This window comes from Methylobacterium phyllosphaerae (assembly GCF_001936175.1).
GTDB classification, from domain to species: Bacteria; Pseudomonadota; Alphaproteobacteria; order Rhizobiales; family Beijerinckiaceae; genus Methylobacterium; species Methylobacterium fujisawaense.
On sequence record NZ_CP015367.1, the window covers coordinates 1,902,844 to 2,123,414 of the forward strand.

Consider the following 220,571-nt stretch of genomic DNA (forward strand, 5'->3'; position numbering starts at 1 on the left):
AGGATGGCGGCGCCCGTCGCGGCGAGGGCAGCGAGTTGGACCTGCATGATCGGCAGGAGCTGATCGGACCGCGCTCCGACCAGCGTGGTGCCGGCGATGGAGATGAAGTGCGTGCCGCAGACCGCGGACACGATGAGAAACAGGGTGACGAGCGGTGGACGGGCATGTCGCGCCACGGTCCGAGCCAACGCCATACAGATGCCGCCGATCAGGCTGGCCAGGATGTCGAGGTCGGGCGACTGCGTTTGGCTGCAGCCCCTCAACGCGGCCATGCCGATGAGGTGCATGCCGCCGATCCCCAAGCCCGCCGCCGCGCCGGTTGCTGCGCGCGTCCATGTCCGCGCACATTGCGTCGACAGGGCCAGCGGCCCGCCGACCGCGACAATGGCCACGGCCGCTGAGCCCAGGGTCGTCGCCGCCTCGTAATTCAGAAGGAGGTCGGTCCGGTACCCGAGCATCGCGACGAAGTGGGTGGTCCAAACGCCGGTCCCGGCAACCACGGCCGTTCCGAGTTGCCAGCGCCTCCTGACGCGCGCCGAAGCGCTCTCCGCTTGCCGGATGAAGTGGACGAGCAGCCACGCACTGAAAAAGCAGATGACCATCGCGGCCAGGGCGAAACCGGCCGCCTGACTGTCCAGAAGGGCTGCGACGAAGAGATCCATAGGATCATCATGCACCACAAAGATGTGCGCAAACTAAATCATCATCGTGAAGAATTCTCTGGGCGTGCCCCCATAGACGGCCGGGTGTAACAACCAAAAATTGAAGGTGTCGGGCAAGCTCGAATATCCTGCCGAACGGCGTCAAAATCTGCCGGTTTCGACCGCCGGAGCTCCGAGTCTCCACGACGTCGAAGCTCCGGGCGTGAACGCGGCCGATTCGCTGTTCCGGAATACTGAGGAATACAGCCAGTCGCCCGTACCGTCTGTACTAGGCCGGAAGAATGGTTTCGCGCTTCGCGAGGTCTCGAATTGTTCTCGAAGAAATGATCGGTCTCAATTTTCGAGAGAAGGCCAATCGCGCAGCCTGTGACATAGCGAATGCCGCGCCGGATCCGGCAGGTTTGGCCGGACCACGGAGTGTCGCGACGGCTTGGCTCTTTTGCCTGTCGCTATAAGGCATTTGTTGGCCGAACTTATAGTATTTATGCCTATTTATTGTATTGAATGTCGGGCATTTGTCGTATGGATGTGATCGCCGCGCGGGCGGCTGGAACGGCGACGTTGATGCGCGGGCCGGATCCTTGCCGGGACGCCAATCGCGCTGGTGCGCGATGGCGTGTGATTGGCCCGGATCTACAAAAGATCGCCGTCCCCACCGTGCTCCGGGCCTGACCGGCGCAGGCGTGATCCTGCTTCGGCCTGCGGGTCGTCCCGCACGGGCAGTGTCACGGCATCCCGGTCGATGCTGCCCGCGCCGTCCTCGCGCGCGGCCAAGCGAACCACGACCGAATGCGGCCTCCCGGTGTCGCGCAACCGGAGGGCTTCGCCGTGCCCGCGAGGGGGCGGCGGCGTCTCACACCTCGGCGCGGGCCTCCTCCAGCAACTGCGCCAGCCCGGCATCCACCTCCGCGGCCAGCATCCGGCGCTCGGCGTCGGTGAGATCCTTGGCCCAGGCCCCGCTGCCGAACCCCTCCGTGCAGCGCGCCCGCTCGGAGGCGAAATAGGCTTCGGTCTCGGCCGGCCGCGTCTTCATGGCGTGGACGAGGCCGAACCACGCCGCCCGCTCCACCACCGCCAGCCGTGCCCGCAGGCGGATGGCCACCGCCTTGTCCGCATCGATCCCGGAATCGCTCATGGTCTCTCTCCGCCCTCCTGCTCCGCGAGCTGCGCGAGCAGGCCCTGAAGCTGTCCCGGAACCGGCTCGTTCGCCGAACGCGCGTAGAGGACGCGCAGTTGCCGGCCGATCTCCGCGAGGCTCATGGAGCCCTTGGCGATCACCCGGTCGGCCTGCCGGTTCAGGCTCTCCTTCTCGGCGGTGGTGATCTCCTTGGCGGTCAGCACCACCACGGGCACGTCGCCATCGGGCCGCGAGCGGAGCGCCCGCAGGAAGCCGAACCCGTCCATCTCGGGCATCATCAGGTCGAGCAGGATCAGGCTCGGCCGGGCCTGGCTGAAGCGTTCCAGGGCGATCCGGCCGTTCTCCGCCTCGTCGACGGTCCAGCCCTCCCGGCCGAGGGAGCGGCGCAGGCGCTCCCGGGCATCCGCATCGTCATCCACCACGAGGACCCGTGCCTCGTTCGGCGCCTCGGGCCGGTAGCGCTCCATCAGGCCCTTGAGCCGGTCCCAGTCGATCGGCTTGACGAAATAGTCGGTGGCGCCGAGCGCCTGGCCGAGCCCCTGCTCGGCCACCACCGAGGTCATGATCACCGGGGTCCCGGCCAGTTCGGGATCGTTGCGCACGGCGTGAAGCACCGCCCAGCCGTCCATGCGGGGCATCTCGACGTCGAGCAGGATCGCCCGCGGCCGGAGCGCCCGGGCGAGCGTCAGGCCGGCGCGGCCGTCATTGGCGCTGCGGACGTGGAAGCCCTCGCGCTCCAGGAAGCGCTGGAGCAGCTCCCGGGCGGCCGGATCGTCGTCGACCAGCAGCACCGTCTCGTGCTCCTCGTGCGGCTCCACCGGCGTGAGAGCCTCGGCCTCGGCCGTCGGCGCATCTTCGGGGCTCAGGATCGCGGGCAGGCGGACCGTGAAGGTCGCCCCCGCCCCCGGAACGCTGGTGACGCCGATGTCGCCGCCCATCGCCTCGCAGAAGGCGCGGGTGATGGCGAGCCCGAGACCCGTGCCGCCGAACTGGCGGGTGGTCGAGTCGTCGGCCTGGACGAAGCGCTCGAACAGCCGCCCGATCTGGGTCTCGGTCATGCCGATCCCGGTATCGGCGACCGCGAAGGACAGCCAGTCCGCCCCCTCTTCCCGGTGCCGCCGCACCGTCAGGGTGATCGTCCCCTTCTCGGTGAACTTGGCGGCGTTGCCGAGCAGGTTCACGAGGCACTGGCGGATCTTGGTCTGATCCTGGTGCATGGACCCGAGATCGGCGCCCGCCCCTTCGCCGGCATCGAGGACGAAGCGGTTGCCCTTCTTCTCCATCAGCGAACCGGTGGAATCGCCGACATCGCGGAGCAGGTCCGCCACCGCGAAGGTCTCGGCCGAGGCGGTCATGCGGCCGGCCTCGATCTTCGAGATGTCGAGGACGTCGTTGATCAGCGACAGCAGGTGGCGCGCGGCCGCCTCGATCTTGCGCAGGTCGGGCAGGAGGGCGGCCTGGCCGATATCCTCCAGCTCCTCGCCGAGCATCTCGGAATAGCCGATCACCGCCGAGAGCGGCGTGCGCAGCTCGTGGCTCATGTTGGCGATGAACTGGCTTTTCGCCCGGTTGGCCGCCTCGGCGGCCTGGCGGGCGCGCTCCACCGCCTCCTCGGCCTCCTTCCGGTCGGTGACGTCGACGCAGGTGCCGACCCATTCCCGGAGGGAACCGTCCTCGGCGAGGACCGGCACGCCGCGCACCTCCATGGTGCGCCAGGCCCCGTCGTGGCGGCGCAGCCGGTACTCGACCTCGTAGAGCGCCCGCGCCTCCACGGAGGCGGCCCAGGCATCGGCCGCGTGACCCCGGTCCTCGGGATGGACGGCATCCAGCCAGCCCCAGCCCTGGTAGGCCTCCTCGGTCTGGCCGGTATAGATGCTCCATCGGACCTGCGGCGGCATCAGCTCGCCCGCCGCGTTGGTGTTCCAGATCACCGCCGCCGAGGCGTCGACCAGCGCCCGGAACCGCTGCTCGGAATGGCGCAGGCGCTCCTCGATGGCGCGGCGGCCGGTGATGTCGGTGTTGGTCCCGTACCAGCGCAGGATCCGCCCGGATTCGTCCCGGTGCGGCAGCGCCTTCGACAGGAACCAGCGATAGGTCCCGTCCCGCCCGCGCAGGGGGAACGTGTCCTCCCAGGACCGGCCCAGGGTGATCGCGGCCCGGTAGCGCTCGGTCACCGCCTCGACGTGATCCGGGTGATGGACCGTGCGCCAGCCCCATCCCCGCATGTCCTCGAGGGACGTGCCGGTGAAATCGTACCAGCGCTGGTTGTACCAGATGATCGTGCCGTCAGCCTCGGCGATCCAGGCGAGCTGCGGCAGCGTCTCGGCGAGGTTGCGGTAATCGGCATCCGTGACGGATCCTGGGCCGCTCTCAGTCTCGCTCATCGACCCGACGCTGTCCCGTCATCCGCCCCAGCGGCGGCCTATACCAGTATTCCTTATACACGCATCGCGTCCGGATCCGACCGCGGCGACGCCGCGGCCGGCAGGCGGCGAAACCGCAGGGCGTCCACCGTGTAGAGCGCGAGCGCCACCCAGATCAGCGCCAGCATGAGCGCCCGGTGCGGCTCGACGTGCTCGCCGTAGACGAGGACGCTGAGGAGAAGCAGGCAGGTGGGCGCCACGTATTGCAGCAGGCCGAGGGTGGTGAGCCGCAGGCGCACCGCCGCGGCGGCGAACCAGATCAGCGGCAGCGCGGTGGTCAGGCCCGTGAGCATCAGGAGCGCGCGGTCGCCCGGCGCGGACGGCAGGAACGGCTCGGGCGAGAGGACGAGCCAGACGATGGCGGCCGGCAGGAGCAGGAGGGTCTCGGCCAGGAATCCGACCAGCGCGTCGACGGCGACGATCTTCCGGGCGAGCCCGTAGAGCGCGAAGCTCACCGCCAGCGACAGCGACATGAGGGGCAGCTCACCGGCCCAGACCACCGCGACGGCGACGCCCGTCGCGGCGATGCCGATGGCCAGCGCCTGCGCCGGCCGCAGCCGCTCGCCCAGCACCACCCGCCCGAACGCCACGCTGACCAGGGGATTGATGTAGTAGCCGAGGCTCGCGTCGAGCAGGTGCCCGCTGCTGACCGCGTAGAGGTAGAGCAGCCAGTTCACGCCGATCATGGCCGCCGAGAGCAGCAGGAGCGCGTGCCGCTTGCGCAGCGGGAACGGCAGGTTCAGGCGGTGGCGCGCCGCGAGGACCAGCGCCAACGCGCCGGCGAACAGGCTCGACCAGACGATGCGCTCCGCCAGGATATGATACGGGGTGTAGGCCCCGAGCATCCGGAAATGCACCGGAACCAGGAGGCCCCAGCTCAGATAGGCGGCGAGCGCGTAGACGAGGCCCACGGCGTCCTCCCGGTCGACCCGGATGGGCGGCCGGGTCGGCGGGCTTTAGCGTGCCGGGCCAGTCCCTGTCAGGGGGTGCCGCGCAGGGCAGCCATCCGGCGGTCGCGGTCGGGTCTTCACGCCGCGCGGATCGTGGCGAGGAAGCGCCGAACCTCACCGCCGAGGTCCGCGGATTGGCGGGCCAGCGCGGCGGCGCAGGCCTGCACCCGATCGGCGGCCGTCCCGGTCTCTCCGGCAGCCGCGGCAACGGCCGCCATGGTGGTGGTCACCGCGCGGGTGCCGGTGGAGGCCTGCACGACGTTGCGGGCGATGGCCCGGGTGGCCGCCTCCTGCTGCGTCACCGAGGCCGCGACGCTGGCGGCGACCCCGTCGATCTCGCGGATCCGTGCGGTGATCGCGGCGATCACCGCGACCGCCTGATCGGTCACGCCCTGGATGCGGCCGATCTGTCCCGAGACGTCGCCCGTCGCCTGGGCCGCCTGCGCGGCGAGGTCCTTCACCTCGCTCGCCACGATCGCGAAGCCCCGTCCCGCCGCTCCGGCGCGGGCCGCCTCGATGGTGGCGTTGAGCGCCAGCAGGTTGGTCTGACGCGCGATGGCCCCGATCAGCTCCACCACCGCGCCGACCTTGGCGGCGGCGGCGCTGAGATCCTGCACGAGGGTCGCGGTCCGATCCGCTTCGACGACGGCGCTCTGAGCGAGGATGGCCGAGCCGCCGATCTGCCGGCCGATCTCCGCCACGGTGGTTTCGAGTTCCTCGGCGGCGGCCGCCACCGTGCCGACGTCGCGCGCGGCCGTCTCGGCGGCACCCGCGACCGCCGTGGATTCGCCGACGGTCCGCGTCGCCGTGACGGTCATGGTCCGGGCGGTGGTCTGGAGGGCGGCGATCGACTCCGACACCAAGCCGATGATGCGTCCCACCGTCAGCTCGAAGCCCTCGGCGAGCCGCAGGAGGGTCCGGCTGCGGTCGGCGGCGGCGTCCTCGGCCTGCCGCCGCGCGGTCTCTGCCTGCGCGACGGCCTTCCGCGCGACGAGGGCCTTGATGCCCGCGACGGCGCTGCCGATGGCACCGATCTCGTCGCCGCGCCGCGCTTCCGGGACCTCCGCGTCGAGCCGCCCGGCCGACATGGCTTTCAGAGCGGCCGTCAACCGGCCGAGGGGGCGGGCGACGCCGACATGCACCACCAGAACACCGATCAGGATGCTGGCGGCGATGCCGCCCGCCGACAGGCTGATCGCCCAGGACAAGGTCGTGCGGGTGTCCGCGCTGAGGGCCGCGGAACCCGTGCGGATCGACGTGCTCAGATCGTCCACGAAGGCGTCGAGGGCGGCAAACAGCGTCTTCTGGAGCGGATCCACCTGCGTGTGCGCCAGCGTCAGGGCCTGGGCGCTCATGCCCTTCTTGGCCATGGCGCACATCTCGCCGGTGAGTGCGATGTAGGTGCCCAGGAGCGTCGCGATCCGGTCGGTCCGATCGTCGAATGTCGGGGCGTTCCGGCGCACGCCGTCGAGGAGGCGTGCGGCTTCGGCCGGAAGGGGCTCGAACGCGGCGCCGATGCGGTCCGACGCGTCCGGATCGGCCTCGCCGAGGGTGCGGAAGGCCACGTAGCTCATCTGATAGACCACGCGTCCGAGGCGTGCCGCCATCGTGGCCGCCGTGGCGTCGTTGCCGAGATAGGCGCTGTAGGCCGCATCGGCCGCGGTCATCCGTTTGGAGATGTACCATAGAAAGCCGACCGCATTCACCGCGATGAAGGCGAACGCGAAGGCGATCTTGACGGCAATGGGGAACTTGAAGTGGCGACGCACTGGGAAAAACTCCGCGCTGCCGCTGCTTATGTGTTAGCGGATGGCGAAGTCGATTGCGAACGCGGGGCTTGGGACGGATCGGACATCGAATGGGATTGTCGCGCAATCTTTCATCCGGGACGTGTGGATTGATTTCGCGTTCAACCGTCGGCGCGTCGAATCGCGGCACGTTCCGCGTGTTCGGACGAGTGCGCCCCGGCGGGCCGTCGCGCGCGCGACATCTTCCCCGCGCGGCGGCACTCTTTCAGGGGGCCAGCCAGCCGCCCTGCCATGCCGACCCGCACCGGTGCCAGGCGGCCCGCCGGTGACCGCGGCGGTCGAGGTAGAGGAAATCCAGGCGCTCCACCCGGACCAGCACGGCGGCGAAATGCGGCCGTCCCAGCGCCCCGGCCGCGGCCTCGTCCGGCAGGGCGTAGGCGTCCCCCGCCGGCAGGGCCGTGCCCGGGCCGGGTTCGCTCCCGTAACAGACCCGGCTCATCGCCCGGGACCCGGCCCAGGCCGCCTCGGCCACCGCGTCGTCGACGTGCAGCGCGGCGCGCCCCTCGATGCGGATCTGGATCTTCGTCGCCTCGTCGTAGGCCGTGAGCGCGCAGGCCGGGTTCGCCAGGATCTCGGCGGCCTTGTCGGAGCGGCGGTCGCAGTGGAACCGGAGGGTTCCGGCATCCCGGTCGGCGGCGCGCAGCACCACCGTGCGCAGCCGCGGGCCGCCCGCCGCGCCGAGCGTCGCCACCACCGGCAGGTGGAACCCGCTGCGGCCGTGCGCGGCGCCGTCCGCCAGATGGCCCCAAAGCGCCGCGAACGTCGCGTCCAGGTCGTCGTAATAGGCGGGCAGCGGCGCGCGGCTCATGGGCTGCCGCGCCTCCGCCGCCGCTCGCGGAAGATCAGCGCGAGGTTGCGCAGGTAGATCCCGGTGGAGAGCCCCTGGCCGATGATGATCACCGGCTCGCGGCGCACGAACCCGTAGACCAGGGTCATCAGCCCGCCGAGGATCGACAGGAACCAGAACGACAGCGGCATCACGCTCCGCCCGGCCCGCTCGCTGGCGATCCATTGCAGGATGAAGCGCGAGCCGAACACCACCTGTGCGACGATGCCGAAGACCAGCCAGAAGTCGAGCCGGGTGACGAACACGTCGTAGAAATAGGCCGGCAGATCGTGGGCGAGCTGGATCAGCATCCGACGTCCTGGTCTGCGGGTTGGCCGGCCGGGTCGACGATCTCCTCGGGCCGCGGATCGGCGCGCTTGCGCCGGATCAGCCACCAGACCCCGGCGAGATCGAGGAGCCCGACCCAGAGGCGGTCGAACAGGCCGTAATTGGACACCCCCGTCAGCCGCGGCCGGTCGACCACGTCGCGGTGGACCACCGAAAAGCCCTCCCGGGCCACCAGGGCCGGCATGAACCGGTGGAGGGCGTCGAAATACGGCAGCCTGAGATACACGGCGCGCCGGAACACCTTCAGGCCGCAGCCGGTATCGCGGGTGGCGTCGTTGAGGATCCGCCCGCGGACGCCGTTGGCGATCCGGGACTGGAGCATCTTGAACGGGCCGTCCTTGCGGCCGCGCCGCTGACCCTGGGCGAGGCCGGTGTCGGGCCCCGCCGCCTCCAGGGCTTCCAGCAGGGCGGGGATGAAGGCCGGATCGTTCTGGCCGTCGCCATCGAGGGTCGCGACGATCGCGCCGCGGGCCGCGAGGACGCCGCTGCGCACCGCCGCCGACTGGCCGCCGCTCCGGGCGTGGCGCAGCGCCCGCAGCCAGGGGCGCCCGGCCCGGGCCGCCGCGAGGGCCGCCGGGGTGCCGTCGGTGGAGCCGTCATCCACGTAGATCAGCTCGAAGGCCAGCCCCGCGCAGGCGGCCTCGATCTCGGCCACCAGGGGCGCGATGTTGCCGGCCTCGTTCTTGACCGGCACGACGACGCTGAGATGGGGATTCGCGTTCACGGGGCCACCGCGTAGGCCGTCACGAAGACCCGGCGGCCGGTATTGAGGTTGAAACCCTCGACCTCCGCCAGGGGGGCGGGTGCGCCGCGCCCCACCGGCCAGGCCGCGTTGAAATCGTCGCGGTCCCGGGATTCCACGAAGAGCAGGCGGCAGCCGCCGCCTTCCAGGAAGGATCGCGCCGCGGCGCCGTCGGGCGGCAGGGCGAGGCCGGTGCCGATCAGGAACACGAGGCTCGGCTCGCGGTAGCCCAGGCTCGCCACCTGTGGGTTCGGGCAAGGCACCCGGTCGCGCAGGGCCGCGAGCCGGGGCGAGACCTTCAAAGCCGGCAGCGAACGCTGCGCCACGCCGAGCACCGCCGGACCGAGCAGGGCCGAGGCCAGGACCCCGAGCGCGAGGGCGCGCTCGGCGGATCCCTGCGCGAAGGCGAGCCAGGCCAGGATCGCGACCGCGCAGGCGGCGGCGAGCAGGGGCAGAGCCGGCCACGGGATGGTGTGGGCGTCGAGGCGCCAGCCCGCGAGGCAGAGGCCGAGGCTGAGCGCGACCGGGATCGCCGGCACCAGCAGGGCCGTCAGGCGCGCGCCCCGCAGGCGCGGATCCAGCGCTCCGCGGGACAACGCCAGCACGGTGAGGATCGCGAGCCAGGGCATCAGCGGCAGCACGTAGTGGGGCAGCTTGGTGGGCACCGCCTCGAAGATCAGCCATGCCGGCAGCACCGCGGCGATGAGGAAGGCCACGGCGGGCTCCCGCCGCGCCCGCCACGCGAAGGGCAGGCTCATGGCCGCGAAGGCCGCCCCGGGCCAGAAGGTGGCGAAGAACACGAGCGCGTAGGCTCCGGGTGGCCCCCAGTGCCGCTCCGCCGCCCCGCCGACCTTGCCGAGCATGTCGTGCCCGACGGCCTCGGCGTAGAAGGCGCCGCCGCTCTTCCAGGTGATCGCCGCGAACCAGGGCGCCACCAGCAGGAGCGTGAGGGCGAGGCCCGGCCAGGGCCGGAGGGGCAGCAGCCAGCGGGCGGATCGCGCCCGGAGCGACAGGCCGAGCGCCGGCAGCGCGACGAAGAGCGGCACCATCGGCCCCTTCACCAGGATCCCGACCGCCATCCCGAGCCAGAATGCCGCAAAGGTTGGTCCGGAGGTCGGCCCTGAGGTCGGTGTGCCGTCCCGCGGCGCCAGCCACGCGCGGGCGAGTGCGGCAAGGCTCGCGGTGGCGCAGGCGGCGAGCAGGGCGTCAGTCTTGGCGAGGTGCGCTTCGGCAGAGAGCATCAGGCAGGCGCCGTAGAGGGCGGCCGCCAGCAGTGCGGGCCGGCGGGGCAGGAAGGCCAGCGCCGCCCAGTAGGCGAGCAGCACCGAGGCGACGGCGCCGATCAGCGAGGGGATGCGGTAGAGGGCGATCTGGGTGCGGGCCCCGGGCACCCCCAGCGCCTCGCCGGCCGCCACGGCGGCGGCCTGGGCCCAGTAGATCCCCACCGGCTTCTTGTGCCGCGCTTCGCCCTGGAAGCGGATATCCACGAGGTCGCCGCTCTCCAGCATCTGCTTCGAGGCCTGGGCGAAGCGCGGCTCGTCCCGATCCATCGGCTGCAGGGAGATCTGGCCCGGCAGAAACAGGATCAGGCACAGCGCCAGCAGGGCGGCGACGGCCCGGCCATGGGTGAGGCTCAGCGCGTCGAGTCCGCGGCCGATCCGGTCGACTGGGGCGAGGCGCGGAGCGCCGTCGGCGGAGAGGCTCGTGGTCATGCCGGGCCGGTCAATCAGGATCGGGCGGGAAGGTCAAATGCAGCCGCGTCGTCGCCGGTCGCCCCCCGCCGTCGGCGCCCCGATCCGCCTACGTGGCGGCCCGCAGGCGCGCGAAGCCTGCATCGAGGTCGGCCTTGAGGTCGGCGGTGTCCTCGAGGCCGATATGGAAGCGCAGGGCCGGTCCACCGGGCGCCCACTTCGTGGCGGTCCTGTAGCCGGCACAGTCGAACGGGATCACGAGGCTCTCGAAGCCGCCCCAGGAGAAGCCCATCCCGAACAGCTGCAGCCCGTCCAGCATGGCGGCCAAAGCCATCTCGGGCACCGGCTTGAGGATCACGCCGAACAGGCCCGAGGCGCCCGCGAAGTCGCGCGTCCAGATCGCGTGGCCGGGATCCTCGGGCAGGCCGGGATGGAGCACGCGCAGCACCTCGGGCCGCGCCTGGAACCATCGGGCCATCTCCAGCCCGGCGCGGCCGTGCTCGCGCAGGCGCAGGTTCATGGTGCGCAGTCCGCGCAGCGCCAGGAAGATGTCCTCGGCGCCGGCGCACATGGCGAAATGGTCGAAGGTGCGGCGCACGGCCGGGTAGTAGCGCGCGTTGGCGGAGGTCAGGCCGATCAGCAGGTCCGAGCCGCCGCTCAGGTACTTGGTTCCGGCCTCCACGGCGATGTCGACCCCGCGCTCATGCGGCGGGAACAGCAGCGGCGTCGCCCAGGTGTTGTCCATGATCACGCAGGCGTCGCGGGCGTGCGCGACCTCGGCGATCGCGGGCACGTCCTGCATCTCGAAGCTCTGCGAGCCGGGGGCCTCGACCAGCACGGCCCGGGTGTTCGGGCGCATCAGGTCCGCGATGCCGGCCCCGATGATCGGGTCGTAATAGGTGACCTCGACGCCGTAGCGCGCCAGCACGCCGTCGCAGAACTGGCGGGTCGGCCGGTAGGCGGAATCGGTGACGAGGAGATGGTCGCCCGCCGAGACCGCGGCCATCAGCGCGACGGTGAGCGCCGCGAGGCCCGAGGGCGTCACGACGGTGCCGGCGGCGCCGGCGAGCTCCGTCCAGGCGGTCGTCAGCGCATCCATGGTGGGCGTCGCCGAGGTGCCGTAATTGTAGCGCCCGCGCCGGTTCTTGATCGCGTCGTAGGTCGGATAGAGGACCGTGGAGCCCCGATAGATCGGCGTGTTCACGAAGCCGTGCTGCTCGCCCGGATCGCGGCCCGCATGCACGAGGCGCGTCGCGGGCGCGAAGGTCTGCTGGGCGTCGGGCGAAGGCTTCAGGGACATCGAGGCTCGGTGATCGCGTTGCGGTGCACCGCACGAAGCGCGTCGCATCCGGCGAGGTCAAGCCGGACGCGGCGTTCCGCAGCCCTGAGACGCCGTGTTTGCCGCGCTCACGGGGTCTCGGGCGAATCGGACACGGCGGCCTCCTCGTAGGCCTCCATCCAGGCGGCGCGCTCCTGGGAGCCTTCCGGATAGGGGCATTCGCTCACGGGTTTTCCGTAGAGGCGCGCGTTGCGGCCCTGGATGAACGGGCTGTCGCTCGCGGTGGCCTGGACGTTGGTCAATATCGCCTCCCGAAGACTTGAGGGTGGGGCTTCGTTAACGGCCGCGCCGTAAATCTGTTGCCGTCTCAAGTCGCGTCCCGGGTCGTTGCGTGCGTATCCTGCGTTCCCTCCTCGGCGCCGTCCTCGTCCTCGTCTCGACGGCGACCGTCGCCCTCGTCAGCGCCGATCGGCTCGCCCATCTGGCGCCGGCGCCCGTGGTCCGCGCCGCCCAGGCCGAGCCGTCGGCGACGGGGTCGATCCCGGCTCCGGTCAAGGCCGCGCCCGCGCCGAAGCCGGCCGTGCCCAGCATCCCGAACGGGTTCGACACCGAGCGGCTCCACGCGCTGATGCGCGGCGACCCGATCCTGCCGGGCCGCTGAGCACCGTCACGCCTGTCCCGCCCCGGATCGCATCCCGAGGCGCCGGAGCGCGGCGGCGGCCGCGAAGCAGCCGTCCGGCCGGCCGCCGCTAACGCGCCGTGCGGAACACCTGCAGGTCGAGGTCGCGGACCTTCTTGCGCAGGGTGTTGCGGTTGACGCCGAGCAGTTCCGCCGCGCGGATCTGGTTGCCGCGGGTGGCGGCGAGCGCCGCGCCGATCAGCGGGCCTTCGATCTCCCGCAGGATCCGGTGATACAGCCCGGGGGGTGGCAGGGTGTCCCGATAGCCGGAGAAATAATCCGAGAGGTGGCGCTCCACCGCGCTGGACAGGCTCTCGGATTCCCCGTTGGCCTTGCGGGCTGCGCCGTTGGCGGCCGGGGCCGCGGGCGTCGCCAGCGGAAGGGTGTCGAGCTCGGCCTCGATCACCGGGCCGGTGATCGTCTCCTGCGGGTAGAGGGCGGCGAGCCGGCGGACGAGGTTCTCCAACTCGCGGACGTTGCCCGGCCAGCGGTAGCGCTTGAGACGCTCCATGGCGTCCCCGTCGAGGGTCTTCCGGGTCAGGCCCTCGCGCTCGACCAGCACGAAGAAGTGGCGGACGAGGTCCGGCACGTCCTCGGAGCGCTCGCGCAGGGCCGGCAGCCGCAGGGGCACGACGTTGAGCCGGAAGAACAGGTCCTCGCGGAAGATGCCCTGCTGGATCGAGACCCGCAGGTCCTTGTTGGTGGCCGCGATGATCCGGACATTGGTGCGGATCGGGACGCGCCCGCCCACGGTCGTGTATTCGCCCTGCTGGAGGACGCGCAGCAGCCGGGTCTGCGCCTCCATGGGCATGTCGCCGATCTCGTCGAGGAACAGCGTCCCGCCCTCGGCCTGCTCGAACCGGCCGGCGGAGCGCTGCAGGGCCCCCGTGAAGGCGCCCTTCTCGTGGCCGAACAGCTCGGATTCGATCAGGTCGCGCGGGATCGCCGCCATGTTGACCGGCACGAACGGGCCGGTGCGGCGGCGGCCGTAATCGTGGAGCGCCCGGGCGACCAGCTCCTTGCCGGTGCCGGACTCGCCGGTGATCATCACGGTGAGGTCGGTCGGCATCAGCCGGGCCAGCGCCCGGTAGATCTCCTGCATGGCGGGCGAGCGCCCGACCAGCGGGATGTCCTCGTTCTCGGGGGGCGCCCCGGCCGGCGCCGCGCCGCGGGGACGCGAGAGCGCTCGGCCCACGATGGCGATCAGCTCCTTCAGGTCGAAGGGCTTGGGCAGGTACTCGTAGGCACCCCGCTCCGAGGCGCGGATCGCCGTCATGAAGGTGTTCTGCGCGCTCATGACGATGATCGGCAGTTCCGGCCGCACGCGCTTGATGCGCGGCAGCAGGTCGAACACGTTCTCGTCGGGCATCACCACGTCGGTGATGACGAGGTCGCCCTCCCCCTGCGCGACCCAGCGCCAGAGGGTGGCGCAATTGCCCGTCGAGCGAACCTCGTAGCCCGCCCGTGACAGCGCTTGGTTGAGCACGGTGCGGATTGCGGCGTCGTCGTCGGCGACGATGATGTGGCCGTTCGGCATGACTCTCTACTCAGACCTCCGACGGGGGGCCGGATTCGGGGATCGACATCACGGATCGACCGCCGATTCGCGCCCGTCCCGGGCACTCGACATCGGCAGAAGGATGCGGAACGCCGTGCGGCGCGGGGCAGGATCGCATTCGACGATCCCACCGTGATCGCCGACGATCTTGGCCACCAATGCAAGACCGAGGCCGGATCCTTGTGCCTTGGTGGTGACGAACGGATCGAACAGGTCCGGCAGCAGGTCGGCCGAGATGCCCGGGCCGTTGTCGCGCACGGCCACCTCGATCGGCAGGCTGACCCGCTCGCGGGAGCCCGGCACCTGCAGGCGCAGGCCGGTGCGGAAGGCGGTCGACAGGGTGATCTCGCCCTCGACCGCGTCCGGGCCGATCGCCTCCGCGGCGTTCTTCACGAGGTTCAGGATCACCTGGATCAGCTGGTCGCGGTTGCCGAGAACCGGCGGCAGCGACGGGTCGTAGGTCTCGATGAAGCGGATATGCCGCGCGAAGCCCGACTGCGCCGAGCGCTTCACCTGATCGAGCACCCCGTGAACGTTGACGGCACCGCGATCCGAGGGGCGCTCGTCGCCGAACAGCTCCATGCGCTCGACGATGCGGACGATCCGGTCGGATTCGTCGCAGATCAGGCGGGTGAGCAGCCGGTCCTCCTCGGCGCCGGTGCTCTCCAGGAGCTGCGCCGCGCCGCGGATGCCGGCGAGCGGGTTCTTGATCTCGTGGGCCAGCATCGCGCCCAGCGCCACCATCGAGCGCGCCGCCCCGCGATGGGTGAGCTGGCGGTTCATCTTGTCGGCGATGGTCCGCTCCTGGAGCATCATCACCACGGCGTCGCCATCGTCGCCGAGCGGCGTCGCGAACACGTCGACGCTGCGCTCCAGGCCGAGGCGGGGCTGGGTCAGCTCGACCCGGTACTCGCTGACGCTGGCGCGCCGCCGCCGGACCTCGGCCACCAGGGCGATGATCGGCGAGGCGAAGGGGATGATGTCGCGCAGCCGCCGGCGCTGCATCAGCCGCGCCGAATAGTCGAAGAAGGCCTCCGCGGCGTGGTTGCAGTGGAGGATCTGCTCGTCGCCGCCGATGGTCAGGACCGGCAGCGGCAGGGCGTTGAGCACGGCCTCGGCGGCGGTGTCGCGCCGGCTGCCGGTCGCCTGCGGGAGGGAATCGTCGCTCACGCGGCCTCCTGGACAGGATCCGCCGAGCCCGCAAAGGCCCGGGCCAGCAGGGCCTGGGCCGTCGCCGGATCGGTGGTGGTGAGCAGCGCCGCGCGCTCGGCCGGGTCCAGCGCCCCTCCGGTCTCGGCATAGGCGGCGAGGTGCTTGCGCGCGTGCCGCACGCCCATGTCCCGGCCGTAGAGCGACAGGAGCCCCGCATAGTGCTCGGCGGCCAGGGAGGCCTGATCGGCCCGCGCCGGTTCCGGCATCGGCCGCCCGGCCAGGGCCGACGCGATGTGCCCGACCAGCCAGGGCCGGCCGGTCGCCGCCCGGCCGATCATCACCCCCGCCGCCCCGGACGCCGCGAGGCAGGCCCGGGCGCTGGCGAGGTCGGTCACGTCGCCGTTGGCGATCACCGGGATCGAAACCGCCGCGACAACCGAGCGGATCGCCGCCCAGTCGGCGCGGCCCTTGTAGAATTGCTGCCGGGTCCGCCCGTGGACGGTCACGGCGTTGAGGCCCAGCCGCTCGGCGCGGGCGGCGAGATCGGCGGCGTTGCGGTTCGCGTCGTCCCAGCCGAGGCGCATCTTCACGGTCACCGGGACCGACACCGCGCCCCGCACGGCCGCGAGCAGGCGCTCGGCGTGGTCGAGGTCGCGCATCAGCGCCGAGCCTGACGCGATCCCCGTGACGATCTTGGCCGGGCAGCCCATGTTCACGTCGATCACGTGGGCGCCCCCGGCCTCCGCCAGACGGGCCGCCTCCGCCATCGGGGCGGCCTCGCAGCCCGCGAGCTGGACCACGTGCAGGTCGACGCCGGAGCCTTCCGCGCGCAGGGTGGCCTCGCCGGAGCCGCGGGTGAATTCCCGCGCCGCCACCATCTCGGAGATGACCGCGTCGGCGCCGCAGCGGCGGGCGATGCGGCGCATGTGCAGGTCGGTGACGCCCGAAAGCGGGGCAAGCAGGCAGAGCGGGGCGGCGTCTGCCGCTCCGGCCTTCGCACCTTCGCGGCGCAGCGCGCTCAAATAATGGTCAGTCGTCATTCTGCACAACAATGAGGCAAGCCCGGCCCGCTGGCAAGCGGGACCGCGCGTTGATTTCGGGCCCTCCCCCGCTTAAACGACGGGCACCCTCTGCGGCAGGCTTCCGGCGGCAGCGCTGGCCCGCGCGCCGGCCGCCCCTCCGCTCCTCAGGCCCTCACGAGTTCGTCGCCCATGTCCGCCACCGGCACGCCAGCCATCGGACCCGCCAGCGCGGGAGCCGGCGTCGCCGCGGTGGTGGTGGCCGCGGGCCGCGGTATCCGCATCGGCGGCGGCACGCCCAAGCAGTACCGCCGGGTCGGTGGACAGGCGGTCCTCACCCGCACCCTGGCGGCCCTCGCCGCGGATGACGGGATCGCGCGCATCCAGCCGGTGATCGCCGCCGATGCGGCGGACTTCTTCCGGAACTGCCTGGACGAACTTCCACCCGCAATCCGCGCGAAGATCACGGCGCCGGTGGCGGGCGGGGCGACCCGCCAGCTCTCCGTGCGCGCCGGGCTCGAAGCCCTGGCGGTCGGGTCGGCGCCCGAGATCGTTCTGGTCCACGACGCGGCGCGCCCCTATGTGGACGCCGCGCTCATCGCCCGGGCGATCGCGGCGGGGCGGGATCACGGCGCGGCCGTACCCGGCGTCCCGGTGACCGACACGGTCAAGCGCGTCGTCGATATCGCGCCCGGCATCGGCCGGGTGCACGAGACGCCGCCCCGGGAGCACCTCCGCGCGGTGCAGACGCCCCAGGCCTTCTCCTTCGGTCCGCTGCTCGCCGCCCACAGGGACGCCGCCGCGCAGGGCCTCGACGGCTTCACCGACGACGGCGCGCTCGCCGAATGGGCCGGCCTGCCGGTGGTGGTCTTTGCGGGCGACGTCGCCAACCGCAAGATCACCCAGCCCGCCGACCTGATCGAGGCGGACCGCGCCTTCGCGACCGAGACCACCGAATTGCCAGCGCCGGGAGCCCGCGCCATGACCACCTACGTGACCCGCCTCGGCACCGGCTTCGACGTGCACGCCTTCACCACCGGCGACCATGTCTGGCTGGGCGGCGTGAAGATCCCCGCGGATCGGGGCGTCCTCGCCCATTCCGACGGCGACGTGGCGCTGCACGCCCTGACCGATGCGCTGCTCGGCGCTATCGCGGACGGCGACATCGGCACCCATTTCCCGCCCTCCGACGAGCGCTGGCGCGGGGCGTCCTCGGACCAGTTCCTGGCCCATGCCTGCGGGCTGGTCCGTGCCCGCGGCGGCCGAATCGACCACCTCGACATCACCGTGCTGGCCGAGGCGCCGCGCATCGGGAAGCACCGCGAGGAGATCCGCGCGCGCATCGCCGCCATCGCGGGCGTGCCGCTCTCGGCGGTCTCCATCAAGGCGACGACCACCGAGAAGCTCGGCTTCGTCGGCCGGGCCGAAGGCCTCGCCGCCCAGGCCGCCGCGACCGTGCGGCTGCCCGAGGAGGACGGTCCCGCCCTCGATGCGCAGGCCGAGACCGCGATGCGGCAGGGCTGACGTCGTCGGCGCGCCGGCGGCCCATCGAGCCCGAAGCCTCGGGTGTGGATCGGCGGCGCGACCCTCGGAGGCGCTGCCCTGGGTGGCGTTGCGACGGTCTGCCGTCGGCGGCCGAACGTCAAAGGCTGACTTCGCATCACGGGCTCAGGGACCGTCGTACGCCCCGTCCGTGACCTGTTCCATCCACGTCACCGCCTCGCCGTCCAGGCGTTCCTGGATGGCGATATGTGTCATCGCCGTGGACGCGGTCGCTCCGTGCCAGTGTCGCTCGTTCGGCTCGAACCAGACGACGTCGCCCGGTGCGATCTCCTCGATGGGGCCGCCTTCACGTTGGACCCACCCGCGCCCGAACGTGACGATCAACGTCTGGCCGAGCGGGTGTGTGTGCCACGCCGTGCGCGCACCCGGCTCGAAGGTCACGCTCGCCATGGCGACCCGGGCCGGATCGGGGGCGCTGTGAAGTGGGTCGATCCGGACCGTGCCGGTGAACCACGCGGACGGTCCCTGGCTCGACGGCTGGCTTCCGCTGCGCTTGATGTCCATCGGATCGATTCTCCTGCGTTCCGGACGTCGCCTAGAGCGACCAGCCTCCATCGACCGAGATCGACGCGCCGGTCACGAACGAACCGAGGTCCGAACACATCCATAGGACGGCGTCCGCGATCTCCTCGGGCTTGCCCAGTCGCCCGACCGGCTCAAGAGCGATGGCTTTCTGGATATCGCCGCCGGTGAAGCGGTCCATCATCGGCGTCTCGATGTTCCCCGGCAGGACGGCGTTCACCCGGATGTTCGACTTCGCATAGTCGAGGGCGGCGGACTTGGTGAGGCCGATGAGCGCGTGCTTGGAGGCGGCATAGCTCGCCCCTCCCGCCACGCCCCTGATGGCCGCACCGGACGCGGTGTTCACCACCACGCCGCTGCCCTGGCGCAGCATCTGAGCGATCTCCTGCTTCATGCACAGGAATGTGCCGCGCAGGTTGACGTCGAGGATCCGGTCCCACTCATCCAGAGCGATCTCGTGGACCGGAGCGGCCTTGTTCTCGATGCCTGCATTGTTGAAGGCGCAGTCGAGGCGGCCGAACTGCGCGACGGTGCTGGCCACCGCTGCTTCCACGTCCGCCGGGACCGACACGTCGCAGCGGATCGCCAGCACCGCGCCGCCGTCCGCTTCGATCTCGGCCCGGAGTTCCTCCAGCGGCGCCTCGGTGCGGTCCGTGATCGCGACCTGAGCCCCCTCCCTCGCGAAGGCGATGGCGGTAGCCCGGCCGATGCCGCTGGCGGCGCCCGTGACGAAAGCGACCTTTCCTGGGAAACGGCGCATGTCCTGATGTCCTCGCTGACCTCGATGAGGGGCCTGACGTAGACATCGCGCAGCGTTCGGGTCAGCCGTGTCCCCTTCAATGAGGCGATGAGCGGAGTTCACCGCCGAATGGCATTGGCCTTACAGGCCAAGCGGTCTCACCTCGCGGATCAGGTCGACGAGGAGCCGCAATCCGGTCGGCAACTGGCGACGTCCGGGATAGTAGAGGTGGAAGCCGGCCCCCGCGACGACCCAGTCTGCCAGCACGATGCGTAGCTCGCCGCGGGCGACTGACGGTCCGACGCAGGGTTCCGGAAGATAGGCAAGCCCGCCGCCCGCCGCCGCCAGGGTCAGGGCGAATTGCGTGTTGTCGAGCGTGACCGCCCCTGGAACGTCGAGCGCGATCGTCTCGCCCTCCCTCTCGAACTCCCATCGGTAGAGGCTGTCGTCGCCGAGGCGGATGCGCAGGCATCGGTGAGCCGCGAGGTCGCGGGGATGATCGGGCGTCCCGTGGCGCTCAAGGTAGGACGGCCGACCGACCACGACCCAGCGCAGATCGGCCGACAGGCGCTGTGCCACCATGTCCTGGGGAACCGTTCCGCCATACCGAATGCCCGCATCAGCTCCGGCGTCCACCACGTCGAGCAGGTCGTTGGACACCCGGACGTCGATCTCGACCCGCGGATGGCGTTCGTGGAAGAGGGGCAGCACAGGGGCGAGCAGCAGCGTGCTCGCATGTTCGAGCACATTGAGGCGGATCCGGCCTGTGGCTTTGGCCGGCTCGCGGTGCTGATTGAGCAGGTCGAGTGCGCAGCCGATCGCTGCGAAAGGCGCATCCAGGGACGCGAGCAGATCTTCTCCTGCCGCGGTAAGGGTGACGCTGCGGCTGGTGCGGTTGACCAGCCGCACCCCGAGGCGCGCCTCCATCGATTTGAGCGCGTGACTCAACGCGGAGGCGCTGACGCCAAGCTCCAGGCCCGCACGCCGAAAGTTGCGATGGCGCGCGATGGCGAGGAAGGTTCCGAGATCGGCGAGCTCGGTCCGGTTGATGCGCATCGAGGCAGTGGAAGGCCGGCGCGCGGGAAAGCAAGTCGTGCCGCATCCCGACTGCGCCGTGTCGAAAGCAGCCCCCGAGGCTGCCGAGCCGCGCGACCGCCGGCCCTAGGCCACCCGCAGCAGCAGCGCGATCGCCGCGATGGCCAAAGCCGCCATCGTCAACAGGATGCCGCCGCCCCGGCAGGCGAACTGGCGCGGGGAGTTCGGGGGCGCGAACATCCCGATCGGGTGCAGGATCCGGCCGACCAGCAGGGCGATCAGCAGGGCCTGGACCAGAGTGTGGCCGCCGCCGCTCGCCTCGAGAAGGCCGATGACGATGAGTGCCAGGGGCACGTATTCCGCGAAATTGGCGTGCGAGCGGACGCGCTTGAGCATCGTCTCGTCGCCCCCGTCCCCGAACAGCACGTTGCCGGAGACGCGGCTCGCCATCACCCAGCCCGAGAGGCCGAGGTACACGAGGGCGAGCAGCCCGGCAAAGACGGCCGTGGTCGCGGGGAAGATCATGGATGGGTGTCTCCGATGGCGGCCGCCGGTCCTTGAGCCGGGCTCGGCCTTGGGTCACAACACGAGATAGGGCGCGGCCGCCCGACGGGAGCCCGTTCGCGATGATCGAAGACGCAGAGCTTCTCGCGCGGGCCGCGGCGCTGGTGGCGGCCTTCACGGCGGCCCGGCGCACCATCGCCACGGCCGAATCCTGCACGGGCGGGCTCGTGGCGGGCCTGCTGACCGCGGTACCGGGTTCCTCGGCCGTCGTGGAGCGCGGGTTCGTCACCTACTCGAACGAGGCCAAGGCCGAATCCATCGGCGTGCCGATGGATCTCATCCGCCAGCACGGTGCCGTGAGCGCGCCGGTGGCGGGAGCGATGGCCGCGGGCGCGCTCGCCGCATCGCGGGCCTCCGTCGCGGTGGCGATCACCGGCATTGCCGGACCCGGCGGCGGCAGCGCCGAGAAACCGGTCGGACTCGTGCATTTCGGCCTCGCCCAGCGGGAGGGCGGCATCCGCCTTCTGGAGCGTCGCTACGGCGATCTCGGACGCGCGGGCATCCGCTGCGCCGCGGTCGCCGACGCCCTCGGCCTTCTGGAGGAGGCCATTCGCGGCTGACCGCAACCCGGGAGGGACGTCCATGGACAGGGTGACGACGCGCCTCTGCATCGTCGGCGGCGGCCCGGCCGGGATGATGGCCGGACTGCTCTTCGCCCGCGCCGGGATCGACGTGACCGTCCTGGAGAAGCACGCGGATTTCCTGCGCGACTTCCGCGGCGACACGATCCACCCCTCGACCCTCGACCTGATGGACGAGCTGGGCTTCACGGAGCGCTTCCGCGCCCTCCCCCAGCGGCGCGTCGAGACCTTTTCGGGCGTCGTCGACGGACGCAGCTACCGGGTCGCCGATTTCAGCCGGCTGCCGACCCGGAACCGCTTCCTGTCCTTCATGCCGCAATGGGACTTTTTGGATTTTCTGGCCGGCGCGGCGGCCCAGTATTCGGGGTTCCGGCTGCTCCGCCGGACCGAGGCCCGCGATCTCATCGAGGCGGATGGTCGGATCGCGGGCGTGCGGGCCGATGGGCCGGATAGGCCGGTGGAGATCCGGTCCGATCTCGTGCTCTGTGCGGATGGCCGTCACTCGCGGATGCGCGCGCGCGCGGGCTTTACGCCCCGGGCCTTCGGGGCGCCGATCGACGTGCTGTGGTTCCGCCTGCCGCGCCGGGATGGCGACCCGGAGGCGGCGGCCGGACGGTTCGGTCCGGGGCGGATCCTGATCACCCTCGACCGGGGCGACCTATGGCAATGCGCCTACGTGGTGCCGAAGGGCGGCGACGCGGAGCTCCGCGCGAAGGGCCTGCCGGCCTTCCGGGCGGCGGTGGCGGCGATCGCGCCGTTCCTGGCCGACCGCACCGCGGCCATCGCCGATTGGGACGACGTCAAGCTCCTGACCGTCACCGTCGACCGGCTCGACCGCTGGTACCGACCCGGGCTGCTCTGTATCGGCGATGCCGCGCACGCGATGTCGCCCGTGGGCGGCGTCGGGATCAACCTGGCGATCCAGGATGCGGTGGCGGCGGCCAACCTCCTGGTCGAACCCCTGCGGGCCGGCCGGCTCTCGGAGGCCGATCTCGCCCGGGTCCAGGCCCGGCGGATGTTCCCGGTCCGGGCGACCCAGGCGCTCCAGCGGATGATCCAGTCCCGGGTGATCGCCGCGTCCCTCGCGGCCGATGCGCCGTTCCGGGCGCCCCTGGCGCTGCGCCTCCTCGATGCCGTGCCGCGACTGCAGGTCCTGCCGGCGCGGATGATCGGCATGGGCGTGCGGCCCGAGCACGTGCGTGCGCCGCTGCGCGCCTGACGCCCCTTCCCCGAACGCGGCGGAGCCATCCAGGGCCGGCCCTGCGGGCTTCGCGGCGCGCGGTGACGGTGCGGCCTATGCTCCGGCGCCGTACATCCGGTTGGCGCGCCCCTCGAAGGCGTCGGTGAACTTGCGGAAGGCCCGGTCGAACATCGTGCCCATGAGGAGCCCCAGGGTGCGGCTCTTGAACTCGTAGGTGATGAAGAAGTCGACGTTGCAGCCCCCGTTCGGCGCATCCTTGAAGAGCCAGCGGTTTTCCAGATGCCGGAACGGACCGTCGATATACTCGGCCACGATCTTGAGGTTCGCGGGATCGAGGGTGACCCGGGTGGTGAAGCGCTCGCGGATCGCCTTGTAGCCCACGCCCATCTCGGCGATCAGCACTTGGCCGCCGTCGGGCATGTCCTGGCGGCGGATGATCCGCAGCGATTCGCAGAGCGGCAGGAACTCGGGATAGCGCTCCACGTCGGCGACGAGGTCGTACATCTGCTGCGGCGTGTGCTTCACCGCGCGGGTGACCCGGAAGGACGGCATGGTGTTGGGATTTCCTCAAGCCGAGAGCGCGGGCGACAGTTTCGCGAGGCGGGCCGCCTGAAGGCGCGAAAAGTCCTCGCCGGCGTGGTGCGACGAGCGGGTGAGCGGTGTGGCCGAGACCAGCAGGAAGCCCTTGGCGTAAGCGGTGGTCTCGTAGGCCTTGAATTCGTCGGGCGGCACGAAGCGCACGACCTCGTGGTGCTTCTTCGACGGCTGCAGATACTGGCCGATGGTCAGGAAGTCGACGTCGGCCGAGCGCAGGTCGTCCATCAGCTGGAGCACCTCGTTCCGCTCCTCGCCGAGCCCGACCATGATGCCGGACTTGGTGAAGATCGTCGGGTCGAGCTCCTTCACCCGCTGGAGCAGGCGCACCGAGTGGAAGTAGCGGGCGCCGGGCCGCACCGTCAGATACTTGGCCGGGACCGTCTCGAGGTTGTGGTTGAACACGTCGGGCTTGGCGGCGACGACGACCTCCAGAGCCCCGTCCTTGCGCAGGAAGTCGGGGGTCAGGATCTCGACGGTCGTGCCAGGGCTCGCCCGGCGGATCGCCGCGATGGTGCGGGCGAAGTGCTCGGCGCCGCCGTCCTTCAGGTCGTCCCGGTCCACCGAGGTGATCACCACGTGGTGCAGGCCGAGCTTGGCCACCGAATCGGCGATCTTCTCGGGCTCCCCGGCGTCGAGGGCGTCGGGCAGGCCGGTGCGGACGTTGCAGAAGGCGCAGGCCCGCGTGCAGGTGTCGCCCATGATCATGAAGGTGGCGTGCCGCTTCTCCCAGCACTCGCCGATATTGGGGCAGCCGGCCTCCTCGCAGACCGTGACGAGGCCGTGCTCGCGCACGATCTTCTGGGTCTCGGTCCAGGCCTTGGAGCCGGGCGCCTTCACGCGGATCCAGTCCGGCTTCTTGGCCTGGACGGGCTGGTCGGGCCGGTGCGCCTTCTCGGGATGGCGCAGGCGCGCGGTGCGCGGATCGTTCTTCAGGATGTCGAGGACGACGGCCATGGGTCGGGGGCTGCCACACCGCGGGGAGGCGCCCGTGGGCGCGGTCGGGATCGCCCTGACTTAAGGCCCACGGCGTCGCGCCGCAAACCGCCGCGACGCCGGGCCGCCCCGCGGCGGTTGAGGGTGCGGGATTTCCGTCAGATCCCGAGCAGGCGTACGAACAGCCCGGCCAGCACGGCCCCGACCACGGGGCCGGCCACGGGAATCAGCGCGTAGCCCCAGTCGGAGGAGCCCTTGCCGGCGATGGGCAGGACCGCGTGGGCGATGCGCGGCCCGAGGTCGCGGGCCGGGTTGATGGCGTAGCCGGTGGTGCCGCCGAGCGACAGGCCGATGCCCCAGACCAGCATGCCGACCATGTAGGGTGCGACGCCCCGCGGGATCGCCCCCGCGGAACCCAGCGTGGTGGTCACGAGGGCGGAGATCGTCAGGATCAGGAAGAAGGTCGCGATGATCTCGGAGAGCCAGTTGGCCTTGGCGTCGCGGATCGCCGGACCGGTGCAGAAGCAGGCGAGCTTGAGGCCGGTATCCTGGGTCGCGCCCCAATGCGGCAGATAGTGGAGCCAGACGATCACGGCGCCCACGAAGGCGCCGAGCATCTGGGCGGGAATGTAGGTGGCAAGCTTGCTGAAATCGCCGGAACTGACGGCGCCCGCCACCGTGACCGCGGGGTTGATGTGGGCGTCGGCGCTGCCGGTGGCGTTGGCCACGAACACCCCGGCGAGGACCGCGAAGGCCCAGCCCGCCGTGATGGCGATCCAGCCGGCATTCTCGCCCTTGGAGTGCTTGAGTAGGGCGCCCGCGACCACGCCGTCGCCGAGCACGATCAAGGTCATCGTACCCAGGAATTCGCCCAGGAATGGTGATGTCATAGTCTTGTCTCCCCCGTTCGCTGCTTTTTTGTAAGAGTTAAAAGCTTGTGCGAGCGTGTGGCCGCCGAAGGCGGTCACCGAATGTCCGACCGTTTCCGGTCTTCACCCGCATCCTGAGATGCGGGCGCGGAGCGGCCGCCTGGAAAGAGCCTCCAGCCGGCCGCGCGATCTGTGGAGGCCTCCTTCGAGGCGGCTGCGCCCCACCTCAGGATGAGGTCGCGGCGGGCGGGATCGGATCACGACGGACCCCGAGCCCGCGCACGGGCCCGAGAGCCGTTCGTCAATCCTCGTCGGTCTTCCAGTCGAAGGAGCGCTGCACCGCCCGGCCCCAGGCCGCGGCGATCTTCTCGCGCTGGCCGGCATCCATCTTCGGCGTCCAGCGCTTGTCGACGCCCCAGTTGCGCTTGAGATCGTCGAGCCCCTTCCAGTAGCCGACCGCGAGGCCCGCCGCGTAGGCGGCGCCGAGCGCGGTGGTCTCGGCCACCTTCGGGCGCACCACCGGCACGTCGAGCAGGTCGGACTGGAACTGCATGAGCGTGTTGTTGGCGACCATGCCGCCATCGGCCCGCAGCTCCTTCACCGGGATGCCGGAATCCTTGGCCATGGCCTGCAGCACCTCGCGGGTCTGGAAGGCGGTCGCCTCCAGCACCGAGCGGGCGATGTGGCCCCGGTTGACGTAGCGGGTGAGCCCGATGATCAGGCCGCGGGCGCCCTCGTTCCAGTGCGGGGCGTAGAGCCCCGAGAAGGCCGGCACGAAGTAGACGCCGCCATTGTCCTCGACCGTCGTGGCGAGCGTCTCGACCTCGGCGGAATCCTTGATCATGTGCAGGTTGTCGCGCAGCCACTGCACCAGGGCACCCGTGATGGCGATCGAGCCTTCGAGGGCGTAGGCCGGCTTCTGCCCGTCGAGGCGGTAGGCCAGCGTGGTGACGAGGCCGGCCTTCGACGGGACCGGCTCGGTGCCGGTGTTCATCAGCGCGAAGCAGCCGGTGCCGTAGGTGTTCTTGGCCTCGCCCGGCGCGAAGCAGGTCTGGCCGAACAGCGCCGCCTGCTGGTCGCCCAGGATGCCGGCGATCGGCACGCCGGCGAAGGGCGCCTTGGTCTCCCCGTAGACCTCGCTCGACGAGACGATCTTTGGCAGCATCGCCCGCGGGATGCCGAAGGTCTCAAGCATGCCGTCGTCCCATTCGAGGGTCTTGAGCGACATGAGCTGCGTGCGGCTGGCATTGGTCACGTCGGTGACGTGAAGGCCGCCCGCCGTCCCGCCGGTCAGGTTCCAGACGAGCCAGGTGTCGATGTTGCCGAACAGCACGTCGCCGGCTTCGGCCTTCTCCCGGGCCCCCGCGACGTGGTCGAGGAGCCAGCGGAGTTTGAGTCCGGAGAAATAGCTCGCCAGCGGCAGGCCGGTGAGATCCCGGAACCGGTCGCGGCCGCCGTCGCGGGCAAACTCGCCCACCAGCCGGTCGTTGCGGGTGTCCTGCCAGACCAGGGCATTGTGTAGGGGCTTGCCGGTCGTCCGGTCCCAGATCAGCGTGGTCTCGCGCTGGTTGGTGATGCCCACGGCCGCCAGATCGGAGGGCTGGAGCCCGCCTTTCTCAAGCGCCTCGCGCATCACCGCCTGCGTCTTGGTCCAGATCTCGCCGGCGTCATGCTCGACATGGCCCGGCGCCGGGTAGATCTGCGCATGCTCGGCCTGGGCCAGCGCGATCACGCTGCCCTCGCGGTCGAACACGATGAAGCGGCTGCTCGTGGTGCCCTGGTCGATGGCCCCGACGTAACGGCTCATCGTTCCCTCCCCTGTGATGCCCGACCGGTCTGGCGCCGGATCGGGGCCGAAAAGATCAGGCTGCCTCGGCCTTGCGGTCGAGGTAGGCGGTCAGGCGCGCCGCGCTGTCCGCGCTGGTGCGCAGGCCGAGCTTGGAGCGCCGCCAGAGGATGTCCTCGGCGGTCACGGCCCATTCCTCGGTGCGCAGGTAATCGACCTCGGCCGCCGTGAGCCCGCCGTCGAAGACCTCGCCGAGATCGGCCATGGATTGCGCGGTCCCGACGATGTCCCGGGCCCGGGTGCCGTAGGCGCGGGCGAGGCGCCGGGCGGTCTCGTCGGGCAGGAACGGCTTCTCGGCCCTCAGCTTGGCGAGGAACTGGTCGAAATCGGCATCCTTCATGGCGCCCCCGGGCAGGACCGCGTCGCCGGTCCAGGCCTTCTTGAGCGCCGGGAAGTACGGCTTCAGCTTCTCCAGCGCGTGCTCGGCGAGCCGCCGGTAGGTGGTGATCTTGCCGCCGAAGACCGAGAGTACCGCCGCCCGTCCGCCCTGGTCCTCGACGTCGAGGACGTAGTCGCGGGTCACCGCCGAGGCGTTCTCGGCCGCGTCGTCGTAGAGCGGGCGCACGCCCGAATAGCTCCAGACCACATCGGCCGGGGTGATCTTGGTGTCGAAGGAGCGGTTGATGCAGCCGCACAGGTAGTCGGTCTCTTCCGGCGAGATCGAGACCGGGCCGGGCTCGCCCTCGTAGGGGACGTCGGTGGTGCCGATCAGCGTGAAGTCCCGTTCGTAGGGAATCGCGAAGATGATGCGCTTGTCGGGCTGCTGCAGGATGTAGGCCTGATCGCCCGCGAACAGGCGCTTGACCACGATGTGGCTGCCCTTGATCAGGCGGACCGCCGCGCGGCTGTTGATGCCCAGCGTGCCGCCGAGCGTCTCGCTGACCCAGGGGCCGGCGGCATTCACCACCGCCCTGGCCCGGACGGTGCGCTCGGTCCCGCCGCGCTCGTCGCGCAGCGTCGCGACCCAGCCGTCGCCCTCGCGCCGGGCTGAGACGACGCCGGTGCGGGTCAGCACCGTGGCGCCGCGCTCGCGGGCATCCATGGCGTTGAGCACGACCAGGCGGCTGTCCTCGACCCAGCAGTCGGAATAGACGAAGCCGCGCTTGAGGCGCTTCTGCAGCGGCGCGCCGTAATCGGAGCTGTGCAGGTCGACGCCGTGGGAGCCCGGCAGCGTCCGCAGCCGCGCCAGATGATCGTAGAGGAACAGGCCGAGCCGCAGCATCCAGGCCGGGCGCAGGCCCTCGTCGTGGGGCAGCACGAAGCGCAGCGGCCAGATCACGTGCGGCGCGAGCCGCAGCAGCCGTTCGCGCTCCGCCAGCGCCTCTCGGACGAGGCGGAACTCGTAATATTCGAGGTAGCGCAGGCCGCCATGGATCAGCTTCGTCGAGGAGGACGACGTGAATCCCGCGAGATCCCCGCGCTCGGCCAGCAGGACCGACAGGCCCCGGCCGGCTGCGTCCCGGGCGATGCCGGTGCCGTTGATGCCGCCGCCGACGATCAGGAGATCGTAGGCGTCGGACGGCTCGCGCTGGCGCGTTGCTGCCGCCATGGTTCCTCCAAGGCCGCCCTGATGGCGGGTTGGCATAATATTGACACGGCCGCGTGTTTTCGCAAGCGAAAAAATGAATGTTCGTTACGGTTCGTCCGCGCTGTCGGCCACCGCGAGGGTGACACCCTGGCGCTCCATGAGCGCGACCACCTCGGCCGGCGGCATCCGGTCCGTGAAGAAGGTGTCCACCTGCTCCAGACGCCCGACCTGGACCATCGGCCGACGACCGAACTTGGTGTGGTCGGCGACCAGGAAGGTCTTGCGGGCATGGGCCAGGATGGTCTGCGTCGCCCGGACTTCCTCGTAATCGTAGTCGAGGAGCGCCCCGTCGGCGTCGATGCCGCTGATGCCGATCACCGCCACGTCGACGCGGAACTGGCTGAGCGTGTCGCAGGTGAGCTGGCCCAGCACGGCGCCGTCGCGGTTGCGCACGGTCCCGCCGGCCACGACGATGCGGAACTCGGTGGCCTCGGCCAAGGAGATCGCGACGTTGAGGTTGTTGGTGATGATGCTGAGATCGTCGTGCCGGGTCAGCTCCCGGGCGACGGCCTCCGGGGTCGTGCCGATGTTGATGAAGACCGAGCAATGCGACGGGATGCGGCTCGCCGCGAGGCGGCCGATCCGGCTCTTCTCCGGCAGCAGGGTGACGCGGCGGTCGGCGTAGTCGATGTTCTCGACGCTCGACGGCAGGCCGCCGCCGCCGCGGTAGCGCTCCAGGCGGCCCTCGGCGCTCAATTCGTTGAGGTCGCGGCGGATCGTCTGGACGGTGACGCCGAACTGCGTCGCCAGGGCCTCGATGGTGACGAAGCCGCGCTGCCGCACCGCCGTGACGATGGCGCTGCGTCGCCCCTCGACGCCGGTCGCCTCGACCCTGTCGTCGGATCTCCGGTCGAGCGGTCGTGACATCGATACTCCCTCGCGTTGCCTCCGGCCGCCGCACCGCTGTATCGGTGTTCGGCCGATGTTCGTTTGCGAACATTTTTCGTTGTCGAAGGCCGCCGCGCAAGCTTGGACCGCCTCCGGCCGGCCCGCAACCGCCGGCGGTCCGAACTATGATTCAAGGGGGCGCGGATGCCCGGCCCGCCGGCGAGCGGGCACAAAAAAGGCCTGCCGCGCATGCGACAGGCCAAGCCACCCGGGCGGTGCCGTCTCCGGCACGCCCTGGGGCCCTTCGATCACATGTTGTGGCGCATCCGGCGGTGATGCTTCATCATCTTCTTGTGCTTCATGCGCTTGCGCATCATCGGACGCTGGGCCGGAGCGGCGCCCTGCTCCATCGCGGCGGCCTCGCCGGCGCGCTCCATGCCGCCGCGCGGGCCACCGGCCTGCGCGCCAGAGGCGTTGTAGGGCGAGTTACCCTGGGCGTAGGCGGAGCCCGCGAGGAGCGTCAGCGACGCGGCGGCCAACAGAAGTTTCCTCATCATCAATCCCTGGCGTAGACCGGCGCAGGCAAAGCGTCGCACCTCGTCAGGCGCGTTGCCGCTGCGTCGGAAAATAAGCGGCCCAGACGAGACTTGGTTCCGCAGTCCCCGCCCTTGCAGCGCACAATTGCCGGGAGCGTTAACTCGGCCTATGTCGCGTCCCGTCCCGGCCCGGCCGCGACCGAGCACGAGGGGAGCGGGTGGCGGTGGCCAGCAGCGGTTCGGCCTATCTCCTGCTGGATGTCGCCGGCACGGCCTGCGCCCTGCCCCGCAGCGCGGTCGCCGAGATCCTGCCGCTCCCGGATCTCCACACGCCCCCCGCGGCCGGAGGCTGGCTCCTCGGCTTCCTCAATCTCGGCGGCGCGCCGATTCCGGTGATCGATCTGGCGACCCTGCTGGGCCTGCGCCCGGCGGTCGCGGCGCCCGGCCTCTACGCCCACCTCGCGCTGATGCAGGGCGAGGCCGTCGCCTATCTCGTCGATCGCGTGGCGGATCTCATGACCGTCCCGGACTCCGCGGTCCGGCAGGCCGAGGAGGCCGATACCCTCAACGGCTGCGTCGCCGCCGAGCTGGTCCTCGGCGAGCGCCTCGTCCACGCGCTGGCGCCGGAGCGTCTCCTGACCGCGCAGGAACGCATCCGCGTCGACGCCCTGACGCGGGCCGCCGCCGAACGTCTCGCCGCGCTGCCGCACTCCGTCTGACCGCGCGATGGCCCGTCCGGGTAGTCCCCGTCCCGATCTGGGTGCCGATCCCGCCTACGCGCCCCTCAAGGCGCGGATCATCGCGCGCACCGGCCATCATTACTACATCGACAAGGACGAGTTGCTGATCGAGCGGCTGCACCGCCGCTTCCGCGCCGCGGCCGTGGCCGACTGCGCCGCTTACGCGGGTCTCCTGTCTGACGGCGCGTCGGGAGAGGCGGAATGGGCCCGGCTCGAGGCCGAGATCACCGTCGGCGAGACGTTCTTCTTCCGCTACGCCGAGCAGTTCCAGGCGCTGCGCGAGACGATCCTGCCGGCGCTGATCGCCGCCCGGGCCTCCGAACGCGTCCTGCGCATCTGGAGTGCGGGCTGCTCCACGGGGGCCGAGCCCTATTCCCTGGCGATCCTGGTGCACGAACTGCTCGGCGATGCCCTGCCCGACTGGCGGGTCTCGATCCTCGGAACCGACATCAGCACCGAGGCGCTGGCCACCGCCCGCGCCGCCGAGTACGGCCGATGGGCCCTGCGGACGATGCCGCCGGAGGACCGGCTGCGCTACTTCACCCGTCTGCCGGCCGCTCCGGGCATCCGGCGCGAGGGCGGCTACGCCCTGCGGCCGGAATTCCGCGGACCGGTCCGGTTCGAGCGGGGCAACCTGCTCACCCTTGCCGCCCCCGTCCCGTCGCAGGGCGAGCCGTTCGACCTGATCCTCTGCCGGAACGTGCTGATCTACTTCGAGGCCCGGACGGTGGCCGCCGTGGTGCGCGGTCTGGGCCGCAGGCTGCGGCCGGACGGGTGGCTGCTGCTCGGCCACGCCGAGCCGAGTCCCGCCTTCGCGAGCTTCCTCGACGCCGTCAGCCTGCCCGGCACCGTGGCCTACCGCCCTCGCCCCGAGGCGCCGCCGCTCGCCCTGGCCGCCGTGCCGGCGGCGGATCCGCCCCGTCCGGCGCCACAGGGGGCGGAGCCGTGCGGCCAGAAGCCCAGCCGGATTCCGACCCCGTCCGCCGCGGCCGTCGACGCGGCCGTCGACGCTGCTGCCGATCCCGCCCCGAACCCGGCTGCCGATGCCGCAGCCGGGACGATCTCCGCCGAGACGATCTCCGCCGAGACGGGGCCCCCGGACGCTTGGTCGGCCGAGGAGGAGGCGGGAGGGCTCGACCGCATCCGCACGCTCGCCGATGCCGGGGAGACCGGCGCGGCCTGGCGGGCCCTGCGGACCGCGCTGGATCGAGATCCGACCGACACGGCCCTGCGCTTCTACGAGGGGCTGCTGGCCCATACCCTCGGGCGCGACGCCGAGGCCGAGCGGGCGCTTCGGGCCGCGCTCTACCTCGACCGGGGCTTCGTGATGGCGCACTATCACCTCGGCCTGCTGCTGATCGCGCTGCAGCGCCCGCACGAGGCCGTTCGCGCCCTCGACAATGCCGTCGCCTTGAGTCAAGCCCTCGGGCCGGACACGGCGCTGCCCGAGGGCGACGGCGCCTCCGCCGGCGAGATCGCGGCCAGTGCGGCCGCGGCCCGCGCCGCGCTCGGCGTCACCGACAGCAGGAGGTCCTGATGGGGGCACGCCCGAGTGCGCAGGAGGCCCGGCCGCGGACGCGGCCGGAGCGGGATCTGCGCGCCGAGCGCGCGGTCGCCCTCGCCCGCCGCGGTGCGGTCGCGGCGGCCGCCGGCCTGGACATCGACCAGCTCGTCTGCGCCTGCGGCAGCGAGCGTTATGGCCTGCCCCTGGCAGCCGTCGCGCAGGTCCTCCCGTCACGCCCCTGCACGCCGATGCCCGGCGCGGTGCCGGCGCTGGACGGCCTCATCGCCCTGTCCGGGCGGATCGTCGGGGTCCTCAGCCTCGCCCGGGCTCTCGGCCGGCCCGACGCGGCATCGGATGCGGGGTCGGAGGGTCATCTGATCGTGCTGCGCGGGCCCCATCCGCAGCCCCTCGCCCTCGCGGTGGACCGCGTGCTCGGCATCGCCCGGGTCGCCGCCTCCGGCGAGGCCGCCGTCGATCCCGACGGCTTGGGCAACGAGGCCGCTTCGGTCTATGCGCCGGGCTCCGCCTCCGGAGCGGTCGGCGACGGCCGCCCCGACTTCGTCGTCATCGACCTCCCCCGTCTCCTGCGCCGCGCCCTGCCCTGAAACGGGCCGCCTGCCCCAACCGGAGCCCTCCCCGCCCGTGTCGCTCTCGATCGGAAAACGCATCCTTCTCGGCTTCTTCGCCATCACCGCCGTGGTGGTGGCGCTCGGGCTCTACGCCCTTGAGCAGATCGGAGCGGTGCGCGACACGACCGACGCGATCGTCCGGCGGGACATGACGGTCCTGCGCCAGCTCGACGATCTCGGGAACGAGGCGCGCGATCTCGGTCTCCTGCGCCGCACCGCCGTGATCGGGATGCTGATGCAGGCTCAGGGCCGCCCGGCCCAGACCGGCGAGACCCTCACGGCCTGGCGCCAGACCGCGGCCCAGGTGGAGAACCGGCTCGCCACGACGATCCAGCTCGCCGGCGAGTACCGGGCGCAGGGCATTTCCGCCGAGCGCATCGCGGCCTGGGACCGCATCGCCGCCGCGGCGAACACGGTCCAGGGCTTCTTCCGCGAGGTCAAGGCCCAGGGCGAAGCGCAGTTCGCCGCCATCGCCCAGCAGGATGTCGCGGCGGTCGAGGCCCGCAACGCGGAGATCAGCCGCCTGCAGGCGCCCTTCCTCGACGGGATCAAGAACCTCCGGTCGCAACTCGACGGCAGCATGGCCCTGGGCCAGCGCGCCGCGCAGGCGGTCTACGAGCGCTCGCGCCTCTCGATCTACCTGACCCTGGCCGCCTCGGTGCTGCTGGCGCTCCTGATCACGTGGCTGATCAGCCGCGCGGTGGTGCGCCCCCTCGAATCGGTCATGGCCTTCGTCGCCCGCGTCGGCGAGGGCGACCTGTCCGGCCAGCTGACGGCGGGCGGCCGCGACGAGATCGGTCAGCTCTCCGCGCGTCTCAACACGATGGTTGCGGGTCTGTCGGATCTGGCGCGGACCAACCGGGCGGCGACGGCGGACCTGAACGCGGCGGCGGCGGAGATCCGCGCCTCGGCGCAGGAGCAGGCGGCCTCGGTGGAGCAGCAATTCGCGGCGGTGCAGGAGACGGCGGCGACGGTCGACGAGATCACCCATTCGGGCGCGCAGATCAGCAAGCGGGCCACCGAGGTGATCGCCACCGCCCAGGCGACCGCGCAGACCTCCCGCCAGGGCCTGCGCGCCGTGTCCGACACCGCCAAGGCCATGGAGGCGATCCGCGAGCAGGCGGAGGCGGTGGCCGGCAACATCGTCAGCCTGTCGGAGAAGACCCAGACGATCGGCGACATCATCGAGACGGTCAACGACATCTCGGAGCGCACGCACCTGCTGGCGCTCAACGCCGCCATCGAGGCGGCGGCGGCCGGCGAGAGCGGGCGCAGCTTCGCGGTGGTCGCTTCCGAGATGAAGCTCCTGGCCGATCAGGCCAAGGCGGCCACCGGCCAGGTGCGGGGGATCCTGGGCGAGATCCAGCGGGGCATCAACACCTCGGTGATGCTCACCGAGGAGGCGGTCAAGCGCGCCGCCGCCGGCAAGACGCGCTCGGACACGACGCAGCGGACCATCGAGGAGATCACCGCCCGGGTGGAGGAGAACGTCCAGACCTTCCAGCAGATCGTCGCCTCGACCAACCAGCAGCAGCTCGGCATCGAGCAGGTGATGGGCGCGCTCCAGAACATCCGCCAGGCCAGCCAGCAGACCGCGGCCGGCACCCGGCAGGTCGAGGCCGCCTCCGCCAACCTCACCGAACTCGCCCAGGCCCTCATGGCCCTCGCCGAACGCTACCGGAACTGAGGCGGCGCGCCCCTTGGCCGAGGACATCCGCAAGCTCCTGCTCGCCGCCTTCGATGTGGAGCATCGGGAGCACGTCACGGCGATCCGCGGGGCGCTCGGCAGCGCCACGCCGGATTGGAACGACGTCTTCCGCCGGGCCCACAGCCTGAAGGGGGCGGCGCGCGCCGTCGACCTCCCCGCGGTCGAGGCGGTCGCCCACCGCCTCGAGACCCTGTTCGAGGGCGTGCGCACCGGCGCCACCGCCCTCGACCGCGAGGCGGCCAACGCCGTCCACCTCGTCCTCGACCGGATCGAGTCCTACGTCGCCGGCCTCACGGACGGGGCCGGCCCGGAGATGCCGCCCGACGCCCTGGCGGCGCTCGGGCGCCTCCTCGATCTGCCCGGGGAAACGCCGCCGCCCGGCCCGGCCTCGGCTCCGGCCCCGAGCCCGCCCGACATGCCGGCGGCCCCGTCACCGACCCCGTCACCGGCCGCGCCTGCGCCGAAGCCGGCCCCCGAGCCGGCCGAAGCCTCCGCCGCCATCCTGCGGGTGCCGGCGGACGCCGTCGAGGCGCTGGCCCGGGCGAGCCACGATCTGGCCAGCACCCTGGCGGGCCAAGCGCCCGCAGCCGACGGCCTCGCCCGCCTCGCCCGCCTCGCCCGCGACCTGCGCCTCGGCGCGGAGACCCTCGCCGCCGGGGCCGGCGCGGAGCGGCCCGAATGGCGCGCCTTCGCGGCCCGCGCCGACGCCTTCGCCCGGGAGGCCGCGGATCTGTCGCGGCGCCAAGCTTCCGCGACCAGCGCGGTCGAGGGGGCGGCGACCCGCGTCCGGGCCGCCGCCGAGCGCCTCGCCCTGGTGCCGGCCGAGACCGTGCTGGCGCCGCTGGCCCGGTCGCTGCGCGAGACGGCCCGGGAGCAGGGCCGCGAGGTCGATATCGACCTGCGGGGCCTCGACCTGCCGGTGGAGCGCGGCACGCTGCAGGCCCTGAAGGATCCGCTGCTCCACGCCCTCCGCAACGCCCTCAGCCACGGCTGGGAGGCGCCGGAGGTGCGGCGCGCGGCCGGCAAGCCGGAAGCCCTGGGCCTCGGGCTCGCGGTCGCAGTGCAGGGCTCCCGCCTTCAGGTCACCGTCTTCGACGATGGGCCCGGGCCGGACCTCGCCCGGATCGAGGCGGCGGCCCGGGCCCGCGGCCTCCTCGGCCCCGCGGCCGCCGCCGACCCGGAGACCCTGCTGCGCCTCGTCTTCGAGCCCGGCTTCTCCACCGCCGAGGCGGTCGATACCCTGTCGGGGCGCGGCTACGGCCTCTCGGTCGCCGCGGACGCCGCCCGCCAGCTCATGGGCAGCGTCCGCCTGGAGCCGCGCGATCCGGCCGGCACCGCCCTGATCTTCAGCCTGCCGCTCTCGGCGGCCCGGCGCAGCCTGCTGCTGGTCGAGGCGGCCGGGCGCAGCTACGCGCTGCCGGGGGGCGCCGTGGAGCGCCTCCTGCGCCTCAAGCGCGGCGAACTCCCGGTCGCGATGGGGCGGACGATCCTGCGGCTCGGTGAGGGGGATGCGGCGACGAGCCACCCGGTCACGGACCTCGCCGCGATCCTCGGACAGTCGGCCGATCCCGCCGATCCCGGCATGCTGACCGCCGTGGTGCTGCGGACCCGCGGCGGCCGTCTGGCCCTTTCGGTCGATCGTCTGCACGACGTCCGTCCGTTCCTGGTCCTGCCCGCGCCCGCCTTCGGGGCCGATCCGGGCCTGATCGCCGGCACGGCGGTCCTGCACGGGGACGTGCCGGTCCTGGTCCTCGATCCCGAGGGGATCGCGGTGCGCGCCCTGGCCGGGGCGTCGGGCGGGTCGCTCGGAACGATGGGGCCGGCTCAACGTTCGACGACTCCCGTGTCGCCGCGCGCATCCGCCCGCGCGACGATTCTGGTCGTCGACGATTCGATCACCACCCGGACCTTGGAGAAGGGCATCTTGGAAGCCGCCGGCTACCGTGTGGTCGTTTGCGTCGACGGGCAGGATGCCCTCGAACGGCTGCGCGCCGAGATCGAGCCCGTGGACCTGGTTCTCGCCGACGTGGAGATGCCACGGCTCGACGGGTTCGGCCTGCTCAAGGCCCTCCGGGCCGACGAGCGCTTCGCCCGGCTTCCGACGATCCTGATGACCTCCCGCGGGGATGCCGCCGACGTCGCCCGGGGCCTGGATCTCGGCGCCGACGCCTACCTCACCAAGCAGAAGTTCGACCAGCGCCAGTTGCTGGATACGATCGGGCAGCTCCTATGACCCCCGTCCGTGTGATGCTCGTGGAGGACAGCCTCGTGGTGCGCGAGCTGCTGCGCCACATCGTCTCCCGCGATCCCCGCCTCGAACTCGTGGCCGCGGTCGCCTCCGGCGAGGAGGCCCTCGACAAGCTCCGGACCGTGCGGCCGGACGTGATCTCGATGGATATCCGCCTTCCGGGCATCGACGGGCTCGAGACGACCCGCCGGATCATGGCCGAGCACCCGACACCGATCGTCGTCGTGGCGGATTCGGTCGAGGATTCCTCGCTGCGCATCTCCATGAACGCGCTGCGGGCCGGGGCCCTGTCGGTGGTCGAGAAGCCGGTGGCCACGACCCATGCCGGCTATGAGGGCGTGGCCGGCGAGATCTGCACGCAGCTGCGGATCATGGCCCAGGTTCCGGTCATCCGCCGCCGCCCGATCGGCACCGAATGGGCGGGCCGTGCCGTCGCCGCGCCCCACGCGCCGCCGGCCGAGCTGACCGGGCAGGCCCCGAGCCTCCTGGGCATCGCCGCCTCGACGGGCGGCCCCCCGGCGCTGGCGCGGGTGATCGGCGCCCTGCCCCAGGATTTCCCGCTGCCGGTGCTGGTGGTCCAGCACATGGGGGCGGCCTTCATGGACGGGTTCGCCAGCTGGCTCGACAGCGTCGTGACCCTGCCGGTGGCGCTGGCCCGGGACGGGGAGCGGGCCGAAGCCGGCCGCGTCTACGTGGCCCCGGGCGACCGCCACCTAGAGATCGGCTCCGGCCGGATCCTGCGGGTGATCGATTCCGCGCCGGTCTCGGGCCAGCGCCCCGCCGCCACCGTGCTGTTCCGGTCCATGGCCCGGCAATCCGGAGCCTCCGGCATCGGCGTGCTGCTCACCGGCATGGGCGAGGACGGAGCCATCGGTCTCGCCGACATGCAGAAGGCCGGCGCCCAGACCGTCGCCGAGCATGAGAGCACCGCGGTCGTCTACGGCATGCCGGCGGCGGCCGTACGGCTCGGGGCCGCCCGGGCCGTTCTCCCCCTCGACCGAATCGCCGACCACGTCCTGCGCCTCGTGGACGGGGGGGCTCGGCCGTGATCGAGGCCGGCACGGTTGAGGTGCCGGCCCGGATCCTGCTCGTCGAGGATTCGGAGACGCAGGCCCTGGAGCTGCGTCTGCTCCTGGAGGCGCACGGATTCGCCGTGGAGCGCTGCGCCTCCGCCGAGACCGCCCTCGACCACCTCAACCGCAGCCAGCCCGATCTCGTGGTGGCCGACTATCACCTGCCGGGCATGAACGGCGACGAGCTGATCCGGCAGATGCGCCTGTCCCTGCGCACCCGGGCCCTCCCCGTCCTGATGCTGACCGGCGGCAGCGGGGGCGAGCGTCAGGGCCTCGAGAGCGGCGCCGACGCCTACCTGCCGAAATCCGCCGATCGCGACCTGATGATCCTGCGGATCCGCGCCCTGCTGCGCGAGCGTCGCCCCGCAAGCGAGGGCGAGGGCCCGGGTGCGGCCGCGTTCCGGCGCGGGCGGATCCTGGTGATCGACGGGAGCGCGACGTACCGGACCTTCCTCGCCGGCCTGATGGGCCAGGACGGCCACCACGTGGTCAGCGCCGACGGGCCGGACGCGGCGCTGGCCGCCCTGGACGCGGCGGCCGGCGCCGAGGCCTTCGACTGCGTGACGGTCGATCTCCTGGGCCACGCCTATGACGGCCTCGCCCTGTGCCAGGTGATCAGCGAGCGGCGCTCCGGCCAGGCGGCGGGTGCGGGCTTCCACCTCGTCGGGATCGCCGGCAGCGATCCGGCCAAGACTTTCCTCGTCGAAGCCTACGCGGCCGGGGCCGACGACGTGGTCTCGAAGACCGATGCCGAGGTCCTGGCGCTGCGGGTGCGCGGCTTCGTGCGGCGGCGCCTGCTGGAGGAGGATGACCGGCGCATCGCCGGCCAGTTCGGCGAGCGCGAGCGGGCGGTGGAGCGCGCCCGCGCCGAGGCCGAGGCGGCCGAGGCGCGGGCCGGGCTCGCCGACGCCCTGGAGCGCGCCAACCGCGACCTCGCCGACGCCAATCGCCAACTCACCGAGGCGCAGTCCAAGCTCGTCCAGGCCGCCAAGATGGCTTCGCTGGGCGAACTGGTGGCCGGCATCGCCCACGAGATCAACAACCCGCTGGCCTTCATCCTGGCCCATCAGGGCACGGTCGAACGCCTGCTCGGCGAATTGCCGGATGCCGCGCCGGACGCGGCCGCCCGCGCCGTCGACAAGGCCCGGCAACGGGTCGGCTCGATGCGGATGGGGCTGACCCGGATCCAGGATCTCGTGCTGAACCTGCGGAAGTTCTCGCGCCTCGACGAGGGCGAACGTGCCCTGGTCAACGTCCCGGAGGCGATCGAGACGGTGCTGGCCCTGATCCAGCACAAGCTCGGCGACCGGATCGCCGTGGAGCGCAGCTTCGCGGGGCGCGCCGAGATCCACTGCACCCCGGCGCTGCTCAATCAGGTGGTGATGAACATCCTGGGCAACGCCGCCGACGCGATGCCGGAGGGCGGCACGATCCGGATCACGACCCAGTCGAGCCCAGAGTTCGACGAGATCCGTATCAGCGATACCGGTCCCGGAATCCCGGATACGTTGCGGGAGAAGATCTTCGAGCCGTTCTTCACGACGAAACCGGTGGGCTCCGGTACCGGTCTGGGTCTTGCGATTGCATACAGCGTCGTTCAAGCGCATAGCGGCTCGCTCACCGTGGAGACGGCCCCGGGTGGGGGAGCCTGCTTCGTGATCGGGATCCCGCGGCAGGCGCCAGTGCATGAGTGACGGTACGGCAGGTGTAGGGACGATCCTGGCCGTCGACGACGAGCCGGATATCCTGATCGCCCTGGAGGACCTGTTCGAGGAGTCCTACCGGGTGCTGACGACCTCGCGCCCAGCGGAGGCGCTGGAGATCCTGCGCGCCGAGCCCGACATCGCCGTCGTGCTCTCCGACCAGCGCATGCCCGGCCTGACCGGCGACGCGCTCCTCGCCGAGGCCCGCACCTTTCACGACGCGCAGGCGATCTTGCTGACCGGCTACGCCGACATCACCGCGGTGATCGCCGCCCTCAACCGCGGCGGCATCGTCGGTTACGTCACCAAGCCCTGGGATGCCGGCCTGCTGCGCTCCACCGTCCGGCAGGCCTTCGAGCGCCATAGCCTCGGCCGGGACCTCGCCACCGAGCGGGCGCTCCTGCGCGGCCTCCTCGACCACGCCCAGGACGCGATCAGCTTCAAGGACGCCCAGGGCCGGTTCGTGCGGCTGAACGCCCGCAAGGCCGCCCTCCTCGGCCACGACATCGCCGCCTGCCTCGGGCGGCGCGAGGGCGAGCTCCTCGGCCCGAAGGCGGCCCCGGTGACGGCGGCGGACGAGGCGGCGATCCGCTCCGGGGCGGTGGCCGAGAGCCTCATCAGCGATGGCCCGACGGGGGCCGAGCAGTGGAGCCACGTGACGCGCGTGCCGATCCGCGACGCCGGCGGCTCGATCAGCCACCTCGCGATGATCGAGCGCGACGTGACCGAGCAGCGGACCCTGGAGGCCCGGCTGCGGCAATCGGACAAGATGCAGGCGCTGGGCACCCTCGCGGGGGGCATCGCGCACGATTTCAACAATCTCCTGACCGCGATCCTCGGCAGCCTCGAACTCGCCGCCCCGAAGGTTGCCGACCAACCGCGGGTCCAGCGGCTGATCGAGAACGCCCGCGGAGCCGCCGAACGCGGCGCGTCCCTGACGAAGCGCCTCCTCAGCTTCAGCCGTGCCCACGACCTCCAGGCACGGGCCGTCGACGTGAACACCCTGATCACCGGGATGAGCGACCTGTTCGGGCGCAGCCTCGGCGGCCTCGTCACGGTCCAGACCGACCTCGAGGAGGGTCTTGCGGCGGTCCAGGTCGATCCGGACCAGCTCGAACTCGCCGTGCTCAACCTCTGCATCAACGCCCGGGACGCCATGCCGGACGGGGGCGCCATCACGGTGGCGACCCGGCAACTCAGCATCGACGGCGATCCCGAGATCGCCGACGGCACCTATCTGGGCATCAGCGTCACCGACGAGGGCACCGGCATACCGGAGGAGATCCTGCGCCGGGTCTGCGAGCCGTTCTTCACAACCAAGGCGGTCGGCCAGGGGACGGGGCTCGGGCTCGCCATGGTGTTCGGCCTCGCACAGCAATCTAAGGGCCGGCTGGTGATCGACAGCGTGGTCGGGCGCGGTACCCGTGTCGAGCTGGCTCTGCCCTTCGCCGACCAGGCCCCCGAGCAGGCCGCCGAGGCGTCCGGTGCCGCCCCGGTCGCCGGCCGGCGCGCCCGCGTCCTCATCGTCGACGACGACCCGCAGGTGCGGCACGTGACGGCCTCCTTCCTGACCGGATTCGGCCACAGCACTACGGAGGCCGGCGATGGCGAGGCTGCGCTCCGGCTTCTCCAGGGGGACCGCTACGACATCGTCGTGGCCGATCTGGCCATGCCCGGCATGAGCGGCATCGAGCTGGCCGCCGAGATCCGCGACCGGGATCCGCACATGCCGGTCCTGATCCTCACGGGCCACGCCGATGCGATGCAGATCCCCGAGGACCTGCCGGTGCTCGCCAAGCCGTTCCGCTCGGCCGATCTCGCGGCCCGGGTCGCCACGCTGCTGGAGGGTGCGGTCGGGACCTCCGTCTGAGGGGGGGCTTGCAACCAACCGGTTGCCGGCTCATTCTCTCTCCGTGGAGCCCGATGGCTCCGGGTTACGAAGAGGAGGTGGACCATGAGCAATCACGGCATCTTCCCGCGCCGCAGGCGTGACAACGATCTGGACCAGGACGGTCCACCGGACGAGTTCCGGCAGGGATAGGGGTTTTCGGAACGCGGCGCGGTCGAGTTCCCGGCCCGTACGATACGGGCCGCCAGGGCGAGCTCCCGCGACCATCCGAGACGTGGACCCTGCTACAGACCCGTCGGCGCGAGCCGGCGGGTTTTTTATGACCTGCGCATCGTCATCGCGAGCGGAGCGAAGCGACCCAGGGACACGCGACAGCCTGAGACCGCGCGCTGCCTTGGATTGCTTCGCTCCGCTCGCAAGGACGCGAAACGCAAGAAGCCGCCCCGGATGAGCCGGGACGGCTTCTCAGACATCGGGAGCGTCGGAACGCCCTTCGATGGATCAGGCGGCCTCGGCGACCTGGCTCGGACCGGAATCCTTGCCGCGGGCCTCGACGTCGCGATCGACGAACTCGATCACGGCCATCGGGGCGTTGTCACCCTGGCGGAAGCCGGCCTTCATGATGCGGCAATAGCCGCCCGGACGGCCCTTGTAGCGCGGGCCGAGCACGGTGAAGAGCTTCTTGACCATGTCGGCATCGCGCAGCTGCGCCATGGCGAGACGCCGGGTGTGAACGCTGTCGATGCGGCCGAGCGTGATCAGCTTCTCCACCACCGGGCGCAGATCCTTGGCCTTCGGCAGGGTGGTGATGATCTGCTCGTGCTTGAGCAGAGCGACCGACATGTTGGCGAACATCGCCTTGCGATGCTCGGCGGTGCGGTTGAAACGGCGGCCGCGATAACCGTGACGCATGGTGCTGGCTTCCTTTTCGTCTCGGCCGCCGTGCCACGGTACGGCCGGGTGCCCCGAAATCGGGGCGGTTGATTCCGCATGACCCTGCGGCGGGATTCTTTCGGGACCTCGCGTCGGCTCGGCGAAGTCCCGGGTCTGGACCGGCCAAACCGACGGCGCCGTACAGCGCCGCCCCGTTCAGCCCGAGGCGGCTTCGCCTCTCAGTAGTGCTCCTCGAAGCGCTTGGCGAGGTCCTCGATGTTCTCCGGCGGCCAGCCGGGGATGTCCATGCCGAGGTGCAGGCCCATGCCGGCGAGCACTTCCTTAATCTCGTTGAGCGACTTGCGGCCGAAGTTCGGGGTCCGCAGCATCTCGCCCTCGGACTTCTGGATGAGGTCGCCGATATAGACGATGTTGTCGTTCTTCAGGCAGTTCGCCGAACGGACCGACAGCTCGAGCTCGTCCACCTTCTTGAGCAGCGCCGGGTTGAAGGGCAGCTGCGGCGCGAGCGGCGCGGCCTCTTCCTTGCGCGGATCCTCGAAGTTCACGAAGACCTGCAGCTGGTCCTGGATGATGCGGGCGGCATAGGCCAGCGCATCCTCCGGCGAGACCGCGCCGTTGGTCTCCACCGTCATGGTGAGCTTGTCCTTGTCGAGATCCTGGCCCTCGCGGGTCGTCTCGACGCGGTAGCTGACCTTGGTGACCGGCGAGAACAGCGAGTCGACCGGGATCAGGCCGATCGGGGCGTCCTCGGGGCGGTTGCGCTCGGCCGGGACGTAGCCCTTGCCGGTGGCGACCGTGAACTCCATCCGGATCTCGGCGCCGTCGTCCAGCGTGCAGATCACGAGGTCGGGGTTCAGGATCTGGATGTCGCCGACCGTGCCGATGTCGCCGGCCGTGACGAGGCCCGGGCCGGTCTTGCGCAGGGTCATGCGCTTGGGCGCGTCCGTCTGCGAGCGGATGGCGATGGTCTTGATGTTGAGGACGATGTCGGTCACGTCCTCGCGCACGCCGGGGATCGACGAGAACTCGTGCAGCACGCCGTCGATCTGCACCGAGGTCACGGCCGCGCCCTGGAGCGACGACAGGAGCACCCGGCGCAGGGCGTTGCCCAGCGTCGTGCCGAAGCCGCGCTCGAGCGGCTCGGCGACGACGGTCGCGACCCGCTTGGGGTCGTCGCCGGTCGTGACCTGCAGCTTGTTCGGCTTGATCAGTTCCTGCCAATTCTTCTGAATGACCACGATCCTACCTCTCGTCCATGCCCGGGATCCGCGACGCCCGTTCCCGCGCTTCGGCCGTTCGGCGCCGCCCCTTGGCGCCCCGAACGGTCCCTGAATCCGTGTTTGCCGTTACTCGCCGCCGACCCAGAGTGCCGGAACGAAGCTGTATCCCGCCCCGTCCCGATCCACGTAGCCGAGCGCCGGGAATTCGAGATGCGAGCCGGCGATGAAGGTCCGCTCGCTCGCCACCGCGTCCATGATCTTCTTGCGCGTCTCCCGCGCCTGATCTCCGTCGACGTCGAAGCCCACACCCGCCTGCGGGTTCTTGAACTGGATCGCCGGCAGGTGCACCACATCCGTCCACATCAGCAGCGACTGTCCACCGGAGACGATGCGGAAACCGCAATGGCCCGGCGTATGGCCGGGCAGATGGAGTGCGGTGATGCCGGGCAGAACCTCGCCACCCCGATGCTCCCGCATCCGCTTGGCATAGGGCGCCACGGCCTTCCGGGCGCCCTCGAAATACGGCTTGGCCGCATCCGGCGCCCGCGACAGGGCCTCGTCCGGCAGCCAGTGGGCCGCCTCGTCGGCGTGAACCACGATCTCGGCGTTCGGGTATCGGGCCGCACCGTCCTTCACGAGCCCGCCCACATGGTCGGGATGCAGGTGGGTGACGAGAACGGTTTCGATCTCCTCCGGCTTGACGCCCGTGAGCGCCAGCGCCGCGCCGGCCCGGCCGAGGGTCTCGGCCGGAGCCAGATCGCCATAGCCCGTATCGATCAGCACCGGCTTGCGGCCGGCGCCGGTGATCAGGAAGGCGTTCAGCGTGATCTTGGGCTGCTCGGTGCGGAAGCCCGCCACCTGTAGCCGCCCGGCCTCCTCCTGGGAGATCCCCGTGACGAGATCGAGGCTGGCCTGAAACCAGCCGTCGTTGAGCGCGGTGACCGTAAGGTCGCCGAGGTTCCAACGCAGCACGCCCGGAAGCGGCTTCGATCCCGTCATGAGCTTCTCCGTCAAAAGGCTTCTCCGGCGCGGATCAGACGCGGCGACGCTTGCGCGGCCGGCAGCCGTTGTGCGGGATCGAGGTGACGTCGCGGATCGACGTCACCGTGAAGCCCGCGGCCTGGAGGGCGCGCAGCGCCGACTCGCGGCCCGAACCGGGACCCGACACCTCGACCTCGAGGGTGCGCATGCCGTGCTCGGCGGCCTTGCGGCCGGCATCCTCGGCGGCAACCTGAGCGGCGTACGGGGTCGACTTCCGCGAGCCCTTGAAGCCCATGGCGCCGGCGGACGACCACGAGATCGTGTTGCCCTGCGCGTCCGTGATGGTGATCATCGTGTTGTTGAACGAGGCGTTCACGTGGGCGACGCCCGACACGATGTTCTTGCGCTCGCGGCGGCGGACGCGTTGCGGTTCCTTAGCCATCTGTTCTCACTCTTCCTTCAGGCACGCCCGTAACACCAGGCGCTCGGGATTCTTCTTGGGACTTGGCCGCTTGGCCCGTGCAGGGCTGGCGAGCCAGGGCCGGGCGCCTCATGGGACGCCCAGCGGGACGGAATGGAGGCCGCGCGAAGCCCGGCCTCCCGATCCCAAAAGATTACTTCTTCTTGCCGGCGATCGGCTTCGCCTTGCCCTTGCGGGTGCGGGCGTTGGTGTGGGTGCGCTGGCCGCGGACCGGCAGCTGCTTGCGGTGACGCAGGCCGCGATAGGCGCCGAGATCCATCAGGCGCTTGATGTTCATCGACACTTCGCGGCGCAGATCGCCTTCGACCAGGTAGTCGCGGTCGATCGTCTCGCGGATCGAGAGAACCTCGGCGTCAGTCAGCTGGTTGACCCGACGTTCGGCGGGGATGTTCACCTTCTGGGTGATCTCCTCGGCCTTCTTGGCGCCGATGCCGTGGATGTACTGAAGCGCGATGACGACGCGCTTGTTGGTCGGGATGTTGACGCCTGCGATACGGGCCACGATCACTCTCCATGTCAGGCCCGGGGATCCGGGCAGGTGTCGCGCGCGTCCGGTGGAGGCCGGCCCCTGCGCACGTGAAACGACGACGCGGCCCGCGGGCGGCCCTGGAAAGGGCACCTCGGACCATCGTTCGGTTGGACGAAGGAGGGCCTGCTAGCGCGCGGGCGGCCCGATGTCAACGACCGTCAGGCATGGCCGCGTCCCGTCATGCGCCGCGTGCGGGACCCGGGCCGAGAAGATCGAGGAGCCAAGATGGCGGTTCTGACCAGCGACGGCGCAACGCTCCGGGCCTTCGCCGATTCGGTGTTGCGGGCCGCCGAGGAAACCCTGGACGAGGTCCTGCCGGTGACGCTCGCGGTGATCGGCGGCATCCTCGCCGAAGCGGAGCCCGGCTCCGTGGCACTCCAGAGCGCGGATGACGGGCCGCCCCTGCTCTGGGCGACCTTCGCGGGGCGCCGTATGGTCTTCCGCTACAACCCGATGACGGCGATGATCGAGCTGCGCATCGGCACCGACGAGGGCTACCCGTTCCGCCTGTTCGGCCACCGCTCGCTTCAGATGGACATCGCCAACTTCTTCGGGAGCCTGCGTCGCGAAGGGCGGATCTGATGCATCGTCCAGGGCGCTGCGAGTCGGCAGCCGCGTCTCAGCGGAAGCCCTGGTTCCGCAGCCGGCAATAGCCGCCCATGTCCTGATAGCCCGCGGGGCAGCGGCGGGCGCAGGTCCCCGCCACATACTTGAGCGGCGGCCGGCAGGCATGGCGGAAGCGCTTCTGCCCGTACACGAAGGACTGGGCGGGGCTCTGCGCGAAGGCCGGCAGAGGGGGGAGTGCGACCGCGAGGAGGAGCGTCGCGGTGGCGAAGAGGCGGAGGGTCATGGCGATTCCGATCCGGGATGCGCCTCTCAACCCACTGACCGCGCCTCGGGTTCACGTCCGCGCGCCACCGAGCGGTCGGCGCGCGGCGATCGACTCAGGAGGCGACACGCTCCTCGTGCGGCTCCAGCACCGCCATCAGGTCGGCCGTGACCTTGTCGATCGGCTGCATGCCGTCGATGGTCTCCAGCATGCCCTGCTTGGCGTAATAGGCCGACAGCGGGGCCGTCTGGGCGCGATAGGCCTCGAGACGCTGCTTGAACACCTCCGGGGTGTCGTCCTTCCGCACCGCCTGGCCGCGGGCCAAGGTCTCGGCGGCCCGCTTCTCGATGCGGCCGACCAGGGCGTTCTCGTCGACCTTCAGCTCGACCACCGCGGAGAGGCCCATCCCCTTACCGGCCAGCATCGTGCCGAGGGCCTCCGCCTGCGCCACCGTGCGCGGGAAGCCGTCCAGGATGAAGCCGCGGCGGGCATCCGCCTCCTCGATCCGCTCGGCGACGATGCCGACCACGATCCGATCCGAGACGAGACCGCCGGATTCCATCACGGCCTTGGCCTCGAGGCCGATCGGCGTCCCGGCGGCTACAGCCGCCCGAAGCATGTCGCCGGTGGAAAGCTGCGGGATGCCGAAGCGCTGTACGATCCGCTCGGATTGCGTCCCCTTCCCCGCACCGGGCGGCCCGAGCAGAATGATACGCATGGCGTTGTCCTCGTTCGGCCCACTCTCTCTGTGGGCACAAGCCGTGGTGGCGAAGCCTCCCTGGCATCGCCGGGTTCGGGGTCTTCTAGCCGGTCAGGGCCCGACAGGCATCCAGACCTTTGGGCCAGAGGCGGGCGTGTCCTTGGTGACGGCCCGCCTCTGTAGCAGGCTCAGCGCCGGCGTTGCGTGGTCGAGGCGCCACGCAGCTTGGCCTTCTTCACGAGGCCCTCGTATTGATGGGCCATCAGGTGCCCGTGGATCTGCGCCACGGTGTCCATCGTGACCGAGACCACGATCAGCAGCGACGTGCCGCCGAAACCGAGGCTCGCCGCCGCGTAGGACGACAGGATCTCCGGGCACAGGCACACCAGGGTCAGGTACAGCGCGCCGATCACCGTGATGCGGGTCAGCACCTTGTCGATGAACGCCGCGGTGCGCTCGCCCGGCCGGATGCCCGGGATGAAGCCGCCATGCTTCTTCAGATTGTCGGCCGTCTCCTGCGGGTTGAAGACCACCGCGGTGTAGAAGAACGTGAAGAAGATGATCAGCGCCGCGTAGAGCACCATGAACAGCGGGGTGCCGTGGCCGAGATAGGCCGTCACCGTGCCGAGCCAGCCGGTGGCGCCGCCATTGGCCGAGAAGCTCGCGGCGGTCGCCGGCAGCAGCAGAAGCGACGAGGCGAAGATCGGCGGGATCACGCCCGAGGTGTTGAGCTTGAGCGGCAGGAACGAGGTCTGGCCCTCGTACATGCGGTTGCCGACCTGGCGCTTCGGGTAGTTGATCAGGAGGCGGCGCTGGGCGCGCTCCATGAACACGATGAAGTAGACGAGCGCCACGGCGGCGACGCCGACGCCCAGGATGATCGCCGGGGACAGGGCACCGGTGCGTCCGAGTTCCAGCGCGCCCGCGATCGCCACCGGCAGGTGGGCGACGATGCCCGCGAAGATGATCAGCGACGAGCCGTTGCCGATGCCGCGCGAGGTGATCTGCTCGCCGAGCCACATCAGGAACAGGGTGCCGCCGGTGAGCGTGATCACCGTCGAGGCCAGGAAGAACGGTCCCGGATCGATCGCGGCCGAGGAGCCCTGCAGGCCGATGGCGATGCCCCAGGATTGCACCAAAGCCAGCACCACCGTCAGGTAGCGGGTGTACTGGTTGATGACCTTGCGGCCGGACTCACCCTCCTTCTTCAGCGCCTCCAGGCTCGGGATCACCGAGGTCAGGAGCTGCACGATGATCGAGGCCGAGATGTAGGGCATGATGTTCAGGGCGAAGATCGCCATGCGCTCGACCGCGCCGCCCGAGAACATGTTGAACAGGCCCAGCACGCCGCCCGATTGCTGCTGGAAGTTCCGGGCGAACTGCTCCGGGTCGATGCCGGGGATCGGGATGTACGTACCCAGCCGGAACACCACGAGGGCGCCGAGCGTGAACCAGATGCGCTTCTTCAGCTCATCGGCCTTGGCGATCGCACCGAAATTGAGGTTGGCGGCAAGCTGCTCGGCGGCTGAGGCCATAAGCGTCGCGTCCTGGACATGTCGCCGGGCGGTGGAGCCCGGATGAAACGAAAAACGGCGGCCCGCGTGGTCGCAGGGCCGCCGCTCGAAGGTTCGGCTTAAAGGGTGCGCGGAAACCGTGCAACGGGTCCCGGCGTCGCTCCCGTCAGGCCGTCGCCGCCTCGCTGCCGCCGCGGGTGGAAGCACCCTGGGCGTAGACGACGGTGACCGAGCCGCCGGCCTTCTCGACCGCCTCGACGGCGGACTTGGAGGCGCGGGTGACCTCGAAGCTGAGCTTCGCGGTGAGCTCGCCGACGCCGAGCAGCTTCACGCCGTCGCGGGGACGGGCGATGAGGCCGGCGGCGACCAGGCTCTCCACCGTCACGGTGGCGGCCTTGTCGAGCTTGCCCGCGTCGACAGCCTCCTGGATCCGGCCGAGGTTCACCTCGTTCAGGTCCTGGGCGTAGAGGTTGTTGAAGCCGCGCTTCGGTAGGCGCCGATGCAGCGGCATCTGACCGCCCTCGAAGCCCTTGATGGACACGCCGGTCCGGGCCTTCTGACCCTTCACGCCGCGGCCCGCGGTCTTGCCCTTGCCGGAGCCGATGCCCCGGCCGACGCGCATCCGGTCCTTGGTGGCGCCGGGATTGTCGCTGATCTGGTTGAGCTTCATCGGGACCTCCTCACGCCACGTCGCCGTGGACGCGCACGAGGTGCGCAACCTTGCGGATCATGCCGCGCACGGAGGGGGTATCCTCCAGCTCGGACACGCGGTGGAGCTTGTTGAGCTTCAGGCCGATCAGCGTCGCGCGCTGGCTGGCCTCGCGGCGGATCGGCGAGCCGATCTGCTCGATGCGGAGAGTCTTCTGTGCCATCGGACCCTCCCCTTACGCGACCGCGGCTTCGGACTGGTCGGCCGGGTCGGCATCGCGGCGGCGCGACTGGAGGGTCGACACCTTGATGCCGCGGCGGGCCGCCACGGAGCGCGGGCTGTCCTCGTTCTTGAGCGCCTCGAAGGTGGCGCGCACGAGGTTGTAGGGGTTCGAGGACCCCAGCGACTTGGCGACGACGTCCTGCATGCCGAGGGTCTCGAACACGGCGCGCATCGGGCCGCCGGCGATGATGCCGGTACCCTGCGGAGCCGCGCGGAGGATCACCTTGCCGGCGCCGTGGCGGCCGTTGACGTCGTGGTGCAGAGTCCGTCCCTCGCGGAGCGAGACGCGGATCAGGCCGCGCTTGGCGGCCTCGGTCGCCTTGCGGATGGCCTCCGGCACCTCACGGGCCTTGCCGTGGCCGAAGCCGACGCGGCCCTTCTGGTCGCCGACGACGACGAGGGCCGCGAAGCCGAAGCGACGGCCGCCCTTCACCACCTTGGCGACGCGGTTGATGTGGACGAGCTTGTCCACGAACTCGCTGTCGCGCTCCTCGCGATCATCGCGGCGGCCGCGGCCCCCGCCTTCCCGTTCACGTGCCATTGCTTTACCCGTTCATCTCACTGGCGCAGGCGGCGGGCCTGCTCGCTCGATTGCTTCGAATGCCGGACATGCACCGCACGTCCGGCCCGCCGTCGTTCAAAGATCCCGATCGGGGCCGCCGGCGGCGGATGCGCCGCCGGCGAGGTCCCTAAGATCAGAACTCCAGGCCACCCTCGCGGGCGGCCTCGGCCACGGCCGCGACACGGCCATGGTAGATGTAGCCGGAGCGGTCGAAGATCACCTTCGTGACGCCCGCGGCCTTGGCGCGCTCGGCGACCAGCTTGCCAACCGCCTTGGCGGCGGCGACGTCGGCGCCGGTCTTGAGTTCGCCCTTGAGGGCCTTGTCGATCGACGAGGCCGCGGCCAGCGTCTTGCCGGCGACGTCGTCGATGACCTGCACGTAGATCTGCTTCGACGAGCGGAACACCGAGAGCCGCGGGCGGCCGTTGGCGGCGGCCCGCAGCGCGCGGCGGACGCGCGCCTTGCGGCGATCGAGGGCTTCGAGCTTGCGAGACATGATGCCCTCCTTACTTCTTCTTGCCTTCCTTGCGGAAGATGAACTCGCCCGCGTACTTCACGCCCTTGCCCTTGTAGGGCTCGGGTCCGCGGTAATCGCGGATCTCGGCGGCGACCTGACCGACCTGCTGGCGGTTGATCCCGGAGATCGTGATCTCGGTGGGCTTCGGGGTAGCGATCGTGATCCCCGTGGGGATCGCGTATTCGATGTCGTGGCTGTAGCCGAGCGACAGCTTGAGGGCCTTGCCGGCCATCGCGGCGCGATAGCCGACGCCGGTGATCTCGAGCTTCTTCTCGAAGCCCTTCGACACGCCCTCGGCGATGTTGGCGATCTGCGCCCGCGACGTGCCCCACAGGGAGCGCGCCGGCTTGGACTGGTTGACGGGCTGCACCTCGATGGCGCCGTCCTTCATCGCCACGGCGACGAGCGACGGGACGTCGTAGGACAGTTCGCCCTTCGAACCCTTCATCTTCACCGTCTGACCGGTGACCGTGGCGGTAACGCCCGCCGGCACGGGGACCGGCTTCTTGCCTACGCGAGACATGGGATAACCTCCTTATGTCCCGATCAGAACACGGTGCAGAGCACTTCACCGCCGACGTTGCGCTCGCGCGCCTCGTGATCGGCCATGACGCCCTGCGGGGTGGAGACGATGGTGACGCCGAGGCCGTCGGCCACGTGCGGCAGCTCGCCGACGGACGAGTAGACCCGGCGGCCGGGCTTCGAGACGCGCTTGATCTCGCGGATCACCGGGCGCCCGTCGTAGTACTTGAGCTCGATGGCGAACTCGGTGCGGCCGTTGCCGAGGTCCGTCGCCGCGTAATCGCGGATGTAGCCCTCGGCCTTCAGGACGTCGAGAACGCTGGCACGCAGGCGCGAGCCGGGCGTCTGGACGACGTTGCGACGGCGCAGCTGGCCGTTGCGGATGCGGGTGAGCATGTCGCCCACGGGATCGTTGACCATGGGGACCTCCTTACCAGCTCGACTTGACCAGGCCGGGGATCAGGCCCCGGTTGCCAAGCTCGCGCAGCGCCACGCGGGAGATGCCCATCTTGCGGTAATAGGCGCGCGGGCGGCCGGTCATGCCGCAGCGATTGCGGATGCGGGTGGCCGACGAGTTGCGCGGCAGTTCCGCGAGCTTGAGGCGCGCCTCGAAGCGCTCCTCCATCTCGAGGGCTTCGTTGTTGGCGATCTCGAGGAGCGCCTTCCGCTTGGCCGCGAAGCGCTTCACCAGCGCCTTGCGAGCCTCATTCTTCTCGACTGAGCTTTTCTTCGACATGTGGTCTATCTCCGGTGTCCGCGTCTGAAGCCCGAGAGCTTCACTGCCGGAACGGGAACTTGAAGGCGGCGAGCAGGGCCTTGGCCTCGGCATCGGTCTTGGCGGTGGTCGCCACGACGATGTCCATGCCCCAGGTCTGCTCGGCCTTGTCGTAGGAGATCTCCGGGAACACGAGGTGCTCCTTGAGACCGAGGGCGTAGTTGCCGCGGCCGTCGAACGAGCGCGGGTTCAGGCCGCGGAAGTCACGCACGCGCGGCAGCGCGATGGTGATCAGCCGGTCCATGAACTCGTACATGCGCTGCTTGCGCAGGGTCACCTTGCAGCCGATCGGCATGCCCTCGCGGACCTTGAAGGTCGCGATGGCCTTGCGGGCCCGGGTGATGACCGGCTTCTGGCCGGCGATCAGGGCGAGGTCGCCCGCCGCCACCGAGGCCTTCTTCGAGTCCGCGGTGGACTCGCCGACGCCCATGTTGATCACGATCTTGGTGATCTGCGGCACTTCCATCGGGTTCTTGTAGCCGAACTCTTCGATCAGCTTCTGGCGAACCACCTCGTCGTAGTGCTTGCGCAGGCGCGGGGTGTAGGCGTTCTTGTCGGCCTCAGCCATCGATCTGATCCCCCGTGGTCTTGGCGAACCGGACCTTGCGCCCGTCTTCGAGGATGCGGAAACCCACGCGGGTCGGCTTGCCGTTGGCATCCGCGACCGCGATGTTCGAGAGCTGGATGGCGGCCTCCTTGGAGATGATGCCGCCTTCCTGGTTCTGGGTCTGCTTCTGGTGCTTCTTGACCAGGTTGATGCCGCGCACGAAGGCCCGGCCTTCCTTCGGCAGAACCTGGATCACCTCGCCCGACCGGCCCGAATCGCGGCCGGTGAGCACGACGACCTTGTCGCCCTTCTTGATCTTGGCAGCCATTACAGCACCTCCGGAGCCAGGGAGATGATCTTCATGTGGTTGCGGGCGCGGAGCTCGCGCGGAACCGGTCCGAAGATACGGGTGCCGATCGGCTCCTTCTGATTGTTGATCAGGACCGCGGCGTTCTTGTCGAAGCGGATGACCGAACCGTCGGCACGCTTCACGTCCTTGGCGGTGCGGACGACGACCGCCTTCATGACGTCGCCCTTCTTGACGCGACCGCGCGGGATCGCCTCCTTGACGGAGACGACGATCACGTCGCCCACGCCGGCATACTTGCGCTTCGACCCGCCGAGAACCTTGATGCACATCACACGGCGTGCACCCGAGTTGTCGGCGACGTCCAGATTCGTCTGCATCTGGATCACGTGCGTGACTCCTTGTTTCAGGCGGGTTTCCGCACACGGACGGTATTGCCCGGCGGACGACGCCTGATGGGGACCTGATGTCCCCGGCTCATGTGTTCGACCGCGCTGGCGGTGTCGCAAGGACACCGGCGCGGTCACCGCGTTCACAGGGTGCGAGCACCCATCGGAATGTCGCGAAGGCCGGGCGGATACTACGGGCCGCCCCGGATGGCAAGCGGAGCGGCGCGAAATCGTCGGCGGCGCATGGCTGGATTGACCCGATGCACGGCCTGGTTCCAGTCGGCGCCCGGCAAGAGGGCGCGTCGCATGGGGATCGTCGGCGCGCCCCGATTCGGCCTCGCGCGCACGACTCGCTGCGGATGCGTCGTGCGGGCCGGCGTGCCTCTCAAAACGCGACGACCGGCGCGCCTCTCGGCGCACCGGTCGCTGAGCGCTCGGGCGAGACTCAGGCGGGCTGGCCGCCTGATTCGAACAGGAAGCCGTCGAGGCTCGGGATCGTCACCGACGCGCCGCTCGCGGGCTTCGACAGGCGCCAGGGCCGCTCCGAGCGGGCGCGGATCGCTTCGGAGGGGCGGAGCCGCCGCATGAGACCGTCCTCGCCGACCTCCTCGATCGCCAGGAATCCGTAGACCTGAAGCCGGGAGGCCGTCAGTTTCGTCCCGCGATCCTCGGCGGCGACGACCATGCTGCCGGTGGCGTAGACGGCATCGAGCAGGGACCGCTGCTCGCTGCGCCGGCGGCTGCGTGCCTCCCACTCGCCCGGTGCCTGGGCGGGAATGGCCCGCCGGAACGGAACGACGTTGCTGACCGCGACGCAACCCATACGCAAAACCCTTGACGCAGACCCGCGGCGGCACACGGGCCGCCCGTTGATCGCGACAATTCGACGGATCGCTTTAATTCTCCGTAGACCCTGCCGGCGCCCCCCTGCCCCGATCCGGTACGTCCCCTCCGGCAACCCGGCAGGATTTGCCGGCTTGCCCGCGTCCGGGGCGGGGTCCTCACGGCGGCCGCACCGGCCGTCAACGGGCCTCCTCTCATCTCCGCCGGATTGCTTCGGCCCCTCTGGGCTGCCTCCTCCCCCCGACAGCGGAGTGGGACGCATCGCGTGACGGTTTCGGCGGGAGACCGTTTCATCGCCGGCCGAATCCGAGGTCGCGGCCATCGTTCGATCCGGCACGACGGGCGACCCAGGGGCCTGCTCCGGTCAGGATGGCCTCAGCCGAGATGCGCCTTCGGTCGCGAGCGGCGCCGCACGAGCCGCGCGGCGAGCCTGTCGAGGGCGACGCACAGGCCCGCGTAGAGGGCGCCGACGAACAGGAAGATCTCGGCCGGGTAGACCATGGTGCGGTTGTTCACCTGGGTGCTCACGAAGGACAGCTCGGGCACGCCGATCACGTAGGCGAGCGAGGTGTCCTTGATGAGCGTGGTCCATTGATTGACGAAGGACGGCACCATGGCCCTGAGCGCCTGTGGCAGGACGATGAAGCGCAGCACCGGCCAGCGGCCGAAGCCGAGGGCGAGGCCGGCCTCCCACTGACCGTGGCCGATGCTCTCGATCCCGGCCGCCACCCCGTACGAAAGATAGGCCCCGCCGACGAGCGCCAGGGTCGCCGCCACGGTGCCGATCTCCGGAACCGACACGCCGAACAGGATCGGCAGCAGGAAGTAGCTCCAGAAGATCAGCATCACGATCGGCACGGCGCGGAAGATGCCGAGCCCGATGGTCAGAGCGACGCGGGACGGCCCCGCGCTCATCGCCAGGGCGATGCCCAGGACGAGACCCAGCAGAGCCGAGGCGAGGCCGGACAGGCCGGAGAGGATCAGCGTCAGCGCCAGCCCGCCGACCGGGCCCCTGGGCCAGGCGCCGAGCAGCAGGTAGCCGAGATTGTCGGTGATGATCGCAGGGTTCATCGGCGCGGTCCCGGAGCCGCGGCGCGGCGGGCCACCGCCTGCCCCGCCGCCTCGACCAGGGCGACCGCGCCCACATAGAGCAGCGTCGCGATGCCGAAGGCCTGGAAGGTCTTGAACGTCTCGGTCTCCACCTGCCGGGACGCATAGGACAGCTCCGCGAGGCCGATCGTCATGGTGAGGGCGGTGTTCTTGATCGTGTTGAGGTACTGGCCGACGATCGGCAGCCAGGCGACGCGGAGGGCCTGTGGCAGGACGATGTGGCGGAAGGCCTGGACCGGCGTCAGGCCAAGGGCGATGGCCGCCTCCCGCTGGCCGGGGCGGACACCGTTGACGCCTGCCCTGCCCTCCTCGGCGATGTAGGCGCCCGCATAGACGGTGAGGCCGAAGAACCCGGCCAGGGTCTCGTAGGCCGGCCAATGCACGGCGCCGAATCCCAGATCGAGGGCGTGCGGCGTGTTCAGCCAGGTTGTCGCGCCGCTCGGCAACAGGGCTGCGCCCACGAAGTACCAGACGAAGAGCTGCACCAGCAGCGGCGTGTTCCGGACGATCCCGACGAAGCCGGCGACTGCCCGCCCGGCCGCGGCGCCGCCCGCTTCCCGCAGGCAGCACGCCGCGAGACCCACCCCGGTGCCGGCGAGGCACACGGCCGCCGAGAGGGCCAGGGTGAGTTCGAAGCCTCGGATCAGCCAGACGAGGTAGCGAGGCGCCAACAGGTCGCCGAAGAGCTGGCCCATCGCCGTCGCCCGGCCTCGGCTAGTTGCGGTCGCCGATTCGGAACAGGCGCGGCAGCGGCTGCTCGGTATTCGGGCCGAACCAGCGATCGTAGATCTGTGCCGCCTTGCCGCGCGCCTCCAACTCGCGCAGCGCCTCGTTCACGAGATCCCGAAGCCGGCCCTCCCCCTTCGGGATGCCGACGCCGATATAGTCGTTGGAGATGCTGAAGGGCGGGATCTCGTAATTCTGGCGGTCCGGCACCTTCGCCAGCAGCCCGACGAGCTTCGGCCCGTCCTGCGTGATCGCCTGGACGTTGCCGTTGCGCAGGGCCGTGAAGGCGAAGGGCGTGTCATCGAAGGCGACCACCGTCGCCTTCGGGAAGTCCCGGCGCAGCACGATCTCGTTGGTGGTGCCCCTGTCGACGCCGATGCGCAGGCCGTTGAGCTGATCGGGGGACGACAGGGTGCCCTTCTTGGTCAGGAACTGCTGGCCGGACGCGAAGTAGGGGATGCTGAAGTCGAGTTGCTTGCCCCGCTCCTCCGTGATCGTGAAGTTCGCCAGGACCAGATCGACTTTGCCGGAGATCAGCAGCGGGATCCGATTCGCCGGGTTGGTGGGACGCAGTTCGACCTTTACGCCGAGCTTGTCGGCGATGGCCTGGGCGTAATCGACATCGAGTCCGGCAATCTGCAGGGTCACGCGATCAACGAAGCCGAAGGGCGGATTGCTGTCGAAGACGGCCACCCGGAGAACGCCTGCCTTCCGGATGTCGTCGAGCCTGTCGGCCTGAGCTGCACCCACCGAACAAAGGATTGCCAGGGCCAGAGCGAAGAGGCGGCGCACGCGAATCTCCATTGGACGGAGCGGTGACAAAAACTCGGGCCGTTCACGGACGACGAAAGATCTTTGGTGCCGGACGCAAGACGATCTCCGGTCCGGAGAAGACGATCGGAGCGGTCTGTCCCGAGCCTCCGCATCATTCTCTGAAAGCCGCAATCCGATCAACGGACCGGATTTCCGTTTTTCACCGGAACATCAGCACAGCGTGCTGGGGAAGCGTGGAGAAAGGCGGTGGATGTTCTTCTTGCACCGGCAGGAAGAGTCGCGTGATCTTGCCCGGGTTCTGCCGCGGGTTGATGCCATCCCGGATCGAACGCGGGGGCGGCCGTGGTTGACGGTCCGGTGATGCGGTGAGGGTCATGTACGCGCGGACGGGGATTCCGCGCCTTGACCGATCCTTAACCTCCGGCGCGGTGCAGTTTTCTGCCGCCACCGCATTGACCTGCGGGACAACCGCGGCTAGAAGCGCGCCACTTCGGACGGCCATCGGCTGCCGACGGCCCTTGGGCATACCCCCTTGACGCCGCCGCCATCGCCCCGCGCGCTCCGAGGGTTCAAATCGCCTGACGCTTAAGTCAGATCCGTAGGTATGAGCGCGTTCGTTTCGGGCGTGCTCCTCTGCCCACACCGCGCCGAGGGTCCGTGACAGGCCCTCCGGCGCATATTCGTTTTGCGGACTGCCCTGTGCAGTCCGGCCTAGGTGACCGAGGAAGAGGGCACAGGATGCCGACGATCAACCAGCTGATCGCCCAGCCGCGGAAGATCCAGCGGAGCCGCAACAAGGTTCCGGCGCTCGACGCTTGCCCGCAGAAGCGCGGCGTCTGCACCCGCGTCTACACGACGACCCCGAAGAAGCCGAACTCGGCGCTCCGTAAGGTCGCCAAGGTGCGCCTCACCAACGGCTTCGAGGTGATCGGCTACATCCCGGGTGAGGGTCACAACCTTCAGGAGCACTCCGTGGTGATGATCCGCGGCGGCCGCGTGAAGGATCTTCCGGGCGTGCGCTACCACATCCTGCGCGGCGTGCTCGACACGCAGGGCGTGAAGAACCGCAAGCAGCGCCGGTCGAAGTACGGCGCCAAGCGTCCGAAGTAAGTCGGACGCCCGGATTTTTCCCGGGCGCCGGTCTGCGTTTCCACGGCCTCGCAAGGATGTCGCCGGCCTTACGGCTCAGGCGGCCTGCGCGGGGTGCTTAAGATCTTTTCGTTCGAGAGTTCCAGAAGATGTCCCGTCGTCACTCTGCCGAGAAGCGTGAGATCATCCCGGATCCGAAGTACGGGGACGTGGTGCTGACGAAGTTCATGAACTCCATCATGTACGAGGGCAAGAAGTCGACCGCCGAGCGGATCGTCTACGGTGCCTTCGACATCGTCGAGAACCGCGCCCGCGCCAACCCGATCGAGGTGTTCCGCGCCGCCCTCGACAACGTCGCCCCGATGATCGAGGTCCGCTCCCGCCGCGTCGGCGGCGCGACCTACCAGGTCCCCGTCGAGGTGCGCACCGAGCGTCGCCAGGCCCTCGCCATCCGTTGGCTGATCCAGGCGGCCCGTTCGCGCAACGACCGGACCATGATCGAGCGGCTCTCCGCCGAGCTGCTCGACGCCGCCAACAACCGCGGCAACGCCGTCAAGAAGCGGGAAGACACGCACCGGATGGCGGAAGCCAACCGCGCCTTCTCGCACTACCGCTGGTAAGCGGTTCCGCCGTCTCTCAGGAGCAATTCGATGCCCCGCACGCACGCGATCGAGGACTACCGCAACTTCGGCATCATGGCCCACATTGATGCCGGCAAGACCACGACGACCGAGCGGATCCTCTACTACACCGGAAAGTCCCATAAGATCGGCGAGGTCCATGAGGGCGCCGCCACCATGGACTGGATGGCGCAGGAGCAGGAGCGTGGCATCACGATCACCTCGGCTGCGACGACCTGCTTCTGGCGCGACAAGCGCCTGAACATCATCGACACCCCCGGCCACGTCGACTTTACCATCGAGGTCGAGCGCTCCCTGCGCGTGCTCGACGGCGCCGTGTGCGTGCTCGACGGCAACCAGGGCGTCGAGCCGCAGACCGAGACCGTGTGGCGCCAAGCCGACAAGTACGACGTGCCGCGCGTCGTGTTCGTCAACAAGATGGACAAGATCGGCGCCGACTTCTTCAAGTGCGTCGCCGACATCATCGACCGCGTCGCCGGCAAGCCCGTCTGCCTGCAGCTGCCGATCGGTGCCGAGTCCAGCTTCCAGGGCGTGATCGACCTCATCAAGATGAAGGCGATCGTCTGGACGGGTGAGGCGCTCGGCGCCAACTTCGACGAGACCGAGATCCCGGCCGACCTGAAGGATCAGGCTGTCGAGTACCGCACCAAGCTGGTCGAGGCCTGCGTCGAGCTCGACGACGAGGCGATGTCCGCCTACCTCGACGGCAGCGAGCCCGACGAGGCGACCATGCGCCGCCTGGTGCGCAAGGCCGTGCAGCTGCGCGCCTTCCACCCGGTGCTGTGCGGCTCGGCCTTCAAGAACAAGGGCGTGCAGCCGCTCCTCGACGCCGTCGTGGACTACCTGCCCTCCCCGGCCGATCGCGGCGAGATCAAGGGCATCGACTTCAAGACCGAGGAAGAGACCGTCCGTCACCCGACGGATTCGGATCCCTTCTCCATGCTCGCCTTCAAGATCATGGACGATCCCCACGTCGGCACGATCACCTTCTGCCGCGTGTACTCGGGCAAGGTCGAGACCAGCGCCAACGTGCTGAACTCGTCGCGCGACAAGAAGGAGCGCGTCGGCCGCATGCTCCTGATGCACGCCAACAACCGTGAGGACATCAAGGAGGCCTTCGCGGGCGACATCGTCGCCCTGGCCGGCCTCAAGGATACCCGCACGGGCGACACCCTCTGCGATCCGCAGAAGGCCGTGATCCTCGAGAAGATGGAGTTCCCCGAGCCCGTCATCGAGATCGCCGTCGAGCCGAAGTCGAAGGCCGATCAGGAGAAGCTCGGCATCGCGCTCTCGAAGCTCGCCGCCGAGGATCCGTCCTTCCGCGTGTCCACGGACCAGGAATCCGGCCAGACCATCCTCCGGGGGATGGGCGAGCTCCACCTGGACATCAAGGTCGACATCCTGCGCCGCACCTACAAGGTCGACGCGAATATCGGCCAGCCGCAGGTGGCCTACCGCGAGAAGCTGACCCGCCGCCAGGAGATCGACTACACGCACAAGAAGCAGACCGGCGGTACCGGCCAGTTTGCCCGCGTGAAGTTCGTGGTCGAGCCGAACGAGCCGGGCGCCGGCTTCCAGTTCGAGTCGAAGATCGTCGGGGGCGCGGTGCCGAAGGAGTACATCCCGGGCGTCGAGAAAGGCCTCAACTCGGTCCTGGGCGCGGGCGTCCTCGCCGGCTTCCCGGTGGTCGACGTGAAGGTCGAGCTGATCGACGGCGCCTACCACGACGTCGACTCCTCGGCGCTGGCCTTCGAGATCGCGTCCCGTGCAGCCCTCCGTGAGGCCTTGCAGAAGGGCGGCTCGGTCCTGCTCGAGCCGGTGATGAAGGTCGAGGTCGTCTCGCCGGAAGAGTACACCGGCTCGGTCATCGGCGACCTGAACTCCCGCCGCGGCCAGATCCAGGGTCAGGACATGCGCGGCAACGCCAACGTCATCAACGCGATGGTGCCGCTGGCCAACATGTTCGGCTACGTGAACAACCTGCGCTCCATGTCGCAGGGCCGGGCGAACTTCACCATGCAGTTCGACCACTACGAAGAGGTGCCGCGCGGCGAGGCCGACAAGGTCATCGCCAAGTACGCCTAAGGCTTCGGCCTGAGGCATCTCTTCTTCCGCAACGCTAATTCGAATCTAGGAGGCTCTGATGGGCAAGGAAAAGTTCTCCCGCACCAAGCCGCACTGCAACATTGGCACGATTGGTCACGTTGACCACGGCAAGACGTCGTTGACGGCGGCGATCACGAAGGTTCTGGCGGAGACGGGCGGGGCGACGTTCACGGCCTACGACCAGATCGACAAGGCTCCGGAGGAGAAGGCGCGCGGGATCACGATTTCGACGGCGCACGTGGAGTACGAGACGCAGAACCGTCACTACGCGCACGTGGATTGCCCCGGGCACGCCGACTACGTGAAGAACATGATCACGGGCGCGGCGCAGATGGACGGCGCGATCCTGGTGGTTTCGGCGGCCGACGGCCCGATGCCGCAGACCCGCGAGCACATCCTTCTGGCGCGCCAGGTCGGCGTTCCGGCGCTGGTGGTGTTCCTCAACAAGGTCGACATGGTCGACGACGAGGAGCTCCTGGAGCTGGTCGAGCTGGAGGTGCGCGAGCTCCTGTCGAAGTACGACTTCCCCGGCGACGACATCCCGATCACCAAGGGCTCGGCGCTGATGGCGCTTGAGGACAAGGAGCCGAAGATCGGCAAGGAGGCGGTGCTGGCGCTGATGGCGACGGTGGATGCCTACATCCCGCAGCCGGAGCGTCCGATCGACCTGCCGTTCCTGATGCCGATCGAGGACGTGTTCTCGATCTCGGGCCGCGGCACGGTGGTGACGGGTCGCGTCGAGCGCGGCATCGTCAAGGTCGGCGAGACGGTGGAGATCGTCGGCATCCGCGACACGCAGACCACGACGGTCACGGGCGTGGAGATGTTCCGCAAGCTGCTCGACCAGGGCCAGGCGGGCGACAACGTCGGCGTGCTGCTGCGCGGCACGAAGCGCGAGGACGTGGAGCGCGGCCAGGTCGTGTGCAAGCCAGGTTCGGTGAAGCCGCACGCCAAGTTCAAGGCCGAGGCCTACATCCTGACCAAGGAAGAGGGCGGCCGCCACACGCCGTTCTTCACCAACTACCGGCCGCAGTTCTACTTCCGGACCACCGACGTGACCGGGATCGTGACGCTGCCCGAGGGCACCGAGATGGTGATGCCGGGCGACAACGTGACCATGGACGTGGCGCTGATCGTGCCGGTGGCCATGGAGGAGAAGCTGCGCTTCGCCATCCGCGAGGGCGGCCGCACCGTCGGTGCCGGCGTCGTCGCCGCCATCAACGATTGAGCTCGAGCAAGCATCCTTAGCAGGGCGCGGCGGGGTCAAGGCCCCGCACACCCCGCCGTCCCTCTCAAGGTTCCAGGATCATGAACGGTCAGAACATCCGTATTCGCCTGAAGGCGTTCGATCACCGCATCCTCGATGCGTCGACCAAGGAGATCGTCTCCACGGCCCGGCGCACCGGCGCGACCATCCGGGGTCCGATCCCGCTCCCGACGCATATCGAGAAGTTCACCGTGAACCGCTCGCCGCACATCGACAAGAAGTCGCGCGAGCAGTTCGAGATGCGCACGCACAAGCGTGTGCTCGATATCGTCGATCCGACGCCGCAGACCGTGGACGCGCTGATGAAGCTCGACCTCGCCGCTGGCGTGGACGTGGAGATCAAGCTCTGAGTCCGCTGAGGACTTAGAGCTTACCGTTTCATCGCGCGAGGGAGAGAACCTATGCGCTCAGGCGTCATCGCACAGAAGGTCGGCATGACCCGCGTCTTTACGGACGCGGGGGAGCATGTCCCCGTCACGGTGCTCAAGATCGACCAGTGCCAGGTGGTTGCCCACCGCACCGTCGAGAAGAACGGCTACGTTGCGCTGCAGGTCGGCGTCGGCAAGGCCAAGGTCAAGAACGTCTCGGCCGCCGAGCGGGGCCGCTTCGCGGTCGCGAAGGTCGAGCCGAAGAAGAAGCTCGCCGAGTTCCGCGTGTCCGAGGACGCGCTGATCCCGGTCGGCGCCGAGATCACCGCGGACCACTTCATCCCCGGCCAGTTCGTGGATGTCACCGGCACGACGACCGGTAAGGGCTTCGCCGGCGGTATCAAGCGCTGGAACTTCGGCGGTCTGCGCGCCACCCACGGCGTGTCGATCTCGCACCGCTCGATCGGTTCGACCGGTGGTCGTCAGGATCCCGGCAAGACCTTCAAGAACAAGAAGATGCCGGGTCACCTCGGCGTCGAGCGGGTCACGACCCAGAACCTGCGCGTCGTGCGCACCGATCCCGAGCGTGGCCTCATCCTCGTCGAGGGCGCGGTTCCGGGCGTGGCCGGCGGCTGGATCCAAATCCGCGACGCGGTGAAGCGCAAGCTCCCCGCCGACGTTCCGCTGCCGGGCAAGTTCCGTGAGAACGGCGCGTCCGCCCCGGCTCCCGAGGCCGCTGCGGCTGAGGAGACCGCGTGATGAAGCTCGATATCAAAACCCTCGACGGTGCCGGTGCCGGCTCGGTCGAGCTCAACGAAGAGATCTTCGGGCTCGAGCCGCGCGCCGACCTGCTGCAGCGCATGGTCCGCTGGCAGCTCGCCAAGCGGCGCGCCGGCACCCATGCCGTGCAGAACCGCTCGGACGTGAACCGGACCCGCAAGAAGCTGTACAAGCAGAAGGGCACCGGCAACGCCCGTCACGGCGCGGCCTCGGCGCCGCAGTTCCGCGGCGGCGGCCGGGCCTTCGGCCCGGTGCCGCGTGACCACAGCCACGACCTGCCCAAGAAGGTCCGTGCGCTGGCTCTGCGTCATGCCCTGTCGGCCAAGGCCAAGGCCTCGACCCTGATCGTCGTCGACGACATCAAGATCGAGGATCACAAGACCAAGGGTCTCGTCGAGCGCTTCGGCAAGATGGGCCTCTCGAACGCGCTGATCATCGGCGGGGCCGAGGTCGACGTGAATTTCGGCCGGGCCGCCCGCGCCATCCCGCAGATCGACGTGCTGCCCGTGCAGGGCATCAACGTCTACGACATCCTGCGCCGCGACACGCTCGTCCTGACGAAGGCCGCCGTCGACGCGCTGGAGGAGCGTTTCAAATGAGTGCCGATCCGCGCCACTACGACATCGTCGTCTCCCCGGTCATCACCGAGAAGGCGACGAACCTGACCGAGCAGAACAAGGTCGTGTTCCGGGTCGCCCCCAAGGCGACCAAGCCTCAGATCAAGGAGGCCGTGGAGAAGCTGTTCGACGTCAAGGTCACGGCCGTGAACACCCTTGTCACCAAGGGAAAGAAGAAGATTTTCCGCGGCCTCCGCGGACAGCGCTCCGACGTGAAGAAGGCGATCGTGACCCTGGCCGAGGGCCACACGATCGACGTCACGACCGGGCTCTGAGGACGGGTTTTAGGGATCCAAGCCGATGGCCTTGAAGACATTCAAACCGGTCACGCCGAGCCTGCGCCAGCTCGTGCTCGTCGACCGCCGTGAGCTCTACAAGGGCAAGCCGGTGAAGGCGCTGACGGAGGGCAAGTCGTCCTCCGGCGGCCGGAACAACCTCGGCCGCATCACCGTCCGCTTCCGCGGCGGCGGCCACAAGCGCGTGCTGCGCAACGTCGACTTCAAGCGGCGCGAGCAGCTCGGCGTCGCCGCAACCGTGGAGCGGATCGAGTACGATCCGAACCGCACGGCGTTCATCGCGCTGATCAACTTCCCCGACGGGAAGCAGAGCTATATCCTGGCCCCGCAGCGTCTGCAGCCGGGCGACAAGGTGGTGGCCGGCGAGAGCGTCGACATCAAGCCGGGCAACGCTGCTCCGGTCGGCTCGATGCCGGTGGGCACGATCGTCCACAATGTCGAGCTGAAGATCGGCAAGGGCGGCGCGATCGCCCGCTCGGCCGGCAACTACGCGCAGATCGTGGGCCGCGACCAGGGCTACGTGACCCTGCGCCTGAACTCCGGCGAGCAGCGCCTGGTCCATGGCCAGTGCTTCGCCAGCGTCGGCGCGGTCTCGAACCCGGACCACATGAACATCTCGCTCGGCAAGGCCGGGCGCAACCGTTGGCTCGGCAAGCGCCCGCACAACCGCGGTGTGGCGATGAACCCGGTCGACCATCCGCACGGCGGCGGCGAGGGTCGCACCTCGGGCGGCCGCAACCCGGTCACGCCCTGGGGCGTGCCCACCAAGGGGAAGAAGACCCGGTCCAACAAGCGGACCGACGTGTTCATCCTGTCCAGCCGCCACAACCGCAAGAAGTAATCGCTATGGCACGCTCTCTCTGGAAGGGGCCGTTCGTCGACGGCTACCTCTTCAAGAAGGCCGAGGCGGCGCGGGGCTCCTCGCGTTCCGAGGTCATCAAGATCTGGAGCCGCCGCTCCACGATCCTTCCGCAGTTCGTCGGGCTCACCTTCGGTGTGCACAACGGGCAGAAGCACATCCCGGTCTACGTCACCGAGGAGATGGTCGGTCACAAGTTCGGCGAGTTCTCGCCGACCCGCACCTTCCCGGGCCACGCGGCCGACAAGAAGGCGAAGAGGCGCTGAGATGGGCAAGCAAGCCACCCCCCGCGCGCTCCCCGAGAACGAGGCGAAGGCCGTCGCGCGCATGCTGCGCGTCAGCCCGCAGAAGCTCAACCTCGTGGCGCAGATGATCCGCGGCAAGAAGGTCGACACGGCGCTCGCCGAGCTGCAGTTCTCGCGCAAGCGGATCTCCACCGAGGTCAAGAAGTGCCTCGAGAGCGCCATCGCCAACGCCGAGAACAACCACGACCTGGACGTGGACGATCTCGTCGTCTCCCAGGCCTTCGTGGGCAAGGCGCTGGTTCTCAAGCGTTTCCACGCCCGCGCCCGCGGCCGCGGTGCGCGCATCCTGAAGCCCTTCTCGAACCTCACCATCGTGGTTCGCGAAGTCCGCCAGGCCGAAGCGGCCTGAGGAGGATCTGATGGGCCAGAAAGTCAATCCGATCGGTCTCCGGCTCGGCATCAACCGGACCTGGGACTCCCGCTGGTTCGCCAACAAGGGCGACTATGCGAAGCTCATGCACGAGGACGTCGCGATCCGCGCCGCCCTCATGAAGCAGCTCAAGCAGGCGGCGGTCTCCAAGATCGTCATCGAGCGTCCGCACCGGAAGTGCCGCGTCACCATCCACTCGGGCCGTCCGGGCGTGGTGATCGGCAAGAAGGGCGCGGATATCGAGAAGCTGCGCAAGCTCGTCGGCACGATGACCAAGGCCGACGTGACCATCAACATCGTCGAGGTGCGCAAGCCCGAGATCGACGCCACCCTGGTGGCCGACTCGATCGCCCAGCAGCTCGAGCGCCGCGTCGCCTTCCGGCGCGCCATGAAGCGGGCCGTCCAGTCGGCCATGCGTCTGGGCGCCGAGGGCATCCGGATCAACTGCTCGGGTCGTCTCGGCGGCGCCGAGATCGCCCGCCAGGAATGGTACCGCGAGGGCCGGGTCCCGCTGCACACGCTGCGTGCGGACGTGGATTACGGCACGGCCACGGCGTTCACGACCTACGGCACCTGCGGCATCAAGGTGTGGGTGTTCAAGGGCGAGATCCTTGAGCACGATCCGATGGCTCAGGATAAGAAGGCCCAGGAAGAGGGCGGCCGCTCCGGCGGACGCCGTGAGCGCGATGGCGAGGGCGGCCGCGAGCGCGGACGCCGCGAGCGCGAGCACGCGTAAGGTAGGAAGCCATGCTGCAACCGAAAAAGACCCGCTTCCGCAAGCAGTTCAAGGGCCGCATCCACGGTGCGGCCAAGGGCGGCTTCGAGCTGAACTTCGGCCAGTTCGGCCTGAAGGCGGTGGAGCCTGAGCGCATCACCGCCCGCCAGATCGAGGCGGCCCGCCGCGCGATCACCCGCGAGATGAAGCGCCAGGGCCGCGTCTGGATCCGGGTGTTCCCGGATGTGCCGGTCTCGTCGAAGCCGACCGAGGTCCGCATGGGCTCCGGTAAGGGCGCCCCGGACTATTGGGCGGCCCGGGTCCATCCCGGCCGGATCATGTTCGAGGTCGACGGCGTTGCCGAGAACATCGCCAAGGAGGCGCTCCGCCTCGGCGCCGCGAAGCTTCCGATCCGCACGCGGGTCGTCCAGCGCATCGCCGACTGAACGGAGGATATCGTGAAGTCGACCCAGAGAGTGTCTGATCTCAAGGCCCTGTCGCCGGATCAGCTGAATGACGAGTTGATCAACCTCAAGAAGGAGCAGTTCAACCTGCGCTTCCAGGGGGCCACCGGCCAGCTCGAGAACGTCGCCCGCGTCCGTGAGGTCCGTCGCGACATCGCCCGTGTCCGGACGCTGCAGCGCGCGAAGACGCTGCAGGCGGCCAAGAGCTGATACGGGCCGCTAGGAGAACACCATGCCGAAGCGCATCCTGCAGGGCACCGTCGTTAGCGACAAGGGTGAGAAGACCATCGTGGTCAAGGTGGAGCGCCGCTTCACCCACCCGGTGATGAAGAAGACCGTCCGTCGCTCGAAGAACTACCACGCGCACGACGAGGCGAATGTCGCCAAGGTCGGGCAGACGGTGTTCATCGAGGAGTGCCGTCCCTTCTCGAAGACCAAGACCTGGAAGCTGGTCGAGGGCGATGCCGCCCAGGCCGAGGCCGGCGAGGCCGCCTGATCCTGGGATCCCGGCGGCTGCGGTCTCCGCATCCGCCTGATCCCGGTCCGCGACGCTGTGGGATGGCCCCCGAGACGGGTCCATTCCTGGGTCGCGGCATGACCGGTTCGACGAACGCCCGGACGCAATTCGACTCGCAAGAGCCGGATTCGTGCCGGGCTTCGTCGTTTCGGCATCCTGCGATCTGAATGCGTGTGCAGGCGCCGACGTGAAGCGCGGAGGTCTCTGTCGGGACCGCCGCTCGCCGCGGTGGCGTCGCATACGGGTTGGGGGCGTGCCTGTTTGGTGGTGCCCCAACTCTGCGTCGAGGATCTCTGAGGCCGCGGCCGAGTCTGGACGTCCGCTTCTTTCGTATTCCGCTATCGATCGGTGCCTTGGGCCCAAAACAATACCCCATGGCGATCCTGCGATCGCCATGGGGCTCGGTCTCAAGGGATCGGGCGCCGGACTTGGTCCACCGCCCGGTCTTCGGATCAGGCTTCGCCCTCGTCGAGATCGTCGGCGGTCGGGGTCGCGTTTTCCAGGATCTTCTCGGCGACCAAGCCGGAATTCTGCCGGATGGAGCCCTCGATTTCGGCGGCGATCTTCGGGTTGTCGCGCAGGAAGCCCTTCGCGTTCTCGCGGCCCTGGCCGAGGCGCTGGCTGTTATACGAGAACCAGGCGCCTGACTTCTCGACGATGCCAGCCTTCACGCCGAGGTCGATCAGCTCACCGACCTTCGACACGCCCTCGCCGAACATGATGTCGAACTCGACCTGCTTGAACGGCGGCGCGACCTTGTTCTTCACCACCTTGACGCGGACCTGGTTGCCGATCGCCTCGTCGCGATCCTTCAGGGTCGAGATGCGGCGGATGTCGAGGCGCACCGAGGCGTAGAACTTCAGGGCGTTGCCGCCCGTGGTGGTCTCGGGGCTGCCGTACATCACGCCGATCTTCATCCGGATCTGGTTGATGAAGATGACCATGCAGTTCGAGCGTGAGATCGAGCCGGTCAACTTGCGCAGGGCCTGGCTCATCAAACGGGCCTGAAGGCCCGGCTGGCTCTCGCCCATCTCGCCCTCGATCTCGGCGCGCGGGGTCAGCGCGGCCACCGAGTCGACCACCAGCACGTCGATGGCGCCGGAGCGCACCAGCGTGTCGGTGATCTCCAGGGCCTGCTCGCCCGTATCGGGCTGCGAGATCAGCAGGTCGTCGAGGTTGACGCCGAGCTTGCGGGCATAGACCGGATCGAGGGCGTGCTCGGCATCCACGAAGGCGCAGACGCCGCCCTTCTTCTGGGCCTCCGCGATGGTGTGGAGCGCCAGCGTCGTCTTGCCGGACGATTCGGGGCCGTAGATCTCGATCACCCGGCCGCGCGGGAGGCCGCCGACGCCGAGGGCGATGTCGAGGCCCAGCGATCCGGTCGAGACGGTCTCGACCTCCTGAACCTTGTCGTTCTTGCCGAGCCGCATGATCGAGCCCTTGCCGAAGGCGCGCTCGATCTGAGCCAGGGCGGCGTCAATGGCCTTGGACTTGTCCTTGTCCACGGGGGGCATGTCGACCACTTTCAATGCGGGCTGGGCCATCTGGCGGGCTCCTTATGAAGGGGTTGGACGCAGTTCACAACGCGCGTCCCCACCGCCTTCATGTACCTGTTTTGTTCTATTTCGACAAGGGCGGTACCGTGGGTTGTGCATAGCCTGCCGGCGCCACCGATGCGGTTCAGGGCGAACCGCGGCCTCCGGCGCACCGATCCGTCGGGGGCATGCCCGGGATCCGGTGCCGCACTCCGTTCAGGGTCTGAACACGGTGGGCGGCATCGGATGCCGGATTTCGCAGGGAAGGGCCGGGACGCTGCCATCGACAACGCCATCGACGCCGTTCAATCGGCCATCGTCTTCTTCACGGTCTCGACGAGCTGCTTCAGACTGAAGGGCTTCGGCAGGAAGTTGAAGGTCTCCCCCTCCGGCAGGTTCTTGCGGAAGGCGTCCTCGGCGTAGCCGGAGACGAAGATCACCTTTAGGTCGGGCTGATGCTTGCGCACCTCCCGCAGCAGGGTCGGGCCGTCCATCTCGGGCATGACGACGTCGGAGACGACGAGGTCGATCGGCTGGGTGCCCTCGCGGACGATCGCCAGGGCCTCGAGGCCGGAGGCCGCCTCCAGGACCGTGTAGCCGCGGGCCGAGAGGGCGCGGCTGTTGACCGCCCGGACGGGATCCTCGTCCTCCACGAGCAGGATGGTGCCCTGCCCCGTATGATCCGCGGCGGGCTTGCGCGGCGCCGGCTTGTCGGCCGTGGCCGGAGCCGGTGCACTCCGCGGTGCGCCGGCATCGCCCGGCTCGGCAGCCGGCCGCGGCGACCCGGAGACCGGCGCGAGCGGCTCCGCGCGCGGGAGCGCCGGCACCGCAGCCGGGGTCGGAACCTCCTCCGGTTCGGCCACGGGCACATGCCGCGGCAGGTAGATGCGGAAGGCGGTCCCCTCCCCGATCGTCGACTGCACGTCGATGGTGCCGCCCGATTGCTTGACGATGCCGAACACCGTCGACAGGCCGAGTCCGGTGCCCTTGCCGATCTCCTTGGTGGTGAAGAACGGCTCGAAGATCTTCTCCATCAGCTCGGGGGGGATGCCCTGGCCGGTGTCGCGCACCTCGATCAGCACGTGGTCGCCGGCCGGTGCCCCGCCGCGTCCCTCCGCATCGGAGGCCGCCCCCGGATCCAAGACGTTCTCCGTCCGGATCATCAGCTTGCCGCCCTCCGGCATGGCGTCGCGGGCGTTGACCGCGAGATTGACGATCACCTGCTCGAACTGGTTGACGTCGGCCTTCACGGGCCAGACCTCGCGGCCGTGCTTCAGCTCCAGGGCGACCCGCTCGCCGAGCAGGCGCTTGAGCAGGAGAGTGAGTTCGGAGAGCGCCTCTCCGACATTCATCACCTCCGGACGCAGGGTCTGCCTCCGGGAGAACGCCAGGAGCTGGCGGACGAGGCCCGCCGCCCGGTTGGCGTTCTGCTTGATCTGCATGATGTCCTGGAAGGCCGGGTCGGTCGGCCGATGACTCGCCAGAAGCAGGTCCGAGTACCCGATGATCGCCTGCAGCACGTTGTTGAAGTCGTGCGCGATGCCGCCCGCGAGCTGGCCGACCGCGTTCATCTTCTGGGCCTGGGCGACCTGCTGCTCCAGTTGCCGCTGCGCCGTCGTGTCGAGGGCGTACAGGATCACCCGCTCGGCCTCGTCGGTCTGCTGCCCCGGATCGCCGCCGTCGGCGGGGCTGAGCCAGACCCGGGCCGAGCGGCCGCCGGGCCCGGTCAGCTGGACCTCGATGGGTTCCGGATCGGTCCGACCGCTCGCCGCCCGGGCGAGCCCGGCCTCCAGGGCGGTCCGGTCGGCCACGGAATCGGCGACGTTCGGCTCGACCCGGGTCGCGCCGTCACCGTCGAAGGCGCCGTCATCGGCCTGGCGCGGCACCGTGCCGAACAGCCGGGTGAACGAGGCGTTGGCCCGGGCGATGCAGCCGGTCCGGTCGAGGGTCGCGATCGCGATCGGCGAGTTGTTGAGGAAGCGGGCGAGGCGCACCTCGGCGGCGCGCTGCGGCTCGTCGGTCTCGGCCCCGGCCGAGCGGTTGATCACGAAGGTCCGCGACGAGCCGGGCTTGCCGTCCTTGCCGAAGGCGACCCGGTGGTAGAGCCGCACCGGCAGGGTGTGGCCGTTGCGGCGGCGCAGGTCGAGGTCGAAGCGGTCGGTGCGGACCTCGCCGGGCAGGCCGGCGGTGCGCACGAGAACATCCGCCTCCGGGGCGATCTCGGTGAGATGCGGCCCGCCGGGGCCGACGCTGGCGAGATCGTAACCCAGCCAGGCGGCGAGCGTCGCGTTCATGTAGACGATGGCGCCGGCCGGATCGATCGACAGGAAGCCCGCCGGGGCGTGGTCGAGGTAGTCGATGGCGTGCTGGAGTTCCTGGAAGACGTTCTCCTGCCGCTCGCGCTCGGCGGTGATGTCGGCCACCGTCCAGAGCGAGGCCGCCCGGCGCGGACGCGCAAGGGGCCGCACCGAGACGCGGTACCACCCGAAGCCGCGCTCGCCGACCGTCGGCCCGAGGGGCGGCGACATCCGGACTTCCTCGGTATGGGCTCTGGCATCGCGCGAGGCCTGCGACAGGCGGTAGACCGCCTCGGAGACCTCCGGAGAGCCGACGAGGATGCGCTCCACCGGCACGAGGTTCGAGAACGTGTCGCCGCTGGCGATCCGCAGATAGGCCTCGTTGGCGTAGATCAGCCGGCCCCCCTCCTCGACGACCAGCTTGCCGTCCGGCGAGGCGTCGACGATCCCCTTGGTGATGTCGTCCCGGGCCGCGCTGCCGCTGAGCTGGAGCGCCCCGATGGCGAGGGCGAACAGGAAGAACACGCCCGCCATGGCCAGCAGGGCCAGCAGCCAGACGATCAGCGACTGGGCCTGCTCGTTGGCCACGAAGGACAGGCCGATGGCGGCGCCGACCAGCAGCCCGGCGAGCACGAGGAGCAGGCCGACCCGGCCCGGCTGCTCCGACCGGTCGATCGAGCCGGTGCCCAGCAGGGCGGACGCCTGCGAGACCGGAGGCCCCGAATTCTGCGGGCCCGCGGCAGGCGCCGGAGGTCCAGTGACGTCGGCCATCGGCTTCATTCCAGAACAGTCACCCGGTTGGTCAGCCGGCCATATCAGGACATGCGGGGCGCGGCACCACTCTCGTCGCGACAAGCCTTGATACAGCCTCGCGAAAAAAGGTGGAGGAAGCGTGGCTTTCCGTCGGCTCCGGCCCGCGGCATCGCGCGGTTGCTAGGCCGCCCGCCTCCGCAGGCGCAGCACGAACCCGATGACCTCCGCCACCGCGCGGTAGTGCTCGGCCGGGATCTCCCCGTCGATCTCTACAGTGGCGTGGAGCGCCCGGGCGAGGGGCGGATTCTCGATCACCGCGACGCCGTGCTCGGCCGCCACCGCGCGGATGCGCAGGGCCAGGGCGTCGACGCCCTTGGCGACGCAGATCGGCGCCGCCATGCCGGTCTCGTAGCGCAGCGCCACCGCGTAGTGGGTCGGGTTCGTCACCACCACGGTGGCGGTCGGCACCGCGGCCATCATGCGCTTCTTCACGCGGGCCATCCGCAACTGCCTCAGGCGGCCCTTGACCTCCGGGTTGCCCTCGGACTCCTTCATCTCCTGCTTGAGCTCTTCCTTCGACATCCGGTGACGCTTGCGCCAGCGGAACCGCGCGTAGAGGGCATCACCCAGGGTGATCGCGAGATGCATGCACAGCATGCCGGCGAGCAGCTTCAGGCTGAGGGTCAGGATCGCCGGCAGGGAGGCGGCCGGGTCCAGGCGGGCGAACACCTCCAGCCGGTCGCGGTCGTTCCACAGCAGCACCGCGCCGACGACGCCCACGGCGCCGATCTTGGCCAAGCCCTTGCCGAACTGGAACAGGGCCTCGACGCCGAGGAGGCGCTTCACGCCCGCCATCGGCGACAGGCGCGAGAATTTCGGCATCAGCGTCTCGGTGGAGAAGACCAGCGGGTGCTGCAGGAGTCCCGCGGCCAGTCCGGCCACGACGGCCAGACCCACCGGCACGGCCACCGCCTGGAGCCACAGCCACAGGCCGCGCGTCATGGCCGCCTTCATCGCCGTGGCGTCGTCCGGCAGGGCATGGGCGTTGGCGAGGTAGGCCTTGAGGCCGTGCAGGAGGTTCGTGGCGATGCTCGGGGCCGCGACCAGCAGGGTCAGGGTGAACGCCCCCAGCATCGCGAAGGTGTTGATCTCGGTGCTGGTCGCGACGTCGCCGCGCTCGATGGCCTGATCGAGCCGCCGTTGGGACGGCTCCTCGGTCTTGTCCTCGTCGTCGGTATCGTCGGCCATCTCGCTTCGCTCTCAGCGCGGACGGGTGATCGGGGCGCGGGCGGTCCGGCCGCTCAGCGGCCGACGTAATCCCCGAGATACCGGCCCAGATCGTCCAGGAAGACGCCCATCATGACGCCGAGGCAGCCCATCAGCAGCAGCATGCCGATCAGCACCGAGGCCGGGACCGCCAGGAAGAACACCTGCAATTGCGGCATCAGCCGCGACAGCACCCCGAGACCCAGATTGAACAGGATCCCGAAGGCGATGAACGGGCCGGAGATCTGGACCGCCAGGGTGAAGCCCCGGGCCAGCGCCTTCGTGGCCAGCATCAGCGCGTCCGAGAAGGACGGCACGCCGTCGGGGGGCAGAACCTCGTAGCTGCGGGCCACGCCCTCGATGGCGAGATGATGCAGATCCGCGGCGAAGATCAGCGTGATCCCGAGCAGCGACAGGAAGTTGCCGATCGCCACCTGCTGGCCGCCCTGGTTCGGATCCACCGTCATGGCGTAGGACAGGCCGACCTGTGCCGCGATGATCACACCGGCGGTCTGAAGGGCCGCAAGGATCATGCGCACCGTCAGGCCGAGCACCAGCCCGATGATCGTCTCCCCGAACAGGAGCCCGATCAGCCGCGGGCCGGCCACGCCCTCGGTCCCGCCCAGCAGCGGACGCACGGTCGGGAACAGCACCAGGGCGGTGAGCAGCGCGAAGGCGAGGCGCAGGCGCGGCGGCACCGTCTGCTCGCCGATCCCCGGCATCAGCATGATCAGCGTGCCGATGCGCGCGAAGGTGATCAGGTAGGCCGAGGCGATGCCGGGCAGGAGCAGGTTCATCGCGGCCTCTATGGCACGCGTGGGCCGCGCCTGTCCCGGCCGGGGCGGGCATCAGCCGCCGGCCGCGATGCGGGCGGCGATGCGGGTCATGTAGCCGGCCATGGCGTCGCCGATGAAGGGCAGCATCAGCAGGAGCGCGGCGAACACCGCCACGATCTTGGGCACGTAGATCAGCGTCTGTTCCTGGATCTGGGTCAGGGCCTGGACCAGGGAGACCGCGAGCCCGACCGCCAGGGCGACCAGCATCAGGGGCCCGGCCACCTTGAGGAACACGAAGATGCCGTCGCGGGCGACGTCGAGGATGGCGAGGCCGGTCATGGGGATGCGATCTGTACGGAGGGCGCGGGCGGCGGAATCGGCGAGGGACCGGGCCGCCGTTCAGATCTGCATGCGCATGATCTCCTCGTAGGCGGAGATCATGCGGTCGCGCACCGCCACCATGGTCTGCAGGGCGGTCTCGCTCTCGGCCACCGCGGTGACCACGTCCACGACATTGGCCTTGCCGGCGGCGGCCGAGACGGCCTGCGTGTCGGCCCGCCGGCCGGCATCGCCGACGCTGTCCAGGGTCTGCCCGAGGAGCTGCATGAAGTCGCTGCCGGTCCCGGTCGTCGGCTGGACCCGGGGCGCGGGCCGGCCGCCGGCGAGGCCCTGAACGGCCGCGTAGGCACCCGCCGCGAAGTTGCTCGAAGCCATCGCCATGCGTCCTTGCTATGCGTCCTGCAGGCTCACTTCAGGATGCCGAGGGTCTGTGCCAGCATCTTGCGGGTGGCGCTGATCATGTTGAGGTTCGCCTCGTAGGAGCGCTGGGCCTCGCGCAGGTCCATGTTCTCGATCTGCGCATTGACGTTGGGCATCTGCACCACGCCCTGGGCGTCGGCCGCGGGATTGCCCGGCTCGTACTTCGTCCGGAAGGCCGACGGGTCGCGCCTGACGCGCCCGGCCTCGACGAGCCTTGCGCCGGTCTCGTCGTCGAGATGGCTGGTGAAGGTCGGGATCTTGCGCCGGTAGGGCTGCGCCCCGGCGGAGGCCGGCGCGGAATCGGCGTTGGCGATGTTCTCGGCGATGATGCGCATCCGGCCGGACTGGGCCTTGAGGCCCGCCGCCGCCACCGCCAGTGACTTGGTGAATTCCATGGCTCAGGCCCCTCCTGCTGCCGTGACCGTGCGGCCGTCGGCGCTCCCCCCTCGGTCGTCGCGCATCAGCTCTTGCCGATCGCGATCTTCAGGGTGGTCAGGCTGTGCTGATAGAGCGAGGCGGCGAGTTGGTAGTCCGACTGGTTCTCGCCGGCCTTCATCATCTCGTCCTCGAGGTTGACGCCGTTGCCGCTCGGGCGGACCTCGAAGCCCTTGGCGCGCTTTGAATCGGCCCCGACCGTCTGACCGGCGGGCGCCATGTGGCCCGGGCTCGTCAGCGTCAGGCCGGTCGCGGTGGCGGCCAGCGTACCGGTCGCCCGGTCGAAGCGCGGCTCCACGAGGTCGCGGGGCTTGAACCCCGGCATGTCGGCATTGGCCACGTTCTCGGCGATCACGCCCTGGCGCGCCTGCGCCCATTGCATCCGCGTGCGCAGCATGCTCAGCACGGGCAGATCGGTGAGAGCCAAGGTCGCCTCCGGGATGGCGTGGCCGCGCCGGAACGAGCGGGCTCGGCAAAATCTGCCGTGCGCATGGTTAACGGTGCGTTAAGCCCGCGATCAGGGACGACCGGTCTGCGGATCGGCCGCGGGATCGCGGCTGTCGCGCCGGCGCGGGCCGCCGGGCCCGAAGCGGCGGCAGCCTTTACCGCGGACGAAGGACCGTCCGGCCTCGGATCCGCTGACCCGGCGGCTTATCCCCGCCCTACTGTCTTGATCGCGTTCAATTAAAAGGTCTGTTAACGAACTCTTAACGTCGTTTGCCTTGCCGCCCCCCCGGCGTGGTATGGACAAGTCCGTGCCGGCGCGCACCCGCGGCGGTCGGAACCTGCGAGTGCGTAACCTTGCGATGGCTACAATCCGTGTTCGGCTCTGACGGCTCCCCTATCATCCAGTACATCGTGATCTTCGCCGTCATCTTCACGGCGCTCGCGGCCATCGTGTTCACGGTGCGTCGGCTCACCGGCCGGAGCCTGGCGCTGCCGGGGCGTTCCGGAGGCCGTGGGCGCCAGCCGCGGCTGGGGATCGTCGACGTGTACGAACTCGACCGCGCCCGGCAGCTGATCCTGCTGCGCCGGGACAATGTCGAGCACCTGCTGCTCGTGGGCGGCCCCAACGACGTCGTGGTCGAGCGCAACATCCAGCGCGGCCAGCGGCCGTTGCCCGAAGCGTCCATCCGGCCGGAGTCGGCCTCCGAGCCGCTGGACGAGCCGCTCCCGGATCCCCTCGTCCAGGGCGGTCGCCTGCCCGAACCGCCCCGGGTCCTGCCCGAATCCGGCGGGCGCCGCGCGGAACCGCTGTTCGATCCGGGCTTCGAGATGCCGGTGGTCGTGCCGCCGCCGGTCCCGCGCTCCGCCGCCGCCCCGCCCATCACGCTGCCCCTCGATGCGGCGTTGCTCGGCGGCGACGAGCCCGGTCAGGATGTTTCCGCCCCGCTGACGGCCGCCCCGCCCCCGCCCTCACCCGACATGCTGGTGCCGCCGCCGGTGGAACTGCCCGCGCCGCCGGCGCGCGAGCCGACGACGCCGCGGCGGATCCTCAGCCGGACCGCGCCGCCGCTGGTCGAGCCGCGGCCCGGTCCAGCCTCCGAGCGCAAACCCGACGGGTCCGCGGTCGAGGCGGAGCCCGCCCGTCCGGCGCCGAGCCTCGCGGTCCCGTCCGAGCGCAAGTCCGTCGATCCGGGGGTACTGTCCGACATGGCGCGGCAGCTCCAGGCCGCCCTGTCTCGGTCGTCTTCGGCCGTGACGCCGCCGCCGCCCGTGCCATCGCCCGCCGTGCCGGAGGGCGTCGATCCGCTCGCCGCCGCGATGGCGAGCGCGCCGCTCGATCCGGTGTCGCCGCCGGTGCCGCCGCCGGTTGTTCCGCAGGAGGCCCCGCCGCCCCCGGCGCCGGTCCCGCCCAAACCCGTGCTGCCGCCGGCGATGCCCAAGGCCGCCCCCGTCCCGCCGCCGCCTTCTTCCGCGCCGCCCGAAGCGAAGTCTGCCGGCAATCCGTTCTCCGTGGAGGAGATCGAGGCCGAGTTCGCGCGCCTCCTGGGTCGTCCCCTCGACAAGCGGAGCTGAACGCACCCGTTTCGGCCGAGCCGTCGCGCGGCCGGGGTCGCAGGTCGCAGGCCGACGTAACGATCCGTCGGTCTCGGCGCCGCCCGGCACGGTTCCGACCGAACTTTCCCAGCCGGTTTTCGAGGGCGGCAGACGCGGCGATTGACGTTTGGTTAACCGTCTTCCCGGACGCTCGACCTCCGAGGAGATCGCAATGCTCGCGCTGGATGCTGAAACGGCTCACCGGAGCCGCGCGTACCGGACATTCAGGCTCGACCGGGCCGGGCGCGTCCGCGCGGCCGAGATCCTGTCCGCCGAGGACGACACGCAGGCGCGCCGCCGCGCCCGGGCGATGGTTCAGCGCGACCCGATCGAGCTGTGGGAGCGGACCCGGTTTCTCGGGCGCTTCGAGCCGGTCGTGCAGGGGGGCGCCGATCGTCCGGCGCCCTGAGGCCGGCCTCGGCCGGACCGCGCGGCGGAGTCTCCGCGGCGGCGTGACCGGTCAGCGATCGGCGGTTTCCGGCATCGCGAGGACGGCCAGGAAGCTGAGGATCGCGGCGCCCGACAGATAGAACCCGACGAATCCGATCCCGCCATAGGCCGCGAGTTCCTGCGCGATGTAGGGCGCGCCCGAGGCGCCCAGGATCCCCGCGAGATTGTAGGTGACCGAGGCGCCGGTGTAGCGCACCCGCGTCGGGAACAGTTCGGGCAGCACGGCGCCCATCGGCCCGAACACCCAGCCCATCGTCAGAAGGCTGAGGCAGAGGAAGCCCAGGACGGGCGGCCACGTGCCGCTGCCGGCGGCGTGGCCCAGCATCGGCCCCATGAGGAAGCCCAGCAGGAACGTCACGGCCATGCCGGAGAGCAGCACCGGCCTGCGTCCGAAGCGGTCGGCCCCGGCACCCGACACCACGGTGCCGAGCGCCATGAAGCAGACCGCGATGCACTCGAACAGCAGGAAGGTCGGCCGGCTGTACCCGAGCGTGCCGGTGCCGAAGCCGAGGGCGAATACGGTGGAGAGGTAGAACACCGCGTAGACCGCCACCATCGCGAAGGTGCCGACCAGGACGGCGCGCCCATGCTGGGTCAGCATGGTGGCGAAGGGTACGCGCTCCGGCCGCGCCTCGCTGAGCGCCGCCTTGAAGGCCGGCGTCTCGGTCAGCTTCAGACGGACGTAGAGCCCCACTCCGACCAGGACGGCCGAGGCCAGGAACGGCAGACGCCAGCCCCAGGCCTGGAAGCTTTCGGGGGACAGGCCGAAGCTGAGGGCGAGGAAGCCGAGATTGGCCAGGATGAAGCCGACCGGCGCGCCGAGCTGCGGAAAGATGCCGTACCACGCGCGCCGGCCCGGCGGCGCGTTCTCGACCGCCAGCAGGGCGGCGCCGCCCCATTCGCCGCCGAACCCGATGCCCTGGCCGCAGCGCAGGATGCAGAGCGCCGCCGGCGCCCACCAGCCCGCGACCGCATAGGTCGGCAGGCAGCCGATCAGGACCGTGGAGAGGCCCATGATCAACAGGGAGGCCACCAGGGTCGCCTTGCGGCCGACGCGGTCGCCGAAATGCCCGAACAGGGCCGCGCCCACCGGCCGCGCGAGGAACGCGATCGCGAAGGTCGCGAAGGCGCTGAGCTGCTGCACGCCCGGGGCGCCGGCGGGGAAGAAGACCGGCCCGATCACGAGGGCGGTGGCGGTGGCGTAGATGTAGAAGTCGAAGAACTCGATGGCGGTGCCGACGAAACTCGCGGCGAGAATCCGGCCGGCGCTCGGCGTGGCGTGCGTCGAGCCCGCGGTGTCGATGGTCTGCAACATGATCGGGATGGGAGAGGAGGAATCCGGGTCGGTTGCGGCGCTTTCGCACGAGGCGGCGCGAGCGGATACCCCGGTTTCGGCATGGGCACCCGACATGGGCGCGGAGGTCGCTGTGCGGCGCACCAGCGGCGGCCTTGCGTTCCCCGGTCCCGTTCGCCAAGCTGAACGGCCATATTCCGCGACGGCTGCCGGCCGCGGCGCCGTCCACATCACTTGAGTATTGCGATGAGAGTCACTGTCGAGCGCGCGGCCCTACTCAGGTCGCTCGGCCACGTGCACCGGGTCGTCGAGCGCCGCAACACGATCCCGATCCTGTCGAACGTGCTCCTGCGGGCGGAAGGCTCGGGGCTCCAGCTGCGGGCGACGGATCTCGACATCGAGGTGACCGAGAGCGTGCCGGCCGACGTGGCGGATGCCGGCGCCACCACGGTGCCGGCGCACGTAATCTACGACATCGTGCGCAAGCTCCCCGACGGCGCGCAGGTCTCCCTGGAGACCGGCGGCGAGTCCGGCCAGATGACGATCCGGTCCGGACGCTCGCGCTTCGCCCTCGGCGCCCTGCCGGAGGGCGACTTCCCGGATCTTGCCGCCGGCGAGATGCCGCACGGCTTCGAGATCGCCGCCGCCGACCTGAAGCGGCTGATCGAGAAGACCCAGTTCGCGATCTCCACCGAGGAGACCCGCTACTACCTCAACGGCATCTACCTGCACACGCTGGAGACCGAGGGCGGACCCGTGATGCGGGCCGTGGCCACCGACGGCCACCGGCTCGCCCGCGTCGAGATCCCGGCCCCGCAGGGCAGTGTCGGCATGCCGGGGGTGATCGTGCCCCGCAAGGCGGTCGCCGAGATCCAGAAGCTCCTTGACGACGGCGGCGAGACCGTCGCGGTCGACCTGTCGCCCGCCAAGATCCGCCTGCGCTTCGCGGGTGGCCTGACCCTCATCTCCAAGCTGATCGACGGCACCTTCCCGGATTACCAGCGGGTGATCCCGGCCAACAACGACAAGCGGCTGACCGTGGAGCGCGACGCCTTCGCCAAGGCGGTGGACCGGGTCTCGACGATCTCGTCGGAGCGCGGGCGCGCGGTGAAGCTCGGGCTCGCCGAGGGGCGCCTCGCGCTCTCGGTGAACAACCCGGATTCGGGCAGCGCCACCGAGGAGCTCGATGTCGACTACGAGGCCGCCAACCTCGATATCGGCTTCAACGCCCGCTACCTGCTCGACATCACCGCGCAGCTCGAGGGCGACACCGCCTTGTTCAAGCTCGCCGACCCGGGCTCCCCGACCCTGATCCAGGATCGCGAGGGCGCGCCGGCGCTGTACGTGCTGATGCCGATGCGGGTGTGAGTCTGCCGCGGCACGTCCTGGTCCTGCCCTCGCCCTGAGGTGCCGGAGCGTAGCGGAGGCCTCGCAGGAGGTCTCCAGATGGCGACACGGGTTCTGGAGCACTCCTTCGAGGGCCGCCGACGCGGGCACCTCGGGATGCGGTAGTTGGATGGGATGTCAGACAAGAAGGGACGGTTGAGCGCGGTGCGGCTCGACCTCCGGGTTCCCCGATGAGCGATGTCCTCGATCCGCGGGTCGAGCCCAACGGGTCGGATCTGCGCGTCACACGCCTGATCGCCCGTGATTTCCGCAACCACGCCGATCTCGAGCTCACCCCCGGGGCGCGGTTCGTGGCGCTGGTCGGGGAGAACGGCGCGGGCAAGACCAACCTGCTCGAGGCGATCTCGCTGTTCGTGCCGGGAAGGGGCCTGCGCCGGGCGGAATTCGCCGCGATGGCGCGCAACGGCGGTCCGGGGGGCTTCGCCGTGTCCCTCACCCTCGATCGAGAGGGCTCCGAGCACCGACTCGGCACGGGGCTGGAGCCGCCGGGCCCCGACGGGCGGACGAGCCGGCTCTGCCGGATCGACGGCGCCACCGCCGCCTCGCCGGTGGCGTTCAGCGAGTTCCTGCGGGTGGTCTGGCTGACCCCCGACCTCGACGGGCTGTTCCGCGGCGCGGCCGGGGACCGGCGGCGGTTCCTCGACCGTCTCGTGCTGGCCGTCGATGCCGCGCACGGCGCCCGGGTCTCCGCGATGGAGCGGGCCCTGCGCTCGCGCAACCGCCTGCTGGACGAGCGCCCCGACGACGACCGCTGGCTCGACGCGGTGGAGCGGGAGGTCGCCGAGCTGGGCGTCGCCGTGGCCCTCGCCCGGCGCGAGACCGCCGAGCGCCTCGACCGGCTGATCGCCGAGACCCGGGACGACGCGCAGCCCTTCCCCTGGGCCTCCATCCGGCTCGAAGGCGATCTCGACGATCTCGTCGCGGTCTGGCCGGCCATCGAGGCGGAGGACCGCTACCGCCTCGCCCTGCGCAACGGTCGCCACCGGGACCGGGCCGCCGGGCGCACCCTGATCGGGCCGCAGAGCAGCGACCTCGTGGTCCGCCACGGTCCCAAGGACGTGCCCGCGGGCACGGCGTCCACGGGGGAGCAGAAGGCGCTCTTGATCGGGCTCGTGCTCGCCCATGCGCGGCTCGTGCGCGCCATGAGCGGCATCGCCCCGCTGATCCTCCTCGACGAGGTGGCGGCCCATCTCGACCCCCGCCGCCGGGCCGGCCTGTTCGAGGCCCTGGAGGCACTCCCGGGGCAGGTCTGGATGACCGGTGCCGACCCGGACGCCTTCGCCCAGGCCGGCGCACGGACCGAGGTGTTGCGGATCGGGGCCTGAGGCGGCCTCAGGCCGCCCGCACCGTGCTCAGGAAGCGGGCGACCTCCGCCCCGAGATGCTCGGACTGGCGCGACAGCTCGCCCGCCGCGCCCAGCACCTGGGCGGCGGCCGCGCCGGTTTCCTCGGAGGCTCTGGCGACGCCGGTGATGTTGCTGGTCACCTCGTCGGTTCCGGCCGCGGCCTGGGAGACGTTGCGGACGATCTCCTGCGTCGCCGCACCCTGCTCCTCGACGGCCGCCGCGATGGTGGTGGCCACCCCGTCGATCTCGCGGATGCGGCTGGCGATCGTCTCGATGGCCGTGACCGCCTGGCCGGTGACGCCCTGGATCTGTCCGATCTGCTGGCTGATCTCCTCGGTGGCCCGTGCGGTCTGGGCGGCGAGTTCCTTGACCTCGGCGGCGACCACCGCAAAGCCGCGGCCGGCATCCCCCGCGCGGGCCGCCTCGATCGTCGCGTTGAGCGCGAGCAGGTTGGTCTGCCCGGCGATGGTCGAGATCAGCCCGACCATGTCGCCGATGCGGGCCGAGGCTTGGCTCAGCGCCTGGACGAGATGCTGCGTCTGATCGGCCTCGCCCACCGCCGACTGGGCGAGCTGGGCCGAGCCGGAAACCTGCCGGCCGATCTCCTGCACCGACGAGCCCAGTTCCTCCGCGGCGGCCGCCACGGTCTGGACATTGGCGGAAGCTTCCTCGGCGGCGGCGGCCACGGTGGTGGACTGGCTGGCCGTCTCGGTGGCGCTCGCCGTCATGGTCTGGGCGGTGGCCTGGAGTTCGGTGGCCGAGGACGAGACCATCCCGACGATGCTGCCGACCGCCCGCTCGAACCCGTCCGCCAGCTCCAGCATGGTGCGCCTGCGCTCGGCGGCCGCGGCCTCGTCGGCAAGCCGCTTGACCTCGGCCTCCTCGGCGGCCTTGCGGGCGACCATGGCCTTGATGCCCTCCACCGCCTTGCCGACGGCGCCGACCTCGTCCTTGCGCGCCGCCTCCTTGATCTCGGCGTCGATCTCGCCCTGCGCCATCCGCTGCAGGACCATGACCAAACGATCGAGCGGGCGAGTGATGCCGACCGTCGCGACGAACACGGCCGCGATCAGTCCGGCGAGCAGCCCGAGGGCGCTGACGGTCATCAGGGCGCGGCGGGTGTCGTTGGTCTGGTCGGTCAGGTCGTCCGAGCCCTTCGCCATGTAAGCGCTGATGTCTTCGGCGAGCCTGTTGCCGTCCGCGAGCATGCCGGAAAAGACCGGGTCGATCGCCGAGTGGACCAGCGCGATGGCTTGGTCGTTCTGGTTGGAAGTGCCGAGCCGGCGAACCTCGCTGACGTCCCGGATGTAGCGCTCCATGCGTGCCGCCTGCTCGTCGATGCGCGCCGCGAAGCTCGGTGCGTGCGACCGGAAGACCGGCAGCAGTGCCTTCACCTCAGGCAGGACGGCCTCGAAGCCCTTGTTGGCATTCTGCATCTGGGACGGCTCGGTCTCCGCTATGACCCGGTACACGTAGTAATTGAGCTCGATCATCAGGCGGTTGAGCCGGCGCGCCTCGGCGACGGCGGCCGCCTCGTTGACGATGAAGTGGCTGTACCCGTCGTCGATCTTGGTCATCTGTGCCTGTGCATACCAGATGCATCCGCCGACGATCGTGATGATCAGGGTAATCACGGCCACCAGTTTCGGCAGAACCTTAATGTTGGACAAGCGTAACATGGCGGTCGTGCACCCGATCGGACTGGTTGGTCTGTGAAATAATCGATCCCGAAGCATTTGTAAGCATCATACGTAAAAAATCTATTAATACGATGGTGTTATCAAGATACAAACATCGGCAGATTTGAGATTGAAACTTTATAGATGGCGATGTTGTCGAATATCACTAATCTTTTCTCGAATAGGACATCGAGAAAGACAAATCCAAAGCGAATTGGCTGGCCAAACGCGCGAATTGGCGGTTGAAAAGCCCGGATGATGTCCTGCCGGTTTCCCCGCGTCCGGTGACGCCGACCCTCCGAGGGTGCGGCGCCGGACACCATCGGGGCCGCGGATCTGCAGTCGGGGCCGGCCCTTTTCGGCACGTGGGTCGGGCGCCACATAGGAGGCCCGGCGCGCCGCCCGCCCGCTCACGGAACCCACAGCATATGTCCAAGCCCGTCCACGCCATGATCCGCGTCCTCGAGGAGGAGCGCGCGCGCGACTACTATGCCCGCGCCTTCGGCCTGGAGGTCTCCGACCGGTTCGACTTCCCGGACTTCACCCTCGTCTACATGCGGGATCCGGCCTCGCCGTTCGAACTGGAGCTCACGGTGAACAAGGGCCGCGACAAGCCCTACGATCTCGGCGACGGCTACGGGCACATCGCCTTCGTGGTCGACGACGTGGAGGCCGAGCACGCCCGGCACCGGCGCGAAGGCTTCACGGCCACCGACGTCAAGACGCTCAAACACGGGGATGACGTGCTGGCGCGGTTCTTCTTCGCCACCGATCCGGACGGCTACAAAATCGAGGTCATCCAGCGCGGCGGCCGCTTCCTCTGACCGGTCCCGTGCACCCCGCCCTCCCCGACACGCATCCGAGATCCATGCAGGACAAGACCCGCATCGTCTGCATCCGCCACGGGCAATCCACGTTCAACGCCGCGCACAGGCATGGGGGCGGCGATCCCGGCCTCCTCGACGCGCGCCTGACCGAGCTGGGCCACGCCCAGGCCCGGGCCGCGCGGGACCGGCTCCGGTCGGTCCCCTTCGATCTGGTGGTGGTCTCGCCCCTGACCCGGGCGATCGAGACCGCCGCGATCCTGTTCGGCGACCATCCGCGCCGGCCGCGCGTCCTCGTCGAGGTGCTGCACCGGGAATGCCAGGAGAGCAGCTGCGACGTCGGCCGGGCGGCCTCGGAGATCGCCGCGGAGTTCCCGCACCTCGATGTCGGGCACCTGCCCGAGGTCTGGTGGCATGCGGAGCCGGGCTGCGAGGTCGGCGGCTACCCGGTGGAGCCGCGCCCCCTGTTCGACGCCCGGGTCGCGGCGTTCCGCGACTGGCTGCGGGCCCGGCCGGAAGCCACCATCGCGGTGGTCGGGCACGGCACGTTCTTCTACCACCTCACCGGCACGTTCCTGGAGAATTGCGGCTCCATCGAGCTGGATCTCGAGGCGGCGCCCGCGGCGGCCTGATCAGGCCAGCGCCCCGGTCCGCGCGGCGTCCATGCGCTGACGGGCGCCGACGAGCGCGATCTCCGGAGCCTGTCGGCCGATGGCGAGCGCCTCGTCGAGGATCGCGCAGGCCTGGCTCCAGGTCCCGGCCACGAAGGGCGCGGCGCCTTCGGCCACCTCCGCGGCGCAGCGTGCATCCGTGCCCGCGCGTTGTGCCGCCGTCGCGGTGCGGGACACCGCCGCGGTGAGCGCGCCCTCGCGCCAGCGCCGCGCCTCGGCCGCCGCCTGCGAACGCGCCCCGCCCCGCCACGCGGCCGCGTTCGCCGCCGCCAGGGCCGCGGGCCAGTCCGGCGCGCCGATGCAGGCCTTCGCGTCCTCGACCATGCCGGCGACGGCGCAGAGCGGCGCCAGGATGCGGCGGACACTCTCCAGCGCCAGCGTCCGGGTGCGGGCGGCCTCGATCTCCGGAGCGTCGGCGCTGCCCGACAGCCGCAGCACGAAGGCCATCAGCTGGGGGCGCGCCTCGTCCGGCATGGTGTCGTTGAGCCCGAGGGCGTAGGCGGCGACCGGCCTGGAGAAGCAGGGCGGGCAATCGGCGCTGGAGCGGATCGCCCGGTAGGGCAGGCCCGCGGCCACGATCGCGGCCTCGTTGATGCAGGTCCCGCCGTCCGGGCCGGGGAAGGGATGCGATCCGGCGAGCAGACGCCAGTTCAGGATCGTCTCGAAATCGGGATGCATCAGCGCGCGCTCCGTCTCGGGTGCGCAGCGTGGCACGCCGCGCCCCGGATGGCGAGGCCCTTCAGCCGCCGAGCCCGGGCGCGAGGCCGGAGAGCATGGCGGCTCCCAGAACCAGCACGAAGGCGGCGGCGACGAGTTCGAGGCCGCCGAGCGCCAGGAGGCCCGCCTGTCCCCGGCCGCCGGCGAGGCGCAGGGCCGCGCGCTTGGCGAAGACCGCGAGGCAGGCCAGCGCCGTCGTGGTCAGGGCGGTGCCGAGGGCCATCGCCAGAACCGCCAGCACGCCCGCCCCGGGCACGCCCTGCGACACCGCGAAGACCAGGACCAGAACCGCGCCGGCGCAGGGGCGCGTGCCCGCCGCCAGCACCACCCCGGCCCGCTCGCGCCACGTGTCGAGGGTGTCGAGGGCCTGCGGCCCGGGCAGGTGGTTGCAGCCCGGGCCGCAGCCCGCACCGAGGGTCGCGAGGCGTCCGGCCTTGCGCCACGTCAGCACCAGCCCGATCAGGGCGACGAGGGCGAAGCTCACGGTCTCGATCAGGGTGCCGGCCCGGGTGATGCTCGCCGCCGTGGCGTTGAGGACCAGGGTGCCGAGGCCGACGATCGCCCCGGCCATGCAGGCCTGGAGCAGCGCGGCGCAGAGGCTCAGCGCGGCGCCGCGCCGGAGCGCCCGCTCCCCCGCCAGGATGTAGCCGGCGATCACCGCCTTGCCGTGGCCGGGACCGGCGGCATGGAACACGCCGTACGCGAAGGCGAGGCCGACCAGCGGGCCCCAGCTGCCGCCGCCCCGCAGCGCGCCGACCGCCGCGTTCAGGCTGCGGGAAAAGCTCGCCTGCAGCGCCAGGATCACCCCGCCGATCCCCGTGGCGGACGGGGCAGCCTCCCGGAAGCCGATCCCGAAGGGCGAGCGCGGCGGCGGCGCGGAGAGGCCGGGCGCGACGAGCCACGCGATCCCGGCCGCCAGGAGCGCGGCCAGCCCGATGGCCAGCGCCATGAGGCCGAGCCTCAGCCCCAGCCGTCCCGCCCCGGCGGGGGCGACGATCCCGATCCCTACGGACATGCCACGAGAACCCGGCTGGCGAACTGCACCCCGTAGGTCGAGGCGGCGGTGAGCGCCTCGAAGAAGGCCTCGGTCATCCCCGGGGATCCGGCATCGGCCGTCTTCGGCTGCTCGGTCTTCGGGCGGGTCACCGTGGCGGCGCAGCCCTGCGGCGCTCCCGCGAGGGTCGCGGCGTCGGTCCCCTCGGCGAACGAGAAGGCGACGAAATAGGTCGGGTCGTAGACCTCCAGCGCAGCCACGCCCCGCCCCTGCTGGACCGGCGTCTTCAGGGGCAGCAGGAAGGTCATGACCAGCGCCTTGTCCTCCATATGGGCTGCCGGCTCCTTCGGATCGCTGAAGGCCTGCTCCTTGCCGCCGACCTTCAGCTTCGTGAAGTAGCCGAACTCGGCGAGGTTGGCGGTGTTCTCGGCCGCGAGCCCGGCAAGCTCCTCCGGGCTGAGCTTGCCGTCCTTGTTGGTGTCGAGGCCCTGGGTCACGAAGGCCGTGTATTCGGGGTCGAAGCTCCACGTGTCGCGGACGCCCACGAGCTTTCCGCCCTCGTAGACGAGCTGCGCCTTGGCGGTGACCCAGACGTGGGGGTGCGCGGAAGCGCCCGAGGCGGCGCAGGCGAGGGCGGCGGCCAGCACCAGGGCGAGCGGTTTCGGGCAGTGCGCGGCGATCAGCATGGAAGGAGGCACGCTCGCGGCGGGAGGAACACGGTCAGGCCGGATCTTCCTCGCGTGCCGGTTGGGCGAAAGCGAGGCGCCGCCCCGTCGCGTGCGACGCTCACTCGCCCCCGTCGAGCCCCATCAATTGGAAGCTCACCCGCAGGTCGTTCGACATCGGGATGTCGAGGCGCTCGCCGTTGGGCAGGCGCTTGAGGAACCAGCGCTCGTAGGTCCAGCGCAGCGCCCGGCTTTCGGCGAGGCGCGTGAAGGTCTGCTGCACGATGCCGGCGAACTCCGGGTCGTCCTTGCGGAACATGATGCCGTAGGGCTCGTAGGAGAGCTTGTCGGGGAGCACCGTGTAGTTCGCCCCGTCCCGCGCGTCCGTGGCGATCAGCCCGTAGAGCAGCACGTCGTCGGTGGCGAAGGCGTCGGCCTTTCCGGCCTTCACCATGGCGTAGGACGCGGCATGGTCGGGCGCCGTGACCACCTGCGCGTCGATCTTCAGCCGGGCGAGGAGGTCGCGCACGGCCTTCTCGTTGGTTGTGCCGGCTGTCACCACCACGGTCTTGCCGCCGAGATCCCGGTAGGAGGCGACGCCCGAGCCCCGCTTCACCAGCAGCTGCGTCGCGCTGATGTAATCCACCGGCGAGAAGGCGACCTGCCTGCGGCGCTCGGCATTGGCGGTGGTCGAGCCGCATTCGAGGTCGATCTTGCCGGAGGTGAGCGCCGGGATGCGCGTCTCGGCGGTGACGGGCTCGTAGCGGATCCTCACCGGCCGGCCGATCGCCGCCTGGACGTCGTCGGCGATCTCGCCGCAGAGGTCGATGGCGTAGCCGATCGCCCGGGGGCTGCCGTCCGGCCGCTTGCCTTCCACGAAGGAGAACGGCACCGAACTCTCCCGGTAGCCGAGCACGATCTCCCCGCGCTCGGCGACGCTCCTGAGCGTGCCGGTGAGCGCCTCGACGGCGGCTGCGGGCGACACGCCCGCCAGCGCCAGCGCCAGAACCGCGATGAGCCGCATCGTCATCACAGAGCCTCCCAGGCGCACCGCACAAGCCACACCGCACGGGAGAGTGCCAGCGCCCGGCCCCTCCCATCCATCCCCCATCCAGAGGTGCCGAAGCGCAGCGGAAGCCTCGAAGCAGCCTTCCGGTCAGCGCCGCGATCCCTGGCGTCCTCCTCCGAGGCCCGCAGACGCGGTCACCTCAGGATGAGGAGGATGGGTTCGACAGCCGCCCTGCACCCGACATCCCGGCGGGTGCAGATCCCGTAAAACCGGCCCCTACTCCGCCGGCGAGGCCACGGTGCCGACATGGTCGAGGCGCTGGTCGGTGGTGGTGAGCTGCCCCTCCCACTTGGCGACCGCCACGGTGGCGACGCTGTTGCCCAGCACGTTGGTGGCCGAGCGCCCCATGTCCAGGAACTGGTCGATGCCGATGATCAGCAGCAGCCCGGCCTCCGGGATGTTGAAGTGCGCCAGCGTCGCCGAGATGACCACCAGCGAGGCGCGCGGCACGCCGGCCATGCCCTTCGACGTCACCATCAGCAGCAGCAGCATCGTGAGCTGCTGACCCCAGCTCAACGGGATGTTGTAGGCCTGCGCGATGAACATCACCGCGAAGGTACAGTACATCATCGAGCCGTCGAGGTTGAACGAGTAGCCCATGGGCAGCACGAACGACGTGATGCGGTTCGGCACCCCGAACTTCTCGAGGTTCGTCAGCATCTTCGGGTAGGCCGCCTCGCTCGACGCGGTCGAGAAGGCGAGCACGAAGGGCTCCTTGATCAGGTTGAACAGCCGCATGATGCCGCCGCCCCCGAGCATCAGGAAGCCGACGCCCATGAGCAGCGCCCAGAGCACGGCGAGCCCGATGTAGAACTCCACGAGGAACTTGCCGTAGGTCACGAGCACGCCGATGCCCTGCGTGGTGATCGTCGCCGCGATGGCGGCGAACACCGCCACGGGGGCGAACATCATCACGTAGCCCGTGACCTTGAGCATCACGTCGGCCAGGCCCTCGATGCCCTGCGCGAGGAGGCGCCCCTTCTCGCCGAGGGATGCCAGGCCGACGCCGAAGAAGATCGAGAAGACCACGATCTGCAGGATCTCGTTGTTGGCCATCGCCTCGACGGCGCTCTTCGGCACGAGGTGCGTCACGAATTCCTTGAGCGACAGCGAGGCCGCCTTGAGCCCCGTCCCGGCGCCGGCATCGGGCAGCGGCAGGTTCAGGTTCTGGCCGGGCTGCATCAGGTTGACCATGATCAGGCCGAGCATCAGCGAGCAGAACGAGGCGCCCACGAACCAGAGCAGCGCCTTGCCGCCGACCCGGCCGACCGCAGCGGTGTCCCCGAGATGCGCGATGCCGACCACGAGCGTGGAGAAGACCAGCGGCGCGATGATCATCTTGATCAGCCGCAGGAACACGTCGGAGACCAGCGCGATGTAGCCGGCGATCTCCTTGGCGGTCTGCGGATCGGGCCAAGTGATGCTGCAGGCGTAGCCAACGGCGATTCCGAGGAGCATGCCGACGAAGATCATCGTCGTGAGTCTCGACCCTGCCATCGGTACTGCTCCTCGCCTGAGCCCGGGATGATCGAGCATTTCAATTCGTTAACGTGTCGCAGGAACTGCGCCGCACGCAAGCCCGGCCGGGGCGCGTTACTGGCGTGGTCGACTGTTTTCGCGCGACGCTCGGGCGGCGATGAAACCTGTGGCCGGTGTGCTACGGCTGCGGTACGAGACTTGCCCCGCCGCGCCACCTGCGGTTCCCGTAGGCGGCACGAGAAACCTGCGCGCGCGAGAGTTCATGGACGTCTTCGTACAGCAGTTGATCAACGGGCTGACGCTCGGCTCGATCTATGGCCTGATCGCCATCGGCTACACGATGGTGTTCGGCATCATCGGCATGGTGAACTTCGCTCACGGCGACGTCTTCATGGTCTCCTGCTTCATCGCGCTGATCACCTTCCTGCTGTTGACCGTGTGGCTCGGGGTCAGCTCCATCGCCCTGGCCTTCCTGGTGGTGCTGGTGGTCGCCATGGTGCTCACCGCCCTGTGGGGCTGGGCGATCGAGCGCGTCGCCTACCGGCCGTTGCGCGGCTCGTTCCGGCTGGCGCCGCTGATCTCGGCGATCGGCGTCTCGATCTTCCTGTCGAACTTCGTCCAGGTGGTGCAGGGCGCGCGCAACAAGCCGACGCCGCCGATGCTGTCGGGGGGCATCACCCTGTTCGAGCGGGACGGCTACGCGGTGTTCCTGGCCTGGAAGCAGGTTCTGATCATGGCGGTCACCGCCGTGCTGCTCACGGGCTTCTGGTATCTCGTCCAGCGCACCCCCTTCGGCCGGGCGCAGCGCGCCTGTGAGCAGGACCGCAAGATGGCGGCGTTGCTGGGCATCGACGTCGACCGCACGATCTCCCTGACCTTCGTGCTCGGCGCCGCGCTGGCGGCCGTCGCCGGCGTCCTCTACCTCATGTATTACGGCGTCGTGTCGTTCTCGGACGGGTTCGTGCCCGGCGTGAAAGCCTTCACGGCGGCGGTGCTCGGCGGCATCGGCTCCCTGCCCGGCGCGGTTCTCGGCGGCCTGATCATCGGCCTGATCGAGACCTTCTGGTCCGCCTACTTCTCCATCGAGTACAAGGACGTCGCCGCCTTCTCGATCCTGGCGATCGTCCTGATCTTCATGCCCTCGGGCATCCTGGGCCGGCCCGAGGTCGAGAAAGTCTGATGGCCCGTTCTCAGGCTGCGCTTCCCGACTCCGCGATGGCCGGCATCCTGCGCGACGCCGCCCTGTACGCCCTCGTCACCTTCGGCCTCTGCGTGCCGATCATCGCCTACCGCACCGATCCCGGGCCCGGGACCGAGCTGGTGCTCGTCCCGCGCTGGGGACTGGTGGCGGCGCTCTGCGCGGCGATCTTCGTGGCGCGGCTCGTCCAGCGCCTCGTGCTGCTGCGCCGTGACGCCCGGCGGGCGCTGACCCCCTCCCCGTCCCAGGCCACCGAGGCGGTCCACGGCGAGCCGGATGCGGGCCAGAAGACCTCGAAGGTCGGGCTCTATCTGTTCATCGGCATCGCCCTGACGCTGCCGATGATCGCGGCGGCGGCCACCGGCGGCCTGTCCTCTGCGCGCTACTGGATCGACCTCGGCATCCTGATCCTCACCTACGTGATGCTCGGCTGGGGCCTGAACATCGTGGTCGGCCTCGCCGGTCTCCTCGATCTCGGCTACGTCGCCTTCTACGCGGTCGGCGCCTATTCCTACGCCCTGCTCTCGACCACCTTCGGCCTGTCGTTCTGGGTCTGCCTGCCGCTGGCGGGCCTGTTCGCCGGCCTGTGGGGGATGATCCTGGGCTTTCCCGTGCTGCGCCTGCGCGGCGACTATCTGGCCATCGTCACCCTGGCCTTCGGCGAGATCATCCGCCTCGTCCTGATCAACTGGACCGACGTGACCGGCGGCGGGGCGGGCATCTCGTCGATCCCGCGGGCGACCTTCTTCGGGATCCCGTTCACGGCGGGCGACGACGGGTTCGCGGCGACCTTCGGCATCCCGTACGATTCGATGCACCGGCTGGTCTTCCTGTACTACCTGATCCTCGGCCTCGCCCTGATCACGAACTTCGTCACCCTGCGCCTGCGCCGCCTGCCGATCGGGAGGGCCTGGGAGGCGCTGCGCGAGGACGAGATCGCCTGCCGCTCCCTCGGCATCGACACCACCGCCACGAAGCTCACGGCCTTCGCGCTGGGGGCGGCCTTCGGGGGCGTCGCCGGCTCGTTCTTCGCCGTGCGCCAGGGCTTCATCAGCCCGGAGAGCTTCAACTTCCTCGAGAGCGCCATCATCCTGGCGATCGTGGTGCTGGGCGGCATGGGCAGTCAGGTCGGCGTCGCGATCGCCGCGGTGGCGATGGTCGGCGGGCCGGAGATGCTGCGCAACCTCGGCTTCCTGAAGGCCGTGTTCGGCGAGGGGTTCGATCCCAGCGAGTACCGCCTGCTCCTGTTCGGGCTGGCCATGGTGGCCATGATGGTCTGGCGCCCGCGCGGCCTGATCTCGGAGCGCATGCCGTCGGTGTCGCTCGGCGAGCGCCGCGCGGTCTCGGGCGCCCATGTGAGCGAGGGGCACGGCTGATGGCGGCCTCACCCCTCGCCCCCCCGGTGCTCACGGTCGAGCACCTGACCATGCGGTTCGGCGGGCTGACCGCCGTCTCCGACCTGTCCTTCGCGGCGCGGCGCGGCGACATCACCGCCTTGATCGGCCCGAACGGGGCTGGCAAGACCACGGTGTTCAACTGCATCACCGGCTTCTACAAGCCCACCGAGGGCATGCTGACGCTGGCGCATGCCGACGGCACCGCGCACCTGCTAGAGCGGCTGCCCAACCACAAGGTCAACCGCACCGCCCGGGTGGCCCGCACCTTTCAGAACATCCGCCTGTTCCAGGGCATGACGGTGTTGGAAAACCTTCTGGTCGCCCAGCACGCCCCCCTGATGCGCGCCTCGGGCTACACGATCCTGGGCTTGCTCGGCCTCAAGACCTACCGGGACGCGCAGGAGGCCGCGATCGAGCGCGCCAAGGCGTGGCTGACGCGCATCGACCTGATGGCGCGGGCCGACGATCCGGCGGGCGCCCTGCCTTATGGCGCGCAGCGGCGCCTGGAGATCGCCCGGGCGATGTGTACGGACCCGGTCCTGCTCTGCCTCGACGAGCCGGCCGCCGGCCTCAACCCCCGGGAATCGGCCGAGCTGAATGGCCTCCTGCGCCACATCCGGGACGAGCACGACACCTCGGTGCTGCTGATCGAGCACGACATGTCGGTGGTGATGGAGATCTCCGACCACGTGGTCGTGCTGGATTACGGCGTGAAGATCGCCGACGGCTCTCCCGCCGAGGTGCGGGCCGACCCGAAGGTGATCGCCGCCTATCTGGGTGTGGAGGACGAAGAGGTGGAGGCCGTGGAGGCCGAGGTCGGGATCACCGTGCCGCACGCGGACGAGACCCATACGGGAGCCTCGGCATGAGCGTCGCCGGCATCAACGTCCTGGTCGAGGAGACGCGGGCGATCCAGGCGGGCCGCAAGCCGCCGCTCCTCGCGGTGCGCGACGTCTCGACCTATTACGGCAGCGTCGCCGCCCTGCGCGGCGTCGATCTCGACGTCGCCGAGGGCGAGATCGTCACGCTGATCGGCGCCAACGGCGCCGGCAAGTCGACCCTGATGATGACGATCTTCGGCAGCCCCCAGGCGCGCTCGGGGACGATCACCTATGACGGGCGCGACATCACCCGGATGCCGACGCACGCCATCGCCCGGCTCGGCATCGCCCAGTCGCCGGAGGGCCGCCGGGTCTTCCCGCGCATGACGGTCTACGAGAATCTCCAGATGGGCGCCGCCCTCCATGACGGGCGCTTCTTCGCCGAGGATCTGGAGAAGGTCTGCACCCTGTTCCCGCGGGTCAAGGAGCGCCTGAACCAGCGTGCCGGCACCATGTCGGGCGGCGAGCAGCAGATGCTGGCCATCGCCCGGGCGCTGATGAGCCGCCCGCGCCTGCTGCTCCTCGACGAGCCGTCGCTGGGCCTCGCGCCGCTGGTGGTGAAGGGCATCTTCGACGCGATCCGGGAACTCAACCGGACCGAGGGCATGACGATCTTCCTCGTCGAGCAGAATGCCTACCACGCCCTCAAGCTCGCCCATCGCGGCTACGTGCTGGTCAACGGTCGGGTCACCATGAGCGGCACCGGCCGCGCGCTGCTCGACGACCCGAACGTCAAGGCCGCCTATCTGGAAGGGGGCCATGCCGGCCCGGTCGGGGCATGAGCGCGCTGCAGGGAATCCTCTACGAGGAGCCGTCGGCCTGGCTGTTCCTGCTCGTCACCGTGGTGATGGGCGGCTGGGCCGGCTGGATGGCGGCCCGCGGCATCGCCCGGGGTTGGCGGCCGTTCTGGCACTGCGCACTGGCGCTGCTTCTGGTGGCGGCTGCCGTGCGCTTCATCCACTACGCCCTGTTTTCGGGCACGCTGCTCTCGCTGCACTACTATGCGGTCGACGCGGTCGTCGTCATGATCATCGGCGCGGCGGGCTTCCGCTACACGCGGACGCGCCAGATGACGAGCCAGTACCGCTGGCTCTACGAGAAGACCTCACCGCTGACATGGCGCGCACGGGCGCCCGAAGCGGACGAGGTCCGATGAGTGCGGCCGGATCCGCACGTGCGGTCCTGACACTTAGGGGTAGTACGCGATGAGATCGATTCTGCTGGCCGGGCTCGCCCTCGGCGCGATGGTGGCGGCCGCCCAGGCCGCCGAGGTCAAGCTCGGCGTCGCCGCGCCGATCACCGGCAACAGCGCCGCCATCGGCGCGCAGCTCAAGAACGGCGCGAGCCAGGCGGTCGAGGACCTGAACAAGGCCGGTACCCTCAAGGGCACGACGCTCACCGTCACGGTGGGCGACGACGCCTCCGACCCGAAGCAGGGCGTCTCGGTGGCCAACAAGTTCGCCAGTGAAGGCGTGAAGATGGTCGTCGGCGACTACAATTCCGGCGTGTCGATCCCGGCCTCCGACGTCTACCTCGACGCCGGCATCATCCAGGTCACGCCGGCCTCCACGAACGTGAAGTTCACCGAGCGCGGCATGTGGAACACGTTCCGCACCTGCGGCCGCGACGACCAGCAGGGCGCAGTGGCGGGCAATTACCTGGCCGAGAAGTTCAAGGGCAAGAAGATCGCCTTCGTCCACGACAAGACGCCCTACGGGAAGGGGCTGGCCGACGAGACCCTGAAGGCGCTCAAGGCCAAGGGCGGCAAGGAGGTCATGTACGAGGGCATCAACCCGGGCGAGAAGGACTACTCTGCGCTCGTCTCCAAGCTGAAGTCGGCCAATGTCGATGTGGTCTATTTCGGCGGCTACTACACCGAGGCCGGCCTGATCCTGCGCCAGATGCGCGATCAGGGGCTGAAGGCGCCGATGATGGGCGGCGACGGCATGGTCGACCGCGAACTCGTGGCGATCGCCGGTCCCGCCGCCGAGGGCACGCTGACCACCTTCCCGCCGGACGCCCGCAAGAACCCGAACGCCAAGGCGGCGCTGGCCGCGTTCAAGGCCAAGAACATCGATCCGGAGGGCTACACGCTCTACTCGTACGCGGCCGTGCAGGTCCTGGCCAAGGCGATGGCCGAGACCGGCTCCAGCGACGGCAAGAAGCTGGCCGACTGGCTGCACCAGGGCAAGCCGGTGGACACGGTGGTCGGGCCGATCGCCTACGACAAGAAGGGCGACATCACCCGGCCCGACTACGTCATGTACGAATGGAAGAAGGGGCCGGACGGCAAGATCGACTACAGCGGCAATGAGCTGACGAAGTAAGCCGCGGCCACGAACCGGGTTTCCAGTCCGACGCCGTCTCCCGATACCGCGGGGGGCGGCGTCGTCGTTTTCTATACCGTGGATTCGTCAGCTTTCCGGGCGGATCCGTCCTCCGCACCGCGTGCGTACGCCTAAGAAGTGTGCATGATGCCGCCGGCGCGAGCGTGAGGCCGGCTCAGCGCTTGGGAGGAGGCCATGGGGACGGCAGGGACCGCGTCTGCAGACGTGCGCAGCAGCTTGGCCGCGACGTGTCCGTACTCAGCCGCAGGCCTGCGCGGCACGACAACCCTTCTCCCGGCACCATCATTGCAAAGGCGTCGCCCGAGCGGGCGGGCCCGCGTACCCCGCCGCCGGCCGACACGATTCGGCCCGATCCAGGAGTTCCGTACCGATGCAGTCTGATATCGCTCGCCGCGGCCTTGCCGCGGCGCTGGGCCTGACCCTCGCCCTTGCTCCGATGAGCCTGCGGGCGGAGGAGCTGACCGGCACCCTCAAGAAGGTGAAGGACGCCAACGCCATCGTCATCGGCTATCGCGATGCCTCCGTCCCGTTTTCCTATCTCGGCGGCGACCAGAAGCCGGTCGGCTACGCGATGGACATCTGCTACAAGATCGCCGACGCCGTGAAGGCCAAGCTCAACCTCCCGAACCTCGAGGTGAAGCTCAACCCGGTGACCTCCGCCACCCGCATCCCGCTGATGGCGAACGGCACGATCGATCTCGAGTGCGGCTCGACGACCAACAACGCCGAGCGCGAGAAGCAGGTGTGGTTCACCAACTCGCACTTCCTGACCGCGACCCGCTACGTCTCGAAGAAGTCGGCCAACCTGCACACGATCGAGGACCTGAAGGGCAAGACAGTCGTGTCGACCTCGGGCACCACGAACATCAAGCAGATCAACGAGGCCAACACGGAGCGCAAGCTCGGCCTGACGATCCTGCCGGCCAAGGACCACGCCGAGGCGTTCCTGATGGTCGAGACCGGCCGCGCCGCCGCCTTCGTGATGGACGACGTGCTGCTCGCCTCGCTCGCCGCCTCCTCGAAGGACCCGTCCGCCTACGAGATCTCCACCGAGGCCCTGTCGAAGCCTGAGCCCTACGGCATCATGCTCCGCAAGGACGACACGGAGTTCAAGAAGGTCGCGGACGACGCCACCGCCAAGCTCTACACGAGCCCCGAGGGCAAGGCGCTCTACGACAAGTGGTTCACGAAGCCGATCCCGCCGCGCAACATCAACCTCAACCTGCCGATGAGCGCGGAGATGAAGAAGCAGTTCACGACCCCGATCTCGAGCCCCGACCCGGCGGCCTACTGAGATCCGTTCGGTTCGCTTTCATGCCATGATGCGCACCGCGGGCTCCCGCCCGCGGTGCGTCTCTGTAAGTTCACAGTAGAAGCGGCGCGATGAACTACAACTGGAACTGGCGGATCTTCTTCGACGCCTCGCCGGAGGGCACCGGCACGTATCTCGACATGCTGCTCTCGGGGCTCATGTGGACGATCACGACCGCGCTCTGCTCCTGGGTGATCGCCTTCTTCCTGGGCTCCCTGATCGGCGTGCTGCGGACCCTGCCGTCGAAGACCGCGAACACCGTCGGTACCGCCTACGTGGAATTGTTCCGCAACGTGCCGCTGCTGGTGCAGATGTTCCTCTGGTACTTCGTGCTGCCCGAAGTGGTCCCGACCCGGATCGGCGACGCGATCAAGCAATTGCCCGACGCGCCGTTCTACACGGCGGTGGTGTGCCTCGGCTTCTTCACCGCTTCGCGCGTCGCCGAGCAGGTCCGCGCCGGCATCCAGGCGCTGCCGCGGGGCCAGCGCATGGCCGGCACCGCCATGGGCTTCACGACCTATCAGACCTACCGCTACGTGCTGCTGCCCAACGCCTACCGGATCATCCTGCCGCCGATGACCTCGGAATTCCTCAACAATCTCAAGAACACGTCGGTGGCGCTGACCATCGGCCTGCTGGAACTGACCGCCCGGGCCCGCTCGATGCAGGAATTCTCGTTCCAGGTGTTCGAGGCGTTCACGGCGGCGACGATCCTCTACGTGATCATCAACCTCGTGGTGGTCACGGCGGCGACCTTCCTGGAGAAGGCGGTCGCCATCCCCGGCCAGCGCTGAGGGCCGCTCGCTTCCGTTCCGCCACCCCGCCCGACGGCCACCGGTAACAGGCCCCGATGCTCTCGAATTTCGACTTCTCCGTCATCGTCTCGTCCCTGCCCTACCTGTTCGGGCAGGGCATGGTCTTCACCGTGACGCTCACCGCCATGGCCGCCGTTGGCGGGGTGATCATCGGCACGCTGCTGGCGATGGCGCGCCTGTCGGGCATTCCCGGCCTGTGGCACCTCGCCAAGGGTTATGTCGAGCTGTGCCGCTCGCTCCCGCTGGTGCTGGTGATCTTCTGGTTCTACTTCCTGGTGCCGTATATCGGCGCCTACGTGACGGGGGCCTCGACGCCGATCCAGGTCGGCGCCTTCCCGTCCGCCCTGATCACCTTCATGGCCTTCGAGGCGGCCTACTTCTCGGAGATCATGCGGGCCGGCATCCAGTCGATCCCGAAGGGCCAGACGGCGGCCGCCCAGGCGCTCGGGATGAACTACTGGCAGACCATGGGCAACGTGATCCTGCCCCAGGCCTTCCGCAACATGCTGCCGCTGCTGCTGACCCAGACCATCATCCTCTTCCAGGACACGTCGCTGGTCTACGTGCTGTCGCTCACCGACTTCATGGGCGCCGCCTCGAAGGTCGCCCAGCGCGACGGACGCCTCGTCGAGATGTATATCTTCGCAGCGGTGGTTTATTTCGTGATCTGCTTCTCGGCCTCGTTCCTGGTGCGCCGCCTGCAGCGCCGCGTGGCCATCATCCGCTGACCGACACTGGAGACCGTGCCATGACCTCGTCCCCGATGCCGGCTCCCACCGCCGCCGAACCCGTCGCCGATGCCAGCCACGCGCCCAAGGATGCCGGCCTGCAGTCGGGCGGCCTGATCGCCGGCGCGCCCCTCGTCGCGCCCGGCGAGACGATGATCGCCATCGACAACATCAGCAAATGGTACGGCGACTTCCAGGTGCTGACGAACTGCACCACCAAAGTCGCCAAGGGCGAGGTGGTGGTCGTCTGCGGTCCTTCGGGCTCGGGCAAGTCGACCCTGATCAAGTGCGTGAATGCCCTGGAGCCCTTCCAGAAGGGCCAGATCACGGTGGCCGGCACCAAGGTCGCCGACAAGGCGACCAATCTGCCCAAGCTCCGCTCGCGGGTCGGCATGGTGTTCCAGCATTTCGAGCTGTTCCCGCACCTGTCGATTACCGACAACCTCACCATCGCCCAGCGCAAGGTGCTCGGCCGCAGCGCCGAGGATGCCAAGAAGCGCGGGCTCGACCTTCTCGCCCGGGTCGGCCTCGGCGCCCACGCGAACAAGTTCCCCGGCCAGCTCTCCGGCGGCCAGCAGCAGCGCGTGGCCATCGCGCGGGCGCTCGCCATGAACCCGGTGGTGATGCTGTTCGACGAGCCGACCTCGGCGCTCGACCCCGAGATGGTCGGCGAGGTGCTCGACGTGATGGTCGAACTCGCCAAGGAAGGCATGACCATGATGGTCGTGACCCACGAGATGGGCTTCGCCCGCAAGGTCGCCGACCGGGTGATCTTCATGGATCGCGGCGAGATCGTCGAGGACGCCAAGAAGGAGGAGTTCTTCGGCAGCCCCCGCTCCGAGCGGGCCCAGACCTTCCTGTCGAAGATCCTGCAACACTGAGTTGGAGCGCTCTACTCCGACGCCTCCTGCGCGGCCCGATATTCCCGCCCGTGCTGGCAATAGCCCTCGACGATGCGGATCATCATGGCGCGTTTCTCGGCGTCGAGGGGGCCCAGGATCCTGGCCGGGCGGCCGCCCCACAGATAACCGGCCTCCAGGATCTGGCCGGAATCCGTGGTGGCGCCCGCCGCCAGCATGACGTCGTCGGCGATCAGGGTTCCTGATGCAATCGTCGCGCCGATGCCGATCAACGAACGTGCCCCGATCCGGCAATCCGAGATCCGGACGTTGTGGGCGATGGTGGTGTCCCGCCCGATCACCACGCCGTCCGCCCGGGTGCGGATGACCGTGTTGTCCTGAATATTGGTATCGGCGCCGACGACGATCGGGCCGACCTCGGCGTTGAGGTCGCAGCAGAACAGCACGCTCGCCCCGGCTCCGAGGCTCACCCGCCCGCGCAGACGGGCGTTGCGCGCCACGAACACGCTGTCGTCGACCTCCGATACTTCCCCGGGCGGGAGAGCGGATCCGTCGCCCATGCGCTCACGCAGCCGCTCGGCGCGCTCGGCGATCTCATCGGCTCCGATCGCACGGCTCGGACGGGCGGGACTGCCGGCATAGGCGTAGCCGCCGGGCAGCGTCGCCCGAGGGAATACGGTCGAGCCCGCCTCGATCACCGCACCGTCGCCGACCTCGGCGCCGTCGAGGATCACCACGTCGTCCTCGACGACCACGTCGGAGCCGAGCGTGCAGGCGTGCACGACGCTGTTGCGCCCGACCGTGACGCGGTCGCCGACCCGGGTGCCGTGCGTCCGGGTGGCGATGTGCACCGTCGAGCGGTGGCCGAGCCAGAAGCGGTCGCCGAGGATGACGGTCTGGCCGTCGGCGCGAATCACCGCCTCGTCGCCGATCCAGGCCTGCGCGCCGATCCGCGCGGCGCCGATCACCGTGCTGCCGCGACCGCACCAGACCGGGCGGCTGACGAAATCCGGCTGCACGCCGTCGTAGGGCAGGATCAGGTCGGGGGTCACGCGGGTATCCTTCTCCAGCGCCGTCCGGAGCACGCGGGCTCATCCGAGGACCGCGCGCCGGGCCGGCAGGGCGCGACGGACCGTCTCATATAGAGGCGGAGCCGGGTGTGACAGGGACGGGACTGGCCCGCAAAGCCGCGGACTCCTATGGATCGGGCCATGAGCGCCCCCGTTCCGAGCATCGCCATCCAGGCCGAGCCCTTCGACACCGCGGCCGAGATCGCCAGCGTGAGCGCGGCGCTGGGCGGCCGGGCGGGCGCCGTCGTCACCTTCACCGGCCTGTGCCGCGACGAGGGCGGGCGGCTGACCGCCCTGGAGCTGGAGCACTACCCCGGCATGGCCGAGGCCGAGATCCGGCGGGTCGCCGACGAGGCGATGGCCCGCTGGCCGCTCCAGGCCCTGCGGGTGATCCACCGCCATGGGCTGGTGCGCCCGGGCGACGGCATCGTGCTGGTGGTGACCGCCGCGAGCCACCGGGTCGCGGCCTTCGCGGCCGCGGATTTCCTGATGGATTACCTCAAGACCCGCGCCCCGTTCTGGAAGCGCGAGCACCTCGCCGACGGCACCACCGGCGGTTGGGTCGAGGCGACGGCTCAGGATGACGCCGCGGCCGGGCGCTGGCGCTGAGGGTCGAGTCCCGCGCCGCGCGACACGATCCGCGTCCCGAAGAGGACGAGGCGGCTGGGTTGATCGCCGGTATCGATGTCCGGCCCGGGCCGAGGGCGCGGATCCGGCTGGCGCCGCCGGTGCTCCTGCGGGGGCGCCCGATGGGCCGAAGCCTGCGGTCCGGCGGCGCGCGCGGACAACCGGCGGACGGGCATCCCCGCCCCGCAGCCGCCCGCGAAGGCCGGAGAGAGCCGGCGGTTCAGGACATCGCCGTCCCGAACGCCCGCCGCCATCGGGCGGACGCCTGCGTGTCCCCCCTGTCATCCCGGTCCCGCCTTCGGTGCCCGGACTGACGGGAAGGCCGATCGGGGCATCCGTCGCAGTCGGAGAGTCGAACAAGCCGGGGACGTCGCCGGCGAACCCGGACCATCGGTTCGGGGTCGCTTCACCCTGAGAACCCGCGGTCTCGCCCTTGACCCCTGAGGGCCCAGGGCGTTCGTGAACCCGCGGTGCAGGAGTGATGATGTCGGACAGCAAGCTACAGGACTTGGACGGCCCGGTCGGGCCCTGGCGCGGAACGGCGCCGCTCGCAGCCTCCGGGATCGCCGTGGTGTGCTTCGTGGCGGCACTGGCGCTGGCCTGGATGTCCGCTGGCACGCTCCTGCTGATCTTCGCCGGCGTGCTCCTCGGCGTGTTCCTCGACGGCCTGACCCGCGGGCTCGGCCGCATCCTGCCCCTGCCGCGGGCCCTGCGATTGTCCGTCGTCAGCCTCGTGGTGGCGATCGCGGTGGTCGGCTTCGCGAGCTACGGCGGCGCCACCATCGTCCAGCAGGGCCGCGAACTCGGCACCACGATCAAGGATCAGGCGGCCACGGTGTCGGGCTGGCTCTCGGAGCGCGGCATCGACGTGCCGAGCCTCGCCCCGCAGGGCAGCGGCAAGGACGGCTCGACGGATTCGGGCCAGAAGGAGGGCGGCCTCGCCGGCCTCGCCTCCGGCCTGATGAAGGGCAGCGGCTCCTTCGTGTCGGATGCCGGCAGCGTCCTCGGACCGGCCGCGGCGGTGGTCCTGGGCCTGTTCGATGCCCTCGGCAACGTCCTGGTGATCGCCTTTCTGGGCCTCGCCTTCGCGGCCGACCCGAAGGCCTACCGGGACGGGGTCGTCCGGTTCGTGCCTCCGGCGAAGCGCTGGCGCGCCAGCCAGGTCCTCGACGGGGCCGGCGAGACCCTGCGCCACTGGCTGTTCGGCCAGCTGATCATCATGGCGGTGATCTTCCTGTGCACCTGGGCCGGCCTCGCCTTCCTGGGGATCGGCGGTGCGCTGATCCTGGGGCTCCAGGCGGGCGTGCTCGCCTTCGTGCCGACGGTCGGGCCGCTGGTCGCGGGCCTCGTCATCATCCTCGCCGCGCTCGCCTCGGGCACGAAGGCGGTGATCGGCGCGATCGGCGTGTATCTGGCGGTCCAGTGCCTGGAGAGCTACGGCCTGACGCCGTTCATCCAGAAGCGGGCGCTGGACATCCCCCCGGCCACGATCTTCGCCGGCCAGCTGATCCTCGGCGTGATCTTCGGGCTGTGGGGCATCGCCCTCGCCCTGCCCTTGATGGCGGTCATCAAGGTCCTACTGGAGCAGCTCTACGTGGAGGATACGCTCCACGAGCAGCCGAGCAATTGAGCGGAGGGACTTGCTCCAGGGCGGCCGGTGATCGGATCGCCGCCGCAGAGGGCCTGCCGGCCGAGCTTCCGCGTCGGGGAGCCGGCCCGATCCTCCAGCCTTCCCCGGGAGGGGCCGCCGCACCGCGCATGCCGGGCCTGACCGAAGGACGGCGCGGTTCGAGGGCTTGCCGCCCGCGCGAGGCCGTGCGCGACGGCGCGCCGCTCTCCAGGGGCGGCATCGACGGCCTGCCCGGCGTCCCGAAGGAAAGCGCCGATCAGGCTCCGGCCGCCGCGGTGTCCTCCGGCGATGTCCGACTGTCGGCGGCGCGAAGGCCGAAACCGCGGGTGATCCGAGGGCCGCGACGATGCCGGCCGACACATGCGTCGAGCCGAAACCCGCCAAGACGAAACCCGCCAAGACGAAACCCGCCAAGACGAAACCCGCCAAGACGAAACCCGTCAGGTGCGGCGCCGATAAGCGCGCCCCGAGGAAGAGCGTCGCCGGTTCATCGACGCCGCGCGCGGCAGGAGCACGTGAGGACGAAGCCGGGTCCGCTTCCGTGCCGAAGCGGAGCGCGACCTCCGGGTCCTTGAGGGAGCTGGCCTATTGGTCCGTGATGGAGAAGCTGGCCCGCGCGACCATGACCAGTCTGCCCGCCTCGTCATAGGCGTGAGCGGAATATTCATTGACCCCGGTCAGGTCGCCTTCGTCGCGCAGGAGTTCCGTCAGGACTCTGCGCAAGAGCTCGCGGAGCGCGCCGTGGCTCGGGAGCTCGACGCCCTCCTCGTCCATGACCGTGACGTGGTTGGTCGTGCTGATGAAGTAGCGTGCCAAAAGACGCTCCACCATTTGGGCGGGAGCGCGCGTCTTCCGGCCGCTAGCGCCCGGAGAACGTTGCCAGCGATGAGCCGTGTCTAGTGTCGCGTCGGTGAGCTCACAATCACAAATGTACGCTAGGAAACACAACGCGACATTTTGCGCGGCCGTCATCATGGCGGCCAGTGAAGGGCCTCCCTCCCGAGCGGCCGCCCGCGCTGCTTGTCCTGCGCGCCGCCGGCGAACCCGCACGCCCTGAACGCCGCTGGCGCCGGGATCGGGCGAGTCGGCGGCTCTGGATCCCGGGCGCTGCGCGGCCCCGGAACGGCGGACGGGATGGGCACCCGGCGGCGTCGCCCGAGAGCGTGCCGGTGCGGGTCGCCCGACGGCCGGTCAGCCGCGCAGCGCGGTCTCGATCATCCGGGCCACCGCCAGGGTCCGGCCGTCGTCGCCGAAGCGGCCGATCACCTGGACGCCCACCGGCAGGCTCTGGCCGGGCACCGGCACGTTCACGCAGGGCACGCCCATCAGCGTCCACAGCTGGTTGAAGCGCGGGTCGCCCGTCGAATCCAGGGTCGCGGGTGCGGATCCCGGCGCCGAGAAGGTCAGGATCGCGTCGTAATCGGCGAAGAGGCCCTTCAGCACCCGCCGGGCGTGATGGCCGTGGCGGCGGGCATCGTCGTACTGGGCCGGCTCGATCGCCGCGCCAGCGTCGAGATGCTCGCGGACGCGGGGCGGGAGCGCGTCGGCGTGCGTGTCGTACTCCCAGGCGAGCGCCAGCCGCCCCTCGTAGTTCTGGATGATGCGGTGGCGCTCCCAGGCCTGCGCCAGCTCCGGCGGCAGGGCGAGGTCGCTCACCCGCGCCCCGGCCCGCTCGGCCGCCTGCCGGGCGCGCATCAATGCGGCTTCGGCCTCCGGTTCTGGGGCCTCGGCGAAGTCCTGCCGCACCACGGCGATGCGGGGGGCCGAGCCCGAATCCGCGCCGTCGATCTCCGGGCGTCCGGTGACCAGGGCGAGGGCATGGGCGACGTCCGCGACCCCGGCGGCGAACAGCCCGACCGTGTCGAGGGCCCAGGAATAGGTCTTCACGCCGACCGTGGGGATCAGCCGGAACGACGGCTTCACCGCCGCGCAGCCGCAATAGCTCGCGGGCCGGATCACCGACCCCGCCGTCTGCGTGCCGAGGGCCAGGGGCAGCATCCCGGCGCCCACGGCGGCGGCCGAGCCCGCCGATGAGCCGCCCGGCGTGTGGCCGGGATCGTGCGGGTTGACCGTCTCGGTCGGGTCGCTGCTGGCGAAGGCCGTGGTGGTGGTCTTGGCGAGGGCGACGGCGCCGAGCTGCTTCAGCCGGCTCACCACGGCGGCGTCACCCCGGGGCGTCCAGCCCGCGTAGATCGACGAGCCCATCTGGCTCGGCAGGCCGGCGCTGTCGATGATGTCCTTCACGCCCACCGCGATGCCGGCGAGCGGCCCGGTCTCCGGGATCGCCGGCGCCGGGTCGAGGGTGACCAGCGCGTGCAGGTCCGGCTCCCGCGCGGCGATCGCGGCGCGGCACAGATCGATCGCCCCCGCGGGGGTCAGGGTGCCGGCGGCGATGCGGGCGCGGAGGTCGAGAAGTGAAAGCATAATGCATTCAGTCTGCGGTCCGCGGCGCTGTCAACCGAGACGCCACAGGTCGCGTCATTCCCGAAACGCCGTTGACGAACGCTTTACGCGACCGTGCGCATCGTCCGGGTCATGTGGCGTGGCGTATCCCTGTTCTCGGCTCTGGCGCTGTTCGGCGCGGGCCTCACCGCGTGCTCGATCAATCATTTCGAGCGGCGCGAACCGTGGCGCGATCAGGCGGAGCAGGTCTGCCTGGCCAAGAAGCTCGTCGAGCCCTCGGAGTTCGTCACGCCGATCGCGGCCATGGACGGCCCCGGGCCGTGCGGCATGCAGCAGCCCTTCCGGGTGACGCGGCTCGGCGGCGGCTCCGTCCTGCTGAAGCAGCGGATGACCCTGGGCTGCCCGGCGCTGGCCGAGGCCGAGGCGTGGCTCGCCGACACGATCCAGCCGGCCGCCAACCTCTATTTCGGCGTGCCGGTGGCCGAGATCAACGCGGGTTCCTATTCCTGCCGCGGCCGCAACAACCAGCCCGGCGCCAAGCTCTCCGAGCACGGTTTCGGCAACGCCATCGACGTCATGTCGATCAAGCTCGCCGACGGCCACGTGATCACCGTGAAGGGCGGCTGGCGCGGCACGGAGGCCGAGCAGGGCTTCCTGCGCGAGATCTTCCTCGGCGCCTGCCAGCGCTTCACCACGGTGCTGGCCCCCGGCTCGAACGTGTTCCACTACGACCACATCCACGTCGATCTCGCCCGGCACGACCCGCGCGGTCTGAGGCGGATCTGCCAGCCGATGATCAAGTTCACGCCGCAGCTCGGCACCGGCGTCGAGCGGCCGCTGAGCCGTCCGGTCCCGCCGCAGCGCCAGCCTGCCGCCCCGCAGGCGCCGGTGGATGTGGAGCAGGACGATCCCTACGGCGTGTCGCCGATGTCGAAGGCCGGCGGCGCGACGCAGGTCGCCAGGGCGCCGGCCCGCCCGACCGCGGCATCGGCCTACACCGCCGCGCCGCCGGTGCGGCCGGCGCCACGGATCGCCGCGGCCGCCCCCGAGGAGCCCGCGCAGGACTACGACGAGCCGCTGCAGCTCGGCGCGCCACCGAGCACGGGGCCGATCTACTGACCGGGCGACGCCGGAACGCGGGTTGACGGGATCGGGCCGCGGGCCGGTCCCGCTCCGGGGGCATCGGCCGGCGAGTGTAGCGGCCGCGCCGCACAGGCCGCCAAAGCACCGGCGCGGGGCCGCCGGAGCTTGACTGGCGGCGCGGCCGGGCCATCGTTCGCGGATGCAGGATCGCACATCCGTCGAGGCACGCGCCATGCGCCCGCTCTTTCACGGCTTCGCCCTCGGGCTGGCCCTTCTCGCCCTGGCCCAGCCGGCGCTGGCCCGCTCGGCCCGGGAGGACATCGAGCCCGCCGAGGAGCGGATCTTCCCCTTCGACGCGCAGATCCCCGGCTGCCAGGACCCGTCGGTGCTGGAGCGGGTCTCGACCAACTTCGCCGAGAAGGAGGCGAAGTTCTGGAATTCGTCGATGACGATCCTGTCCTTCGACACGATCGAGCGCACCGCCTGGCGGCCCTGGGGCCTCGACACCTATCCCCGCCGCTTCTGCACCGCGACCATCACCACGTCGGACGGCGTCCGCCGCAAGGTCGACTACTCGGTGCGCGAGAGCCTCGGGATCATCGGGGCGACCTGGGGCGTCGAGTTCTGCGTCCACGGGCTCGACCGGGACCTCGCCTACGCCTACGCCACCGCCTGCCGGATGGCGCGTCCCTGACCATGCGCAGGCTCGCCGCCGGCCTCGCGGGCCTGCTCCTCGCCGGGCCGGCCGCCGCCCAGGATTACGGCGGCTTCGCCCGTGGCGGCACGCCGGGCGCGTTCGACTTCTACGTCCTCGCCCTGTCGTGGTCGCCGACCTACTGCGCGGGGCCGGGCGCACGCCGGGACGACGTCCAGTGCGCCCCCGGTCGCGGCCTCGGCTTCGTCGTCCACGGCCTGTGGCCGCAATATGCCCGCGGCTATCCGGAGAACTGCTCGGCGGTGAACCGTGCGCCCACCCGGCAGGCCATGGAGGTGGCCGGACAAGTCTATCCGAGCGAGGGGCTCGCCCGGTACGAGTGGCGCAAGCACGGCACCTGCTCGGGCCTCGATCCCGCCGCCTATTTCGCGGCCGCTCGCACGGCGCGGCAGGCGGTGACGATCCCTGACGGCCTGACGGGCGGCTCCCCGCCGCAATCCCTCGCCCCCATCGAGATCGCGCGGCAATTCGTGGCGGCCAATCGCGGCCTGCGCCCCGACATGATGGCGGTCACCTGCACCCGCGGGCAACTGCAGGAGGTCCGGATCTGCTTCGGCAAGGACCTGCGCGGCTTCGCCCCCTGCCCCGAGGTCGCCCGCGGCAATTGCCGGGCGCCCGAGGTGCGTCTCGACGCCGCCCGCTAGGTTTTTTCGGCGTTTTGCGCGCCGGGCGCTGGACCTGGGGTGCCGGATCGGCTTGAGCGCGCGGCCATGAACTATCGGCACGCCTTCCACGCCGGCAACCACGCCGACGTCCTCAAGCACCTCGTTCTGGCGCGGGTGCTCGACCACCTGCGCCTCAAGGACAAGCCGTTCCGGGCGCTGGACGCCTTCGCAGGGCTCGGCGTCTACGATCTCGAGGCCGACGAGGCGGCCCGCACCGGCGAGTGGCGGGAGGGGTGGGGCCGGATGGCCGCGCCCTTCGCGCCGGATGTCGAGGCGCTGCTTGCGCCCTACCGGGCCGCGGTGGCGGCGGTGCAGGCGCGCGACGGCGCCACCGCCTATCCCGGCTCGCCCGCCCTGATCCGCGAGGCGCTGCGCCCCGGCGACAAGGGCGTGTTCGTGGAACTCCATCCGGCGGATGCCGCCACGCTGCAGGACCGCTACGCCCGCGATCCCCGCACCAAGGTGATGAGCCTCGACGGCTGGACCGCGATCAACGCCCAGATCCCGCCGCCGGAGCGGCGCGGCCTCGTGCTGATCGATCCCCCCTACGAGGTGCCCGGCGAGATCGAGCGCCTCGGCGCCCACCTCGCCCGGGCGGTGGCGAAATGGCCCACCGGGGTGTTCCTGGCCTGGTATCCGATCAAGGACACCGAGGCCCTCGACCGGATGGTCCGCGACCTCGATGCCGCCCTGCCCCGCCCGGCCCTGCGGCTCGATCTCCTGATCGAGCGGCCGGGCGACCCGACGCGGCTCACCGGGAGCGGCCTGATCGTGGTCAACCCGCCGTGGCGCCTCGCCGAGGAGGCGATGCTGTTCCTGCCGGCCCTGGCCGAACGGCTGGCCCGGCATGAGTTCGGAGGATTTCGCTGCGATCCGATCGGTCCCGCGGCCTGACACGGTAGACTTGGGCCGTGCCGGGAAAGCTGTTCCGGACGCCCGCAAAGGAAAACGCCGGTCCGCCCGGACGATTGTGGCGGCAAAGTCACATTTCCGCGTCGAACGTGTTCAGCGATAGGGATCTGCCCAAAAAATATGCAACTGCTCTATGTTTGATTTTGTGTCATTCGCAGCGCGATGTCAGCTTGGCCGTAGACGAATCCGAACGAGCTCCGAACCATGCTGAAGCGATCCGCCCTGGCCGGCCTGGCCACCGTGCTGCTGTCCTCGACCAGCATCCTCGCGGCCGATCTGTCGGCCCCGGCGCCGGTTCCCGTCGCGCCCCCCGCCGAGCCGTGCAAGGCCACGCTGATCGGTCCGGCCTATAGCGGCGTGATCAAGGCCAACCCGAATCCGAGCTGCTTCTCCGCGGGTCCGCTCGGGGACCTCTACGTGGGCGGCGCCATCACCGGCTACGGCTACACGCAGTCGAACCCGTTCGCCTCGTTCTCGACCCCGGCGGCGCCCAACGACCGCGACCGGTCGGCCCGGTTCGACTTCTCGAACGTGCAGGGCATCATCCAGAAGCCCGAGGGCGCGTTCCAGTTCTACATCCAGGCCGGCGGCTACTCGATCCCGCAGCTCGGCTTCCCCACGCTCGGCACTTTCACCCAGACCGATCTCCTGTTCGGCCCGGTCCCGGTCGCCTTCGGCAAGATCCAGATCAACGATGAATGGTCGGTCCAGGGCGGCCGGATGTTCACCCTGATCGGCACCGAGCTGCTGTTCACCTACCAGAACCTGAACATCAACCGCGGCCTCCTGTTCGTGCAGGAGAACTTCATCAACCAGGGCGTGCAGGTCAATTACAGCAGCGGCCCGCTCTCGGTGTCCCTCGCGGGCACGGACGGCTTCTTCTCCAACGAGATCACGTGGTTCACCGGCAACGTCGCCTACAAGCTCGACGACTACAACACGATCGGCGTCAACGGCGGCCTGAACGTCGGCCGGACCAACGCCCTCGACCGCAGCCCGCGCTACCAGTTCGCGACGCCGAACCTCCAGCAGAACAGCGGCATCTTCAACATCAACTACACCTACGCGAACGGCCCGTGGATCATCTCGCCGTACTTCCAGTTCACCAATGTCGAGCGGGACCTGCGCGTCGGCATCGCCAACTCGGCGTCGACCTACGGCGGCGCGCTGCTGGCGGCCTACTCGTTCACCGATAATTTCTCCCTGGCCGGCCGCGTCGAGTACACCGAGCAGACCGGCGTCCGCGGATCCGGCGGGACCAACCTGCTGGGCTTCGGTGCGGGCAGCAACGCCTTCTCGGTCACCGTCACGCCGACCTTCACCTTCGACCGGTACTTCTTCCGGGTGGAATACGCCCACGTCGAACTCGGCGGGATCACCCGTGGCAACCTCGCGGAGGGGACGCTCGGCACCGGCTTCGGCCGCACCGGCAACAAAACCTCCCAGGACCGCTACATGGTCGAGACCGGCATCACCTTCTGATCGGATGACCCGGACCGGTTCACGGAACCGGTCGCCAGCAAGCCCCCGGCCTCAGGTCCGGGGGCTTTTTGTTGTCTGCTGAAATTGAAGGTGTTCTGGCAAATCGATTGCGACATTTGTAGTAATCGACTTCGTATATCGTCGTATTGTTGTGACGATATGTGCTCGATGAGCCGCCGATCTTGCGGTCGTCTGAACGAGACTTGCGTCGTTGCTGGGCCGATCCGTATAAAGACGATGGGACTCGACCGACGGGGGCGTTTCGGATGGCTTCGATCGAGGCGCTCGCGGCGACGCTCTGGAGCCTGGCCGCACTTGGCATGACGCCGAAGGCGCTGCGCGTCGCCGTCCGCGAGACGCATCCCGACGCGTCCAGGAAGGATGTGGTGCGGGCAGCCTTCTACGCCCTGGTCGCGGTGCAGCCCCGGGACGGGGGCGGGCTGAACGAACTGCACAGCTTCGCCCTGGCGGAGCGCTCGCCGGACGACGAGGCGTCCTTCGCGCTCGGCCCGCGGCGCACGAAGGTGCGGCGGCGTGGAGCCTGAGACCTGAGACCAGCGGTCGGGGTCCGCCCGCCGGCCATGGGGCTCAATCCCGTCTGAGCAGGCGGCGGCCCGGGCGGTGCCCCTCCTCGCCGGTGTCGCGAAAACCCAGCTTCTGCAGCAGGCCCCAGGACGCGACGTTGGCCGGGCGGCATTCCGCCACCACGAGGCGCGCCGGGAAGCGCGCGCCGAGAAGGCCGAGGATCGCCGATACGGCCTCGTAGGCGAAGCCGCGCCCGCGGGCGGCGCCCCCGATCCAGTATCCGATCTCGATCGTGCCGGTGCCGCGCAGATGCGTCCCGACCACCCCAACTAGGTCGCGTCCCGCCGGATCGGGGGCGACACCGGGATCGGCGCCGCCGCGGGTCCAGGCCCCGAGGAAGCAGTCCCGGCCACGCCGGCCGCTGCGAATCAGATCCTCGGCATCCTGGAGCGTGAACGGGGTCGGCAGGAAGTCCACCGCGGCGGTGATCGCCGGATCGTCGGTGAGCCGGCGCAGGGCCGCTGCGTCCGCGGGCTGAAGGGCAGCGACCGAGAGGCGCGCGGTCTCGATCGCCGGCAGATCGGCCAAGCTGTCGCGCGCGCCGCGGATGGTAAACATGTCCACGATGTGGGGAGCCGCCCAGGTAGGAAAAGGGACGGTCTCGCCCCTGGGTTTCATCCCCGGCACGGCGCGAAACCCTGCGCGCTCCTTCGCTTCTGGGTCGCAGGTATGCGGAACGGGAACGGTTGCTTAACCTGAATCCGTCTTCATTGGGGCATCAGGTTGCGTCAGGCAAACGGGTGTGTCGATGCGGGTGCGCGGTACGGGTCAGATGTTGCGGACGCTGTCGCGCGTCGCGCTCATCGGCATGATCGGCGGGGCGGCCGCCGCCTGTTCCTCGGACGCATCGCGGCTGGGCAACCCATTCTCGAATCCGTTCGACTCGGAGCCTTCCGCCACCGGCAGCCTGCCGGACGGATCCCTGAAGTCGGTGCCGCCGGTCCGGACCGGCCGCATCCAATCGGAGGCGCTGAGCGCGCCCGGCGCCGCGCGTCCGGCCGCCGCCGCGAGTCCGGCCCAGACCCCTGCTGCCGCCCCCGCGACCCGAGTCGCCTCCACCGGCGGCGTCGGCTGGAGCGCCGAGGGCGGCACGCAGATCACCGTCTCGCGCAACGACAGCCTGAACCAGATGTCCACCCGCTTCGGCGTGCCCGCTTCGGCGATCCTGGCCGCCAACGGCCTGAGCAACGCGAGCCAGATCACGCCCGGTCGTCAGATCGTGATCCCGGTCTACAACGCCTCCGGGCTGAACCCCGCCGCGGCCCCGATGTCCGCCCGGCCCGCCCGGGCTGCCGAGGAGAAGCGCGAGGACGCCAAGCAGGTCGAGAACAAGATCGCCGCGAAGCGCGAGGAGGCCAAGGAGGCCGCCCAGAAGCTCGCCGAGGCGAAGGCCGCCAAGGAGGCGGCGCAGAAGGCCGCCGCCGCCGAGGAGGCGGAGCGCAAGGAGGCGCTCGCCCGCGACGCCGCCGCCCGCAAGGTCGCCGACGCCAAGACCCGCAAGGACGCCACCGCGAAGGACGGCGAGAAGCCGAAGCACGTGCGTCCCGGACAGGTCGCCAAGGCCGAGGAGAAGAAGGCCGACGACAAGAAGGCGGATCCGAAGCTCGAGGCGAAGGCGAAGGCCGAAGCCAAGGCCCAGGAAGCCCGCGCCGAGGCGAAGGCCGCCGCGAAGGCGGAGGCCGCCCAGAAGCTCGCCGAGGCGAAGGCCGCCAAGGAAGCCTCCAAGGAGGCGGCCAAGCAGGCCACCAAGGAGGCCGCCAAGGAGGCGGCGCAGAAGCCCGCCGCCGCCGAGAAGGTCGCCGCCAAGGAGACGCCGAAGCCGGTGGCCGCCGCGGCTCCTGCCCAGGCCAAGTCCGAGCCCGCCGCCACCGGCTCCGTGGCCGAGGCGACGGAGAACTTCCGCTGGCCCGCCAAGGGCCGGGTGATCTCCGGCTATGGCAGCTCCGGCAACGAGGGCATCAACATCGCCGTCCCGGAGGGCACCCCCGTCAAGGCCGCCGAGGAGGGCACGGTGGCCTATGCCGGCTCCGACGTGAAGGGCTACGGCAAGCTGGTCCTCGTGCGTCACGCCAACGGCTACGTCTCGGCCTACGCCCACAACGGCGAGATCGACGTGAAGCCCGGCGAGAAGGTCAAGCGCGGTCAGACCATCGCGAAGTCCGGCGCGTCGGGCAACGTGACCTCGCCGCAGCTCCATTTCGAGATCCGCAAGGGCGGCGCGCCCGTGGATCCCATGTCCCAGCTCGCCAGCAACTGAGCCGACCGGCAAGACGGCGGCACGCGGCGGCGGTCCCGGACGGGGCCGCCGTTTCGCGTTGAGGACCGCCGGTCCGGCCGCGCCGCGCCGGCCTTCCCCGCGCCCGTGCCGTGGCTGCCTAGGCCTTAGGCACCTGCAGGGTCCCGTCGGGGCTGTGGTGGTCCACGGTCTCGGGAAGGGCCTGCGCGAGGGTCGGGAACAGCTGGTCCATCGGGATTCCGAGCTTCCCCGCCATCTGGCGCACCTGATCGTTGTCGAGGACCTTGCGCAGGTCGTCGGCGGTGATCGGCTCGTTGGGCCCGCGGCCGAGCCAGGAATTGACCTGGCTCTCGTAGCCGGATCGCCGGAGCTGATCGAGCAGGGCGTTGAGCCCGCCGGGCAGGACCTGCTGGATCACGCCCGGCAACGCCTTGAGGGCGATCTGCCCCAGCGAGCCGCCGAGGGAATTGAGCAGACTCATGTGGGCCTCGCGTCGAAGGATCGGTCAACGGGAGTTTAGGGCGTCGTCCGGAAAGCGGGAGAGGCCGGCGGCTGCCCCCGGCCCGCGTGAACCGCAATTTAGTCGACAGGACCCGGACTTTGGCCCGGTATGCCGGCCCGGACACGGTTCCACGGTCGACGCGAATGAGAGTCCTGGCACCGTCTTTCGTGCTCGTGGTCGCGGCCGGTGCGGCGGTGGCGCTGCCGGCCGCGGAGACGGCGCGGTCGTCGGAGGCGCGCCCCCTCGCCGATGCCATCTTCGTTCGGCCGCTCTACGGCACGTACCGGCATTGCGGCGGATCCTGCCTGAAGAGCGGCGCGCTCTCGTGGTTCTGCTTCGCGAAGCAGAGCTGCCATCTGAGCTGCGCGACCGCCCCGCCTCTGATGAAATGCGCGGCCCCATGAGGTCCCGATGATCAGCGGACCTGCGTGCTGAAATTCGGCTGGGGCTTCAGGCTCCCGTTCTCGCTCTGATCGGCGACGGCGGCGGGCAGGAACTCCGCGAGCACGGTGGGAACGCGCGCGTCCGGCACGCCGAGATCGTAGGCGAGCCGCTCGGTCACCGCCTCCGGCAGGCAGGCCGCCAGCGCGGAGGCCGGAACCGGCTGCCGCGTGCCCGGCGAGAGCCACGAATCGACGGCCGCGCCGTGTCCGGTCTCCCTCAGGCGGTCGAGGAAGGCCGCGAGGCCGCCGGGATAGAATTTCGCGAGCGCCAGGGCGAGCTTGCCGCTGCCGGTCTCCTCAAAGGCCCGGTCGGCCGCCGCGACCACGTCGCCGATCAGGTTCTTCGCACCGTCGAGCAGTCCCATCGTTCTCCACCGTCGCGCTTCTTCGTCGCAGGAGAAGTCGGGCGCGACGCGGCGGCGGCAAGCGCGTGCGGCAATTGCGCGGCGAACCCGCTAGGATCGCCCCGTGGCGAGGGGGAGTCGTTCATGGAACGCGTGCGGGCCGGCGTGCTGGACATCGCCTATCGGGAATTCGGTCCGCCGGACGGGCCGCCCGCCGTGCTGCTCCACGGCTTCCCCTACGATATCCAGGCCTGCGAGGCGGCGGCCCTGCGGCTCGCCGCCGACGGGGTGCGCTGCCTCGTCCCGTACCTGCGCGGCTACGGCCCGACCCGGTTCCTGGACCCCGCCACGCCGCGCTCGGGCGAGCAGGCGGCCCTCGGGGCCGACCTGCTCGCCTTCCTCGACGCCCTCGGCATCGGGCGCGCCGTGCTCGCCGGCTACGATTGGGGCGGCCGGGCCGCCTGCGTGGTGGCGGCGCTCTGGCCGGACCGGGCCCGGGGCCTCGTGAGCTGCGGCGTCGGCTACAACATCCAGAACATCCCGGCCGCCGGGCGGCCGGTCGCGCCGGAGACCGAGCACCGTCTCTGGTACCAGTACTACCTCCACGGCGAGCGCGGCCGCGCCGGCCTCGCCGAGAACCGGGATGCCTTCTGCCGCCTGCTCTGGCGGCTCTGGTCGCCGACCTGGGCGTTCGACGCGGAGACCTTCGCGCAGACCGCCCGCGCCTTCGACAATCCCGACTTCGTCGACGTGGTGGTGCATTCCTACCGCCACCGCTTCGGGCTCGTGCCGAGCGATCCGGCGCTGGTGGAGATCGAGGCGCGGCTCGCCGCCCAGCCGGCGATCGCCGTGCCGACGGTCGTGCTGCTCGGGGCCGATGACGGCGTCGGGCCGCCGCCCGCCACCGATACGGACGCCCGCCACTTCACGGGACCGTACCGGCGTGAGATCGTCGCGGGGGTCGGGCACAACTTTCCCCAGGAGGCGCCGGAGGCCTTCGCGGCGGCGATCCGCGCCCTGTTGTGAGCGCGCCGCATCGGCCTGTCGCTTCGACGTTGCTTTCGGGTAGCCCCTGGCTATAGTCCGCGCGCTTTTCGACAGGTCTGCGGGCGCCTCATCCGGCGGCAGACCTGCACGCCATTCGCAGGAGACGCTCGTTGATCACCCCCGCCTTCGCGCAAGGGGCCGGTGCGGCCGCTGGCGGAGCGGAGATCGCCTTTCAGGTGGTCCCGTTCGTTCTGATCTTCGTGATCATGTACTTCCTGATCCTGCGGCCGCAGCAGAAGCGGGTCAAGGACCACCAGGCGCTGCTGAAGTCCGTGCGCCGGGACGATACGGTCGTCACCAACGGCGGCCTCGTCGGACGCGTGACCAAGGCGTCGGACGACCAGCCCGAGATCGAGGTCGAGATCGCCCCGAACGTGCGCGTTCGGGTGGTCCGGTCGATGATCTCCGAGGTCCGCGCCAAGGGCACGGTGAAAGCCGCCTGAGTTCCCGGTTGAACCGGCCGGCGTCGTGCGCCGGCCCAAAAGAGAAAAAGACGGCCGATGCTGCGCTTCTCCCGTGCGAAGATCATCGCGACACTGGGCTTGATCCTGGTGGGGCTGATGCTCGCCGTGCCGAGCTTCTTCTCGCCCGAGCAGCGCAAGGGCTTCGTCGCCAGCCTGCCCACATGGTTCCCGAGCTGGATCGTGCCGACCCGCGCCATCGTGCTCGGCCTCGACCTGCAGGGCGGCTCGCAGCTCCTGCTTGAGGTCGACCAGAACGAGCTGGTCGCCTCCCAGGCCAAGGCCCTGCGCGACGACGTGCGCCGCGTGCTCCAGCAGGAGAATGTCCGCGCCGACGGCGGCATCGGCCTCCTGCCGCGCGGCGTCCAGGTGAAGATCGACGACGCCGCCGCCCGGGCCAAGGTCCTGCCGAAGCTTCAGGAACTGTCGCAGCCGATCACCACCTCGATAGGCCAGACGGCGGCCCGCACCCTCGACATCTCCGAGCAGCCGGGCGGCGTGATCCGCCTCATGCTGACCGATGCCGGCATCACCGACCGGACCCGCCGGGCCGTGAGCCAGGGCATCGAGGTCATCCGGCGCCGCCTCGACTCCACCGGCACCACCGAGCCGTCGATCCAGCAGCAGGGCGCCGACCGCATTCTGATCCAGGTGCCGGGCGAGCAGAATCCCGAGCGGCTGGAAAAGCTCCTCGGCTCGACCGCCAAGCTCGAGTTCCGCATGCTCGCCGACAGTCCCTCGGGCGACGTCGACATGCTGCCCTCCAAGGACGAGAAGGGCGCCAAGGTCCCGGTGGAGCGCCGGGTCATGGCCGACGGCGGCGAGCTGACCGACGCGCAGCCCGCCTTCGACCAGCAGTCCCACGAGCCGATGGTGAGCTTCAAGTTCAACCTGCGCGGCGCGCAGCGGTTCGGGCAGGCGACCTCGGAGAATATCGGCCGGCGCATGGCGATCGTGCTCGACAACGAGGTCGTCTCCGCACCCGTGATCCGCTCGGCGATCACCGGCGGTTCGGGCCAGATCACCGGCAACTTCACCGTCCAGCAGGCCAACGACCTGGCGGTCCTGCTCCGGGCCGGCGCGCTGCCGGCCAAGTTCACCGTGGTCGAGCGCCGCGTCGTCGGCCCGGGCCTCGGCCGCGACTCCATCGAGGCCGGCAAGCTCGCGACCCTGGTGGCGGCGGGCCTCGTGGTGGCCTTCATGTTCGCGACCTACGGGACGTTCGGCTTCATCGCCAACATCGCACTGATCGTCCACGTCGGGCTGATCCTGGGCCTGATGTCGGTGCTGGAGGCCACCATGACGCTGCCGGGCATCGCCGGCATCGTGCTCACCATCGGCACCGCGGTGGATTCGAACGTCCTGATCTACGAGCGCATGCGCGAGGAGAGCCATGCCGGCCGCTCGCTGATCTCGGCGCTGCAGGCGGGCTTCGACCGGGCCTTCGCCACCATCATCGACTCGAACTCGACCATGGCGATCGCCGCCCTGATCCTGTTCTTCCTCGGCTCGGGCCCGGTGAAGGGCTTCGCCGTGGTCTTCATCCTCGGCATCCTGACGACGGTCATCACCGCGGTGACGCTGACCCGGATGATGATCGCGGTGTGGTACAAGACCTTCCGGCCGAAGACCCTGCCGTTCTGAACGAGTTCACTTTCGGGAGACGCATCACCGGCGGAAGAAGGCCGCTCCAGACCATCACCTCATCCTGAGGTGCCCGCGTCAGCGGGCCTCGAAGGGGCCCTCCAGACGGCGCTGCGATCCCTGGAGCCCTCCTTCGAGGCCTCCGCTTCGCTCCGGCGCCTCAGGTCGAGGGTTAGGGTGGGACGAGCGGACCGGTGCTGAGATCTCCCAAACGTTAGGTCCGTTTCCATGCGCCTGCTCCGCCTCTGGCCCGATGAATCGCATTTCGACTTCATGCGATTCCGGCGCTTCACCTTCCCGCTCTCGGCGGTGCTGTCGCTCGTCACGGTGGCGCTGTTCCTGACGATCGGGCTGAACTTCGGCATCGACTTCAAGGGCGGGACCCTGGTCGAATTGCAGGCGAAATCCGGCACCGCGGATGTCGCGGCGATCCGCCATACGGCGGCGGGCTTCGGCTTCGGCGAGCCGGAGGTGCAGGAACTGGGCAACCAGGGTACCGTGCTGGTCCGCCTGCCGCTCCAGCCCGGCGAGCAGGGCCAGACCGCGGTGATGAACAAGGCGCACGCCGCCTTCGACAAGGATTACGAGTTCCGCCGCACCGAGACCGTCGGCCCGCGCGTCTCCGGCGAACTCGTGCAGTCCGGCACGCTGGGCGTCGTGCTCTCCGTCGTGGCGGTGCTGCTCTACCTCTGGTTCCGGTTCGAGCGGGAGCTGGCGCTCGGCGCCATCGTCGGCACGCTCCACGACATCGTGCTGACGGTGGGCGTGTTCATCATCACCCGGATCGAGTTCAACATGACCTCGATCGCGGCGATCCTGACCATCGTGGGCTACTCGCTCAACGAGACCGTGGTGGTGTTCGACCGGACCCGCGAGCTGATGCGGCGGTACAAGACCATCCCCACCGTCGACCTGCTGAACCTGTCGATCAACTCGACCATGTCGCGCACGGTGATGACGTCGATCTCGTCCTCCCTGTCGCTGCTGGCGCTGGTGCTGTTCGGCGGCGAGGCGATCAAGGGCTTCGCCGTGGTGATGCTCTGCGGCGTCCTGATCTGCACCTACTCGGCGATCTTCATCTCGACTCCGGTGTTGATCTATCTGGGCCTGATGCTCTCGGGCGCCCGCGCCGCGTCCGAGCGGTCCGGCGTCCCGCAACCGGCGGAGTAGTCCTTTTTCCGAGATGGCCGATCAGCCAAGTCCGAAGACCTTCGACTCCGGCTTCGTGCCGGGTCGCCACATCATCGACACCTACGGCAATGGCGGCTTCCGCTTCGCCGGGATGTCGCATCGCGGCTCGATCCTGCTGCTGCCCTCGGGGGTTCGGGCCTGGGAGGTGACGGAGCCGAGGGCGATCGACCGGACGGCCCTGCGGCCGGTCCAGGCTGAATCGGAGGGGATCGAGCTGCTGCTCGTCGGCACCGGCCTCGACATCGCCGCCATCGACCCCGCCTTGCGGGGCTGGCTCAAGGATTTCGGCGTCGGCCTCGACGTGATGCAGACCGGGGCCGCGGCCCGGACCTACAACATCCTGGTGGCCGAGAACCGCAAGGTCGCGGCCGCGCTGATCGCGGTGGCCTGATGCCGGAGGTCGAGGGCAGGACCACCGAGACCGGGCTCGCCTTCGCGCAATCCCATTGCGAGGATCTTGTGCGGACCGGCGATCCGGACCGCTACTACGCCACCCTGTTCGCCCCGGCCGCCGCCCGTCCGCATCTCTTCGCCCTCTACGCCTTCAGCCTGACCATCGCGCGGGTGCGCGAGGCGGCCTCGAACCCCCTGGCCGGCGAGATCCGCCTGCAATGGTGGCGCGACGCCCTCCAGGGGGAGGCCCGGGGCGACGTGCGCGCCAATCCGGTGGCGGCGGCGCTGGAGGAGGCGATCCGGGTCAACCGTCTCGGTCGCCAGCCCTTCGTCGACCTGATCGACGCACGGGTGTTCGATCTCTACGAGGACCCGATGCCCCGGGTGAACGACCTGGAGGGCTATTGCGGCGAGACCGCCTCGGCCCTGTTCCGGCTGGCGAGCCTCGTGATCGGCAACGGCACAGAGCCGGGCGGCGCGGGGGCGGCCGGCCATGCCGGGGTTGCCTACGGGATCACCGGACTCCTGCGTGCCCTGCCCTGGCACGCCCGCTCGGGGCAGGTCTATCTGCCGGCGGACATCCTCGGCCGCTACGGCGTCACCCGCGAGGACATCGTCACGGGCCGCGGCGGGCCGGGCCTGCGCCGGGCCTGTGCCGACCTGCGCGACCTCGCCCGGCAGCACCTCAAGGCCTTCGAGGCGGCGCGTCCGACCATTGCCCCCTCGGCGGGCGCCGCCTTCCTGCCCACGGCCCTGGTGGAGCCCTACCTCGCCGCCATGGAGCGGGCCTCCTACGACCCGCTCAACACGCCCGTCGAACTGCCGCGCTGGCGCCGGCTGTGGCGCCTGTGGCGGGCGGCGCGGCGGGTGGGCTGAGGGTCGCTCCACCGTCCTCGCGAGGGGGCAATCCAGCGGCGCCGCGCTCGCAAATGTCGCCCGGCCCTCGGTCGCTTCGCGGCGCGTGCCCCGTCGGCTCGGCGTCAGAGAACCCGCGCCAGTCCCGGCATCAGCGCCGTCAGCCGCACCGGCGCCCCCGGTTCCGGCTCGGCCTCCGGCGTCGGCAGCACCGCGACCCGGCAGCCGCCCTCGCCCCTGAGGCCCGTCACCAGCCGTCCGCCGGGTTCGAGGGCCGCGCGCCAGTGCTGCGGGATCGCCGCGACGCTGCCGTGGACCAGGATCCGGTCGAATCCCCCGTCCGGCAGGTCCGGGGCCAGCCCGTCCGCCCGGACGACATGCACCTCGGACAGGGCCGCGAGCCGCCGCGTCGCCGCCCCGGCCAGGGAGGTGTAGCGTTCCAGGCTGAGCACCGCCCCGGCCCCGAGCTGGGCGAGCAGGGCGGTCACGTAGCCCGAGCCTGTGCCGATCTCCAGGACGCGCTGGCCCGGCTCGAGCCGAAGCAGCGCCAGCATCACCGCCACGGTGGAGGGGGCCGTCATCGACGCGCCGCAGGACAGCGGCAGGGCGATGTCCCGCCGCGCATGCTCCCGATGCTGCGGCGGCGCGAAGGTGTCCCGGGGCACCTGTTCCATGGCCCGCAGCACCGCGGTGTCCCGCAGGCCCCGGCCCCGGAGCGCCATGACGAAGGCCGCGTTGCCGGCAGCCTCTTCCAGGCTGCCCAGATCGATCACTCGGCGAAGGCCTGCGCGAAGCGCGTCATCGTCGGCTCGTCCGTGAGATCGAGGCGCAGGGGCGTCACCGAGATCCGCTTCTCGGCGATGGCTTTCAGATCCGAACCGTGGCCCGGCTCGAACCGGGCCTTGGCGAAGGCCAGCCAGAAATACGGGTTGCCGCGCCCGTCGACCCGGGCGTCGATGGACAGCAGCGCCTGATTGCGGAAGCCCTGCGCGGCCACCGCGATGCCCTGCACGTCGGCCGGTTCGCAATCCGGAAAATTCACGTTGACCAGGATGCCGGGCTCGATCCCGGTCTCCAGGATCTTCCGGACGACCTTCGCCCCGTGCGTCCGGGCACAGTCCCACTTGAGGGCGCCGCGTCCGCCCACCCCGTAGGCTTGGCTCAGCGCGATCGAGCGGATGCCGAGGATCGTCCCCTCCATGGCGGCCGCGATCGTGCCCGAATAGGTCACGTCCTCGGCGACGTTCTGGCCGCGGTTGACCCCCGACAGGACGAGGTCCGGCCCGTGGTCGCCCAGGATGTGGCGCACGCCCAGGATCACGCAGTCCGACGGCGTCCCCTTCACGGCGAAACGCTGCTCCGAGACCTGCCGCAGGCGCAGCGGGTCGTTGAGCGACAGCGAGTGCGACACGCCGGACTGGTCGCTCTCCGGCGCCACCACCCAGACGTCGTCCGACAGCTCCCGGGCGATCTCCTCCAGGGTACTGAGCCCCGGCGCGTGGATGCCGTCGTCGTTGGTGACCAGGATGCGCATCAGCGGGTGCCCTCGATCCGGTTGAGCCCGCCCATGTAGGGGTGGAGCACCGACGGGATCGTGATGCTCCCGTCCGGGTTCTGGTAATTCTCCATCACGGCGATGAGCGCGCGGCCGACCGCCACGCCCGAGCCGTTGAGGGTGTGGACATAGGCCGGCTTGCCGTCCTTGCCCCGGTAGCGGGCGTTCATCCGCCGGGCCTGGAAGTCGCCGCAGACCGAGCACGACGAGATCTCGCGGTGGGTGCGCTGGCCCGGCACCCAGACCTCGATGTCGTAGGTTTTTTGCGACGCGAAGCCCATGTCGCCGGTGCAGAGGGTCATGACCCGGTAGGGCAGATCCAGCTTCTTCAGAACCGCCTCGGCGCAGGTGAGCATCCGCTCGTGCTCGGTGGCGGATTCCTCCGGTGTGGTGATCGAGACCAGCTCGACCTTGTTGAACTGGTGCTGGCGCAGCATGCCGCGGGTGTCGCGCCCCGCCGACCCGGCCTCGGCCCGGAAACAGGGCGTCAGCGCGGTGAAGCGCAGGGGCAGCTCCTCCTCGCGGAGGATCGACTCGCGGACGAGGTTCGTCAGCGGCACCTCGGCGGTGGGGACGAGCCAGAACTTCTCGGTGCTGCCGGAGGCCGGGTCCGCCGCGGAGTCCAGCGTCTTCACGGCGTCCAGACCCTTGAACACCGAGAACTGATCGTCCTCGAACTTCGGCAGCTGCGCGGTGCCGAACATGGCGGCGTCGCGCACCAGAACCGGCGGCGCCACCTCCAGGTAGCCGTGCTCCTGGGTGTGCAGGTCGAGCATGAACTGGCCGAGCGCCCGCTCCAGCCGGGCGAGCTGACCTTTCAGCACCACGAAGCGCGCGCCGGACAGCTTGGCCGCCGCCTCGAAATCCATCAGGCCGGCGGCCTCGCCGAGTTCGAAATGCTCGCGGCCCTCGGTAAGCCGCTCGCGGGTCGCGGCGTGGCTGCGGTAGAGGACGTTGCCGTGCTCGTCGGCACCCTCGGGCACGTCGGGTTTCGGCCGGTTCGGGATCGCGGCGAGCTTGTCCGCCAGCGCCTTGTCGGCCGCGTCCTGCGCGGCCTTCAGCTCCGGCTCGGCGCCCTTCAGGGCCGCGACCTCCGCCATCAGGGCGGCGGCGCGGTCCTCGTCCTTGGCCTTCTTGGCGCCGCCGATCTCCTTGGCCAGGGCGTTGCGCCGCTCCTGGTTGGCCTGCGCGGCCGAGACCGACGCCTTCCGCGCCTCGTCCAGCGCGATCAGCGCGGCCGAGAGCGGCGCGAGGCCCCGGCGGGCGAGGTCGCTGTCGAAGGCGTCCGGGTTCTCCCGGATGGCGCGGATGTCGTGCATCGAGTCGGCTCGGATCTTCTGCGCAGCGTCGAGCGCGCGGGCTCCGCTTTGCCGCATCGCGTCCGGTGGGACAAGCGCGGGGGCGCGTCCGGGCCGACGGTCAGCTCTTCGGCGGCGCGATCTTGAGCTGGTCGATCGCCCAGAGCCACGTCCCGTCCGCCTGCTCCCGGGCGGCCTCCACCGACAGGGCGCCGTTCGGCAGCCGCGCGAAGGTCATGGCGAGGGGGCCGTTGCGCAGGGGCGGCAGCGTCTCCGGGGCCGGGAAGTCGGATTTGCGCGCCAGCAGGTCGGCGTAGAAGCTCCGGATCTCGGCATGGCCCGTGGCGACGACCCGGCCGGCGGCCAGCACCGCGTCGGGCTCGTAGAGGGCGACGAGGCCCTCGACATCGCCGGCATTGGCGCGCTGGTTGAACAGGACGGCAAGGTCCTCGGGGGCGCGGGCGGGTTCTCGCGTCTGATCCGACATGGCGTCTCCTCGTCCGGCTCCGTCGGCCGGTTGGTGCTGCGGCAATGCGCCGGGCGGCCGATCTTTCCCCGGGGCGCCGGTCATTTCAGGCGCGTGCCGTCGCGATCGGCCACCGACACGGCGACCGGGATCCCGGCCTTCACGCTCTCCGAGACGGTGCAGAACCGCTCGAACTGCTCCAGCACCCGGTCGATCCGCGGCAGGTCGGCCGCCGCCGCGCCGAGGCGGATCCGCACGTCGATCGCGGTGACGCGGAGCCGCCCGGCAGGGTTGCGCTCCAGCCGGCAGGACGCCTCGGCGGCGACGCCCCGCGCCTCCTGGCGGAACTTCCCCAGGGCGAAGACCAGGCTGGCGCAGAGGCAGTTCGCGACGCCGGAGATCAGCAGCTGCTCGGGGAACGGCCCGGTCCCGCCGCCGATCGGGGGCGACTCGTCGGTGAGAAGCGCCGGCAGGGCCGCGCCGAAATCCACCGTGAAGACGTAATCGGCGACCTGGGTGATCCGGATCGTCGGTCCCGCGTCCATCATGCCCCCCGGCCGTTACGGCACCCGTGCTGCCGCGATGATCAACGCCCGATCCGGGTTCCCGTTCGGAAGGCCCGGGCCATGCATCCGGATACGGATGATTTCCCCGGATCTTCCCCGTAGAACCGGCCGCCTGACCGACCCGCACGCGAACCCCCCGATCCGATGACGAGCCCCGCGACCCTGGATACCCTGATGCCGCTCCTGGAGCGCATCGCCACCGCGCTGGAGCGGGCCGCGCCCGCCGCCCCGCCGGCCTTCGATCCCGACGCCGCCGACGCCTTCCTGTGGGGCCCCGAGCGCCGGCTGACCCCGGTGCCGCAGGTGGCGCGGGTGGAGATGGGCCTGCTCACCGGCATCGACCGGGCGCGCGACACCCTGGTGGAGAACACCGAACGCTTCGCCCGCGGCCTGCCGGCCAACAATGCCCTGCTGTGGGGGGCCCGCGGCATGGGCAAGTCGTCGCTGGTCAAGGCGGCCCATGCCGAGATCAACGCCCGCAGGCCCGCCGGCAGCCGGCCGATGAAGCTCGTGGAGATCCACCGCGAGGACATCGAGGCCCTGCCGGACCTGATGGCCCTGCTGCGGCCGGACCCGCACCGCTGGCTGGTCTATTGCGATGACCTCTCCTTCGACGCCGACGACACTTCGTACAAGTCGCTCAAGACCGCGCTCGATGGCGGCATCGAGGGGCGGCCGAACAACGTGCTGTTCTACGCCACCTCGAACCGCCGGCACCTGCTCGCCCGCGACATGTTGGAGAACGAGCGCTCCACGGCGATCAACCCCGGCGAGGCGGTCGAGGAGAAGGTCTCGCTCTCGGACCGGTTCGGCCTCTGGCTCGGCTTCCACAAGTGCAGCCAGGACGAGTACCTGGCGATGATCCGCGCCTATGCCGAGCGCTATGGCCTCGCCGTGCCGCCGGAGCAGCTGCGCGCCGAATGCCTTGAATGGGCCACCACCCGCGGCTCCCGCTCGGGCCGGACCGCCTTCCAGTTCATCCAGGATCTGGCGGGGCGACTCGGCAAGACGCTCGACTGAGGGCGCCTACCGCCCGCTCGACCCGAACCCGCCCGACCCCCGCTCGGAGCCGGGGCCGGGCTCGCCCTCCAGCACGGTCAGGACCGGCCGGGTGATCCGCGTGAAGACCAGCTGGGCGATCCGCTCGCCCGGCTCGATCCGGACCGGCTCGGATTCGTCGCGGTTCCAGGCGGAAACCATCAGCGGCCCCTCGTAATCCGCGTCGATGACGCCGGTGCCGTTGCCCAGCACCAGACCCTCGCGGTGCCCGCGCCCCGAGCGCGGGAAGATCAGGCCGCACCAATCGGGATCGCGGATCAGGACGCTGAACCCCGCCGGGATCAGCGCCGGCTTGCCCTGGGGCGGGAGCACCAGCGGCGCGTCGAGGCAGGCGTGCAGGTCGAGGCCGGCCGCAGCCGGCGAGCCCCAGCGCGGGAAGCCCCAGCCCGGCAGCCGCGGATCGAGCAGCCGCAGGCCGATCTCCGGCCGGTCGCTCACGCGCCGAGACGCGCGATCGCCTCGGCCATGGCGAGGGTCCGCCGGGCGGCCTCGACATGGAGGCGCTCGACCATCTTCCCATCCACCGCGATGACCCCGCGCGCCCGGTTCTCCGGCGCGTCGAAGACGTCCATCAACGACCGCGCCTGCGCGATCTCCGCGGCATCCGGGCCGAAGGCCGCGTTGGCCGGGCCGATCTGGCTCGGATGGATCAGCATCTTGCCGTCGAAGCCGAGGTCGCGCCCCTGGACGCACTCCGCCTCGAATCCGGCCGCGTCGGCGAGGTCGGTGAAGACGCCGTCGATCGCCTCGATCTCGTAGGCCCGGGCGGCGGCCAGCACGGTCATCAGCCAGGGCATCAGGGCGGCCCGCCCCGGGGGCCGGATCCGGGACGCTTTCAGCAGGTCGTTCGGGCCGATCACCAGGGCGGCGAGCCGCCCGTCCACGTCCCGGGCCGCGCCCGCGATCTCGGCGGCGTTCACCACCGCCATCGGCGTCTCGATCATCGCCCAGACCCGCGTCGCCAGGGGCGCGCCGAGCCGGCGAAGCCGGGATCCGACCGCGATCAGCGTGTCGGAGGTGCGCACCTTGGGCACCAGAATGGCATCCGGTGCGGCCGCAGCGAGCGCCACGAGATCGGCCTCGCCGTCCTCGGTCTCGGGCGCGTTGATGCGCACCACCACCTCGCGGGCGCCGAAGCCGCGCGCCGTGACCGCTGCGGCGACCTGGGCACGGGCGGCCGCCTTGACCTCCGGGGCCGTGCCGTCCTCAAGGTCGATCAGGATGACGTCGGCGGGGAGCGACCGCGCCTTTTCCAGCGCCCGGGCGTTGGAGCCCGGCATCGCCAGCACGCTGCGACGGGGACGGATCTCGCTCATCACGCTTCTCCCGGGCCGGCGGCGCCCTCGGCGACGCGGATAGCTTTCCCTGCGCATCCCGGCAAGAACGCCCGCCGCGCGTCGCGCGAGGAAGGAACGGCATGGCACGCTGGATCGCGGGTTTGGACGGCTGCCGCGGAGCCTGGGCGGGCGCGCTCCTCGACCTCGACGATCCCGACCGGCACCGCTCTGCCCTGTTCCCCGACGTCGCCGCGCTGCTCGACGCCCCGGAGCGGCCCTGCATCGTCGGGATCGACGTGCCGATCGGCCTGCCGGACCGGATCATTGGCGGCGGACGTGCCGCCGACCGGGCGGCCCGCGCCCGGCTCGGGCCGGCGCGGGCATCGGTGTTTCCGATGCCGCCGCGGAGCGCGGTCTACGCCCCCGACTATGAAGCCGCGAAGGCCGCCTCGCGCGAGGCGAGCGACCCGCCCTTCGCGCCCTCGATCCAGGGTTACAACATCTTCCGCGCCGTCCGCGCGGTCGACACGCTCCTGCGGGAGCGGCCGGAGGTGCGGGCGCGGGTCCACGAGGTCCATCCCGAGGTGGCCTTCCACACCCTCAACGGCGGCCGGCCGCTCGGCCTGCCCAAGAAGGGCCGGCGCGCCCGGGAGGGGCTCGACCTGCGCCGGGCGCTCCTCGCGGCGGCGGGCCTGCCGGGCGCGCTGATCGAGGCCCGGGCGAAGGGCGTTCCGGAGGACGACCATCTGGATGCGCTGGCCGCCCTGGTGGTCGCCCGCGACATCCGCCTCGGATGCGCCGTGCCGCTGCCGGATCCGCCGGAGCGGGACGCGTTCGGGCTTCCCGTGGTGATCTGGGCCCCGGCCTTGCGCGCGCCGTCCTGAGCGGCCGTCCGCCCAAGGATCGCAACCGGCGCCGTGCTCGACCCAACGTGCTGTTTTGCACGCAGCCTCGCGCACAGGCGGTGTCCGTTCACCGCGCCCGCTCTAGCTCTCGATGCATGAGCGCCGCGAACCCCCTGCCCGTCCGCCACATCGCCCGCGCGATCGTGCTCGATCCGCAGGATCGGATCCTGCTCATCGCCTACACGTCGGTCCATGCCAAAGGACCGGACGGCGCGCCGCTCCGGTTCTGGTTCATGCCGGGGGGCGGCCTGGAGCCCGGCGAGGACCACGTCACCGCCTGTCGCCGGGAGCTCGAGGAGGAGATCGGCCGCGGCGATGTCGCCATCGGCCCGCAGGTCGCCGCCTGCGACGGCCCATTCCACCTGTTCCGGCAGGCGCGGGACGCCCGCGAGCGCTACTTTCTCGTCCGCCTGCCCGACGACCGGGTCGATACGAGCCGCCTCGCCGAGACCGAGGACAACCCGCTGATCGGGACACGCTGGTGGCCGATCGACGAATTGCGCGCCAGCGGCGAGCACTTCGAGCCGGCCGGTCTCGCCGATCTCGCCGCGGACCTCGCGAACGGGACTATTCCGGCCCACCCACGCGTTCTTGCCTGGCGAGAACTTTGAGTTCACTTCCTGCCGTCGCGGGATTGTCTAACTGGAGACGCCTTTATGTTCCCCGTCTACCTGACCGAAGGCTACCGGTCCTTCCTCCTCGACCGCTTCCCGACCGAGCGCCGGCGCTTCGCGCAGCTCGCCTCCACGCAGAACCCGGAGATCCTGGTCATCAGCTGCTGTGACAGCCGGGTGTCGCCCAGCGCGATCTTCAATGCCGGGCCGGGCGAGCTGTTCACGATCCGCAACGTCGCCAACCTCGTGCCGGTCTACCAGCCGGACGGTCAGTACCACGGCACCTCGGCGGCGCTGGAATTCGCCGTCCAGGCTCTGGAGGTGAAGCACATCGTCATTCTCGGCCACGCCACCTGCGGCGGCATCAAGGCCTACGCCAACAAGGCCAAGCCGCTCTCTCCCGGCGACTTCATCGGCAAGTGGGTCTCGCTCGTGGGTCAGGCCGAAGACAAGGCCGGCGATCCCGGCGCGCCGGACTACCTGACCAAGCTGGAGCATGCGGTGGTCGTCCAGAGCATGGAGAACCTGCTGACCTTCCCGTTCGTGAAGGAGCGGGTCGACGACGGCCGTCTGGAGATCCACGGCGCGCATTTCGGCGTGGCGAGCGGCTCCCTGCTGGTGCGCGACCCGGAGACCGGCGTGTTCAAGCCGCCGATCGACACGACGGGCCAGACCGTTCGCTCGGTCGCCGCCATCGCGTGCGATTGAGCGCGACGCGCGCCGAAGAACGGGGTCGGCTGACCGGCTCCGATCGGTAACTTTGCGGCAACGGCCGGCTGCGCATCGCGCACCGGCCGTTTTCGTTTGGGGCTCCGGTCGGCGCGCGGATCTCGGCACTGCCTCTGCGCGGCCCGTCCGTGGCGGAGACGGCTGGCGCAACGTGCCGGCCCGTGAACGCGGCGCGCCCGCGGGTTCGCCGGTGGCCGGGGCGGAGGGGCCGGACATGAAAACGACGGCGGGCTCGCACCCGCCGCCGGAGGTCTGGCCCGGCGGAAGCCGGGCCGTCCCTGACGATGACCCTTACATCGCGCCGGGGAGGCGCTGAGCCTGGTTGTAGTGCATCTGCAGGGCCGGAAGGGCCTGCTGGGCGTAGTTGCGCAGCGCCGGGTTCGGGCCGCCCTGGGCGTAGGCCTGCGTCATCGCGATGGTCATCTGATGCGCCTGGAGCTGCTGGCTGGCGTAGAGGCGGTCGAAGCGCGGGCCGGCCGGGGTCGACGACAGCTCGGCCAGCATCGCCTGCTGCTCGGGGCTCGGCGCCACCATCGTCGAGGCGCCCGTGGCCATCATGTCGCCGCGCCCGATCTGACCGCCCGCGGCGGCGCCGCGCGCCGCACCGGCGCCGGCGCCCTCGAGGCCGCCGACCGGTCCGCCCGCGAGGGTGCCGCCGACCACGCCGGTCGCCGCGCCGACGCCGGCGCCCACGGCGCTGCCCGCCACCGCGATCGGCGCCGTGATCAGGCCGCCGACGCCCGGATCACCGGCCACGCCGTTCATCTGGCCGCCCGCCAGGGCGACGTTGGCGGCCCGGTGGTCGCGGAGGACCTCCTGGGCGTAGGAGCGGACCTTCGGGTTGCGCGACTTGGACAGGGCGATCTGCGAGGACTGGATTTCGAAGGCGTTCGCCTGCATCGACTGGAGGCGGAAGTCGTTGGCGCTCTGAGCCAGGGCCGGGGTCGACAGCGCCAGGACAAGCGCGGACGCGGCAGCATAGTTCTTCAGCATCGGGACCTCTGTTCGAAATGGATACGCGAACTCTGGCAGGTCGCATGCGCAGCACGAAGGATCGGGCGCAGGCGGGTTCGCGAATTGGTCGGTCAACGAGGTTATGGGCTTATGGTTCCTGCCGTTTTCGCCCCGGACGGGGCGGTGGCCGAAGGGCGGCGGTCCGCGGGGTGAGCCGCCGGTCCGCAGACTCGGCCGCCGGACCGGTCGCCGTCCGGCCCGCCTCCGACCCCGGCCGCAGCCGCGGCGGAACCGCATGCGCGCCCTGCTGGCGGGGTGCGGGGCGAGGCATGGTCGCCCGGTGATCTTCGTCCTGCTCCAGGTCCTGCGCGCCGCCGCTGCCCTGATGGTCGTCTGGCATCATGCGCGGCACGAGGCGGGGCTGCTGGCGGAGCGCGGCTTCGGCCAGGCGCCCGCCCCGGAAACGCTTGTGCCCTGGTGGGGCGGGGTCGATCTGTTCTTCGTGATCTCCGGATTCGTCATCGTCCATACCGGGGTCCGGCTGGCCGGCAGGCCGGGGGGGCGGGCCCGCTTTCTCGCCCATCGGATCGCCCGGGTGGTCCCGCTCTACTGGCTGGTGAGCCTCGTCTTCCTCGCCCTCGCGCTGGCCCGGCCGGATCTGCTCGGCGACGCGGCGGCCCTCCTCGGCGATCCCGCAGCCCTCGTGGCGAGCTTCCTGTTCTGGCCGGTGGCCCGGCCCGACGGCACCGTCCAACCGCTCTATGGCCTCGGCTGGACCCTGAACTACGAGGCCTTGTTCTACGCAGTCTTCGCGGCAGGGCTCGGCTTCGGCCGGCGCGGCGCCGTCGCCTGGCTGTGCGCGGCCCTTGTGCTCCTCGTGGCTGTCGGAGCCCTCGTGCCCGGTCTTCCGGTGCCGCTCCGCTTCTGGACGGATCCAATCGTGCTCGAATTCGTCGCCGGCGCCGGTCTCGCCCTCGCCTACCGCGAGGGTTTCCGGCCGGGCCTGCCCCTGCGGGTCGGTCTCACGGTTCTGGGCGGCGTCGGGCTCGTCCTGGCCGCGCGCGTGCTCGCCGGCCAAGGCGGGGCCGACGGATTTCTGCGGCCCCTCCTCGTCGGCGGCCCGGCCGCCCTGCTGGTGGCGGCCGCCCTCGGACCGACGCGCGATGCCGCCCAGGTCGCGCGCCTTCCCGTCCCGGTGCGCGGGCTCGTCGGGCTGGGCGACGCCTCCTACGCCCTTTATCTCGTGCATCCCTTCGCGCTGCGCCTCGTGCGCGAGGGGCTGCTCCGGCTCGGGCTGGCGCCGGCCGTGCAGCCTTGGGGCAGCATGGTCCTGATGCTCGCCGGCAGCGTGGCGGCCGCGCTCGTGGTCCACCGCCTCGTCGAGGCGCCGCTGACCCGGATCCTGCGGGCGCGCCTCGATCCGCGCGGGCCGCAAAACCGTGTGCGCGCCGCGCTGGCCCCGGTTCCACCGGGCGGCCGGGCGGATTAGCCTCTCGAGACCGGGGAGATTGCCACCATGAAGACCCTGCTCGTACCCGTCGCGATGCACGACGCCCTGCCCTCCGTCTTCGAGACCACCCGGCTGGCGGCGACGCGCTTCGGCAGCCTGATCGAGGGCGTGTCCCTGCGCCCGGCCCTGGCCGAGTACGTCCCCGTCGACATGGTCGGCGGCATGACGTGGCTGCGCGACGAGGAGGCCGACCGGGCCGAGGCCGAAGAGGCGGGCAGCCGTTTCATCGCCTTCATGGACGGTGCCGGCATCCCGCGGCATGCCCGCGACGGCCTGTGCATTCCGGATCGCGTGCCGGATGCCGGCCCGCGCTACCGCTGGCGGCAGGACGTCCCCACCGGCGACGCGTTCCTCGGCCAGTATGCACGGCTCTTCTCGGCCACCGTGGTCGGGCGTCCGGGCACGACCGACAATGCCCCGCGCATGACCACCTTCGAGACGGCCCTGTTCGAGAGCGGCCGGCCGATCCTTCTGGCCCCACCCAGCGCCCCGGCGAGCCTCGGCGACGCGGTGGTCATCGCCTGGAACGGCTCCACCGAGACCGCCCGGGCGGTGGCCTTCGCGATGCCGTTCCTGCGGCGGGCCGAGCGGGTGCTGGTGCTCAGCGTCGAGGGCGGCATGGTGCCGGGCCCGACCGCCCAGGATCTCGCCCAGGCACTGGCCTGCGAGGGCGTGGACGCGTCGCACCGGGCGCTGCCGGCCGGCCGGCGGGTGCCCGGCGAGACCTTCCTGGCGGAGTCCAAGGCCTTCGGTTGCGACCTGCTGATCAAGGGCGCCTACACCCAGAGCCGCCTGCGCCAGATGATCTTCGGCGGCGTCACCAGCCATGTCCTGGCCCATGCCGACATGCCGGTGCTGATGGCCCATTGACCGCTGCGCGGACCGGGACGGCGGCAACCGGGACCGCGCCGGGAACCGGCGCCGGCCCATGGCGTTCGGCTCCCGCGTCCGGATGGTGCGACGCCGCGAAAGGAGTCCCGTGACGAGCCCCGTGAGACGCCTCTTCCTCGCCGGCCTTCTGGCGATCTCAGCCGTCGGCGCCGCCCGGGCGGAGCCGACGACGGTCCGGTTCCGCGGCACGGTGGTCCGGGCCGACTCGGAGCGCCTGGAGATCCGCCGCGCCAGCGGCGGCACCCTCACCGTGCGGATGGTCCCGCGCACCCGTATCTACGCGGTCAATGCCGCGAGCCTCCGCAACATCAAACCCGAGAGCTACGTCAGCGTCATCGGCGAGGCCGGCCCCGAGCCGCGGCAGGCGACCGCGGTGACCCTGTACTCGCCCTCGGAGCGCGGCTTCGAGGCGGGCAGCCAGCCCTGGGACACGGCGCAGGGCGCGAGCCTGACGGCCGGCTGGGTCGCCGACCTACAGAGGGGGCCGCCGATGCGCGTGACGCTCGCCTACAAGGACGGGCAGGCGTCCTTCGCGATCCCGGACGGTGCGCCGGTGACGCAGTTCGCCCCGGGCGAGAAAGCCATGCTCCAGCCCGGCGCCGCCGTGACGATCTTCGCCCGCTCCCACCCGGAGGGCGGCCTCGTGGCCGGCACGATCGCGGTCGGCCGCCAGGGCGTCGTGCCGGGGCTCTGAGGCGGAGGAGACCCGCGCCGCATCATCGGCGGCGTACCAAACCCGCGCGCCGATGCGGAAGCTGCGCTACATCGTGTCCCGATGACCGAGTCCGCCTTCACCCTCGACCCGCGCCTCTCCGCCGACACGGCGGAGGTGGGCGAACTCGCCCTGTGCCGCGTGCTGCTGATGGACGATGCCCGGTTCCCCTGGCTGATCCTGGTGCCGCGCCGCCCGGACCTCTGCGAGATCACCGATCTCTCCGAGGCTGATGCCGCCGCGCTCTGGCAGGAGATCCGTCTCGCCACGGGGGTGATGCAGGCCCTGTCGAAGCCCGACAAGGTGAATGTCGGCGCCCTCGGCAACGTGGTGGCGCAGCTCCACGTCCACGTCATCGGCCGATTCCGGTCGGATCCGGCCTGGCCGGGTCCGGTCTGGGGGTTCGAGACCCGCAAGCCCTACCCGCCCCACGCCCGCGCCCAGCTCCTCGAGCGCGCCGGCGCCCTGTTCTCCGCGGCCTGACCCTGGCATGACCGATCCCCGCGACACCCTCGGATTCGTCCGCAACCGCCTCGACCGCCACTCGTCCGAGCAGCCCGAGGAAGCGGTGCCCGCCTTCGACGCGCCGGACGCGCGCCTCGTCCTGATCTGCGGCGACCGGATCGTGCTGCGCGGATCGACCGCGCTGATCGCCCCCGCCGAGGCCGCGGGCCTCGACGGCGGGACGCGCATCTTCCTCGGGCACCGGGACGGGCAGCCCGTCTTCGCCGCCGCAGCCCCCGCCGAGGCGGCCGAGCGGTTCGCCGAGGCGCCGGTCCGCACCCTCGACCTGCGGTCGATCGCCACCGAATCCGCCGTGGAGGCCGAGGAGCTCGGCCTGCTGGCCGTGGCCAAGTCGATGCTCGACTGGCACGCCCGCCACGGCTTCTGCGCCAAGTGCGGCACCGCCACCGTGGCGAAGGCCGGCGGCTTCCGCCGCGAATGCCCGGGTTGCGACGCCCACCACTTCCCCCGGGTCGATCCGGTGGTGATCATGCTCGTGCGCCGGGGCGACACCTGCCTGCTCGGCCGGGGACCGCATTTCAAGCCGGGCATGTTCTCGTGCCTCGCGGGCTTCCTGGAGCCCGGCGAGACGATCGAGGACGCGGTCCGCCGCGAGGTGTTCGAGGAGACGCGGATCCGCGTCGGCGCCGTCACCTACCGGACGTCGCAGCCCTGGCCGTTCCCGTCCTCGCTGATGCTCGGCTGCGCCGCCGAGGCCCTCGACGCGGCCATCGTGACCGATCCGAACGAGCTGGAGGATGCCCGCTGGTTCGACCGGGACGCGGTCGCGGCGATGCTCGACGGGACGCATCCCGAGGGGATCCAGGCCCCGCCGCCCATGGCGATCGCGCACTACCTGATGCGCGCGTTCGTGGCGGGCGAGACCTGAGCCCCCGCCCGTTTCTAGCCGGGCTTGCCGGCGTCCCGGCTCGGATCGTCGGCGGGGTTGATGTAGTTCAGCCCGAACGGCCCGGAGCCGTTGACCTGCAGTTCGACCGGCTCATCGGTGGTCCACAGCGAATGCGGCATGTCCTCCGGCAGGTAGACGAAGCCGCCGGCCTTCAGCACCGAACCCTTGGTCTTGTCCAGGGTCCGCCCGTGCGCGTGATGGATCGAACCCGAGAGGATCGTCAGCGTCTCGGGCTTGGAATGGGTGTGCGGCGCGATCACCGTATTGGCCGGTACCTTCACCCGCAGCACGAAGGCGCCGGGCTTCGACGGATCGCCCGCGATCCGGCTGATCTGGGTCCCTCTGGGCAGGTTGGGCGGGCCGGGCTCGTAGGTGGCGGAGGCGCCATCCGGAACCACCACCAGCCCGGCGTGGTCGGCCGCCGAAGCCGGCCCGAAACCGCCGAGCATCGCCAGCGCCGCCGCGGCGCTGATCCATGACCGTGTCATTCCACCCTCCGTTTCTGCCCAAGGCCTGGGCCCACGGGCAGTTCTGGGTCCGGGCGGGCCGTTTCCCAGGCAGGGCAACCGTTTCAGATCGTCGCAAGCCGCGCGGGGCACGCGGGATCCGTGCGGTCAGACGACCATCCGGCTCTGCGCCCCGTCTTCCGTCACGGCGCTCCGCATCTCCGAGAAGGCCGTACCGACCATCAGCAGCGCCGGCCCTTCGAGCCCCGCCGCCTCCACCCGGTCGGCGAGGTCGGCGGCCGTGCCCCGCAGGGCCTGCTGGTTGGGGCGCGTCGCGTTGAACACGAGCAGCGCCGGCGTCGACGGCGCCAGACCTTCCTCCACCGCGCGCGCCAGCAGCGCCCGCAGGGTCCGCTTGGGCATGTAGATCACCGTGGTGACGCTCGGATCGGCGAGCGCCCCCCAGTTCAGGTCGTCCGGCAGCGCCCCGCGGCGGTCGTGGCCGGTGACGAACTGGAGCCGGCGCGCGGCGTCCCGATGGGTCAGGGACACGCCGAGCGCCGCCGCTGCACCTTGCGCGGCCGAGACCCCGGGGACCACGGTGACCGGGATGCCGGCGGCCCGGCAGGCCTCGATCTCCTCGCCGGCCCGGCCGAAGACCAGCGGGTCGCCGGATTTCAGCCGCACCACCTGCTTGCCCGAGCGGGCGAGCTGGACCATCAGCGCGTTGATGTCGTCCTGGCGGCAGGACGGGCCGTGGCCGGTCTTGCCCACCAGCATGGTGCGCGCCTCGCGGCGGGCATAGTCGAGGATCTCCGGGGCGACGAGGTCGTCGTAGAGGATCACGTCGGCGTTGCGGAGCGCCCGCAGCGCCTTGAGGGTCAGAAGCTCCGCGTCGCCGGGGCCGGCCCCGACCAGGGTCACCGCCCCGCCCTTCGGGGCGGCTTCCGTCTCGCCGAGCAATTCCGCGAGATCCGTGTCGGAGGGGGCGCGGTCCGGCTCCGCGAAGGCCCGGTCGGTGAAGCGCTCCCAGAAGGCACGGCGCTCCGCGAAGCCGTGGAAGCGCGCCGTGACGCCGTCCCGCCAGTCGCGGGCGGCGCCGACCCAGCGGGCGAAGCCCCGGGGCAGCATCGCCTCGATCCGGGCGCGCACGGTCTGGCCGAAGACCGGGGCGGCGCCCTCCGTCGAGATGCCCACGACCAGCGGCGAGCGGTTGACGATGGCGCCGAACTTCACGTCGCAGAGATGCGGGCGGTCGACCGCGTTGACGATCGCCCCGGCTCCGCGGGCCGCCACCACGAAGGCGACACACTCGGCCTCGTCCTCCAGGGCGCCGATGCAGAAGGCCGCGCCCCAGAGGTCGTCCGGCGTCCAGGCGCGCTCGTGCAGCGTGACGCTCCCGTCGACGATCTCGCCCGGGACCGCGCGCAGCTCCTCGCCGGGATCGGGGGCGTAGACGTCCACATGGGCGCCGGCCGCGGCCAGGACCTTCACCTTCCACGGCGCCCCGCCGGAGGATCCGGCCAGAACCACCCGCTTGCCGCGCAGGGGCACGAAGACGGGCAGCACCGCCAGCGGCTCCAGGCCGGCGGCCTTGGTCTCGCGGGGGGCGCGGGCTGCGCGCAGGGGGGTCTCGGTCACGGGCCTGTCCTGAATCGTCTCGAACCGGCCTCTCCTGTCCACCCCCCCCAGGATGAGGGGGTCCGGTTGGACGGGTCGGTCTGTCCTCGCCGGCAAGTGTATCAGAAAATCACGCGGCGCATGCGGTCTGCCCGGCCAGCATCTTGCGGATCTCCGGTATGCACGAGCCGCAATTCGTGCCGGCCGTGCAGGCGGCGCCCACCGCCTCCACGGAGGCGGCGCCCCCGGCGATGGTGGTGGCGATGACGTCGGCGCCGACGCCGTGGCAGGCGCAGACCACGGGCCCCGCCGAGGCCGTGGCCGCGCGGCCCGAGAGCAGCGCCCGTCGCTCGGCGGCGTCGGGCACCCCGGTGGCGAACAGGGCCTTGGCGGCCTCCCAGTCCGGCCGCTCCCCCGCGGGGGCGTAGGCGAGGCAGGCGACGAGGCGGTCGCCGTCATAGACCGCGCAGCGGTAGCGGTTGCGGGTGTGATCGGCATATTCCGCCAGCTCGCAGCCCGACAGGGCCTCGCTCTGGATCAGGCCGCGCACCATCAGCGCCACCGCCTGGGAGCTGTCGGCGGTGGCGAACTGCGCGCCCCAGCCGCCGGTGATCGCGGCGCGCGCCCACCACCAGCCCTCGGGCATCGCCACCTGCCGGCGCGTCAGCAGGAAGCCGCGGGCGCGGTAGCCGACGGACGCGATGGCCGCCGGGGTCGCCTTGAGTTCGGGCTGGCCCGAGACCGGGTCGGTCATGCCGCGCACCAGCGCGCCGACCCGGGCCTGCGACGCGAAGGCGCCGCCCCAGTGCATCGGCATGAACAGATTGCCCGGCACCACCGTGTCGGTGACCGTCACCTCCAGCTCGGCCGCGCCGTGCTCGGTCGTGAGCCGGGCGATGTCGCCCTCCGCGAGGCCGTGGGCCGCCGCGTCGTCCGGGTGGATTTCGACGAACGGGACGGCCCGGTGCGCCGAGAGGCGCTGGCTCTTCCCGGTACGCGTCATCGTGTGCCAGTGGTCGCGGACCCGGCCGGTGTTGAGCATGAGCGGGAACGTCGGCGAGGCCGCGAGCGCGAGGGCCGGCGGCTGCACCGCGACGAAGCGGGCGCGCCGGTCGAAGGTGTAGAACCGGCCGTCGCCGAACAGCCTGGCCTTGCCCTGCGGGGCGCCCCGGAAGCCGGAGCGCTTCGGGATGGGCCACTGCACCGGCAGGGTCACGTCGTAGGCGGCGTCGCTGATGTCCGCGAGCGCGCCGAGGTCGAAGTCGCGGGTGCCGTTGTTCTCGTAGGTCGAGAGCCCGGCATGCTCGCGGAAGATCGCGGCGGCGGAGTCGAATGCGAAGGCCTTTCCGTGCCCGAGGCGGCGGCCGACATCGGCCAGCGCCGCCCAGTCCGGCCGCGCCTCGCCGGGGCTCGCGAGGAAGCGGCGCTGGCGGGAAATCCGCCGCTCGGAATTGGTGACCGTGCCGTCCTTCTCGCCCCAGGCCTGGGCGGGCAGCAGCACCGTGGTCCTGCCGCAGCCTCGGGCGGTGTCGGAATCGGCCACCGCCTCGGACACCACGTAGAGGTCGAGGCCGGCGAGCGCCTCGCGGATCGCGTCGGCCCGCGGCATCGAGACCAGCGGGTTGGTGCCCATCACCCACAGCGCCTTGATCTTGCCCCGGGCGATCGCCTCGAACAGCGCCACCGCCTTCATGCCCTCGCCGGTGATGATCCGCGGGGCGCCCCAGTAGCGGCGCACCCGGTCCACCTCCTCGGGGGTGAAGTGCATGTGGGCCGCCAGCATGTTGGCCAGCCCCCCGACCTCGCGCCCGCCCATGGCGTTGGGCTGGCCGGTCAGGGAGAACGGCCCCATCCCGGTCTCGCCGATGCGGCCGGTGACGAGGTGGCAGTTGATGATGCTGTTGCCCTTGTCGGTGCCCTGCGCCGACTGGTTCACCCCCTGCGAGAAGGCCGTGACCACCCGGCGGGTGCCGGCGAACAGGGCGTAGAAGGCCGCGATGTCGGCCTCCGGCGCGCCGGTGACGGCGGCGACCGCCGCGACGTCCGGCGCAATCTGGCGGGCGCGGTCGAGGGCGCCGTCGAGGCCGGCCGTATGGGAATCGATGAAAGCGCGATCGCGGAAGCCGTTGTCGGACAGGTAGACCAGCAGGCCCGAGAACAGCGCGGTGTCGGTGCCTGGCCGGATGCCGAGGAACAGGTCAGATTCCTCCGCGGTCTGGGTCCGGCGGGGGTCGATGACCACGAACTTGGTCCCGCGGCGCGCCTTGGCGTCGGCCATGCGGCGGAACAGGATCGGGTGGCACCACGCGGTGTTGGAGCCGACCAACACGATCAGGTCGGCCTCGTCGAGATCCTCGTAGCAGCCCGGCACCGTGTCGGAGCCGAAGGCCCGGCGATGGGCCGCCACCGCGCTCGACATGCACAGCCGGGAATTGGTGTCCACGTGCGGCGTGCCGATGAAGCCCTTCGCGAGCTTGTTGGCGACGTAATAATCTTCGGTGAGCAGCTGGCCCGACAGGTAGAAGGCGATCGCGTCCGGGCCGTGCTCCTCGGCCACCGCGCGGAGCTTGCCCGCCACGGTGTCGAGGGCCGCATCCCACGAGACCTGCGCGCCGTCGACCTGCGGGTGAAGCAGGCGGTTCTCCAGCGACAGGGTCTCGCCCAGCGCCGAGCCCTTCGAGCACAGGCGCCCGAAATTGGCCGGGTGGTCGGTGTCGCCCGCGATCGTGGCGCCGCCCTGCCCGTCCGGACTCGCGAGCACGCCGCACCCGACCCCGCAATAGGGGCAGGTGGTCCGCACCTTCGGCGCCGCCACTGGCTGGGTCATGGCTGAAGTCCTCGAAGGTTCGCGCCGCGTCTCCCTCCCCCCTCTGCGGGGGAGGGTGGCCCCCGAAGGGGGTCGGGAGAGGGGAGCGACGCGTCCGGAAGGGGTGCAGCCTTCATGAAGGCCACAGCCCTCTTCTGCACCGTCGCTCCCCTCTCCCGCCCCGCATCCGCGGGGCACCCTCCCCCGCAGAGGGGGGTGGAGGGTTGGGCTGCTCAGTACACGTCGGCCTGATACCGCCCGGCCTTCTTCAGCGCGGCGAGGTAGGCCACCGCATCCTCGGGGCTCTTGCCCCCGAACTGCGCGGCCACATCGATGATCGCCCGCTCGACGTCCTTGGCCATGCGCTTGGCGTCGCCGCAGACGTAGAAATGCGCGCCGCCCTCGAGCCACTTCCAGAGCTCGGCGCCGTTCTCCCGCATCCGGTCCTGGACGTAGGTCTTCTCCTTGCCGTCCCGGGACCAAGCCAGGGACAGGCGGGTGAGCACCTTGTCGTCCTTCAGCTGGGTCAGCTCGTCCTTGTAGAAGAAGTCGCTGGCTTGGCGCTGGTGACCGTAGAACAGCCAGTTGCGGCCGGGCGCCTGCGTGGCGGCGCGTTCCCGCAGGAACGCCCGGAACGGCGCGATGCCGGTGCCGGGGCCGCACATGATCACGTCCTTCGACAGATCGGCCGGCAGCCCGAAGCCGTGCGCCTTCTGAAGATAGACCTTCACCTTGGTCTGCTCGGGCAGGCGCTCGCCGAGATGGGTCGAGGCGACGCCGAGCCGCAGCCGCGAGCGGTGGTTGTAGCGCACCGCGTCCACCGTCAGGGACACGCGGCCGACATCCATCTTGGGCGAGGACGAGATCGAATAGAGCCGCGGCTGCAGCTCGTCCAAGGCCTCCAGGAAGACCTCGGCGTCGGGCCGCGCGCCCGGGAACTTGTGGAGCGCGCCGAGGACGTCGAGATAGGCGGCATCGCCGTCCGGATCCTCGCCGGAGGCGAGCGCCTGCGCCTTCTTGCGGGCTGGCCCCGAGGTGAGGAGCGACAGGAGCTGGTAGAGGTTGTCGGGCGCGGCACCCAGTGCGTAGTTGATCAGCAGGTGCTCACGCAGGGTTTTCTCGCCGATCACCCGCTCGGGCCGGGCGCCGAGCTCCGCGATCACCGCGTCGACCAGCGCCGGGGCGTTGGCGGGGAACAGGCCCAGCGAATCGCCGACCTCGTACTGGATCGGCGTACCGTCCAGCCCGATCTCGATGTGCCACGTCTCCTTCTCGCCGCCCGGATCGTTGAGGCGGCGGCGGGACAGAAACAGCGCCTCGACCGGGTTCTCGCGGCAGAAGCCGAGCGGCCCGAGGTCGGCGGCGGCCTTCGGGGCGTCATCGTCCGCCTTCGGCGCGGCCGGGGCGCCCCCGGCGGCGCCGAACTCCTCGTCCAGCTTCTTGAGCATGCGCAGGGTCTCTTTGCCGCCGGGCTGGCAAAGGTTCAGGCGCGCCTCGTTCTTCAGGAAGATCGCGTTGGCGTAGTCGGCGCAGTTGTAGCCGCACTGGCCGCAATCCTGCTGGGCCATGGCGGCCATCAGCTTCTGCGGCTCGGGCCGATCCTTGGCCATCTCCATCCGGTCGCCGAGCGGCATCGACGGGTCGTGCCAGGGGGCGTCGTCGTTGTCGGCCAGTTTCGGCCCGGTCGCGGGGCCTTCGCCGGGCGCGAGCGCCGTGGCGCCCGCGACGGCGGGGCCGAGCAGGGCCGCGAAGTAGCCCGAGAGCCAAGCGCGCTGGTCCTCGTTGAAGGGCGCGGTCTCGGGGATCAGGACGAGGGGGGGCGAGACGTGCTGGGTCATGCGGCGGCCTTCAGGGCGGGCTGGTCCTCGGCGGCGTCGCGGAGCGCCTCCGCGCCGGTGCGGCTGGTGAAGGCCTGGAAGCTCTCCTCAGGGCCCTGGCGGAGGGCGAGGTAGGCGCGCAGCAGCGCCTCGACGCGGGAGGGCGCATCCTCGGCCTTCACGGCCTGCCAGATCTCGGTGCCGATCTTCGGGTTCTCGGCGAAGCCGCCGCCGACCACGACGTCGTAACCTTCGACGGTGTCGCCCTCCTCCGAGACGACGACCTTGGCGCCGATCAGCCCGATATCGCCGATGTAGTGCTGGGCGCAGCTGTGGTGGCAGCCGGTGAGGTGGACGTTCACCGGCACGTCGAGGTTCGGCACGGCCTTCTCGACATGGTCGGCGATGATCAGCGCGTGGCCCTTGGTGTCGGAGGCCGCGAACTTGCAGCCTTTGGCGCCCGTGCAGGCCACGAGGCCGGAGCGGATGCCGGCGGCCTTGGTGGTGAGGCCGAGCGCGTCCACGCGGGCTTCCACCTCGGCGACCTTCGCGTCCGGAACACCGGAAAAAATGAAGTTCTGCCAGACGGTGAGGCGGATCTGGCCGTCCCCGCACTCCGCGGCGATCTTGGCGAGCGCCCGCACCTGATCGCTCGTCATCTTGCCGACCGGCAGGACCACGCCGACCCAGTTGAGGCCGGGCTGCTTCTGGGCGTGGACGCCCACATGGGCGTAGCGGTCGGTGGCTTTACGCGGCGCCACGTGCTCGGGCGCGACCCGGTCGAGCTTGCGGCCGAGCTTGTCCTCGACGGCGGCGAGGTACTTGTCGAAGCCCCAGGCGTCGAGGACGTACTTCATCCGGCTCTTGTTGCGGTTCGTCCGGTCGCCGTTCTCGATGAACACCCGGATGATCGCGTCGGCGACCGCGTTGCAGTCTTCCGGCTTCAGGACGATGCCGGTGTCGCGGGCGAGGTCGCGGTGGCCCGAGATGCCGCCGAGCACGAGGCGCATGTAGATCCCCGGAGGCACCGAAGCGCCGTCGAGAACCTCCACCGCCTGGAAGCCGATGTCGTTGGTCTCCTCCAGGGTCGGCATCACGCCGCTGCCGTCGAAGGCGACGTTGAACTTGCGCGGCAGGCCGTAGAGGGAGCGGTCGTTCAGGATCCAGTTGTGCCAGGACTTGGCGAGCGGGCGCGTGTCCAGCAGCTCCTGGGCGTCGATGCCGGCGGTCGACGAACCGGTGACGTTGCGGATGTTGTCGGCGCCCGCCCCCCGGGCCGTGAGGCCGATATCGGTGAGCCCGTCGAGGAAGGGCTGGGCGTGCTCGGGGCCGATCTCGCGCACCTGGAGGTTCGCCCGGGTGGTGACGTGGACGTAGCCGCCGCCATGCTCGTCGGCGAGGTCGGCGACGCCCGCGAACTGCCAATGGTGCAGGATCCCGTTGGGGATCCGCAGCCGGCACATGTACGAGACCTGGTTCGGCGCGACCCAGAACAGGCCGTGGTAGCGCCAGCGGAAATTGTCCTCGGGCTTCGGCTGCTTGCCGGCGGCGGCCTCCTGGATCAGGCGGTTGTGGCCGTCGAACGGGTTCTCGGCGCGCTTCCACTTCTCCTGGTCGCAGAGCTTGCCGCCCGCCTTGACGGTCTTGTCCTGCGCCTTGATGTGGATCGCGTCCGGGCCCGTGGGCTCGGCGGGCGGCGCGGCCGCCCCGGCCCCGCCCGCGGCGAGGCCGCCGGTCATGCGGACGGCGGCGATGCCGGAGGCGAAGCCCTCGAGGTAGCGCTTCTGCTCGGCCTCGAACGCGCCTGCGGCGCTCTGGGTGGTGGTCTCGGACATCCGCGCCTCCTCAAGCAGCCAGCGGCTCGGGCATGGGGCGCCCGAACATCAAGTCGTCCACGTTCTCGATCGGGTCGCCGGAGCGGATCAGCCCCTTGCAGGCGCCCTGCTCGGCGATGTCGCCGACGAACACCGCGCCGATCAGCTTCCCATCGCGCACCAGAAGCTTGCGGTAGAGGCCGGCGCCGGGGTCGGAGAGCACGATCGCCTCCGCATCGTCGGGCGTGTCCACGATCCCGGCCGAGAAGACCGGCAGGCCCGACACCTTCAGGCTCGTGGACAGGGCCGTGCCCCGGTACTCGGCCGGCTCGCCGGCGAGGTGGCGGGCGAGCGTCTCGGCGTGCTCGTAGGCGGGCTCGACCAGGCCGTAGATCTGGCCGCGGTGCTCGGCGCACTCACCGAGCGCGAAGATCCGTGGGTCCGAGGTGGTCATCCGGTCGTCGACCGTGATGCCCCGGCCGACCGCCAGTCCCGCGTCCTGCGCCAGCGCCACCGAGGGGCGCACGCCCACCGACATCACCACGAGGTCGGCCGGGAGCGCGGTGCCGTCCGCCAGGACGAGGCGCTCGACGCGGCCGTCTCCTTCGAGGCGGGCGGTATCCGCCTTGAGGATCACCCGAACCCCCCGCGCCTCCATGGCACGCTTTACGAGCGCGGCGGCATGGTGGTCGAGCTGGCGCTCCATCAGCCGGTCCATGACGTGGAGCAGCGTGGTCTCGACGCCGAGGCGCGCGAGCCCGACCGCCGCCTCCAGGCCGAGAAGGCCGCCGCCGATGACGATCGCCCGGGCGTGCTGCACGGCGGCCTTCCGGATCGCCGCCACGTCGGCGAGGTCGCGGAAGGTGATGACGCCGGGGAGATCCATGCCGGGCTTCGGCAGGCGGATCGGCAGGGAGCCGACCGCGAGGACCAGCCTGTCGAAGGGCAGGACGTGGGTCTCGCCCACGCGGACGTACCCGTTCTCCCGGTCGATCTGGGTCGCCGGCGCGCCGGTGATCAGGCGGATGCCGTGATCCGCGTACCAGTCGAGGCCGCGGAAGGCGCAGGCGGCCTCGTCGACCTCGCCGCCGAGCAGCGAGGAGAGCAGGACCCGGTTGTAGGCGACCGTCGGCTCGGCGCCGATGCAGGTGATGTCGTAACGGCCGGGTGCGATCTCCGTGAGCCGCTCCAGGAAGCGCAGGGAGGCCATGCCGTTGCCGACGACGACCAATCTATCGCGCGGCAGGCCGCTCTCGGCGCGCGCGTCATGTCCGCGTGTGTCCTTAGGGGATGTCGCCATCGCTCGATCGTGTCTGGAACCTCGATTGCAGGGTCGTTGGCGGACCGCCCACGAAAAAGCCGCTGCCGGTCGTCTCCCGGCAGGCTTCAGCCCCAGGAGAACCGGATCAGCGGCCTCGCTGACGGCGCTGTCCGTCGCCGTTGACGGACGCGGCTCGCCTCGCAGGTTCCGTGCCAATCGAAATGCGCCGCACGGCGCGCGTGGACGCTGACGTCGGGGCGAGGCCTGCAGATCGGAGGTACCCCAGGGGCCGCCCATCGGCGCTGCACAAAATCTGTGCGGCCCGTCGCAAAAGCGATCACGCGCCAGCGACGCGGTGGGGCGAGCTGCGGAGGGTTAAGGATGACTTCCGGACTGACGGAGGGTCGGCTCGGCGCTCACTGTCGCGAGATCACGACACGGGCAAACTGGAGAGCGAGCAAAAGTCGGTCGAGAAAACTTCGACGACGAGATATGAAAATTCTACGTGAACAACATTTGTTTTAGAACAACACTCTACATGTGTCGAATGTCGCTATCTGTTCTTTCGGGCAGCGCGGGCGCTCGGCCCACGCTCTCGCCAGCCGGTCACCAATCCAATCGATGTGGGGGCTACAGCAGCTGCGACAGCATCGCCAGGAGGCCCAGGGTCGGCATCGCGCCGGCCGCCAGCACCCAGTACCAAGCGTGGCGCGCACCGGCCCGCCGGTTGTCGTTGCAGGCGCGGGGGACACGCCCGCCCCGGCATACGTAGCGTCGAAGTTCGACCCGCCCGCGCGGATGCGACATCAACGATCCAGTTTCGAGTTTGCGACATCCAGGCATGGCGTAGGCACAACGGGCGAGCCCGCCCGACGTTCCGCGGCTGTTCGCGCCGGCGTTGCGGGTCGATGACGAATGGCTCGAAGTGTCGCGGGCCTCAGATGTCGGCGATCGCTTGCCGGTAAAGGTCGGGTCTGTAGACGGTGGTGATCGCCGCCGGGATGTCGAAAGGCCCGGGGATCTGCTGCGCGGCGCGCATCTGCTCCAGCACCCAGCGGGCCTGCGCCGCGCGCGGCTCCTCGATCGCCGCGCCGAAGCGGAGACGCGCACCCGTCTCGGCCATGACGTCCGGACCGTCGGAAAAGGTCCGCGCGACCAACGCCGGATCGAGATTCAGATAGGTCCGGCGTGCGAGGCGATGGATCAGCTCGGTCCGGTTCTCCGGATCCGCGCACCAGCGTCCCGCCCGGGCGACCGCCCGCACCAGCGGCAGGATCGCGCCGTCGAGCCGTGCGGAGACGGCCAGGACCTTCTCGGTCGCGTTCGGCGCGAGGGCGCTGCCGTGGACGGCGATGCGCCCATGCCCGGCCTCGGCCGCCACGTCGTTCCAGGGTGCGCCGGCGCAGAATCCGTCGACCAGGCCGCGGGCCAGGGCCTCCACGCAATGTTGCGGGGGGACCACGACCGTGCGGAACGCGGCAGGGTCGAGGCTCCCGGCTTCGGCGAACAGCCGTAGCTGGTAGCTGTGGCACGAGAAGGGATGCACGGTGCCGAGGGTGAGCGGGTCTCCGGCGCGGTGCCGCATCTCCGCGACGCCCGCGAAGGCGCGGGCGACATCCGGCAGGGCCTCGCTGTCGGGGGCCATCGCCGCCCAGAGGGTGCGGGACAGCGTGAGGGCATTGCCGTCGGTGCTGAGCTGGAGCGGCACGATCAGGTCGGAGGGCGGCCCGGACAAGGCGAGCCGGCTCGCCAACGCCAGCGGCGCCAGCATGTGCGCGCCGTCGAGGTGCCCCAGCGCCAGCCGGTCGCGCAGGGTCGCCCAGGAGGGCTCGGCGGTGAGGTCGAGGTCGAGCCCCTCGGCCCGGGCGAAGCCCAGTTCATGGGCCGCGATCAGGGGGGCCGCATCGCAGAGCGGGACGTAGCCGAGCTGGAGCCTCATCCGAGCAGGTCCGCGGTGGTGACGATCGCCCGGGCGATGTCGACGATCTTGCGCTTCTCGTTCATGGCCTTGCGGCGCAGCTGCTTGTACGCCTCGTCCTCGGACAGGCCCTTCATGGTCATCAGGATGCCCTTCGCCCGCTCGATCAGCTTGCGGTCGGCGAGTTCGCTGCGCGCCTCCGTCAGCTCGCGCTGGAGGCGCGCGAAGGCGTTGAAGCGCAGGATCGCGATGTCGAGGATCGACTTGATCCGTTCCGCCCGCAGCCCGTCCACCACGTAGGCGGAGATCCCGGCATCGACGGCGGCCTGCATCATGGTCGAATCCGAGCGGTCGACGAACATCGCCACCGGCCGCTCGACCTGCCGGGAAACGCCCGACATCTGCTCTAGGATGTCCCGGCTCGGGCTCTCCAGATGGATCACCACCACGTCGGGCTTCAGCGCGGCCACGCGTTCCATGAGGTCGGCGGTATCGGGAATCACCACCACACGCCCGATTCCGGCGGCGCGCAGGCCCTCCTCCAGAATGGCCGCGCGGGCGCGACTCGGATCGATCACGGCGACGGTGAGATTGGATTCGGTCATCTTGGCCCGGGACAGGGCGGGTCTTCTTCTGGAGGACGGCCCGGCTTGGGCCGCCGCGACCTAAGCAAGGCCCGTGCCCGCGTCGGGGCCCGCCGCGGACGCATCCGTGCAATCCCAATGTACGATGCCGGTAACCGCCGCGCAAAGAAACGGTCCAGCTTCCGCCGCAATGCTGGCCGCATTCTCTTCGCCTCACGGTGGTCAGGGAGATCGGTGATTCGGATGCGCAGGCCAGATCAGCCCGCCCTGACGGATGCCGCGAATGGCCGCGTGTCCATGCCCTTCCTGCCGACGCTGGCCGTCGTGGCGCTCCTGGGTGTGGCCTCGCTCTACTGCCCGTCGTCCAATCCGGTGCCCCCCGGTGTCCGGGCGGGCGGATCCCCCGCTCTCGGACCCACGGATTTCGCACCGGTCGCCGCGGTGGCGTCGCCGATCCGGCCGCCGGCCGCGATCGCGTTCGCCGAGCAGTACCCTCTGGACGCTGCGGTCTCGCGGACGGGGGCCCTGCCCGTCCGTCCGGCGACGACGGCGCGGGCGACGTCCCATGTGGCGGTGGCGGGTCGGCGTCCCTGCCCGGGACGGCGCTGCCCCGAGCCGCCCCGCAGCCCGATCGATCCCATGACGCCCGGACGCGCGGAAGCCGCCGAACCGGCCGAGGATGCGCTGCTCCCTGGGCGGGCCCTGCCGTTTGCCACCTCGGTGGTCGAGACGCTGGTCCCCGCGGCCCGGGCGGTCGGCGATGCCGCGGACTTCGTGCGCAAAGGTGCGGCGTCGGTTCAGGGCTCGGTGGCCCTGGCGGTGGCCGACTGCCTGCGCTGACCGCATCCGCGGGCCGGCCCCAAACCTCTGGATCTCGTGGACGGACGTCCTAGGTGCGTCGCAGCGGATGGACCGAGCTTCCGTCCGCGGACCGGAGCCGGGGCCGGATGGCTGCACGCATCGAGGATTACGCGCTCGTCGGGGATTGCCGCAGCGCCGCGCTGATCAGCCGGCAGGGCAGCGTCGATTGGTTGTGCTGGCCGCGCTTCGACGCGGCCGCCCTGTTCACCAGCCTGCTGGGCACCGAGGCGCATGGCTTCTGGAAGATCTTCCCCGAGGCGGAGCACGTCGAGACCCGGTGGTCCTACCGCCCGGGCAGCCTCGTCCTGGAGACGCGGCACACCACGCGGCTCGGCGAGGTCCTGGTCACGGATTTCATGCCCGTCGGCGACGGATCGCATCTCGTGCGCCTCGTCGAGGGCGTGCACGGGCGGGTCGCCATGCGGATGGAGATGGCGGTCCGGTTCGATTACGGCTCGGCCGTGCCCTGGGTGTCGCGCTCCGAGCTGGGCGACCTGCGCGCCGTCTCGGGACCGCACAAAGTCGTGCTGCGCTCCGACGTCCATCTCAAGGGATCGGAGGCGCAGACCACCGTGGCCGAGTTCACGGTCCATGCCGGCGACCAGCACCGGTTCGTCCTGAGCTACGGGGCCTCCCACGAGGACGATCCGCCCCCGATCGAGCCGCGCAAGGTTCTCGAAGCCACGGATCAGCACTGGCGGGATTGGGCGTGCCGCTGCGCGGGCGGCGCCCCCTGGGACCGGATGCTCCAGCGCTCCCTGCTGACCCTCAAGGCGCTGATCTACGAACCCACCGGCGGCATCGTGGCGGCGCCCACGGCGTCCCTACCGGAGGGGCTCGGCGGGATCCGCAACTGGGATTACCGGTTCTGCTGGCTGCGCGACTCGACCCTGACCCTGATCGCCCTGATGGATGCGGGCTATATCGACGAGGCCCGAGACTGGCTGGGCTGGCTGCTTCGGGCCGTGGCCGGCAATCCCGAGCAGGCGCACATCCTCTACGGGATCGGCGGCGAGCGGCTTTTGCCCGAGATCGAGCTCGACTGGCTGCCGGGCTACGAGAATTCGAGGCCCGTGCGAATCGGCAACGCCGCCGCCAGCCAGTTCCAGATCGACGTCTACGGCGAGCTGTTCGACGCGCTCTATCAGGCTCACGCCCGCGGATTGCCGGTGAGCCAGGACGGCCTGCGGGTCGGCCTCGCGATCCTCGGCCACCTGGAACAGGCATGGCGCGAGCCCGACGAGGGGATCTGGGAGGTGCGCGGCGGGCGGCGCCACTTCACCCATTCCAAGGTCATGGCCTGGGTGGCGTTCGACCGGGCCCTGCGCATGCACGAGATGCACGAATCGGGCGCCACCGAGGAACATGCCAAGCGCTGGCGCGCCATCAAGGACGAGATCCACGCCGAGGTCTGCGCCAAGGGCTTCGACCCCGCGCTCAACAGCTTCGTCCAGTCCTATGGCTCGAAGGCGCTGGATGCGAGCCTGCTGCTCATCGCCCATACCGGCTTCCTGCCGCAGGACGACCCCCGGGTGATCGGCACCGTCGACGCGATCGGCAAGGGGCTGATGCGGGACGGGTTCATCCTCCGCTACGAGACCGAGGGCCAGATGACCGACGGCCTGACGGGCAGCGAGGGGGCTTTCCTGCCCTGCACCTTCTGGTACGCCGACAACCTCATCGGCCTGGGGCGCCGCGACGAAGCGGGGGTGCTGATCGAGCGCCTGATCGGCATCTGCACCGATCTCGGCCTGGTCAGCGAGGAATACGACGTGCAAGCCAAGCGTCTTGTGGGTAACTTCCCTCAGGCGTTCACGCACGTCGCGCTCGTCAACACGCTGCTCAGCTATACGCGCGGCGAAGGGCCGGCGGATCGGCAGGGTGGTAAGGCCAACGGAGCCCCTCCCGCCGTCCTACGGCAGCGCGAAGCCGCGAAACGGACCGCGCGAGGCGAACTGGAAGACGCGACATCATGAGCGGTGCTGACACTCCCGCCAAGGCGGACCTCGCTGAGATCGATACGCTCAGCATCAACACGATCCGGACGCTCGCGATCGACGCGGTGCAGAAGGCCAATTCCGGCCATGCCGGTGCGCCCATGGCGCTGGCGCCGGTCGCCTACACCCTGTGGAACCGCTACCTGCGCTACGACCCGGCCCATCCGCACTGGCCGAACCGCGACCGCTTCGTGCTGTCCTGCGGCCACGCCTCGATGCTGCTCTACGGGCTGCTGCATCTCGCGGGCGTCGCGCAGAGCGACGGCGGCAACGCGCCGGCGGTGTCGCTGGACGACATCAAGAAGTTCCGCCAGCTGGACAGCCGGACCCCGGGCCATCCCGAGTACCACTTCACCGCTGGCGTCGAGACCACCACCGGCCCGCTCGGCCAGGGTGTGGCCAACTCGGTCGGCATGGCCATGGGCAGCCGCTTCCTCGGCCAGCACCTGAACAGGCCGAACCTGCCGCTCTTCGACTACAACGTCTACGCGATGTGCTCGGACGGCGACCTGATGGAGGGCGTGGCCTCGGAGGCTGCGTCCCTCGCCGGCCACCTCCGGCTCGCGAACCTCTGCTGGATCTACGACGACAACACCATCACCATCGAGGGCCACACCGAGCTGGCCTTCGGCGAGGAGGTGGCCACCCGGTTCCTCGCTTACGGCTGGCAGGTTCTGCGCGTTGCGGACGCCAACGACGTGCACGCGCTCGCCGGCTCGATCGAGACTTTCCTCGCCACCAACGACCGGCCGACCCTGATCATCGTCAAGTCGGTGATCGGCTACGGGGCGCCGAAGAAGCAGGGCACGTCCAAGGCCCACTCGGACGCGCTGGGCGAAGACGAGGTCAAGGGGGCCAAGCGCGCCTACGGCTGGCCGGAGGACGCGCAGTTCCTCGTCCCGGACGGCGTCCGCGAGAATTTCCGCGATGGGATCGGCAAGCGCGGCGCCGGCCTCTACGACGCGTGGCAGGGCCTGCTGAGCCAGGCCAAGGCGGCGGATGCCGCCCACGCCGAGGACCTGAACGCCTTCCTGGAAGGCCGGCTGCCGCACGGCTGGGACAAGGACATCCCGGTCTTCGAGGCCGACGCCAAGGGCCTCGCCACCCGGGAATCCTCCGGCAAGGTGCTGAACGCCATCGCCCAGCACGTGCCGTTCCTGCTCGGCGGCTCGGCGGATCTGGCGCCGTCCAACAAGTCGAACCTGACCTTCGAGGGCGCGGGCTCGTTCGGCCCGTTCTCGCCGGGCGGCCGCAACCTGCATTTCGGCGTCCGCGAACACGCCATGGGCTCGATCGTGAACGGCCTCGGCCTGTCGGGTCTGCGGGCCTACGGCGCGACCTTCCTGGTCTTCGCCGACTACATGCGCCCGCCGATCCGTCTCGCCGCCCTGATGGAGCTGCCGGTCTTCCACATCTTCACGCACGATTCGATCGGCGTGGGCGAGGACGGGCCGACCCACCAGCCCGTCGAGCAGCTGCTGTCGCTGCGCTGCATCCCGGGCCTCGTGACCCTGCGCCCGGCCGATGCCAACGAAGTGGCCGAGGCCTACCGGGTGATCTTCTCGCTGAGGAACCAGCCGGCCGTGCTCGCGCTCTCCCGCCAGCCGCTGCCGACCCTCGACCGGACCCGGTACGGCGCGGCCTCCGGCACCGCCAAGGGCGGCTACGTGCTCGCCGATTGCGACGGCACGCCCGACGTCATCCTGCTGGGCTCGGGTTCCGAGGTGCAGCTCTGCGTCGGCGCCTACGAGGCGCTGAAGGCCGAGGGCGTGAAGGCCCGGGTGGTGTCGATGCCGTCCTGGGACCTGTTCGAGCGGCAGGATCAGGCCTACCGCGACTCGGTGCTGCCGCCCGCCGTCAAGGCACGGGTGGCCGTCGAGCAGGGCAGCGTCATCGGCTGGGACCGCTACGCCGGCTCCGAGGGCGCGATCATCGGCATGCACACCTTCGGCGCCTCGGCGCCGATCAAGGATCTCCAGACCAAATTCGGCTTTACCCCCGACAAGGTCCTGGAGGCCGCGAAGGCGCAGATGGCCAAGCATAAGCGGTAACAGCTGATGCGCGACGCCTCCCTCCCCCCTCTGCGGGGGGAGGGAGGCCCCGAAGGGGGTCGGGAGAGGGGGGCGACGGTGCACAGGACGGTGCCGTCCTTATATGAAGGCCGCGTCCTTCCCTGTACCCGGGTCCCCCTCTCCCGACCCTCGCTGACGCGAGGGCCACCCTCCCCCGCAGAGGGGGGAGGGAGAGCGCCCGGCAAGTAGCGGCACGCGAGACGAGGAACCGACATGAACGCGCTCAAGGCCCTGCACGACGAACAGGATCAGGCGGTCTGGCTCGACTTCGTGGCCCGCGGCTTCATCCAGAAAGGCGAACTGAAGCAGCTCGTCGAGCGCGACGGCCTGCGCGGCGTCACCTCCAACCCGTCGATCTTCGAGAAGGCGATCGGGCACTCGGACGAGTACGACGACAGCCTGAAGGCCGTTCAGGTGACCGGGGACAGCCGCGTCATCGACCTCTACGAGGGTCTCGCCATCGCCGACATCCAGGCGGCCGCCGACGTGCTCCGCCCGGTCTACGAGGCGAGCGACGGGGCCGACGGCTATGTCAGCCTGGAGGTGTCGCCCTACCTCGCCCTCGACACCGAGGAGACGCTGGCCGAAGCCCGGCGCCTGCACAAGGCGGTCGCCCGCGACAACCTGATGGTGAAGGTGCCGGCCACACCGGAGGGTATCCCGGCGATCCGGCAGCTCACCAGCGAGGGCATCTCGATCAACGTCACCCTCCTGTTCTCGCAGGAGGCCTACGAGGCCGTGGCCCGCGCCTTCATCGACGGGCTGGACGCGCGCGCGAAGGCCGGCCACGACGTCTCGAAGGTCGCCAGCGTGGCGAGCTTCTTCATCAGCCGCATCGACGTCCTGGTCGACAAGCGCCTCGACGAGAAGATCGCCGAGGCCAACGATCCCGACGAGAAATTCGCCCTGGAGCAGCTGAAGGGGAAGGTGGCGATCGCCAACGCCAAGCTCGCCTACCAGCGCTACAAGCGGATCTTCGCGGAGTCCAAGTGGACGGCCCTGGCCGAGAAGGGCGCCAAGGCGCAGCGCCTGCTCTGGGCCTCCACCGGCACGAAGAACAAGGCCTATTCGGACGTCCTCTACGTCGAGGAGCTGATCGGGCCGAACACCGTCAACACCATGCCGCCCGCCACCATGGACGCGTTCCGCGACCACGGCGTGGTGCGGGCGACGATCGAGGAGGACGTGCCCGGCGCCGAGGCCGTGATGGCCAAGCTCGCGCGGTCCGGCATCGACATCGAGGCCGTCGCCGAGCAGCTGGTGAAGGAGGGCGTGCAGCTCTTCATCGACGCCGCCGACAACCTGCTCGGCGCCGTGGCGGGCAAGCGCACCGCGCTCCTGGGGCATCGGCTGGATGGCCAGAGCCTCGTTATGGACGACACCCTCGCGGCCGAGGCCAAGAAGACCGTCGAATCCTGGCGCGCGAGCGGCTCGATCCGTCGGCTCTGGGCGGGTGACGCCTCGGTCTGGTCCGGCCATGACGAGGCGAACTGGCTCGGCTGGCTGCACATCGTCGAGGAGGAACTGGAGAAGGCCGCCGACTACGCGGCTTTCTCGGACTGGGTGAAGGCGGAAGGCTTCACCGACGTCGTCGTGTTGGGCATGGGCGGATCGAGCCTCGGCCCGGAGGTTCTGAGCCTGACCTACGGCCAGCGCGAAGGCTTCCCGAAGCTTCAGATCCTCGACTCGACCCACCCGGATCAGGTGCGCGCCCTGGAAGCGAGCATCGATCTGGCGAAGACGCTGTTCATCGTCGCGTCGAAATCCGGCTCGACGCTGGAGCCCAACGTCTTCCGCGACTACTTCCTGGCGCGCGCCAAGGACGTGCTCGGCGACCGGGCCGGCGACCACTTCGTGGCCGTCACCGACCCCGGCTCCGACATGGAGCGGGCCGCGAAGGCGGACGGGTTCAAGCGCATCTTCTACGGCGTGAAGCAGATCGGCGGGCGCTACTCGGTGCTCTCGGCCTTTGGCCTCGTGCCGGCGGCCGCCATGGGCCTCGACGTCAAGGCGCTTCTGGAGACGGCCCGCATCATGGTCCGTTCCTGCGGCCCGGCGGTGCCTCCGGCCCAGAACCCGGGCGTGCTGCTCGGGACCGCCATGGGCGCGGCGGCGCTGGCCGGCCGCGACAAGGTGACGATCGTCGCCTCCCCGGCGATCGCGAGCTTCGGCGCCTGGGCCGAACAGCTGATCGCGGAATCGACCGGCAAGCGGGGCAAGGGCTTGGTTCCCGTGGACGGCGAGCCGGTGGGCGTTCCGGCGGTCTACGGGCACGATCGGTTCTTCATCTATCTCCGCCTCGACGGCAACGCCGAGGCCGCGCAGGACGAGGCCCTGCGGGCCCTGGAGCGGGACGGCCACCCGATCGCCCGCATCACCCTCGATTCGGTCGAGCAGCTGCCGCAGGAATTCTACCGGCTGGAGATGGCCACCGCCGTGGCCGGCGCGGTGATCGGCATCAACCCGTTCGACCAGCCCGACGTCGAGGCCAGCAAGGTCGAGACCAAGAAGCTGTTCGCCGAGGCCGAGGCGAGCGGCGCCCTCCCCGCGGAGACGCCGCTCTTCTCGGATGATGCGATCGCCCTCTACGCCGACCCGCAGAACGCGGACGGTTTGAAGCAGGCGACCGACGGCCTGGAGCCTGCGCTCAAGGCGCAGATCGCCCGGCTGAAGGACGGCGATTACCTCGGGTTGCTCGCCTACGTGCCACGCAACGCCGAGGCCGCCGGCATCCTCCAGGAGGCACGGATCGCCGTGCGCGACACCCGCAAGGTGGCGACCTGCCTGGAGTTCGGGCCCCGGTTCCTGCACTCCACCGGTCAGGCCTACAAGGGCGGCCCGGATACCGGCGTGTTCCTGCAGATCACCGCGGATCCGTCGCAGGACCTGCCGATCCCGGGCCGCTCCCTCGGCTTCGCCACCGTCGTGGCCGCGCAGGCGCGGGGTGATTTCGCCGTGCTGGCCGAGCGGGGCCGGCGGGCGCTGCGGGTCCACATCAAGGGCGACCTCGAGGCCGGGCTGAAGCGCATCGCGGCGGCCCTCAAGGCCGCCGTGGCGTAGGCGCCGGAGGTGGGGGCGATTCCCGATGAGGCTCAGCGGTCCCGTCTGCACCACCCCCACCCCCTGACCCCTCCCCGCACGGGGGAGGAAAACCCCCGAGGAGATGACGGCAATGCAACTCGGCATGATCGGCCTCGGCCGGATGGGCGGCAACATCGTCCGGCGTCTCCTGCGCGGCGGACACACGGCCGTGGTGTTCGACCAGAACCCGGAGGCCGTCGCGGCGCTGGTGGAGGCCGGCGCGGTCGGCGCATCGAGCCTGGAGGATCTGGTCTCCAAGCTGGAGGTGCCGCGCGCGGCCTGGGTGATGTTGCCGGCCGGCGCGATCACCGAGCAGGCGGTCCAGACGCTGTCGGGCCTGATGCAGGCGGGCGACTGCGTCATCGACGGCGGCAATTCCTTCTACGGTGACGATGTCCGCCGTGGGCTCGCTCTGAAGGAGAAGGGCCTGCACTACGTGGATGTCGGCACCTCGGGCGGCGTCTGGGGCCTGGAGCGCGGCTACTGCATGATGATCGGCGGCGACACGGAGACCGTCGACCGCCTCGACCCGATCTTCAAGACCCTGGCGCCGGGCGTCGGCGACATCCCCAAGACGCCGAACCGCGAGGGGCGCGACCCGCGCGCCGAGCAGGGCTACATCCATGCCGGGCCGACCGGTGCCGGCCACTTCGTCAAGATGGTCCATAACGGCATCGAGTACGGGCTGATGCAGGCCTATGCCGAGGGTTTCGACATCCTCCGCCACGCCAATGCCCAGGAGCTGCCGGCCGAGCGCCGCTTCGACCTGAACATGGGCGACATCGCCGAGGTCTGGCGGCGCGGCAGCGTCGTCTCGTCGTGGCTCCTCGACCTGACCGCCCAGGCGCTGGCGGGCGACGAGCAGCTCACCGACTTCTCCGGCTACGTGGAGGATTCGGGCGAGGGCCGCTGGACCATCAACGCCGCCGTCGAGGAAGGCGTCCCGGCGACGGTGCTCTCCGCCGCCCTCTACCGCCGCTTCCGCTCCCGGGAGCACGCGAGCTACGCCGACAAGCTGCTCTCGGCGATGCGCAAGGGCTTCGGCGGCCACCAGGAGCCGAAGGGCTGAGCCGGCCGCCTCGGGCCGCCCGCAGACCGACCCGTCCGACCCCCGAAGCCGCAGGGCCGTCACCCATGAGCCTTCCCGTCGGAAGCCACATCCTGAAGGATCCGGAGGCGGTCGCCCGCGCGGCGGCCGAGCGGCTCATCGAGGCCTGCGGCGAGAGCCGGTCCGAGCGGATCGCGATCTGCCTCTCGGGCGGTTCGACGCCCAAGGTGCTGTACGGCCTGCTCTCGGGGCCGGACTACGCGACCAGGCTGCCCTGGGCGCGAATCCACTGGTTCTTCGGGGATGATCGCGCGGTGCCGTGGGACGACCCGCGCAGCAATGTCCGGATGGTCCGGGAGGCGTTCGGGCACGGTGCCCCGATCCCGCCGACGCACCTCCACTTCATCCCGTCCGACGCAGGCCCGGACGCGGGCGCCCGCGCCTATGAGCGGACGCTTCTCGACTTCTACGGCGCCGAGCGCCTCGATCCGGCGAGGCCGCTGTTCGATCTCGTTCTGCTCGGCCTCGGCGAGGACGGGCACACCGCCTCGCTGTTTCCCGGCACGCCTGCCGCCGACGAGGCCCGGCGGCTCGTCGTCCCCGTGCCCGAGGCCGGCCTGGAGCCGTTCGTCCCGCGGATCAGCCTGACGCTGCCGGCGCTCGCCTCCTCGCGACACGTGCTGTTTCTGGTCACCGGCGCCGGCAAGCGGGCGCCCCTCGCCCGGCTCGCCGCGGGCGAGAGCCTGCCCGCCGGCCGTGTGACCAGCACGGGCGCCGTGGCGTGGCTGCTCGACGAGGCCGCGGCCGGCTGACACCCTCGGTGGTTCTCGCCGGCGGCATCGCGGGCTCATCCGCCGCCTTTTCCCGGCAGGAACCGATCCCCGGAGAGCTATGGCGTCGGGACGGCCGGACGTTCGCCGACGGCACGCCCGGTTCCGTCACGACGGCATCGGCTTCGCCGGGATAGCGGAGGGCGCGCAACGGGATTTCGTCCGATCGCCGAATGGCGCAATCCCATTGCTCGCTCGGGCGACATCGCGGTCAAGAACGCAACCCCGCGCCGTCGGGCCTGCGGTACGCTTCGCGCAGCCTCGTGAAGGGCGCCGCGTGAAGGGCGCCGAAGGAGACCCGCCGATGCCGCAGACGACCATCCCGACCGATGTCGAGGCGATGATGGCGAGCCTCGCCCGTTCCGCGGGCCGCTCGCCGGAGGCCTATCTGGCCGCGGCCCGGGCCACGCTGGTCCGCATCCTGACCCAGCCGGATCTCCTCGACCCGTCGCGGCTCGTCGGTCGCGGTCCGGGCCTGAGCCGCAATCTGCTGTTCGGCACCGAGGCGATCAGCGTCTGGGCGATGGTGTGGGCGCCGGGCGCGGTGACGCCGGTCCACGACCATCACTGCTCGTGCTGCTTCGGCCTGCTGCGCGGCCGGCTGCGGGAAACGTGGTACCGCCCGATCAGCGAGACCCACGCGGTGGCGACGCAGGACGTCGTCCGCGAGCCCGGCTTCGTCGCCTGCATGATGCCGTCGGGACCGAACCTGCACCGGATCGCCAATGACGGGCCGGACGCGGCCGTCTCGATCCACGTCTACGGCTACGACCACCGGGCGCAGGATTCGTCGATCCACCGGACCTACGCGGTCGCGGCGGGCTGAGTCGCGCCGCGGAGCGACCGCGTCACGCCACGTAGATCGTCGGGACCGCGGTCGTGTACTTCATCTCCTCCATGGCGATGGAGGAGGACAAGTTCGAGAAGTCGAGCTTGGCGATGAGGCGCTGGTAGACTGCGTCGTAGGCCTCGATGTCCGGCACCACGATCCGCAAAAGGTAGTCGATCTCGCCGGTCAGGCGCCACGCCTCGACGATCTCCGGGAAGCCGGCGACGACCCGCCGGAACGCGTCGGACCAGTCGGCGGCGTGACGGGGCGCCTTCACGGCCACGAACACCGTGGTGGGGACGTTGACCTTGCGGCGATCCACCAGGGCGACCCGGCGCCGGATCACGCCGGAGGCCTCCAGCTTCTTCACCCGGCGCCAGCAGGGAGCCGCGCTGATCCCGACCTGCTCGGCGAGTTCGGCCACCGGGAGGGTCGCGTCCTGCTGGAGGAGGTCCAGGATCTTCCGGTCCACCGCGTCCATGCGAACGATGCTCCCGTCGACGGCTCCGGGCCGGTTTACAACGCGAAGTGCTTCGAGAGCTTCAGGCCCTGGGCCTGGTAGTTCGACCCCGCCCCCGCCCCGTAGAGCGTCTCCGGGAGGTCGAGCATGCGCTCGTAGACGAGGCGGCCGACGATCTGCCCGTCCTCCAGCAGGAACGGCACGTCGCGGGAGCGGACTTCCAGGACGGCCCGCGCCCCCTCCCCGCCGGCTCCGGCATAGCCGAAGCCCGGATCGAAGAAGCCGGCGTAGTGGACCCGGAACTCGCCCACCAGCGGATCGAACGGCACCATCTCGGCGGCATGGTCCGGCGGCACCTGGACCGCTTCCTTGGAGGCCAGGATGTAGAATTGCCCGGGATCGAGGATCAGGCTGCCCGATCCGTCGGCCGCCAGGGGCTCCCAGAAATCCGCGGCGCGATGACGGCCGGGGGCGTCCACGTCCACGAGGCCGGTATGGCGCTTCGCCCGATAGCCGACGAGGCCGTCGAAGCCGGAGAGGTCCACCGAGACCGCCACACCGCCCTGAAGGGACGGACTGCCCACGTCGACCAGCGCCGAGCGGGCATGGAGCAGGCCGAGCTCGGCCTCGGTCAGCCGTGGCGCCCCGCGGCGGAAGCGGATCTGCGACAGGCGCGAGCCAGTCCGCACGAGGACCGGGAAGGTGCGCGGCGAGATCTCCGCGTAGAGCGGCCCGTCATAGCCGGGCTCCACCTGATCGAAGGCCTCGCCCCGGTCGGTGATGACCCGGGTGAAGACGTCGATGCGCCCGGTCGAACTTTTGGGGTTGGCCGCCGCCGCGAGGTCGCCCGGCAAGGCGAGGCTCTCCTGCAACTCGGCGATGTAGACGCAGCCCGTCTCCAGGACGGCACCCGGTCGCAGGTCGACGGCGTGCAGCGACAGCCGGTCGACGCAGGCCTGGACCGTCCGGCCGGAGCCCGGCAGGAAGCTCGTCCGCACCCGGTAGGCCTTGGCGCCCAGGCGCAGGTCGAGGCTCGCGGGCTGGATCTGGTCGGGCGCGAAGGGCGTCGCGGCGCGGATCCCGCCCGCCCTGGCCAGGGCGGCGATCGCCTGGGCCGGCAGAATGCCGGACCGGCCATCCGCGCCCGAATCGGCGGCTCCCGTGGCTGCGCCCGCGTTCATCGCGCCCATGACTCCTTCGCGCGCCCGGCAGGTCCGCGTCGGCGAGCGTTGTCGGCCGGGACCCGCTAACGCGGGCTTAACCGCTTCCGAGGGCCGCGTCATGTCGGCGCCGCGACCCGGCCGGTCGCGGCGCCCGGCCCGCGGCCGGGATCGGGACGACGCGAGGTAGTCCGCCGCAATTGACGGCGATTCCGCCGCCTACTACGACCGGCCAGGAAGCGCGTTCCTTTCGGCTTCTGCGAATCGCACAGTCCGAAGAAGGGCCAAATAGGGCGATGTACAAGGCCGAGACGCGGGGAATTAGTGTGACCGTGCAATCTCGCTTCGTCGAGGAGGAATCCTCGCCGAATGAGAGCCGTTACTTCTTCGCCTACACGGTCGAGATCGTGAACAACGGCAGCGAGCAGGTTCAGCTGCGCTCGCGGCATTGGCGCATCATCGACGGCCACGGCGCCTGCCAGGAGGTGCGCGGCACCGGCGTGGTCGGGAAGCAGCCCGTGCTGGAGCCGGGCGAGTCCTTCTGCTACACCAGCGGCTGTCCCCTCAACACGCCCGACGGGTTGATGGCCGGCAGCTACACCATGGCGACGGTGGCCGGCGAGAGCTTCGAGGCCGAGATCCCCGCCTTCTCCCTCGACAGCCCGCACGTCCGCCGCAGCCTGCACTGAGGTCCCGGCCCGGGGCCTCGCCCCGGAGGAATCCATGTCCGCGACCGGCGAGCGGCTCAGCCCGCTCGACATGCTCGCCCGCCTCGTGTCCTTCGACACGGAGAGCGACAAGTCCAACCTCCCGCTGATCGAGGCCGTCTGCGATTATCTGGGCGGCTGGAACGTCCCGTATCTGCATCTGCCGAACCCTGGGGGCGACAAGGCGGCCGTCCTCGCCACGATCGGGCCGATGGTCGATGGCGGCGTCGTCCTGTCCGGACATACCGACGTGGTGCCGGTGACGGGGCAGGCCTGGACCAGCGACCCGTTCACGCTGCGCCTTGCCGACGGCCGGGCCTACGGGCGGGGCGCGGTCGACATGAAGGGTTTCGACGCGCTGGCCCTGGCCCTGGTGCCCGACATGCTCGCCGCCGGCCTGAAGCGGCCGATCCACATCCTGCTCTCCTACGATGAGGAGACGACCTGTCTCGGATCCATGGACGGGATCGCGCGGTTCGGCGCCGACCTGCCGCGGCCCGCCGCGGTGATCGTCGGCGAGCCCACCGGCATGGAGGTGGCGGACGCCCACAAGAGCATCGTAACCTGCCTCACCACGGTTCACGGCCATGAGGCCCATTCGGCCCGTCCCGCCCTCGGGGCGAACGCCGTCTCGGCCGCCTGCGATCTCGTCGCCGGCCTCAACCGGATCGCCGATCTGATGATCGAGCGTGGCGACTCGTCCGGGCGGTTCGACCCGGCCTCGACCACGGTCCATGTGGGGACGATCCAAGGCGGGACCGCCCGGAACATCCTGGCCAAGGAGTGCCGCTTCCTCTGGGAGTATCGCGGCCTCCCGGATCTCGACCCGGCCGAAATTCCGCGCCTCTTCGCCCAGGAGGTCGATCGGATCACCCGCGAGCGCCTGAACCGCTACGGCGCGTATGGGCGGATCGAGACCCTTGAAGAGGTGGACATCCCGGGCTTGGCCCCCGAGCCGGGCTCGGAGGCCGAGCGGCTCTGCCTGCGTCTCGCCGGACGCAACCATACCGTCGCCGTCCCCTACGCCACCGAGGCCGGACGGTTCCAGGCGGCGGGCCTCCCGACGGTGGTCTGCGGCCCCGGCGACATCGCCCAGGCGCACCAGCCCGACGAGTTCATCACCCTCGACGCCCTCGGCCAGGGTGAGCGGTTCCTGCGCAACCTGATCGAGGCGTGTGCGTCATGAACGCGATGAGCGGAATCACCATCAAGCTGCGACCGCTGGAGCGGGAGGACCTGCGTTTCGTCCACCAGCTCAACAACAACGACAGCATCATGCGCTACTGGTTCGAGGAGGCCTACGAGTCCTTCGCCGAACTCCAGCAGCTCTACGAGCGCAACATCCACAATCAGACCGAGCGCCGTTTCATCGTCGCCGATCCGAGCGGAGAACCGGCCGGACTGATCGAGCTGGTCGAGATCAACCACCTGCACCGGCGCTGCGAGTTCCAGATCGCGATCCATCCGAGCTTCCAGGGGCGCGGCTACGCGTGGCAGGCCACCCGGATCGCCATGGATTACGCCTTCAGCGTGCTCAACATCCACAAGCTCTACCTGCACGTCGACCGGGACAATGCCCGGGCCGTGCGGATCTACGAGCGCTGCGGCTTCCATCCCGAGGGCGTGCTCAAGGACGAGTTCTTCGTGAACGGGCGCTACCGCGACGCCGTGCGGATGTGCCTGTTCCAGCCCGAATATCTCAGGGCCCGCGGCGGTGGCGGCGACATCGCGGAGCCCGTCCTGAAGGCGTGAGACCGTTCGGCCGGAGGGCTGGGGGCGAGGCAGCCCCTCGCATCAGCCGCGACGCCGTCGAACATTGTCGCCGAGTCAATCCCGCACGTCCGGGCTCCGCGATGCCGCACGGCGGATGTTCACCGACCGGCCTCGCTCCGCGTCCTGAGACGGGGCGCGAGGCCGTCGACTGACACAGAAGGGGGGAGGAGCGCCACGGCTCCTCCCCCTGATCGTCGCGTCAGTTGCGGCCGGCACCCGCCTGACCGCCCGACCGGCCGGCACCCTGCGCACCATCCATGCCGGCCTTGCCGCCGTTCATGCCGCCACGCTCGGCGCCGCCCATCCGGCCGCCTTCGGCGCCGGACTTCATGCCGCCCGCCTGGCCGCCGCGATCCGACGCGTTGCGGATGCCGTCCTGCTGGCCGCCGCGCATGTCGCTGTTGCGCATGCCGTCCGTCTTGCCGCCCGTCTTGCCGTCCATCTTGCCGTCCCGACCGGCGGCCCGATCCATGCCGCGATCCTGGCCGCGGTCGTTGCGGTCCGTCCGGGTGTCGTTGCGACCCTCGGTCCGCGAGACGTCGCGGATGCCGTCCCGGCCGCCGCGGTTGTCGAAGCGCGCCCCGGCCCGCTGCTCGGAGCGGAAGCTCGCGCTGACCGCGCCGCCGCCGCTGAGACGGCGATATTCCGCGGAGCCGTAGCGCACCCGCTGACCGCGGATCGTCACGAAGCGATCCTCCTGGACCGAGACGAGGCGACGGTACTCGGGCGAACCGTAGAGGACGCGCTGGCCGCGGACGACGACGTAGCGCGCGCGGGGTCCGGTCTCGCGGATGCTGACGAGACGACGGTACTCGGGCGAACCGTAGAGGACGCGCTGGCCGCGAATGACGACATAGCGGACGCGCGGGCCACGGTTCTCGGTGACGATCAGGCGCCGATACTCGGGGGAGCCGTACACGACGCGGCGGCCACCGATGAACACGTAGCGCCCCTCACGGCGGAAGCCGCCTTCGAAGCGCTCGGACCGGACATCGGTACGGCTCACATCCGTCCGACCGCGGAAATCAGCACGGTCGCCACGCCGCTCGCCATGACGGTCGCCATGTCGATCACCGTGCCGGTCGCCGCGCTCGGCGCGGTCGCCGGTGCGATCGCCGCGCTCATTCCGCTCGGCGCGGTCGCCATCCCGACCGCCACGCTCGGCACCGGCCCGATCCTTGTCCTGGGCCATGCGACCCTCGCCGCCGGCCTCACGGCCCTGCGCGGACCGGCCCGTCTCGGCGGCCCCGCGCTCGGAGCCCGCCTGGCGGCCGGCCTTCATGTCGCCCTGCGCGCCACCCTGCGCGCTACCCTGCATCCCGCCGCGCTCGCCGCCGCCGGCCTTCATGCTGGACTCGGCAGCCCCCTGACCGCCACGCCCGCCCATCTCGGCGCCACCCTGCTGGGCATAGGCCGAGGTGCTGATCAGCAGCGCAGCCAAACCAATCGACATCTTCCGCATGGCGAAACCTCCAATCTTGAATCTGCCACGCAACGTCGAAGGTCGCGAAACGGTTCAGACTGGAGGATCCAAAAATTCACGCAACGAATACCGAACTTCGTGCGTTTCGCGCGGAAAAGCTTGGCCATAAGCACAGGTCTGCGGATCCGTGCTTGCGCCGATCGGCGCTCTACTGGGTCGGCTGTCCGGCAACCTCCGCCTCGACCTCCTGGGGATCGAGATCGTAGCGCCGGGAGCAGAACTCGCAGGTGATGACGATGCGTCCGTCATCGGCCACCATGTCGTGGCGCTCCTGCGGGGAGAACGAGCGGATCATGCCCATCACGCGCTCACGCGAGCAGCGGCAGGTCTCCCGGACCGGCTGGCGGTCGAACACCCGCACCCCGCGCTGGTGAAACAGCCTGTAGAGCAGCCGCTCGCTGGAGACATGCGGATCGACGAGTTCGTGATCCTCGATCGTGGCGACCAGCGAGCGGGCTTCGACCCAGGCATCGTCCTCCGGTGCCTCGCCCGAGAGATGCCTGTGCCCCTCCGGGATGTCGCCCGGCGGCAGATCGGCGAGGCGCGCCCGGTCCACCGACTGCGGCAGGAACTGCACGAGCAGCCCGCCGGCCCGCCAGCGTCCGGCCCCCTCCTCCACGGCCTCGGCCACGGCGAGGCGCACCTGCGTGGGGATCTGTTCCGACTGCCGGAAGTACTGATACGCGGCCTCCTCCAGGCTCTGGCCCTCGAGGGCCACGACGCCCTGGTAGCGGCTGGCGGCCGTGCCCTGGTCGATGGTCATGGCCAGATGGCCGGTGCCGATCAGGTCGGAATCCGCGAGCGGGCCGGTGCCGAGGGCGGCCACGCGCGCCGGGTCGAACCGCGCGGTGGCGCGCAGCCGGTCCGGAGCCTCGAAATCGACCACGATCATCGCGACCGGACCGTCGGTCTTGGTCTGGAGCTGGAACCGGCCCTCGAACTTGAGGGAGGAGCCGAGCAGCACCGTCAGCGCCGCCGCCTCGCCGAGGAGGCGTGCCACCGGGTCCGGATAGCCGTGGCGGCGCAGGATCGTATCCACGGCGGGACCGAGCCGCACGACGCGTCCGCGCACGTCCAGCGCCTCGACGGCGAAGGGCAGCACGGCATCGTCCGCCCCTGCCTGGCCGTTGCCGGCATTCTCGGGCTGCGACGGGGAATGAGACGGGGAATGCGACTGGGTTCCTGAGGTCATGCCCTCTCCGATCGATGCGTCCGGCATGTCGTGCCGGCGAGGCGTGGATCCGTCCTCCCGGCGGACCGGGCGGCGTGAGGCGATGACCTTGGCGGAGCGATCGGATCCCTCACCCCGACCGGCCCGGAGTCGGAGCCGCCGCGCTGCGCGCGCCGTCCGTCGCCGGGATGCCGCCTGACGGCAGCCATGATGGGGAGGCGGACGGCACCGGCCGACCGCTCACGCCCATATGGTGCACCGACCCCGCCAGCGCGAGGCCGGTGACATCGACCGGATCAGAGCCCGTTCGCGCCCAGGCACCAAGCCAGGATGCCCTTCTGCGCGTGCAGGCGATTCTCGGCCTCGTCGAACACCACGGAGCGCGGGCCGTCCATCACGTCGGCCGTCACCTCCTCGCCGCGATGGGCCGGGAGACAGTGCATGAAGATCGCGTCCGGATTCGCCGCAGCCATCAGCTTGGCGTTGACCTGATAGGGGCTGAGCAGGTTGTGCCGGTGGGCCTCGTCGTCGTCGCCCATCGACACCCAGCAATCGGTGACCACGGCATCGACGCCCTCCACCGCCGCGAAGGCGTCGGTGGTGACGTGGATGTCGGCGCCCTCCTGCTGCGCCCAGGCGAGGAGCGCGGGGGGCGGGGCCAGCTCGGGCGGGCTCGCGATGTTGAGCGTGAAGTCGAACCGCGCGGCCGCATGGACCCAGCTCGCCAGCACATTGTTGGCATCGCCGGACCAGGCCACTTTGCGGCCCTTGATCGGCCCGCAATGCTCCTCGAAGGTCAGCACGTCGGCCATGATCTGGCAGGGATGCGAGACCTTGGTCAGGGCGTTGATCACCGGGACGGTGGCGTACTCGGCCAGTTCCAGCATCTGACCGTGGTCGAGGATGCGGATCATGATCGCGTCGACGAAACGGGACAGCACCTGCGCGGTGTCGCCGATGGTCTCGCCGCGCCCGAGCTGCATCTCCGAGCCGGTGAGCATCAAGGTCTCGCCGCCGAGCTCGCGCATCGCCACGTCGAAGGACACGCGGGTGCGGGTCGAGGGCCGGTCGAACACCATCGCCAGGGTCTTGCCCGTGAGGGGGCGCTCCGCGGCCAGTTCGCCCTTCCGACGGCGCCCCTTGATGGCGGCGCTGGCATCGAGGACCCGGCGCAGCTCTGCTCCGGAAAAGTCCTTCAGATCGAGGAAATGACGAGGGCCGGCACCGTTCAGGTGCCTGGCCGGGGCCTGTGCCCGGCCGTCAATCTGGGCTTTCATCGCGTCACAATAACTAGAGTCTGCTCAACGATCACCTGATCATGAACCGCACTCTACCTCCTGGCAGGGGCATCTCCGTCAGGCGCGGCGGGATCGACCGCACCCGGAAATGCTTCGGGCCGCCCCCCGGCATCCGGAGGGCGGTGTTCTGAAACTCTCGGATCGGTCCTACTCGGCCGCGCCGCGCACGGCCTCGAAGCTGGACGCCGCCGCGTCCAGGCGCCGGACCGCCTCGTCGATCTCGGTCTCGCCGATGGTCAGCGGCGGCAGCAGGCGGACGATGTTGTCGCCCGCCGGGATCACCAGCAGGTGCGCGTCCCGCGCGGCGGCGGCGAAATCCGTGTTCGGCACGCCGAGCTTGAGGCCGAGCATCAGCCCCTCGCCGCGGATCTCCTCGATGACGTGCGGATGGCGATCGCGCAAAGCCGCGAGCTTCTGCTTGAGCAGCAGGCCGGAGCGGGCGACGCGATCGAGGAAGCCCTCCTCCAGCACGACGTCCAGCACGGCGTTGCCCACCGCCATGGCGAGGGGGTTGCCGCCGAAGGTGGTGCCGTGCGTACCGGCGGTCATGCCGCGGGCCGCCTCGCGGGTGGCGAGGCAGGCGCCGAGGGGAAAGCCGCCGCCGATGCCCTTGGCCGCGCTCATGATGTCCGGCGTGATGCCGGACCATTCATGGGCGAACAGCCGGCCGGTGCGGCCGACGCCGGTCTGGACCTCGTCCATGATCAGAAGCAGGCCCTTCGCGTCGCAGATCTCGCGCAGCCGGCGCAGGTCCGCGTGGGGAATCACCCGCACGCCGCCCTCGCCCTGGATCGGCTCGATCATCAGTGCCGCCGTCTCCGGCCCGATCACCGCCTCCAGCGCCGCCCAGTCGCCGGCCGGGACCTGATCGAACCCCTCGACCTTCGGCCCGAACCCCTCGATGTACTTCTGCTGTCCGCCGGCCGCGAGCGTCGCCAGGGTCCGCCCGTGGAAGGCGCCCGCGAAGGTGATGATCCGGTACCGCTCCGGATGGCCGTCGGCCGCGTGGTACTTGCGGGCGATCTTGATCGCCGCCTCGTTGGCTTCCGCGCCCGAGTTGCAGAAGAACACCACGTCCGCGAAGGTCGCATCGACGAGCCGCTGCCCGAGGCGTTCGCCGCCGGGGATCTGGAACAGGTTCGAGGTGTGCCAGATCTTGCCCGCCTGCTCGGTGAGCGCGCCGACGAGGTGCGGATGGGCGTGGCCGAGGCCGTTCACCGCGATGCCGGCGCCGAAATCGAGGTATCGCTCGCCGCCCTCCGTCACGAGCCAGGCGCCCTCGCCGCGCTCGAAGGCGAGCGGCGCGCGGACGTAGGTCGGCAGAAGGGCTGACGTCACGGGTCCCATCTCCGTTTCATGCAGGATCCGGGAGCCAGCGTTGAGCCGGCTCCAAATGAAAGTGCCGCCTCAGTCCTGGGCGGCACGCGCGCGATTACTATGAAAGAGCCGGCTCCTGTCAACGTTTCAATGTCAGGTGGGCCCGCCGGGCAGGCCTGCACGGAGCACGGACAGAGCTGATCTCTGGGACGAATCCGCGGCTTTGCCGTGCGCCGTCGGCGAATCGCGAGCCCGCGAAACGGAGGCTGGACGGCCGCCGCCGCGGCCGGTCATCGAGGCCGCGATCCGAGCCTTCGCGGCGCGCGGCCCTTGCGCCGCGGGGCGCGGCCGTGCTCCTGCTCCCGCGGATTCGCAGGAACCAGGGAGAACCCGATGAGCTCGATCAAGGAACGCCTGGAGGCGCTGGGCCTGACCCTGCCCAAGGCGGCCGCGCCCGTCGCCAACTACGTGCCGTTCGTGCGCACCGGCAACCTCGTGGTGATCTCCGGCCAGGTCTGCTTCGGCGCGGACGGCGCCATCGCGGCCGAGCACAAGGGCAAGGTCGGCGGCGGGGTCTCGGCCGAAGCCGGCAAGGCGGCTGCCCGTCTGTGCGCCCTCAACGTCCTCGCCCAGCTCGAGGCCGCGGTCGGCGACCTCGACCGCGCGGTGGTGCAATGCGTGCGGCTCGGCGGCTTCATCAACGCGGCGCCGGGCTTCTCGGCGGTGGCCGGGGTGATGAACGGCGCCTCCGACCTGATGGTCGAGCTGCTCGGCGACCGCGGGCGCCACGCCCGCTCCACCGTCGGCGTCGCGGAGCTGCCCCTCGACGCCGCCGTCGAGGTCGAGGCGATGTTCGAGGTCCGCTGACGGTGGGCGCCCCCGACTGGCTCACCGCGCGGCCGATCGCCCATCGCGGCCTGCACGACCGGGCGGCGGGCCGGCCGGAGAACACGCTGGCGGCGGCCCGGGCGGCGGTCGCGGGCGGCTTCGCCATCGAGTGCGACGTCCAGTTGAGTGCCGACGGCGAGGCGATGGTGTTCCACGACGCCGCCCTCGGCCGCCTCACGACGGCGCGCGAGGCGGTGGCCGAACGGTCGGCCGCCGAACTCGGGACGCTCAAAGTCGCCGGGTCCGCGGAGACGATCCCGACGCTGCCGGCCTTCCTGGCGGCGGTGGCCGGGGTCGTGCCGGTGGTGATCGAGGTGAAGTCCCGCTACGACGGCGACCTGCGGCTCGCGACCCGCACCGCCGAGGTCGCCGCGGCCTATGCCGGGCCGGTGGCGCTGAAATCCTTCGACCCGCAGGTGGTCGCGGCCCTGCGCGATCTCTGCCCTGCCACGATCCCGCGGGGCATCGTGGCGGAGACGACGCAGGACGATCCCGTCTACGCGGCCCTGACGCCCTCGCTCCGCCGGTCGCTCTCCGACCTGCTGCACTTCGCCGAGACCCGGCCCGACTTCCTGTCCTGGCGGGTGGACGACCTGCCCTGCGCGCCGACCTATCTCTGCCGGCTGCTCGGACGGGTCCCCGTGATGACCTGGACGGTCCGGACCGAGGAGCAGCGCGCCCGGGCCGCCGCACACGCGGACCAGATGGTGTTCGAGGGATTCGTCCCGTAAATTTTCCTAAGACCCGTCCGATTCGTCACGACGAAGACCGCCATGACCGTTTCGAGTGAATCGCGCACACGGTTCGTGCGGCTCTGCGGCGGGCTCGCCCTCGCCGCGACCCTGCTCTCCCCGGTGCCCGCCGCTGCGGCCGACCCGTGCGAGGGCACGACCCAGGCGGATCTCAACGCCTGCGCGGGTGCCGATTATCGGACCGCCGATACGGCGTTGAACGCCGTCTATGGGCAGTTGATGAAGAAGGTCGGTCCGAAGACGAAGGACGCCCTGCGGGGCGCCCAGAAGGCCTGGCTGTCGTACCGGGACGCGACCTGCTTCCTTGAGACCATGGGTTTCGACGGGGGCTCGGCCTACGCGATGGAGTACAACGGCTGCCTGAAGGGCCTGACCGACGCGCGGACCAAGATCCTGAAGGGCTACCTCGACTGCAAGCCGGACGATGTGTCCTGCGTGGGCCGGCTCGGGGAGTGAGCGCGGGCCGCGACGGCGGCGTCCCGTTCGGGTCTCAGGCCCGTATCCGCGCCGTCGCGCACGCCGTCGAGCAAGCCGTCGAGGAAGCGCGCGACGGCGGGTCCGGCGCGCGCAGCGGGTGACGGCGGCGGCCATCTGACAAGGCAGCCATGGCTGCCGTGCGCATCCGCCCGCTTGCTCCCTGCGGGGCACAGGCTAGATTCCGGCCCATGAAGCAAGCACCCGGGCCGACGCCGGAGACCGCCGCACTCACCGTGCGGGCGCTTCCCGGATTGAAGGAGATCGGCGCCGCGGATTGGGATGCCTGCGCCTTCTCGGCCGAGACGCTGGCGGCGGGCGACGAGACCCACAATCCCTTCCTGTCGCACGCCTTCCTGTCGGCGCTGGAGGATTCGGGCTGCGTCTCCCGCAGGACCGGCTGGCTGCCGCTCCACATCTCGGTCGAGCGCGACGGCGAGCGCCTCGGCGTGGCGCCCTGCTACCTGAAATCCCACAGCCAGGGCGAGTACGTGTTCGATCACGGCTGGGCCGACGCTTATGAGCGGGCCGGCGGCGCCTACTACCCGAAGCTGCAAGTCAGCGTGCCGTTCACGCCGGTGACCGGCCCCCGCTTCCTGATCGCGCCGGGGGCCGATCCCGACGAGGCCACCGCCGGCCTCGTCGCGGGCCTGCGGGCGCTGCGGGGCGAGACCAAGGCCTCGTCGATCCACGTCACCTTCATGCGCGAGGCGGAGTGGGAGCGGGCCGGCGCCGCCGGCTTCCTGCAGCGCACCGACCAGCAGTTCCACTGGCAGAACGACGGCTACGCCACCTTCGACGACTTCCTGGCCGCCCTCGCCTCGCGCAAGCGCAAGACCATCCGCAAGGAGCGCCGCGACGCCCTCGCGCCCGGGATCACCGTGGAGCACCTCACCGGCGCGGACATCACCGAGGCCCATTGGGACGCGTTCTACGCCTTCTACATGGACACGGGCTCCCGGAAATGGGGACGGCCCTACCTCAACCGCCGCTTCTTCTCGCTCCTGTCCGAGCGCATGGCCGACCGGGTGCTCCTCGTGATGGCCAAGCGCGCGGGCACCTACATCGCCGGGGCCATCAACCTCATCGGCGACACGGCGCTCTACGGGCGCAACTGGGGCTGCATCGAGGACCACCCCTTCCTGCATTTCGAGATCTGCTACTATCAGGCGATCGACTTCGCGATTGCCCGAGGCCTGAAGCGGGTCGAGGCGGGCGCCCAGGGCGAGCACAAGCTCGCCCGCGGCTACCGGCCGGTCCTGATGCATTCGGCCCACGACATCGCCGACCCGGCCCTGCGCCGCGCGGTGGCCGATTACTTGCAGCGGGAGCGCGCCCACGTCGCCGAGGCGGTGGACGTCCTCGACACGTTGACGCCGTTCCGGCGCACGGACGAGGGCGGTGCCTGCGACGGCGCTGCGCCTTCCGAAACCTCGCCCTCCAAGACGTCAGCCCCCGAGAGTCCGTAAGACATGAGCCCGATCGACCGCATCCAGACCTATGCCGAAGAGCTGACGGCCCTGCGCCGCGACCTGCACGCCCATCCGGAGCTCGGCTTCGAGGAGGTGCGCACCGCCGGCATCGTCGCCGACCTCCTCGAGACCTTCGGCTGCGAGGTGCATCGCGGCGTCGGCGGCACCGGCGTGGTGGGACTGCTCAAGGGCCGTACCGACAACGGCCGCCGGATCGGCCTGCGCGCCGACATGGACGCCCTGCCCATCGAGGAGGAGACCAACCTCCCCTATCGCTCGACCTATGCCGGCAAGATGCACGCCTGCGGCCATGACGGCCACACCACGATGCTGCTGGGCGCGGCGCGCTACCTCGCCGAGACCCGCGACTTCGACGGCACCGCGGTGTTCGTGTTCCAACCGGCCGAGGAGGGCCGCGGCGGCGCCCGGGCCATGCTGAAGGACGGGCTGTTCGAGCGCTTCCCCTGCGACGAGATCTACGGCCTGCACAACCAGCCGGGCGGCGGCCACGGCATGATCAAGCTGCGGCCGGGGCCGATCATGGCGGCGGCGGACTTCTTCGACATCCACATCCGCGGCAAGGGCATCCACGCGGCCCAGCCGCACCGGGGCGTCGACCCGATCATCATCGCCACCGGCCTCGCCCAGGCCTTGCAGTCGATCGTGTCGCGCAACGCCGATCCGCTGAAATCCATCGTGCTGTCGATCACCCGGATCGAGGCGGGCTCCGCCTACAACGTCATCCCGGAGACGGCCCATCTCGCCGGCACGATCCGCACCTTCGACAAGGAGATCCGGGCCCTCGCCGGCGCCCGCATGCGCGAGCTGGCGGCGGGCTTCGGCGCGGCCTACGGCGCCGAGGTCACGGTCGACCTGCAGGACGTGTTCTCCGTGTTGGAGAACGCCCCCGAGCAGGCGGCCGCCGCCACGGAGGTCGCCACCGAGCTGCTGGGCGCCGACAAGGTCGAGGCGAACGTCGTGCCGAAGATGGGCAGCGAGGACTTCGCCGACATGACCATGGCGGTGCCCGGCGCCTATGTCTGGCTCGGCGCCAATCCGGGTCCCGGCCTGCACAATGCCGGCTACAACTTCGACGACTCGATCATCCCGATCGGCAGCGCCTTCCTCGCCCGGATGGTGGAGCGGCGCACCGCCGCCTGACGCCCGGCGGTCCCCGCCGTCCGGAGCTGTCCGGATGGCGGGCGATGATGGGTCTGGGCGCAGGCGACCGTCGACAGACCGACCGATCGGTGCGATTCTTGACGCAACCAGCCCGCGAACCAACACGGGCCGTGATGGGAGGGCGCCATGTCACCGGAGATACGGGAATCCCGCGCGGCGCTGATCCTGCTCGCCGCCTCGGTGGGAGCGGTTCTGATTTTCGGCGCGTTCACGCTGCTCACGCAACTCGGTTGACGTGCTGCCGGGATTGCAACTTGGGCGGGTCGTTAGGCGAGCGCAACGAAGTGGACCCGCTGCCGGGAAAAGAGAATCGTGATGGAGGCTCAGTCGCGTACCGGGATAGATGCCTCGCTATGGGTTGAGTTAACTGCTCATTAATTCTATCAAAGGTTGTATGTCTCCGGCGAATGCGTGCATGCGGCACGCCGGAATCGGAGATCGCCCATGATTGCCGACGCGATCCAAGATCCCCGTCCTCGGCCCGTCGATCTCGCGGCCGCGCTGAACGCGTCCGGGATCATCGGTGCGTGGTCCTGGTCGCCGCGGGACGAGCGGTGCATCCTTGATGCCGGCGCCGCCGACGTTCTGGCCGGGGATTCCGGGCTCGCCGGACGTCCGCTCCCGCTCTCGGTCGCCAAGGCCTGCGTTCATCCCGAGGACCGGCCGGCCGTGGTGCGGCAGTTCAAGGCGGTGCGCGCGCGCGGCGGCCTGTTCGTGGCCGAGTACCGGACGCTGTCGCCCTCCGGCCAGGTCCGCCGGATCCTCGATCGCGGTCGCATTCCGGCGGGCGCGTCGAGCCGGCGCCTCGGACACGGCATCATCATCGACGTGACCGATGCGTCGCCGCCCGCGGCTGCGGCGGCGGAGCCCGCGGACGCGCTCACGCAGGCGGTGGATCGGGCCCTCGAATGCCGCGACGCCCTGGAAGGGGTGGCGGATACCGAGCTTCAGCTCCTCGTCGACATGCTGCTGCTGCACCTCGGCCGGCACATCGCCAAGGCTTCCACGACCGGTGCGCGCGGCCGCGGCCACTGAACCGGGCCGGCCCGGCTCACTGCACCAGAACGGCCTGGCTGCAGAGGGTGCCGTCGACATCGAGATCGGCGTAGCCGAGGCGCAGGCCGAGGCTGCGCAGCACGTTGTCGAGCACGAGGTCGATCGCGGGCGCCACGGCGCCCAGGGTCGTCGTCAGGGCCGACTGGAGCAGCGGAGCCACGCCGATCCCGTTGATGTTCAGCGTGAGGTTGCGCAGCAGGCTGCCAGTCAGCGACTGGGTCAGGTTGCCCGACGCGACCGAGCGCACGGTGTGGTTGGCGATGTCCGCCTCCGAGAAGGTCAGGGTCTGCGCGCCCGTACCCAGTGTCACCAGCGCGCGGCCGGAGACGGTGATCAGCGGCAGGGCGATCAGGGGGGCCGGTTGCGAGAGGTCCGGACCTGTGCTGCCGCCGTTGATCGCCGTGCGCGGCACGCCGGCGATCGCGAGGGTCGCCAGCCCGGTCTGCGCGTCGAGGGTGACCTGACGTCCGCTGGGCCCCGCGCAGGTGAGCGACCGCAGGGTCGCCTGGGCGGGCGCCACCTCGGCGTAGACCGGCAGGGTGAGGCTCCCGAGTCCGAGGGGCGCCGTGACCGTGGCCTCGATCAGCAGCCGGGTCTGCGCGGTCTGCACGGTGGCGTTCGGGCTGCCCGGGCGGACCCAGCCCGAGCTGCGCTTGCGCTCGCCGATCGCCAGGGTCAAGCGGGTCGCGAGCAGGCCCGGAATGGTCGCCCCGAGATCGACCGCCACCTGGTTCTGGCCGTTCGCCAGCGCGGCCGCGGCACCCAGAAGGTTCAGCACGTTGAGGGAGGGGCCGGCGAAGCCCCGGGGCGGCGCCAGTGCCGCGGCATCGCCCAGCCCGTCCACCTGGCCGATCGCGATGAGGTTGCCGGCATTCGGCAGGGCGTTGAGGATTCCCGAGAGGGCCGAGACGACGCTGCCATTGTCCTGCGCGGCGACCCGGAGCGCCATCAACATCTGCCCGACGCTGGCCTGCGCCTGGACGATGTCGGTGTAGTTCGCCGCCTGCATGTTGAGGCTCGCCCCGAGCGCGTCGAGCACCCGCAGGCCGTCCACGCGGGCGCTCGCCAGGGCGTCGTAGTCGCTGACGCTGAGCGACAGCTTGGCGCCCAGAAGCGCGCCGAGCAGGGCGTTGGCGATGCCGCCCTGGAGTTGCAGGGTGCCGGAACCGATCGTGAAGGCGGCGAACTGCGCGCTCGCCGCGGTGCCCGTGACCCGCAGCGGCACCGCGGCCGGAAGGCCGATCGCCCGGCCGAAGGTCACAGGGACCGAAGTCGAGAGACCGACCCGCACGGCGTTGGCCGGGCTGCCGCCGGCCTTGAACCGGCTGCCGGGCGCGGTTCCCGGCGCGCTGGCGTCGTAGCTGCCCGGGCTGACCGTGGCGGTCGCCGTGGCGTAGCCGTTGTCGCCGAGGGAGCGCCGCGCCGCCGTGTCCGCCTGGGCCGGATCGACGGCCGCCAGCATGGCGGCGATGTCCACCGCCCCCTGTGCCTTGCGCCGCGCCTGGAAGACCATGCCGAGGTCGATCCCGACCGCGCCCGCTCCCATCAGCATCGCGCTGCCGAGGGCGACCAGGATCGCGACGTTGCCGCCCCGGGCCGCCCGGAAGCGCCGTGCCCGGCCTGCGCGCGGCGCGGTCACAGGCCGCCCTTTCGAACGCTGACGGTGCTGCGCAGCACGCTCGGCAGCATCGGCAGCAGGCGGGAAAAGACGTTGATGCCCAGCGTCGTGGCGTCGAGGGTGACGGTGACCGTGTACACCGTGGCGTCGCTGGGATCCGGCCCGACCTGCACGACGATGCTGCCCGGCCGGAACATCGCGCCGGCGTTCAGGCTCTGGTTCACCATTTTCTGGGCGAGGCTGGCGCGCTCGGAATCGGTGACGCCCGCCACGGAGGCGCGTGCCGCCTCCGCGGCGATCTGGCGGAGGTTGTGGGCCGCGCCGAGACAGATCCCGAACACCGCGATCCCGGCGAACAGCAGGAGCAGCATGGGCGCCACGAGGGCGAACTCCACCGCGGAGCTGCCCCGCCGGCAGGTCCACCCCTTCGGCGCGCCACGCCGGCGCAAGCGCCGCAAGTCCATCGCATCGCCCTCCACGGGTCGCGCAGCCCGATGACTGCACGACCTATGGTGGCGCCGATCTTCTAACCAATGGTTGTTTTAATCGTCGATTATACAACCTTTGGGCGAAAACAGCCGCTCCGGTGCGGCGCCGGCAGGGGGGACCGCGCTGCGCCACCGCGTGCGGCGCCGACGCCGTCGCGCCGGGGCGGCCTCAGATGGCCGTCGGCGGCCGCAGCAGACCGATGCCGGCGGGATCGAAGGCCGCGCTCTTGATAATGGCATGAACGTCGCGCCCCGGCACCAGCCCGAGTTCGCGGACGGCAGCGGCGGTGACGCGCGCCACGAGGCGCGCGCCGTTGCAATCGATCTCCACCGCCGTCTCGGCTCCCGCCGGGGCGAGCCCGCAGATCCGGCCCGCCAGCACGTTGCGGGCGCTGAGCCCGCGAGGGCGCTCTGTGGCGACGAGCACGTCGCGGGCGGGAATCCGGACGCGCAGCCGCGTTCCGGGCGGGCGCGACAGCCCCGGCACCAGCAGGCGCCCGGCGGCGCCCGTCAGACGCGTGAGCCCGGTGGCGTCATCGATGGCCTCGACGACCATGTCGAGCAGCGCGCCGGCTTCGGCCTCGTGGATCGGGACGAGATCGGCCCGGCGCAGGATCGTTTCCGCGGGGCCGGCGGCGGCCACGCGCCCGGATTCCAGCACGATCACCGTGGTGGCGAGCCGTGCCACCTCGGATACCGCGTGGCTGACATAGATGATCGGGATGCCGGCCTCGTCGCGCAGGCGCTCGATGTAGGGGAGGATCTCGGCCTTGCGGGCCTCGTCCAGGGCCGCGAGGGGCTCGTCCATCAGCAGGAGGCGCGGTCTGGCCAGGAGGGCCCGGCCGATCGCCACCCGCTGGCGCTCACCCCCCGAGAGCCCGGCAGGCCGCCGGTCGAGGAGATGGTCGATCCCGAGCATGCCCGTCACCGCCGCGAAGGCCACCGGGTCGGCACGGTGCCGGGCGAAGATGCGGCCGTAGCCGAGGTTGGTCCGGACGCTGAGATGCGGGAACAGCCGCGCATCCTGGAACACCACGCCGACCTGTCGCCGATGCGGCGGCAGGATCAGTCCCGCCGCGGTATCGACCCATGGGGCCCCCCCGACCGTGATCCGGCCCCGATCCGGGCGGGCGAGGCCGGCGATCAGGTCGATCAACGTGGTCTTCCCCGAGCCCGAGCGCCCGAACAGGGCGGTGAGCCCCGGCCCGGCCTCGAAGGCGGCCTCGAGCGCGAAGGCGCCGCGCCGGATCTGGACGTCGACCTGGATGCTCACGCGGCGGGACTCGGGTAACAGGGGCCGCGGCGCGTTCCGGCGCCGGCCCGGACTTGCCCGCGATGATTACGGTCCATCACCTCGAGAACAGCCGGTCGCAGCGCGTGCTCTGGCTGCTGGAGGAACTCGGCCTGCCCTATCGCGTGACGCGCTATGCCCGCGATCCCCGGACCCTGCGCGCGCCCCCCGAGCTCGTGGCCGTGCACCCGCTCGGCAAGGCGCCGGTGATCACCGACGGCGAGACGGTGGTCGCCGAGACCGGCGCCATCGTCGCTTATCTCACGGAGCTGGCCGGCGCGAGGCTCGTGCCCGAACCGGGGACGGAGGCGCGGCGGCGCTACGTCTACTGGTCGCATTACGCCGAAGGGTCGGCGATGCCGCCGCTGCTGCTGAAGCTGGTCTTCGGTCGGCTGGCGCCGAGCAGCCCTTGGCTGCTGCGGCCCCTCGTGCGCCGGATCGCCGACACGGTGCTGCGGGGCTTCGTCGATCCGGATCTGCGCCGGCATGCGGCCTTCTGGGAGGCGGAGCTCGCGGACCGGCCGTATTTCTGCGGCACCGATTTCTCCGCGGCCGACATCCTGATGAGCTTCCCGCTGGAGGCTTTCGCAGCGCGCGGCACGGGAACGGGCCCGCAGGTCACGGATTGGCTCGCACGCATCCATACCCGCCCGGCCTATCAGAGGGCGCTGCAGCAGGGCGGCCCCTACGCCTATGCCTGAGCGGGTCTCCCCCTTAGAGGCGGCGGCCATTCAGCCCGCCCCCAGCCGTCGACCGGCCCGCGTGGCGAGGACTTCCGAGATCAGAAGGGCCGAGACCGACAGCGCGATCGAGATCAGGGTGAGGCGCAGGGCAGGCCCCTCCCCGCCGGGCACCTGCGTCAGCGTGTAGATCGCCGACGGCAGCGTCTGGGTCTCGCCGGGGATGTTCGACACGAACGTGATGGTCGCGCCGAACTCGCCCATCGCCTTGGCGAAGGCCAGCACGGCCCCGGCGAGGCAGCCGGGCAGGCTGAGCGGCAGCGTGATGGTCAGGAACACCGCGAAGGGATTCGCCCCCAGCGTCCCGGCCGCCTGCTCCAGCCGCCGGTCGACCGCCTCGATCGACAGCCGCATCGCCCGCACCATGAGCGGGAACCCCATCACCGCGCAGGCGAGCGCCGCTCCGGTCCAGCGGAAGGACAGCACCACGCCGATCTCGGCGAGGGGGGCGCCGAGCAGACCGCGCCGGCCGAAGGCCAGCAGCAGCAGGTAGCCGGTGACCACCGGGGGGAGGATCAGCGGCAGGTGGACCAGCCCGTCGAGCAGGGCGCGGCCGGGAAAGCGGCGCCGCGCCAGCAGCCACGCCACGGCGAGGCCGGGCACGAGGCTCGCAAGCGTCGCCACCGTCGCCACCCGAAGGCTCAGGCCGACGGCGGTCCACTCCTCCGGGGTCAGACCGAACACGGGGCCGGCGCGCCGCTACTGGCTGGCGCCGGGCTGCGCAACCACCGTGAAGCCCTGGCGCTCGAAGAAGCCCCGGGCCTCCGGGCCGCGCAGGTAGCCGAGCAGGGCTCCGGCATCCGGGTTGCGCGAAACCTTGGTCACGGCCGCCGGATAGATGATCGGCGGGTGGCTGTCGGCCGGGAAGGTCGCCAGCACGTGGACGCTCGGGTCCGCGGCGGCGTCGGTGGCATAGACGATGCCGAGGGGCGCCTCGTCCCGCGCGACGAGCAGCAGGGCGGCGCGCACGTTCTCCGCCTGCGCCACCTGCCCCTTCACGGCGTCCCAGGCGCCGAGCTTCTCCAGGGCCGCCTTGCCGTACTTGCCGGCCGGGACGGCGTCGATCGTCGCCATGGCCAGCCGGCCGCCGCCGAGAATCTGCGTCAGCGTGGTGCCGAGGTCCGGCGCCAGGGCGATCTGCGGGGCCGCGGCGCCGTTCTTCGGACCCGGCGCGATCAGCACCAGGGCATTGCGCAGGAAATCGATCCGCGATCCGGTCTTCAGGAGCCCGGCCCGGTCCACGTAGTCCATCCAGGCGAGGTCGGCCGAGATGAACAGGTCCGCCGGCGCCCCCGCCTCGATCTGCTTGGCGAGGGCGTTCGAGCCCGCATAGGAGACCCGCGCGGTCTTGCCCGTCGCCCTGGTCCAGGCGGCCGAAGCGTCGTCGAGGGCGTTCTTGAGGCTGGCGGCCGCGAACACCACGACGGGCTCCTCCGCCCGCGCCGCCCGATCCCCGGGGGCGAGCGCCAGCGTTGCGAGGGCCAGCGTGGCCAGGATCCGTCGGGTCAGGCGCATGGATGGGGTCTCCCCGGTCGCGACCCGCTATATCCGGCGGGGAACGACGAGGATCATAGGGACGTGGCGGCCGCCGGCCAAGGCCGGCGGTCACGCCGGGAAGGACGCCCTCGTCGGATCACCCCAGATTGGCGTCGCGGCGATCCTTGGGCTCGGCCTCGGCGCGGTGCAGGCGGCTCAGCAGAACCAGGAGGTGGCCCGGGAGGGGCCCGTCCGGTGCGGGGCCCCCGAAGATCCGCTCACGCGGTCGGGACTGCACGGCCGTGCCGGTGACGACCACGGGCCCACGGGGGCCGGAACGCCGGGACTTGGTCACGCTGTACGCACCCTGCTCAATCGTGATTCACGTAAAAAGCCGGCAAAAACGCCGCCCGAAGCAGCTGGTTCCACGGCCCCGGTGGATCATGTGATTAACGCGCGACCATCGTGCCGCATTCCTGGGCAGTCGCGCACACGAATCGAAAGGCGGGGCTCACCAGGTCCGGATGTCGCGGCCTTCCACCGGCTGACTCTCCGGCGCGCCGCTCATGCCGTCCGCAACCAGCAGCGCCCACAGCGTGGCCGCGGCCGTGGTCACAACCGCGAAGGCGACGCTGATAAGGAGAGGCGATGTCATGGCAGCACGATCGTCTGTCAAAACCGGCGCGCCGCTCCACAAAGTGCGGCGCGCCTGAGTCGAGGGTCTGGCCTTGGGGAGGCCGAGATTGTTTAAGCACGCGCGATGCCCCTGGACACTGATTTAGATCGCTGAGATCACAAGTATTGACCCTTGTGTCTGTCCGGCAACAAAGGGCGGGACCGCGCGTCGGCCGCGCGTCGGCCGCGTCTCCCGGGCCTCCCTGCGCCGGCGGGGACCGTATTTTTTCGCGTTAGCCCCTGGGCTGCGGCGCGCCCCGGCGTTACAGCCCGGCATCATGCTCGAAGGCCTGCCGCCCCACCGCCCGTCTCACGTCCTGCGCCTGCTGACCGATGAACGGTCGGCCCGGGCGATGACCGACCTCCTGGGTGAGATGTTCGATCCCATGGACACGGCCGTCGCCGCCTTCGAGGACGAGGACGGCCGCACGTGGCGCCTCGAAGCCTATTTCGCCGACGCGCCCGACGAGGATTACGTCCGGGACCTGATCCGGCCCGTCATCGGCGATGCGGCGGATGCGGCCGAGTTTCGCACCATCGAGCAGCAGGATTGGGTGCGCGCGTCGCTCGAGGGGCTGAAGCCGGTCCGGGCGGGACGCTTTCTCGTCCACGGCTCGCATGACCGCGACGCCGTGCGGGGCAACGATCTGCCCATCGAGATCGAGGCGGCCCTCGCCTTCGGTACCGGCCACCATGGGACCACCCTGGGCTGTCTGCGCGCGCTGGTCTCGGAGCTGAAGCGCCGGCGCCCGGCCCATGTCCTCGATGTCGGTACGGGAACCGGGATCCTCGCCTTCGCGGCCGCCAAGGCCCTGCGGCAACCCGTCGTGGCCGGCGACCTCGACGCGGAGGCCGTGCGCACGGCCCGCGAGAACGCCCGGGCCAACGGGCTCGGGCCCTATCTCAAGCTCTACGAGGGGCCGGGGGTGCGCCACCGCCTCGCCGACCGGCCGCGCCATTTCGATCTCGTCTTCGCCAACATTCTGGCCCGGCCCCTGCGGCTCCTCGCGCCGACGCTGACGCGCGTGGTCGCCTCCGAGGGCGTTCTGGTCCTGTCCGGCCTGATCGCGCGCGACGTGCCCGGCGTCCTCTCGGCCTACCGCCTCCAGGGCTTCTCCCTCGTCCGCCGCGGCATGATCGAGGGATGGGTCGCCCTGGTCCTGATGCGCGGCGGCGCCGCCCGCCGCCCACGGCCCTGAGGCGCCCCGAACCGGCGGCGCGCCGGCGCGTTGATTGGCCATGAGCCAGACGTCGCTCCATGATCCGCCCGCGGACCCCATCGCCGAGGGCGCCCGCGCCCGGGCCCAGGGCCGTGCCAAGGACGCCTGCCCCTATCCGGCGAATTCGCCCGCACGCCTTGCGTGGTTCGAAGGTTATGACGGCGCGCCCATCGAGCGCATGCCGGACCTGCCGGTCACGAAGCGCTGATCAGCGCGCGGTGCGGAGCCGGCCCGACGGCGTCGAACGATCCGACGTGGGGGCGGTTTCGGCTGCTGTTTCCGCCCCGTCTGCCCGCGACACGGGAGCGCCGAGCGCCGCCATCAGCACGCGCAGACCGTCCACCCATTCCTCGAGTTCGGCGAGCGAATCGAATCCGTCCCGGCAAACCACCGTGTCGGGTTCGATCGTCACGATGGCGTCGAAGCGGCCATCGGGTCTGTCGCTGATCCGGTAGTAGACGCGGCGTGGCATGTCTGAGGAATAGGCCAAATCCGGCGGCGTGATAAGATTGTTAGCGATCTTTTAGGCACCGCACCCGGGCGCCTCCTCTGAGGACGGGGTGTTGCGGCGTGGGAGCGGCGGGCGCTAGGCTCGCCTCATGACTGAGCCCCGTCCGCCCCAGCCGCGTCAGCGCTTCCAGAGCTTCGACGACCCGAGCCACCGGAAGGGCGCCGAGCGGATCGAGGCCTTGCGGGCCGCTCTCCGCGAGCACGGGATCGACGGTTTCGTCGTGCCCCGGGCGGACGAGCACCAGTCCGAATACGTTCCGGCCGACGCCGAACGGCTGGCTTGGCTCACCGGCTTTACCGGCTCTGCGGGGACGGCCGTGATCCTGATGGAATCCGCCGCGCTGGTCGTCGACGGCCGCTACACCCTGCAGGCGCCCGAACAGGTCGATACCGGCATCCTCACGGTGGTGCCGCTGGCCGAGTCGACGCCTGAAGCCTGGATCGGCGTCAACCTCAAGAGGGATCAGGTTCTGGGCTACGATCCCTGGCTGCATACACCCGACGGTCTCGCACGCCTGGAGCGGGCCGCCACCCGGGCCGGCGGCACCGTGCGGGCCGTGCCGAACCTCGTCGACGCCGTCTGGGCGGGCCGCCCGAGGGCCCCCGCCGGACCGGTTGTGCTCCATCCGGATGCCCTGTGCGGCGAGGCCTGCACCGACAAAATCGGCCGGATCCGGGCGGCCCTCGCCGAGGGCGGCTGCGATGCCCTGGTCATCTCGGATCCGCACAATCTCGCCTGGGCCTTCAACCTGCGCGGCTCCGATGTCGGTCACACGCCCCTGGCCCTCGGCTATGCCATCCTGCCGCGCGAGGGGTTGGCGCGGCTGTTCCTGGTCTCGCCCGAGGTCGATCCGGCGCTGCGCGCGGTGCTGGCCCCGATCGCCGAGATCCTGCCCCGGGCGGAACTGGACGACGGGCTGGGATCCCTCGCCGGCGTGCGTGTCCGCCTCGACGCGGCGACCGGCGCCGTCGCCCTGAAGGAAAAGATCGAGGCTGCCGGCGGCACCGCCGATGTCGGCAAGGATCCGATCACCGGCATGAAGGCGGTCAAGAACGCCGCCGAGATCGCCGGTGCGCGCGCCGCCCATGTCCGCGACGGGGCGAGTGTCGTGCGGTTTCTTGCCTGGCTCGACGGTGCGGCCGCGGCCGGGGGCCTCACCGAGATCGCCGCCGTCGAGGCCCTTGAGGATTTCCGCGCGGCGGGCGGCGATCTGCGCGAGGTCTCGTTCCCGACGATCTCGGGATCCGGGCCGAACGGCGCGATCGTCCATTATCGGGTGAGCCGCGCCACCGACCGGACGGTCCGGACCGGCGAGTTGTTCCTGATCGATTCCGGTGCGCAGTATCCGGACGGCACCACCGACATCACCCGCACGGTCGCGGTGGGCACGCCGAGCGCGGAGATGCGCGACCGTTACACCCGGGTTCTGAAGGGCCACGTCGCGATTGCCCGGGCGGTGTTTCCTGTCGGCACGACCGGCGCCCAGATCGACGCTTTCGCCCGGGCGCCGCTTTGGCAGGCGGGACTCGACTTCGATCACGGCACCGGCCACGGCGTCGGCGCCTTCCTGTCGGTGCACGAGGGACCGCAGCGGATCGCCAAGACCGGCACGGTGGTGCTGGAGCCCGGCATGCTCCTGTCGAACGAGCCGGGCTATTACGCCCGCGGCGCCTACGGCATCCGGATCGAGAACCTCGTGCTGGTCGAGCCCCGCACGATCGCGGGCGGCGAGCGCCCGATGTTGGGCTTCGAGACCCTGACGCTCGCCCCCTATGATCGGCGGCTGATCCAGCCGGACCTGCTCGAACCGGAGGAGCGCGCCTGGATCGATGCCTATCACGCCCGGGTGCGGGAGACCCTGGCGCCCCGGGTCGATGCCGGGACGCGCGACTGGCTGGAGCGTGCGACCGTGCCGCTCGCGGACTGAGCGATCGGCGTGGGATCCCGGGCGCGGCCCGTGGTAAGACCCACCGCCATCGAAACGACCGCGCTGGCCCGGATACACCGTGCGTGAAACCGCGCCGGCCCTGCGCGCGAAGGGACAGCATGATCCGCCGCCTCGCCATTCTGATCCTGGCCTTCGCCGCGAGCCTCTCGGCCGCCGCAGCCCAAGGGGTCCCGCAGGGCTTCCGCACGCCGGCCGACCTCGTGCGGGCGAGCCTCGTGGCCGAGCCCGCCGCGGTCGCCGGCGCACAGCCGTTCACGCTGGCGGTGCGGATGCAGATCAAGCCCGGCTGGCACGTCTACTGGCGCAACCCGGGCGATTCCGGACTGCCTCCGGAGGTGACCTGGACCCTGCCGGCCGGCTTCAACGCCAGCGCGATCCGGTGGCCGGCGCCGGAGCGCATCCCGATCGCGACCCTCATGAATTACGGCTACGAGGGTGAGGTCACGCTCCTCGTGCCCGTGACGCCGCCGCCGAGCCTCGACCCGGCTAATCCCGTTCAGATTCAGGCGAAGCTGACCTATCTCGTCTGCGAGACCGAGTGCGTCCCCGGTTCGGCCGATCTCGCCCTCACCCTGCCGGTGGGCAAGGCCGAGCCGGACCCGGCCAACGCCGCGCTGTTCGCGCGCGCCCGGGCTGCCCTGCCCGCGCCGGCGCTCTGGCCCCTGCGCCTGTCGAGCCAGGGCGACACGCTGCAGCTCGATTTCGCCGCGACCGGCCTGAAACCCGAATCCATCCGGAACGCCGCCTATTTCCCCTATGCCGAGACGGCGATCGACAACGCCGCCGCGCAGGTGATGACCGTCGACGAGACCGGTCTGCATCTGACCATCGCGCGCAGCAGCCCGACCGATCCTTTGCCCGCCGCCCTGCCCGGCGTCCTGACGATCGACGAGGTCGGTACGGACGGCACCCGCCGCCTCGCCTTCGCGTATGGTGACGAGCCGGTGCTTCCTGCCGTCGCGGCCGCGTCGAGCGCGCCGAATCCGGCCGGAGCCCCGCCGGCCGCCGCCGAGTTCGACGCGCTGACCCTCGCGACCGCCGCGGCCTTCGCCTTTTTGGGCGGCCTGATCCTAAACCTGATGCCCTGCGTCTTCCCGGTGCTGTCCATCAAGGTGCTGAGCCTCGTGCGGCATGCCGGCGAGGGCCCGGCGCGGCTGCGGCTGCACGGCCTCGCCTACACGGCCGGCGTGCTGGCGAGCTTCCTCGGCCTCGCATCCCTGCTGATCGCCCTGAAGGGCGGTGGGGCCGCGATCGGCTGGGGCTTCCAGCTGCAATCGCCCGCCATGGTCGCAGCCCTCGCCTATCTGCTGTTCGCTATGGGCCTGAGCCTGTCCGGAGTGGTCCATGTCGGCGGCCGGCTCGCCGGCCTCGGAGACGGCCTGACCCGGCGTGCCGGCCTGAGCGGCTCGTTCTTCACGGGTGTGCTGGCGACCCTGGTGGCGACCCCCTGCACGGCGCCGTTCATGGGCTCGGCGGTGGGCTTCGCGCTGACGCAGAGTGCCGGTGTCGCGCTCGCCGTCTTCGCGAGCCTCGGCCTCGGCCTCGCCCTGCCCTTCCTGGTGCTGACCCTCTGGCCGCCGGCCCTGCGGGCGCTGCCGCGGCCGGGCGCCTGGATGGAGACCCTCAAACAGGTCCTGGCCTTCCCGGTCTACGCCACCGTGGCCTGGCTGATCTGGGTTCTGGCGCAGCAGGTCGATCCGCGTGGGCTGCTGGCGGCGCTGATCGGCCTCGTCCTGGTGGGCTTCGCCGCCTGGGCCTGGGAACACGGCCGCGCCGCCGCGCCCGGGGCGGGCCGGGTCGCGCGGGTCGCTGCGGCCCTCGCGCTAATCGCCGTGTCGGCCCTCGCCGTGACCCTTCCGCGGGACCGCACCGCGCCGTCGGCGCAGGCCGCCGCCGACGGGGTCGAGCCCTTCACTCAAGCGCGTCTCGACGCCCTGGTGGACGCGCACCGCCCCGTCTTCGTGGACATGACCGCCGCGTGGTGCATCACCTGCGCGGTGAACGAGGCGACCTCGCTCAACACCAAGGCCGTGCGGGCCGCGATGGCCGAGCGCGGCGTGACCTACATGAAGGGCGACTGGACCAACCAGAATCCCGAGATCACCCGTCTGCTGGAGAAGCACGGGCGCAGCGGCGTGCCGCTCTACCTCCTCTATACCGGAACCGGAGCGCCTCAGGTGCTTCCGCAGATCCTCACCGAGGGGACGGTTCTGGCGGCGCTCGACGCCGTGCCGGTCGCGTCCGGCCGGAGCGCGGCGCTGACCCGCTGAATCTGCGCGAGGCCCGGGGGGCCGCCGGGCCTCGCAGCATCCGCCGGCCTCGAACGTCCCTGGCTCCCTTCGCTGCACGCGGGCGGGCGGCGCGGCCGACCGGCCTCCGGCCCGGAACCCTTTGTCCCGGAACGCTTCGCGCCCCTCTCAAGCGTCGAGCGAGAACGTCTCGTCGAAGGCGTAGCCCGAGCCGCGGACCGTACGGATCGGGTCGGCTTGGCGCGGGCCGTTCAGTGCCTTGCGCAGCCGCCCGACATGGACGTCGACCGTGCGCTCGTCGATGTAGACGTCGTGTCCCCAGACCCCGTCGAGGAGCTGCTCGCGGGAGAAGACACGGCCCGGCGCCAGCATCAGGAATTCCAGCAGACGGAACTCTGTGGGGCCGAGATGCAGCTCCTCGCCGCCGCGGCGGACGCGATGGCCGGTGCGGTCGAGTTCGAGGTCGCCCGCCGCCAGCCGGTCCGAGACATGGGCGGGCTTGGCCCGGCGGAGCAGCGCGCGGATCCGGGCAAGCAGTTCCGGGACGGAGAACGGCTTGACGATGTAGTCGTCGGCGCCCGTCCCGAGACCGCGGATCCGGTCGCCCTCCTCGCCCCGGGCAGTGAGCATGATCACGGGCAGCCGCTCGGTCTCCCGGCGCGCCCGGATCCGCCGGCACAGCTCGATGCCCGAGAGGCCGGGCAGCATCCAGTCGAGCAGGACGAGATCGGGGATCCGCTCCGCCAGGAGCAGCTCCGCGTCGTCGCCCCGAGCCGCGGAATCCACCAGAAAGCCCTCGGCTTCCAGATTGTAGCGCAGCAGCGTGGTCAGCGCCTCCTCGTCCTCGACGATCAGGACTTGCATGCTCACGTTCGAAGATCCGTTCACGAAGCGGCGCCATACGGCCTGCAGGCGCGCCGACTCTCCTTGGAGTTGGCGGGCAGGCAGAGGGTGCAGGAGGCGCCGCTCAGCCTCAACCCGCACGCTCCGATTCTCCGGCGGCGCCCCACAGGAGCGCGCGCAGGCCGACGCCTGGACCGGGGGCGGCCCGCTTACGGAGCCGGCACCCCGTCCACGGTCGCATAGTTCGACGCATCGTTCTTCGGCCGGTCGCCCGCCAGGGCCTCGCCCGTGGCGAGATAATGGATCGTCTCGGCGATGTTGGTGGTGTGGTCGCCGATCCGCTCGACGTTCTTGGCGCAGAACAGAAGATGCGTGCAGAACGAGATGTTGCGCGGATCCTCCATCATGTAGGTCAGGAGCTCGCGGAACAGCGAATTGTACAGGGCGTCGATCTCGCCGTCCCGCTCCCAGACATCGTGGGCTGCCTGGACGTCGCGGCTCGCATAGGCGTCGAGAACGTCCTTGAGCTGGCCCTCCGCGAGGTCGCTCATGTGGCGCACGCCGAGAACGATCTTCTGGGCCGGCGCCTGATCGGAGATCGCCACCACCCGCTTGGCGACGTTCTTGGCGAGGTCGCCGATCCGCTCGAGGTCGCCGGAGACGCGGATCGCCGAGATCGTCTCACGCAGATCGATCGCCAGGGGCTGACGCCGGGCGATCAACAGCACGGCGCGCTCCTCGATGTCCCGCTGCAGGGCGTCGAGGCGCTTGTCGGCGACGATCACCGCCTGGGCGAGCGTGTCGTCCCGGCGCACGAGGGCGTCCGTCGCCTCCGCGGTCATCTTCTCGGCCACGCCGCCCATCTCCGAGATCGAGCGACGCAGGTTCTCCAGGTCGGTGTCGTAGGAGGTGACGATATGGCCGGGCATGGCGAATCCTTCGATGGGTCCCGGGGGCGGCGCTCCGGGGAGGCCCTCGGGGACCCGCCGGCCCTCCGCGGATGCGGCGACCGGACGGCCTTCCCCGAGACCGGAGCGTTCAGGCAGACTAGCCGAACCGGCCGGTGATGTAGTCCTGGGTGCGGCGTTCCGTCGGGTTCATGAACATCCGGTTGGTCGGACCGAACTCGATCAGCTGGCCCAGATACATGAAGGCGGTGAACTGCGAGATGCGCGCCGCCTGCTGCATGTTGTGGGTGACGATCACGATGGTGAACTCGTCGCGCAACTGCTCGATCAGCTCCTCGATGCGGCCGGTGGAGATCGGGTCGAGGGCCGAGGTCGGCTCGTCGAACAGGATCACCTCCGGGCGCTGCGCCACCGTGCGGGCGATGCACAGGCGCTGCTGCTGGCCGCCCGACAGGCCCGTGCCCTGCTGCTTGAGCTTGTCCTTCACCTCGTCCCAGAGTGCGGCCTTGCGCAGGGAGGCCTCGATCCGGCCGTCGAGTTCGGATTTCGGCAGCTTCTCGTAGAGGCGCAGGCCGAAGGCGACGTTGTCATAGATCGACATCGGGAACGGCGTCGGCTTCTGGAACACCATGCCGATGCGCGAGCGCAGCTCGTTCAGGTCGATGGAGGGGCTGAGGATGTTCTCGCCGTCCAGGAGGATCTCGCCCTCGGCCCGCTGCTCCGGATAGAGGCTGTAGATCCGGTTGAAGCAGCGCAGCAGGGTGGACTTGCCGCAGCCCGACGGCCCGATCAGCGCCGTGACCTGCCGGTCGTGGAAGTTGAGGTTGACGTCCTTCAACCCGTGGAAGCTGCCGTAGTAGAAGTTCAGGCGCTTCACGGCGATCCGCACGGGACCGCCCTCGTCGGCGCGGTTGCGGTTCAGCTCGACCGTGGGGATCGCGGAGGCGGCGTTCATCGTCGTGTCCTCGAAGGGTCTCAGCGCGAGGTCTGCGGCTTGATCACAAGGCGGGCAATGATCGACAGCACCAGGATGGTGGCGGTGATCAGAAGCGCGCCGGCCCAGGCGAGGCCCTGCCAGTTCGGGTAGGGCGACAGGGCGAACTGGTAGATCATCACCGGCAGGTTCGCGACGCCGCCCATCAGGTTGGCCGAGAACCAGGAATTGTTGTTGAGGGCGGTGAACAGCAATGGCGCCGTCTCGCCGGCGATGCGCGCCAGGGCCAGGATGATCCCGGTGACGATGCCGGCCGAGGCCGCCCGCCACGTGACGTTGATGATCACCGTCGAGGGCGGCGCCCCGAGCGCCGCGCCGGCCTCCCGCAGGGTTCCGGGGACGAGCCGCAGCATGTCCTCGGTGGTGCGGACGATCACCGGAACGGCGATGATCGCGAGCGCGACGCCGCCGGCCCAGCCCGAATAGGTGCCCATCGGCCGCACCATCAGGGTGTAGACGAACAGGCCGATCAGGATCGACGGCGCCGAGAGCAGGATGTCGTTGAGGAAGCGGATCAGGGCCGCGAGCTTCGAGCCGCGCCCGTACTCGGCCAGGAAGGTCCCGGCCATGACGCCGACCGGCGTCGCGATCACGATGCCGATCCCGGTCAGGACGAGGCTGCCCAGAATGGCGTTGGCGATGCCGCCGCCCTCGGATCCGGGGCCCGGCGTCGGGTTGGTGAACAGGGTCGGCGTGAAGCCGCGCACGCCCTGGACGATCAGCATCACCAGGATCGAGCCCAGGACCAGGGCGCCCACCAGCGTCGCCCCGGTGCAGGCAACCCGCAGCGTGCGGTCGGCGATGCGCCGGCCCTGACGGACCCGGCCGGAGCGGCGCCGGGGCGCCGCGGTCATCGTGGGGGAGGCGTCCATCGCGCGTGCTCCTCAGGCGGCCTGGACGCGGCGCGTCAGCAGCCGGGCGATGATGAGAACCACGAAGGTGATCACGAACAGGATGCAGCCCAGAGCCATCAGGGCGTTGAGCTGGAGGCCGTCGGCTTCGTTGAACTCGTTGGCGATGCGCGACGCGATGGTCGAGCTCGGATCGAAGATCGAGGCCGAGAGGCGGTTGGCGTTGCCGACCACGAAGGTCACCGCCATCGTCTCGCCCAGCGCCCGGCCGAGGCCGAGCATGATCGCCCCGATGATCGAGACCGAGGCCTGCGGCACCAGCACGTGGCGCACCACCTCCCAGGTGGTACAGCCGATGCCGTAGGCGCTCTCGCGCAGCACGGTCGGGATCTGGTCGAGCATGTCGCGGGCGATCGAGGCGATGAACGGCACGATCATGATCGCCAGGATGATCCCGGCGGTGAAGACGCCGACGCCCGAGGGCACCCGGGCGTAGAACAGCGTGCCGACGATCGGCATGCCCTCGACGAGGTTCGAGACCGGGATCTGGATGTAGCGCGCGAAGAGCGGCGCGAACACGAACAGGCCCCACATGCCGTAGATGATGCTGGGCACGGCGGCGAGCAGCTCGATCGTCATGGCGACCGGCTTGCGGGCCCAGCCCGGGCAGAGCTGGGTGAGGTAGACCGCGATCCCGAGGGAGACGGGGACGCCGATCAGGAGCGCCAGGAAGGCGGAGGCGACGGTCCCGATCACCGCCACCAGGGCGCCGTACTGCTCGGTCCCGACGTTCCAGGCGCTGGAGGTCAGGAATCCGAAGCCGAATTCGCGGAAGGCGGGCCAACCGCCGTAGAGGATCGAGCCCAGGATGCCGGCGAGGACGAGCAGCACCAGCAGCGCTGCGGCATACGAGGAGGTCCGGAACAGGGTGTCGAGGCTCCGGCTCGGCGCCTTCCGCGCCGTCGCGGAACGGGTTCGGCCGAGGGCGATCGATTCTGTCAAAGCGGGCATCCGCTGTTCTCTGCGAAGAGGGCGTGGTAGCGCGGGGCGTTCCAAGAAGCGAGGGAGGAGGTTCCCACCTCCTCCCGGCCACGCTCACATGTTGAAGACGGGCTTACCGTCCTTGCCCTTCACGTCCTTCCACTCCTGGTGGATCAGCTCGACAACGTTGTCCGGCAGCGGGACATAGTCGAGGTCGACGGCAAGCTTGTCGCCGTTCTTGTAGGCCCAGTTGAAGAACTTGAGCACATCGGCGGACTTGGCCGGATCGACGGCGTCCTTGTGGACCAGGATGAAGGTCGCCGCCGTGATCGGCCACGCCGCCTCGCCCGGCTGGTTGGTCAGGGAGATGCCGAAGCCCGGGGTCGCCTTCCAGTCGGCGCTCGCCGCCGCGGCCTGGAACGCCTTGTCGTCGGGCTGCGGATACTTGCCGGCCTTGTTCTGCAGCAGGGCGTAGGAAAGCTTGTTCTGCTTGGCGTAGGCCGACTCGACGTAGCCGATCGCGTTCGGGACCTGCTTCACCGTGGCGGTCACGCCCTCGTTGCCCTTGCCACCCTGCCCCACCGGCCAGGAGATCGTCGTAGCGGCGCCGTATTCCTTCTTCCAGGGCTCGGAGACCTGGGACAGGTAGGTGGTGAAGATGTTGGTCGTGCCCGACGCGTCGGAGCGGTAGACCGGGGTGATGTTGGAGTCGGGGAGCTTCAGCCCGTCATTGAGTTTCGCGATCCGCGGATCGCTCCACTTGGCGATCTTGCCGGCATAGATGTCGGCCAGCACGTCGCCGGTGAGCTTGAGCTTGCCCGGCTCGATCCCGGGGATGTTCACCACCGGCACGACGCCGCCCATCACGGTCGGGAACTGGACGAGACCGTCCTTGGCGAGCTGCTCGGGCTTGAGGGGCGCGTCGGTGGCGCCGAAATCGACCGTCTTCGCCTGGATCTGCTTGATGCCGCCCCCGGAGCCGATCGACTGGTAGTTGAGGCCCGAGCCGGTCTCCTTGCGATAGGCCTCGGCCCACTTGGAGTAGACCGGGAAGGGGAACGTAGCCCCGGCGCCGGTGATATCGGCGGCGAGCGCCGCGGACGCCAGCTGAACCGTCGCGAGGCCGACGGCGAGCGCGTAAGCGAAGGGTCTCAAGGGATTCTCCGTTGCCGTCGGGCAAGAGCCTGCGCTGCCCTGCCGGCAAGCCCATGCCCGCGGCAGAGCTCTGCGGCCGATCTTCCGAAGAGACCCAGCGCCGGCCGCCCGATGGAGGGGCGCATACGACAGGCAGATGACACCGGGATGACATCGCGCCGCGGGCCCGACGGCACGGTTCGTGGTTCTCGCGCGTTCATAACCCGCATGGGCAGCGGCAATGCCGGGGCAATGCCAGCTGCAGCGGTAGTGGCAGCGGCAGCGGCAGTTACAGCGGGAGGACGTCGGATCGTGGGCGGCGAGGAGGTCGATACGGGGGCGGATGCCGACCCGGTCTGGTCGGCCCTGCATGCGGAGCGGGAAGCCGTGGAGCGTGCCCTCACGCTGGCGCAGGCGCGCCAGAAATTCTCCACCGATCCGGAGCTGGCGGCCGCAGCGCGGCGCGAGGAGGCCGAGCTGCTGGTCAACCTCGACCGGGTGCTGACGTTGATTCGTGCCGCCGAGTATCGTCGACGGCCGGGGGCGCGCCGCTGGTAGCGGCGCGGGGCCGGATCAGATCGCCCGGCGCAGCTCCCGCTCCTTCTGGCGCAGTCGCAGAAGCAGCTCGACGTGCGTGTCGGTGATCGGCTGCGTGTCGACGCTGCCTTCGTAGACCGTGCGAAGGTTGAGGCCGAGCTGGCGCGTGTCGAGCGCCCGCTTCAGCGACTGTCCCGCAGGCAGATGCCCATCGGACTCGACGATAGCCGGCTTCATGGCTCCCTCCCGCCCATCGACCGCCCATGCCTTCCGCGGTACCGGGATGACGGCACTTTCAAGTCGAATAGTTAACGCATCGTTAAGCTCAACCAACGGTTAAGGCTGTCGCCGGGCTACGCCTCGGCGCCCTGAAGCAGGCGCGCGGCTGCCGCCCGGGCTTCGTCGGTGACGGTGGCGCCCGCCAGCATCCGGGCGATCTCCTCCCGGCGCTCGGCGACCGGCAGGCTCGACACGCGGGTGGCGACGCGGCCGGCCCCCTTCACGGGCGCCTTGGCGATCAGGAAATGCGTCTCGGCGCGCGCGGCAACCTGGGGGGCATGGGTCACCGCGACCACCTGCACGGTGGCCGCCAGCCGGGCGAGGCGCAGCCCGATGGCGTCCGCCACCGCGCCGCCGACCCCGGTATCGATCTCGTCGAAGATGAGGGTCGGAGCGGAGCCCTTGTCGGCCAGCACCACCTTGAGCGCCAGCATGAAGCGCGACAGCTCGCCACCCGAGGCGACCTTCATCATCGGACCGGGCTTGGTCCCCGGGTTTGTCTGGGCCCAGAACTCGACGCGGTCGGTGCCGGCGGCATCGCGGGTATCCGGATCCGTGACGATCTCGGTGATGAACCGGGCCCGCTCCAGCTTGAGGGGCGGCAGCTCGGCCTTCACGGCGGCGTCGAGCTGCTTGGCCGCCCGGCGGCGCCCGGCGCTGAGCTTCTCGGCAGCCTCGGCGTAGGCGGCCTCCGCCGTCGCGAGCCCCTCCTCGAGGCCGGACAGCGCCGCCTCGCCGGCATCGATGGCCGCGACGTCGTTGGCGTAGCGCTCCGCCAGGGCGGCGAGGTCGTCGGCGGGCACGTCGTACTTGCGCGACGCGGCGCGCAGGGCGAAGAGCCGCTCCTCCACGCGCTCCAGGTCGCGGGGATCGAACTCCGTCTCGGCCACTGCAGCATCGAGGACCGCCCGGGCTTCGTCCAGGGCGACCATCGCGGCGTCGAGGGCGTTCACGCACGGGTCGACGAGGGCCGGCAGCTGCGCGGCGCGGCGCTCCAGCTTGCGCAGGGCGGCCGAGAGATGCGGCACGCCGGAATGGGGTCCGCCGACCGCCTCCAGCGCCTCGCTGAGTTCGCGCGCCACCTTCTCGGATTGCTGCATGATGGTGCGGCGCTCGGCGAGCTGCGCCTCCTCCCCCGGAAGCGGCGCGAGTTCGGCGAGTTCCTCCACGGAATGGCGCAGGAAGTCGGCCTCCTTGCGGGCCGTCTCGACCCGGGCGCGGTGCTCGGCGAGTTCGGTCCGAGCCGTCCGGACGGCCCGAGCGGCGGTGCCGACCTTGGCGAGCTGGGGCTGAAGCCCGCCGAAGGCGTCCAAGATCGCGCGGTGCGAGGCGGGGTCGGCGAGCGCCCGGTCGTCGTGCTGCCCGTGGATCTCCACGAGGGCCGCGCCGATCGCCCGCAGGACCTGCACGCCCACCGGCTGGTCGTTGACGAAGGCGCGGGTCCGGCCGTCCGCCATCTGGGTCCGGCGCAGGATCAGGTCGCCCTCGGTGTCGATCTCGGCCTCCTCCGCGATCCGGCGCGCGGGATGGTCGACGGGCAGGTCGAAGACCGCCGTGACCACGCCCTGCGCCTCGCCGTGACGCACCAGGCGGCCGTCGCCACGACCGCCGAGGGCCAGGGCGAAGGCGTCGAGCAGGATCGATTTGCCCGCGCCCGTCTCTCCGGTCAGGACGCTGAGTCCCGATCGAAAATTCAGTTCGAGCCTGTCGATCAGGACGATGTCGCGAATCGCGAGCTGCGCCAGCATGCGGCGACGGGGATTCCTCAGGACGGGACCGCACACATAAGGCCGCTGCGGCGCGGATTCACCCCAAAAATGCGTCGCACCACGCAAGGGGGCGCCGCAACGGGAAAGGCCCGGAGCGGCGGCTCCGGGCCTCGATCTGTGCGCGGGACGGCCCGGTTGCGGGCTCCGATGCCTACTCGGCCGAGGCGGTCTTGCCGGTGACCGTGCGGTAGATCTTCGAGAGGAACGAGGACTTCTCCTCGCGGGGCTCGAGGCCGCCCTGAGCCAGGAGCGCGTGGGCGTCCTTGTACCAGGGGCTTTCCGGGAAGTTGTGTCCGAGCACCGCGGCGGCATTCTGCGCCTCCTGGGTGATGCCCAGCGCCCAGTAGGCCTCGGTCAGGCGCTCCAGGGCCTCCTCGGCGTGGCGGGTGGTCTGGTACTTGGCGACCACGTCGCGGAAGCGGTTGATCGCCGCCGGGAAATTCCGCTTCTCGAGGTAGAAGCGGCCGATCTCCATCTCCTTGCCGGCGAGCTGATCGCGGGTGATCTGGATCTTCGCCTTCGCGTCAGCAGCGTATTCCGATGTCGGATACTTCTGTACCAGTTCCTGGAGGGCGACGAGCGCCTTCTCGGACCGGTCCTGATCGCGGGTGACGTCCGGGATCTGCTTATAGTTCGACATCGCCATCAGGTACTGCGCGTAGGCGGCGTCCTTGCTGGCCGGATGCCGCTGCAGGTAACGCTTCGAGGCGCTGATGGCGTCGTCGTATTTCTGGCCTTCGTAGTTGGCGTAGGCCGTCATCAGCAGTGCCTTCCGAGACCACTCGGAATACTGATACTGCTTGTCCAGATTGTCGAATTTCTTGACCGCGCCCTCGTAGTCGCTGTCCTCGAGCTTGGCCAAGCCATCGCTGTACAGCTTGTCGGCCGGGACGTCCGGGACGACTTCGGGTTTGTACTTCTCAGCGAAGATGCTGGTCGGGTCGAAGTCGCAGCCGCCGAGGCCCAGGCCGAGGATGGCCACGAGGGGCGCCGCGAAGGCCGCTCCCCGGCGATGACGAATGGTGACAGGCATCTGGCGCTCTTTCCCGGAACCGGCGCCGTCTCGCGCCGTCATGCCATCGCGTGGGTGGATCCGGCCCGCCCCGGGCCGTGCCCGCCGTTCACGGACCGTTAAACCGTGACGTTCGATTCGGGCACGAAAGCGGCAAGGCTGCGGCAGCCAGGATCGGTTGCCGGCTGTGTCCCACCGGCCACAGGCGCTTTCTAGAGGTCGCCCGCGAAGGCGGCGATGCCGAGGCCGACGCCGAGTTCGGACAAAACGGTCTCGCGGCGCGAGCCCTGCGCCTCGACGATGGCGTAGTTCGCCCGGTCGGCGAAGAGGGCCGAGAGCACGCCGACATTCATCCGGTGGCCGCCGCAATAGGAGCGGTAGGCGCCCTGGATCGGCAACCCGGCCAGCGCCAGGTCGCCGATCGCGTCGAGGATCTTGTGGCGGACGAATTCGTCCTGGAAGCGCAGCCCCTCGGGGTTGACCACCGCGGTCTCGCCGACCGCCACGGTGTTCTCCAGCGAGGCGCCGAGGGCGAAGCCCGCCTTCCAGTAGCGCTCCACGTCCCGCATCATCCCGAAGGTGCGGGCGCCGGCGATCTCGCGGCGATAGGTGGCGGGCGAGAGGTCCATCGCCTTGCGGGAGCGGCCGATCACCGGGCTCTCGAAATCGATCTCGACATCGAGGCGGAAGCCGCGATCGATCGGACGCAGCTCCGCGAAGGACGTGCCGGTCTCGATGCGGACGTGGCGGAGGATCTTGAGCCAGCGCCGGGGGGTGTCGCAGGTGGCGATCCCCACTTGGTCGATCGCCTGGACGAAGGGGAGCGCGGATCCGTCGAGGATCGGCATCTCCGGGCCGTCGATCTCGATCAGGGCGTTGTCGACGCCCAGGCCGAACAGGGCGGACATCAGGTGCTCGACGGTGGCGACTGCGCCCGTCTCAACGTCCCCCAGAACGGTGCAGAGTTCCGTGGCGGAGACGAGGGCGTGGTGTGCCTTGATCAGGCGGTCGTTGCCGTGAGTGGTGCCGGTGCGGAGGAAGGCGATGCCATGATTGGCCGGAGCGGGCCGGATCGTGATCTCGGCGGGATTGCCGGAGTGAACTCCGATGCCCGAGAGAGTCGCCGGCCCTTTGAGGGTCGTCTGTTTGTGCGTTCGCATTCCTTAGCCCCCGGGCGCGACCAGATCCCGACACCCCGACCGGGGGTGAAGAGAAAACCGACTGATCCGTCCGCTGCTTGATGCCCTAGCCCACGCGATCAGGTTGTGTCCCGATGCGTGTCGTCTCGATCACATGGTTTCTATAGCTGCACCGCACAGGGCAGCCAAATCACGGATTCTTACGGTCTGTTACAGACACGCTTACCGGCTCGTTGCCGCAAAACGCTGGTCCATCAAAGGCTTAAAGCTTGGTTAACGCATGGCTAAGCGGCGGCCGTTCTGTGGCGCGGATGCACCACGGTCCCGGCCTCGCGAGACGCCGCATGCCCACGCGATGGGGCCTGTTTCAGGCTGTAACAACCACGAGTTGCTTTGTTGCAGCGCGAAGGGGCCGGCGGTTTCCCGCCGGCCCCCTGCCGTGTCCGAGATCTCGGCCTGTCAGTTCGCCTGACGGCGCAGGAAGGCGGGGATCTCGAGCTGATCGTCGTCCATCATCCGGGGCTGCGCGGAGACCCGGCCCTGCGCGTCGAGGTTGCCCTGGGCCGGGCGGTATTGCGGCACCGCGGGCGCGGCCGGGGCACGGGGGGCCGGCGGCACGTGGGACTGGGCCATGTGCGGCTGGGCCATGTGCGGCTGGGCCAAATGCGGCTGCGGGGCGGCGGGAGAGGCCGGCCGGGCTGCCGGGGCGCCCTCCATGTCCTCGCGGCGGCCGCCGAAGCCCACGGTGGCGAGCCGGCGCAGCAGCGAGGTCCGCTTGGATTCCGGAGCGGCCTCCTCGGCCGCGCGGTTCGCCATGATCTGGGTCTGGGCGATCGGCGGCAGCTCGTGGATCTGCGGCATGCGCGGAGCGCGGGCGAGCGGCGTGCCCGTCGGGGCGGCGGGACGCGGCGGCACGAACGGGCCGGCCTCGATGGCGGGGGCCGGCTCGGCCCGCTGCGGTGCGGGAGCCGGGACGAACGGTGCCGCGGCGCGCGCCTGGGCCGGGGCGAGCACGACGTCGTCGCGGGTCACCGGCGCGGCGCTCTCCATGCGGCTCTCGATCCGCGGCTCGGCCCGCATCTCCGTGCTGGGCTGCGGCGCGGGGGCCGGCGCGGCCGACTCGGTGCGGATGCTCGGCACCGGCGAGGCGGCGCGAGAGCGGGCCTCGGCGCGCAGGCGCTCGGCAACCTCCGCGATGCGCTGCTCGGTCTCGGCGATGGCCGGGTTGTTGGGCGAGTTCGCCGAGATCAGCAGCGGCTCGATGCCGGTGGCGACCACTGACACGCGGATGATGCCGTCGAGGCTCTCGTCGAAGGTGGCGCCCAGGATGATGTTGGCGTCCTGGTCGACTTCCTCGCGGATGCGGGTCGCGGCCTCGTCGAGCTCGTACAGGGTCAGGTCCGAGCCGCCCGTGATCGAGATCAGCAGGCCGCGGGCCCCCTTCATGGAGACGTCGTCGAGGAGCGGATTGGCGATGGCCGCCTCGGCGGCGCGGTTGGCGCGCTTCTCGCCGGAGGCCTCGCCGGTGCCCATCATGGCCTTGCCCATGCCCCGCATGATCGCGCGGACGTCGGCGAAGTCGAGGTTGATGAGGCCTTCCTTCACCATCAGGTCGGTGATGCAGGCGACGCCGGAGTAGAGCACCTGGTCGGCCATCGCGAAGGCGTCCGCGAAGGTGGTCTTCTCGTTGGCGACCCGGAACAGGTTCTGGTTCGGGATCACGATCAGGGTGTCGACCGCGGCCTGCAGCTCCTGGATGCCGGATTCGGCGGTGCGCATGCGGCGCATGCCCTCGAACTGGAACGGCTTCGTCACGACGCCGACCGTCAGGATGCCCATGTCGCGGGCCGCACGGGCGATGACCGGAGCGGCGCCGGTGCCGGTGCCGCCGCCCATGCCGGCGGTGATGAAGCACATGTGGGCGCCCGAGAGCTGATCACGGATCTCGTCGATCACCTCGTCGGCGGCGGCCGAGCCGACCTCCGGGTGCGAGCCGGCGCCGAGGCCCTGCGTCACACCCAGGCCCATCTGGATCACCCGCTCGGCCTTCGAGGAGGTGAGCGCCTGGGCGTCCGTATTGGCCACGACGAATTCGCAGCCGAGCAGGCCCGACTCGATCATGTTGTTGACGGCGTTGCCGCCGGCGCCGCCGACGCCGAAGACGGTGATGCGGGGCTTGAGTTCCCGGATGTCCGGCGCCTGGAGGGTGATGGCCATGGTGTCGAGCCTCTCGCTAACTGTGCTTTCCGTGCGACGCCTGGGCGCCGGATACTCTTCGATCCGCCCGTCCGCGGGGGCGGATGCGAAACCCTAGAAGCTGTCCCGGAGCCAGCGGCCGACCCGGTTCAGGTAGTTGTCGGTTCCGGTCGCCGCGAAGGCGCCGTGCCCCCGCGGCTCGAAATGCTCGGCATGCGCCACCTGCGGGTAGACCAGCAGGCCGACCGCCGCCGAGAAGGCCGGGCCCTTTGCGGCTTCCGGCAGACCCCGGATCCCGAGGGGCCGTCCGATTCGCACCTGACCCTGGAGGACGCGGCGGGCGACCTCCGGCAGGCCGACGAGCTGGCTGGCGCCGCCGGTGAGAACCACACGCCGTCCGGCCTGGGCCGCGAAGCCCGCGTCCCGCAGGCGGTCGCGGACCAGCTCGACCACCTCCTCGACCCGCGGCTTGATGATCCGCACGAGCTGCGAGCGCGGGATGTGGGCCGGGGCCTCGCCCTCGTCCTCGCCGACCCCGTGCACCGCGATCATGTCGCGGTCGTCGGAAGGCGTGGACAGGGCCGAGCCGTAGAGGGTCTTCAGCCGCTCGGCCGCGGCCATCCGGGTGGAGAGGCCGCGGGCGATGTCCATGGTGACGTGGTGCCCGCCCACCGCCAGGGCGTCCACGTGGACGAGGTGCCCGCCGGAGAACACGCCGACGCTGGTGGTGCCGCCGCCCATGTCGACGACGCAGACGCCCATCTCGGCCTCGTCGTCCACGAGCGCGGAGAGTCCGGCCGCGTAGGGCGTGGCGATCACCGCCTCGACGCCGAGGTGGCAATGCTCCACCGCCAGCATGACGTTGCGGGCGGCGGCCAGCTCGCTGGTGACCACGTGCAGGTCGACGCTGAGCGCCTCGCCGATCATGCCCGACGGGTCGATGACGGCGCCCTGCCCGTCCAGGGCGTAGCCGGTGGGCAGGGCGTGCAGCACGGCCCGGCCGGGGCTGACGCCGTGGGCGCTCGCGGTCTCGAGCACCCGCTCGACGTCGCTGCCCGTGACGGTGCCGGAGCGGACGTTCACCCGCGCCTGGAAATGCTGAGAGGCGAGCCGGCCGCCCGACATGTTGACGATGACCGACTGGACCTCGACCTTGGCCATCCGCTCGGCGGCGTGGACCGCCTGACGGATCGCGCCCTCGGCGGCGGCGAGGTCGACGATGGCGCCGCCCTTCAGGCCGAGCGAGCGCTGGTGGCCGATGCCGATGATGCGCGCGAGGTGGGTGCGCCCGCGCAGCGTGGTGAGCGCCTCGGCGGGCTGCAGCTCGGCGATGAGGCAGACCACCTTGCTCGTGCCGATATCGAGCACCGAGAGGGTGGTCGAGCGCCGGGCGGAGAGCGGCTTCAAGCGCGGCGTGAGGCCGTGTTGGCTGTGCATTGACGCTACCGGACGCGGGAGGCGGGACGGGCGGAGATCGACAGGAAGGGCATCAGCTGGCCGCGCCCTTCTTCTTCGCCTTCTGGGCTTCCGCACGGGCGGCGGCGGCCTCCTCGGTCAGGCGCACCACGAGGCGGTCCGGCATGCGCAGGTCCACCGCGATGATGTCCTTCTCAAGCAGGCCGGCCTCGCGCTCGAACCGGACGAGGCGGGCGAGCGCCGCGGCCGGGTCGGCCTCGGGCAGGCGCACGTCGATGCCGTCGAACTTGAGGGTCCAGCGCCGACCGGACACGTAGGTGCCGGCCTTGATCCGCTCGGCGAGCGGTCCGGCGGCGGCGATGAGGGCGAGATATTCCGGAAGCTTGGTGTTGGCGTCGTCGCCGACCACCAGGGGGAGGCTGGCATAGCGGTCGTCCCGCATGGCGTCGATGACGGTGCCGTCGGCGGCGATCACGCTGATCTCGCCGTTCTTCTGCCAGAGGGCCGCGGGCTCGCGCTCCACCTGGGTGATGGCGATCTCGTTGGGATAGATCTTCCGGACGGAGGCCTGGGCGATCAGCGGCACGCGCAGCAGCCGCTCGCGGACCTCGTTGACGTCGAGGAAGGGAACCGAGGAGCGCCAGTCGATGCCGGCGGCGGCCAGCACCTCGCGCTCGTACATCCGGGAGATGCCCGAGATGGTGACGCGCTCGACGCCGAAGCCCGCGACGCGCGCCGCGATGTCGAGGGGACGGCCCTGCTCCGCCACGAAGGCGTCGTAGCGGCCACTCGCCACGAAACCGGCGAGCGCCATGGCGGCGGCGGACACGGAGACCGCCACCACGCCGACGCCGCGCGGCAGGCGCTCGCTCAGGCGCTGACCCGAGCGAGCCCGGCGGACCGAGAGCGACCGAGGCGAGACGCGGCCGGCGAGCCGGCCCAGGATCGCGCCAGCGAGGCGCGCGGGACCGGTCCGGCCGGCGGCGTCGCCGCTCAGCGATTCAGGGAAGCGTCCTCCACCATCCATCGGACGAGCTCACCGAAACTCAGGCCCGCATGGGCCGCCATCTCCGGCACAAGGCTCGTCTGGGTCATGCCGGGTTGCGTGTTGACCTCCAGCACGACGAGCAGACCGGTTCCACCCGGTGTGTCGTCGTAGCGAAGGTCGGCACGGCTGACGCCCCGACAGCCCAGTGCTTGATGCGCCGTTAACGACAGTTCTTGGACACGCTGGTAAACATTTGGTTTAAGTTCGGCCGGGAGCACGTGCACCGACCCCCCCGGGGCGTATTTAGCGTCGTAGTCGTACCAATCCCCCGTCGCGGCCTTCACCTCGATCACGCCGAGGGCCCTGTCGCCCATCACCCCGCAGGTGAGCTCGCGGCCGGCTATGTAAGGTTCTACAAGGACTTGCTCGCCGAACGTCCACTCCTCGGAGGCGAGGATCTGGGGCGGGTGCGAGCGCCCGTCGCGCACGATGATCACACCCACCGAGGAGCCCTCGGCGATGGGTTTCACCACATAGGGTGGCGGCAGGGGGTGTGTCCCGGCGGCCTCACGACGGTTAACGATCCGGCCTTCCGGCACGTCGACGCCGGCCGCGCGCATGACGGTCTTGGCCTGCTCCTTGTTCATCGCGAGCGCCGAGGCGAGGACGCCGGAATGGGTGTAGGGGATCCTGAGGATCTCCAGGAGACCCTGGATCGTGCCGTCCTCCCCGTCCGGGCCGTGCAGCGCGTTGAAGGCCACGTCCGGCTTGAGCGCCGTCAGCACGGAGGCGATATCGGGACCGACATCGACCCGGGTGACCCGGTAGCCCTCGCCTTCGAGGGCGTCGGCGCAGGCCTTGCCGGAACTGAGCGAGACTTCGCGCTCGGCGGAGGTGCCGCCCAGCAGGACGGCGACGTGCTTGGACATCAGGGCACCTCGAATAGGTCGGCTTCAAACAGACTCTGCAGGGACCGGACGGTCACCGGTGGCAGACGAGCACCGTATCCCGGCCGCATCGGCGAGACGGGAACACCGCGCTCACCGGGGGGCGGCCGCCGCGCCGATCCGCCGGATCTCCCAGCGCAGCTCGACGCCGCTCGTCTCGCGCACCCGGCGACGGACTTCCTCGCCGAGTCCCTCGATATCGGCGGCGGTCGCATGGCCGGTGTTGATCAGGAAATTGCAGTGCATCTCGCTGACCTGGGCGCCGCCCCGGGTCAGGCCCCGGCAACCGGCGGCGTCGATGAGCTGCCACGCCTTGCCGCCCTCGGGATTGGCGAAGGTCGAGCCGCCGGTCCGCTCGCGGATCGGCTGGGCGGCCTCACGGGCGGCCGTGACCCGCTCCATCTCCGCCTCGATGGCGGCCCGGTCGCCGGGCTTGCCCCGGAACAGGGCGCTCGTGAAGATGACGTCCTCCGGGGCATCCGAATGCCGGTAGGAGAAGCCCATGTCGGCGTGGCTGAAGGTGCGCAATGCGCCCCGGCGGTCGATTCCGCGCGCTTCCACCAGCACGTCGGTGGTCTCGCCGCCATGCGCGCCGGCATTCATGCGCAGCGCGCCGCCGATCGAGCCCGGGATGCCGCGGTAGAAGGCGAGCCCGTCGAGACCGGCCTCGGCGGCCGCCTTGGCGAGGCGCATGTCGGGAACCGCGGTGCCCACGGCCAGCGTGTCGCCGTCGATCGCGACGCTGCCGAACGCCTTGCCGCCGAGCCGGACCACCACGCCCGGCACCCCGCCGTCGCGGACGATCAGGTTCGAGCCGAGACCGATGACCGTGACCGGCACGTCGGGGTCCAGGGTGGCGAGGAGGCGCGCCAGATCCTCCTCGTCGGCCGGGGTGAACAGGACCTCGGCGGGGCCGCCGACCCGGAACCAGGTGAGGTCGGCCAGCGGCTGGTCGGCGAGCAGGCGCCCGCGAAGATCGGGCGCGGCGGCGCGGATTCGGTCGTGGAGGGATGCGGTCATCTTTGGATCTCCCCGCTCCCCGCCTGCGGGGAGAGGGATGCGACGACCGTGTCGTCGCATCGGGGCGGCAGCCGAGGGTGAGGGGGCGGCTCCAGCTGTGGCTCGACTGAAGCCGCCCCCTCACCTTCGCCCTTCGGGCGGTCCGTGCCGACGACGGGGTCGTCGCGACCCTCTCGCGGCAGGCGGTGAGTTGAGGGCGGCACGGACAAGATCGTGTCTCGGACGCGGGCGACGGTGTTCACGATCCCGGCATTCCAGAACCCCAGGACGCGAGAGTCCTGTGCGGTCAGCCACGGGGCCCGAACGCCATGGTCGCTGTCCGCGTGGTGGTCGCCATTCCGCTCGCCAATCAGGCGTGACGTTCGGCAGTCGAACTCCGCGACAGAGCGCCTGATCGATTCCTGCCGGACGACCTCGGCCCCGCCGAGACGCCGGTCCCGCAAGCGGCACCGGAGACGGCGCTCGGCCTCGGTCAGTGATCCGCGCAGGCATCGCCGGAAACGGGTCGGTTCCGGATCGGCCCCGCGCATCCCCTCACCGTCCCCGCGCGGCCAATTCGCCCGGCAGCGCGTAGGCCCATTGGGTGATCGTACCGGCCCCGAGGCACACCACGTAGTCGCCCGGCTTGGCGAGCTCCGCGATGATCCCCGAAAGTTCCTCCGGCCGCTCCAGCGCCCGGGCGTCGCGGTGGCCGCGGGAGCGCAGGCCCGCCACAAGGCTGTCGCGGTCGAAGCCCTCGATCGGCGTCTCGCCGGCCGCGTAGACCGGCGCCACGATCACCGTGTCGGCATCGTTGAAGCAGGTGCAGAAATCGTCGAAGAGCGATTGCAGCCGGGTATAGCGGTGTGGCTGCACCACGGCGATCACGCCGTGCTCGGTCGAGGCGCGCGCGGCCTTGAGCACCGCCTTGATCTCCACCGGATGGTGTCCGTAATCGTCGAAGATCGTCGCGCCGTTCCACTCGCCGGTGCGGGTGAAGCGCCGCTTGACGCCGCCGAAGCCGGCGAGCGCCTGGCGGATCGCGTCGGGCTTCACGCCGAGCTCGTGCGCCACCGCGAGCGCCGCGGTGGCGTTGAGCGCGTTGTGCTTGCCCGGCATCGGCAGGACCAGGTCCTCCATCTCCATCCGGTAGCCGGGGCGGCGGTCGCGGATCATCACCCGGAAGCGGCTCTGGCCGCCGCGCAGGTCCACGTCGATCAGGCGCACGTCCGCCTGCGGGTTCTCGCCGTAGGTGATGATCCGCCGGTCCTCGATATGGCCGACGAGATCCTGCACCACCGGATGGTCGATGCACATCACCGCGAAGCCGTAGAACGGGATGTTGTCGATGAACCGCCGGAACGCGTCCTTCACGGCATCGAACGAGCCGAAATGATCGAGATGCTCGGGGTCGATGTTGGTGACGATGGCGACGTCCGCCGGCAGCTTCAGGAAGGTGCCGTCGGACTCGTCGGCCTCCACCACCATCCAGTCGCCCTCGCCCATGCGGGCATTGGTGCCGAAGGCGTTGATGATGCCGCCGTTGATCACCGTCGGGTCGAGGTTGCCGGCCAGCAGCAGCGTCGCGACCAGCGACGTGGTCGTGGTCTTGCCATGCGTGCCCGCGATGGCCACGCAGGACTTGAAGCGCATCAGCTCCGCCAGCATCTCGGCCCGGCGCACCACCGGCAGACGGCGCTCCCGGGCGGCTTGCAGCTCGGGATTGTCGCGCTGGATCGCCGTGGAGACGACGACCAGGGCCGCCTCCTCGACGTTCTGGGCGTCGTGGCCCACGAAGGTGCGCATGCCCTTCTCGGCGAGACGGCGGACATTGGTGTTGTCCGAGGCGTCCGACCCCTGCACCGTGTAGCCGAGGTTGTGCATCACCTCGGCGATGCCGGACATGCCGATACCGCCGATGCCGATGAAGTGGATGGGTCCGAGCTTGTCGGGCAGCTTCATGGGTCGAACCGTCTGGTGTCGGGATCGCCGGTGCGGAATCCCGGGAGGATCAGGTGCGGGCGGCCGTCTCGACGACGACCTCGGCCAGCCTCTCGGCGGCGTCATGGATGCCCGCGCTTCTGGCCGCATCGGCCGCTGCGGTCAATTTTGCCGGCGTCTCGAAGCAGGCCGTGAGGTCCGCGGCGAGGCGCTCGGGCGTGAAATCCGACTGTTTCACCGCCAGCGCCGCGCCGATCGCGTCGAGGGTCGCGGCGTTGGCGGCCTGGTCCTGATCCAGCGAGCCGGGCAGCGGGACCAGGATCGCCGGGCGGCCGATCGCCGCCAGTTCGGAGACCGTCGAGGCGCCCGAGCGCGAGACCACGAGGTGGCTCGCGGCCATGCGGGCCGGCAGGTCCTTGAAGAAGGGCGCCGCCTCGATCCCCGCGAGACCCATGGCGAGGTAGCGGTTCTGCACCGCCGTCAGGTCCTCGGGCCGGACCTGCTGGACGAGGTGCAGCCGGGCGCGCAGCGCTTCGGGCAGACGGGCGATCGCCTCGGGCACGACCTCGCCCATGACCCGGGCGCCCTGGCTGCCGCCGAAGACCAGGAGCCGCAGGGCGTCATCCGGACCGAAGGGGGGATACGGGATCTTCGCCGCCTCGATCACCGCCGGGCGAAGCGGGTTGCCGGTGTGGATCCGCGGGGCTTTGGCCTTCTCGGGCACGCCGCGCACGTCCTTGAAGCCGGTGGCGATGGTGCGGGCGCCCCGCGCCAGGAAGGCGTTGGCCCGGCCCATCACGGCATTCTGTTCGTGCAGGATCGTCGGCACGCGCAGGATCTGGCCGGCCAGCACCGGCGGGACGGTCGGATAGCCCCCGAAGCCCACGATGGCGGCCGGGTTGATCCGTCGGATCTCCTTCGCGGCCACGCCGAAGCCGCGGCCGAGCGTCAGCACGGCGCCGGCCCGCTTCAGCGGCGAGCGGCCGGACGGCGTCGCCGAGGCGATGGTGACGACCTCGGAGGCCGGGAACTCGGACGCGATGGCATCGACCCGGGCGTCGGTGGCGAGGGCCACCCGGATGCCGCGGGCGCGCAGGGCGTGGGCGAGGCTCTCGGCCGGGAACAGGTGTCCGCCGGTGCCGCCCGCGCAGAGCAGGATCGTGGGGGTGAAGACCGTCACCGCATCACTCCGGCGACGGTGGCGGGCGCGGTGCCGGGGGGCTTCTGGCTGAGCATCACGGTGCGGGGGCGCTTGCGGGTCAGGGCGACGAGGAAGCCGGTGCCGAGCGCCAGCGAGATCAGCGAGGAGCCGCCGTAGGAGACGAAGGGCAGCGTCATGCCCTTGGCGGGCATCAGCTGGGTGTTCACCGCCATGTTGATGCAGGCCTGGAGGCCGAACAGCGTGGTCAGGCCGGTGATCGCCAGCCGCGAGAAGGTGTCGTCGGTGCGGCGGGCGAGCTTGAGGCCGCGCAGGACGATGAAGGCGAACAGGGCCACGAGGCACAGGCAGACGATCACGCCGAACTCCTCGCCGGTGACCGAGAAGATGAAGTCGGTATGCGCGTCCGGCAGGTGGCGCTTGGCCACGCCCTCCCCCGGCCCGGTCCCGAACCAGCCGCCCGAGCGGAAGGATTCCCGCGACCAGAAATCCTGGAAGCCGCCGCCGGAATCCCGGTCGAGGAACTTGTTGAAGCGCTCACGCACGTGATGGAAGAACAGATAGGCAGCGAACACGCCTCCGAGGCCCAGCACGCCGAGGACGGCCACCCAGATCAGGTGGAGGCCGGCCACGAAGAACAGCGCGCACCACACCATGGTAATCAGCATGGTCTGGCCGAAATCGGGCTGGAGCAGCAGCGGCACGATGGTGATCGGCAGCAGCAGCAGGGCGAGGATCCCGCCCGGCATGTCGCGGCGCTGGGCGCCTTCCGAGAAGGCCCAGGCGGCGACGACCACGAAGGCGGGCTTCACGAATTCCGAGGGCTGCAGGCCGAAGGAGCCGAACTGGATCCAGCGGTGCGCGCCCTTGATCTCGGGCCCGAACTTGCCGGCGAGCAGGCACAGGACGACGCCGCAGACCCAGGTGACCAGCGCGAGCCGCCGGATGCCGCGCAGCGACAGGAACGACACCGCGCAGATCAGCAGGATGGTCGGCGCGAGGTACATCGCCTGCCGGTTGAGGAAGTAGAAGGTCGGGAGGCCGATGCGTTCGGCCACCGGGGGGCCGCCGCCCATCAGGAAGACCAGACCCGCGATCATCAGCGCGAACAGGGCCGCGAGCAGACCGCGGTCCACGGTCCACCACCAGTCCGTCAGGGGCGTGCGTTCCGCGCGTGACATCATGCCGGGCAACGACTCCAGGCCGCGCGGATGCCGATCCGCGCGGGTCGGGCCTGATCCTGTGCAGGAATGGTAAACGGAGCCTTATGGTCGCCGCGTGGGCTTTCGGCCGCCGCGAAACCGGCCTGCGGTGGAGTGCTGTATTCGACCGGTTTTATACTGGTATAAAGACACCCTATGTTAATCTTCCCATTGCAACTTTCAGGTGTACCCCCGGCGGGTCGAGGCGCGCTGCGCCTGGCCCGCCCAGAGGAAGCCGACGCGCCATGTTTTCTGCCCTGAACGTCCGTGAAGCGCATGCCAAGCTCGCGGCCCTCGACCGGGTTCAGGGCGTGATCGAGTTCGATCTGGCCGGGCGAATCCTCTCGGCGAACCGCAATTTCCTCGACGTCGTCGGGTACACGCTGCCCGAGATCGTCGGGCAGCACCACAGCCTGTTCATGGATTCGGCCCAGCGGGACGCGCCGGACTACCGGGCCTTCTGGGAACGCCTTCGGTCCGGCGCATTCGAATCCGGTCAATTTCAGCGGGTGGGCCGCGGCGGCCGGCCGATCTGGATCCAGGCCTCGTACAATCCGATGCTCGACGTCCGCGGCCGCCCCTACAAGGTGGTGAAGTTCGCCACCGACATCACGCAGCAGCGGACCGAGGAGGCCGACCGCGCCGGCCAGATCGCCGCGATCGACAAGGTGCAGGCGGTCATCGCCTTCGATCTCGACGGCACGGTGACGGCGGTCAACGACAATTTCCTGACCGCGATGGGCTACACCCGCGACGAGGTGATCGGGCAGCATCACAGCCTGTTCGTGGACCCCGCCCACCGCGAGAGCGAGGGGTACCGGGCCTTCTGGGCGGCCCTGCGGAACGGAACCTATCAGGCCGCCCAGTTCCGGCGGATCGGCAAGGACGGCCGCGAGGTCTGGATCCAGGCCTCCTACAACCCGATCCTCGATGCCGCCGGACGCCCCTACAAGGTGGTGAAGTTCGCCACCGACATCAGCGATCAGGTCCGGCTGCTCGCCAATCTCCGGACGCTCATCGACCAGAATTTCGGCGAGATCGAGCAGGCGGTGACGCATTCGACGAAGGCGGCCGCGCTGGCCTCGTCGGCGGCGGATTCCACCTCCGGCAACGTCCAGACCGTCGCGGCCGCGGCCGAGGAACTCGCGGCGTCGGTGGCGGAGATGTCCCAGAGCATCGTGCGCTCCCAGGGCGCCACCGACACCGCCTATGCCTGCGTCCAGGACGCGGATGGCCACACCAAGCGCCTCGCCGAGACCGCCACCGCGATGACCGGCATCGTCGGCCTGATCCGGGATATCGCCGGCCAGATCAACCTGCTGGCGCTGAACGCCACCATCGAGGCCGCCCGGGCGGGGGCGGCGGGCCGCGGCTTCGCGGTCGTGGCCTCGGAGGTGAAGGCGCTGGCCGATCAGGCGGCGCGCGCCACCGGCCAGATCAACGGCGAGATCGCCAGCGTGCAGCGCGTCTCGCAGGAGGTCGTGCAGGCGCTCAGTTCGATCGGATCCTCGGTCTCGGTGATGCGCGAGACCGTGGTGGCCACCGCGGCCGCCATCGAGGAGCAGAGCACCGTGACCCGGGACCTCGCCGAGAACATGCAGAGCGCCGCGGGCGCCGTCACGGCCATCACCGGCAATATCGGGGCGATCGTCCAGTCGGTGGCCAACGTCTCGCAGGCGGTCGGCACCACCCGCGACGCCGCCAAGGTTCTCGCGCGCTGAGAGCGGCGCACCCTCAGGGCAGCGCCTGGACCAGCTCGCGGAAGCGGTTGCCGCGGATCTCGAAGTTCCGGAACTGGTCGTAGGACGCGCAGGCCGGTGACAGCAGCACCACCGGCTCCGGCGCGCCCGAGGCGGCGGCGTTCTCGGCAGCCTTCGGGACGGCGTTCTCGAGGGTCTCGCAGCGGGTGTAGGGCACTGCGCCCTCCAGGGTCGCCGCGAAGGCATCCGAGGCGGCGCCAATCAGGTAGGCGTGGGCGACCCGCTCGAAATACGGCACCAGCGGGAAGATGCCGCCCTCCTTGGCCTTGCCGCCGAGGATCCAGTGGATGTCCCGGAAGGCGGTGAGCGCCTTCTCGGTGGAATCGGCGTTGGTCGCCTTGGAATCGTTGACGAACAGGACGTGGCCGCGCCGTCCCACCTCCTCCATCCGGTGCGGCAGGCCCGGAAAGGACGTCAGACCCGCCTGGATCTGCTCCGGCGACAGGCCGAGGGCCCGCGCCACCGCCACCGCAACGCCTGCATTCTGCCAGTTATGTGCCCCCCGGAGGGAGCCGATCCCGTTGACGTCCGCGAGCGCCGTGCCGTCGACATCGCGGACGATCCCCTCGCGCACCGTCAGCGCGTCGGTGCACAGCACGTCGCCGTGGGGCACGTGGACGCGCACGAGGTCGGCGCCGCGCCGGTCGGCGATCGCCCGGCTCGGCGCGTCGTCGATGCCGACCACCGCGAGGCCGGCGCCCTGGATCAGGCGCTCCTTGATGGCCGCGTACTGCTCCATGGTGCCGTGGCGGTCGAGATGGTCGGGGGTGATGTTCATCAGCACGCCGACGCTCGGGTCGAGGCTCGGCGTCAGGTCGATCTGGAACGACGACATCTCGATCACATGGACGCGGTCCGCCGCGGGGGGCTCCAGCGACAGGATCGCGGTGCCGATATTGCCGCCCATCTGAACGTCGCGGCCCGCCTGGGCGAGGACATGGGCGATCAGCGCCGTGGTGGTCGACTTGCCGTTGGTCCCGGTGATCGCCACGAACGGCGCCCCCGCCGCCTGGGCCCGCCGCTCCCGGCAGAACAGCTCGATGTCGCCGATGATCGCGACGCCCGCGTCCCGGGCGAGCCGGACGCTCCAGTGCGGCTCGGGATGGGTCAGCGGCACGCCCGGGCTGAGCACGAGGGCGGCGAAGCCGGACCAGTCGGCCTCGCGCAGGTCCCGCGTCTCGATCCCGGCCTCCCGCGCCCGCGCGAGGCTGTCGGCATTGTCGTCCCAGGCCTGCACCCCCGCGCCGCCGGCCTTCAACGCCAGCGCCGTGGCAAGTCCGGAGCCGCCGAGTCCGAACAGGGCGACGGTCTTTTCCTGGAAGACGGTGACGGGGGTCATGCGGAACTCTGGATGCGGCAGCCGAACCCGGCCGATCCCGCCCGCCGTCTCATCCCGTCGTGCCGGCGCGCAGCGGAGGTCTCGAAGGGCTCCAGGGATCGCGTGGCCGGCTGGAGGGCTCCTTCGAGGCTGCTGCGCAGCACCTCAGGATGAGGGCGAGCGTGGGATCGCCCACTTTCATCGCCCCTCTAGCACAGTTTTTCAGCGCAGCTTCAGCGTCGCCAGACCGGCCATCGCCAGGATCACCGCGATGATCCAGAAGCGGATCACCACCTGCGGCTCCTTCCAGCCCTTCTGCTCGAAATGGTGGTGGATCGGCGCCATGCGGAAGACGCGCTTGCCCGTGAGCTTGAACGAGGCAACCTGGATGATCACCGACATCATCTCCAGGACGAACAGCCCGCCGACGATCGCCAGGACGATCTCGTGCTTCGTCGCCACCGCGATGGAGCCGAGCAGGCCACCCAGCGCCAGGGAGCCGGTGTCACCCATGAAGATCTGGGCCGGCGGCGCGTTGAACCAGAGGAAGCCGAGACCGGCACCGATCACCGCGCCGCAGACCACGGCCAGTTCGCCCGTGTCGCGGACGTAGTTCACCTGCAGATAGCTGGCGGTGAACGAGTTGCCGACGAGATAGGCGATGAACCCGAAGGTGCCGCAGGCGATCATCACCGGCACGATCGCCAGGCCATCGAGGCCATCGGTCATGTTCACGGAATTGCCCGCCCCGACGATCACGAAGGCGCCGAACAGCGGGTAGAACCAGCCGAGATTGAGGAGGGCGTCCTTGAACACCGGGAAGGCGAGCTGGTTCTGGAGGGCGGCGGGGGAATAGACCGCGACGGTGAAGCAGGCCGCCATGGCGATCACGGCCTCGAGGGCGAGGCGGAACTTGCCCGAGAACCCCTTGTGCGACTGCTTCGTGACCTTGAGGTAATCGTCGTAGAAGCCGATCGCACCGAAGCCGAGCGTGACGGTCAGCGTCACCCAGACATAGTGGTTGCGCGGGTTGGCCCAGAGCAGGATCGCCACCACGGCGCCGGCCAGGATCATCAGGCCGCCCATGGTCGGCGTGCCGCGCTTGGTCAGCAGATGGGTCTGCGGCCCGTCCTCGCGGATCGGCTGACCCTTGCCCTGGCGGATCCGCAGCAGCGAGATGATCCAGGGGCCGAACCAGAACACGAACAGGCCCGCGGTGAACAGCGCGCCGCCGGTGCGGAAGGTGATGTAGCGGAACACGTTGAGCGGCGTGAAGGCGCTGCTCAGGTCCGAGAGAAGGTACAGCATCCGGGCGCTCGGCCCCCTTGTTCAGGCTCAGGTTTCGGGGAGCGGCGCCGGCTGCGCCGAACGCGCGGACGTGCCGGTCACGGGACGGCCTGGGTCCGCCGGGTCGGATCGACCGCGTAGCGGGCTTTCAGCGCCTCGACAATCCGGCCCATGCGGCTGCCGTTCGATCCTTTTACCATGACGACGTCGCCGGATCTGAGATTCCGGGCGAGCGGCTCGAGCAGGTCGGCGGCGGTGTCGGTCACGGCGCCGCGGCGGCTCACCGGCAGGGCCTCGAACAGGTGGCGCATCAGCGGACCGGCCGTGAAGACGAGGTCGATCCGTGCCGCCTCGATCGCCTCCGCGAGGCCGCGGTGCAGGTCGGGCGCGGCGGCGCCGAGTTCCAGCATGTCGCCCAGCACCGCGATCCGGCGTCCGCGGGGTCCGGTCTCGATCCCGGCGAGCGTCGCCAGCGCCGCGCGGACCGCGACGGGGTTGGCATTGTAGCTCTCGTCCACGAGGTAGGCGGTGCCGCCACCGATCTCGAGGGCGGTGCGCTCGCCGCGGCCCGCCGGCGGCGTCAGGCTGCCCAGAGACAAGGCGGCGCGGGCGAGGTCGGCCCCGAGGCTGTGGACCACCGCCATGACGCCGAGCGAGTTCAGCGCCGCGTGCCGTCCGGCCGTGCCGAGCTTGTAGGTGACGGGCTGGCCCATCACCGCCGCGTCGATCACCGACAGGTCAGGGCGGAGCACGATCTTCAAGGCGCGCACGTCGGATTCCGGGTGCTCGCCGAAGGTGACGACCCGTCCCGCCCGGGAGGCCTGCGCGTGGGCCGCGAGCCGGTCGAAATGCGGAACGTCGCGGTTGACGATCGCCACGCCGCCGGGCTGGATCCCGGAGAAGATCTCGCCCTTGGCGTCCGCGATGGCGGCGAGCGAGAGGAAATGTTCGATATGGGCGGGCGCGATGGTGGTGATGAGCGCGATGTCGGGGCGGACCTGGGCGGTCAGCGGCACGATCTCGCCGCCGTGGTTCATGCCGATCTCGAACACGCCGTAGCGCGTGGAGCGCGGCATCCGCGCCAGGGTCAGGGGCACGCCCCAATGATTGTTGTAGGAGGCCGCCGAGGCGTGGGTCTCCCCCTGCTCGGCCAGGACGTGGCGCAGCGCCTCCTTGGTCCCGGTCTTGCCGACCGAGCCGGTGACGGCCACGACCTGCGCGCCTGTCCGGGCGCGGGCGGCGGCGCCGAGACGCACCATCGCGGTGAGTACCGGGTCGGCGCCCGCTTCGGGCACCGTCAGGACGGGACCGTGGGACGCGAGGTCCCCGAGGCGGGACGCGCTCACCACCGCGGCGCCGGCCCCGCGGCCCAGGGCGTCGGGAACGAAGTCGTGGCCGTCGCGTGCATCGCCGCGGATCGCGAAGAACAGGTCGCCGGGCTGGAGCGTGCGGGTGTCGATCGAGGCGCCGCCGATGGCGCGCTCGGGGCCGATCAGTCGGCCGCCCGTCGCGGATTCCAGCTCCTCCCGCGTCCAGAGTGCGGTCATCGTCGATTCCCCCGTCGTCCTCAGGCCGCCGCGGCAATCGCGGCACGCAGGACCGCATGGTCCGAGAACGGCAGCGTGCGATCCCCCACGATCTGGCCGGTTTCATGGCCCTTGCCGGCCACGACTAGGACATCGCCTGGTCCGAGCCGGCCGACGGCGCTGTGAATCGCCTCGGAGCGGTCGCCGATCTCCTCTGCGCCCGGAGCGGCGTCCAGGATCGCCCGGCGGATGGTGGCGGGATCCTCGGTGCGCGGGTTGTCGTCCGTGACGATGACGACGTCGGCGAGCCGCTTCGCGATGGCGCCCATCAGCGGCCGCTTGCCCCGGTCGCGGTCGCCGCCGCAGCCGAAGACCACGATCAGCCGGCCCGACGCGAACGGGCGGAGCGCAGCGAGCACGCTCTCCAGGGCCTCCGGCTTGTGGGCGTAGTCGACGAGGCAGAGCCCGCCCCGCGCCTCGCCGATCCGCTCCATGCGGCCGGGGACGCCGGTGAGATGGTCGAGCGCGGCGAAGACGCCGTCGGGATCGGCGGCGCCCGCCGGTGTGGCGAGGGCGAGGCCGGCCGCCACCAGGGCGTTCTCCACCTGGAATTCGCCGACGAGCGGCAGGCGCAGATCCCGGGCCCGGCCGGCGAACAGGACCCGGGCGGCCTGCGCGAACCCCTCGGTCCGGACGGATTCGACGTGCAGATCCCGGCCGCCCCGCCCGACCGTGCGGACCGGCCGCCCTGCGCCTTCGGCCGCGGCGATCACCCGCTCGGCATAGGCGCCGTCGGCATTGACGATGGCCGGGCAGCCCGGCGGCAGCAGGTCTGTGAACAGGCGCACCTTGGCCGCGAGGTATTCCTCGATGCTCGTGTGGTAGTCGAGATGGTCCCGCCCGAGATTGGTGAAGCCCGCCGCGTCGAGGCGCACGCCGTCGAGCCGGCGCTGCTCGATCCCGTGGGAGGAGGCCTCCATGGCGAGGTCGGTGACGCCCTCGGCGGCGAGACGCGCCAGCGTCCGGTGCAGCGTCACCGGGTCCGGGGTGGTCAGGGAGCCGTACTGCGCGCCGCGGTTCGTGACGATTCCGACGGTGCCGAGGCTCGCGGCGTCGCGGCCGAGGCGGGCCAGGATCTGGCGCACGAAGTCGGCCACCGAACTCTTGCCGGCGGTGCCGGTGACGGCCACCACGGTCCCGGGCTGCGCGCCGGCGAGGCGGGCCGCGGCGAGAGCGAGCGACCGGCGCGCGTCGGCGACCGGGATCCAGGCGACCGCGTCCGGCAGGTCGGCGGGGCGGGCCCCCTCCCCGGCCACCGCGGCGGCGCCGCGCTGGGCGGCCTGCGCGGCGAAGCGCCGGCCATCGGCCTTCGTGCCCGGCACCGCCACGAACACCGTGCCGGTGGCGACCTGCCGGCTGTCGGCCGTGAGGTCCGATACGGTCAGGTCCGCGGCCGGGCCGGTGGCCTCGGGGAAGAGGTCGGCGAGCCGCGCACTCATGAATCCACCCTCATGGGCCGCCGAGCTGGTTGATGTGGTAGGCGTTGAGCTTGACCATCTGCGGGAACGGCCTCACCGGCGGCTCGAATTGCGGCGGCAGGCCGAGGATCGGCGCCACGCGCTCGATCACCTTGCCGGTGACCACGCCGGAATTCCAGGCCGCGGTGGCATAGCCGCCGGATTCCGGCAGGCCCTGCGGCTCGTCCATGATCGTGACGAACAGGTACTTCGGGTCGTTCATCGGCGCCGCCGCCATGAAGGTCGTGAACAGGCGGTTGTGAATATAGCGTCCGCCGATCACCTTCTCGGCCGTGCCGGTCTTGCCGCCGACGAAGTAGTACGGGACCGCGGCCTTCTTGGCCGAGCCCTCGGAGGCGTTGAGCCGCATGATGTAGCGCATCGCCTCGGAGGTCTGGCCCGACAGGACGTGGGTGGATCGCGCCTTGTCGTCGGGGTTCGCCTTGAGGAAGGTCGGGGTGATCAGGTCGCCGCCATTGGCGATGGCCGCCACCGCTGCCGCCGCCTGGATCGGCGCCACCGCGATGCCGTGGCCGAAGGCGATGGTGATGGTGTTGATCTCGGTCCAGCGGGACGGAACGATCGGCGCCGCGCTCTCGGGCAGCTCGGTCCGCAGCCGGTCGAGCAGGCCCATCTTCTTCAGGAAGGCCTTGTGACCGGGCACGCCGACGCCGAGCGCCATCTTGGCGGAGCCGATGTTGGAGGAGTGGGTGAACACCTCCGGCATCGTGATGACCCGGTTGGTGCCGTGGTACTCGTGGATCTTCTGCCGGCCCCAGTTCAGCACGCCGCCCCGGGTGTCGAAGGTCGAGTTGACGTTGTACTTTCCGGAATCGAGCGCCATGGCCAGCGTCATCGCCTTGAAGGTCGAGCCCATCTCGTAGACGCCGACATTCATGCGGTTGATGCGATCCGGCGAGAGCGCATCCTTGGGATCGTTCGGGTCGAAATCGGGCATGGACACGAGCGCGATGACCTCGCCGGTCTTCACGTCGAGGATCATGGAGGCGCCGGCCTTGGCCTTGAAGTGGTCGATGCCCCAGGCCAGCTCGTCGCGGACGGCGAACTGCGCGCGCAGGTCGATCGACAGCTGCACCGGCTTCAGGTCGGCCTGCTTGTTGATCAGCCCGAAGCTGTTGAGGGCCTGCAGGCCGGTGGAGTCGATGTACTTCTCCATGCCGGCGATGCCGATGCCGTCGAGGTTCGTCGCGCCCAGGATGTGGGCGGCCGCGACGCCGTTCGGGTAGACGCGCTTGTGGTCGGGCAGGAAGCCGATGCCCGGGATGCCGAGCCGGTGGACCTCGGCCTGCTGCTTCGGGGTCAGCTCGCGCTTCACCCAGACGAAGCCGGCGCCCTTCTTGTCCTTGCGCTGGGTGAGCTTGGCGCGCAGCTCGGAGGCGTTGAGTTCCGGCAGGACCGCGGTGAGGAGTTCCACCGCCTCGTCCTTGTCGTAGATGTTCCCGGGTTCGGCGAAGACCGAGACCGTGCGGATGTCGGTGGCCAGGATCTCGCCGTTCCGGTCGATGATGTCGGGCCGGAAGGCGGTCGAGGATGCGGCCGCGACCCGGTGCTCCTGGCTGGGCGGATCCCCGAAGATCGCCATCATCAGGAGCTTGGCGGAGATCGTCCCGAACACGCCCACGAAGACCAGGCCGACCAGGGCGACGCGCATGTGCGAGCGCTCGATGGCCAGCCGGAACATGCTCCGCAGGAGCAGCTTTGCGCGCTCCGACGGCGGCACCGGCTCGCGCGCCTCCTCCTCGACAGGGCGCGGCGCGCCCGCGGCATGCGCCAGCGCGGCAGCCTCGAGAAGCGCGGCCTCGTGGTCCGACACGGCGGGCTCGACCGTCGGCTCTAGGGTCTGGGCGGCGTCATCGGACACGGGGGATTACCTCGAAGCCGTCGGCGGGGTGCGGGTCGTGGTGACGGTGCGGGTGATCGCGCCGGTCGTTCGCGGCTCGATCGTGCCCTTGTCTTTGGGGGTCGCCGTGGCGGCGAGCAGGCGGCCGATCTCGTCTCCGCGCTCCTGTCGGGCGGGCAGGTCCGAGAGGCGCGCCAAGTGGCTGGTGCCGATCGGCTCCAGAGCCAGATGTTTGTCGACGGCCGCCTGGAGGCGGTCGGGCCGGGTCAGAAGCTGCCACTCGGCACGCAGCACGGCGATCGCCTGCCGTTCCTTGTGCAGGGCCGTCTGGAGCTTGGAGACCTGACCGCCCTGGTAGAGCGTGTCGTACTTGATCGAGTAGGCGTAGATCGCCGAGGCGACGAGGCCGGCCACCGCCAGCAGGTTCAGCAGGCGGATCATCGGCGATGGCCTCCGCGGGCCGCATCCGGCAGGCTCGCCAGGGCGGTCAGGGCCGCCAGCGGTTCGGGAATGTCGGATTCGGTACGCTCCGCAGCCCGCAGCTTGGCGGACCGGGCGCGCGGGTTGCGGGCGGTCTCGGCCTCGCCCGGCAGGACCGGGCCCTTGGTGACGAGACGGAAGCTGCGGACGGTCTCGACCGGGGCTCCCGGGAGATGGCGAGAGCCCTGCGCGGAGCGGCCGCTCCGCGCGGCGAAGAACTGCTTGACGATCCGGTCCTCGAGCGAATGGAACGTCACGACGGCGAGCCGGCCGCCCGGCCTGAGCACGCGCTCGGCGGCGTGCAGCGCCCGCACCAATTCGCCGAGTTCGTCGTTCACGGCGATGCGCAGGCCCTGGAACGTCCGCGTCGCCGGGTGAATGTGGCTGCCGGGCTCGACGCGCACGACGCTGGCGACCAGCTCCGCGAGCTGCGCCGTGGTCTCGATCCGGCCGCGGCGGCGCGCCTCGAAGATGGTCCGTGCCACCGCGCGCGAGCGACGCTCCTCGCCGTAATGATAGAGGATGTCGGCGAGCACGGTCTCGTCGGCCTCGTTCACGAGGTCCGCGGCGCTCGGCCCGTCGCAGCCCATGCGCATGTCGAGGGGCCCGTCGCTCCGGAACGAGAAGCCCCGTTCCGGCACGTCGAGCTGCATCGAGGAGACGCCGATATCGAGGACCACCCGGTCGACCTGCGCGAGACCCGTCTCCGCCAGGAGGGTGTCGAGCGCGCCGAAGCGGCCGGGCAGGAGGCGCAGGCGCCCCCCGGATTCCGCGACGAGCGCCTGCCCGGCTGCGATCGCCGTGGGGTCCCGATCGATCGCGACGACCTGCAGGTCCGGATCCGCCGCCAGGAGGGCGCGGGTATAGCCGCCGGCACCGAACGTGCCGTCGACCGCGATCCCGCCCGCGGTGCCGAGCGCCTCGACGACTTCATCGAGGAGGACCGGCACGTGCGGTTCCGACGGCGCGACGGCGCCGCTGTGGCGGGGCGAGCTCTCGGGAGAAGGACGGCGCCGGCTCACGGGCGCCTCGCCGACGGGGCGCGACGCGGGTTGCGAGAACCGGCGGAGGATCGGCGCGGTCCGGAGATCCGGACGCGGAAGCGGCTCGTGCGTCTCATGGTGCCCTGTGCCGGGCCGCGCGAGCGCGGCGCGCGTGACGGGAACGGCACCGGATGCGGAGCGCGCAAAACGCCGCGCACGGACGGGACCTGCAGGAAGGCAGGTTGCGCCCGGCGATCCGATACACGCCGTTGACGGGAGGATGCCGGGTATCATGGGCCTCGGAGGATCGTCAACGCACAAGCTTGGCGCTGCCGCGCCGAACGATCTGAACCCGGCAAGGTTAACCGAAGGTTTTTTCCGCACCGGAATCTTCGGCGCGGCGTGCTGCGGCGCGGGCGCGGCGCCGGGCCGATAAGGCGTTGAGGACGCAGGGCTTATCGGGATGTGGATCAGCCGGCCTATAAGCCGGGTTCTGTAGGGCCGGAGCGCTCGCGCGCGCCGACGTGGCGGCCATTCCTCTGGGACGGTCGTTGCCGACCGCCTCGAGCAACCAACCCGGGCGACTGGCCTGGAGAGCCGGCCTGCCCTTCTCGCGAAGGGCGCGCCGCCCCTATTCGGTCTTGCTCCCGGTGGGGTTTGCCGTGCCGTCCGCGTTGCCGCGTCCGCGGTGCGCTCTTACCGCACCCTTTCACCCTGACCCCGGACGGATCCGGGGCGGTCTGCTTTCTGTGGCACTGTCCCTGGGGTCGCCCCCGCCGGATGTTATCCGGCACCGTCTCTCCATGGAGCCCGGACTTTCCTCCCCGGACGCTCGCGCGTCCGGAGCGGCCGCCCGGCCGGCTGATCCGCGGGCAGATGCGCCCGCGGGGCCGTCCGGGTCAAGGGAGTCGACCCGCGCTACCAGGTGCCGGTGTTCTCCATGGACGTCCACGGCTCCTGCGGCGCTTTGGCGCCGCCCTTCTGGAGGATCTCGATGGAGATGCCGTCCGGCGACTTCACGAAGGCCATGTAGCCGTCGCGCGGCGGGCGGTTGATGGTCACGCCCTTCTCCTGCAGCCGCGCGCAGAAGGCGTAGATGTCGTCTACCTGATAGGCGAGATGGCCGAAGTTGCGCCCGCCCGAGTAGGTTTCCGGATCCCAATTGTAGGTCAGCTCGATGAGCGGGGATCGTGTGGCCGTGGCCCGCTCGACGTCGCCGGGGGCGGCCAGGAACACGAGGGTGAAGCGCCCCTTCTCGTTCTCGACGCGGCGGACCTCCTTCAGGCCGAACGTGTCGACGTAGAAGGCGAGGGCCCGGTCGAGGTCGGCGACCCGGACCATGGTGTGCAGGTATTCCATCGGACCTATCCTGTGGCTGGTCGGAGGTGGATCGTGCGTCCTGTTCGGGACGCGCGTCCCGCCTCCGGCTGATCGCCACCGCTAGCTAGCGGCCGGCCCGGCGGTGAGAAGGCCGCGCGCGCCGGACGGGCCATAAATCGACCCTGGCGCTCCTGCGTCCCGTGACGATCCGGCGTCCGGCGCGAGGGAGGCTACCGCAAAAAGACGACCGCGGACGCGTCCGTTGCCGCGGCCGGCCGCCAGCGCCGGGCGATGCGGCGCGGTGATCGGATCGGTTTGACGCGCGAAGGCTGTCCCGACGGCGCGCTGTCTCTCCGGGGCCGTTTCGGCGGCTCCGATCGTTGCGCCGCGCGCGCCGAGGGACCAGAACGGGCCCATCCCGCACCCGGAGTGAGCCGAATGCGCACCGAGACGCCGCCGCTGATCCGCCTCGAGGAATACCGGCCCAGCGACTACCTGATCGATCGGGTCGACCTCGACATCCGTCTCGACCCGCACGCGACCCGCATCGACGCGACCTTGACGCTGCGGCCGAACCCGGCCGGTGTGCCGGCGGCTCCGCTCACCCTCGACGGCGACGATCTCCGGCTGGTCTCGGCCGAACTCGACGGGGCGCCGCTGGCGCCCGACGCCTACGCGGCGACGCCGTCCGGCTTCATCCTCCGCGATCCGCCTCCGCGGCCCTTCGCGCTGCGCCTCGTCACGGAGGTGGATCCGACCGCCAACACCAAGCTGATGGGGCTCTACCGCTCGAACGGGGTCTACTGCACCCAGTGCGAGGCGGACGGCTTCCGGCGGATCACCTACTTCCTCGATCGTCCCGACGTGCTGGCGGTCTACACCACGCGCATCGAGGCCGACCGGACCGAGGCGCCCGTCCTGCTCGGCAACGGCAATCCCGTCGAGGCCGGCGATGCCGGGCCCGGCCGCCATTACGCCCTCTGGCACGATCCGCACCCCAAGCCCGCCTACCTGTTCGCCCTCGTGGGCGGCCGGCTCGGGAAGGTCGAGACCCCCTTCAACACGATGGAGGGCCGCACCGTCAGCTGCGCGGTCTACGTCGAGCCCGGCAAGGAGGATCGGGCGGGCTATGCCCTGGACGCCGTCATCCGCTCCATGGCCTGGGACGAGACGGCCTTCGGCCGCGCCTACGACCTCGACGTGTTCAACGTCGTCGCGGTGTCCGACTTCAACATGGGCGCCATGGAGAACAAGGGCCTCAACATCTTCAACGATAAGTACGTGCTGGCCAGCCCCGAGACCGCCACCGATGGCGATTACGCCGCCATCGAGGCGATCATTGCCCACGAGTACTTCCACAACTGGTCCGGCAACCGCGTCACCTGCCGGGACTGGTTCCAGCTCTGCCTGAAGGAGGGTCTCACGGTCTTCCGCGACCAGGAATTCTCCTCCGACATGCGCTCCAGGCCGGTGCATCGCATCGCCGAGGTGCGCTCGCTGCGGGCGCGTCAGTTCCCCGAGGATGCCGGGCCGCTGCGGCATCCGGTGCGGCCGCGGGCCTATGCCGAGATCAACAACTTCTACACGGCGACCGTCTACGACAAGGGCGCCGAGATCGTCCGGATGCTGCGGACCCTGATCGGTCCCGAGGCCTTCCGGGCCGGCATGGATCGCTACTTCGCCGACAACGACGGGCGCGCCGCCACCGTGGAGGATTTCCTCGCGGCCTTCGCGGCCGTGACGGGGCGCGACCTCGATGCGTTCGCCCGCTGGTACGAGCGCCCCGGTACGCCCCGCCTCGCCATCACGGCCGCCTACGATCCGGCCGCCGCGCGTTACACCCTCCGGTTCGCTCAGAGCCTGCCCGGCACCGCCGACTCCGACGAGACACCCCTGGTCATCCCCGTTGCCCTCGGCCTCGTGGGGGCCACGGGGCCACTGACCGGCGCCACCTGCCCGGATGTGCGGGACGGCGTCTACGTGCTCGACCGCCCGGAGGCCGCGATCGTGTTCGACGCCGTCGCCGAGGAGCCGGTCCCGTCGCTCCTGCGCGACTTCTCCGCGCCGGTGAAGCTCGATCTCGGCCTGACGGATGCGCAGCGGATGCGGCTCCTGGCACAGGACAGCGACCCCTTCAATCGCTGGCAGGCCGCGCAGGACGTGGCGCTGCGGCTGATCCTCGACCCGGACGCCGACCGGACCGAAGCCTTCGCGGCGGCGCTCGGCCGTTTCCTCGACGGCGAGGCCCTGGCCGACCCGGCCTTCGCGGCGCTGGTCCTGGCACTGCCGAGCGAAGGCGAGGCCGCCGACGCCGTCCCGGCCGAGGTCGATCCCGACGCCATCCACCGGGGGCGTTCCGATCTGCGGACCCGTCTCGGCCAGGTCCTGCGGCCGCGGCTCGAAGCGATCGACGCGGCGCTCGTGCCGGACGCGGGTGTCCCTTACAGCCCCGACGCCGCCTCGGCGGGGCGCCGGTCGCTCCGCAACGCTGCCCTCGACCTGATCGCCGCCGGGAATCCCCGGACCGGCGCGGCCCGCGCCGCCGAGCGGCTGGCCGAGGCGACCAACATGACCGACCGGCTCGCCGCCCTCGGCACCCTGGCGCTGATTCCGGGCGAGACCCGCGAGGTTGCCCTCGCGGAGTTCGCAACGCGCTACGCCGACGAACCCCTCGTGCTCGACAAGTGGTTTGCCATCCAGGCCCAGATCCCGGAACCCGGCACGCTCGACCGGATCGCCCGTCTCCAGGAGCACCCCGCCTTCACCATGACCAATCCGAACCGCGTCCGGGCGCTGATCGGAAGCTTCGCGTTCGGCAACCCGACCCAGTTCGCCCGGCCGGACGGGTCGGGCTTCGCCCGCGTGGCCGACACGGTCGCGGCGCTTGATTCGACCAACCCACAGGTTGCCGCGCGGCTCCTCACGGCCTTCGGATCATGGCGTCGGCTGGAAAAATCACGCGGCGCCAAAGCGGTCGAAATGCTGAATGGGATCAAGGCGATCCCCGGCCTTTCCCGGGACACGGCCGACATCCTCGCCCGCACCCTTGGAGACGGCTAAGCGTCTGAACCTGCGGTAGAAATTGATTCCCGGGCGGCCGCGCAACACCCGACGGGCGTCAAGTCGTTATGGTAAAAAACCCGTGGACAAACGGCCCCCCGAGGTGATTGTATTCACTCAGATTCGGGGGGCCTTCGGGGGCCGGGCGCCCGTACCGGATCGCTGTTCCCACGGGTGAGGTTCGGCCATGCCGGAGGCGGCTTCCGCTTCCTTCTCCGCGCGTGCGGATTCGAATCTCACGATCTCCTGGCCGATGCGGACCCGGGATCCGCGGCTCGGCCAAGCCGAACGCTGGCTGCGCTACGCCGTGCCGGGGACGCTGGCGGTGTTCCTGGCCTGCCTCGTCGGGCTCGCGGCGCTTCACATCCAGGGCCAGCGGGCCGAGATCCTGGCGGGTGCCCGGGCCGAGGTCGAAGGCTTCGCCCGTCTGGCCGCCCGGGCGGTGGACCCGACCGGTACCGTCGCGCAGGACCTGCGGGCGCTGATGCCGGAGAGCGAACGGCATCCCGGCCGCCGCCTGCTGGTGGTCCGCCCCGACACCCGCATTCTCGCCGCCCATCCGCCGCTGCCCGCCGACCGGACGACGCTCGCCGCCGTCCTCGGCGACAGCGAGCCGCTCTCCGGCCTCGGCGAGCGCGCAGGCGCCATGGCCCTCGAACTCCCCGGGGGCGAGAGCGTGCTCGCTGCCATGCACAGCCTCCCGGGCGGCGCGGGCCAGGTGGCGGTGCTGCAGCCCATCGAGCCGCTGCTGCGTGGCTGGAGCGCCCGCACCCGCGACCAGATCGTCCTGATCGCCGCCGCCGCCCTCGTGATCGTCGGCGTCGGACTGGCCTACGGGCTGCAGACCCGTCAGGCGGCCCGGG

General features: G+C 70.6%; 220 protein-coding genes and 1 other RNA gene (2 of these 221 only partly in view). 94 read left to right on the plus strand and 127 right to left on the minus strand.

The annotated features are described in order from the left end of the window. The 11 genes from MCBMB27_RS08355 to MCBMB27_RS30180 form a co-directional block, all read right to left on the minus strand. Positions 1-662: the 5' portion of a bifunctional diguanylate cyclase/phosphodiesterase gene (locus tag MCBMB27_RS08355; RefSeq protein WP_075380221.1), read on the minus strand. It extends 1,699 nt beyond the left edge of the window; 662 of the gene's 2,361 nt are visible here — the first part of the coding sequence; the start codon lies at positions 660-662; its stop codon lies beyond the left edge, outside the window. Between the two features lie 853 nt (positions 663-1,515). Then, positions 1,516-1,797 (minus strand): hypothetical protein, encoded by a 282-nt coding sequence (locus MCBMB27_RS08360; RefSeq protein WP_043384418.1) that lies wholly within the window; start codon positions 1,795-1,797, stop codon positions 1,516-1,518. Continuing rightward, a complete protein-coding gene (locus MCBMB27_RS08365) occupies positions 1,794-4,184 on the minus strand; it encodes a PAS domain-containing hybrid sensor histidine kinase/response regulator (RefSeq protein WP_043757393.1) in 2,391 nt (796 codons plus the stop codon). Before MCBMB27_RS08365 ends, MCBMB27_RS08360 begins: the two co-directional genes overlap by 4 nt. 53 nt (positions 4,185-4,237) lie before the next feature. Continuing rightward, positions 4,238-5,134 (minus strand): EamA family transporter RarD, encoded by an 897-nt coding sequence (rarD, locus tag MCBMB27_RS08370; protein ID WP_043352599.1) that lies wholly within the window; start codon positions 5,132-5,134, stop codon positions 4,238-4,240. A gap of 116 nt (positions 5,135-5,250) precedes the next feature. Next, complete coding sequence (locus tag MCBMB27_RS08375; RefSeq protein WP_075380222.1) at positions 5,251-6,942, minus strand: methyl-accepting chemotaxis protein; 1,692 nt, start codon at positions 6,940-6,942, stop codon at positions 5,251-5,253. 244 nt (positions 6,943-7,186) lie between these two features. After that, positions 7,187-7,789 (minus strand): pyridoxamine 5'-phosphate oxidase family protein, encoded by a 603-nt coding sequence (locus tag MCBMB27_RS08380; protein WP_043349369.1) that lies wholly within the window; start codon positions 7,787-7,789, stop codon positions 7,187-7,189. Then, entirely contained in the window at positions 7,786-8,118 is a 333-nt protein-coding gene (locus tag MCBMB27_RS08385) for a lipid-A-disaccharide synthase N-terminal domain-containing protein (RefSeq protein ID WP_043349371.1), read from the minus strand. The genes MCBMB27_RS08380 and MCBMB27_RS08385 overlap by 4 nt, the downstream gene beginning before the upstream one ends. Further along, positions 8,112-8,879 (minus strand): glycosyltransferase, encoded by a 768-nt coding sequence (locus tag MCBMB27_RS08390; protein WP_053609788.1) that lies wholly within the window; start codon positions 8,877-8,879, stop codon positions 8,112-8,114. Before MCBMB27_RS08390 ends, MCBMB27_RS08385 begins: the two co-directional genes overlap by 7 nt. Further along, positions 8,876-10,609: an ArnT family glycosyltransferase gene (locus tag MCBMB27_RS08395; protein ID WP_075380223.1), complete on the minus strand. Its 1,734-nt coding sequence runs from the start codon at positions 10,607-10,609 to the stop codon at positions 8,876-8,878. The genes MCBMB27_RS08390 and MCBMB27_RS08395 overlap by 4 nt, the downstream gene beginning before the upstream one ends. 88 nt (positions 10,610-10,697) lie before the next feature. Further along, a complete protein-coding gene (metC, locus tag MCBMB27_RS08400; RefSeq protein ID WP_053609786.1) occupies positions 10,698-11,888 on the minus strand; it encodes a cystathionine beta-lyase in 1,191 nt (396 codons plus the stop codon). A 107-nt stretch (positions 11,889-11,995) separates the two neighbouring features. Then, on the minus strand, positions 11,996-12,169 hold the full coding sequence (locus MCBMB27_RS30180; RefSeq protein WP_164706383.1) for a ribosome modulation factor: 174 nt from the start codon (positions 12,167-12,169) through the stop codon (positions 11,996-11,998). Positions 12,170-12,258: 89 nt separating this feature from the next. Here MCBMB27_RS30180 and MCBMB27_RS08405 point away from each other — a divergent pair, with 89 nt between their 5' ends. Beyond that, the gene (locus MCBMB27_RS08405) at positions 12,259-12,528 is read left to right on the plus strand and encodes a hypothetical protein (RefSeq protein WP_043384437.1); all 270 of its coding nucleotides are present in this window, start codon (positions 12,259-12,261) and stop codon (positions 12,526-12,528) included. Positions 12,529-12,616: 88 nt separating this feature from the next. On the opposite strand, the gene ntrC is transcribed toward MCBMB27_RS08405, so the two are convergent. The 3 genes from ntrC to dusB are packed head-to-tail and all read right to left on the minus strand — an operon-like array spanning position 12,617 to position 16,296. After that, positions 12,617-14,083, minus strand: a complete 1,467-nt coding sequence (ntrC, locus tag MCBMB27_RS08410; protein WP_043384440.1) for a nitrogen regulation protein NR(I) — start codon at positions 14,081-14,083, stop codon at positions 12,617-12,619. A gap of 48 nt (positions 14,084-14,131) precedes the next feature. Further along, on the minus strand, positions 14,132-15,274 hold the full coding sequence (locus tag MCBMB27_RS08415) for a two-component system sensor histidine kinase NtrB (RefSeq protein WP_043384443.1): 1,143 nt from the start codon (positions 15,272-15,274) through the stop codon (positions 14,132-14,134). Beyond that, on the minus strand, positions 15,271-16,296 hold the full coding sequence (gene dusB / locus MCBMB27_RS08420) for a tRNA dihydrouridine synthase DusB (RefSeq protein WP_075380224.1): 1,026 nt from the start codon (positions 16,294-16,296) through the stop codon (positions 15,271-15,273). The genes MCBMB27_RS08415 and dusB overlap by 4 nt, the downstream gene beginning before the upstream one ends. Positions 16,297-16,467: 171 nt before the next feature. Here dusB and MCBMB27_RS08425 point away from each other — a divergent pair, with 171 nt between their 5' ends. Then, on the plus strand, positions 16,468-17,799 hold the full coding sequence (locus MCBMB27_RS08425) for a bifunctional 2-C-methyl-D-erythritol 4-phosphate cytidylyltransferase/2-C-methyl-D-erythritol 2,4-cyclodiphosphate synthase (protein ID WP_075380225.1): 1,332 nt from the start codon (positions 16,468-16,470) through the stop codon (positions 17,797-17,799). 144 nt (positions 17,800-17,943) lie between these two features. Here the strand turns inward: MCBMB27_RS08425 and MCBMB27_RS08430 are convergent, their stop codons facing one another. The 4 genes from MCBMB27_RS08430 to MCBMB27_RS08445 form a co-directional block, all read right to left on the minus strand. Beyond that, entirely contained in the window at positions 17,944-18,342 is a 399-nt protein-coding gene (locus MCBMB27_RS08430) for a (R)-mandelonitrile lyase (protein WP_075380226.1), read from the minus strand. A 31-nt stretch (positions 18,343-18,373) separates the two neighbouring features. Continuing rightward, positions 18,374-19,120, minus strand: a complete 747-nt coding sequence (locus MCBMB27_RS08435; RefSeq protein ID WP_053609783.1) for an SDR family NAD(P)-dependent oxidoreductase — start codon at positions 19,118-19,120, stop codon at positions 18,374-18,376. Positions 19,121-19,240: 120 nt separating this feature from the next. Next, positions 19,241-20,155, minus strand: a complete 915-nt coding sequence (locus MCBMB27_RS08440; protein ID WP_075380227.1) for a LysR family transcriptional regulator — start codon at positions 20,153-20,155, stop codon at positions 19,241-19,243. Between the two features lie 105 nt (positions 20,156-20,260). Continuing rightward, positions 20,261-20,659, minus strand: coding sequence for an MAPEG family protein (locus MCBMB27_RS08445; protein ID WP_043384457.1), 399 nt, complete (start codon positions 20,657-20,659; stop codon positions 20,261-20,263). Positions 20,660-20,760: 101 nt separating this feature from the next. Here MCBMB27_RS08445 and MCBMB27_RS08450 point away from each other — a divergent pair, with 101 nt between their 5' ends. Further along, on the plus strand, positions 20,761-21,258 hold the full coding sequence (locus MCBMB27_RS08450; RefSeq protein ID WP_043384461.1) for a CinA family protein: 498 nt from the start codon (positions 20,761-20,763) through the stop codon (positions 21,256-21,258). A gap of 22 nt (positions 21,259-21,280) precedes the next feature. Then, the gene (locus MCBMB27_RS08455) at positions 21,281-22,498 is read left to right on the plus strand and encodes an FAD-dependent oxidoreductase (RefSeq protein WP_075380228.1); all 1,218 of its coding nucleotides are present in this window, start codon (positions 21,281-21,283) and stop codon (positions 22,496-22,498) included. A 75-nt stretch (positions 22,499-22,573) separates the two neighbouring features. Here MCBMB27_RS08455 and MCBMB27_RS08460 read toward each other — a convergent pair whose 3' ends face one another. From MCBMB27_RS08460 to MCBMB27_RS08490, 7 genes are all read right to left on the minus strand, one after another. After that, positions 22,574-23,032: a type II toxin-antitoxin system RatA family toxin gene (locus MCBMB27_RS08460; protein WP_043352527.1), complete on the minus strand. Its 459-nt coding sequence runs from the start codon at positions 23,030-23,032 to the stop codon at positions 22,574-22,576. Between the two features lie 15 nt (positions 23,033-23,047). After that, positions 23,048-24,031: a lipoyl synthase gene (lipA, locus tag MCBMB27_RS08465; RefSeq protein WP_043757429.1), complete on the minus strand. Its 984-nt coding sequence runs from the start codon at positions 24,029-24,031 to the stop codon at positions 23,048-23,050. Positions 24,032-24,168: 137 nt separating this feature from the next. Further along, on the minus strand, positions 24,169-24,900 hold the full coding sequence (locus tag MCBMB27_RS08470; RefSeq protein ID WP_043352530.1) for an MIP/aquaporin family protein: 732 nt from the start codon (positions 24,898-24,900) through the stop codon (positions 24,169-24,171). Positions 24,901-25,180: 280 nt separating this feature from the next. Continuing rightward, entirely contained in the window at positions 25,181-26,686 is a 1,506-nt protein-coding gene (gene glpK, locus MCBMB27_RS08475; RefSeq protein WP_043384468.1) for a glycerol kinase GlpK, read from the minus strand. 55 nt (positions 26,687-26,741) lie between these two features. After that, complete coding sequence (gene glpD, locus MCBMB27_RS08480; protein WP_075380229.1) at positions 26,742-28,274, minus strand: glycerol-3-phosphate dehydrogenase; 1,533 nt, start codon at positions 28,272-28,274, stop codon at positions 26,742-26,744. Between the two features lie 84 nt (positions 28,275-28,358). Next, the gene (locus MCBMB27_RS08485; RefSeq protein ID WP_043352536.1) at positions 28,359-29,180 is read right to left on the minus strand and encodes a DeoR/GlpR family DNA-binding transcription regulator; all 822 of its coding nucleotides are present in this window, start codon (positions 29,178-29,180) and stop codon (positions 28,359-28,361) included. 269 nt (positions 29,181-29,449) lie between these two features. Next, positions 29,450-29,695, minus strand: coding sequence for a hypothetical protein (locus MCBMB27_RS08490; RefSeq protein WP_051044842.1), 246 nt, complete (start codon positions 29,693-29,695; stop codon positions 29,450-29,452). Positions 29,696-29,901: 206 nt separating this feature from the next. Between MCBMB27_RS08490 and MCBMB27_RS08495 the strand changes: the two genes are divergently transcribed. The 8 genes from MCBMB27_RS08495 to MCBMB27_RS08530 are packed head-to-tail and all read left to right on the plus strand — an operon-like array spanning position 29,902 to position 41,152. Beyond that, positions 29,902-30,396 carry a chemotaxis protein CheW gene (locus MCBMB27_RS08495; RefSeq protein ID WP_075381902.1) on the plus strand — a complete coding sequence of 165 codons (495 nt, stop codon included), beginning with the start codon at positions 29,902-29,904 and terminating at the stop codon, positions 30,394-30,396. A gap of 7 nt (positions 30,397-30,403) precedes the next feature. Then, positions 30,404-31,954 (plus strand): CheR family methyltransferase, encoded by a 1,551-nt coding sequence (locus MCBMB27_RS08500; RefSeq protein ID WP_075380230.1) that lies wholly within the window; start codon positions 30,404-30,406, stop codon positions 31,952-31,954. After that, positions 31,954-32,526 carry a chemotaxis protein CheW gene (locus MCBMB27_RS08505; RefSeq protein WP_043352543.1) on the plus strand — a complete coding sequence of 191 codons (573 nt, stop codon included), beginning with the start codon at positions 31,954-31,956 and terminating at the stop codon, positions 32,524-32,526. The genes MCBMB27_RS08500 and MCBMB27_RS08505 overlap by 1 nt, the downstream gene beginning before the upstream one ends. Positions 32,527-32,563: 37 nt before the next feature. Further along, on the plus strand, positions 32,564-34,237 hold the full coding sequence (locus tag MCBMB27_RS08510; RefSeq protein ID WP_075380231.1) for a methyl-accepting chemotaxis protein: 1,674 nt from the start codon (positions 32,564-32,566) through the stop codon (positions 34,235-34,237). Positions 34,238-34,250: 13 nt separating this feature from the next. After that, entirely contained in the window at positions 34,251-36,491 is a 2,241-nt protein-coding gene (locus tag MCBMB27_RS08515) for a hybrid sensor histidine kinase/response regulator (RefSeq protein ID WP_075380232.1), read from the plus strand. Continuing rightward, complete coding sequence (gene cheB, locus MCBMB27_RS08520) at positions 36,488-37,555, plus strand: chemotaxis-specific protein-glutamate methyltransferase CheB (protein ID WP_043387373.1); 1,068 nt, start codon at positions 36,488-36,490, stop codon at positions 37,553-37,555. Before MCBMB27_RS08515 ends, cheB begins: the two co-directional genes overlap by 4 nt. Next, the gene (locus tag MCBMB27_RS08525) at positions 37,552-39,273 is read left to right on the plus strand and encodes a response regulator (protein ID WP_043387375.1); all 1,722 of its coding nucleotides are present in this window, start codon (positions 37,552-37,554) and stop codon (positions 39,271-39,273) included. Before cheB ends, MCBMB27_RS08525 begins: the two co-directional genes overlap by 4 nt. Then, positions 39,266-41,152, plus strand: a complete 1,887-nt coding sequence (locus MCBMB27_RS08530) for a response regulator (protein WP_075380233.1) — start codon at positions 39,266-39,268, stop codon at positions 41,150-41,152. Before MCBMB27_RS08525 ends, MCBMB27_RS08530 begins: the two co-directional genes overlap by 8 nt. 480 nt (positions 41,153-41,632) lie before the next feature. Here the strand turns inward: MCBMB27_RS08530 and rplQ are convergent, their stop codons facing one another. From rplQ to rpsM, 5 genes are all read right to left on the minus strand, one after another. Further along, positions 41,633-42,043, minus strand: a complete 411-nt coding sequence (gene rplQ / locus MCBMB27_RS08535) for a 50S ribosomal protein L17 (protein ID WP_043355049.1) — start codon at positions 42,041-42,043, stop codon at positions 41,633-41,635. A 200-nt stretch (positions 42,044-42,243) separates the two neighbouring features. Then, on the minus strand, positions 42,244-43,263 hold the full coding sequence (locus MCBMB27_RS08540) for a DNA-directed RNA polymerase subunit alpha (protein WP_010686165.1): 1,020 nt from the start codon (positions 43,261-43,263) through the stop codon (positions 42,244-42,246). 108 nt (positions 43,264-43,371) lie between these two features. Beyond that, positions 43,372-44,244: an MBL fold metallo-hydrolase gene (locus MCBMB27_RS08545; protein ID WP_043355054.1), complete on the minus strand. Its 873-nt coding sequence runs from the start codon at positions 44,242-44,244 to the stop codon at positions 43,372-43,374. 34 nt (positions 44,245-44,278) lie between these two features. Beyond that, the gene (rpsK, locus tag MCBMB27_RS08550) at positions 44,279-44,668 is read right to left on the minus strand and encodes a 30S ribosomal protein S11 (RefSeq protein ID WP_010686167.1); all 390 of its coding nucleotides are present in this window, start codon (positions 44,666-44,668) and stop codon (positions 44,279-44,281) included. Between the two features lie 172 nt (positions 44,669-44,840). Then, entirely contained in the window at positions 44,841-45,209 is a 369-nt protein-coding gene (gene rpsM / locus MCBMB27_RS08555) for a 30S ribosomal protein S13 (protein ID WP_010686168.1), read from the minus strand. Between the two features lie 252 nt (positions 45,210-45,461). On the opposite strand from rpsM, the gene MCBMB27_RS08560 reads away from it, so the two are divergent. Then, the gene (locus MCBMB27_RS08560) at positions 45,462-45,818 is read left to right on the plus strand and encodes a hypothetical protein (protein ID WP_043757444.1); all 357 of its coding nucleotides are present in this window, start codon (positions 45,462-45,464) and stop codon (positions 45,816-45,818) included. A 37-nt stretch (positions 45,819-45,855) separates the two neighbouring features. Here the strand turns inward: MCBMB27_RS08560 and MCBMB27_RS08565 are convergent, their stop codons facing one another. The 17 genes from MCBMB27_RS08565 to MCBMB27_RS08645 form a co-directional block, all read right to left on the minus strand. Then, positions 45,856-46,086, minus strand: a complete 231-nt coding sequence (locus tag MCBMB27_RS08565; RefSeq protein ID WP_043757447.1) for a hypothetical protein — start codon at positions 46,084-46,086, stop codon at positions 45,856-45,858. 94 nt (positions 46,087-46,180) lie between these two features. Further along, complete coding sequence (locus tag MCBMB27_RS08570) at positions 46,181-46,783, minus strand: adenylate kinase (RefSeq protein WP_043355040.1); 603 nt, start codon at positions 46,781-46,783, stop codon at positions 46,181-46,183. Between the two features lie 170 nt (positions 46,784-46,953). Continuing rightward, entirely contained in the window at positions 46,954-48,300 is a 1,347-nt protein-coding gene (gene secY, locus MCBMB27_RS08575) for a preprotein translocase subunit SecY (RefSeq protein WP_043387379.1), read from the minus strand. A gap of 145 nt (positions 48,301-48,445) precedes the next feature. Then, positions 48,446-48,949, minus strand: a complete 504-nt coding sequence (rplO, locus tag MCBMB27_RS08580) for a 50S ribosomal protein L15 (protein ID WP_043355037.1) — start codon at positions 48,947-48,949, stop codon at positions 48,446-48,448. 10 nt (positions 48,950-48,959) lie between these two features. Continuing rightward, entirely contained in the window at positions 48,960-49,151 is a 192-nt protein-coding gene (gene rpmD / locus MCBMB27_RS08585; RefSeq protein ID WP_043355035.1) for a 50S ribosomal protein L30, read from the minus strand. A 12-nt stretch (positions 49,152-49,163) separates the two neighbouring features. Next, positions 49,164-49,751, minus strand: coding sequence for a 30S ribosomal protein S5 (gene rpsE, locus MCBMB27_RS08590; protein ID WP_043355033.1), 588 nt, complete (start codon positions 49,749-49,751; stop codon positions 49,164-49,166). A gap of 154 nt (positions 49,752-49,905) precedes the next feature. Then, positions 49,906-50,268: a 50S ribosomal protein L18 gene (gene rplR, locus MCBMB27_RS08595; protein ID WP_010686176.1), complete on the minus strand. Its 363-nt coding sequence runs from the start codon at positions 50,266-50,268 to the stop codon at positions 49,906-49,908. 10 nt (positions 50,269-50,278) lie between these two features. Then, positions 50,279-50,812 (minus strand): 50S ribosomal protein L6, encoded by a 534-nt coding sequence (gene rplF / locus MCBMB27_RS08600; RefSeq protein ID WP_043387380.1) that lies wholly within the window; start codon positions 50,810-50,812, stop codon positions 50,279-50,281. Positions 50,813-50,835: 23 nt separating this feature from the next. Then, positions 50,836-51,231 (minus strand): 30S ribosomal protein S8, encoded by a 396-nt coding sequence (gene rpsH / locus MCBMB27_RS08605; RefSeq protein WP_012319176.1) that lies wholly within the window; start codon positions 51,229-51,231, stop codon positions 50,836-50,838. 10 nt (positions 51,232-51,241) lie between these two features. After that, the gene (rpsN, locus tag MCBMB27_RS08610; RefSeq protein WP_043387382.1) at positions 51,242-51,547 is read right to left on the minus strand and encodes a 30S ribosomal protein S14; all 306 of its coding nucleotides are present in this window, start codon (positions 51,545-51,547) and stop codon (positions 51,242-51,244) included. A gap of 40 nt (positions 51,548-51,587) precedes the next feature. Next, entirely contained in the window at positions 51,588-52,154 is a 567-nt protein-coding gene (rplE, locus tag MCBMB27_RS08615) for a 50S ribosomal protein L5 (RefSeq protein ID WP_043348261.1), read from the minus strand. Continuing rightward, entirely contained in the window at positions 52,147-52,461 is a 315-nt protein-coding gene (gene rplX / locus MCBMB27_RS08620; RefSeq protein WP_012319178.1) for a 50S ribosomal protein L24, read from the minus strand. The genes rplE and rplX overlap by 8 nt, the downstream gene beginning before the upstream one ends. Beyond that, positions 52,461-52,829, minus strand: a complete 369-nt coding sequence (rplN, locus tag MCBMB27_RS08625) for a 50S ribosomal protein L14 (RefSeq protein WP_010686182.1) — start codon at positions 52,827-52,829, stop codon at positions 52,461-52,463. Before rplN ends, rplX begins: the two co-directional genes overlap by 1 nt. A gap of 445 nt (positions 52,830-53,274) precedes the next feature. Further along, a complete protein-coding gene (locus MCBMB27_RS08630; RefSeq protein ID WP_043348264.1) occupies positions 53,275-53,652 on the minus strand; it encodes a hypothetical protein in 378 nt (125 codons plus the stop codon). Positions 53,653-54,047: 395 nt separating this feature from the next. Continuing rightward, a complete protein-coding gene (locus MCBMB27_RS08635; RefSeq protein ID WP_075380234.1) occupies positions 54,048-54,743 on the minus strand; it encodes an amino acid ABC transporter permease in 696 nt (231 codons plus the stop codon). Then, a complete protein-coding gene (locus tag MCBMB27_RS08640; RefSeq protein WP_075380235.1) occupies positions 54,740-55,477 on the minus strand; it encodes an amino acid ABC transporter permease in 738 nt (245 codons plus the stop codon). The genes MCBMB27_RS08635 and MCBMB27_RS08640 overlap by 4 nt, the downstream gene beginning before the upstream one ends. A 19-nt stretch (positions 55,478-55,496) precedes the next feature. Beyond that, positions 55,497-56,300 (minus strand): ABC transporter substrate-binding protein, encoded by an 804-nt coding sequence (locus MCBMB27_RS08645; protein ID WP_210187504.1) that lies wholly within the window; start codon positions 56,298-56,300, stop codon positions 55,497-55,499. A 720-nt stretch (positions 56,301-57,020) separates the two neighbouring features. Between MCBMB27_RS08645 and rpsL the strand changes: the two genes are divergently transcribed. The 15 genes from rpsL to rpsQ all read left to right on the plus strand — a co-directional run bounded on the left by rpsL (position 57,021) and on the right by rpsQ (position 66,655). Continuing rightward, complete coding sequence (gene rpsL, locus MCBMB27_RS08650) at positions 57,021-57,392, plus strand: 30S ribosomal protein S12 (RefSeq protein ID WP_007557568.1); 372 nt, start codon at positions 57,021-57,023, stop codon at positions 57,390-57,392. A 128-nt stretch (positions 57,393-57,520) separates the two neighbouring features. Continuing rightward, complete coding sequence (gene rpsG, locus MCBMB27_RS08655) at positions 57,521-57,991, plus strand: 30S ribosomal protein S7 (protein ID WP_007557567.1); 471 nt, start codon at positions 57,521-57,523, stop codon at positions 57,989-57,991. A gap of 30 nt (positions 57,992-58,021) precedes the next feature. Next, positions 58,022-60,097 carry an elongation factor G gene (gene fusA / locus MCBMB27_RS08660; protein WP_043348274.1) on the plus strand — a complete coding sequence of 692 codons (2,076 nt, stop codon included), beginning with the start codon at positions 58,022-58,024 and terminating at the stop codon, positions 60,095-60,097. A gap of 58 nt (positions 60,098-60,155) precedes the next feature. Further along, the gene (gene tuf, locus MCBMB27_RS08665; protein ID WP_043348276.1) at positions 60,156-61,346 is read left to right on the plus strand and encodes an elongation factor Tu; all 1,191 of its coding nucleotides are present in this window, start codon (positions 60,156-60,158) and stop codon (positions 61,344-61,346) included. 80 nt (positions 61,347-61,426) lie between these two features. Further along, positions 61,427-61,735, plus strand: coding sequence for a 30S ribosomal protein S10 (gene rpsJ, locus MCBMB27_RS08670; protein WP_043351245.1), 309 nt, complete (start codon positions 61,427-61,429; stop codon positions 61,733-61,735). Positions 61,736-61,786: 51 nt separating this feature from the next. Then, positions 61,787-62,512, plus strand: a complete 726-nt coding sequence (gene rplC, locus MCBMB27_RS08675) for a 50S ribosomal protein L3 (RefSeq protein WP_043351246.1) — start codon at positions 61,787-61,789, stop codon at positions 62,510-62,512. Further along, positions 62,512-63,132, plus strand: coding sequence for a 50S ribosomal protein L4 (rplD, locus tag MCBMB27_RS08680; RefSeq protein ID WP_043351248.1), 621 nt, complete (start codon positions 62,512-62,514; stop codon positions 63,130-63,132). The genes rplC and rplD overlap by 1 nt, the downstream gene beginning before the upstream one ends. After that, the gene (locus MCBMB27_RS08685) at positions 63,129-63,425 is read left to right on the plus strand and encodes a 50S ribosomal protein L23 (protein ID WP_012319188.1); all 297 of its coding nucleotides are present in this window, start codon (positions 63,129-63,131) and stop codon (positions 63,423-63,425) included. Before rplD ends, MCBMB27_RS08685 begins: the two co-directional genes overlap by 4 nt. 25 nt (positions 63,426-63,450) lie before the next feature. After that, positions 63,451-64,287 (plus strand): 50S ribosomal protein L2, encoded by an 837-nt coding sequence (rplB, locus tag MCBMB27_RS08690; RefSeq protein WP_020094256.1) that lies wholly within the window; start codon positions 63,451-63,453, stop codon positions 64,285-64,287. 5 nt (positions 64,288-64,292) lie between these two features. Beyond that, the gene (gene rpsS, locus MCBMB27_RS08695; protein ID WP_012319190.1) at positions 64,293-64,571 is read left to right on the plus strand and encodes a 30S ribosomal protein S19; all 279 of its coding nucleotides are present in this window, start codon (positions 64,293-64,295) and stop codon (positions 64,569-64,571) included. Between the two features lies 1 nt (position 64,572). Then, complete coding sequence (rplV, locus tag MCBMB27_RS08700) at positions 64,573-64,959, plus strand: 50S ribosomal protein L22 (RefSeq protein ID WP_012319191.1); 387 nt, start codon at positions 64,573-64,575, stop codon at positions 64,957-64,959. 10 nt (positions 64,960-64,969) lie between these two features. Beyond that, positions 64,970-65,716: a 30S ribosomal protein S3 gene (gene rpsC, locus MCBMB27_RS08705; protein WP_012319192.1), complete on the plus strand. Its 747-nt coding sequence runs from the start codon at positions 64,970-64,972 to the stop codon at positions 65,714-65,716. 11 nt (positions 65,717-65,727) lie between these two features. Then, on the plus strand, positions 65,728-66,141 hold the full coding sequence (gene rplP, locus MCBMB27_RS08710) for a 50S ribosomal protein L16 (protein WP_043384884.1): 414 nt from the start codon (positions 65,728-65,730) through the stop codon (positions 66,139-66,141). A 12-nt stretch (positions 66,142-66,153) separates the two neighbouring features. Beyond that, positions 66,154-66,369 carry a 50S ribosomal protein L29 gene (gene rpmC, locus MCBMB27_RS08715; protein ID WP_043346669.1) on the plus strand — a complete coding sequence of 72 codons (216 nt, stop codon included), beginning with the start codon at positions 66,154-66,156 and terminating at the stop codon, positions 66,367-66,369. Between the two features lie 22 nt (positions 66,370-66,391). Next, positions 66,392-66,655, plus strand: coding sequence for a 30S ribosomal protein S17 (gene rpsQ / locus MCBMB27_RS08720; RefSeq protein WP_043346666.1), 264 nt, complete (start codon positions 66,392-66,394; stop codon positions 66,653-66,655). A 473-nt stretch (positions 66,656-67,128) separates the two neighbouring features. Here rpsQ and recA read toward each other — a convergent pair whose 3' ends face one another. The 8 genes from recA to flgB all read right to left on the minus strand — a co-directional run bounded on the left by recA (position 67,129) and on the right by flgB (position 74,924). Continuing rightward, the gene (recA, locus tag MCBMB27_RS08725) at positions 67,129-68,190 is read right to left on the minus strand and encodes a recombinase RecA (protein ID WP_391526775.1); all 1,062 of its coding nucleotides are present in this window, start codon (positions 68,188-68,190) and stop codon (positions 67,129-67,131) included. A 326-nt stretch (positions 68,191-68,516) separates the two neighbouring features. Beyond that, complete coding sequence (gene cckA / locus MCBMB27_RS08730; protein ID WP_075381903.1) at positions 68,517-71,279, minus strand: cell cycle histidine kinase CckA; 2,763 nt, start codon at positions 71,277-71,279, stop codon at positions 68,517-68,519. 162 nt (positions 71,280-71,441) lie between these two features. Continuing rightward, positions 71,442-72,509 (minus strand): flagellar biosynthesis protein FlhB, encoded by a 1,068-nt coding sequence (flhB, locus tag MCBMB27_RS08735; RefSeq protein WP_043384892.1) that lies wholly within the window; start codon positions 72,507-72,509, stop codon positions 71,442-71,444. A gap of 53 nt (positions 72,510-72,562) precedes the next feature. Beyond that, positions 72,563-73,324 carry a flagellar biosynthetic protein FliR gene (gene fliR, locus MCBMB27_RS08740; protein ID WP_043351488.1) on the minus strand — a complete coding sequence of 254 codons (762 nt, stop codon included), beginning with the start codon at positions 73,322-73,324 and terminating at the stop codon, positions 72,563-72,565. 51 nt (positions 73,325-73,375) lie between these two features. Continuing rightward, positions 73,376-73,642: a flagellar biosynthesis protein FliQ gene (gene fliQ / locus MCBMB27_RS08745; RefSeq protein WP_043351489.1), complete on the minus strand. Its 267-nt coding sequence runs from the start codon at positions 73,640-73,642 to the stop codon at positions 73,376-73,378. A 60-nt stretch (positions 73,643-73,702) separates the two neighbouring features. Further along, on the minus strand, positions 73,703-74,017 hold the full coding sequence (fliE, locus tag MCBMB27_RS08750; protein ID WP_043351496.1) for a flagellar hook-basal body complex protein FliE: 315 nt from the start codon (positions 74,015-74,017) through the stop codon (positions 73,703-73,705). Between the two features lie 32 nt (positions 74,018-74,049). Then, entirely contained in the window at positions 74,050-74,457 is a 408-nt protein-coding gene (gene flgC / locus MCBMB27_RS08755; protein WP_043351491.1) for a flagellar basal body rod protein FlgC, read from the minus strand. Positions 74,458-74,522: 65 nt separating this feature from the next. Then, positions 74,523-74,924 (minus strand): flagellar basal body rod protein FlgB, encoded by a 402-nt coding sequence (gene flgB / locus MCBMB27_RS08760; protein ID WP_043351493.1) that lies wholly within the window; start codon positions 74,922-74,924, stop codon positions 74,523-74,525. Positions 74,925-75,316: 392 nt separating this feature from the next. Here flgB and MCBMB27_RS08765 point away from each other — a divergent pair, with 392 nt between their 5' ends. Further along, complete coding sequence (locus MCBMB27_RS08765) at positions 75,317-76,516, plus strand: hypothetical protein (protein ID WP_083683428.1); 1,200 nt, start codon at positions 75,317-75,319, stop codon at positions 76,514-76,516. 193 nt (positions 76,517-76,709) lie between these two features. After that, positions 76,710-76,946, plus strand: coding sequence for a hypothetical protein (locus MCBMB27_RS08770; RefSeq protein ID WP_043384899.1), 237 nt, complete (start codon positions 76,710-76,712; stop codon positions 76,944-76,946). A gap of 51 nt (positions 76,947-76,997) precedes the next feature. Here the strand turns inward: MCBMB27_RS08770 and MCBMB27_RS08775 are convergent, their stop codons facing one another. After that, a complete protein-coding gene (locus MCBMB27_RS08775; protein ID WP_075380238.1) occupies positions 76,998-78,302 on the minus strand; it encodes an MFS transporter in 1,305 nt (434 codons plus the stop codon). A gap of 225 nt (positions 78,303-78,527) precedes the next feature. Between MCBMB27_RS08775 and dnaN the strand changes: the two genes are divergently transcribed. Together dnaN and recF are read left to right on the plus strand one after the other, a co-directional pair. Further along, the gene (dnaN, locus tag MCBMB27_RS08780; RefSeq protein WP_043384901.1) at positions 78,528-79,649 is read left to right on the plus strand and encodes a DNA polymerase III subunit beta; all 1,122 of its coding nucleotides are present in this window, start codon (positions 78,528-78,530) and stop codon (positions 79,647-79,649) included. Between the two features lie 209 nt (positions 79,650-79,858). Then, entirely contained in the window at positions 79,859-81,013 is a 1,155-nt protein-coding gene (gene recF / locus MCBMB27_RS08785) for a DNA replication/repair protein RecF (RefSeq protein ID WP_051045120.1), read from the plus strand. Between the two features lie 7 nt (positions 81,014-81,020). Here recF and MCBMB27_RS08790 read toward each other — a convergent pair whose 3' ends face one another. Beyond that, positions 81,021-82,712, minus strand: a complete 1,692-nt coding sequence (locus MCBMB27_RS08790) for a methyl-accepting chemotaxis protein (RefSeq protein ID WP_075380239.1) — start codon at positions 82,710-82,712, stop codon at positions 81,021-81,023. Between the two features lie 428 nt (positions 82,713-83,140). Between MCBMB27_RS08790 and MCBMB27_RS08795 the strand changes: the two genes are divergently transcribed. After that, positions 83,141-83,536, plus strand: a complete 396-nt coding sequence (locus tag MCBMB27_RS08795) for a VOC family protein (protein WP_043384907.1) — start codon at positions 83,141-83,143, stop codon at positions 83,534-83,536. Between the two features lie 44 nt (positions 83,537-83,580). Further along, positions 83,581-84,168 carry a histidine phosphatase family protein gene (locus tag MCBMB27_RS08800; protein WP_043384910.1) on the plus strand — a complete coding sequence of 196 codons (588 nt, stop codon included), beginning with the start codon at positions 83,581-83,583 and terminating at the stop codon, positions 84,166-84,168. On the opposite strand, the gene MCBMB27_RS08805 is transcribed toward MCBMB27_RS08800, so the two are convergent. The 5 genes from MCBMB27_RS08805 to MCBMB27_RS08825 all read right to left on the minus strand — a co-directional run bounded on the left by MCBMB27_RS08805 (position 84,169) and on the right by MCBMB27_RS08825 (position 89,149). After that, positions 84,169-84,885, minus strand: a complete 717-nt coding sequence (locus MCBMB27_RS08805; protein ID WP_043757468.1) for a hypothetical protein — start codon at positions 84,883-84,885, stop codon at positions 84,169-84,171. A gap of 61 nt (positions 84,886-84,946) precedes the next feature. Then, the gene (locus tag MCBMB27_RS08810) at positions 84,947-85,939 is read right to left on the minus strand and encodes a nickel/cobalt transporter (RefSeq protein WP_043384916.1); all 993 of its coding nucleotides are present in this window, start codon (positions 85,937-85,939) and stop codon (positions 84,947-84,949) included. Next, a complete protein-coding gene (locus MCBMB27_RS08815) occupies positions 85,930-86,604 on the minus strand; it encodes a DUF1007 family protein (RefSeq protein ID WP_053608340.1) in 675 nt (224 codons plus the stop codon). Before MCBMB27_RS08815 ends, MCBMB27_RS08810 begins: the two co-directional genes overlap by 10 nt. Positions 86,605-86,704: 100 nt before the next feature. After that, positions 86,705-87,613 (minus strand): amino acid ABC transporter substrate-binding protein, encoded by a 909-nt coding sequence (locus MCBMB27_RS08820; protein ID WP_075380240.1) that lies wholly within the window; start codon positions 87,611-87,613, stop codon positions 86,705-86,707. 255 nt (positions 87,614-87,868) lie between these two features. After that, a complete protein-coding gene (locus tag MCBMB27_RS08825) occupies positions 87,869-89,149 on the minus strand; it encodes a dicarboxylate/amino acid:cation symporter (protein WP_043356732.1) in 1,281 nt (426 codons plus the stop codon). A 244-nt stretch (positions 89,150-89,393) separates the two neighbouring features. On the opposite strand from MCBMB27_RS08825, the gene MCBMB27_RS08830 reads away from it, so the two are divergent. The 10 genes from MCBMB27_RS08830 to MCBMB27_RS08875 all read left to right on the plus strand — a co-directional run bounded on the left by MCBMB27_RS08830 (position 89,394) and on the right by MCBMB27_RS08875 (position 98,691). Continuing rightward, the gene (locus MCBMB27_RS08830) at positions 89,394-90,311 is read left to right on the plus strand and encodes a branched-chain amino acid ABC transporter permease (RefSeq protein ID WP_020094234.1); all 918 of its coding nucleotides are present in this window, start codon (positions 89,394-89,396) and stop codon (positions 90,309-90,311) included. Continuing rightward, positions 90,311-91,705 (plus strand): high-affinity branched-chain amino acid ABC transporter permease LivM, encoded by a 1,395-nt coding sequence (gene livM / locus MCBMB27_RS08835; protein ID WP_043384925.1) that lies wholly within the window; start codon positions 90,311-90,313, stop codon positions 91,703-91,705. Before MCBMB27_RS08830 ends, livM begins: the two co-directional genes overlap by 1 nt. Beyond that, positions 91,705-92,595, plus strand: a complete 891-nt coding sequence (locus tag MCBMB27_RS08840; protein WP_043757476.1) for an ABC transporter ATP-binding protein — start codon at positions 91,705-91,707, stop codon at positions 92,593-92,595. Before livM ends, MCBMB27_RS08840 begins: the two co-directional genes overlap by 1 nt. After that, complete coding sequence (locus MCBMB27_RS08845) at positions 92,592-93,389, plus strand: ABC transporter ATP-binding protein (protein ID WP_043348611.1); 798 nt, start codon at positions 92,592-92,594, stop codon at positions 93,387-93,389. Before MCBMB27_RS08840 ends, MCBMB27_RS08845 begins: the two co-directional genes overlap by 4 nt. Positions 93,390-93,394: 5 nt before the next feature. Next, positions 93,395-93,763 carry a DUF6867 family protein gene (locus MCBMB27_RS08850; RefSeq protein WP_043348619.1) on the plus strand — a complete coding sequence of 123 codons (369 nt, stop codon included), beginning with the start codon at positions 93,395-93,397 and terminating at the stop codon, positions 93,761-93,763. Between the two features lie 49 nt (positions 93,764-93,812). After that, positions 93,813-94,934, plus strand: a complete 1,122-nt coding sequence (locus MCBMB27_RS08855; RefSeq protein ID WP_043348612.1) for a branched-chain amino acid ABC transporter substrate-binding protein — start codon at positions 93,813-93,815, stop codon at positions 94,932-94,934. A gap of 391 nt (positions 94,935-95,325) precedes the next feature. Then, entirely contained in the window at positions 95,326-96,249 is a 924-nt protein-coding gene (locus tag MCBMB27_RS08860) for an amino acid ABC transporter substrate-binding protein (protein WP_043384931.1), read from the plus strand. An 89-nt stretch (positions 96,250-96,338) separates the two neighbouring features. After that, the gene (locus tag MCBMB27_RS08865) at positions 96,339-97,061 is read left to right on the plus strand and encodes an amino acid ABC transporter permease (protein WP_043348617.1); all 723 of its coding nucleotides are present in this window, start codon (positions 96,339-96,341) and stop codon (positions 97,059-97,061) included. A gap of 56 nt (positions 97,062-97,117) precedes the next feature. Then, on the plus strand, positions 97,118-97,810 hold the full coding sequence (locus MCBMB27_RS08870; RefSeq protein WP_043384934.1) for an amino acid ABC transporter permease: 693 nt from the start codon (positions 97,118-97,120) through the stop codon (positions 97,808-97,810). Between the two features lie 152 nt (positions 97,811-97,962). Then, positions 97,963-98,691 (plus strand): amino acid ABC transporter ATP-binding protein, encoded by a 729-nt coding sequence (locus MCBMB27_RS08875; RefSeq protein ID WP_043385028.1) that lies wholly within the window; start codon positions 97,963-97,965, stop codon positions 98,689-98,691. 11 nt (positions 98,692-98,702) lie between these two features. On the opposite strand, the gene MCBMB27_RS08880 is transcribed toward MCBMB27_RS08875, so the two are convergent. Continuing rightward, positions 98,703-99,722: a gamma carbonic anhydrase family protein gene (locus MCBMB27_RS08880; RefSeq protein WP_075381904.1), complete on the minus strand. Its 1,020-nt coding sequence runs from the start codon at positions 99,720-99,722 to the stop codon at positions 98,703-98,705. Positions 99,723-99,881: 159 nt separating this feature from the next. Here MCBMB27_RS08880 and MCBMB27_RS08885 point away from each other — a divergent pair, with 159 nt between their 5' ends. Further along, the gene (locus MCBMB27_RS08885) at positions 99,882-100,349 is read left to right on the plus strand and encodes a molybdenum cofactor biosynthesis protein MoaE (protein WP_043757480.1); all 468 of its coding nucleotides are present in this window, start codon (positions 99,882-99,884) and stop codon (positions 100,347-100,349) included. A 502-nt stretch (positions 100,350-100,851) separates the two neighbouring features. Continuing rightward, positions 100,852-101,997, plus strand: coding sequence for an AI-2E family transporter (locus MCBMB27_RS08895; protein ID WP_043761155.1), 1,146 nt, complete (start codon positions 100,852-100,854; stop codon positions 101,995-101,997). A gap of 585 nt (positions 101,998-102,582) precedes the next feature. Here MCBMB27_RS08895 and MCBMB27_RS08900 read toward each other — a convergent pair. Then, positions 102,583-102,813, minus strand: a complete 231-nt coding sequence (locus MCBMB27_RS08900; RefSeq protein ID WP_075381905.1) for a DUF6894 family protein — start codon at positions 102,811-102,813, stop codon at positions 102,583-102,585. 375 nt (positions 102,814-103,188) lie between these two features. Next, on the minus strand, positions 103,189-104,421 hold the full coding sequence (locus MCBMB27_RS08905) for an amidase (RefSeq protein ID WP_075380241.1): 1,233 nt from the start codon (positions 104,419-104,421) through the stop codon (positions 103,189-103,191). Between the two features lie 111 nt (positions 104,422-104,532). On the opposite strand from MCBMB27_RS08905, the gene MCBMB27_RS08910 reads away from it, so the two are divergent. The 6 genes from MCBMB27_RS08910 (at position 104,533) to MCBMB27_RS08935 (ending at position 109,802) form a co-directional block, all read left to right on the plus strand. Next, entirely contained in the window at positions 104,533-105,519 is a 987-nt protein-coding gene (locus MCBMB27_RS08910; protein ID WP_043384942.1) for an extensin-like domain-containing protein, read from the plus strand. A 196-nt stretch (positions 105,520-105,715) separates the two neighbouring features. Further along, the gene (locus tag MCBMB27_RS08915; RefSeq protein WP_043350928.1) at positions 105,716-106,177 is read left to right on the plus strand and encodes a hypothetical protein; all 462 of its coding nucleotides are present in this window, start codon (positions 105,716-105,718) and stop codon (positions 106,175-106,177) included. 2 nt (positions 106,178-106,179) lie between these two features. Continuing rightward, positions 106,180-106,842 (plus strand): ribonuclease T2 family protein, encoded by a 663-nt coding sequence (locus MCBMB27_RS08920; protein WP_043350900.1) that lies wholly within the window; start codon positions 106,180-106,182, stop codon positions 106,840-106,842. Between the two features lie 66 nt (positions 106,843-106,908). Beyond that, entirely contained in the window at positions 106,909-107,757 is an 849-nt protein-coding gene (locus tag MCBMB27_RS08925; protein WP_043350901.1) for a 23S rRNA (adenine(2030)-N(6))-methyltransferase RlmJ, read from the plus strand. 222 nt (positions 107,758-107,979) lie between these two features. Further along, the gene (locus MCBMB27_RS08930) at positions 107,980-109,257 is read left to right on the plus strand and encodes a porin (RefSeq protein ID WP_043350904.1); all 1,278 of its coding nucleotides are present in this window, start codon (positions 107,980-107,982) and stop codon (positions 109,255-109,257) included. Between the two features lie 266 nt (positions 109,258-109,523). Then, positions 109,524-109,802 carry a hypothetical protein gene (locus tag MCBMB27_RS08935; protein ID WP_043350907.1) on the plus strand — a complete coding sequence of 93 codons (279 nt, stop codon included), beginning with the start codon at positions 109,524-109,526 and terminating at the stop codon, positions 109,800-109,802. A 43-nt stretch (positions 109,803-109,845) separates the two neighbouring features. On the opposite strand, the gene MCBMB27_RS08940 is transcribed toward MCBMB27_RS08935, so the two are convergent. Continuing rightward, positions 109,846-110,400 carry a GNAT family N-acetyltransferase gene (locus MCBMB27_RS08940; protein WP_043384948.1) on the minus strand — a complete coding sequence of 185 codons (555 nt, stop codon included), beginning with the start codon at positions 110,398-110,400 and terminating at the stop codon, positions 109,846-109,848. 190 nt (positions 110,401-110,590) lie between these two features. Here MCBMB27_RS08940 and MCBMB27_RS08945 point away from each other — a divergent pair, with 190 nt between their 5' ends. Further along, complete coding sequence (locus MCBMB27_RS08945) at positions 110,591-112,099, plus strand: peptidoglycan DD-metalloendopeptidase family protein (protein ID WP_075381906.1); 1,509 nt, start codon at positions 110,591-110,593, stop codon at positions 112,097-112,099. 118 nt (positions 112,100-112,217) lie between these two features. Here the strand turns inward: MCBMB27_RS08945 and MCBMB27_RS08950 are convergent, their stop codons facing one another. Further along, complete coding sequence (locus tag MCBMB27_RS08950; protein WP_043350910.1) at positions 112,218-112,559, minus strand: YidB family protein; 342 nt, start codon at positions 112,557-112,559, stop codon at positions 112,218-112,220. Positions 112,560-112,723: 164 nt separating this feature from the next. On the opposite strand from MCBMB27_RS08950, the gene MCBMB27_RS08955 reads away from it, so the two are divergent. Further along, on the plus strand, positions 112,724-112,984 hold the full coding sequence (locus tag MCBMB27_RS08955; protein WP_075380242.1) for a hypothetical protein: 261 nt from the start codon (positions 112,724-112,726) through the stop codon (positions 112,982-112,984). A gap of 11 nt (positions 112,985-112,995) precedes the next feature. Here the strand turns inward: MCBMB27_RS08955 and MCBMB27_RS08960 are convergent, their stop codons facing one another. Next, on the minus strand, positions 112,996-113,388 hold the full coding sequence (locus MCBMB27_RS08960) for a YidB family protein (RefSeq protein ID WP_053608351.1): 393 nt from the start codon (positions 113,386-113,388) through the stop codon (positions 112,996-112,998). 123 nt (positions 113,389-113,511) lie between these two features. On the opposite strand from MCBMB27_RS08960, the gene MCBMB27_RS08965 reads away from it, so the two are divergent. From MCBMB27_RS08965 to MCBMB27_RS08990, 6 genes are all read left to right on the plus strand, one after another. Next, positions 113,512-114,393 carry an alpha/beta fold hydrolase gene (locus MCBMB27_RS08965; RefSeq protein WP_053608352.1) on the plus strand — a complete coding sequence of 294 codons (882 nt, stop codon included), beginning with the start codon at positions 113,512-113,514 and terminating at the stop codon, positions 114,391-114,393. 131 nt (positions 114,394-114,524) lie between these two features. Further along, positions 114,525-114,857, plus strand: a complete 333-nt coding sequence (gene yajC, locus MCBMB27_RS08970) for a preprotein translocase subunit YajC (protein ID WP_012319243.1) — start codon at positions 114,525-114,527, stop codon at positions 114,855-114,857. A gap of 57 nt (positions 114,858-114,914) precedes the next feature. Beyond that, complete coding sequence (secD, locus tag MCBMB27_RS08975; protein ID WP_043350919.1) at positions 114,915-116,519, plus strand: protein translocase subunit SecD; 1,605 nt, start codon at positions 114,915-114,917, stop codon at positions 116,517-116,519. A gap of 228 nt (positions 116,520-116,747) precedes the next feature. Then, positions 116,748-117,689, plus strand: a complete 942-nt coding sequence (gene secF / locus MCBMB27_RS08980; RefSeq protein WP_043757501.1) for a protein translocase subunit SecF — start codon at positions 116,748-116,750, stop codon at positions 117,687-117,689. Positions 117,690-117,702: 13 nt separating this feature from the next. Next, positions 117,703-118,101 (plus strand): Mth938-like domain-containing protein, encoded by a 399-nt coding sequence (locus MCBMB27_RS08985; RefSeq protein WP_043384961.1) that lies wholly within the window; start codon positions 117,703-117,705, stop codon positions 118,099-118,101. Then, on the plus strand, positions 118,101-118,979 hold the full coding sequence (locus MCBMB27_RS08990; RefSeq protein ID WP_043757506.1) for a phytoene/squalene synthase family protein: 879 nt from the start codon (positions 118,101-118,103) through the stop codon (positions 118,977-118,979). Before MCBMB27_RS08985 ends, MCBMB27_RS08990 begins: the two co-directional genes overlap by 1 nt. A 104-nt stretch (positions 118,980-119,083) precedes the next feature. On the opposite strand, the gene MCBMB27_RS08995 is transcribed toward MCBMB27_RS08990, so the two are convergent. From MCBMB27_RS08995 to MCBMB27_RS09015, 5 genes are all read right to left on the minus strand, one after another. Further along, positions 119,084-119,731: a protein-L-isoaspartate O-methyltransferase family protein gene (locus MCBMB27_RS08995; protein WP_043346673.1), complete on the minus strand. Its 648-nt coding sequence runs from the start codon at positions 119,729-119,731 to the stop codon at positions 119,084-119,086. Continuing rightward, a complete protein-coding gene (gene surE / locus MCBMB27_RS09000) occupies positions 119,728-120,492 on the minus strand; it encodes a 5'/3'-nucleotidase SurE (RefSeq protein WP_075380243.1) in 765 nt (254 codons plus the stop codon). The genes MCBMB27_RS08995 and surE overlap by 4 nt, the downstream gene beginning before the upstream one ends. Further along, complete coding sequence (gene serS / locus MCBMB27_RS09005; protein WP_075381907.1) at positions 120,492-121,832, minus strand: serine--tRNA ligase; 1,341 nt, start codon at positions 121,830-121,832, stop codon at positions 120,492-120,494. The genes surE and serS overlap by 1 nt, the downstream gene beginning before the upstream one ends. Positions 121,833-121,932: 100 nt before the next feature. Next, positions 121,933-122,298 carry a YybH family protein gene (locus tag MCBMB27_RS09010; RefSeq protein WP_075380244.1) on the minus strand — a complete coding sequence of 122 codons (366 nt, stop codon included), beginning with the start codon at positions 122,296-122,298 and terminating at the stop codon, positions 121,933-121,935. Between the two features lie 80 nt (positions 122,299-122,378). After that, complete coding sequence (locus MCBMB27_RS09015; RefSeq protein ID WP_075381908.1) at positions 122,379-122,822, minus strand: OsmC family protein; 444 nt, start codon at positions 122,820-122,822, stop codon at positions 122,379-122,381. A 165-nt stretch (positions 122,823-122,987) separates the two neighbouring features. Between MCBMB27_RS09015 and MCBMB27_RS09020 the strand changes: the two genes are divergently transcribed. Beyond that, the gene (locus tag MCBMB27_RS09020) at positions 122,988-123,863 is read left to right on the plus strand and encodes an ATP-binding protein (protein ID WP_075380245.1); all 876 of its coding nucleotides are present in this window, start codon (positions 122,988-122,990) and stop codon (positions 123,861-123,863) included. A 6-nt stretch (positions 123,864-123,869) separates the two neighbouring features. On the opposite strand, the gene dut is transcribed toward MCBMB27_RS09020, so the two are convergent. Both dut and MCBMB27_RS09030 read right to left on the minus strand, forming a co-directional pair. Beyond that, the gene (gene dut / locus MCBMB27_RS09025; protein WP_043384973.1) at positions 123,870-124,340 is read right to left on the minus strand and encodes a dUTP diphosphatase; all 471 of its coding nucleotides are present in this window, start codon (positions 124,338-124,340) and stop codon (positions 123,870-123,872) included. Further along, positions 124,337-125,218 carry an HpcH/HpaI aldolase/citrate lyase family protein gene (locus MCBMB27_RS09030; RefSeq protein ID WP_053608356.1) on the minus strand — a complete coding sequence of 294 codons (882 nt, stop codon included), beginning with the start codon at positions 125,216-125,218 and terminating at the stop codon, positions 124,337-124,339. The genes dut and MCBMB27_RS09030 overlap by 4 nt, the downstream gene beginning before the upstream one ends. A 101-nt stretch (positions 125,219-125,319) precedes the next feature. Between MCBMB27_RS09030 and MCBMB27_RS09035 the strand changes: the two genes are divergently transcribed. From MCBMB27_RS09035 to MCBMB27_RS09045, 3 genes are all read left to right on the plus strand, one after another. Next, a complete protein-coding gene (locus tag MCBMB27_RS09035; protein ID WP_043384979.1) occupies positions 125,320-126,063 on the plus strand; it encodes a DUF429 domain-containing protein in 744 nt (247 codons plus the stop codon). A gap of 116 nt (positions 126,064-126,179) precedes the next feature. Next, on the plus strand, positions 126,180-126,695 hold the full coding sequence (locus tag MCBMB27_RS09040) for an NUDIX hydrolase (protein ID WP_043351773.1): 516 nt from the start codon (positions 126,180-126,182) through the stop codon (positions 126,693-126,695). Positions 126,696-126,740: 45 nt separating this feature from the next. After that, positions 126,741-127,406 carry a carbonic anhydrase gene (locus tag MCBMB27_RS09045; RefSeq protein WP_043351772.1) on the plus strand — a complete coding sequence of 222 codons (666 nt, stop codon included), beginning with the start codon at positions 126,741-126,743 and terminating at the stop codon, positions 127,404-127,406. A 312-nt stretch (positions 127,407-127,718) separates the two neighbouring features. Here the strand turns inward: MCBMB27_RS09045 and MCBMB27_RS09050 are convergent, their stop codons facing one another. After that, a complete protein-coding gene (locus MCBMB27_RS09050; protein ID WP_043384982.1) occupies positions 127,719-128,420 on the minus strand; it encodes a DUF4142 domain-containing protein in 702 nt (233 codons plus the stop codon). Between the two features lie 256 nt (positions 128,421-128,676). On the opposite strand from MCBMB27_RS09050, the gene MCBMB27_RS09055 reads away from it, so the two are divergent. From MCBMB27_RS09055 to nudC, 5 genes are all read left to right on the plus strand, one after another. Further along, positions 128,677-129,870 (plus strand): acyltransferase family protein, encoded by a 1,194-nt coding sequence (locus MCBMB27_RS09055; RefSeq protein ID WP_075380246.1) that lies wholly within the window; start codon positions 128,677-128,679, stop codon positions 129,868-129,870. Positions 129,871-129,897: 27 nt separating this feature from the next. Beyond that, the gene (locus MCBMB27_RS09060; RefSeq protein ID WP_043351769.1) at positions 129,898-130,761 is read left to right on the plus strand and encodes a universal stress protein; all 864 of its coding nucleotides are present in this window, start codon (positions 129,898-129,900) and stop codon (positions 130,759-130,761) included. Positions 130,762-130,882: 121 nt separating this feature from the next. Continuing rightward, complete coding sequence (locus tag MCBMB27_RS09065) at positions 130,883-131,476, plus strand: hypothetical protein (RefSeq protein ID WP_236952938.1); 594 nt, start codon at positions 130,883-130,885, stop codon at positions 131,474-131,476. An 81-nt stretch (positions 131,477-131,557) separates the two neighbouring features. After that, positions 131,558-131,977: an HIT domain-containing protein gene (locus MCBMB27_RS09070; protein ID WP_075380247.1), complete on the plus strand. Its 420-nt coding sequence runs from the start codon at positions 131,558-131,560 to the stop codon at positions 131,975-131,977. Positions 131,978-131,984: 7 nt separating this feature from the next. Next, on the plus strand, positions 131,985-132,887 hold the full coding sequence (nudC, locus tag MCBMB27_RS09075; RefSeq protein ID WP_043351766.1) for an NAD(+) diphosphatase: 903 nt from the start codon (positions 131,985-131,987) through the stop codon (positions 132,885-132,887). 14 nt (positions 132,888-132,901) lie between these two features. Here the strand turns inward: nudC and MCBMB27_RS09080 are convergent, their stop codons facing one another. The 9 genes from MCBMB27_RS09080 to MCBMB27_RS09115 all read right to left on the minus strand — a co-directional run bounded on the left by MCBMB27_RS09080 (position 132,902) and on the right by MCBMB27_RS09115 (position 145,195). Next, positions 132,902-133,396, minus strand: a complete 495-nt coding sequence (locus MCBMB27_RS09080) for a cupin domain-containing protein (protein WP_043757527.1) — start codon at positions 133,394-133,396, stop codon at positions 132,902-132,904. Between the two features lie 126 nt (positions 133,397-133,522). Then, complete coding sequence (gene cysG, locus MCBMB27_RS09085; RefSeq protein WP_083683431.1) at positions 133,523-134,995, minus strand: siroheme synthase CysG; 1,473 nt, start codon at positions 134,993-134,995, stop codon at positions 133,523-133,525. Positions 134,996-135,104: 109 nt separating this feature from the next. Further along, positions 135,105-137,801 (minus strand): nitrate reductase, encoded by a 2,697-nt coding sequence (locus MCBMB27_RS09090; protein WP_075380248.1) that lies wholly within the window; start codon positions 137,799-137,801, stop codon positions 135,105-135,107. 212 nt (positions 137,802-138,013) lie between these two features. Continuing rightward, positions 138,014-139,618, minus strand: coding sequence for a sulfite reductase subunit alpha (locus MCBMB27_RS09095; protein WP_075380249.1), 1,605 nt, complete (start codon positions 139,616-139,618; stop codon positions 138,014-138,016). After that, positions 139,615-141,432: a NirA family protein gene (locus MCBMB27_RS09100; protein WP_075380250.1), complete on the minus strand. Its 1,818-nt coding sequence runs from the start codon at positions 141,430-141,432 to the stop codon at positions 139,615-139,617. Before MCBMB27_RS09100 ends, MCBMB27_RS09095 begins: the two co-directional genes overlap by 4 nt. A gap of 10 nt (positions 141,433-141,442) precedes the next feature. Further along, a complete protein-coding gene (locus tag MCBMB27_RS09105) occupies positions 141,443-142,711 on the minus strand; it encodes an NAD(P)/FAD-dependent oxidoreductase (RefSeq protein WP_075380251.1) in 1,269 nt (422 codons plus the stop codon). Between the two features lie 591 nt (positions 142,712-143,302). Next, positions 143,303-143,479 (minus strand): hypothetical protein, encoded by a 177-nt coding sequence (locus tag MCBMB27_RS29520; RefSeq protein WP_158498452.1) that lies wholly within the window; start codon positions 143,477-143,479, stop codon positions 143,303-143,305. Between the two features lie 130 nt (positions 143,480-143,609). Further along, positions 143,610-144,611 carry a CmpA/NrtA family ABC transporter substrate-binding protein gene (locus MCBMB27_RS09110; RefSeq protein WP_075380252.1) on the minus strand — a complete coding sequence of 334 codons (1,002 nt, stop codon included), beginning with the start codon at positions 144,609-144,611 and terminating at the stop codon, positions 143,610-143,612. Then, complete coding sequence (locus MCBMB27_RS09115; RefSeq protein ID WP_043353887.1) at positions 144,608-145,195, minus strand: ANTAR domain-containing response regulator; 588 nt, start codon at positions 145,193-145,195, stop codon at positions 144,608-144,610. The genes MCBMB27_RS09110 and MCBMB27_RS09115 overlap by 4 nt, the downstream gene beginning before the upstream one ends. A 222-nt stretch (positions 145,196-145,417) precedes the next feature. Between MCBMB27_RS09115 and MCBMB27_RS09120 the strand changes: the two genes are divergently transcribed. The 7 genes from MCBMB27_RS09120 (at position 145,418) to MCBMB27_RS09150 (ending at position 155,889) form a co-directional block, all read left to right on the plus strand. Then, positions 145,418-146,014: a hypothetical protein gene (locus MCBMB27_RS09120; RefSeq protein ID WP_075380253.1), complete on the plus strand. Its 597-nt coding sequence runs from the start codon at positions 145,418-145,420 to the stop codon at positions 146,012-146,014. Positions 146,015-146,121: 107 nt separating this feature from the next. Next, complete coding sequence (locus tag MCBMB27_RS09125) at positions 146,122-148,011, plus strand: glycoside hydrolase family 15 protein (RefSeq protein ID WP_075380254.1); 1,890 nt, start codon at positions 146,122-146,124, stop codon at positions 148,009-148,011. Next, entirely contained in the window at positions 148,008-150,083 is a 2,076-nt protein-coding gene (tkt, locus tag MCBMB27_RS09130; RefSeq protein ID WP_075380255.1) for a transketolase, read from the plus strand. Before MCBMB27_RS09125 ends, tkt begins: the two co-directional genes overlap by 4 nt. Before the next feature lie 234 nt (positions 150,084-150,317). After that, positions 150,318-153,164, plus strand: a complete 2,847-nt coding sequence (locus MCBMB27_RS09135; RefSeq protein WP_075380256.1) for a bifunctional transaldolase/phosoglucose isomerase — start codon at positions 150,318-150,320, stop codon at positions 153,162-153,164. Between the two features lie 112 nt (positions 153,165-153,276). Then, complete coding sequence (gene gnd, locus MCBMB27_RS09140) at positions 153,277-154,254, plus strand: phosphogluconate dehydrogenase (NAD(+)-dependent, decarboxylating) (protein WP_075380257.1); 978 nt, start codon at positions 153,277-153,279, stop codon at positions 154,252-154,254. A gap of 65 nt (positions 154,255-154,319) precedes the next feature. Beyond that, on the plus strand, positions 154,320-155,045 hold the full coding sequence (gene pgl, locus MCBMB27_RS09145; RefSeq protein ID WP_075380258.1) for a 6-phosphogluconolactonase: 726 nt from the start codon (positions 154,320-154,322) through the stop codon (positions 155,043-155,045). Between the two features lie 322 nt (positions 155,046-155,367). Next, entirely contained in the window at positions 155,368-155,889 is a 522-nt protein-coding gene (locus MCBMB27_RS09150; RefSeq protein ID WP_075380259.1) for a cysteine dioxygenase, read from the plus strand. A gap of 22 nt (positions 155,890-155,911) precedes the next feature. Here MCBMB27_RS09150 and MCBMB27_RS09155 read toward each other — a convergent pair whose 3' ends face one another. Continuing rightward, positions 155,912-156,373 carry an Lrp/AsnC family transcriptional regulator gene (locus MCBMB27_RS09155; RefSeq protein ID WP_012319278.1) on the minus strand — a complete coding sequence of 154 codons (462 nt, stop codon included), beginning with the start codon at positions 156,371-156,373 and terminating at the stop codon, positions 155,912-155,914. A 35-nt stretch (positions 156,374-156,408) separates the two neighbouring features. Beyond that, on the minus strand, positions 156,409-157,533 hold the full coding sequence (locus MCBMB27_RS09160; protein WP_043355214.1) for a 2'-deoxycytidine 5'-triphosphate deaminase: 1,125 nt from the start codon (positions 157,531-157,533) through the stop codon (positions 156,409-156,411). 275 nt (positions 157,534-157,808) lie between these two features. On the opposite strand from MCBMB27_RS09160, the gene apaG reads away from it, so the two are divergent. The 3 genes from apaG to speG are packed head-to-tail and all read left to right on the plus strand — an operon-like array spanning position 157,809 to position 159,971. Further along, entirely contained in the window at positions 157,809-158,201 is a 393-nt protein-coding gene (gene apaG / locus MCBMB27_RS09165) for a Co2+/Mg2+ efflux protein ApaG (protein ID WP_043355208.1), read from the plus strand. Positions 158,202-158,235: 34 nt separating this feature from the next. Then, positions 158,236-159,405, plus strand: a complete 1,170-nt coding sequence (gene argE / locus MCBMB27_RS09170; RefSeq protein WP_075380260.1) for an acetylornithine deacetylase — start codon at positions 158,236-158,238, stop codon at positions 159,403-159,405. After that, a complete protein-coding gene (speG, locus tag MCBMB27_RS09175) occupies positions 159,402-159,971 on the plus strand; it encodes a spermidine N1-acetyltransferase (protein WP_078946951.1) in 570 nt (189 codons plus the stop codon). Before argE ends, speG begins: the two co-directional genes overlap by 4 nt. A 220-nt stretch (positions 159,972-160,191) precedes the next feature. Here speG and MCBMB27_RS09180 read toward each other — a convergent pair whose 3' ends face one another. From MCBMB27_RS09180 to MCBMB27_RS09195, 4 genes are all read right to left on the minus strand, one after another. Then, positions 160,192-161,454, minus strand: coding sequence for a hypothetical protein (locus MCBMB27_RS09180; protein ID WP_075380261.1), 1,263 nt, complete (start codon positions 161,452-161,454; stop codon positions 160,192-160,194). A 169-nt stretch (positions 161,455-161,623) separates the two neighbouring features. Next, positions 161,624-162,667 (minus strand): Hsp33 family molecular chaperone, encoded by a 1,044-nt coding sequence (locus MCBMB27_RS09185; protein WP_043355216.1) that lies wholly within the window; start codon positions 162,665-162,667, stop codon positions 161,624-161,626. Positions 162,668-162,942: 275 nt separating this feature from the next. Continuing rightward, a complete protein-coding gene (argF, locus tag MCBMB27_RS09190) occupies positions 162,943-163,923 on the minus strand; it encodes an ornithine carbamoyltransferase (RefSeq protein ID WP_051045020.1) in 981 nt (326 codons plus the stop codon). A 168-nt stretch (positions 163,924-164,091) separates the two neighbouring features. After that, complete coding sequence (locus MCBMB27_RS09195; protein ID WP_075381910.1) at positions 164,092-165,282, minus strand: aspartate aminotransferase family protein; 1,191 nt, start codon at positions 165,280-165,282, stop codon at positions 164,092-164,094. Positions 165,283-165,654: 372 nt separating this feature from the next. Between MCBMB27_RS09195 and MCBMB27_RS09200 the strand changes: the two genes are divergently transcribed. From MCBMB27_RS09200 to MCBMB27_RS09225, 6 genes are all read left to right on the plus strand, one after another. After that, positions 165,655-166,128, plus strand: coding sequence for a RidA family protein (locus MCBMB27_RS09200; protein WP_075380262.1), 474 nt, complete (start codon positions 165,655-165,657; stop codon positions 166,126-166,128). A 2-nt stretch (positions 166,129-166,130) separates the two neighbouring features. Beyond that, positions 166,131-166,880 (plus strand): glycerophosphodiester phosphodiesterase family protein, encoded by a 750-nt coding sequence (locus tag MCBMB27_RS09205; protein WP_075380263.1) that lies wholly within the window; start codon positions 166,131-166,133, stop codon positions 166,878-166,880. A 42-nt stretch (positions 166,881-166,922) separates the two neighbouring features. Next, on the plus strand, positions 166,923-167,357 hold the full coding sequence (locus tag MCBMB27_RS09210) for a lysozyme inhibitor LprI family protein (protein WP_075380264.1): 435 nt from the start codon (positions 166,923-166,925) through the stop codon (positions 167,355-167,357). A gap of 209 nt (positions 167,358-167,566) precedes the next feature. Then, the gene (locus MCBMB27_RS09215) at positions 167,567-168,844 is read left to right on the plus strand and encodes a GNAT family N-acetyltransferase (RefSeq protein ID WP_075380265.1); all 1,278 of its coding nucleotides are present in this window, start codon (positions 167,567-167,569) and stop codon (positions 168,842-168,844) included. A 3-nt stretch (positions 168,845-168,847) separates the two neighbouring features. Further along, positions 168,848-170,008: a M20 aminoacylase family protein gene (locus MCBMB27_RS09220; protein WP_075380266.1), complete on the plus strand. Its 1,161-nt coding sequence runs from the start codon at positions 168,848-168,850 to the stop codon at positions 170,006-170,008. 465 nt (positions 170,009-170,473) lie between these two features. Further along, positions 170,474-171,064 (plus strand): PAS domain-containing protein, encoded by a 591-nt coding sequence (locus MCBMB27_RS09225; protein ID WP_043355134.1) that lies wholly within the window; start codon positions 170,474-170,476, stop codon positions 171,062-171,064. 16 nt (positions 171,065-171,080) lie between these two features. Here the strand turns inward: MCBMB27_RS09225 and MCBMB27_RS09230 are convergent, their stop codons facing one another. The 3 genes from MCBMB27_RS09230 to modC all read right to left on the minus strand — a co-directional run bounded on the left by MCBMB27_RS09230 (position 171,081) and on the right by modC (position 174,464). Continuing rightward, complete coding sequence (locus tag MCBMB27_RS09230) at positions 171,081-172,724, minus strand: TadG family pilus assembly protein (protein WP_053608377.1); 1,644 nt, start codon at positions 172,722-172,724, stop codon at positions 171,081-171,083. Then, entirely contained in the window at positions 172,721-173,167 is a 447-nt protein-coding gene (locus MCBMB27_RS09235; RefSeq protein WP_043345500.1) for a TadE/TadG family type IV pilus assembly protein, read from the minus strand. The genes MCBMB27_RS09230 and MCBMB27_RS09235 overlap by 4 nt, the downstream gene beginning before the upstream one ends. 193 nt (positions 173,168-173,360) lie before the next feature. After that, positions 173,361-174,464, minus strand: a complete 1,104-nt coding sequence (gene modC, locus MCBMB27_RS09240) for a molybdenum ABC transporter ATP-binding protein (protein WP_053608378.1) — start codon at positions 174,462-174,464, stop codon at positions 173,361-173,363. 62 nt (positions 174,465-174,526) lie between these two features. Between modC and MCBMB27_RS09245 the strand changes: the two genes are divergently transcribed. Further along, a complete protein-coding gene (locus MCBMB27_RS09245) occupies positions 174,527-175,183 on the plus strand; it encodes a glutathione S-transferase (RefSeq protein ID WP_043384205.1) in 657 nt (218 codons plus the stop codon). 30 nt (positions 175,184-175,213) lie between these two features. On the opposite strand, the gene modB is transcribed toward MCBMB27_RS09245, so the two are convergent. The 4 genes from modB to MCBMB27_RS30185 all read right to left on the minus strand — a co-directional run bounded on the left by modB (position 175,214) and on the right by MCBMB27_RS30185 (position 177,353). Then, the gene (gene modB / locus MCBMB27_RS09250) at positions 175,214-175,906 is read right to left on the minus strand and encodes a molybdate ABC transporter permease subunit (protein ID WP_043345507.1); all 693 of its coding nucleotides are present in this window, start codon (positions 175,904-175,906) and stop codon (positions 175,214-175,216) included. A gap of 15 nt (positions 175,907-175,921) precedes the next feature. Further along, positions 175,922-176,737, minus strand: coding sequence for a molybdate ABC transporter substrate-binding protein (gene modA / locus MCBMB27_RS09255; protein WP_053608379.1), 816 nt, complete (start codon positions 176,735-176,737; stop codon positions 175,922-175,924). Between the two features lie 118 nt (positions 176,738-176,855). Then, the gene (locus tag MCBMB27_RS09260) at positions 176,856-177,053 is read right to left on the minus strand and encodes a hypothetical protein (protein ID WP_043345513.1); all 198 of its coding nucleotides are present in this window, start codon (positions 177,051-177,053) and stop codon (positions 176,856-176,858) included. A gap of 156 nt (positions 177,054-177,209) precedes the next feature. Next, positions 177,210-177,353, minus strand: a complete 144-nt coding sequence (locus tag MCBMB27_RS30185; protein ID WP_167380412.1) for a hypothetical protein — start codon at positions 177,351-177,353, stop codon at positions 177,210-177,212. A gap of 298 nt (positions 177,354-177,651) precedes the next feature. Here MCBMB27_RS30185 and MCBMB27_RS09265 point away from each other — a divergent pair, with 298 nt between their 5' ends. Continuing rightward, positions 177,652-178,572 carry a 50S ribosomal protein L11 methyltransferase gene (locus tag MCBMB27_RS09265; RefSeq protein WP_043384208.1) on the plus strand — a complete coding sequence of 307 codons (921 nt, stop codon included), beginning with the start codon at positions 177,652-177,654 and terminating at the stop codon, positions 178,570-178,572. Positions 178,573-178,612: 40 nt separating this feature from the next. Next, positions 178,613-178,801 carry a ribosome modulation factor gene (locus MCBMB27_RS09270; RefSeq protein WP_075380267.1) on the plus strand — a complete coding sequence of 63 codons (189 nt, stop codon included), beginning with the start codon at positions 178,613-178,615 and terminating at the stop codon, positions 178,799-178,801. Here the strand turns inward: MCBMB27_RS09270 and MCBMB27_RS09275 are convergent, their stop codons facing one another. Beyond that, positions 178,802-179,065, minus strand: coding sequence for a hypothetical protein (locus MCBMB27_RS09275; RefSeq protein ID WP_075380268.1), 264 nt, complete (start codon positions 179,063-179,065; stop codon positions 178,802-178,804). 127 nt (positions 179,066-179,192) lie between these two features. Between MCBMB27_RS09275 and MCBMB27_RS09280 the strand changes: the two genes are divergently transcribed. Both MCBMB27_RS09280 and MCBMB27_RS09285 read left to right on the plus strand, forming a co-directional pair. Then, a complete protein-coding gene (locus MCBMB27_RS09280; RefSeq protein WP_075380269.1) occupies positions 179,193-181,031 on the plus strand; it encodes an aminopeptidase P family protein in 1,839 nt (612 codons plus the stop codon). 119 nt (positions 181,032-181,150) lie between these two features. After that, on the plus strand, positions 181,151-183,322 hold the full coding sequence (locus tag MCBMB27_RS09285) for a protein-disulfide reductase DsbD family protein (RefSeq protein WP_170861849.1): 2,172 nt from the start codon (positions 181,151-181,153) through the stop codon (positions 183,320-183,322). A gap of 147 nt (positions 183,323-183,469) precedes the next feature. On the opposite strand, the gene phoB is transcribed toward MCBMB27_RS09285, so the two are convergent. The 6 genes from phoB to pstS form a co-directional block, all read right to left on the minus strand. Beyond that, positions 183,470-184,165, minus strand: coding sequence for a phosphate regulon transcriptional regulator PhoB (gene phoB, locus MCBMB27_RS09290; protein ID WP_043345521.1), 696 nt, complete (start codon positions 184,163-184,165; stop codon positions 183,470-183,472). A 188-nt stretch (positions 184,166-184,353) separates the two neighbouring features. After that, entirely contained in the window at positions 184,354-185,073 is a 720-nt protein-coding gene (phoU, locus tag MCBMB27_RS09295) for a phosphate signaling complex protein PhoU (protein WP_043345524.1), read from the minus strand. 118 nt (positions 185,074-185,191) lie between these two features. Continuing rightward, positions 185,192-186,007, minus strand: a complete 816-nt coding sequence (pstB, locus tag MCBMB27_RS09300) for a phosphate ABC transporter ATP-binding protein PstB (protein WP_043345526.1) — start codon at positions 186,005-186,007, stop codon at positions 185,192-185,194. A 20-nt stretch (positions 186,008-186,027) separates the two neighbouring features. Next, positions 186,028-186,918: a phosphate ABC transporter permease PstA gene (gene pstA / locus MCBMB27_RS09305; RefSeq protein WP_075380270.1), complete on the minus strand. Its 891-nt coding sequence runs from the start codon at positions 186,916-186,918 to the stop codon at positions 186,028-186,030. A gap of 12 nt (positions 186,919-186,930) precedes the next feature. Next, complete coding sequence (gene pstC, locus MCBMB27_RS09310; RefSeq protein WP_043345529.1) at positions 186,931-187,908, minus strand: phosphate ABC transporter permease subunit PstC; 978 nt, start codon at positions 187,906-187,908, stop codon at positions 186,931-186,933. 84 nt (positions 187,909-187,992) lie between these two features. Continuing rightward, on the minus strand, positions 187,993-189,033 hold the full coding sequence (pstS, locus tag MCBMB27_RS09315) for a phosphate ABC transporter substrate-binding protein PstS (protein ID WP_043345532.1): 1,041 nt from the start codon (positions 189,031-189,033) through the stop codon (positions 187,993-187,995). Positions 189,034-189,324: 291 nt separating this feature from the next. On the opposite strand from pstS, the gene MCBMB27_RS09320 reads away from it, so the two are divergent. Further along, complete coding sequence (locus MCBMB27_RS09320; RefSeq protein WP_043345535.1) at positions 189,325-189,570, plus strand: hypothetical protein; 246 nt, start codon at positions 189,325-189,327, stop codon at positions 189,568-189,570. Positions 189,571-189,585: 15 nt separating this feature from the next. On the opposite strand, the gene MCBMB27_RS09325 is transcribed toward MCBMB27_RS09320, so the two are convergent. The 13 genes from MCBMB27_RS09325 to MCBMB27_RS09385 all read right to left on the minus strand — a co-directional run bounded on the left by MCBMB27_RS09325 (position 189,586) and on the right by MCBMB27_RS09385 (position 204,578). Further along, positions 189,586-189,786: a hypothetical protein gene (locus tag MCBMB27_RS09325; RefSeq protein WP_043345537.1), complete on the minus strand. Its 201-nt coding sequence runs from the start codon at positions 189,784-189,786 to the stop codon at positions 189,586-189,588. Positions 189,787-189,902: 116 nt separating this feature from the next. Further along, positions 189,903-191,576, minus strand: coding sequence for a DNA repair protein RecN (recN, locus tag MCBMB27_RS09330; protein WP_075380271.1), 1,674 nt, complete (start codon positions 191,574-191,576; stop codon positions 189,903-189,905). A 172-nt stretch (positions 191,577-191,748) separates the two neighbouring features. Beyond that, positions 191,749-192,630: an outer membrane protein assembly factor BamD gene (locus MCBMB27_RS09335; protein ID WP_043345570.1), complete on the minus strand. Its 882-nt coding sequence runs from the start codon at positions 192,628-192,630 to the stop codon at positions 191,749-191,751. Positions 192,631-192,821: 191 nt separating this feature from the next. After that, complete coding sequence (gene lpxC / locus MCBMB27_RS09340) at positions 192,822-193,769, minus strand: UDP-3-O-acyl-N-acetylglucosamine deacetylase (RefSeq protein ID WP_043345543.1); 948 nt, start codon at positions 193,767-193,769, stop codon at positions 192,822-192,824. Between the two features lie 438 nt (positions 193,770-194,207). Further along, entirely contained in the window at positions 194,208-195,965 is a 1,758-nt protein-coding gene (ftsZ, locus tag MCBMB27_RS09345; protein ID WP_075380272.1) for a cell division protein FtsZ, read from the minus strand. 93 nt (positions 195,966-196,058) lie between these two features. Continuing rightward, positions 196,059-197,381, minus strand: a complete 1,323-nt coding sequence (gene ftsA, locus MCBMB27_RS09350; protein ID WP_043384227.1) for a cell division protein FtsA — start codon at positions 197,379-197,381, stop codon at positions 196,059-196,061. 52 nt (positions 197,382-197,433) lie between these two features. After that, the gene (locus tag MCBMB27_RS09355) at positions 197,434-198,387 is read right to left on the minus strand and encodes a cell division protein FtsQ/DivIB (protein WP_043356333.1); all 954 of its coding nucleotides are present in this window, start codon (positions 198,385-198,387) and stop codon (positions 197,434-197,436) included. Then, positions 198,354-199,277 carry a D-alanine--D-alanine ligase gene (locus MCBMB27_RS09360; RefSeq protein ID WP_075380273.1) on the minus strand — a complete coding sequence of 308 codons (924 nt, stop codon included), beginning with the start codon at positions 199,275-199,277 and terminating at the stop codon, positions 198,354-198,356. Before MCBMB27_RS09360 ends, MCBMB27_RS09355 begins: the two co-directional genes overlap by 34 nt. 111 nt (positions 199,278-199,388) lie before the next feature. After that, on the minus strand, positions 199,389-200,315 hold the full coding sequence (gene murB / locus MCBMB27_RS09365; RefSeq protein WP_053608386.1) for a UDP-N-acetylmuramate dehydrogenase: 927 nt from the start codon (positions 200,313-200,315) through the stop codon (positions 199,389-199,391). Continuing rightward, entirely contained in the window at positions 200,312-200,845 is a 534-nt protein-coding gene (locus MCBMB27_RS09370) for a DUF559 domain-containing protein (protein ID WP_075380274.1), read from the minus strand. The genes murB and MCBMB27_RS09370 overlap by 4 nt, the downstream gene beginning before the upstream one ends. Positions 200,846-200,849: 4 nt before the next feature. Then, the gene (gene murC / locus MCBMB27_RS09375) at positions 200,850-202,256 is read right to left on the minus strand and encodes a UDP-N-acetylmuramate--L-alanine ligase (protein WP_043356325.1); all 1,407 of its coding nucleotides are present in this window, start codon (positions 202,254-202,256) and stop codon (positions 200,850-200,852) included. A 49-nt stretch (positions 202,257-202,305) separates the two neighbouring features. Then, a complete protein-coding gene (gene murG, locus MCBMB27_RS09380) occupies positions 202,306-203,415 on the minus strand; it encodes an undecaprenyldiphospho-muramoylpentapeptide beta-N-acetylglucosaminyltransferase (protein WP_075380275.1) in 1,110 nt (369 codons plus the stop codon). Beyond that, positions 203,412-204,578 (minus strand): FtsW/RodA/SpoVE family cell cycle protein, encoded by a 1,167-nt coding sequence (locus MCBMB27_RS09385; protein WP_043356321.1) that lies wholly within the window; start codon positions 204,576-204,578, stop codon positions 203,412-203,414. Before MCBMB27_RS09385 ends, murG begins: the two co-directional genes overlap by 4 nt. Positions 204,579-204,841: 263 nt before the next feature. Between MCBMB27_RS09385 and MCBMB27_RS09390 the strand changes: the two genes are divergently transcribed. Next, positions 204,842-206,317, plus strand: coding sequence for a methyl-accepting chemotaxis protein (locus MCBMB27_RS09390; protein WP_053608389.1), 1,476 nt, complete (start codon positions 204,842-204,844; stop codon positions 206,315-206,317). A gap of 13 nt (positions 206,318-206,330) precedes the next feature. Here MCBMB27_RS09390 and murD read toward each other — a convergent pair whose 3' ends face one another. The 9 genes from murD to MCBMB27_RS09435 form a co-directional block, all read right to left on the minus strand. Further along, on the minus strand, positions 206,331-207,695 hold the full coding sequence (gene murD, locus MCBMB27_RS09395) for a UDP-N-acetylmuramoyl-L-alanine--D-glutamate ligase (RefSeq protein ID WP_043384245.1): 1,365 nt from the start codon (positions 207,693-207,695) through the stop codon (positions 206,331-206,333). A 201-nt stretch (positions 207,696-207,896) separates the two neighbouring features. Beyond that, on the minus strand, positions 207,897-208,982 hold the full coding sequence (mraY, locus tag MCBMB27_RS09400; protein ID WP_043356717.1) for a phospho-N-acetylmuramoyl-pentapeptide-transferase: 1,086 nt from the start codon (positions 208,980-208,982) through the stop codon (positions 207,897-207,899). A gap of 77 nt (positions 208,983-209,059) precedes the next feature. After that, positions 209,060-210,508, minus strand: coding sequence for a UDP-N-acetylmuramoylalanyl-D-glutamyl-2,6-diaminopimelate--D-alanyl-D-alanine ligase (locus MCBMB27_RS09405; protein WP_075380276.1), 1,449 nt, complete (start codon positions 210,506-210,508; stop codon positions 209,060-209,062). Between the two features lie 20 nt (positions 210,509-210,528). Then, on the minus strand, positions 210,529-211,986 hold the full coding sequence (locus MCBMB27_RS09410; RefSeq protein ID WP_075380277.1) for a UDP-N-acetylmuramoyl-L-alanyl-D-glutamate--2,6-diaminopimelate ligase: 1,458 nt from the start codon (positions 211,984-211,986) through the stop codon (positions 210,529-210,531). A gap of 10 nt (positions 211,987-211,996) precedes the next feature. Further along, positions 211,997-213,838 carry a peptidoglycan D,D-transpeptidase FtsI family protein gene (locus MCBMB27_RS09415; RefSeq protein WP_418287734.1) on the minus strand — a complete coding sequence of 614 codons (1,842 nt, stop codon included), beginning with the start codon at positions 213,836-213,838 and terminating at the stop codon, positions 211,997-211,999. A 54-nt stretch (positions 213,839-213,892) separates the two neighbouring features. Continuing rightward, positions 213,893-214,306: a cell division protein FtsL gene (gene ftsL, locus MCBMB27_RS09420; RefSeq protein WP_043384256.1), complete on the minus strand. Its 414-nt coding sequence runs from the start codon at positions 214,304-214,306 to the stop codon at positions 213,893-213,895. Beyond that, positions 214,303-215,295 carry a 16S rRNA (cytosine(1402)-N(4))-methyltransferase RsmH gene (rsmH, locus tag MCBMB27_RS09425; protein WP_043757603.1) on the minus strand — a complete coding sequence of 331 codons (993 nt, stop codon included), beginning with the start codon at positions 215,293-215,295 and terminating at the stop codon, positions 214,303-214,305. Before rsmH ends, ftsL begins: the two co-directional genes overlap by 4 nt. 499 nt (positions 215,296-215,794) lie before the next feature. Next, an RNA gene (gene rnpB, locus MCBMB27_RS09430) (RNase P RNA component class A) lies at positions 215,795-216,193 on the minus strand. A gap of 53 nt (positions 216,194-216,246) precedes the next feature. Further along, complete coding sequence (locus tag MCBMB27_RS09435) at positions 216,247-216,687, minus strand: VOC family protein (protein ID WP_043350719.1); 441 nt, start codon at positions 216,685-216,687, stop codon at positions 216,247-216,249. 399 nt (positions 216,688-217,086) lie between these two features. On the opposite strand from MCBMB27_RS09435, the gene pepN reads away from it, so the two are divergent. Beyond that, positions 217,087-219,708: an aminopeptidase N gene (gene pepN / locus MCBMB27_RS09440; protein WP_075380279.1), complete on the plus strand. Its 2,622-nt coding sequence runs from the start codon at positions 217,087-217,089 to the stop codon at positions 219,706-219,708. Positions 219,709-219,895: 187 nt separating this feature from the next. After that, positions 219,896-220,571 carry the beginning of a PAS domain-containing sensor histidine kinase gene (locus tag MCBMB27_RS09445; RefSeq protein WP_075380280.1) on the plus strand. The gene runs 1,694 nt beyond the window's last position, so the window shows 676 of its 2,370 coding nt (coding positions 1-676); its start codon is at positions 219,896-219,898; its stop codon lies beyond the right edge, outside the window.

What these genes read in the sequence shown, in the direction of transcription:
- MCBMB27_RS08360 (WP_043384418.1), bottom strand. Translation starts at nt 1,797, where the DNA reads ATGAGCGATTCCGGGATCGATGCGGACAAGGCGGTGGCCATCCGCCTG.
- MCBMB27_RS08365 (WP_043757393.1), bottom strand. Translation starts at nt 4,184, where the DNA reads ATGAGCGAGACTGAGAGCGGCCCAGGATCCGTCACGGATGCCGATTAC.
- MCBMB27_RS08380 (WP_043349369.1), bottom strand. Translation starts at nt 7,789, where the DNA reads ATGAGCCGCGCGCCGCTGCCCGCCTATTACGACGACCTGGACGCGACG.
- MCBMB27_RS08385 (WP_043349371.1), bottom strand. Translation starts at nt 8,118, where the DNA reads ATGCTGATCCAGCTCGCCCACGATCTGCCGGCCTATTTCTACGACGTG.
- MCBMB27_RS08395 (WP_075380223.1), bottom strand. Translation starts at nt 10,609, where the DNA reads ATGACCACGAGCCTCTCCGCCGACGGCGCTCCGCGCCTCGCCCCAGTC.
- metC (WP_053609786.1), bottom strand. Translation starts at nt 11,888, where the DNA reads ATGTCCCTGAAGCCTTCGCCCGACGCCCAGCAGACCTTCGCGCCCGCG.
- ntrC (WP_043384440.1), bottom strand. Translation starts at nt 14,083, where the DNA reads ATGCCGAACGGCCACATCATCGTCGCCGACGACGACGCCGCAATCCGC.
- dusB (WP_075380224.1), bottom strand. Translation starts at nt 16,296, where the DNA reads ATGACGACTGACCATTATTTGAGCGCGCTGCGCCGCGAAGGTGCGAAG.
- MCBMB27_RS08425 (WP_075380225.1), top strand. Translation starts at nt 16,468, where the DNA reads ATGTCCGCCACCGGCACGCCAGCCATCGGACCCGCCAGCGCGGGAGCC.
- MCBMB27_RS08430 (WP_075380226.1), bottom strand. Translation starts at nt 18,342, where the DNA reads ATGGACATCAAGCGCAGCGGAAGCCAGCCGTCGAGCCAGGGACCGTCC.
- MCBMB27_RS08435 (WP_053609783.1), bottom strand. Translation starts at nt 19,120, where the DNA reads ATGCGCCGTTTCCCAGGAAAGGTCGCTTTCGTCACGGGCGCCGCCAGC.
- MCBMB27_RS08440 (WP_075380227.1), bottom strand. Translation starts at nt 20,155, where the DNA reads ATGCGCATCAACCGGACCGAGCTCGCCGATCTCGGAACCTTCCTCGCC.
- MCBMB27_RS08445 (WP_043384457.1), bottom strand. Translation starts at nt 20,659, where the DNA reads ATGATCTTCCCCGCGACCACGGCCGTCTTTGCCGGGCTGCTCGCCCTC.
- MCBMB27_RS08450 (WP_043384461.1), top strand. Translation starts at nt 20,761, where the DNA reads ATGATCGAAGACGCAGAGCTTCTCGCGCGGGCCGCGGCGCTGGTGGCG.
- MCBMB27_RS08455 (WP_075380228.1), top strand. Translation starts at nt 21,281, where the DNA reads ATGGACAGGGTGACGACGCGCCTCTGCATCGTCGGCGGCGGCCCGGCC.
- MCBMB27_RS08460 (WP_043352527.1), bottom strand. Translation starts at nt 23,032, where the DNA reads ATGCCGTCCTTCCGGGTCACCCGCGCGGTGAAGCACACGCCGCAGCAG.
- lipA (WP_043757429.1), bottom strand. Translation starts at nt 24,031, where the DNA reads ATGGCCGTCGTCCTCGACATCCTGAAGAACGATCCGCGCACCGCGCGC.
- MCBMB27_RS08470 (WP_043352530.1), bottom strand. Translation starts at nt 24,900, where the DNA reads ATGACATCACCATTCCTGGGCGAATTCCTGGGTACGATGACCTTGATC.
- glpK (WP_043384468.1), bottom strand. Translation starts at nt 26,686, where the DNA reads ATGAGCCGTTACGTCGGGGCCATCGACCAGGGCACCACGAGCAGCCGC.
- glpD (WP_075380229.1), bottom strand. Translation starts at nt 28,274, where the DNA reads ATGGCGGCAGCAACGCGCCAGCGCGAGCCGTCCGACGCCTACGATCTC.
- MCBMB27_RS08485 (WP_043352536.1), bottom strand. Translation starts at nt 29,180, where the DNA reads ATGTCACGACCGCTCGACCGGAGATCCGACGACAGGGTCGAGGCGACC.
- MCBMB27_RS08490 (WP_051044842.1), bottom strand. Translation starts at nt 29,695, where the DNA reads ATGAGGAAACTTCTGTTGGCCGCCGCGTCGCTGACGCTCCTCGCGGGC.
- MCBMB27_RS08500 (WP_075380230.1), top strand. Translation starts at nt 30,404, where the DNA reads ATGGCCCGTCCGGGTAGTCCCCGTCCCGATCTGGGTGCCGATCCCGCC.
- MCBMB27_RS08505 (WP_043352543.1), top strand. Translation starts at nt 31,954, where the DNA reads ATGGGGGCACGCCCGAGTGCGCAGGAGGCCCGGCCGCGGACGCGGCCG.
- cheB (WP_043387373.1), top strand. Translation starts at nt 36,488, where the DNA reads ATGACCCCCGTCCGTGTGATGCTCGTGGAGGACAGCCTCGTGGTGCGC.
- MCBMB27_RS08530 (WP_075380233.1), top strand. Translation starts at nt 39,266, where the DNA reads ATGAGTGACGGTACGGCAGGTGTAGGGACGATCCTGGCCGTCGACGAC.
- rplQ (WP_043355049.1), bottom strand. Translation starts at nt 42,043, where the DNA reads ATGCGTCACGGTTATCGCGGCCGCCGTTTCAACCGCACCGCCGAGCAT.
- MCBMB27_RS08545 (WP_043355054.1), bottom strand. Translation starts at nt 44,244, where the DNA reads ATGACGGGATCGAAGCCGCTTCCGGGCGTGCTGCGTTGGAACCTCGGC.
- rpsK (WP_010686167.1), bottom strand. Translation starts at nt 44,668, where the DNA reads ATGGCTAAGGAACCGCAACGCGTCCGCCGCCGCGAGCGCAAGAACATC.
- MCBMB27_RS08560 (WP_043757444.1), top strand. Translation starts at nt 45,462, where the DNA reads ATGGCGGTTCTGACCAGCGACGGCGCAACGCTCCGGGCCTTCGCCGAT.
- MCBMB27_RS08565 (WP_043757447.1), bottom strand. Translation starts at nt 46,086, where the DNA reads ATGACCCTCCGCCTCTTCGCCACCGCGACGCTCCTCCTCGCGGTCGCA.
- MCBMB27_RS08570 (WP_043355040.1), bottom strand. Translation starts at nt 46,783, where the DNA reads ATGCGTATCATTCTGCTCGGGCCGCCCGGTGCGGGGAAGGGGACGCAA.
- secY (WP_043387379.1), bottom strand. Translation starts at nt 48,300, where the DNA reads ATGGCCTCAGCCGCCGAGCAGCTTGCCGCCAACCTCAATTTCGGTGCG.
- rplO (WP_043355037.1), bottom strand. Translation starts at nt 48,949, where the DNA reads ATGAAGCTCAACCAGATCAGCGACAATCCCGGCGCCACCAAGGACCGG.
- rpmD (WP_043355035.1), bottom strand. Translation starts at nt 49,151, where the DNA reads ATGGCACAGAAGACTCTCCGCATCGAGCAGATCGGCTCGCCGATCCGC.
- rpsE (WP_043355033.1), bottom strand. Translation starts at nt 49,751, where the DNA reads ATGGCACGTGAACGGGAAGGCGGGGGCCGCGGCCGCCGCGATGATCGC.
- rplR (WP_010686176.1), bottom strand. Translation starts at nt 50,268, where the DNA reads ATGTCTCGCAAGCTCGAAGCCCTCGATCGCCGCAAGGCGCGCGTCCGC.
- rplF (WP_043387380.1), bottom strand. Translation starts at nt 50,812, where the DNA reads ATGTCTCGCGTAGGCAAGAAGCCGGTCCCCGTGCCGGCGGGCGTTACC.
- rpsH (WP_012319176.1), bottom strand. Translation starts at nt 51,231, where the DNA reads ATGGTCAACGATCCCGTGGGCGACATGCTCACCCGCATCCGCAACGGC.
- rpsN (WP_043387382.1), bottom strand. Translation starts at nt 51,547, where the DNA reads ATGTCGAAGAAAAGCTCAGTCGAGAAGAATGAGGCTCGCAAGGCGCTG.
- rplE (WP_043348261.1), bottom strand. Translation starts at nt 52,154, where the DNA reads ATGGCTGAGGCCGACAAGAACGCCTACACCCCGCGCCTGCGCAAGCAC.
- rplX (WP_012319178.1), bottom strand. Translation starts at nt 52,461, where the DNA reads ATGGCTGCCAAGATCAAGAAGGGCGACAAGGTCGTCGTGCTCACCGGC.
- MCBMB27_RS08630 (WP_043348264.1), bottom strand. Translation starts at nt 53,652, where the DNA reads ATGGGTTGCGTCGCGGTCAGCAACGTCGTTCCGTTCCGGCGGGCCATT.
- MCBMB27_RS08635 (WP_075380234.1), bottom strand. Translation starts at nt 54,743, where the DNA reads ATGAACCCTGCGATCATCACCGACAATCTCGGCTACCTGCTGCTCGGC.
- MCBMB27_RS08640 (WP_075380235.1), bottom strand. Translation starts at nt 55,477, where the DNA reads ATGGGCCAGCTCTTCGGCGACCTGTTGGCGCCTCGCTACCTCGTCTGG.
- rpsL (WP_007557568.1), top strand. Translation starts at nt 57,021, where the DNA reads ATGCCGACGATCAACCAGCTGATCGCCCAGCCGCGGAAGATCCAGCGG.
- rpsG (WP_007557567.1), top strand. Translation starts at nt 57,521, where the DNA reads ATGTCCCGTCGTCACTCTGCCGAGAAGCGTGAGATCATCCCGGATCCG.
- fusA (WP_043348274.1), top strand. Translation starts at nt 58,022, where the DNA reads ATGCCCCGCACGCACGCGATCGAGGACTACCGCAACTTCGGCATCATG.
- tuf (WP_043348276.1), top strand. Translation starts at nt 60,156, where the DNA reads ATGGGCAAGGAAAAGTTCTCCCGCACCAAGCCGCACTGCAACATTGGC.
- rpsJ (WP_043351245.1), top strand. Translation starts at nt 61,427, where the DNA reads ATGAACGGTCAGAACATCCGTATTCGCCTGAAGGCGTTCGATCACCGC.
- rplC (WP_043351246.1), top strand. Translation starts at nt 61,787, where the DNA reads ATGCGCTCAGGCGTCATCGCACAGAAGGTCGGCATGACCCGCGTCTTT.
- rplD (WP_043351248.1), top strand. Translation starts at nt 62,512, where the DNA reads ATGAAGCTCGATATCAAAACCCTCGACGGTGCCGGTGCCGGCTCGGTC.
- MCBMB27_RS08685 (WP_012319188.1), top strand. Translation starts at nt 63,129, where the DNA reads ATGAGTGCCGATCCGCGCCACTACGACATCGTCGTCTCCCCGGTCATC.
- rplB (WP_020094256.1), top strand. Translation starts at nt 63,451, where the DNA reads ATGGCCTTGAAGACATTCAAACCGGTCACGCCGAGCCTGCGCCAGCTC.
- rpsS (WP_012319190.1), top strand. Translation starts at nt 64,293, where the DNA reads ATGGCACGCTCTCTCTGGAAGGGGCCGTTCGTCGACGGCTACCTCTTC.
- rplV (WP_012319191.1), top strand. Translation starts at nt 64,573, where the DNA reads ATGGGCAAGCAAGCCACCCCCCGCGCGCTCCCCGAGAACGAGGCGAAG.
- rpsC (WP_012319192.1), top strand. Translation starts at nt 64,970, where the DNA reads ATGGGCCAGAAAGTCAATCCGATCGGTCTCCGGCTCGGCATCAACCGG.
- rplP (WP_043384884.1), top strand. Translation starts at nt 65,728, where the DNA reads ATGCTGCAACCGAAAAAGACCCGCTTCCGCAAGCAGTTCAAGGGCCGC.
- rpsQ (WP_043346666.1), top strand. Translation starts at nt 66,392, where the DNA reads ATGCCGAAGCGCATCCTGCAGGGCACCGTCGTTAGCGACAAGGGTGAG.
- recA (WP_391526775.1), bottom strand. Translation starts at nt 68,190, where the DNA reads ATGCCCCCCGTGGACAAGGACAAGTCCAAGGCCATTGACGCCGCCCTG.
- cckA (WP_075381903.1), bottom strand. Translation starts at nt 71,279, where the DNA reads ATGGCCGACGTCACTGGACCTCCGGCGCCTGCCGCGGGCCCGCAGAAT.
- flhB (WP_043384892.1), bottom strand. Translation starts at nt 72,509, where the DNA reads ATGGCCGACGATACCGACGACGAGGACAAGACCGAGGAGCCGTCCCAA.
- fliR (WP_043351488.1), bottom strand. Translation starts at nt 73,324, where the DNA reads ATGAACCTGCTCCTGCCCGGCATCGCCTCGGCCTACCTGATCACCTTC.
- fliQ (WP_043351489.1), bottom strand. Translation starts at nt 73,642, where the DNA reads ATGACCGGCCTCGCCATCCTCGACGTCGCCCGCGACGGCATCTTCGTG.
- fliE (WP_043351496.1), bottom strand. Translation starts at nt 74,017, where the DNA reads ATGGCTTCGAGCAACTTCGCGGCGGGTGCCTACGCGGCCGTTCAGGGC.
- flgC (WP_043351491.1), bottom strand. Translation starts at nt 74,457, where the DNA reads ATGGAATTCACCAAGTCACTGGCGGTGGCGGCGGCGGGCCTCAAGGCC.
- MCBMB27_RS08770 (WP_043384899.1), top strand. Translation starts at nt 76,710, where the DNA reads ATGCTCGCGCTGGATGCTGAAACGGCTCACCGGAGCCGCGCGTACCGG.
- MCBMB27_RS08775 (WP_075380238.1), bottom strand. Translation starts at nt 78,302, where the DNA reads ATGTTGCAGACCATCGACACCGCGGGCTCGACGCACGCCACGCCGAGC.
- dnaN (WP_043384901.1), top strand. Translation starts at nt 78,528, where the DNA reads ATGAGAGTCACTGTCGAGCGCGCGGCCCTACTCAGGTCGCTCGGCCAC.
- recF (WP_051045120.1), top strand. Translation starts at nt 79,859, where the DNA reads ATGAGCGATGTCCTCGATCCGCGGGTCGAGCCCAACGGGTCGGATCTG.
- MCBMB27_RS08790 (WP_075380239.1), bottom strand. Translation starts at nt 82,712, where the DNA reads ATGTTACGCTTGTCCAACATTAAGGTTCTGCCGAAACTGGTGGCCGTG.
- MCBMB27_RS08795 (WP_043384907.1), top strand. Translation starts at nt 83,141, where the DNA reads ATGTCCAAGCCCGTCCACGCCATGATCCGCGTCCTCGAGGAGGAGCGC.
- MCBMB27_RS08800 (WP_043384910.1), top strand. Translation starts at nt 83,581, where the DNA reads ATGCAGGACAAGACCCGCATCGTCTGCATCCGCCACGGGCAATCCACG.
- MCBMB27_RS08805 (WP_043757468.1), bottom strand. Translation starts at nt 84,885, where the DNA reads ATGCATCCCGATTTCGAGACGATCCTGAACTGGCGTCTGCTCGCCGGA.
- MCBMB27_RS08810 (WP_043384916.1), bottom strand. Translation starts at nt 85,939, where the DNA reads ATGTCCGTAGGGATCGGGATCGTCGCCCCCGCCGGGGCGGGACGGCTG.
- MCBMB27_RS08815 (WP_053608340.1), bottom strand. Translation starts at nt 86,604, where the DNA reads ATGCTGATCGCCGCGCACTGCCCGAAACCGCTCGCCCTGGTGCTGGCC.
- MCBMB27_RS08820 (WP_075380240.1), bottom strand. Translation starts at nt 87,613, where the DNA reads ATGACGATGCGGCTCATCGCGGTTCTGGCGCTGGCGCTGGCGGGCGTG.
- MCBMB27_RS08825 (WP_043356732.1), bottom strand. Translation starts at nt 89,149, where the DNA reads ATGGCAGGGTCGAGACTCACGACGATGATCTTCGTCGGCATGCTCCTC.
- MCBMB27_RS08830 (WP_020094234.1), top strand. Translation starts at nt 89,394, where the DNA reads ATGGACGTCTTCGTACAGCAGTTGATCAACGGGCTGACGCTCGGCTCG.
- livM (WP_043384925.1), top strand. Translation starts at nt 90,311, where the DNA reads ATGGCCCGTTCTCAGGCTGCGCTTCCCGACTCCGCGATGGCCGGCATC.
- MCBMB27_RS08840 (WP_043757476.1), top strand. Translation starts at nt 91,705, where the DNA reads ATGGCGGCCTCACCCCTCGCCCCCCCGGTGCTCACGGTCGAGCACCTG.
- MCBMB27_RS08845 (WP_043348611.1), top strand. Translation starts at nt 92,592, where the DNA reads ATGAGCGTCGCCGGCATCAACGTCCTGGTCGAGGAGACGCGGGCGATC.
- MCBMB27_RS08855 (WP_043348612.1), top strand. Translation starts at nt 93,813, where the DNA reads ATGAGATCGATTCTGCTGGCCGGGCTCGCCCTCGGCGCGATGGTGGCG.
- MCBMB27_RS08860 (WP_043384931.1), top strand. Translation starts at nt 95,326, where the DNA reads ATGCAGTCTGATATCGCTCGCCGCGGCCTTGCCGCGGCGCTGGGCCTG.
- MCBMB27_RS08865 (WP_043348617.1), top strand. Translation starts at nt 96,339, where the DNA reads ATGAACTACAACTGGAACTGGCGGATCTTCTTCGACGCCTCGCCGGAG.
- MCBMB27_RS08870 (WP_043384934.1), top strand. Translation starts at nt 97,118, where the DNA reads ATGCTCTCGAATTTCGACTTCTCCGTCATCGTCTCGTCCCTGCCCTAC.
- MCBMB27_RS08875 (WP_043385028.1), top strand. Translation starts at nt 97,963, where the DNA reads ATGATCGCCATCGACAACATCAGCAAATGGTACGGCGACTTCCAGGTG.
- MCBMB27_RS08885 (WP_043757480.1), top strand. Translation starts at nt 99,882, where the DNA reads ATGAGCGCCCCCGTTCCGAGCATCGCCATCCAGGCCGAGCCCTTCGAC.
- MCBMB27_RS08895 (WP_043761155.1), top strand. Translation starts at nt 100,852, where the DNA reads ATGTCGGACAGCAAGCTACAGGACTTGGACGGCCCGGTCGGGCCCTGG.
- MCBMB27_RS08905 (WP_075380241.1), bottom strand. Translation starts at nt 104,421, where the DNA reads ATGCTTTCACTTCTCGACCTCCGCGCCCGCATCGCCGCCGGCACCCTG.
- MCBMB27_RS08910 (WP_043384942.1), top strand. Translation starts at nt 104,533, where the DNA reads ATGTGGCGTGGCGTATCCCTGTTCTCGGCTCTGGCGCTGTTCGGCGCG.
- MCBMB27_RS08915 (WP_043350928.1), top strand. Translation starts at nt 105,716, where the DNA reads ATGCGCCCGCTCTTTCACGGCTTCGCCCTCGGGCTGGCCCTTCTCGCC.
- MCBMB27_RS08920 (WP_043350900.1), top strand. Translation starts at nt 106,180, where the DNA reads ATGCGCAGGCTCGCCGCCGGCCTCGCGGGCCTGCTCCTCGCCGGGCCG.
- MCBMB27_RS08925 (WP_043350901.1), top strand. Translation starts at nt 106,909, where the DNA reads ATGAACTATCGGCACGCCTTCCACGCCGGCAACCACGCCGACGTCCTC.
- MCBMB27_RS08930 (WP_043350904.1), top strand. Translation starts at nt 107,980, where the DNA reads ATGCTGAAGCGATCCGCCCTGGCCGGCCTGGCCACCGTGCTGCTGTCC.
- MCBMB27_RS08935 (WP_043350907.1), top strand. Translation starts at nt 109,524, where the DNA reads ATGGCTTCGATCGAGGCGCTCGCGGCGACGCTCTGGAGCCTGGCCGCA.
- MCBMB27_RS08940 (WP_043384948.1), bottom strand. Translation starts at nt 110,400, where the DNA reads ATGTTTACCATCCGCGGCGCGCGCGACAGCTTGGCCGATCTGCCGGCG.
- MCBMB27_RS08945 (WP_075381906.1), top strand. Translation starts at nt 110,591, where the DNA reads ATGCGGGTGCGCGGTACGGGTCAGATGTTGCGGACGCTGTCGCGCGTC.
- MCBMB27_RS08950 (WP_043350910.1), bottom strand. Translation starts at nt 112,559, where the DNA reads ATGAGTCTGCTCAATTCCCTCGGCGGCTCGCTGGGGCAGATCGCCCTC.
- MCBMB27_RS08955 (WP_075380242.1), top strand. Translation starts at nt 112,724, where the DNA reads ATGAGAGTCCTGGCACCGTCTTTCGTGCTCGTGGTCGCGGCCGGTGCG.
- MCBMB27_RS08960 (WP_053608351.1), bottom strand. Translation starts at nt 113,388, where the DNA reads ATGGGACTGCTCGACGGTGCGAAGAACCTGATCGGCGACGTGGTCGCG.
- MCBMB27_RS08965 (WP_053608352.1), top strand. Translation starts at nt 113,512, where the DNA reads ATGGAACGCGTGCGGGCCGGCGTGCTGGACATCGCCTATCGGGAATTC.
- secD (WP_043350919.1), top strand. Translation starts at nt 114,915, where the DNA reads ATGCTGCGCTTCTCCCGTGCGAAGATCATCGCGACACTGGGCTTGATC.
- secF (WP_043757501.1), top strand. Translation starts at nt 116,748, where the DNA reads ATGCGCCTGCTCCGCCTCTGGCCCGATGAATCGCATTTCGACTTCATG.
- MCBMB27_RS08985 (WP_043384961.1), top strand. Translation starts at nt 117,703, where the DNA reads ATGGCCGATCAGCCAAGTCCGAAGACCTTCGACTCCGGCTTCGTGCCG.
- MCBMB27_RS08990 (WP_043757506.1), top strand. Translation starts at nt 118,101, where the DNA reads ATGCCGGAGGTCGAGGGCAGGACCACCGAGACCGGGCTCGCCTTCGCG.
- surE (WP_075380243.1), bottom strand. Translation starts at nt 120,492, where the DNA reads ATGCGCATCCTGGTCACCAACGACGACGGCATCCACGCGCCGGGGCTC.
- serS (WP_075381907.1), bottom strand. Translation starts at nt 121,832, where the DNA reads ATGCACGACATCCGCGCCATCCGGGAGAACCCGGACGCCTTCGACAGC.
- MCBMB27_RS09010 (WP_075380244.1), bottom strand. Translation starts at nt 122,298, where the DNA reads ATGTCGGATCAGACGCGAGAACCCGCCCGCGCCCCCGAGGACCTTGCC.
- MCBMB27_RS09015 (WP_075381908.1), bottom strand. Translation starts at nt 122,822, where the DNA reads ATGGACGCGGGACCGACGATCCGGATCACCCAGGTCGCCGATTACGTC.
- MCBMB27_RS09020 (WP_075380245.1), top strand. Translation starts at nt 122,988, where the DNA reads ATGACGAGCCCCGCGACCCTGGATACCCTGATGCCGCTCCTGGAGCGC.
- MCBMB27_RS09030 (WP_053608356.1), bottom strand. Translation starts at nt 125,218, where the DNA reads ATGAGCGAGATCCGTCCCCGTCGCAGCGTGCTGGCGATGCCGGGCTCC.
- MCBMB27_RS09035 (WP_043384979.1), top strand. Translation starts at nt 125,320, where the DNA reads ATGGCACGCTGGATCGCGGGTTTGGACGGCTGCCGCGGAGCCTGGGCG.
- MCBMB27_RS09040 (WP_043351773.1), top strand. Translation starts at nt 126,180, where the DNA reads ATGAGCGCCGCGAACCCCCTGCCCGTCCGCCACATCGCCCGCGCGATC.
- MCBMB27_RS09045 (WP_043351772.1), top strand. Translation starts at nt 126,741, where the DNA reads ATGTTCCCCGTCTACCTGACCGAAGGCTACCGGTCCTTCCTCCTCGAC.
- MCBMB27_RS09050 (WP_043384982.1), bottom strand. Translation starts at nt 128,420, where the DNA reads ATGCTGAAGAACTATGCTGCCGCGTCCGCGCTTGTCCTGGCGCTGTCG.
- MCBMB27_RS09055 (WP_075380246.1), top strand. Translation starts at nt 128,677, where the DNA reads ATGCGCGCCCTGCTGGCGGGGTGCGGGGCGAGGCATGGTCGCCCGGTG.
- MCBMB27_RS09060 (WP_043351769.1), top strand. Translation starts at nt 129,898, where the DNA reads ATGAAGACCCTGCTCGTACCCGTCGCGATGCACGACGCCCTGCCCTCC.
- MCBMB27_RS09070 (WP_075380247.1), top strand. Translation starts at nt 131,558, where the DNA reads ATGACCGAGTCCGCCTTCACCCTCGACCCGCGCCTCTCCGCCGACACG.
- nudC (WP_043351766.1), top strand. Translation starts at nt 131,985, where the DNA reads ATGACCGATCCCCGCGACACCCTCGGATTCGTCCGCAACCGCCTCGAC.
- MCBMB27_RS09080 (WP_043757527.1), bottom strand. Translation starts at nt 133,396, where the DNA reads ATGACACGGTCATGGATCAGCGCCGCGGCGGCGCTGGCGATGCTCGGC.
- MCBMB27_RS09090 (WP_075380248.1), bottom strand. Translation starts at nt 137,801, where the DNA reads ATGACCCAGCCAGTGGCGGCGCCGAAGGTGCGGACCACCTGCCCCTAT.
- MCBMB27_RS09095 (WP_075380249.1), bottom strand. Translation starts at nt 139,618, where the DNA reads ATGACCCAGCACGTCTCGCCCCCCCTCGTCCTGATCCCCGAGACCGCG.
- MCBMB27_RS09100 (WP_075380250.1), bottom strand. Translation starts at nt 141,432, where the DNA reads ATGTCCGAGACCACCACCCAGAGCGCCGCAGGCGCGTTCGAGGCCGAG.
- MCBMB27_RS09105 (WP_075380251.1), bottom strand. Translation starts at nt 142,711, where the DNA reads ATGGCGACATCCCCTAAGGACACACGCGGACATGACGCGCGCGCCGAG.
- MCBMB27_RS29520 (WP_158498452.1), bottom strand. Translation starts at nt 143,479, where the DNA reads ATGTCGCATCCGCGCGGGCGGGTCGAACTTCGACGCTACGTATGCCGG.
- MCBMB27_RS09110 (WP_075380252.1), bottom strand. Translation starts at nt 144,611, where the DNA reads ATGAGGCTCCAGCTCGGCTACGTCCCGCTCTGCGATGCGGCCCCCCTG.
- MCBMB27_RS09115 (WP_043353887.1), bottom strand. Translation starts at nt 145,195, where the DNA reads ATGACCGAATCCAATCTCACCGTCGCCGTGATCGATCCGAGTCGCGCC.
- MCBMB27_RS09120 (WP_075380253.1), top strand. Translation starts at nt 145,418, where the DNA reads ATGCGCAGGCCAGATCAGCCCGCCCTGACGGATGCCGCGAATGGCCGC.
- MCBMB27_RS09125 (WP_075380254.1), top strand. Translation starts at nt 146,122, where the DNA reads ATGGCTGCACGCATCGAGGATTACGCGCTCGTCGGGGATTGCCGCAGC.
- tkt (WP_075380255.1), top strand. Translation starts at nt 148,008, where the DNA reads ATGAGCGGTGCTGACACTCCCGCCAAGGCGGACCTCGCTGAGATCGAT.
- MCBMB27_RS09135 (WP_075380256.1), top strand. Translation starts at nt 150,318, where the DNA reads ATGAACGCGCTCAAGGCCCTGCACGACGAACAGGATCAGGCGGTCTGG.
- gnd (WP_075380257.1), top strand. Translation starts at nt 153,277, where the DNA reads ATGCAACTCGGCATGATCGGCCTCGGCCGGATGGGCGGCAACATCGTC.
- pgl (WP_075380258.1), top strand. Translation starts at nt 154,320, where the DNA reads ATGAGCCTTCCCGTCGGAAGCCACATCCTGAAGGATCCGGAGGCGGTC.
- MCBMB27_RS09150 (WP_075380259.1), top strand. Translation starts at nt 155,368, where the DNA reads ATGCCGCAGACGACCATCCCGACCGATGTCGAGGCGATGATGGCGAGC.
- MCBMB27_RS09155 (WP_012319278.1), bottom strand. Translation starts at nt 156,373, where the DNA reads ATGGACGCGGTGGACCGGAAGATCCTGGACCTCCTCCAGCAGGACGCG.
- MCBMB27_RS09160 (WP_043355214.1), bottom strand. Translation starts at nt 157,533, where the DNA reads ATGAACGCGGGCGCAGCCACGGGAGCCGCCGATTCGGGCGCGGATGGC.
- apaG (WP_043355208.1), top strand. Translation starts at nt 157,809, where the DNA reads ATGTACAAGGCCGAGACGCGGGGAATTAGTGTGACCGTGCAATCTCGC.
- argE (WP_075380260.1), top strand. Translation starts at nt 158,236, where the DNA reads ATGTCCGCGACCGGCGAGCGGCTCAGCCCGCTCGACATGCTCGCCCGC.
- speG (WP_078946951.1), top strand. Translation starts at nt 159,402, where the DNA reads ATGAACGCGATGAGCGGAATCACCATCAAGCTGCGACCGCTGGAGCGG.
- MCBMB27_RS09180 (WP_075380261.1), bottom strand. Translation starts at nt 161,454, where the DNA reads ATGCGGAAGATGTCGATTGGTTTGGCTGCGCTGCTGATCAGCACCTCG.
- MCBMB27_RS09185 (WP_043355216.1), bottom strand. Translation starts at nt 162,667, where the DNA reads ATGACCTCAGGAACCCAGTCGCATTCCCCGTCTCATTCCCCGTCGCAG.
- argF (WP_051045020.1), bottom strand. Translation starts at nt 163,923, where the DNA reads ATGAAAGCCCAGATTGACGGCCGGGCACAGGCCCCGGCCAGGCACCTG.
- MCBMB27_RS09200 (WP_075380262.1), top strand. Translation starts at nt 165,655, where the DNA reads ATGAGCTCGATCAAGGAACGCCTGGAGGCGCTGGGCCTGACCCTGCCC.
- MCBMB27_RS09210 (WP_075380264.1), top strand. Translation starts at nt 166,923, where the DNA reads ATGACCGTTTCGAGTGAATCGCGCACACGGTTCGTGCGGCTCTGCGGC.
- MCBMB27_RS09215 (WP_075380265.1), top strand. Translation starts at nt 167,567, where the DNA reads ATGAAGCAAGCACCCGGGCCGACGCCGGAGACCGCCGCACTCACCGTG.
- MCBMB27_RS09220 (WP_075380266.1), top strand. Translation starts at nt 168,848, where the DNA reads ATGAGCCCGATCGACCGCATCCAGACCTATGCCGAAGAGCTGACGGCC.
- MCBMB27_RS09225 (WP_043355134.1), top strand. Translation starts at nt 170,474, where the DNA reads ATGATTGCCGACGCGATCCAAGATCCCCGTCCTCGGCCCGTCGATCTC.
- MCBMB27_RS09235 (WP_043345500.1), bottom strand. Translation starts at nt 173,167, where the DNA reads ATGGACTTGCGGCGCTTGCGCCGGCGTGGCGCGCCGAAGGGGTGGACC.
- MCBMB27_RS09245 (WP_043384205.1), top strand. Translation starts at nt 174,527, where the DNA reads ATGATTACGGTCCATCACCTCGAGAACAGCCGGTCGCAGCGCGTGCTC.
- modA (WP_053608379.1), bottom strand. Translation starts at nt 176,737, where the DNA reads ATGCGCCTGACCCGACGGATCCTGGCCACGCTGGCCCTCGCAACGCTG.
- MCBMB27_RS30185 (WP_167380412.1), bottom strand. Translation starts at nt 177,353, where the DNA reads ATGACATCGCCTCTCCTTATCAGCGTCGCCTTCGCGGTTGTGACCACG.
- MCBMB27_RS09265 (WP_043384208.1), top strand. Translation starts at nt 177,652, where the DNA reads ATGCTCGAAGGCCTGCCGCCCCACCGCCCGTCTCACGTCCTGCGCCTG.
- MCBMB27_RS09270 (WP_075380267.1), top strand. Translation starts at nt 178,613, where the DNA reads ATGAGCCAGACGTCGCTCCATGATCCGCCCGCGGACCCCATCGCCGAG.
- MCBMB27_RS09275 (WP_075380268.1), bottom strand. Translation starts at nt 179,065, where the DNA reads ATGCCACGCCGCGTCTACTACCGGATCAGCGACAGACCCGATGGCCGC.
- MCBMB27_RS09280 (WP_075380269.1), top strand. Translation starts at nt 179,193, where the DNA reads ATGACTGAGCCCCGTCCGCCCCAGCCGCGTCAGCGCTTCCAGAGCTTC.
- MCBMB27_RS09285 (WP_170861849.1), top strand. Translation starts at nt 181,151, where the DNA reads ATGATCCGCCGCCTCGCCATTCTGATCCTGGCCTTCGCCGCGAGCCTC.
- phoB (WP_043345521.1), bottom strand. Translation starts at nt 184,165, where the DNA reads ATGCAAGTCCTGATCGTCGAGGACGAGGAGGCGCTGACCACGCTGCTG.
- phoU (WP_043345524.1), bottom strand. Translation starts at nt 185,073, where the DNA reads ATGCCCGGCCATATCGTCACCTCCTACGACACCGACCTGGAGAACCTG.
- pstB (WP_043345526.1), bottom strand. Translation starts at nt 186,007, where the DNA reads ATGAACGCCGCCTCCGCGATCCCCACGGTCGAGCTGAACCGCAACCGC.
- pstA (WP_075380270.1), bottom strand. Translation starts at nt 186,918, where the DNA reads ATGGACGCCTCCCCCACGATGACCGCGGCGCCCCGGCGCCGCTCCGGC.
- pstC (WP_043345529.1), bottom strand. Translation starts at nt 187,908, where the DNA reads ATGCCCGCTTTGACAGAATCGATCGCCCTCGGCCGAACCCGTTCCGCG.
- MCBMB27_RS09325 (WP_043345537.1), bottom strand. Translation starts at nt 189,786, where the DNA reads ATGAAGCCGGCTATCGTCGAGTCCGATGGGCATCTGCCTGCGGGACAG.
- recN (WP_075380271.1), bottom strand. Translation starts at nt 191,576, where the DNA reads ATGCTGGCGCAGCTCGCGATTCGCGACATCGTCCTGATCGACAGGCTC.
- MCBMB27_RS09335 (WP_043345570.1), bottom strand. Translation starts at nt 192,630, where the DNA reads ATGCCTGTCACCATTCGTCATCGCCGGGGAGCGGCCTTCGCGGCGCCC.
- lpxC (WP_043345543.1), bottom strand. Translation starts at nt 193,769, where the DNA reads ATGCGAACGCACAAACAGACGACCCTCAAAGGGCCGGCGACTCTCTCG.
- ftsZ (WP_075380272.1), bottom strand. Translation starts at nt 195,965, where the DNA reads ATGGCCATCACCCTCCAGGCGCCGGACATCCGGGAACTCAAGCCCCGC.
- ftsA (WP_043384227.1), bottom strand. Translation starts at nt 197,381, where the DNA reads ATGCACAGCCAACACGGCCTCACGCCGCGCTTGAAGCCGCTCTCCGCC.
- MCBMB27_RS09355 (WP_043356333.1), bottom strand. Translation starts at nt 198,387, where the DNA reads ATGGATGGTGGAGGACGCTTCCCTGAATCGCTGAGCGGCGACGCCGCC.
- MCBMB27_RS09360 (WP_075380273.1), bottom strand. Translation starts at nt 199,277, where the DNA reads ATGTCCAAGCACGTCGCCGTCCTGCTGGGCGGCACCTCCGCCGAGCGC.
- murB (WP_053608386.1), bottom strand. Translation starts at nt 200,315, where the DNA reads ATGACCGCATCCCTCCACGACCGAATCCGCGCCGCCGCGCCCGATCTT.
- MCBMB27_RS09370 (WP_075380274.1), bottom strand. Translation starts at nt 200,845, where the DNA reads ATGCGCGGGGCCGATCCGGAACCGACCCGTTTCCGGCGATGCCTGCGC.
- murC (WP_043356325.1), bottom strand. Translation starts at nt 202,256, where the DNA reads ATGAAGCTGCCCGACAAGCTCGGACCCATCCACTTCATCGGCATCGGC.
- MCBMB27_RS09385 (WP_043356321.1), bottom strand. Translation starts at nt 204,578, where the DNA reads ATGATGTCACGCGCGGAACGCACGCCCCTGACGGACTGGTGGTGGACC.
- MCBMB27_RS09390 (WP_053608389.1), top strand. Translation starts at nt 204,842, where the DNA reads ATGTTTTCTGCCCTGAACGTCCGTGAAGCGCATGCCAAGCTCGCGGCC.
- murD (WP_043384245.1), bottom strand. Translation starts at nt 207,695, where the DNA reads ATGACCCCCGTCACCGTCTTCCAGGAAAAGACCGTCGCCCTGTTCGGA.
- mraY (WP_043356717.1), bottom strand. Translation starts at nt 208,982, where the DNA reads ATGCTGTACCTTCTCTCGGACCTGAGCAGCGCCTTCACGCCGCTCAAC.
- MCBMB27_RS09405 (WP_075380276.1), bottom strand. Translation starts at nt 210,508, where the DNA reads ATGACCGCACTCTGGACGCGGGAGGAGCTGGAATCCGCGACGGGCGGC.
- MCBMB27_RS09410 (WP_075380277.1), bottom strand. Translation starts at nt 211,986, where the DNA reads ATGAGTGCGCGGCTCGCCGACCTCTTCCCCGAGGCCACCGGCCCGGCC.
- ftsL (WP_043384256.1), bottom strand. Translation starts at nt 214,306, where the DNA reads ATGATCCGCCTGCTGAACCTGCTGGCGGTGGCCGGCCTCGTCGCCTCG.
- MCBMB27_RS09435 (WP_043350719.1), bottom strand. Translation starts at nt 216,687, where the DNA reads ATGGAATACCTGCACACCATGGTCCGGGTCGCCGACCTCGACCGGGCC.
- pepN (WP_075380279.1), top strand. Translation starts at nt 217,087, where the DNA reads ATGCGCACCGAGACGCCGCCGCTGATCCGCCTCGAGGAATACCGGCCC.